Source organism: Geodermatophilus sp. URMC 63, from assembly GCF_053502565.1.
The window spans coordinates 2,212,870-2,438,676 of the sequence record NZ_CP199956.1; the positions used below are offsets into that span (position 1 = coordinate 2,212,870).

Sequence of the window (225,807 nt, forward strand, 5' to 3'; positions counted from 1 at the left end):
GCAACCTCTACCGCGAGGAGCTCGGCGACGACGAGGCCGCCGAGGAGGCCTACCGGGCCGGCGTCGCGGCCGGCGACGTGTACTGCCACCACAACCTCGGTGTGCTGCTCGCCGACCGGGGTGACCTCGCCGGCGCCGCCGAGGAGTTCCAGCGGGGCGCCGAGGCCGGCGACCAGCTCGCCGCGGCCGCGCTGCAGCTGCTCCGCGAGAGCTGAGGGGTCCGCGCGCTCACAGCGGTCTTCAGGTGGTTTGGTGGGTGGAGTAGCCGGCATGGGCGAACCAGCCAGCGGCGTCGGTGGCGGTGACCGCGGCCAGCGCCACGGCGATGGCCGCATCCAGGGCCGCGCGGGTGCGCGCGCCGGCGGCTTTCACCAGGGCCTTGATCTTGCTGAACGCCTCCTCCACCGGAGAGAAGTCCGGCGAGTAGGCGGGCAGGAACACCAGCCGGCAGCCCGCGGCCTCGACCAGCGCGCGCATCCGCTCAGGCTTGTGCGCGCCGACGTTGTCGACCACCACCACCTGCCCGGGCCGCAGCGCCGGCAGCAGCACCCGCTGCAGATAGGCGGCGAACACCGCCGCGGTCGTACCGCCCTCCACCGTCATCGCCGGGCTCATGCCCGACAACGCCAGCCCGGTGATCAACGTGGTCACCGCACCGCGATTACGCGGCACCGCGCCGCGCGCCCGAACCCCGCGCACCGCCCGCGCGCGGCGGCGGGTCATCGAGGTGTGAGTGCCGCACTCATCGACGAACACCAGCCGGGCCGGATCGGTGGTGGCCACCTCGCGGTGCCACCGAGCGCGCGCGGTCTCGTCGCGCTCGGTGGCGCTCAGGCTTTTGACTTCAGCGGCCGACCCGGCCGCCGCCGCCGCCCGGTCGGCGTCAGCGCCTGATCCGGCTCGTCGGGCGGCAGCGCGGCGATCGCCCGGGACATCGTCGCCGCCGACACCACCACGCCCCGCTGGCTGGCGAAGGCGCTGACATGCTCGGCCAGGGTGGCATCGGCCGCCGCACCCAGCCGATCCGGCAGCCAGGCCTGCAGCTGCTGCTTCTTCGCCGGCACCGGCCCGTGCCGCTGCGCGGTCGGGGCCAAGCTGCCGGTGTTCCGCCGCCGAGCCAGATATCGGCCCACGGTGTTGACCGACACCCGGAAGGTCACTGCCGCCCGCTCTTGGGTCATCCCGCCATCGACTGCGGCAACAACCCGCTCACGCAGATCCATCGAGTACGCCCGCATGCCTCAGGCCTACTCCACCAAGCAACCAGCACACCGCTGTCAGACGACGTGGCGCAGGCCGGCCAGGGGGCCGCGATAGGGCTGCGCCGGCGGTCCGGTGACGCCCGGGCGCACGGTGAACAACCGCCCGGCGTCGGGCTCGGGCTCCTCGCCGCGTGACGTGCTGATCACCAGCAGGTCGCGGCCGGGCCCGGCGAAGGCGCAGCTGGAGGTGTGCGCCACCGGCACCTCCACGACGGCGAGCAGCTCGCCCTCCGGGGACCAGCGGCGCACCTGCCCGCCGCCCCACATCGCCGTCCAGAGGCAGCCCTCGTCGTCGACGGTGAGCCCGTCGGCGACGCCGTCGGGGCCACCGGTCTCGAGCAGCACCCGGCCGTCGGTGAACGCGCCGCTCCCCGGGTCGTAGCGGTGGGCGTGCACCAGCCCGGGGCCGGAGTCGGCGAGGTAGACGGTGCGCTCGTCGGGTGACCAGCCCAGGCCGTTGGAGACGGTCAGCCCGTCGAGCACGGTGGTGACGGTGCCGTCGGTGTCGAGCCGGTAGAGCGCGCCGGCGCCGGGGCGCTCGTCGAAGGCCATGGTCCCGGCGTAGAAGCGCCCGGCCCGGTCGCAGGCGCCGTCGTTCATGCGGGTGCCGCCGTCGTCGGGGCCGCCGCCCTCCCCGGGGAGGTCCAGCAGCACGCGGGCGGTGCCGTCCTCGGCGACGTGCGTGAACCCCCCGCCCGCGGCGGCCACCCACCCGCCGGCGGTGGCCGGGGCGACGACGCCGACCGTGTCGCCGGCCCGCGCCGAGCCGGTCTCGGTCAGCTCCCCGGCGGCGTCGACGGCGGCCCGCCGCAGCCGGCCGGCGGCGATGTCGACCCACAGCAGCTCGGCCCGGTCGGCGTCCCAGACCGGGCCCTCCCCGTGGTCGGCCGGGGCGGGGGCGGCGGGTCCGGCGCGCAGTGTCAGCACGCGGGGAGGGTGCCCGCTGGTCGGTCCGCGTGCACCTCGACGTGGCGGCGGGCGCGGTCGAGCCAGGCGGTCAGGCGCTCGCCGTCCCAGGGCCGGCGCCGGCGGGCGGCCGCGACCAGGAGCCCGCGCGGCAGTTCCAGGCAGGCCAGGGCGATGCCGGCCGCCCCGGGCAGGTCGCCGTCGCGCAGGTGCCGGACGACCGACCGCACCCGCCGGCCGAGGAGGGCGGCCGCCTCGGGCAGCGGGCGGCGGGCGTGCTGGACCACGAGCACCTGCACGGTGCGGGCGTAGTGCCACTCGCGCAGGAGGACCCCGCGGGCGCCCCGGCCCTCCTTGCCGTGCCGGAACCGGACCTCGGGCACCCGCAGCAGCCGGTGCCCGGCGGCGCGCAGCCGGCGGGAGGCGTCGCGGTCCTCGTTGTAGAAGAAGTACAGCGGGTCGAAGCCGCCGGCGGCGAGGAACTCCGCCCGGCGCACGAGCAGCGCGGTGCCGCTCAGCTCGCCGACGGCGACCGGCGGCCCGGGCGGGTCGTCGTCCTCGCCGGGCCCGTGCACGGCCGGGGCCGCCCAGATCGCCGTCGGCTCGGCGTCGAGGACCTCGGCCAGCCGGCGGAGCATGCCGGGCTCGGGCTCGCCGTCGGAGTTGACCAGCAGGACGTAGCGGCCCCGGCAGGCGTCCAGCGCCAGGTCCATGGCGCGGGCGAAGCCGAGGTTGCGCGGCGAGGTCAGCACCGCCCGGTCGGCGTCGGGGTGGCGGGTGCGCAGCAGGTCCCGGGCGGCGGCGGAGGTCGCGGGCGCGGCGGCGTTCTCCACCAGCAGCGCCCGGCCGCGCCAGCCCGGGCCGGTGTCGGCCGCGACCGCGGCGTGGTGGCGGACGAGCAGGTCGGGCGGCTCGCGGTGGACGAGGAAGACGACGTCGACGTCGTCGAGGCCGGTGCGGCGCTGCTGCCGCGCGGGGGTGTCGAGCACGGCAGGGCCCTACCCCGCGCGGGGGCCTACCGTGCGGAGGACGGCGGCGGGAGGCGGGGGACCGTGGCGGAGACGGGCAGCATGCGGGTCGCTGTGTCGGGAGCGGACCTGCGGGCCGCGGCGGGGCTGCTCGGCGTCGGCCCGGCGGCGCTGGCGCCCGAGCTGCTCGACCCGGGCGCCCGGCTGCTCGTCGGCGACGGCACCGCCGCGCTCCTGCGCCGGCACTGGACCGACGAGGGCACCACCGAGGCCGTCGTCGTCCACCGGTCCACGCACGTCACCGGCCGCGCCGCGCTGCTCGCCGTCGCCTCGGACTGGGGCTGCTCGCAGGTGCGCGACAACGGCACCGGCCGCGTCCTGCAGGTCGCGCCGCCGCCGGCGGACGCGCCGCTGACCGAGCGGTTCGCGCACCTCGCGGCGCTGGCCGCCACCCGCGTGGAGGTCGCCGTTGCCCTCGCCCGGGACAGCGGCGGGGACACGCGGAAGGCCGACGGCAGCTGGTCGCTGGCCGCCGACGAGGCCGCGCACGCCGCCGCGGCCGAGTGCATGGCGCCGCTCGGGGTCACCGTGCTGTCGGAGGAGCGCTCCGACCGGAGGGTGCGCGACGACGAGCCGTGGGTGGTGCTCGACCCGCTCGACGGCACCGGCAACTTCCGCGCCGGCCTGCCGCCGTGGGCGTTCTCGGCGGCGCTGGTGCACGGCGGGCGGGCGGTGGCCGGGCTGGTGGCCGACCTGTCCTCGGGACGGCGGTGGGCGGGAGCCGAGGGAGCCGGCGCCCGGCGGGACGGCGTGCCGGCGCGGGCGCGTCCGGGCACCACGCTCGTCGCCCCCACGGCGCCGACCGGCCGCGGCGTGCTCGTGCCCTCGACCGCGCGGCGGGTGCGGGTGACCGGCTGCACCGCCGTCGACGTCTGCCTGGTCGCCGACGGCTCGGCCGGCGCGTGGCACAACCTCGACCGCGGCGGCACGCACGTGCACGACGTCGCCGGCGGGCTGGCCGTGCTGGCCGCGGCCGGCGGCGTGGCGCTCACTCCCGACGGCGCGCCGCTGCGGCTGCGGCCCGACACCGAGACGCTCATCCGGTTCGCGGCGGCGGCCACCGAGGACGCCGCCCGGGAGCTGACCGCCGCGGTGCTGGGCTAGCGCCCGGCGGCCGCGCGGACCGCCGCGAGCAGCGCCTCGCGCTCGTGCAGCGTCGTGCGCGCCCGCCCGCGGGAGGCACCGAGGGCCACCTCGGCGGCGTCGATGGCCCGCCAGTCCTCCAGCAGCACCGGCTCGGCGCCGCGGGCCTGCAGCGTGCGCACCAGGTCGTCGCGGTCGCCGTGCGGGCCGATGACGCCGGACCCGACGTCGGCGAGCAGGGAGGCCACCGTCTCGCGGGCGTCGTGCTTGTTGGTGCCGACGACGCCGGTGGGCCCGCGCTTGATCCAGCCGGCCACGTACTCCCCGGGTGACGGGGCGCCGTCGCGCAGCACCCGGCCGTCCTCGTTGGGGACCGTGCCGCTGCGCTGGTCGACCGGCAGGCCGGGCAGCCCCTCGCCGCGGTAGCCCACCGAGCGGACGACCAGGTCGGCGGGCAGCACCTCGTACTCGCCGGTCCCCGTGGCGCGGCCGTCGGCGTCGACCGTCGTGCGCTCCACCTCCACGCCGGTGACCCGGTCGGCGCCGAGCAGGCGCACCGGCCGGCGGTAGAAGCGCAGGACCAGCCGGGAGCGGCCGGGCTCGGCGGTGTGGGCCGCGTACTGGCGCAGGACGTCGATGTTGCGGGCGACCAGCCGGTCCGGCGGCGGGGGGTCGCCCTCGCCGGGCAGCTGGTCCGGGTCGACCAGCACGGTGGCCTCGGCCAGCTCACCGAGCTCGTCGAGCTCCTTGGTGGTGAAGGAGGCCTGCGCCGGGCCGCGGCGGCCCAGGACGGTCACCTCCTCGACCCGGGTCGCGGCGAGGGCGTCGAGGACGTGCTGGGGCATGTCGGTGGGCTCGAGCTCCCGCGGCACCCGGGACAGCACCCGCGCGACGTCGAGGGCGACGTTGCCGACGCCGACGACGACGGCCCGCCGCACCCCGGCCAGCGACGCCTCCACGCGCGCCCGGTCGGCGTCGGGGTGGCCGCAGTACCAGGCGACCAGGTCGGTGGCGGCGAGGCTGCCGGGGAGGTCCTCGCCGTCGATGGACAGCGGCCGGTCCAGGGCGGCGCCGTAGGTGTAGACGACGGCGTCGACGTGCGCCCGCAGCTCGTCGAGGGTGATGTCGGTGCCGACCTCGACGTTGCCGACGAAGCGGACACCGGGGTGGTCCAGCGCCCGGTGCAGGGTGTCGCGGATGGCGCGCATCTTCGGGTGGTCCGGGGCGATGCCGTGCCGGACCAGGCCGAAGGGGGTGGGCAGCCGGTCGATCAGGTCGACGGCGATCGGGACGGGCGCGCGGCCGGTCAGCGCCTCGGCGGCGTAGATGCCTGCGGGCCCGGCGCCGACGACGGCCACTCGCAGCGGCCTGCCGTCTTCCGGGGTGAGCAATCCGTCATCGGCCATGACTGGCATCCTGGCCCGACCGGGCGGTCGTGCGCCAGGTCACCACCCGGCCCACCGACCACCCACCGCAGGAGGGACCGCCCGTGTCCGTCGTCGTCGTCGCCACCATCAGCCCCAAGCCCGAGCACGCCGACGAGGTCCGCCAGGCGGTGCTCGACACCGTGCCGCGGGTGCACGAGGAGCCCGGCTGCGAGCGCTACTCCCTGCACCAGGGCCGCGACGGCGCCCTGGTGATGGTGGAGAAGTGGGAGAGCCCCGAGGCGTTGGCCACCCACGGCAAGGCCGAGGCGCTCACCGCGCTGTCGGGCCGCCTGGAGGGCAAACTCACCGGCGCGCCGGCGGTCACCGTGCTCGACGCCGTCCCCGCCGGCGACCCCGCGAAGGGCGCCCTCTGAGGCCCAGCCCTCCCGTCGAGATCACGCGATCTCGTACGTCCCGGTCGGCCATGGCGTGCGAGATCGCGTGATCTCGACGCTCACACCGCCTGGCAGACGGGGCACCAGTAGAGGTTGCGGCCGACCATCTCCGCCGTCCGCACCTCGGTGCCGCAGAGCCGGCAGGGCAGCCCGGTGCGCCGGTACACGTAGTGCGCGTCCTCCCGGCGGACCGCGCCCGAGCGGCGGGACCGGTCGGCTCGCTCGGTCGTCACGATCCGGCCCAGCCGGACGCCGGCGCGCATGAGCACCACCAGGTCGTCCCACAGCGCCAGCCACTCGGTCTCGCCGACGTCGCGGCCGGGCCGGAACGGCGAGATCCGGTGCCGGAAGAGGATCTCGGCGCGGTAGACGTTGCCGACGCCGGCCAGCACGGACTGGTCCATGAGCAGCGCGCCGACCGCCGTCCGGCTGCGGCCGACCCGCGCGTACGACAGCGGCCCGCCGCGGCGGGTGCGCAGCGGGTCGGGGCCCAGCCGGTCGAGGACCGCGTCGACCTCGGGCTGGGTGAGGACGTCGCAGGCCGTGGCCCCGCGCAGGTCGGTCCACACGCCCTCGCCCTTCGGCCCGTCGGCGACCCAGCGCATGCGCAGCGCGCCGCGCGGGGCCGGCGGGTCGCCGATGCCGGTCGTGTAGGTGCCGTAGAGGCCCAGGTGCACGTGCAGGACGTCGCCGCCGAAGTCGGCGAACAGGTGCTTGCCGTGGCTGGTGACCTCCTCGACGACGCGGCCGTCGAGCAGCGCCGCCCCCGCGGCGAAACGGCCCTGCGGGCTGGTCACGTGCACCGGCCGGCCGGCGAACAGCTCCGACTGCTCCCTCGCCAGCCGGTAGAGGGTGTGCCCCTCAGGCATCCCGCACCGCCTGGTAGCGGGCGAGTGCCACCTGGCGCTCCTCGGCGTGGTCGACGACCGGCAGCGGGTAGCCCTCCGGCGGCCCGCCGGGCATGGTCCACGGCTCGTGCAGGTACCGGTCGGGGACGTCGCGCAGCTCGGGCACCCAGCGCCGCACGTAGGCGCCGTCGGGGTCGAACTGCTGACCCTGCCGGGTCGGGTTGAACACCCGGTAGTACGGCGAGGGGTCGGTGCCGGTGCCGGCGACCCACTGCCAGCCGTGGTGGTTGCTAGCCAGGTCGCCGTCGACGAGGTGGTCGAGGAAGTAGCGGGCGCCGCGCCGCCAGTCGATGTGCAGGTCCTTGCAGAGGAACGACGCGACGACCATCCGCACCCGGTTGTGCACGTAGGCCTCACCGTGCAGCTGGCGCATCCCGGCGTCGACGATCGGGTAGCCGGTGCGGCCCTGCGCCCACGCGGCGAAGTGCTCGTCGGCGACCGGGCCGGTGTCGTACTGCATCCGAGCCATCTCGGGGTTGAACGGCTCGCGGGCGGTCTCGGGGCGGTGCCAGAGGACGTCGGCGTAGAAGTCGCGCCAGATGAGCTCGCCGGTGAACTTGTCCACCGCCTCGGCGTGCTCCTCGCCGAGGGCCTGCGCCTCGGCGAAGAGCGTCCGCGGGTGCACGGTGCCGTACTTCAGGTGCGCCGACAGCCGGCTGGTGCCGTCGGTGCCGGGGGTGTTGCGCGAGGCCGCGTAGCCGAGCAGCCGCTGGTCGCGGAACAGCGCCCACGCGTCGCTCCCGGCGCGCTCCCCGGCGGGGGGCAGCACGGTGCCGCCGAGGTCCGGCGCGGGCGGCAGGTCCTCGGTGGGGACGCCGTCGGCCCACCGCAGGTCGTCGGGTCGCCCGGCGGGGGAGTGGATGCCGCGGGCGCGCCAGGCGCGGGCGAAGGGCGAGTAGACCTTGAACGGCGTGCCGTCGTCCTTGAGCAGCCGGCCGGGCGTGACGCCGTAGGGCGAGCCGGTGCGGACGAACGGGACCTCCCCGAGCGCCTCCGCGACGGCGGCGTCGCGCGCCCGGCCGTACACGCCGGCGTCGAAGGAGACGTGCACGCTGCCCGCTCCGGTCTCCCGCACCAGGTCGGGGACGACGCGCGCCGGGTCGCCGGAGCGGATGACCAGCGCGCTGCCGGTCTGCTCCCGCAGGTCGGCCAAGCAGCCGCGCAGGAACTCCCGGCGGGGGGCGCCGGAGGGCTCCCACAGCCGCGGGTCGACGACGAAGACGGGCACGACCGTGCCGTCCGCGCCGGCGGACTCGCAGGCGGCGACCAGCGCCGGGTGGTCGCTCAGCCGGAGGTCGCGGCGGAACCAGACGATGGCGGTGGGCACCAGCGCCACGGTAGGCAACGGAGCGCGGCGCCGCAGGTCATCGCCGGGTCATCGCCGGGTCATCGCCGGGTCATCGCCGGGAGGTCAGTGGTCGACGGTGGCCAGGCCGAAGTGCGGCTTGTCGTCGTCGGCGACCAGGTCCAGCGTCTCGGGGTGCTGCTGGATGTAGTGGCGGACGAAGGAGCAGTAGGGGAGGACGGTGAGCCCGCGCTCGCGGGCCGCGTCGAGGACGCGGCTGACGAGGAGCTTGCCGATACCGCGGCCACCCATGCTCGGGTCGACCTCGGTGTGCGGCAGGGCCATGGTGCCGTTCTGGACGTGGTAGCTCGCCAGGCCGACCACCCGGTCGCCGATCCGCACCTCGAAGCGCCCCCGTTCGGGGACGTCCACCACCGTGGTCTCCATCGTCGCGTTCCACCTCCGCATGGCTCCGGGCGACATTGCCCGGGGCTCGATGTGCAACTGGAAAGGTAACGCCTCGCAGCCGCCCGGTGTTTCCTCCGAGAGCAGATGTCACCCGGAGGTCGTGCCTGCCGGGGGCGGCAGGAGGCCGTTCCCGGCGTGTTCCGGGGCACGGTGACGGGACTCGGCCTCGCCGGACCGTCGCCAGAAGACCCTCGCGAGTCCGTCCCGGGCGATGGAATCGACCACGGCGGCCAGTTCAGCGGCGGGCCGTCCCTCCGGTCACTGCACACCGCTGGTCAGGGGTGAGGCTGCGGTCAGCGCCGGATGAGCCGAGACGGTGACCAGTCGCTCCGGCGTCTCGGCCTGGACGTGGACCGTCAGCGTCGTGGCGTGTCGGATGACGCCTCAGACGTCGGTGCAGCTGCTCGTCCTTCCCCGGTCTCCTCTTGGACCTCCGTGGGCTTACGCAGCCTTGTTCGACGTCCGCCGAGCGGATGCCCGATCGCCGACTGCTTCGGGATCGAACGAGCGAGGGCCTCCCTGATGATGTCTTCGACGACCTGGCCTCTTCGAGCGGCATCCAGATTCTGCGTCAGCCGCTCAGCAGTCAGCATGTAGCTGTTGATGAGCGGTTGTTCGTAGTACGTGTGCAGCTGCCTCATGGCGTTCTCGTGCAGTCTGATGAAGGTCCGGCTGATGAACCCGGAGAGGATCCCTCCCACGGTGGCCAGTCCGGCCGATGCGATCTTCGATATCGCACTGTTCGCCGAGAGGGACAGGACTATCCCGGCAGCGAGCACCAGCAGCCCGATGGCCATCGCCGCCTCGGCCATGCGGAAGGAGGTGGTGGCCTGACGGACGGAGAGGTTCTGATAGGTCTCCATCGCCTTGCGGTTCAGCTTGAGCAAGTCCGGCAGGCTCGTGAAGTCCTCGGTGTTCTCGATGGCCGAGTACAGCTCGCCCGTCGTGACCGCTTGCTGGTATCTCGCTTGGGCGTTGAGGGTCATGATCGAGCTCGTGGCTCCGAGAGCGATGGCCACGATGGCGCACACGATGGCTCCCAGTCCGGCTGCCGCCGGTGTCTGGATCCCCAGCAGGCCGCGGAAGGGATACACCGCAGCTGCGGTGAGGCTGAAGAGCCAGACGCCGATCCTGATTGGTGTGGTCTTCGCCCGGGTGCGCTGGTATGCCGCGGAGTCGTACCAGGAGTAGTAGGTCGACCGTCCAGGGAGGGCCTTCTCCTCTGGGCTCGGCTCGACCGGAGCGCTTGGTGTCACGACGCCCGAGATACCTGACACGACGTCCTTCACCACTTGTCCGGCCGAGCGCCCGGTCCCCGCAGCGCGGTCGCGCGAGGGATCTCCACCTGGCTCCTGCGACGGTTCGTGGTGGGGTTCCTGACTCATGGTCACTGCTTCCTCCAACAACGAGGACGCCTGGGGTAGCTGGCGAGATCGGGCGCTCGACGTGTCGCCGCTCAGGTCTCGCAGCTTCGCTGCAGGAGCTCCCGGACGACTGCCCTCGGCGATGCGCGTGGGTCGCCTCGCCTGGACCAACGTGCACCGGCGCCCGTCACCCGGTCATCACGTTGGCGTCACGGCGAGGTCCCTGCGAGGTCGTCGCGTCAGTCCGGGGGTGGGTACACGGTCGGGTCCTGCCTCGACCGTGCAGGGCGCGGTCCGTCCGACCCGTCCTGTGTGCGGCTGGGGACGCTCGTGGCGCCGAGGAGCCCTCGTGCCGGCTGGTGCTCGCTCCCCGCGGGCCTGCGCTGACGCGAGGTCGTCGGGCTGCGCGCCCGCCGGGTGGACCTGACGCGGAGCCGGCACGAGGTCGGCGAGGCGATCGTGAAGGTCGACGGACGGCTCGTCGTCGGGGAGTCGTCGAGGAGTGGGAGCGCGGAGAAGATGGGCCTCGAAGACGCCACAACCGCGGCCGGCGGGCTCCGACGAGCCTCTGCCGAACATCTCCGCGGTGCCCCCGGCAGGATTCGAACCTGCGACACACGGTTTAGGAAACCGATCCAGGCGTGCTCGTGACCTGGGCTCCGGTCGCTCATTACGGCTTTGACCTGCAGTGTTGTGTCGAGCTGCTGAGTAGTGTCGACGGCCCTTGACGGACATTTTGCTGACTGGCTGCTGACCAGATGCCCGCGAGCACGACCAGTCGCGCCTTGGACCTCTCCGCCTCAGGACGCCGTGCCGATGCTGGAGGTGCCGCCTCCCACCCGGCGGCAGTCTTCCGTCTGTCTCGGTCGCCGGAAGGGCGCTCCGCGTAGTAACGACTTGAGCGGTGGAGGTCTGAGACATCCCCCTGATGGGGTCGACGGGCTTGGTGTCCCAACCGCATCAGGAGGATGTCGTGTCCAACGGTAGTGTCCGTCGGCTGTCGCGTGGTGACCGTCGGCGCAACGAGAGGCTGGCCCAACTGAGGGCGGTGGTCTCCCGGGAGTCGGCGGTGTTGGCCTTCGATCTGGCCGCAGACAAACAGGTCTGCGCGCTGTGCGACTCCGACTCGGCGGTGATCGCTCGGCGCACGATCCGCGCGAAGGCCTGGCAGCTGTCCGAGGCGGTGGCCTGGGGGCTGGCCCAGGCGGCCGCGGCGGGTTTCTCCTCGGTCGTGGTGGCCTGTGAGCCGACCGGTCACCGATGGCGGGTGCTGGACCAGATCGCCGATCAGGCCGGTGTGCGGCTGGTGTGCGTGCAGCCGCTGCTGGTCGGCCGGGCCCGGGAGGCGGAGGACTTCACCCGGAACAAGAACGACGACTCCGACGCGGTGATCATCGCCCGGCTGGTCACCGAGCTGCGCTGTTACCTGCCCGAGCGGGCCGAGCCGGCCTGGGCCCGGCTGCGGCACCTGGGCGCTCGCCGCGCCGGCCTGGTGCTGGCCGCCGGCGCGGCCGGCGCGCAGGTCCGTGACCTGCTCGAGTGCGCCTGGCCGGTGGTGTTGGGCGCGGCGGTCGAGCCGCTGGAGTCGGCCAGCTGGCGGGCCGCGGTGACCGTCGTGCTCGACCGGGTGGGCGACACCGGCGATCTGGGTGTGATCCGTCGGTCGGGTTGGTCTCGGTTCGCTGCCGCGGTCCGCCGCGAACTGCCGCGGCAGGGCACCGCGCGCTGGCACTCGCCGATCGTGCGGGCGGTGTTCGCCGCCGCCACCGACCCGGCCCAGGCCGGTCTGGGGGTGGCTGAGCAGCGCGCCGGGGCGCTGGAGCGGGTCCGCTTCGCGTTGGAGGACTTGGCTCATGCCCGCGCCGAGCTCGCCGTCGTCGAGGCCCGGATGCGCGCCGTCCTCGACGCCTTGGGGCTGACCGAGCTGGTCACCAGCATTGTCGGGCTCTCCGCGGTCGGCGCGGCGGCGATCCTGGCCGAGACCGGCGACCCGCGCCGGTTTCCCAGTGCCCGCGCGCTGGTCAAGCACGCCGGGCTCTGCCCGCGGGACAACGCCTCCGGCGGCTACCAGGGCAAGACCGCCATCAGTGGCCGCGGTCGGGCCCGGCTACGGCTGGCCGCCTGGCGGGCGATCTTTCCCGCGCTGCACCACAACCCGGTGCTGGCCGCCCGCTACGCCCACCTGGTCGGCCGCCCCGACCGGCCGCTGACCGACGCCCAGGCCCGGGTCGCGGTCGCCGGCAGCCTGCTGCGCCAGCTGCACGCGGTGATCACCACCGGCACCCCGTGGGATCCGGCGATCGCCGCCGGCACCACCCGCGCCGCAGGGGAGGCCGTCCCGGCAGCTTGAGCGCCTGCTGGTCACGGGCGGGGCGAGCCCGCATGCGCGTCGGGATCACATCCCGCAAGGGACCCTGGGCAGCCCCGCCCGTCTCCTATCAAGCCCGGATGAAGGCTGTCGGGAACAACCCGCTTGACGCTACGTAGGGCCGGAGACGGGCACCGGGCACCGCCCGCAGCAGCGCACACCTACCACCGAGATCAGCTCGATCGGGACACCGGCCGAGCCACCCCACCCTGCCCGCACCACCCCAACCCCGGACTTGACCTCGACCTCATAGGTTGGTCCCTGCGGGATGGGCCTGCGGCCCACCCTTCCCCCGTCCTGCGACAGCCGGAGGAGCGCCGGTTGTGGGGAAGCGGCCAGGACTGCGGACGCGGCGAGTCGTCCAGACCCAGGACGGAACCACTGACGCGCTCCTGCGCGCAGTGGGTCTTGGTATCCGGCGGCCCTCAACGGGGCTGTCACCTCGGCGACGCCACTGTCCCCAAAGGCGGCCTCAGGGACATTCCGGCCAACCCGGCCAACGCCCCGAACGATCCCTCTCGTCACCGACGACGGTGGGTGGATGTCTGTGCCCGCACGGACGCGGGATCGCGACAACTGCGAGGGGCGGTCAGCCGCGGAGCCGTGCCAGCCAGACCTCCTCGGGCGGCCAGCGACGCGGCCAGTCGGGCGTGTCAGCCCACAGCTCGTGTACGTCGACGTCCGGGTCGGCGAGCAGGTGCTCTAGCCGCTCGACCTCGAAGCCGTATTCGCGCAGCAGCGCGATCCACTCACCGGGCGGCCGCTGGAACTCGATGCTGCCGTCGTCGGCCCACTCGATGCGGCGGGGTGTCCGCCAGTCGCGGCGCAGCCGGTCGGACATGCCACCGACCTCGTCCTGGCACAGGACGGCCAGCCAGGCGTTGACGAGGAACACCAGCCGACCGCCGGGGCGCAGCACGCGCGCGGCCTCGGCGAGCCAGCGGTGCGGATCGCACCAGATGCTCGCGCCGTACTCGGACAACACCAGGTCGACACAGCCGTCGCGCAGCGGGATTGCCTCGCCGTCGGCCTCCAGCAGCGGGAAGCGCTGCCCGTGCACGGCCTGCATCCGGCGGGCGGTGGCCAGCTGCGCACGGGTCAGGTCCAGCCCGATCGGGCGGGCGCCCCACCGCTGCAGCCACGCCGACCAGTACGCCGTTCCGCAGCCGAGCTCGAGGACGTCGAGCCCGCGCACGTCGCCGAGCAGACCGAGTTCGCGTTCCGGCCGGCCCGCCGTGCCCCAGGTCGGCTCGGTCGCGGTCCAGTGCCGCTCGGCCGCCACGGCATAGGCGGGTGCGAAGCCGGTCCACGCGGTCCGGTTGGCCGCCTGGTGCGTGCCCATGCCGCGCAGCATGCCCGGCGCCGCCGTCCCCTGAGAACCTCGAGGAGGCCGGCGTGCTCGTCCTGCACAACAAGACCGCGGAGGGCTACCGGCCTGGCCGCCAGTGGCTCGAACGGTGCGCGGACCTCACGCCCGGGGCTCGCCGACACGTAGGTGCTGACCCACCATCTCCGCCGCGCCCAGCGGCGACAGGGGTGTCCCAGGGTGGGCCGCTCAACGACAGACACGGCTCCGCGCCGGACTGGTCTTCGGCTCAGCGGACCCAGCCGGCGAGGAACCCAGCGATCGGGAGACGTGGCATTCCAGCGCCTCGCCGGTGATGTCTCAACTGCTCGGAGTGGTCTCCGGACGGGCGTGGCGAAGCAAGCGCCGCACGTTCCGCAGCGGGATGCCTTGCTTGAGCCCGACGGTGCCGACCGTGCGGTGCAGGGCATGCGGGGCCGATGGATCTGCGGATGCCGGCGACCTGAGCGGCGGTGGCGATATTGCGGTGCACCGAGCGGCGGTCCATGTCCGAGCTCGACCGGGTCGGAAGCAGCGGCCCGGTGGAGCGCCGCGGCTGCAGGTCTTCGGTGATCGCATCGGTGCAACGTCAAGCCCCGTGCCGGCAGTTGCCGTCGACACGGGGCTACGGGTGACCGACTTCAGCGCCTTGGGAGGTCGCCTGCTCCTGCCGAAGGCGTCACAGGGTGAGTAAGCACCCAGGGGTGGCTCGCCGCACCATTAGTTGCCGGCGGCCCGGAACTGTGAGACCACGTCGCTCCTGATGCGACCGCGCGGAGAAACAGCGATGCCCTGGCTCTTGGCCCAAGCTCGGACAGCCGCGGGGTCGACCGAGTCGGTGGTCGTGTGACGAACAGCAGCCCGGCCCCTACTCGCCAAGCCGGACTTACGACCCGCCGAGACGTACTTCGACAGAGCGTCGCGGAACTTGGCAGCGTTGTTGTCCGAGAGGTCAATTTCGTAGCTCCTGCCGTCCAGAGCGAAGCTAACGGTGGTGTCGGCGCGGGTCTCGCCGTCCAGGTCGTCGATGAGGACGACGGAAGTCTTGGTAGCCATGAGCCGTGATCATCCGCGTATCCGTTGCCCAGTCAAGGCCACAGATCAGTCGTGCGGCCTATATCACTCCACGCGGTGAGAAAAGTGCTCAGAGTGGCAGCGGTTATGCGTATTGCCCCTCTAGCTCACGCTGTGAATAGGAGAGACCACTCAGAGATCTTCCGCTTCCTCCGCCAGGAGACCTCTGTGGTGAACTAGCCCCCTAACATTAGCCTGTCCGGGAGATGCCACTGGCTCGACGCGCACATCCACACCCACGACGAGCTCGACGCCGACGAGCTGGAGCCCCAGCCGGTCCAGTGGGCTCGAGGCATCCTCGCCAGTACCGGCGCATGACCAACGACTACGCCCGCGCCGCTGGCCACAGCAGTATCGGCCTTGCGGAGTTCGACCGGTCGGCTCTGCACTCCGGGGCCATCGGCTGCTGCTGATCGCAGGGGCGCTGGCTGGCGTGGCCGGCCGCCTCCTCCCGTCCTGTCCGAGTGATCCGTCGACGCCGTGCCTTGGCATCGGAATCTCGTAATTGTGTCCGCCGGGTTGGTAGGCTCGACCGCCCGACCGGTGGAGGCCAGGGGGATGGGTCCTGGAGTGGCATTCGGCCACCGACCCGTGGTCCGCCGTCCTACACGGCCATGAAATCCGCTCCCTACGCTGCCCGGCGTGACCGCTGATCGGCCGGCACGGGTAGAGGACGTGCACGACCTCGCGCGGGGACTCCCGCACGTCACCGTCGTCCACGGGGCGCACGGCAATGCCGTGTAACAGGTGATGGGGAGGTCCTTCGTCTTCTTCCGCACCCCGTGGCCGGACGCCGTGTATGCCGCGACCGGGGAAAGGCTTCCCGATGTGATCGTCTTCTGGGTCGAGTCGGCCCCACCGTGACCGCCTCAGTGCGGCTGGCTCGCCTCGGCGGCGTTGCTCGGGCCGTGTCCCTGGTCGATTGTGGCGGCGGGTACGGGCGCCACGGCGGCGAGTAGTTGCCGGCCCTCTTCCTCGAGGTCCAGGGGGGAGTCGGCAAAGCGCAGGACCACGGCGGAGGCCGCGGCGGTCATCTCGTCCAGCGCCCGGTGGTCGATGTTGCTGAGGTCGTCGCACGACGCGTGGTAGCAGAAGTCGTAGCCGATGCCGGCCCGGCCGCCGAACAGCGCGGCCTGTTCCACGGTCTTGATCCCCTCGGCGCCGGTGAAGAGCCCGCCGGAGGCAATGCCCTCGGCGATGAACGGCCCGTAGTCGCTGCGGCCGCTGAACTCGGTCTCGCCCGAGGCCAGGCCCAGAGAGCCGAAGTGCTCGTGGAAGGCCGCCTCGATCACGGCCGAGCCGGCCGGGGCGGGCACCGAGCCGTCGTCCGGGCCGAACGCCGAGGCGTCGCCGTCGTAGACGAAGCGGCCGTGGTTCGGGGAGCCGATCATGTCGAAGTTCAGGTACAGCGCGATGTTCCCGAGTGTGGCGGGATCGTTGGTCTTGAGGTCCGCGACGTAGTGGCGGGAGCCGAGCAGGCCGAACTCCTCCGCGCCCCACCAGGCGAAGCGCACGGCGTTGGCGGTCTCGGTGCCTGCGAGCACCTCGGCGATGGCCAGGATCCCCGCGGAGCCGGAGGCGTTGTCGTTGATCCCGGGGCCCTGCGGGACGCTGTCCAGGTGCGCGCCGACCATGACCGTGCGCTCCGGGTTCCCCGAGCGGGTCTGGGCGAGGACGTTGAAGGTCTCCCGGCTCTCGGAGACGGTCTGCGTGCGGACCGTCACCTCGCCCCCGCCCAGCAGGGCGACCCCGGCGGCGTAGCTCAGGCCGACCACGGGAACGGTGGTCACCCCCGGGTCGCCCAGGGTGCCGGCGATCGCCCCCTCCGCTCCGGGCAGTCCCGTGTTGAAGATCAGCACCGCGGACGCCCCGGCGGCCGCCGCGTTGGCGGCCTTCACCCCGAAGGGGCACGTGCCTCGCTGGAGCAGTGCGATGTTCCCCGGCATGAAGTCGGCGAAGTCCCCGGCCTCGCACCCGCTGGTGCTCGCGGCCTTCTCGCCGGTCGTTCCCACGGCCTGCACCGGTGCCGTCACGGTCCCGGAGCCGGAATAGGTCATGACCGCGACGTCGGCGGCGGGGAGCTGCCTGCCGCCCGCGCTGACCGTGGCCGGGCTGACCTCCTGGAAGAAGGGGAAGGAGAAGGTCTGGACCCGCGGGGCGTAGCCGGCGGCCCTCAGCTTGCCGACCACGTAGTCGACGCTGCCCCGGTAGCCGGACGTGCCCGAGGCCCGGTTGCCGTTGTTGGCGGTGGCGATGGCCTGGAACACCTCGAGGTGCTCCAGCACCTTCCCGGGAGGCACGGCCGCCGCGGTCACAGCGACCACTCCGGCGCGGTCGGCTTCGCAGCGGCAGGCACGGCTTCGGCGCTCCCGGCGCCGGTGCCCAACGCCTCGGCGAACCGAATCTTAATGAAATCCCCGACGGGCTCCGGACGGTTCAGCATACTGCGATACGTGTAAACACCAGTAAGGTCTTCTGTGTTCATGTCCATGTCCTCCTTACGTAACATGCCACCTGGCTGTAGGAGTCGCTGATGCGGAGCCTCAGTGCCTGCCACGTCGACTGGTGCCCATTCGATCTCGACACGCAGGATTGCTATGAGGTACGAACCCAGATGTCGTTCCCACGGTCACCCGAGGCCCTATTCTCGCTGCCTACTCTGACGTGAAGACGTCACCGAAGCGTCACCGATGCGTCACCGACGGGACTGTCGGTCGAGGGCGATGCATAAGCCGCCGGAGGGGTAGGCATCGTTCAACATGCTAAGGGGTTGCTGGTACGGACACCGAATGGTGTGGGTAACGCAAGGCAGATCACGGCTGGCCAAAGCCCCAGCCGGGGCGGCGCAAGCGCCGGGTCTGGAGTAAACGTAGATCTACCTACTACAGAGACCTCACCGTGGAAGTTACGGGCTCTGCGGGGAGTCCCGGAAGCATCCGGCCCTGCCCACGCTGCTCGTCAGGCTTCCTGACCACTACCCGGACTCGACTTCGGACCGTCCTGTAACCCCCGCACTTAGGTCTCTGTAATTCCGCGACGTCTTGTTTATGCGTCGGTGCGGGATGTTGCATATTCCTGCACCTTCGGCCCTGCTTGCGCCGACCGGAGGCGGTGAGGGTGCGTGGTGTCGGACCAAGTCTGGCGCCATCGGCGTGACGGGGCGGTGATGTCCCGGTGACGGTGGGCGGAAAGGCTGCCCGGGTCGACGCCGTGACGCACCGGAGGTGATCATCTTGATCAACTACATCCCGAACGACCCTATGGCCGTTGACGACCCACCGATGCGCGTGGTGCTCGCCCGTCCCGACCGCAGGGACGACCAGGCCGGCTTCAGCGTCGGAGGCAACGAGCCCGAGAACCAGTACGAGGTGGGGACGCCCGGCTTCCTGCGTTGGCAGGCCCGGCAGGCAGCGATCCTCACGCTCGAGGCCTGGGAGGCCGTGCTCGACGACACCATCACCTCGTGGTTGGACGTGCTGCCCAATCCCAAGAAGCTGCCGCTCGTTCCCGACGGTGGGATGGATCTTAACGCCTACTACGACCGCTCCAGCGTCTCCTTCTTTCACCATCGCAGTGGCGACAAAACGACATTCTCCGGTGCGAGCACCGATGTCGTCGCCCATGAGGTCGGGCACGCGCTCCTCGACGCGCTGCGACCCGACCTCTGGGTGACGCCCAATATCGAGGTGGACGCCTTCCACGAGTCACTCGGTGACGTGCTCGCCCTCGCCACCGCGCTGGCCGACGAGGAGACCCGCAAGATGCTCCTGGCCGCGGCTCCCGACCTCGATGTTCCGAACTTCGTCGAGGCGACTGCCGAGGACCTCTCCGACGGGATCCTGCGCGCGCTCGGCCCGGGACACCCGGCGTCCAAGCCGCGCCGCGCGCTCAATGCCTTCCAGTGGCAGCTGCCCGAGACGCTGCCCGAGCACGGTGGGCCGGACGTCATGATCGCCGAGGGGCACAGCCTCGCCCGCATCTTCACTGGCTGCTTCTACGACGTGCTGCGCGGCATCTTCGCGAGGTCCTCCGACCGGTCGGAGGCGGACCTGTGGGACGCCACCCGGCTGGCGGGACGCCTGCTGTGGATGGGAGTCGCACGGGCTCCGGAGGTGCCCCGCTTCTTCCGGGCCGTCGGCCGGCAGATGGTCCTCGCCGACGCCACACTGACCGGCGGGGAGAACCGTGCGCTGATCGGGCAGGCGTTCGCCGGCCACGGCATCGCGCTCGGGTCACAGGCGCTGCTGGCCCCGGAGCTCGCCCTCCCGGGGGCCGCTCCGCACTTCGACCGCGCCGCCGCCTCCGTCCAGCTGGACGACGCCACCATCGCCGACCTACAGCGGCGGCTGGGCACCGGTGATGGCCGAGCGATGGTTAGCATGATCGAAATCGCTGACACCCCCGTCGCCAAGGTGACCTTCCGCGAGGACGTGCCCCTGGACGACGTGGACCCGCGACTCCGAGGCGTCGTCGTCTCGGCGCCGGCTCCGGCGCTCGTCGGGGAGTCCGGCGGCGCGGCGGCACTGCTGCACGCACCCCGGCCGGAGGCGCCGGCCGAGGAGGCGAAGCGGTTCGTGCGCAGCCTGCTGAATCACGAGCGGATCGCGCTGGAGCCGGGGGCCCGCACCGAGCCGAGCCGGACGCACGCCGTCGAGGAGCGCAACGGCCGTCGCGAGCTGCGCCGCCTCCGCTTCACCTGAGGCCGCCTGCGCGGTCGGGGCACGGTGGTGGACGGTCCGCCGGCGGACCGTCCACCACTCGCACTCGGATCAGACGGCGCGGAAGCGTTCCCGGCGGATTGTCTTCCGGCCCTGCTCGTCGTAGACCTCCCGGTGGGTGGCCCCGGGCGGTAGCGGATCGTCATCGGCACCGGCCAGCTGGCCGTGCGCGCGCAGCGACCGCTCGAAGGTCGCCTCCTCCGAGCCGGCGGGATCGATCATCCGGCGCACCAGCGCGGGCGCCTGGGACCAGTCGTCGAAGTCGACACCGAACTGCAGAGCCTGCATGCCCAGCGCCCGGCAGGCGGCCACGTGATCGACGTTCTCGGTGATGCTGAGACAGTCAGTCAGGCCTCCGCTGGTGCCGAGCCGGCGCAGTGCCAGCTCGTACACCCGCCGGTCGGGTTTGCGCACGCCGGCGTGCGTGGACAGGGTGACCCGACGGTCGACCGGCTCGAACAGCCACCTGAGGCCGGTGCGGTCCAGAATCACCAGGTACTCGTCGAATCGGGCCTGGACGCCAGCCGGTGTGGGCGGATCGGCCGGGTAGAAGTCCGAGACGAGGGCGATCTGGAGCGGTGCCCCGGTCGAGCCGTCGAGCTCCGCGATCGCCTTCAGCGCCTCGACCACGTGCGGGAGCGGCCGTTCACCGTCCACCAGCGTGCCGCCGAGGTCGAGTAACAGGATCCCGACCATGAAGCCATCCTACGCGGGAGGGCCGTCCCAGTGAGCTATTCCAATAGCGGCTCGGCTCGGTCGGTGATCATGTGGTTCGGCCGTGCTGGTGATGGAGGAGGACAAGAGCGGCGGCGGTGATCGCGCCGATGCGCCAGGGGCAGAGGCTGACCCGGCGCAGCGCCTTGAACGTGGTCTTGAGCAGCGCGTTGCCACGTTCAGCCGGGGCCCGGGTAGCCGCGTGTAGCAGGTTCACGGTGCGCTGATCGTCGGTCAGCCGGCGACCGGCACTGTGCTTGATCGGCGTGGTCAGCGCCGCCCGCTCGCCCTCGTAGCCCAGGTCGGCCAATACGGCGTGCTCGTCGTCGGTCCACGCGGCCAACAGGGGTAACGCCTCGGTGTGGCCGCGCAGGGCGGTGGTGTCGTGCTCGCGGCCGGGCCGCACGCCAGAGGTCCACAGCGGCCAGCCGTCCGGAGCGGCGATGACCTGCACGTTTCCGCCGTGGCAGGTGTGCTTGCCCGACCACCACAGGTCCACGCGCCGCCCGGACCGATCAGCGCGGGCAGTCGGCCCGGCCGCGCGACACCGATCGGTGCGGGCCAGCGTGCCGTCCACCGTGACATGGGAATGGCCGGCGGCGCGGGCGGCCAGCAGCGCGCCCCGCAACCCCGGTGCCGCGGCGGCGAGGAGGTCGATGCCCTCGTGCAGGTAGCGGTAGGCCGTGGAGCGGCCGATCCGGTTGTCGGTGGCCAGCTGGGCCAGCCGGGTGCCGTCGAGGAACCAGCGCAGGATGAGCACCGCCTGCCGATAGCAGCCCAGCGCCCGGCGCCGGCCGCGGGTGCCTCGTCGCCGTCGTTCGGCGGCCAGCAGGCCCGACACGAAGTGCACGGTCTCCTCGGCGACCGGAAGCACGGCGGTGTAGGTGACAGGATCGGACACAGCAGGACCTCGGGTGGGGAAGACGATCTGTGAGAAGACGTCCCTCCTACCGGGGTCCTGCGCTTCCTCCAGTCACCTCGCGCTCGTCGGCGTGTCCGCTCCGACCCACCAGCCGCCCGCTACTGGGAAAGGCTCACTGAGGTTTTCTCACCTGGTTCCGCGGTCGAGTGAGGTCAGGACGAGTGCGGCGGCAGCGATTGCACTGATGCGCTGAGGGCAGACGGTGACGCGGTCAAGGGCGCGCCACCGGCCGAGCAGAGCGTTGCTGCGTTCGGTGGGTGCCCGCAGCGCGGTGATCAGCCGGTTGTAGCAGCGGTTGTCGATGTGCAGCGGCCCGTCGGGATGGTGACGAACCGGGACGTGCACGCCGACGCCGGCACCGGTGTAGCCCTTGTCCGCCAGTACCGGCAGGCGTCTGGCCGCGTGCGGGTACAGCGTCGGAAGCACCAGCTCGCGGGCGGCGGTCAGGTCGTGGGTGGAGCCGGGACGGACTGCGGAGACCCACAGCGGAAAGCCGGTCGGGTCGGCGAGGACCTGCACGCTGCCGCCGAAGGCGTGGTGCTTGCCCGAGTACCACAGGTGATGACCCCGCTCGGCGCGGGCGGCCACCCGGTCGGTGGGCACCAGCGTGCCGTCCAGGCAGACAAAGGGCAGGTCCGCGGCGTGAGCGCGCGCCAGTACGGCCTCCAGGTCGGGCGCCTGCGCGGCGATGACCTCGAGCGCCTCGTGCAGATAGCGGTAGGCGGTGGCGATGCTCAGCCCGGCCTCCCTGGCCAGCGTGCGCAGATCCAGCCGGTGGCGCAGCCACCGCAGGACGAGCACGACCTGGGCGTGCACCGTGCCGGCCCGCTGCGCCGGCCGCGCACCGGGGCGGCGGCGGTGCTGGGCGATCCAGCCGGTCACGGCCTTCAACACCGCGGCGGACACGTCCAGGCTGGCACGATGAGACACAGCGGGCTCCCGGGGAAGACGGGGATCGACCTTTGGCGAGACGATCTTCACCCCGAGAGCCCGCGCGCTCTTCTGCAACCCTGGCTGCGACCAGCAGCAACGCCTATCAGGCCGCCAAATCTGGTGAGAAAACCTCACTGTGTCGCAGGAGGCTGCGCATAACGCGAACCGCGATGCATCGACGAACTCGTCATCACCGCCAGCAGCCAGGCAGACGGCATCTTGATTGCAGCCGATAATCACCACAAACGACCAACGAAATGATGCTCATGACCGACCTGCGACCCGTAACGTCCAACCCTTTCCACGCACGTCCAAGTCTTTACTAGTGCTCCGTAACGGACGCGCTTGATGTTTTGCGGCGCCGCGGATCGGTGGCCTTGGCGATGACGGTGTCGGGGTCCTTGGTCCAGGTGAAGGGAGCGCACCGGTCGTTCCAGGCGGCGATGAAGCGCTCGATGGCGGCGATCAGGTCGGCGACGGTCGGGAAGTTGCCGCGGCGCAGGGCCTGCCGGGTGATGATCGAGAAGAACGCCTCGACCAGGTTGAGCCAGGACCCCGAGGTCGGGGTGAAGTGCAGGGTCACCCGGGGATGGCGCTCCAGCCAGGAACGCACCGCCGGATGCTTGTGGGTGGCCAGGTTGTCGACCACGACGTGCAGCTCGCGGCGGGGATAGGCGGCCGCGACCTGCTTGAGGAACGCCAGGAACTCCTGATGGCGGTGCCGCTCGGTGCACGCCTCGGTCACCTTGCCGGTGGCCACCTCCAGCGCGGCGAACAGCGTGGTGGTGCCGTGCCGGACGTAGTCGAAGCTGGCCGCCGCCGGGTGTCCGGGCCGCACCGGCAGCGTCGGGGCGGTCCGCTGCAGCGCCTGGATCTGCGGCTTCTCATCGACACACAGCACCACCGCCTGCTCCGGCGGATGCAGATACAGCCCGACGACGTCACGGACCTTGGCCTCAAGCTGCGGGTCGGTGGAGAACGTGAACGTGTGCGCCCGCCAGGGCTGCACGCCGAAGCGGTGCCAGATCCGGGCGACGGTGGCGTGCGAGATCGGCGTGCCCTCGCCGGCCAGTGCGGTGGCCAGTAGCCGGGAGGACCAGTGCGTCGCCCCGAATTGATCCGGCGGCTCGGTCAGCGTCAGCTCCAGCACCCGATCCCGCAGTGCCTCGGGCAGCTGGGCCGGCTTGCCGGGACGGGGCAGATCCTCCAGCCCGGCCAGGCCCGACTCGGCATAGCGACCACGCCAGGTCACCACCGTGCCCTCGGCGCAGCCCACGGTCGTCACGATCTGCTTGCCCGGCACCTCGTCGGCGGCCAGCAGCACGATCCGGGCCCGCTCGACCACCCGTGCCGGTGCGCCCTTGTCCCGAACCCGCCGCGTGAGCTCCCGCCGATCGCCCTCCGGTACCTGTACCACCCGCACGTGCGCGGCCATGAGAAATGGTCACCCTGGCCGTGAGATCACATCAAGGAGCACCGCGACGGAGCACTAGAGAACGCCAAGTCTTTACTAGAGAACGGCACGCATGCTACCTTCGGAGGTAGGTCGGGCCCCGCTTCGCGGGGCCCTTCGCCGTTTCTAGGGGTGACGTGTTGGCCATTGTCGGGTGGCGTTGGAAATGCATGGCGGGATGAAGATCTACGCCGGCGCGCCGGCGGCTGCCCGGCACTACGTGGAGGCCGACCGGGGCCGGGCGGATGACTACTACCTCACCGAGGGCTCCGGCATCGCCCGCCGGTTCGCCGTCACCGGAGGGCGGGTGAGCGAGTTGGCGCCGCTGACCAGCGACGCCTACGAGACCTGGGTGGCCGGCTGTGACCCGGGCACCGGGGAGCCGTGGGGTCAGCTGCGCGGCGACGAGCATGCGGTGCGGTTTGTCGAGGTGGTGGTCAACGGCCCGAAGACGTGGTCGCTGGCCGCTGTGCTGCATCCGGACATCGCGGCGGCGTATGACGCCGCGCAGGCCCGGGCGGCCGAGCAGATCATCGGCTGGCTCGGGCAGCACGCCACCACCCGGGTCGGTCCGCGTGGCGGGCAGGTTCAGGTGCCCGTCGAGGTGGCCGAGGCGGTGACGGTGGCGCACTACACGTCGCGGGCCGGGGACCCGCACCGCCATCTGCACCTGCAGCTCAACGCCCGCGTGTTCGCGGCCGGGAAGTGGCGCGGTCTGCACACCGTCGGCGTCCGCGATTCCCTCGCCGCCATCAACGGGATTGGACACGCCGCGGTCGCCTGCGACCCGCACTTCCGGGCCGCGCTCGCCGCTCACGGATACGCATTAGATGGTGATGGCGGTATCCGGCAGCTTGCGGATTTCGTGGGCGCCTTCAGCGCGCGGACCGCGCAGATCGCCCGGAACATCGACAATTACGAACGAGCATGGTCCGCGGCGCATCCCGGGGGATCCCCTGGCCCGGCGTTGCGCCGCTCCTGGGACGCGCGAGCGTGGGCGGCGGGCCGCCCGGACAAGGTGGTGCCGCAGCCGGGGGAGGACCTCACGGCCCGGTGGGTGGCCGAACTAGTCGTCCTCGGTTACCGCGAACCGGGGCGACCGGTCGCCCTAACCCCGGCTCCGGTTGGCGGGCTGGACCGGAATGACGCGGTCGAGCGGGTGCTGTCCCGGTTGGCCGCCGCCCGCTCGGCGTGGAACGTCGCCGATGTGCGCGGAGAGGTCGAGCAGCTGATCGCCGCCGCCGGCGTCGTCGTCGATGCCGGCGTGCGCATCGAGCTGGCCGAGGACCTCACCGCCCGGGCCATGGGCCGGTGCGTGCCGCTGCTGGACCGGGACGGAGCCGGCGTTCCCGAGCACATCCGGGCCTGGACCTCCCAGCCGGTGCTCGACGTCGAGGCCGACCTGACCGCCCGGTTGGCCGCTCGCAGCACCCCGGCCCACGCCGACCAGCGGCGGGACCTGGAGCCGGAGCTGCCGGACGCCGTGCGCGGACGGCTGGATGCCGGGCAGCCGGCGGCGGTCGCCGCACTGGCCGGGAACCGGCCGCTGGTGGTGCTGGAGGGTGCGGCCGGGACGGGCAAGACCACCACCCTGGCCGCCACCCGGGCGTTGCTGCACGCGACCGGCCACGGCCTGCTGGTCGTCACCCCCACCCTCAAGGCGGCCAAGGTCGCCTTCCTCGAGGTCGGCGCGCACACCGGGTCAGCCGCCGGGCTGGCCTATCAGCACGGCTGGCGCTGGAGCGAGCACGGCGCCTGGACCCGGCTGGCCCTCGGCCAGGTCGATCCGGTCACCGGCGTGCCCTACGCCGGCCCGCGGGAGACGGCGCGGCTGGCCGCGGGGGACCTGCTGGTGGTCGATGAGGCCGGGATGCTCGACCAGGACACCGCCCGGGCGCTGCTGACCATCGCCGACGAGGCCGGCGCCCGGCTGGCGCTGCTGGGTGACCGGCACCAGCTGACCGCGGTCGGCCGCGGCGGCGTGCTGGATCTGGCCGCTTCCCAGGTCGACCCGGCCGGCCACCTGACCCTGAATGCGGTGCACCGCTTCACCCGCACCGACGACGCCGGCCGCACGACCCCGGACACCGAGTACGCCGAGCTGACCTTGGCCATGCGCACCGGCGCGGACCCGGGCGCGGTGTTCGACGCCCTGGTCGCCCGCGGCCGGATCCGCCTGCACCCCGACCCGGCAGCGCTGCAGGAGGCGCTGGCCACAACCGCCACCGCCCATCACCGCGACGGTGAGCGAGTGGCCGTGGTGGTCGACACCCGCGAGCAGGCCGCCGAGCTGAGTGCCGCGATCCGCGACCGGCTCGTCGCCGACGGCCGCATCGACGACACCCAGGTCGCGCTCACCGGGGCAGGGCAGCGCATCGGGGTCGGGGACCGGATCGTCACCCGCCGCAACGACCGCGACCTCGGCGTGGCCAACCGCGACACCTGGACCGTCGCCGCGGTCGGCCACGACGGAGGGCTGGCCGTCGTCCCGACCGAGGTCACCCCAAGAAGCGCTGTCCCTGCCCGTGTCACCCCGACCGGCGCCGTCCCGTCCGGTGTCACCCCGGCAGGGGCGGCGGAGCGGGTGCTGCCGCCCGGCTACGTCACCTCACACGTCGAGCTGGCCTACGCCTCCACCGCGCACGGCGCGCAGGGCGACACGGTCACCGCAGCGCATATGGTGGTCGGCGAGCACACCGGCGCGGCGGCGGCCTATGTCGGGATGACCCGCGGGCGCACCGCCAACACCGCCCACTTGGTCGCCGGAGACTTGGCTGCAGCGCGGAAGCAGTGGCTCGCGGTGTTCGCCCGGGACCGGGCCGACCTCGGTCCCGGCCACGCCGCCGCGCAGGCTGCGGCCGAGGCGGCCCGCTACGCCACTCCCCGCCCGGAGCAGCAGCTGCTGGCCGACCTGCACGCCGCCTGGACGGTCGAGCAGCGCAGCATGGAGCGGCTGGCTGTCCTGCAGCCCTGGTGCGACGCGCTGCGCCAGGCCATGGCGCTTCAGGCCGCCCACGGCGGGGAGCTGGCCCGGCTGGAGGACTACGCCCGCCAGGCAACCCACAGCGCCGAGCAGGTGACGCAGCGGGTGCAGGTCGCCGACGCCGTCCTCGCCGAGGAGGCCGACCGGATCCGGGAGGGCCTGCTGGCCGCCTGGGACGCGGAGCGCGGCGCCGCCCGCGCCGCGGCGAAGGTGGTGCTCGACGGGCCCGGCTGGTGGGGGCTCAAGCGCGCCCCGGTCGCCCGGGCCGGTGAGCAGCTGGCCGGCTGGGCCGACCGGTGGCGCCTCCACCTGCCCGACCTGCCCACCGTTCCCGAGCAGCTGGCGCGGGTGGCCGATCGCTTCGACGACCGGCCGGCGCTGTGGCGGGCATTCGACGCCACCGCCCACCGCACGGCCGAACGCGATCACCCCGAGCACGCCGGGCTGCACGCCGCCGCCGAGGCCGCCGTCCGGGCCGGCGCACAGGCCCAGGCTGCTCTGACCGACGCCCAACGCCAGCAGAGGAAGCGGCTGGCCCCGCTCGGACCGGCCGCCTGGGCACCTGATCCGGCCGGGTCGCTGGCCCACTTCGAGGGCTACGTCGCCACCACGCGGCAGGAGCTGGCCGCCGCCCGGGCGCGTATCGCCGACCTGCGGGCCGACCCGGCCCTGCGCGGTAGGTCGCCCGACCGGCTCACCGCAGCCCGCGACGCCTGGCGAGCCCGGTACGCCGCCGAGCGGCAGCGCCCAGCCGGGACGCCGAACCCGGCCGGCTATCCAGCGGGCGTCCCGCGGCCCGAGGCCGAGCTCTACGGGCCACGACCGGCACGCGATGTCACCCCGAGCGTGGGGCGGTGAGCCGGGCTGGTAGCCACCGGACCGTGACCCGCCGGGGTGCGGGCACTGCAGGAGAACCGCAGAACCACTGCACAACCCGCCCACCACGGGCAGGTCATCGCTGAGGCCAACCTCTCGGACGCCGTCACCGGCGCCGGTCCCGGCGTCCAGCCGACGATCACAAGCGCCCTGCATCCCCGGCTCCGGCGCCCAGGAGGTGCGGCAGGAGGAAAACAGGAGGTCGGCCGAAGAAGTTGGCTGTGGGCTGTCAGCAACGGCCATGCAATGACGCCTTCTTAGGTGAACGGTCGCCCCACCCGTCGAGCCTCCGGAGACACGCCATGACCGACCGCACCCCCGACCCCGATCACCCCGCCGAGCTGCTCACCATTAGCGAAGCCGCCCAGCTGCTGCGCGCTCCCGTCGCCACTCTCCGGTACTGGCGGCACCTGGGCACTGGGCCATGCAGCTTCCGCCTCGGCCGCCGCGTCCTCTACCGCCGCGACGACCTGCACGCCTGGATCGACGCGCGACGCGATCAGGGCACGGCTGAGGGGAAACCGGCTCCAGAGGCGCAGGTCGACGTGGGTGTCGAGCCGTGGACCCTCGTGCCACGTCCTCGACCGCGCGAGGCTGGGCGCGCTTCGACGCGGACCGAGGCGTCCTACCGGCGTGCCAACAGATCAGAGGGGTGAGCGATGGCATACAAGCGCGGGGACAAGTGGGTCGGCTTCTATCGCGACACCGCCGGTAAGCAGCACACGAACGGGAACTTCCGCCGCAAGCGGGACGCCGACCTGTGGGAGCAGGAGCAGAAGTCGGCGATCAGGAACGACACCTGGGTCGACCCGGGGCGGTCGAAGATGACGGTCGGGCAGTGGTCCGAGACCTGGATGGCCGGCCGAGTCCACCTGAAGCCCAAGACGTTGTCGTCGTACCGGTCACTGTTGGCCACCCGTGTCCTCCCGACCTGGAACACGGTCCCGCTGACCAAGATCAGGCACAGCGACGTCGTCGCCTGGGTGGCCGCGATGCGCGCGGAACTGTCGGCGTCCCGGACCAGGCAGGCCTATCACCTGCTGTCCTCGATGCTGGACGACGCGGTGAGGGACAACCGGCTGGCACGGAACCCGGCCACTGGTGTGGGCCTGCCCCGCCTGCCGAAGTCCGATCGCCGCTACCTCACCCACCAGCAGCTCGCCGACCTGGCCGACGGCTGCGGTCCGCACTGCCTGATGGTCCTGGTGGCCGGTTACACCGGTCTCCGCTGGGGAGAGCTGACCGGCCTGCGTGCGCGCCGCGTGGACCCGCTCAGGGGACGCATCGACGTCGTCGAGGCGGTCACCGAGGTCGACGGCGAGATGGTGTTCGGTCCGCCGAAGACACATCAGCACCGGTCAGTGGTGGTGCCCCGCTCCATCCGCGAGGACCTCGGCCACCAGCTCGCAGGCAAGGCGCCGAGCGACCTGGTGTTCGGATCTCGTGCCGGCACGCCACTGCGGGTCCAGAACTTCCGACGCGACTGGTTCGACCGGGCGGCCCATGCCATCGGCCTCTCCGGCCTCACTCCGCACGAGCTTCGGCACACCGCCGCATCCCTCGCCATCGCCTCCGGCGCGTCGGTGAAGGCGGTGCAGTCGATGCTGGGCCACGCCTCGGCGCAGATGACGCTGGACCGCTACGGCCACCTGTTCCCCGACGAGCTGGACGCGGTCGCCGACCGCTTGGACGCCGCTCGTGCTGACCAGGTGCTGACCGAACGCTCACCGAACGCCCCAGTCACCCGCATCCGGCGCGCGGACTAGCCCATGACCAGCACTTTTGCGGTGCCCCCGGCAGGATTCGAACCTGCGACACACGGTTTAGGAAACCGATGCTCTATCCCCTGAGCTACGGGGGCTCGCCGGCCGGCGGCCGGGTGGGGGTGCCGGTCGAGGCTAGCGGGCCGGGATCAGCCCCCGGGTGGCGGTGCCGGGGCTGGTCGGAGCGGGCGGTGTCCGGCACCTGCCCGCGGCGCCCCCGGGGAACTACCGTCGGTCCATGGTGGTCGCGCTGGCCGAGCTGCTGGTCCTCCTGCTGCTCGCGGGCCTCCTGCTGTACGCCCTGGGCACCGCGTCGGCCCGCCCGGCCGACGCCCGTCCCGCCCGGCTCCCCGGGCGTTGGCGCGCCGGCCCGGCCGACGCGGTCGCCCGGGCGCGCTGGGCGCCGGCACACGACGAGGTCGACGGGCAGACGCGGGTGCTGCTGCGGCGCTCCCGGACCGGCCCGGACGGGCTGCCGGTGGTGCTCGAGGATCGGGTCTACACGGCCTTCTCGTCGGCCGACCCGGCCTGGGAGGCGCGCTTCACCGAGGCCATGGCCGGCGCCCGGTTCCGCTGCTCGTACCTCAACGCGGAGGAGTCCGTGGACTGACCGGCCCGGTCGGCCGTCTCCTCGACCAGCCGCACGATCGTCCGCGGCCGGTCCGACTGCGGCGCGTGACCGGCCCAGACCAGCGGCACGAACCGCGAACCCGGGGTCAGCGGCAGGTAGCGCACGGTCTGTCCCGACGAGATCCAGTCGGCCACCCCCTGGACCAGGGTGACCGGGCAGTCGATGCGGTCCAGCCCCCGTGGGACGTCGAGCAGCAGGCCCCACAGCAGCGTGCGCCAGAAGTCGCGGGAGTCGGCGAACCCCTCGCGCGCCCCGATGGCCTCCTCGGGGGACGTGGACCACGGGCGCGCCTTGAGCGGCCCCAGCACGGCGGCCCGGCCGAGTGCCGAGCGGGACAGCGGGGCGACCAGCGGTGCGGCGGTGCGCATGACGACCCGGGCCAGGGCCATGCCGCTGCCCTGCGCGACCCGCTCCGGCGGCACGTTCAGCCCGGACGGCGCGATCGCCACGACCGACCGTGCGCGGCCGCGACGGGCCAGCTCCAGCGCGACACGAGCGCCGAGGGAGTTGCCGAGGACGTGCACCGACCCGACGCCCTCGTCGTCCAGCGTCCGCTCGACGGCGTCGGTGATCGCCGCGACCGTGGGCCGCTCCTCCAGGGCCGGGGACCGGCCCACTCCGGGGAGGTCGACGTCGATCACGTCGAAGCGGCCGGTGAGCAGGGGGACGACGGCGGTGAAGTCGCGGCGGGAGCTGCCCATGCCGTGCAGGAGCAGGAGGGGCTCGCCCGTGCTGGTGCGCGTCCGGGACAGCGGTGTGGTCACGCTGGAGCCGTACCCGGCGACCGGCGAGCGGATCGGTGAACCCGGTCACCCCACCGCCGCACCGGCCCGCGGACCGGCGCCGTCCCCGATCGGCGGGGCAGGATGGGGAGCATGGGACAGGTCGTGGCCACCGCCGAACGCGTCGTCCGGGCTCCGGCTGAGCGGGTGCGCGCCGCCCTCGCCGACTACGCCGGCACCCGCTCGCGCGTGCTGCCCGAGCAGTTCAGCGACTACCGCCTCGAGGCCGGCGGTCAGGGCTCGGGCACCCGCGTGCACTGGCGGTTCGCCGCGACCTCGAGGCGGGTGCGCGACCAGGAGGTCGAGGTCAGCGAGCCCGACGGCAGCCTGGTCGAGCGCGACACCCGCTCGTCGATGGTGACGACCTGGACGGTCGCCCCGGCCGACGCCGGCAGCAGCACCGTGCGGGTGCGCACCACCTGGGACGGCGCGAGCGGCGTCGGCGGCTTCTTCGAGCGCACCTTCGCGCCCCGGGGCCTGCGTCGCGTGTACGACGACCTGCTGGGCCGGCTGGAGCGGGAGCTCGGCGCCGCCTCCTGAGGTCGCGGCACGGCGCGTCGTCGCGGGGGACCATGGGCCGGTGACCGCCGCCCTCCCCGCCGTCGAGCCGACCGGGACCCCGGTCGCCGGGCTCGACGAGCTGACCGACCTGGTCGCCGACGGCGACGTCCTCGTCCTCTCCGGTGCCGGCCTGTCCACCGATTCCGGCATCCCCGACTACCGCGGCGCCACCGGCTCGCTGCGCCGGCACACCCCGATGACCTGGCAGACCTTCCGCCGCGACCCCCGCGGCCGGCACCGCTACTGGGCGCGCAGCTACGTCGGCTGGCCGCAGATGGCCGCCGCCCGGCCCAACGCCGGGCACTCCGCCGTCGCGCGGCTGCAGCGGGCCGGCCTGCTCGGCGGCGTCATCACCCAGAACGTCGACGGCCTGCACCAGGCAGCCGGCGCCCGCGACGTCGTCGAGCTGCACGGCGGGCTGGACCGCACGATCTGCCTGGCCTGCGGCGACGTCGCCGGCCGCGCCGGGCTGCACCGGCGGCTGCGCGCGGCCAACCCCGCCTTCGGCCCGCGCGCCGACGAGGTCAACCCCGACGGCGACGCCGAGCTGCCCGACGAGGTGCTCGACGGCTTCGTCATGGTCGACTGCACCGCCTGCGGCGCCGGCCCGCTCAAGCCCGACGTCGTCTTCTTCGGCGAGACCGTGCCGCGCGAGCGGGTCGACACCTGCTTCCGGATGCTCGAGGAGTCCGCGAGCCTGGTCGTCCTCGGCTCCTCGCTGACCGTCATGAGCGGCTACCGGTTCGTGCTGCGCGCCGCCGAGCTCGGCATCCCGGTGGCCCTGGTCAACCTCGGCCCGACCCGCGCCGACGCGAAGGCCGACGTCCGCGTCGACGCCCCGCTGGGCACCGTCCTGCCGGAGCTCGCCGACCGCTGCGGCGCGTGACCCGCCGGGAGCGGAAGGACCTCCCTGCCCCCCAGCGCTCGCAGGCTCGCGCCGGGCCCCTGCAGGGAGGCCAGCTCACCGGCGACGGCCGCTGGATCGTCGTCGACGGACGGCGGTGGCGGGCGGCCGACCCCTCCCTGCCCGACGACGTCCGCGCGCGGCTGCTCTCGCACCTCGGCACCGCCCGCTCGGCGGTGCGGACGGCGACCGACCCCGCCGACGTCCGCGCCGCCCGCGACCGGGTGCAGCTGGCCAAGACCGGGCTCGGCGAGCGCGGGCCGGCCTGGTGGGACCAGGACGACGACGCCCGCCGCGCCCGCTGGGAGGCCGCGCTGGAGGCGCTCGGCGGTTGACGGCGCGCCGGGACGGGCAGGAAGCGCAGCGATGCAGACCTTCCTGCCGGTGTCCGACTTCGTGGAGAGCGCCCGGCTGCTCGACTCACCGCGCCTGGGCAAACAGCGGGTCGAGACCCTCCAGGTGCTGCGCGCCCTCGAGCTGCCCGACTACGGCTGGACCTCCCACCCGGTCGTGCGCATGTGGCGCGGGCGGACGGCGGCGCTGGTCGGCTACGGCCTGGCGATGGTGCGGGTCTGGCGCGAGCGCGGGTTCGCCGACAGCACGCAGACGCTGATCGCCGAGTTCGCCCCCGACGTCGCCGGGGCTCCCCAGGACGAGCTCGCCCGCGCCGGCCTGCTGCCCTCCTGGGTCGGCGACGAGGCGCTGCACCTGTCGCACCGGTCGAACCTGCTGGCGAAGGACCCGGAGTTCTACCGGCCGCTGTTCCAGCCCCTCTTCGGCGTCGAGCCCGAGGACCTGCCCTACCTGTGGCCCGCCCCCGACGACGTCCCGCCCGCCGCTGAGCCGGAGGGCACGCGGGTGTGGGTGGTGCGGCCGCGGGCGCACAACGAGCTCGGCGCGTGCCTGGCCGCGGGCGTCGTCGGCCTGGGCACCCAGTCCGGGGTCGACGTCGACGCGACCGGCCTGTCCCCGGTCGAGCTGCGCGCCCTCGCCAGGGAACTGTCGGGACGGCGGCCGAGCAAGGACCTGCGTCAGCTGTCGACCTTCCTCGACGAGATCCGCCCCGGCGACCCCGTCGCGCTGCCCGTCGAGCACGGCGCCGGCCTGCTCGTGGGCGAGGTCCTCGGCGACTACCTGTTCGAGGGCCGCGAGCTGCTGCCGCACCGCCGGCCGGCCCGCTGGGACCGCGTGGTGCCGCGGTCGGCCGCCCGCCCGCCGGCCACGCTGCAGGACCCGCGGGCGCTGTTCTCCGTGGTGATCGACCCCGAGGTGCTGCCTCCGGCGCTGGCCGGCACGACCTACCGGGAGCCGGCGCTGCCGCTCGTGTGACCCAGCGTCTCCGCCAGCACGGCCGCGGCCCGCTCCCGTCGCTCCGGGTGGCCGGCGGCGACGACGGTCCACCACGCCGCCGCGTGCAGCCGGCGCAGCTGCAGCCACGGCGCCAGCGCGGCGTCCGACGGGCCGCCCAGTGCGTCCAGCGCGGCCCGGCCGTCGAGCCGGGAGGTGCTGCGCAGGCAGGCGAGGTCCCACTCGACCGGGCCGGCGCAGGTGTCCTCGAGGTCGGTCCACAGCCACCCGTCCGGCGTCGCGAGCAGGTTGCCGGGGTGGGCGTCGCCGTGGAGAACCTGCACGGGCGCACCCGCCAGCCGCGGCCGCAGCCGCCCGACCCGTTCCGCCATCCGCGCGCGGACGGCGGGGGAGACGCCCCAGTCGCCGGCCCGCTCGGCGAACACGGCGAGGTCGGCGAGCGGGGTGTCCAGCGGTGAGCCGGCCACGGGGAGGGCGGCCAGCACGTCGTGCAGGGGGATGAGCGCCGTGGCGACGTCGCCGGGCGCCGGCGCCTGCGGGCGGACCTCGACGTGCCGCCAGAAGCTGAGCACCAGCCCGTCGTGCTCGTGCGGGCCGGGTGGCAGCAGGTCGCTGGGCGGGACGACGGCCGCCCCGGCCGCGGCCAGGGCACCCGCGGCGGCGACCTCGCGGCCGAACGGGCGGGCCGGGTCGGGGCGCAGCAGCGGCGTCAGGGTGGCCACGCGGGCCACCACCGGCGCCGGGGCGAGGTGCACGACGACGTTGACGCCGTCGTGCAGCACCCGCGCCCCGGCCACCCGGACGCCGTGCGCCGCCGCCACGGCCGTGGCCGCGGCGACGGCACGTGCGCGGCGCCCGGCGGTGTCGTCCCGTGCAGCCCCGCTCACGCCCCCGGCAGCGGCACGTTCTGCAGGCGCACCTGGCCGCGGGCGACGAGCTTGCCGTCCTCCGCGCGGGTGAGCAGCACCTGCCACAGCTGCAGGGTGCGACCCTGCTGGACGGGCTCGGCGACGACGTCGAGCCGCCCGGCGGTGCTCGGCCGCAGGAAGTCGGTGCTGTTGTTCACCCCGACGGCGAACTGGCCGCGGTCGGCGACGGCCGCGCTGGCCCCGATCGAGGCCGCCGACTCGATCACCGCGCAGTAGACGCCGCCGTGCACGACGCCCCACGGGGTGTGCTGGTCGGGGCCGAGCTCGACGGTGCCGGTGACCCGGGTGCCGCTGAACTCCGCGACGTCGAAACCGGTCGCGGCGACGAAGGCGCTGCTGGAGGCCCGGTCCACGCCGGGGAAGCTCGGCGCTCACGCGTCCCACACCAGACAGAAGGGGTGACCCACCAGATCGGCGTAGACGCGGAAGTCCCCGCCCCCACCGGGCAGCTTGCGGGCGCCGAGCTCGAGCACCGCGGGCTCGGCCGCCTCGATGTCGGCCACGCGCACGTCGAGGTGGAACTGCTGGGGCCGTCCGGGATCGGGCCAGTCCGGTGGCACCAGGTCCGGCGCCTGCTGGAAGGCCAGGCGGTGGCCCTGGCCGGTGACCACCACCCACTCGTCGCCGGGGCCGCCCCTGCTCACCTCCATCCCGAGCAGGCCGGCGTAGAACGTGGCGAGCGCGTGCGCGTCGGGCGCGTCGATCACGACGGAGTGCAGCTGGCCGATCATGGTCCCCATCCTGCTGGCTGCCGGCCCGGCCCACCCGCCGGGGACCTGCCGTTCGTCGCGGGGATCCGGCCACCGGGGCAGGATCGGGGGGTGCCGGACGACGACCTCCCCGTGCCCGCCCTCGGTTCCCTGACCTGGGTCCCCGCGGCCGAGCGGCCCGACCTGCTCGGCGATCCGGTGGCCGCGGCGCTGCCCACGCTGACCGGCCCGGCCTGGGTGACCCCGGTCGACGACCACCTCGCCGACACCGCCGCCTTCACCGAGGCCTACGGGGTGCCCCCGGAGGCCTCGGCCAACTGCGTCGTCGTGGCCGCGCGCCGGGCCGGGCAGACGACGCTGGTCGCTTGTGTCGTCCTGGCCACCACCCGTGCCGACGTCAACGGCCTGGTCCGCCGGCACCTCGGCGCGCGCAAGGCATCCTTCGCCCCGCAGGACGTCGCCGTCGCCGAGACCGGGATGGCCTTCGGCGGGATCACCCCGGTCGGCCTGCCGGGCGGGTGGCCGGTGCTGGTCGACGCCGCGGTGGCCGCCGCCGACCTGGTCGTCGTCGGGTCGGGCACGCGCGGCGCCAAGCTCGCCGTCCCCGGGTCGGTGCTGGCCGCGCTGCCGGCCGCCGAGGTGCTCGACGGCCTGGGCGTGCCGGTCGAGGAGGCACCCCCGCCGGCGCCGGCCGTGCCGGCCGAGCGCGCGCCCGACGACCGCGACGTCGGCTGGGGCGAGCGCCCCGACGAGCGCGACGACGACCGCCGCTGGCTGGAGGACCGCCCGCCGCACTGGGGCAGCGACTGACGCCCCGCGCCGGGCACACGCCTCACGGCGGACCGGGACCGGCGGGGAGGCTGAGCGTGAGAGTCGCGGTGGTCGCCGCCGCGGCCAGGGCGGCGGCCGTGGGCTCGTCGACGGCGAGCACCAGCAGGCCCGCGTCGGCCGGCGTCCCCACGTCCGCGGCAGCGTCCTCCGCGGCGGCCCGGGGCGCGGCCAGGACCAGCGCGCCCCGGGCGACCACCTCGGCCCGGACGCCACCGGAGGCGGTGGCGAGCACGTCGACCCGGTCGCCGGTGGTGGCCAGCCCGGCCACGGCGAGGTCGGCGAGTCGGACCGGCGCGGCGACCTGACCGGCCGGGAGCAGCGCGGTCAGGCCCGGGCCGACGAGCCGGACGTCGGTGAGGGGCTCACCGGCGCGCACCGGCGCGGCGAGCACCCGGCCGGCGAGCGCGGCGGGGTCGGCGGCGGCCCCGGCCGGGACCGCGGCGTCCGGCAGCTCGGCCGCGGCGAGGTCCGCCGTCGTCAGCACCGTGCCGGCCGGGAGGTCGGCGGCGGCGGTGACCACCGGGGTCCCCGGCGGCGGGACGGCGGCCGGTGCCGCGGGCGGGCGGAGGGCGAGCACCAGGGCGCCGACGGCGAGGGCCGCCGCCAGGCACCGGCGCAGGAGGGTGACGGGGGAGCGGGGTCGGCGCAGGCGCAGCACCGGCCCAGGTTCGACGTCCCGGGCCCGCGCGGGCGGCGGCGCCCGGGATCTGTGGAGGACGCGTCCGGCTGTGGACGCGCCGTCGTCAGCCGGCGGCGGCCTTGCTGCCGCTCGAGGACGGCGTGCTGCTCGGGGTCGACTCCTTCTTCGTCGTCGTCGTCTTCGGGGAGTCCGACGACGAGCCCGAGGAGGACTCGGAGGACGACGTCGACGACGACGAGTCGCCGGCCGAGGCCTTCGAGCGGGAGTCGGTGCGGTAGAAGCCCGAGCCCTTGAAGACGACGCCGACCGAGCCGTACACCTTGCGCACCGGGGCGCCGCAGGTCGGGCACTCGGCCACGGGCGCGTCGGTGAAGGACTGCACGACCTCGAACTGGTGCCTGTCCTCGGGGTTGGTGCAGGCGTACTGGTACGTGGGCACGGCGGGACACTCCTGGGCGGACGGGTCGGCGGACCCGGTGCCGGCGGGAGCTGGCACTCGGGACCCTCGACTGCCAATGATGCGACACGCTCGGCGTGCCGTCCACGCACTGTCGGCGAGCGTCACGTCCGCGTCGCGCGAGGGTGCCGTGGCCGGCACCGCGGCCTGCTGCCGGACGCCGTCGACTGCGAGGACGCACACGCCGGGCGCGTGGGACGTCCTCGTCGAGCTGCTGCTCGACCCCGGCGGCGTCGTCGACGGAGTGCGGGACCGGCGGCGCGAGCGGCGCACCCGGCAGCGGGCGCGGGCGACCCTCCCCGTCTGCTCGGCGACGCTGCACCCACCCGGCGACGTCCCCCGACGGAGGCCCGGGGCGCGGGGTACCCGGCCGCGCCGGATCGTGCTCGAGACCGCCCGGGCGACCCTGGCGTGGCTGGTTCCGGAGGACCAGGTGCAGCGGTCGATGCGGGTGACCCGTCGCAGCGTGCGCGGTGCCCACCCGCCGACCGGGTGAGCTGGGCCCCGTGGACTCGTCGTCCCGACGCGGGCGGTACCGGCCCGGCCCCGGGCGCCGTCCGCGCCGATGAGTTCCGGCCGGGTCGCCGGTCGGTCCTGGTGGACCGTCGCAGCACGTCGGACGGCGGTGCCCGGCACGAGACACTCCGGAGGACACCATGACGACCACGCCGAGGAAGCCGGCCACTGCGCTGCCCGGCCGCCCTCCCGTCGTCGACCTGGCCACCTGGCAGGCCGCCCGGGACGAGCTCCTGGTCCGCGAGAAGGCCCACACCCGCGAGGGCGACGCCCTCGCCGCGGCCCGCCGCCGGCTGCCGATGACGGAGTTCGACGGGGCGCTCGAGGTCGTCGGACCCGACGGCCCGGTCCCGTTCCGGACCCTGTTCCAGGGCCGCGACGAGCTCGTGGTCTACAAGCACATGTGGTACGACGGCGCGCCGCACCAGGGGCAGTGCGAGGGGTGCACCACCACCGCCTGGCACGTCGGAGACGCCGTCTACCTCGACGCCCGGGGCGTCTCCTTCGCCGTCGTGACCACGGGCCGGTGGGAGGAGGTGGCCGCCTACGTGGCGTTCATGGGCTACACCCAGCCCTGGTACTCCGTGCGCGACGTGCCCGCGCCCGTCGGCGACGCCATGGGGTCGATCACCTGCTGCCTGCGCGACGGCGACCGCGTGTTCCTCACCTACGCCACGACCGGCCGCGGCAACGAGCCGGCCAACCCCTCCCTCGGCCTGCTCGACATGACGCCCTACGGCCGCCGCGAGGCGTGGGAGGACGTCCCCGAGGGCTGGCCCGCGGCCCCGCAGGTCGGCTCCCCGGTCGGTGGGCACGGCGCGCCGATCAGCTGGTACTGGCGCTCGGACGCGGACGGACACGCCACCTGGGGGCCCACCAGCCGCCCGACGCCCCAGTGGACCCGCCCCGGCGCGACCCCCGTGCAGACCCTCAGCCGGCACGGCGACCACTCCTGACGCGCCGCCGTCGACGGTGCGGCACGAGGTGGACCGGGGACCCGGCGGCGGGCGGGACGTCGGGACGACGGAGTCGGCGGAACGGGGCCGTACGCGCCGGTAACCTGCCGCGCGTGACACAGCCCTGGCTCGACGAGACGCAGCAGCGGGCGTGGCGGGCGTGGCTCACCGTCGCCGAGCTGCTGCCGCGCGAGCTCGACGCCCAGCTGCAGCGCGACGCCGGGCTCACCCACGCCGCCTACATCGTGCTCGCGATGCTCTCCGAGGCCCCCGGTCGCAGCCGCCGGATGAGCGACCTCGCCCGGCGGGCCAACCAGTCGCAGAGCCGCCTGTCGCACACCGTCGCCCGGCTCGAGGAGCGCGGGTGGGTGCGCCGCGAGCGGTCCGCCGACGACGGCCGCGGCAACCTCGCCGTCCTCACCGACGCCGGCTGGGACGTCGTCCGCGGCGTCGCACCCGGGCACGTCGCGGCCGTCCGGTCGGCGCTGTTCGACCCGCTCACCCGGCAGCAGACCGAGGCACTGTGCGACGTCCTGGAGACCGTCGTCCAGGGCCTCGACCCCGACGCCAGCCGGCGGGTGGCCCACGGCAGCGACGTCGCCGGCTGACCGGCCGCAGGGCGGGGGTCCCGCCGGCGCGTCCTCCCGCACCGTGCGTCGTCCTCCCTCACCGCAGCGCGTCCTCCCGCACCGTGCACCGTGGGGGAGGACGCGCCACGATCAGGTCACCTGATCGTGGCGCGGGCCGCGCGGGCGCCGGTGGGTCAGTCGCCGGGGGCGGAAAGCCACGCGCGGACGTCGGCGTCCGAGCCGCCGAGGACCGGTGGGGCGGTGTGGTCGCGGCGGGTCGTCTCGGTCTCGCCGTCCGGGCCGGGGGTGAAGAAGCGCAGCGGCGGGCCGGGCAGCTGCAGCCGGCCCAGCGTGGCGTGCTCGACGTCGACCAGCAGGCCCTGCGAGAGGGTCTGCTCCCAGCCGTAGACCTCGTCGATGGTGCGCACCTTCCCGGCGGGGACGCCGGCGGCGGCCAGCCGGGCGAGCAGCTCCTCGGGCGGGACGTCGGCGAACACGCCCTCGAGCAGCTCGATCACCCGCTGCCGGTTGCCCACCCGCTCGCCGTTGGTCGCCAGGCCGTCGGCCTCGGGGTCCAGGCCGAACTCGGCGCACAGCCGCCGCCACAGCCCCTCCGACCCGCAGGACAGCTGCACGCTGCCGTCCTTGCAGCGGAACAGGCCGTACGGCGCGATCGAGGGGTGGTGGTTGCCCTGCGCGCGGCCGACCTGCCCGCCGACCGTCCACGCCGTCCCCTGGAAGGCGTGCACGCCGACGATCGCGGCGAGCAGCGAGGTGCGCACCACCTGGCCGCGGCCGGTGCGCTCCCGCTCGTGCAGCGCGGCGAGCACGCCGTAGGCGCCGTACATGCCGGCCAGCAGGTCGCCGATCGGGACGCCGACCCGCTGCGGGTCGTCCGGGCCCGGGCCGGTCAGCGACATCAGCCCGGCCTCGCCCTGCGCGATCTGGTCGTAGCCGGCCCGGCTGCCCTCGGGCCCGTCGTGGCCGAACCCGCTGATCGACAGGGTGACCAGCCGCGGGTTGAGCTCGGCGAGCACGGCGGTGCCGAAGCCGAGGCGGTCCAGCGTGCCGGGCCGGAAGTTCTCCAGCAGCACGTCGGCGCGGCGGACCAGCTCGCGCAGCAGCTCCTTGTCGCCGGCGTCCTTGAGGTCGAGGGTGATCGACTCCTTATTCCGGTTGGTCGACAGGAAGTACGTCGACTCCCGGTCGCCGGAGTCGGGCTGGACGAACGGCGGGCCCCAGCCGCGGGTGTCGTCCCCGCTGCCGGGGTTCTCCACCTTGATCACCCGTGCGCCCAGGTCGCCGAGCATCATCCCCGCGTGCGGCCCGGCCAGGGCGCGGGTCAGGTCGACGACGAGGACGCCGTCCAGCGGTCCGGTCACGACAGCCTCCCGATCGGTGTCTAGAGCCAGCCGGGGACGACGAAGACCAGCCAGGCCAGGAACGGCCCGACGACCACGACGATCCCGGAGTAGGCGAGGATCTGCTTGTAGAAGCGGTCCCGGTCGACGTCCTGTGCGTTGGCCAGCACCAGCGCGCCGTTGGTCGAGAACGGGCTGACGTCGACGATGGTCGAGGCCACCGACAGGGCGACCACCACGCCCACCGCCCCGATGTCCCCGGCCAGCAGGAACGGCACCGCGAGCGAGATGGCCACGCCGATGATCGCCGTCGACGACGCGAAGGCCGACACCACCCCGCCGATGTAGGCCAGCAGCAGCGCGATCAGCAGCGGCGCACCCAGTCCGATGACCGCCTCGCCGACGTAGTCGATCGTCCCGGCCTCCTGCAGGACGAACACGAAGGTCAGCACGCCGGCGATGAGCAGGATGGTCGACCAGCTGATCTGCGTGACCGCCCCCTTGTGCTGCTGCGCCGAGAAGAGCGCGAGCACGACCGCCACCGTGATGGCGACGAACCCGATGTCGAGGTCGAAGGCGAGGGCGAGGACGGCGACGACCACGAGCCCGCCGAGCGTGAGGACCTGCTCGAAGCGCACTGGCTGCGGTACCTCGGGGTGGATGTGCTCGTCGTCGTCACCACCGACGGCCGGGCCGGGTGCTGCACCGTGCCCCCGGACGAGGGTGCCGTGCACGTGCTCGCTGTGGGCCAGGGGCTCGGCCGCCACCTTCCGGCCGAGCAGCTGGCGGCCGCCGAGGACGAAGAACAGGACCAGCGCGATGGCCAGGTTGAAGAACAGCGCGCCCAGGAAGACCGCCAGCGGGTTGTTCGGCAGGCCCTCGTCCTCGACGATGGTGTTGACCGTGACCCCGTAGACGCTGATCGGGGAGAAGCCACCGCCCTGGGCGCCGTGGATCACCATCATCCCCATGAGCAGCGGGCTGATCCCGTGCCGCGCGGCGAAGGTGAGTGCGATCGGGGCGATGATCGCCACCGCGGCGGGGGACAGCGCACCGATCGCGGTCAGCACTGCGGTGACGAAGAACATGATCCACGGGATGGCCGCGACGTGGCCGCCGACGAGCTTCACCGCCCCGCGGACGAGCAGGTCGACGGTGCCGTTGTTCTGCGCGATGGCGAACAGGTAGGTGACGCCGATCAGCGTCAGGACCAGCTCGGCGGGGAAGCCGCCGAGGATCTCCTCGGTGCTGAGCCCGACCGACAGCGTGCCCACCACGAAGGCGGCGACGAACGCCAGCGCCCCCATGTTGATCGGCAGGAACGTCGCGATGGCGAAGATCACGACGAGCGCCAGGATGGTGACGATCTCCGGTGACACGGTGGCCTCCCAGTCCTCGACGACGGGTCGGCCCACCGTGTCACCTACCGGCGGGTAGGGCCTGCCATCCGCCGTCCGGGGTGACCACGGCGCTCACCGGCCGGTCGTGGTCGAGCGTCGGCAGCCGGTCGACCAGCTCGTCGTCGAACACCAGGGCCACCACGACGGCGCCCGGGCGGGTGTGCTGCAGCGCCCGGTCGTAGTAGCCACCGCCCCGGCCCAGGCGGGTGCCGGCCCGGTCGACGGCCAGCGCGGGCACGACGACGACCTCCGCCGCCCCCACCGCCGTCGGTCCCAGCCGCGGCCCGACCGGCTCCAGCAGCCCGAACCGGCCCGGCGCCAGCCGGCCGGTGTCGACCGCCCAGCCGAGCTCTCGGCCGGTCTCGGGCACGACGGGCAGCAGCACGCGGGCGCCCAGCTGGGTGAAGGCGGCCGGCAACCGGCCGGTACCCGGCTCGGTCTCGTCGGGCACGAAGGCCGCCAGCGTGCGCACCCGCGCCAGCTGCCGGAGCAGGGTGGTGGTCACCGCCGCGGCGGCGGTCGCGCGCTCGGCGGGGGAGCGGCCCCGGCGGCGGGCCACGAACCGGTCGCGCAGGGCCGCCTTGGCCGGCTCTCCGTCGTGCGGTGTGGTCACCGCGACAGGCTAGGGCCGGAACCCGTCGCCGGAGCCGCCGCCCGGGCCCGTCCCGGGGGCTGGCTAGGCTCCCCGTGTGGAGACCCCGCGCACGCGCCCGGCGCGCAAGGCCGTCATCCCCGTCGCGGGGATGGGCACCCGGTTCCTCCCCGCCACCAAGGCGGTCCCCAAGGAGCTGCTGCCGGTGGTCGACCGCCCGGCGCTGCAGTACATCGTCGAGGAGGCAGCACGCGCGGGCCTGCGCGAGGTGCTCATGGTCACCGGCCGCAACAAGGCCGCCATCGAGGACTTCTTCGACCGCACGCCCGAGCTCGAGACGGCGCTGGAGAAGAAGGGCGACGCCGGCCGGCTGGCCGCCGTGCACGAGTCCACCGACGTCGCCCAGGTGCACTTCGTCCGGCAGGGCGAGGCCCGCGGCCTGGGTCACGCGGTGCTGCAGGCGGCCGCGTTCGTCGGCGAGGAGCCCTTCGCCGTCCTCCTCGGCGACGACCTGATCGACGCCCGCGACCACCTGCTCGAGCAGATGCTCGCCGTCCAGGCCGAGCACGGCGGCTCGGTGGTGGCGCTGCTCGACGTCGGCAAGGAGAACATCGACAAGTACGGCGCGGTCGCCGTCGAGCCCGGCGGGTCCGAGGACGTGGTGACGATCACCGGGCTGGTGGAGAAGCCGCCGGTCGAGGAGGCGCCGTCCAGCCTGGCCATCATCGGCCGCTACGTGCTGGCCCCCGAGGTGTTCGGCGTGCTGCGGGAGACCGCGCCCGGCCGCGGCGGGGAGATCCAGCTGACCGACGCGCTGGCCACGCTGGTCGAGCGCGGGCAGCCGGTGCACGGTGTCGTCTTCGGCGGCCGCCGCTACGACACCGGGGACAAGCTCGACTACCTCAAGGCCGTCATCCGGCTGGCCTCCGAGCGGGAGGACCTCGGTCCGGCGCTGCGCTCCTGGCTGACCGACTTCGTGGCCGACCTGCCGGCCGAGGGCGCGTCGCAGGCCTGACCCGGCCCCCGCAGGGGGACGATCACGGGGATGACCGAGCACAGCACGGGGCGGGCGCCGCTGGACGCCCGGGACGCGGAGTACCGGGAGACGTCGGCGCTGGACCTGCGCAGCGGCGCCACCGTCGACCCCCCGGCGCCGCCCGTGCACGCGACCACGCAGATCGAGCCCGGCCAGGTCCCGCCGCCGCGTGCGGCAGCCCCCGAGACGCCGGTGCTGCGCGACGTGGAGACCCACCTCGACGAGATCCTGGCCGCCGTCCCGCAGCCCGAGCCCATCGAGCTCGCCGTGCTGGACGCGCAGGGCCTGCTGTGCGCCGAGGAGGTGGTCAGCGCCCGGGCGCTGCCCTCCTTCGACCAGGCCGCCCTCGACGGCTACGCCGTCCGCGCCGAGGACGTCGCCGGTGCCGCGCCCGACGCGCCGGTCGAGCTCGCCGTCGTCGGGGAGACCGCCGCCGGCGCGACCGGCCCGAGCGCGCTGGCGCCCGGCCAGGCGCACAAGGTCGCCGCCGGGGCGATGCTGCCGGCCGGCGCTGACGTCGTCGTCCCGGCCGTGTGGACCGACGGCGGGGTGGTCCGGGTGCAGGTGCACGCGCCGGTGGAGCCGGGCGGCTGGGTGCGCCGCGCCGGCGACGACGTCTCGCCCGGCACCGCCGCCGTCCACGTCGGGACGCCGATCGGCCCGGCGCAGATCAGCCTGCTGGCCGCCGTCGGCCGCGACCGGGTGCAGGTGCGCCCGCGGCCGCGGGTCGCCGTCCTGTCCGCCGGCAGCGAGCTGGTCGACATCACCGCCACGCCCACGCCGGGCCAGGTGGTCGACGTCAACACCTACGCGCTCGCCGCCGCCGCCCGCGACGCCGGCGCCTCGGCCTACCGCTGGGGGATCCTGCCCACCGAGCGGCGCCGGCTGACCGAGGTGCTGGAGAGCCAGCTGCTGCGCAGCGACCTGGTGCTCATCGCCGGCACGCACACCGCCGAGGGCGACCTCGTGCAGGAGGTGCTCGCCGAACTCGGGCCCATGCGCTTCCGCCAGGTGACCATGCACCCCGGCCCGGTGCAGGGCTTCGGCCGGCTGGGCCGCGACGAGGTCCCGGTGATCTGCGTACCGGGCGAGCCGGTGGCCGCGCTGGTGTCCTTCGAGGTCTTCGTCCGCCCGGCGATCCGCTCGATGCTGGGCAAGCGGCAGCTGTTCCGGCGCACGGTGCAGGCCATCTGCGCCGGGCGGCTGCTCTCCCCGCTGGGGTACCGCCAGTACCTGCACGGGCAGGTCATGCGCCACCCCGACGGCGGGTACGTCGTCGAGCCGCTCGGCGACGGCGACGAGGCGATGCTCGCCCGCATGGCGCGGGCCAACTGCCTCATCGTGGTCGACGAGGACGTCACCGAGGTCGCCGAGGGTGGGCTGGTGACGGTCATGCCGCTGCTGCTGGGCGGCTGAGCTGGACCTCGACCCGCTGCAGCACCCGGGCTGGCCGGCGAGCCTGGCCTGTGGGCCGGTGGAGCTGCACCCGCTGCGCCGCGGTGACGCCGCGGAGTGGAGCCGGCTGCGGCTGGCCAACGAGGCCTGGCTGCGGCCCTGGGAGCCCTCCGCGGGGGTGGCCTGGTCGGTGCGGCACACCCCGGCGGCCTACCGGGCGATGCGCCGGTCGCTGACGCGGCGCGCGCGGGCGGGGACGTCGCTGCCCTTCGCCGTCCGGGTGGAGGGGCGGCTGGCCGGGCAGGTGACCGTGGACAACATCGTGCGCGGCGCGCTGCGCTCGGGGTCGCTGGGCTACTGGGTCGACCGCGCGGTGGCCGGGCGGGGGATGGCCTCGCTGGCGGTGGCGCTGGTGTGCGACCACGCGTTCGGCCCGGGTGGCCTGCACCGGCTGCAGGCCGACATCCGCCCGGAGAACCTGCCCAGCCAGCGCCTGGTCGAGCGGCTCGGGTTCCGGCGCGAGGGTCTGGCCCGCCGGTACCTCGACATCGACGGTGACTGGCGCGACCACCTGTCGTACGCGCTGCTGGCCGAGGACGTCCCGGGTGGGGTCCTGGGCCTGTGGCGGTCCCGCGTACCACGCTGAGGAGAGTGCGGAGCGTGACGCCACGTCGACACGCCGCCGGTCCGGCACTCGCGTCACACCACTCGCGCGACACGCCCGCGCGCCTCCCTCGATCGGGGGAGCGACCTGCATAACCTGCCGCGGCAAGTGACTCGTGTGACGGGTGGTGTTCTCGATGGGGTCTGGCGTGCTGCTCGCCGCTCTGGTCGTGCTGTGGTTCGTGGTGCTGGTGCCCATGGTGGTGACCCGCGACACCTCGTCGTCCCGTGCGGAGGTCGCCCAGGGGCGGACGCTGCAGCGGCGGCGGGCCGGTGACCCGGTGCACTCGGCGGCGACCGAGCGGGTGTCGGTGGACCGCGACACGCTGCGCCGGACCGGCGAGCTGCGAGTCGACGTGCACGCCGTGCGCCGGCGCACGCTGGCCGGGCTGTCCGCCCTGACGGTGCTGTCGCTGGTCGGTGCGCTGGTCGTCTCGCCGTGGCTGTGGCTGCTGCAGGGGCTGCTCGACGTCGCGCTGGTCGGCTACCTCGTGATGCTGCGCGCCGCCGCCCGCCGGGAGCAGGCCGCGGCCCGCCGCGCCGCCCGTGCCGCCGTCCGGCCGGCCGCTCGCCCCGTGGCGCGCCCGGCCGCCCGTCCGGCGCCGGCCCCGCGTCCCGCGCCGGTCGACGTCCCGGCCGTGGCCGAGGAGGCCCCGGCCCGGTCCACCGCCGACCTGCCGCACCCGAGCCTGCCGCTCGCCCCGGTGCACCCGCTGCGCCCCGGCCGCGTGGTGGCCGCCCGCACGCCGGCGCCCGCCGGCTGGCAGGACAGCGCGGTCGTGGGCCTGGACGACGACGACATCGGCTTCGCCGACGTGGACCTCTACCAGCCGCGCGTGGTCAACGGCTGACGAAGGGCCCCCTGCCCCCGCCGCTCGCAGGCTCGCGGCGGGACCCTGCAGGGGGCCGACGCCGGGTCCGCCCCCGCTGGCGGCACCCGGACCAGCGGGCGGTATCGTTGCCGTCCGTCAGGGGCTGTGGCGCAGACCGGTAGCGCACCTCGTTCGCATCGAGGGGGTCAGGGGTTCAAATCCCCTCAGCTCCACACCGAGACGCCAGAACGCCGTCGGGGCCACCGCCCCGGCGGCGTTCTGGCGTCCCAGGAGCAGTCACCCGCGTGCTGGACGGCGTGCTCGTGGGCGGTCGGTCCCCGCGGGGACGCCCGGGCCGGTTCCCCGGTGCCGGGACTGCCCACCCGTCCGTGACCGGCGCACCCCGAACCCCTCCCGCGCCCAGCCGTGCTCGCCGCGTGAGCCCGACCTCCCGGGCGGGTCACCCGGAGGGGTGAGGCGGGGCCGTGCCCCTCTCGGGCCACGGGACGACGTGCCGATGCCTGTTGTGTCCAACAGAAGCGTCCCTGCGTCACCCACCTGAAGGAGGCATCGTGCGCGTCCCCCCGCGCCGCGGTCGCCGATCCGTGCTGGCCGCCGTCGTCCCCGTGGGTCTGGTGCTGAGCGTGGCGCTCACCTGGAGCTCCACGTACGCGGCCTTCTCGGCCACCACGCAGAACCCCGGCAACTCCTGGCAGACCGGCAGCGTCCGGCTGACCGACAACGACAGCGGGACGGCGCTGTTCGAGAGCGCGACCGAGACCGGGCTCACGCCCGGCGCGGCCCGCTCCCGCTGCATCCGCCTCGACTACGCCGGGGACGTCACCGCCGACATCCGGATGTACGTCGGCACGCCGGCCGGTGGCGCGACCACCCTCGACCGCTTCCTCGTCATGAGCGTCGAGCGCGGGCAGAACGTGTCGGCGACCACCACGGTGATGCCCGACTGCAGCACCGGCTTCACCCCGACGGCGTCCCCGACGTTCCTGTTCAACACCCGCCAGGCCAACGACGGCCTGGCCGACCAGGCGGCCACGCTCACCGCCCTGCGGAGCCGCGCGGACTACGCCACCGGGCTGCCGCTCGGCCCGTCGGTCGCTCCGGGCACGTCGCTGACCCTGCGCATCTCGTACCTGGTCAGGGACGACAACGACGCCCAGCGCACCCGGTCCGACGCCACGATCACGTGGGAGGCGCGGAACACGTGATCACGTCAACCGCTCCCTCGTGGACCTCCCGGGCCACGGCCGCCGGCCGGATCGCCGTCGCGGTCGTCCTGGTCGCCGTCGCCGGCCTGGTCCTCCTGGCCCTCGCCCCCCGGCTCGTCGGCTTCCAGGGGCACGTGGTCGTCTCCGGCTCGATGGCTCCCCGGCTCACCGAGGGCGACGTGGTGCTGACCCGTCCGGTCCTCCTGCAGGACCTCGAGCCGGGGCAGATCCTGCTGTTCCCCGACCCCTCGGGCGTCGACCGGCTGGTGGTGCACCGGCTGGTCTCCTTCGACGAGCAGGGCGCCCTGGTCACCCGCGGCGACGCCAACCAGAGCAACGACACCACGCACGTGCCGGCCGCCAGCGTCATCGGCGAGGTGCAGCTGCGCGTGCCCTACGTCGGCCTGCCCGCGTACTGGCGGACCGAGGGGCGGTGGGGCGCGATCGGTGCGACCGCCGCACTGCTCGCTGCAGCCGCAGTCGTCGTCTCCGGCCGGACCGGCGGCCGGACCGGCGGCAGCCCTGGTCGTGGCCTCACCACCGCCGACCGGCTCCGGGCAGCGGCCCTGCGGCCCGTCGTCTGACCCGTCGGCTGCTCCCGCTCAAGAACGGCCCCGCGAGGCCGATGAGACCAGGAGGCCGGTCCCGCACCGGCGGTGCGGACCACGTCGAGGAGGGGGACAGCGTGCGCGCAGCGCCCCAGCTCCCGCCCCGGCGTGCGGCCGGTGGCGGCCGAGCCGCCGCCTGGCTGGTCGGGGCCGCCCTGTTCGCCTCCCTCGCAGGGGAGTGGCTGCCGGTCGGGACGACTCCGGCGGCCGCGAGCACCAGCGCCGTCAGCCTGGTCGACGACCGGGGCGGTGCCGCCCTGTTCACCTCCACGGGGCTGACCCCCGGGCGCACCGAGAGCACCTGCGTCGCGCTGGCGGTGTCCGGGTCGGCGGCGTCCCTCGGCGAGGTCGAGCTCAGCGCCACGGGCACCGGTGGTGATCTCGCCCCGTACCTGCAGGTCGGCGTCGAGACCGGCACGCTGGCCGACCCGGCCAGCTGCGCCACGTTCTCCGGCGTGCCGGTCTGGAGCGGGACGCTGGACCGGATGCCCGCCGACGCCACCGCCGGCATCCCGACGGGCTGGCGACCGGCATCGGCGTCCGAGGCCGTCTTCCGCCTGACCGTCACCGTCCTCGACGACCCCGGGGCACAGGGTCGCCGCGCGGCGGCGACGTTCGTCTGGGCCCTCGACGTCGAGCCGGTCCCGCCCGCGCCGGAGCCCACCCCCCCGGCGCTCCCGGGCCGCACCCCCGAGCCGGAACCGACGCCGACGCCGACGCCGACCCCCACCGCGACGCCGACCCCGACCCCGATGCCGACGCCGGAGGTCCTCCCCGCGCCCGTGCCGGAGCCGATCCCCACCCCGGAGGTCCCGAGCCCGACCCCGCCGCCGACACCGGACGACCCGCCCCCGGTCTCCGACGTCGTCCAGGCCGAGCCGCTGCAGGCCCCGCCGGCGACGGTCGCCGAGGCGGTCGCACAGGCCGTCGCGGAGGTGGCCGCCGCCGTGGGGGAGACCGCCGTCGCCGTCGCCCAGGACGGTCAGTTCCCCCTCGGTCTGGTGGGCGTGGTGGTCGGGTTCCTCTTCGTGCAGGGCCGGCTCGACCAGCGCGACCCGAAACTCGCGCTGGCCCGCGTCAGCTCCGATGTGCACGACTTCCAGGACTTCCCCCGAACGCCGAGGACCACGACATGAGCTCCGACCCGGCCGCTGCATCCGCACCGCAGGACCTCGACCTCCTGCCGCTGGCCGACCGGCTGCGGTGGCTGCTGGCCGTGCGCACCGGTCTCGTCGTGGCCCTGCCGCTGGCGGCCTGGGCGGTCACCCGGACGGCGCAGACGCTGCCCCCGCAGTACCTCCTGGTGCCGGGGGTGGCGCTGCTGGCGTTCGGACTGCTGCTGCAGGGGCTGTCGGGCCGGGGGCGCCGGTGGGCCGTCCTGGCGATCACCGCGCCGATCATCCTCGACGCGGTCCACCTCGGGTGGGCGCTCTACCTCACCGGGGGGATCGACAGCCCGGTCGTCTACGTGATCGTCCTGCACGTGCTGGCGGTCTCGCTGCTGGGCTCCTTCCGCAGCGGCCTGAAGATGGCCCTCTGGCACTCCCTCGTGGTCATGTGCGTGCTCGAGGGGATCACCACCGGCTCGCTGCCCGCGCGCGGGGTCGAGGGCTTCGACAAGCTCACCTACAGCGTCTTCCTCACCGTGGTGTGGGTGACCGCGGTGACCACGGCCGTCCTCGGCGCGGTCAACGAGCGCGAGCTGCGGCGGCGCCGCTACGACGAGGAGGCGCTCCGGCGGCTGGCAGCGGCGCTGCACGAGGCCGAGGACACGACCGCGGTGGCCGAGGCGCTGCTGGACTTCACCGTCGACGCGGCCGACGCCGCGGTCGCCGCCGTGCGCTGCTCCGTGCCCGACGGCGCGACCGGTCCCGCCGTCGACCTGGCGCTGCGCCGGCGCGGGGACGACGAGGTGGAGGTGCTGCGGGCGGTCGACGCGCCCGCCGAGGGCTCCCTCCTCGACGAGGTGGGCCGGCGCGGCAGCACCTTCCTCGCCGCCATGACCGCGCCCGACCCCTGGGTCGACGAGGTGCTCGACGGCGCCCGCCGCGTCGTCGCCATCCCCTTCGGGCTCGACGGTCAGGGCGGGGGCGTCCTCACCTTCACCGACGACGCCCGCACCGGCTCGCGCATCCAGCAGCGCCGGGTGGGGGTGGCCGAGCAGGCCGTGGCCCACGCCGCGACGGCGTTCTCCCGCGTGGCACTGCTGGAGCACCTGCAGCGCAGCGCGCTCACCGACGGCCTCACCGGGGTGTCCAACCGCCGGGCCTTCGACGCCGCGCTGGACCGCGAGCTGTCGATCGCCGCCCGGGCGGACGCCCCGCTGGCGGTCCTGATCTTCGACCTCGACCACTTCAAGAAGCTCAACGACACCTTCGGCCACCAGGCCGGCGACGACGTCCTGCGCGGCGTGGGCGCGGCGCTGCGGGGGAGCGCGCGGCAGGGCGACGTCGTGGCGCGCTACGGCGGTGAGGAGTTCGCCGTGGTCATGCCCGGTGCCGAGGCCGACGACGCGATCGCGTTCGCGCGCCGCATCCGCACGGTGCTGGCGGAGGTCGAGGCGCCGCGGACGATCACCGCGAGCGTGGGCATCTCCTGCCACCGCGGCGCCGGGGCGGCCGCCGCCGACCTGCTGCACGCCGCCGACACGGCCCTGTACGCGTCCAAGGCCGGCGGGCGGGACCAGGCCCGCATGGCGGGGGTCGAGGGCCCGGTCAGCGGCGTGGCGGTCGACGACGGGGTCCTGCCGGTGCAGTACCCGTGGCGGGAGCCGGCCGCGGCGCGCTGAGCGCCGGCGCGGGCCCTCCCTCCGGGGGGCCCGCGCGGCCGGTCGCTCAAGTCGGCCCGGCGCACGGCCGATGCTCCGGCGAGGAGCCCGCGAGCACGCGGGCCCGGACGGAGGACGGCGATGACACGGACCAGGCGGCGCGCCCGGCGGCTACCCCGCCGCGCCCTGGCCGCCGTGGCCTCCGCCGTGGCCCTCCTGACCCTCACCATGGTGCTGCCCGGCGCCTCCGCGCGGTTCTCCTCGGTGACCGCCAACCCCGCCGGCGCCTGGGTCACCGACGGGGTGGCCCCGCCGACCGGCCTGTCCGCGGTCCAGGCCTGCACCCGGACGCCCATCACGTTCCGTGGGGCCGCCGCGTCGACGAGCCAGTCACCGCTCACCCTGAGCCGGCCGAGTGCGACCCAGGCAGGCGACGTCCTGGTGGCCCAGGTGACCTACTACGGGGCCTCGACGATCAGCGCGCCCAGCGACTGGACACTCCTCTTCGCGGACACCAGCGGAGGGGTCGTGACCTCCGCCGTCTACTACAAGGTCGCCACGGGCGCCGACGCGCCCGCGACCTTCACCCGTCCGGACTCGAGCCCCGGGGACATGGTGGGCGGGATCGTCGCCTACAGCGGGGTCGACCGGAGCAGCCCCGTCGCCGTCACCGGCAGGACCACCGGTGCCGGCGAGACGGTCACCCCGCCGTCGGTGACGACGACGGTGAAGGACACGGTGCTCGTGTACTTCCTGGCCAAGGCGGGCGCGCAGTTCGCGACGCCCGGGGGCCTCCGGGAACGCTGGAAGCTCAGCTCCGACAGCGAGGGCATCACCGCGGCGGACGAGTCCTTCGTGGGGCCGGGTACGACCCCGTCCCGCTCCTTCTCGTCGCCCGGCTCCACGACCGCGTACATCGCCCAGACGATCGCCCTGCGTCCCACCGCCCCTCTGGTCGAGGCGTCCCTGTCCTGGACGGCCAGCCCCAGCTCGTGGGCGACCGGCTACCGGCTCGAGCGCAGCGCCGGCGGCACGGCCCAGGCGCCCCGCTCCATCACCCCGATCGGCGCGACCTCCACCACCGAGGGGCCGCTGGTCAACGGCACCGCGTACACGTTCCGGCTGTGGGCCTACCGGGGGACGTGGACGTCCGCTGTGGTGAGCACCACACTGACCCCCTCCTGCTGACCCGCCCCGAGGGGATCGACAGCGCGGCGTCCGCCCAGGTCATCGACCCACGCGGTGCCGGCACCCCGCGTCCGCGGGTCCTCCCTCCAGGGGAGGGCCCGCGTGGCCGGGCCGCTCAAGCCGGCCCGGCGCGCGGCCGATGCACCGGCGAGGACCCCGCGAACACGTGGGGCGCGGGCGGAGGGCGGCGATGACACGGTCGAGGCGGCGCGTCCGGCGGCTGCCCCGCCGCGCCCTGGCCGCCGTGGCCTCCGCCGTGGCCCTCCTGACCCTCGGCGTGGTGCTGCCCGGCGCCTCCGCGCGGTTCTCCTCGGTGACCGCCAACCCCGCCGGCGCCTGGGTCACCGACGGGGTGGCGCCGCCGGCCGGCCTGGCGGCCGCTCAGACCTGCGCGTACACCGCCATCACCTCCCGCGCGGCCACGTCGGCCACCGCCCAGGGCTCGCTGACCCTGCCGGCCCCCGCGGGGACGCGGGCCGGGGACGTGCTGCTCGCCCAGGTCGGGCACGGCGCCAGCGCCACGCCCCCCACCGAGCCCCCGGGCTGGACGCTCGTCCGCCGTGACTCCTACGCGGGCGGGCTGACCTCCGCGCTGTACTGGAAGAAGGCCGTCGACGGGGAGGGCAGCGCCACGTTCGCCTTCCCGGCCGGGAGCACGGTCACCATGGCGGGGGGCATGGCCGCCTACAGCGGCGTCAGCACCACCGACCCGATCGACACCTCCGCGGGCACCGCGAACAGCAGCGCCACGGTCACCACCCCCGCGGTGACCACGACGACGGCCGGGACCGAGCTGGTGCGCCTCACGACCAGCGCCCGCGAGGCGTACCCGGCCCCGGGCACCACGACCCAGCGGTGGCGGCAGCTCGCGGTGACCGGCACCGGCGGGGTGAGCGCCGGCGACGAGCCGTTCCCCGGCCCCGGGACGGCGCCCGGGGTCAGCACCGCCGCGCCCAGCGGCCTGGCCGCGGCCTGGGTGGGGCAGACCGTGGCCCTCCGGCGGGCACCGGGCACGCCGTCGGCCTCCCTCGCCTGGACGGCCAGCGCCAGCTCGTGGGCGACCGGCTACCGGCTCGAGCGCAGCGCGAGCGGCGCGACGCCGTCGACGCGGTCGATCACGCCCATCGGGGCGACGGGCACGACGGAGGACCAGCTGCAGAACGGCACGACCTACGCGTTCCGGCTGTGGGCCTACGCGGGGACGTGGACGTCCGCCGTGGTGGGCGCCACGCTGACCCCCTCCTGCTGACCGGCCGCGGAACGCCGTTCGACAGCAGGAGGTGGGTGACTTCGTCAACCTCCGTGGGGCCGACGTCCCCGGTCCGGGCCCCCGGGCCGCCTACCGTCCTTCCCCGTGGCAGCGGGGGAGCATCCGGTCGCCCTCCTCCGGGAGGCGCTGGCGGTCGAGGCGCTCCTGGACGCCGCCTGGCGGCCGGCCGAGCTGCTCGGCTGGCGTCACGACGACGGCCGCTGCCAGGTGCGGGTCCGGCTGGACTGGGACGGCGGGTCGCGCGTGCTCTGGACCCCGCTGACCCTCCTCCGACTGCCCGAGCCGGTGGCCGTGCCCGAGCCGGTGGCCGTGCCCGAGCCGGTGGCCGTGCCCGAGCCGGTGGCCGCGCCCGCGCCGCCGACCCGGCGGGCGGTGCCGCCGCCGGTGCCCCCGCCGGCGACCCCGGCCGCCCGGGGAGCGGTGCACCGCGCCGCCCGGCCTCCGGCCCGGCGCCCCGACCGGGTCCCCGCGGAGCGGCCCCCGCCGGGGAGCGACGACGCGGACCTGCTGCGCCTGCAGGTGGAGCTACTCAAGCTGCAGGCCTGGGTGCGCGAGGAGGGCCGGCGGGTCGTCGTCGTCCTGGAGGGCGCGCGGGACGCCGGGCAGGGCGGCACCGCCACCGCGCTGGTCGAGCACCTCGACCCGCGGGTGGCGACGGTCGTCCCCGCCGGAGCGCCGGACCGCGCCGCGCACCTGCCTGCGGCGGGCCGGCTGGTGGTCTTCGACCGGTCCTGGTGCGGCCCGCTGACCCGGGACCCCGCCGCCCGCGCCGCGCCGCTGCAGGACCTCACCCGGCTCGAGCAGGCGCTGACCGGGGGAGGGGTCCACCTGGTCAAGCTGTGGTTCTCCGTGGCCCGCGCGGACGCCGACCCCGTAGCGGAGGCGGCGCTGGTCGGCGCCACCTCGACGCCGGCCGCGCCGTGGACGGTGCTCGCGGCCGACGACGAGGGGCGCGCCCGCACCGAGGCGCTGCGGCACGTGCTCTCGGTGCTCGACTACCGCGGCCGCCGCGACGACGTCGTCGGCCGGCCCGACCCGCTGCTGGTGGCGCCGGTCCCGCCCTCGCTGCTGGCCGCCGGCTGAGCGGCGGGCGCTCCGGACGGGGAGGTCTACCGCGGGGTGTCCGCCCGACCGGCGGCGCGGAAGTCCGGCCGCCGCTTCTCGACGAAGGCCCGCACGCCCTCGCGGCCCTCGGGGTCGGCGGCGGACTCGGCGATGAGCCGGGCCTCGTCGTCCAGCTGCTCCTCCAGCGTGCGGATGGCCGCCCGGCGGACCAGCGACCGGGTGCGGACCATCGCCCGGACCGGCCCGGCGGCCACCGTCTGCGCCAGGGTGACGGCGGCCTCGCGCAGCTGCCGGTCCTCCACCAGCCGCGCGACCAGGCCGAACTGGTGCGCCTCGGCGGCGCTGAGCGAGCCGTCGGTGAGCATCAGCTCCAGCGCCCGCGGGGCGCCGAGTGCGCGGGTGAGCGCCCAGGAGCTGCCGCCGTCGGGGGAGAAGCCCAACGCCCCGTAGGCCGGCCGGAACTTCGTCGAGCGGGCGCAGACGACGAAGTCGCACGCGCCCACCAGGCCCACCGCGGCCCCGGCCACCGCGCCCTGCACGCCCGCGACCACCGGCACGGGGCTGTAGAGCAGGAGGCGCACCACCTCGTGCCAGTCGTGCGCCAGCTGCCCGACGAACGCGCCGGGGTCCTCGGCGCCGGCGAAGGCGCGCACGTCACCGCCCACGCAGAAGCGCTCACCGTTGCCCAGCAGCAGCACCGCGCGGCTGGTGTCGGGGCGCGCCTGCAGGGCCGCGGTCAGCTGCTCGGCCATGGCCGGGTCGAGCGCGTTGCCCGCCTCCGGCCGGTCGAGCGTGATCGTCCAGACGTCGCCGTCCGGTGCGGTGAGCACGCGCGGGCGGTCGGTGGTGGTCATGCGCAGTCCTCCAGGAGCCGGTGGCGACCACCGTAGGGCTCAGGCCCGGACGCGCTCCTCGGTGACCTCGCTGTCGACCGCGGCCGGGGCGCCGCCGAACTCGTCGGCGACCTCGCCGGCGACGTCGTCGAGGTGCTCCTCGCCGGACAGGCCCGCGTCGGCCGCGGCCAGCATGCGGTGGCCGGTGGCCAGCACGGCGATGCCCACCGCCACCGCGCCGGCGCCGACGAGGAAGGGCACGTGGATGTCCCAGGCGTCGACCATCCGGCCGGCCACGAACGGCGCCAGGCCGCCGCCGATGAACCGCACGAAGCCGTAGGCGGCCGAGGCGACCGGGCGCTCCACGGGCGCGACCAGCATGACCGCCTGGGTGGTCAGCGTGTTGTTGATGCCGACGACGATCCCGGAGGCGACCACGCAGGTGATCAGCGCCCAGCGGACGTCGGTGAACAGGCCGATGAGCAGCAGCAGGACGGCGAAGAAGCCGAGCGCGCCGTAGAGCGAGGGCGCGGTGCCGAAGCGGGCCTGCAGCCGCGGCGCGCCGACGATCGAGAACAGGGCGACCAACAGGCCCCAGCCGAAGAACACCCAGCCGAGCTGGACCGCGCCGAGCTCCATCGGGTAGGGCGCGTAGCCCAGCATGGTGAAGAAGCCCCAGTTGTAGAGCAGCGCGGTGAGGCTCATGGTCAGCAGGCTGCGGTGCCGCAGCGCCTGCAGCGGCGCCGACAACGGGGTCCTGTGCGCCGGCTTCGGCGTCTCGTCGAGCAGGACGGCGGTGGCCAGCAGCGCGATCGCCATGAGCACGGCGACGCCGAAGAACGGGCCGCGCCAGCTGATGTCGCCGAGCAGGCCCCCGACCAGCGGGCCGGCCGCGATGCCCAGGCCCAGGGCGGCCTCGTAGAGCACGATCGCGCCGGCGAAGCCGCCGGTGGCCGAGGCGACGATGACCGCCAGCGAGGTGGCGATGAACAGCGCGTTGCCCAGCCCCCAGCCGGCGCGGAAGCCGACGATGCCGCTGATCGAGCCCGACAGGCCGGCGAGCGCGGAGAAGACCACGATGATCGCCAGGCCGGTGATCAGCGTCTTCTTGGCACCGATCCGGCTGGACACCCAGCCGGTGCCGAGCATCGCCACGGCGGTGACCACGAGGTAGCTGGTGAACAGCAGGCTGACCTGGCTCGGGGTGGCGTCGAGCTGCTCGGACAGCGCCGGCAGGATCGGGTCGACCAGGCCGATGCCCATGAAGCTGACGACGCAGGCGAAGGCGACGGCGTAGACCGCCTTGGGCTGCTTCCAGGTGCTGGCTCCGGCGGAGCTCACCGGATCACCTCCGGGGTGGGGTCGGGCCGGCGCAGCGCGGCGGCCAGGGAGTCGAGGGCGGGCAGCGCGTCGGCGATGCGCCGCACCTCGTCGGGGGAGAGGGCCGCGAGCGCGGCGTCGAGCCGGGCGGAGCGCCGGGCGCGGCGTCGCGCCAGGACGGCGGCGCCGGCCTCGGTCAGGTCGAGCAGGACGACGCGGGCGTCGCGGGGGTCACCGCCGCGCCGGACCAGGCCCTGGGCGGTCAGCCGGGCCACCAGCGCGCTCATCGAGGGCTGGGCGACCCCCTCGGCGGCCGCGAGCTCGGTCACCCGCGTCGCGCCCTGGCGCTCCAGGCGGGCCAGGGTGGCCGCCGCGGTGCGGGACAGGCCGTCGTCCGGTGCGGTCAGGGTGCCCAGCCGCACGAGGACGTCGGCGAGGTGCTCGTCGACGGTCGGGGCGCTCACGACTATCGGTTGTACGCTCCAACTATCTATCGGGCCAGCCGGGACCTCAGAACCATGACGGGAACCACATCCGCAGCAGCCACTCGGCGTGCGACAGCGGGCGGCCGGCCAGGACGGGGTAGAAGAACGCGGACGTGCCGGCCACGACGGCGACGTAGCCGCTGACGGCGGCCAGCCCCGCGCTGCGGCGCCAGGCCGGTGCCCCTGGCCGGCCCAGGACGTCCTGCAGCACGAGGGTCACGGCCAGCACGAAGAAGGGCAGCACCGGCGCCATGTAGAAGACGAACATCGTGCGCTCGGGGTTGAGGAACCAGGTGCCCCACCCGGCGACGACGGTCACCGCGACCAGCACCGCCACGGGGTCGCGCCGGGCTCCGATCCGCCAGAGCAGCCACACCAGCGCCGGGGCGAAGGCCAGCCAGAGGGTCGGCGTCCCCACCATGAGGATGTAGCGGATCACCTGTCCGCCGCTCGCGTCGGTCAGGCCCTGCGGGTTCCACAGCAGGATCGGCCGCCCGTCGACCAGCCACGACCAGGGCCCCGACTCCCACGGGTGCGGCGTCGACAGGCCGTTGTGGAACCGCCACCACTCGGCGTGCATGTGCCACCAGGAGCGCAGCGCGCCGGGGACGAACGGGAACGCGGTGTCCGGGTTGCGCTGGGCCCACCAGCGCCCCTGCGCGGTCTCGCCGAGGAACCAGCCGGTGAAGCCGGCCAGGTAGGTGAGCACCGGGACCGCCGCGAGCGCCCAGGTGGCGCCGGGCAGGCTGCGGCGCAGGGCGGTCGCCGTCGGCCTCGGGACACCGGCCTCCCGCCAGGCGGCGCGGTCCCAGAACAGCGACAGCACGGCGCAGAAGGCCAGGAAGTACACGCCGCTCCACTTGACCGAGCAGGCGCAGCCGAAGAGGAACCCGGCGGCGATCCGCCAGCCGCGCGGGCCGAGCGGGGAGCCGGTGAGGGGGACGGGCAGCTGCGCGCGGACCCGGGCCCGCACCCGGTCGCGGTCGACGACGAGGCAGGCGACCGCGGCGAGCACGAAGACCTGCAGGAAGACGTCGAGCAGGCCGATGCGGGAGACGGTGAACTGGAAGCCGTCGAGGGCCAGCAGCAGGCCGGCGACCAGCCCGAGCAGCGTCGAGCCGGTGAGCCGCCGGGCCAGCCGGGTGAGGACGACGACGGAGATCGCCCCCGCCACCGCCGACGGGAACCGCCAGCCGAACGAGTCGTAGCCGAACAGCTGCTCGCCGGCCGCGATCAGCCACTTGCCCAGCGGCGGGTGGACGATGAACGTGTAGCCGCGGTTGTACTCGTGACCCCAGGTCAGCAGGTCGTGCGCCTCGGGCGGGTAGTAGGCCTCGTCGAACAGCAGGGTGTCCGGATAGCCGATGCCGACCAGCCGGCTGACCAGCGTGAGGACGCCGAGGGCGCCGGCCAGCAGCCACGACAGCAGCCGGTCGGCCGGCAGCGGCGGGATGCGGTCGACCCGCGGCCGCGGCGCGGGCCAGCGGCGGGCGGCGCGGGACGGCGTCCCCGGCGGGTCCCCGGCGTCCGTGCGCTCGGGAGCCAGGACCGCCATGCGCCTCAGGGTAGGTGCGCTCCCCGGCCTGCCCGGCGTGACAGGCTCGGGGCGTGACGGGACGGCTCGTGCTCGGCGGCGCTCCGCTCGGCCAGCCCGGCGACGTCGGCCCGCGGCTGCGCCGGGTGATGGCCGAGGCCGACGTGCTCGCCGTCGAGGACACCCGCCGGCTGCACCGGCTGGCCACCGACCTCGAGGTGACGCTCACCGGGCGGGTGGTGACCTTCCACGAGTCGGTCGAGCGGGCCCGACTGCCCGGGCTGCTGGCGGCGCTCGACCAGGGCCAGACCGTCCTGCTGCTCACCGACGCCGGGATGCCCTCGGTCTCCGACCCCGGCTACACGCTGGTGCGCGCGGCGATCGAGGCCGGCGTCGACGTGACCTCGGTGCCCGGGCCCTCGGCGGTGGTCACGGCGCTGGCGGTCTCGGGCCTGCCGGTGGACCGGTTCTGCTTCGAGGGGTTCCTGCCGCGCAAGGGCGGCGAGCGGCGGTCGCGGCTGACCGGGCTGGCCGACGAGCGCCGCACGATGGTCTTCTTCGAGTCGCCGCACCGGCTGGCCGACGCGCTCACCGACTGCGCCGCCGCGTTCGGGGACACCCGGGAGGCCGCCGTCTGCCGGGAGCTGACCAAGACCCACGAGGAGGTCCGGCGCGGGCCGCTGTCCGAGCTGGCCGCGTGGGCCGCCGAGGGCGTGCGCGGGGAGATCACACTGGTGGTCGCCGGGGCCGCGTCGGCGCCGGTGTCGCTCGCTCCCGCCGAGCTGGCCGCGCTCGTGGCCGGCGAGGAGGCCGCGGGCGCCACCCGCAAGGACGCCATCCGCGCCGTCGTCACCCGCACGGGCCTGCCGCGCCGCACCGTCTACGACGCCGTCGTCGCCGCCAAGCCCTCCTGAGGCGCCGGCCGGCGCGCTGAGTGCACACATCGCGCCCGGGGGAGGGGCGGGACGACGAGATGTGCACACGACGAGGTCTGTGGACGTCCTCGAGGCTGGCGTCGGGTCCTGCGGTCAGCGTGCGCGTGTGCCGACGACCGTCCTCCCCGCCGCCCTCCAGGACCGCGTGTTCCGCGGGACGGACGTGGTGCGCCGCGGCCTGCTGACACCTGCCCGCCTCCGCGGCCCGGCCTGCCGGCGTCTGTTCCGCGACGTCTACGCCGATGCCCGGGTGCCTGACTCGCACCGGCTGCGGGCCCGGGCGGCGGCTCGCCTGCTGCTGCCCGGTGCGGTCGTCTCCGGGACGAGCGCCGCCGTGCTGTGGGGCGTCGACCTCGCCGACGAGCGGGACGACGTGGAACTCGTCATCCCGCCGGGCTCGCACCCGCGCCGCGTCGACGGCCTGCGGGTCCGGCGCCTGCCGCTCGACCCCTCCGACGTCCGGGTGCTCGACGGGGTCCGGGTGGTGTCGCCGGTGCTGGCGACGGTCCGCGCGGCAGCCGTGCTGGAGCCGGACGAGGCCGTCGTGGCCATCGACCGGATGGTCGTCGCCCGCGTCGTCGACCTGGCGGCCGTCCGAGCGCGGGTCGCGGTCCCCGGCGCGGCATCCGCCCGGGTGCGCCGGGCCTGCCACCGGGCGGACGGGCTGGCCGGCTCGCCGCAGGAGACACGACTACGGCTGCTGATGGCCCAGGCGGGGCTGCCGGCGCCGGTCGCCCAGCACGTCGTCCGGCACGCGGGCCGTGACGTCGCCCGTGTGGACTTCGCCTGGCCGGGGCTCCGGCTCGCGGTCGAGTACGACGGTGCCTGGCACGCCGAGCCCGGCCAGTTCGGCAGGGACAGGGCGCGCCTCAACCGGTTGCAGGCGGCCGGCTGGCGGGTGGTCTTCGTGACCGCGGCGGACCTGCACCGTCCCGCGCCGCTGCTCGCCACGATCCGCGCGGCGCTGGACGCCCGTCCGCGATGAGTGCACACGTCGCGGCCTCGACGGCCCCGCGTCCGCGACACGTGCACACACCGCGACCGTCGGCGGCCCGCTAGAGCCAGCCGTTGCGCTTGAAGCCGCGGTAGAGGAACGAGCAGACGACCACGATGACCAGCCACACCGTCGCGTAGCCCCAGCGCCAGTGCAGCTCGGGCATGTGCTCGAAGTTCATCCCGTAGATCCCGGCGATCGCGGTGGGGACGGCGATGATGCCCGCGTACGCGGAGATGCGCCGCATGTCCTCGTTGTCGGCCATCGACGTGCGCGCCAGCGAGGCCTGCAGGATCGACGACAGCAGCTCGTCGAGCGAGCCCACCTGGTCGCGCACCCGGATCGCGTGGTCGAGCACGTCGCGGAAGTAGGAGCGCATCGGCTCGGGGACGACGTCGACCGCCCGCTCCGAGAGCTTCTGCAGCGGCACCTCCAGCGGCCCCACCGCCCGCCGCAGCGACATCAGCTCCCGCTTGAGCTGGTAGAGCCGCCCGATGTCGTCGGTGCGCTCCGGGCTGAACACCGACGCCTCGAGCTCGTCGACGTCGTCGGCCACCTGCTCGGCCACGTCGACGAAGGTGTCGACGACGAGGTCGGCCACCGCGTACAGCACCGCGGCCGGCCCGTGGCAGAGCAGGCCGCGCTGCTCCTCCAGCCGGCGCCGCAGGGCGGTGAGGTCGTTGTGGTCGCCGTGCCGCACGGTGATCACGTGGTGCGGGCCGAGGAAGACCATGACCTCACCGGTGTCGACCACCTCGCTGGTGGCGGTCAGCTGCTCGTGCTCCACGTACCGCGCGGTCTTGAGCACCATGAACAGGTCCTCGTCGTAGCGCTCCAGCTTGGGCCGCTGGTGGGCGTAGACGGCGTCCTCGACGGCCAGCGGGTGCAGCCCGTAGCGCTCGGCGATCGCGCCGAGCTCGGTCTCCGTCGGCTCGAACAGGCCCAGCCACACGAACCCGCCGCGCTCGACCGCGACGTCGAGCGACTCCATGGGGTCGACCGGCGGCTCCCGGCGGCCCTGCACGTAGACCGCGCAGTCCACGACCGCGCTGGTGCCCGGGGGCCGGGCGCGGCCCGGCCGGGACGCCCCCGCCGGTCGCGGGCGGGGACCGGGCAGGAACAACCCGGGCGCGCCGTCGGTCTGCGGATCGCTCACCACGCACCTCCTCCCGTCCCGCCGCGCCGGCGGGCCGGAGAGAGCGTAGGCGTGCGGGGCGGCCCGGCCCGTGCCACGCTGCCGGAGGGGCCGGCCGGGAGGCCGGCCTCACGGGGGCCAGGTCGAGCAGCACGTCGAGGGGGAGGACGCCGTGGCCGCAGGGGCCCGCCGCGTGAAGTCCGTCGAGGACTCCATCCGCGACACCGAGGAACCGGAACACCGGCTCAAGAAGAACCTGTCCGGGCTCGACCTCGCCGTCTTCGGCGTCGGGGTGATCATCGGCACCGGCATCTTCGTCCTCACCGGTGAGGTCGCGAGCACCACCGCCGGCCCGGCCGTGGCGATCTCCTTCGTCATCGCCGGCGTCGTCTGCGGGCTCGCGGCGGTCTGCTACGCCGAGTTCGCCTCGACCGTCCCGGTCGCCGGGTCGGCCTACACGTTCTCCTACGCCACGCTGGGGGAGCTGGTCGCCTGGATCATCGGCTGGGACCTCGTGCTGGAGCTGGCCCTCGGGGCGGCGACGGTCTCGGTCGGCTGGTCGGGCTACCTCAACCAGCTGCTCGGTGACCTGGGCACCCCGCTGCCGACGTCGATCGCGGGGGAGACCGCCACGGTCAACATCCCGGCGATCGTCATCGCCCTGGTGATGACCGGTGTCCTCGTGCTCGGCATCAAGCTCTCGTCGCGGGTGACCAGCGTGATCGTGGCGATCAAGGTCGTCATCGTCCTGCTGGTGATCGTGCTCGGGTTCTTCTACACGAAGGCCGCCAACTACACGCCCTTCGTGCCGCCGGCCCAGCCCGCGGCCGAGGGGGAGGGCGGCTGGCACGCTCCGCTCATCCAGCTGTTCGGCTTCACCCAGGGCAGCTTCGGCTGGGGTGGCGTCATCGCCGGTGCCTCGATCGTGTTCTTCGCCTTCATCGGCTTCGACATCGTCGCCACGGCGGCCGAGGAGACGAAGGACCCGCGCAAGGACCTGCCGCGCGGGATCATCGGCTCGCTGGTCATCTGCACGCTGCTGTACGTCGCGGTGTCGCTGGTGGTCGTGGGCATGCAGCCCTACGCGGAGCTGTCCACCGAGGCGCCGCTGGCCGAGGCGTTCAGCAGCGTCGGGCTGTCGTTCGTCTCCAGCCTCATCTCCGTGGGCGCGCTGGCCGGGCTCACGTCGGTCGTGATGATCCTGATGCTCGGCCAGTCCCGCGTGCTGTTCGCGATGAGCCGCGACCACCTGCTGCCGCCCGGCATGGCCGCCGTCCACCCGCGCTACGGGACGCCGTACAAGATCACCATCGGCACCGGGATCTTCGTCGCGCTGCTCGCCGGCTTCCTGCCGCTCGGGACACTGGCCGAGCTGGTCAACATCGGCACGCTGTTCGCCTTCGTGCTGGTCTCGCTCGGCGTCATCGTCCTGCGGCGGACCCGGCCGGACCTGCACCGCGCCTTCCGCGTGCCGCTGGTGCCGGCCCTGCCGATCGTCTCGGCGCTGGCCTGCCTCTACCTGATGCTCAACCTGCCGGCCGACACCTGGCTGCGGTTCGCGATCTGGATGGCGCTCGGGTTCCTCATCTACTTCACCTACGGCAAGCGGCGCAGCCGCCTGGCCGGCGCGGAGGGCGAGGCGGCCGCCCGGCGCGCGGTCGCCGACCGCGCCGCCCGCGGCGGGGGCCGCTGACCCCACCCTCCGGGGTGAGCGGCCCGGCCCTGAACCTCCAGCGCCCGGCCCCGCGGGACGACCTGACCGGTGACCGACGTCCCCGGCCAGGAGCAGACCCGTGGCGACCAGCGTCCTCGACGCCCCCCTCCCGACCCCCGCAGCGGGCCCCGGCCCGGCCGCCGTGTGCCGGTGGCCGGGCCCGGTGCTCGCGCTGGCCGCCGTCTGCGCGCTGCAGTCCCTCGCCCTGCTCGCCGGCGGGCTGACCGGGCTCGACGGGCTGCTCACCGCCGCGTCGCGGCCCCCGGGCGTCGTCGCCGCCGCCGTCCTGGGTGGGCTGGCCTCCTGGATCGTGGCGTGCGCGGGCGCGGCGCTGGGGGTCCTGGAGGGCCCCGGTCTCCGGTTCGCGGCCGGCGTCGCCTGCGCCGAGGCGGCGCTGGCCCTCGCGCTGCTCGTGGTCGGGCTGTCCGGCCCGGTGCTCGACGGCCTGCCGGTCCCGGTCCCGGTGCCGGCGCTGGCGCTGCTCGCCCTCGCCGTCCCGGTCGGGAAGCTGCTGCTGGCCTCCGCGCCGTCCACCCTCACCTGGGCCGCCGCGGCGCGCCCGCGGCGGCGCGTGCCCGTGCAGGTGGTCCACCCGCGGCTGCGGCTGGTCACCGTGGCGCTCATCGGGGTGGCCCTGTGCGCCCTCGCCGTCACCACCCCGGTGGGCGGCGAGCCGCCGGCCGCGACCACGCCGGCCGCCGGCGGCTGACGCCGCGGAACCGGGTGGACGCCGCCACCTAGGCTCGGGGCGTGAGTGATCGGCACATCCTGACCGCCGTGGCCTGGCCCTACGCCAACGGTCCGCGGCACATCGGCCACGTCTCCGGCTTCGGCGTCCCCTCCGACGTCTTCAGCCGCTACCACCGCATGGTGGGCGACCGGGTGCTGATGGTCAGCGGCACCGACGAGCACGGGACGCCGATCACCGTCGCCGCCGACGCCGAGGGCGTCAGCCCGCGGGAGATCGCCGACCGCAACAACCGGGTCATCGTCGGCGACCTGCAGTCGCTCGGGCTGTCCTACGACCTGTTCACCCGGACGACGACGGCCAACCACGCCGCGATCAGCCAGGAGATCTTCCTGGGCCTGCTGAAGAACGGGTACGTCTTCCCGAAGACGACCCTCGGCGCGATCAGCCCCTCGACCGGGCGCACCCTGCCCGACCGCTACATCGAGGGCACGTGCCCGATCTGCGGCTACGACGGCGCCCGCGGCGACCAGTGCGACAACTGCGGCAACCAGCTCGACCCGGTCGACCTGATCAACCCGAGGAGCCGGATCAACGGCGAGACGCCGAGGTTCGTCGAGGAGGAGCACTACTTCCTCGACCTGCCGGCGTTCACCCGCTCGCTGGGCGACTGGCTGGACTCCCGGCGCGGCTGGCGGCCCAACGTCCTCAACTTCGCCAAGAACCTGCTCACCGACCTCAAGCCGCGCAGCTACACCCGCGACATCGACTGGGGCGTGGCCGTGCCGCTCGACGGCTGGCGCGACCGTCCCGACAAGCGCATCTACGTGTGGTTCGACGCCGTCGTCGGCTACCTGTCGGCCTCCATCGAGTGGGCCCGCCGCTCCGGCGACGACGACGCGTGGCGGCAGTGGTGGCAGACGCCGGACGCCGACGCCTACTACTTCATGGGCAAGGACAACATCGTCTTCCACGCCGAGATCTGGCCCGCCCAGCTGCTCGGGTACGACGGCGAGGGCGACAGGGGCGGGACGCCGGGGTCGCTGGGTCGGCTCAACCTGCCGACCGAGGTGGTCTCCAGCGAGTTCCTGACGATGGAGGGGCGCAAGTTCTCCTCCTCCCGCCAGGTGGTCATCTACGTGCGCGACTTCCTGGCCCGCTACGACGCCGACGCGCTGCGCTACTTCATCGCCGCGGCCGGGCCGGAGAGCCAGGACACCGACTTCACCTGGGCGGAGTTCCTGCGGCGCAACAACGACGAGCTGGTCGCCGGCTGGGGCAACCTGGTCAACCGCACGGTGTCGATGGCGGCGAAGAACGTCGGCGCCGTCCCGACGCCGGGTGAGCTGACCGACGCCGACCGCGCGCTGCTGTCGGCCACCCAGGGCGCCTTCGGGCCGGTCGGGGAGCTGCTCTCGCGCAACCGGCAGAAGGCCGCGGCCACCGAGGCGATGCGGGTGGTCGGCGAGGCCAACAAGTACCTCTCCGACCAGGCGCCGTGGAAGCTCAAGGAGGACCCGGGCCGCCGGGACACCGTGCTGCACACCGCGCTGCAGGCGGTCAGCGACTGCAACGCGCTGCTCACCCCGTTCCTCCCGCACTCCGCGCAGAAGGTGCACGAGCTGCTCGGCGGCACCGGCGTGTGGTCGCCGGAGCCGCGGATCGAGGAGGTCACCGACCTCGACGACGGCTCGCCGTACCCGATCATCACCGGCGACTACAGCGACGGCCAGGCCGTGTGGGCCTCCCGCCCGCTGCCCCCGGGGACGCCGCTGTCGCCGCCCACCCCGGTGTTCAGGAAGCTCGACGAGTCGATCGTGGCCGAGGAGCTGCGGCGGCTGGACGAGGGCGAGTGAGCCGCTCGGCCTCGTCCCGGGCCAACCGGCGGGGCGAGCCGCCGCCGTCCCCGGAGCCGCTGCCGGCTCCGGCGGTCGACAGCCACACGCACCTCGACATCGTGCTCAACGGCTTCCGCACCGAGGAGCCGGCCACCGACGACGCCGTGGACGCCGAGATCGCCGCCGCGGCCGCCGTCGGCGTGACCCGGCTGGTGCAGGTCGGCGTCGACGTGCCCTCGTCGCGGTGGTCGGCGGAGCTGGCCGCGCGGCACCCGGGCGTGCTGGCCGCCGTCGCCGTCCACCCCAACGAGGCCGGCGCCGGGCTCGCCGACGACGAGGCGCTGGCCGAGATCGACCGCCTGGCCGCGCTGCCGCGGGTGCGGGCGGTGGGGGAGACCGGCCTGGACCGCTACCGCACCGGCCCCGAGGGGTGGGCGGCGCAGGAGGCGTCGTTCCGGGCGCACATCCGCATCGCCGAGGAGCACGGCGTCGCGCTGGTCATCCACGACCGCGACGCGCACGAGGAGATCCTCCGGGTGCTCGACGACGAGGGCGCGCCCGAGCACACCGTCTTCCACTGCTTCTCCGGCGACGCCGCCTTCGCGCAGGCGTGCGTCGAGCGCGGCCACGTGCTGTCCTTCGCCGGCACGCTGACCTTCGGCAACGCCGGCCACCTCCGCGAGGCCGCGGCGCTCACCCCGGTCGACCAGCTGCTCGTCGAGACCGACTCGCCGTTCCTCACCCCGGTGCCGCACCGCGGCCGGCCCAACGCCTCGCGGCTGGTGCCGCACACGGTCCGGGCGCTGGCCGAGGTCACCGGCGTGGAGCTCGCGCAGCTGTGCGACACCCTCACCCGCACCGCCGAACGGGTCTTCGGCGCCTGGGGAAGGACCCCGCTGCCCCCCACGCCTCGCTGACGCTCGGCGCGGGCCCCTGCAGCGGGGCCGTTCGGCTTCCGAGCCTCCTCGACGGCGCGGTCCTCGAGCCCCGCCCCAACCCGGTGCCGGGCGCCGCGGCGGGGGCGACCGGTGAGCCGGGAGGCGGGGCACACTGGTCCCCGTGGGACGCCTCATCGCCGTGGTTCTCTTCATCGCCGTCCTGGTGCCCGGTGTGCTCCTCGCCCGGGCGTGGGCGCTGGCGGCCGGCCGCCGCGCCGTCGCGTCGGCCGGTGTCGAGTTCGCCACCCCCACCCCCGAGGGCGTCGCCACGCTGCAGCGACAGGCGCAGCACGGCCGGCGGGTGCGCCGGCTGGGCCTGGTGCTCGGCGTCCTCGGCATCGGGGCGAGCGTGTGGATGTTCGCCGAGGCCTCGGTGTTCCTCTGGCTGCCGGCCCTGGTGGTCGGGCTGCTCACCGGGGTGGTGCTGGCCGAGGCCACCCGCCCCCGGCCGCGCTGGCGGCTCTCCGACCCCGCCCGCCGTCCCCGCCGCGGCGAGCAGGTCTCGCCGTGGCTGCTGTGGACGATGCGCGCCGTCGTCGCCGCGGAGGTCGTCGTCGCCGCGCTGATGTGGCAGCGCGGCGACCTGCCCGACACGGTCGGCTGGGTGGCCCTCGTCGTCCCGCCGCTGGCCTGGCTGCTGGCCGAGGTCGCGCTGCTGCGCGTGCTCGTCCGGCCGCTGCCGGCCGAGGGCGCCGACGTGCCGGTCGACGAGGCGCTGCGCACGTGGACCGCGCACCTGGTCACCGCCGCGAGCAGCGTCCTGGCCCTGCTGCCGCTGGGCACCCTGCTGCTCGCCGCGGGCATCGACCTCGGTGACCGCGTCACCGAGAACGTCGACCTGCTCCCGGTCGCCCTGGTCGCGGGGGGCTTCGCGAGCCTGGCCGCGGGCATCGCGGTCGCCGGCTTCCTGCTGACCTGGCTGCGCCCGGTGCGGGCGGACGCGCGCGCCCTCGCCGGCTGAGGGAGCCGGCGGCCCGACCCGGCCCGGGACGCCGCCTGCTTCCCCTGGCGCCCTTGGGTGACACCGTGACCTCGATCACGGCCCCACCTCACTGATCCCGGCTGTTACACGCGTCCCCATAGGCGCGTCCGTCACCCACCGTGTCGGCGTGGTGTCGGATCGACGTGTCGATCGACTGCTTGACTCCGTGCGCACCGTTGCTAGACGCACCGAGCTCGTAATCGTGTCGTGACCGACAGCCGGGATGGGGGATCGTCCGGGCGGCGTCCGACGGCCCTGGGTCCCCCCTCGTGGCCGGCTGCCGCGCGTCCTGCGATCGCTTCCGCCCGGCGCCCTCGACCCCGTGGAAGTGCCGTGCCCCGAACGCTGAAGCTCGTCCTCTCCGCCCTGGTCCTGACCGGACTGGTGGGCGGCTCCTACGCCTGGTTCGCCGCGCAGAAGTCGGTGACGCTGACGATCGACGGGCAGGTCCGCGAGGTCAGCACCTACGCTGACACGGTTGGTGAGGTGCTCGACGAGGAGGGGCTGCAGACGCAGGCGCACGACGTCGTCCTCCCCGATCTCGACGCCACCGTCGGGGACGGCGACGCGGTCGTCCTCAACCGCGCCCGGCCGCTTCAGCTGACCGTCGACGGGGTGGCCAGGGAGGTGTACGTGACCGCGCTGTCGGTGGACGAGGCGCTCGAGCAGCTCGGCTACCGGGCGGAGGACCTCGTGCTGTCGGCCAGCCGCAGCGAGCGGCTCCCGCTCGACGGCATGGCGCTGTCGATCTCCACCCCGAAGGACGTGACGCTCGTCGTCGACGGCGCCTCCCGCGTCGTCACCACGACCGCCGCCACCGCCGCCGACCTGCTCGCCGAGCAGGGCGTGACCCTCGGCGCCGACGACCGCACCAGCCTCTACCCGGCCCAGCCGCTGCTCGCCGGGATGCGGCTGCAGGTCTACCGGGTGCAGGTGACCGAGGTCGTCGAGACCAGCCCGCTGGACTACCGGACCGTCGAGACCGAGGACCCCGAGGCCCTCGAGGGGGAGGAGACGGTCACCCAGGAGGGCGTGGAGGGCGAGCAGTCCACCACCGTCCGGATCACCGTGGTCGACGGTGTGCAGACCGCCCGCGAGCAGCTCGCCACCACCGTCACCCGCGAGCCGGTCGACGAGCTCGTCAGCGTCGGCACCAAGGAGCGCCCCGCCGCCGCGACCGGCAGCGTCCCGGCGAGCGCCGACGGTCTCAACTGGTCCGCCCTCGCCCAGTGCGAGTCCGGCGGCAGGCCCGACGCCGTCAGCTCGTCGGGCACCTACCGCGGCCTCTACCAGTTCTCCCGCTCCACGTGGGCGTCCGTGGGCGGTGCCGGCGACCCCGCCGCGGCCTCCGTGGCCGAGCAGACCCTCCGCGCGCAGATGCTCTACGCGCGCTCCGGCGCCGGCCAGTGGGGCTGCGGGCACCACCTGTTCGACTGAGCGGTCCGCTGAGCACCCCGGAGCAGACCGACGGGCTGCTGGGCCCGGCCGCCATCCGCGACCTGGCCCAGCAGCTCGACCTGCGTCCCACCAAGACCCTCGGGCAGAACTTCCTGCACGACGCCAACACCATCCGGCGGATCGTGCGCACCGCGGAGCTGCGGCCCGACGACGTCGTCCTCGAGGTCGGGCCGGGCCTGGGCTCGCTGACCCTGGGGCTGCTGCCGGCCGCCACCGCCGTCACCGCCGTCGAGATCGACCCGAGGCTGGCCGCGCGGCTGCCGCAGACGGTGGCCGAGCGGCGTCCCGACCTCGCCGGCCGGCTGACCGTGGTCGAGGCCGACGCGCTGCGGGTGAGGGAGCTGCCCGGCCCCCCGCCCACTGCGCTGGTGGCCAACCTGCCGTACAACGTGGCGGTGCCCGTCCTGCTGCACCTGCTCGAACTGCTGCCCTCGCTGCGGCGGGCGCTGGTGCTCGTCCAGGCCGAGGTCGCCGAGCGGCTGGCCGCCCCGCCGGGGAGCCCCGCCTACGGCGTCCCGTCGGTCAAGGCCGCCTGGTACGGCGAGGTCCGCCGCGCCGGCAGCGTCGGCCGCCGCGTCTTCTGGCCCGAACCCAACGTCGACTCCGGCCTGGTCGCCCTCGACCGCCGTCCGCCACCGCCCGGCGACCGCGCCGCCACCTTCGCCGTCGTCGACGCCGCCTTCGCCACGCGCCGCAAGGGCCTGCGCGCCGCCCTGGCGCGGTGGGCCGGGAGCCCCGCCGCGGCCGAGGCGCGGCTGCGGGCGGCCGGCATCGACCCGGCCACCCGTGGCGAGCAGCTGTCGGTGACCGACTTCGCCCGGCTGGCCGCGACGGCGCCGGTGACCCCGTGAGCCGGTCGTCGTGAGCGGGTCGTCGTGAGCTGGTCGTCGCCGGGCGGGCCCGGGCACACCCGCGGGGACGGCGCGGTCACCGCGCACGCCCCCGCCAAGGTCAACGTCTCGCTGGCCGTGGGCCCGCTGCGGCCCGACGGCTTCCACGCGCTGCAGACGGTCTACCTGGCCGTCTCGCTGCTCGACACGGTCACCGTGCGCCGCGGGGAGGGCCTGTCGGTCACCGTGACCGGTGAGGGCACCGGCGGAGCCGACCCGGTGCCCACCGACCGGCGCAACCTGGTGTGGCAGGCCGCCGAGCTGCTCGCCGAGCACGCGGGCGTGGCCGCCGACGCCACCATCGCCGTCGACAAGGCCATCCCGGCCGCCGCCGGACTGGCCGGTGGCAGCGCGGACGCCGCGGCCACCCTGGTCGCCCTCGACGCGCTCTGGGGCACGCACGCCACCCGCGGCGACCTCACGGCACTGGCCGCGCGGCTGGGCAGCGACGTCCCCTTCAGCCTCGCCGGCGGCGTCGCCCTCGGCGGTGGCCGCGGGGAGCAGCTCACCCCCGTGCTGGCCCGGCGACGGTGGCACTGGGTGCTCGGCATCGCCGAGGGCGGGCTGTCCACGCCGGCGGTCTACGCCGAGCTCGACCGGCTGCGCGCCGCGGGACGGGTGCCCGACGGCGCGGCGTCCCCCTCGCCCGAGGCGGTCCTCGCCGCGCTGCGCAGCGGTCCCGTCGAGGCGCTGGCCGCCGCGCTGGACAACGACCTGCAGGCGCCGGCGGTCTCGCTGCGCCCGGCCCTGCGCCGTGCGCTGCGCAGCGCCACCGGTGCCGGTGCGGCCGGGGCCCTGGTGAGCGGCTCGGGCCCGACCGTGGCCGCGCTGGCGGAGGACGAGGACGCCGCCGTCCGGCTGGCCGCCGTCCTGGCGGGGGAGGGCGTGTTCCGCACCGTCCGGGTCGTGCACGGCCCCGTGCCCGGCGCCCGCCTGGTGGGTTGAAGGACCCCCTTGCCCCCCACCGCTCGCAGGCTCGCGGCGGGACCCTGCACGGGGGCCGCCGTCCTCCGGACGGTGTCTACGCGGCGGCGGGCTGCTGCTGGCGCTTGGCGGCCAGGCGGACCGGGTCGGGCCACTTCACCGAGTGCGCCCAGCCCAGCTTCTCGAACACCCAGATCACGCGGGCGCTGATGTCGATCTGCGCGCGCAGCACGCCGTGGCGGGCGCAGGTCGGGTCGGCGTGGTGCAGGTTGTGCCAGGACTCGCCGCCGCTGAGGATCGCCAGCGGCCAGAAGTTGGTGGCCCGGTCGCGGGAGGCGAAGGGCCGGCTGCCGACGACGTGGCAGATCGAGTTGATCGACCAGGTGACGTGGTGCAGCAGCGCGGTGCGCACCAGCCCGGCCCAGAAGAACGCCGTCCAGGCGCCGGCCCAGCTGCCCGTGACCAGGCCGCCGATCGCCGCCGGCAGGGCCAGGCTCAGGAAGGCCCAGACGACGAACAGCCGGCTGGTGACCCGCAGGCCGCGGTCCTTGAGCAGGTCGGGGGCGTAGCGCGCGGCGTTGGTCTGCCGCCGGTCGAACAGCCAGCCGAGGTGGGCGTGGAACATGCCCCGGAGCAGCGCGCGGGTGTCGTCGCCGTAGCGCCACGGCGAGTGCGGGTCGCCGTCGCGGTCGGAGAAGGCGTGGTGGCGGCGGTGGTCGGCGACCCACTGCACGACCGGGCCCTGGATGGCCATGCACCCCACGATCGCCAGCGCGATCCGCAGCGACCGGGTGGCCTTGAACGACCCGTGCGTGAAGTACCGGTGGTAGCCGACGGTGACGCCGAGCAGCGGCACGAAGTAGAAGGCGACGAACAGACCGACGTCGAGCCAGGACAGGCCCCAGCCCCACACCGCCGGGACCACGGCGGCCAGCGCCAGGAACGGCACGACGACGAAGACGTAGAGCGTGAGCTGCTCGAGGTGCCCCTTCTCCTTGCCCAGCGCGTTCGGCGGCAGGCCCCGGTCGGGATCGGCGGGTCGGAAGGCCGACGGCCGGGTGAGGGAGGGAGCGGACACGTGGCCTCCAGGGGTCGTCCGTGGCGAGGACGCTCCGGCGCGACGGCCGGTGGCTTCGACGCCGTAACCTACGTCACCGGCCGCACCCCCGCCGTCCGGACCGGGAGTGCCCGGCTCCGGCCGCCCCCTGCTCCGTGCCCCGCCGCGGGGAGCGCCCTAGGCTCGTCCGCGTGGCGCCGCCGGGACGGCGCCGCGGTGGGGGATGGGGTAATCGGCAGCCCGCCGGCCTTTGGAGCCGGGAAGTCTCGGTTCGAGTCCGAGTCCCCCAGCAGCGCCGAGGGCACGGGCACCCGTGCCGAGGCACCGGGTCGCCCCTCCGGCGGTCCGTCCACCGTCGGAGGAGATCAGTGAGTCCGCAGCAGGCAGTCGCCGCCGTCGTCGTCCTCGCCGCCGGGCAGGGGACCCGGATGCGTTCGACCACGCCCAAGGTCCTGCACGAGATGGGCGGGCGCAGCATGCTCGGCCACGTGCTCGCGGCGACCGGGCCGCTGGGCGCCGGCACGACGCTGGTGGTGGTCGGCGCCGGCCGCGAGGCCGTCGCCGACCACCTGGCCGCCGTCGCACCCGGCGCGCGGCCGGTGGTGCAGGAGGAGCAGCGCGGCTCCGGCCACGCCGCCGCCGTCGCACTGGCCGCCGCCCCCGACCTGACCGGCCCGGTCCTGCTCGTCAACGGCGACGCCCCGCTGCTGCGGCCGGAGACGGTCACCGCGCTGGTCGAGGCGCACCGGGCGGCCGGCGCCGTGCTCACCGTGCTCACCGCTCGGGTCGCCGACCCCACCGGCCTGGGGCGCGTCGTCCGCGACGCCTCCGGCGCGGTCACGGGCATCGTCGAGGAGCGCGACGCCACACCCGAGCAGCGGGCGATCACCGAGGTCAACGCCGGCGTCTACGTCGGCGACGCCGCCGCCCTGCGCCGCGCGCTGGCGCGCATCGACCAGGACAACGACCAGGGCGAGCTCTACCTCACCGACGCCGTCGGCCTGCTGGTCGGCGACGGCGAGCCGGTCGCCGGCGCGGTGGCCGAGGACCCCGACGACGTGCTGGGCTGCAACGACCAGCGGGAGGTGGCCGCGCGGCGGCGCACCCTCAACGACCGCGTGCTCGACGGGCTCATGCGGGCCGGTGTCACCGTCGTCGACCCGGCCACCACCTGGGTCGACGTGACCGCGTCGGTGGCCGCCGGGGCCCGGCTGCTGCCCGGCGTGCAGCTGCACGGGACGACGTCGGTGGGGGCCGGCGCCGTCGTCGGCCCCGACACCACGCTCGTCGACACCGCGGTGGGGGAGGGCGCGTCGGTGGTCCGGTCGCACTGCCTCGGGTCGGTCGTCGGGCCCGGGGCCACGGTCGGCCCGTTCAGCTACCTGCGGCCGGGCACCGACCTCTCGCGCGGCGCCAAGGTCGGCGCCTTCGTCGAGACCAAGAACGCCCGCGTCGGCGAGGACTCCAAGGTGCCGCACCTGTCCTACGTCGGCGACGCGACCATCGGGCGGGGTGCCAACGTCGGGGCGGCCACCGTGTTCGTCAACTACGACGGCGTGGCCAAGCACCACACGACGATCGGCGACCACGTGCGGATCGGCTCGGACACGATGCTCGTCGCGCCGGTCACCGTGGGGGACGGCGCCTACACCGCCGCGGGGTCGGTGATCACGCACGACGTCCCGCCGGGGGCCATGGGTGTGGCGCGGGCGACGCAGCGCAATGTGGCAGGCTGGGTGCGCCGCCGCCGTCCGGGCACCGCCGCCGCGCAGGCCGCTGCGGCGGCGACGGGACCGGCCGAGGACGCGGCCGGTGCCCGGCCCGTGACCGGCGGCGACGGTGCGGACCGGCCGACGGAGCCCGACGGGAACCACGACCAGTAGGGGCAGCAGAGCCGATGAGCGCGATCCGGCAGACCACCAGCAAGAGCCTGATGCTCTTCTCCGGCCGGGCGTACCCCGAGCTGACCGACGAGATCGCCGGTCACCTGGGCGTCACCCCCACCCCGACGGCGGCCTACGAGTTCGCCAACGGGGAGCTGTTCGTCCGCTTCGAGGAGTCGGTGCGCGGCTCCGACGCCTTCATCGTGCAGAGCCACTCCGCGCCCATCAACACCTGGCTCATGGAGCAGCTGCTCATGGTCGACGCCGCCAAGCGCGCCTCGGCCAAGCGGATCACCGTCGTCGCACCGTTCTTCCCCTACGCCCGGCAGGACAAGAAGCACCGCGGCCGCGAGCCCATCTCCGCCCGCCTGGTCGCCGACATGTTCAAGACCGCCGGCGCCGACCGGCTGATGGTCGTCGACCTGCACACCGCGCAGATCCAGGGCTTCTTCGACGGCCCGGTCGACCACCTCTTCGCCCTCGACCTGCTCGTCGACCACGTCAAGGGCCACTGGGGCGACCGCGAGATCACCGTCGTCTCGCCGGACTCGGGGCGGGTGCGCGTCTCCGAGCGGTGGAGCGACAAGCTCGGCGGCGTCCCGCTGGCCTTCATCCACAAGACCCGCGACCCGATGCGGCCCAACGAGGTGGTCGCCAACCGCGTCGTCGGCGAGGTCGAGGGCCGGGTCTGCATCCTGGTCGACGACATGATCGACACCGGCGGCACGATCGTGAAGGCCGCCGAGACGCTCTTCGACGCCGGCGCCGCCGACGTCATCGTCTGCGCCACCCACGGCGTCCTGTCCGGCGAGGCCGTGGACCGGCTGAAGAACAGCCGGATCAGCGAGGTCATCGTGACCAACACGCTGCCCATCGAGCCGTCCCGCCAGTTCGACAAGCTGACCGTCCTGTCCATCGCCCCGCTGCTGGCCCGGGCGATCAAGGAGGTCTTCGAGGACGGCTCGGTGACCAGCCTCTTCGGCGGCGCCGGCTGACGGTCCGCCGAGCGGGGGCCCGGAGGGTCCCCGAGGACGGACGGGGACGGCTCCACGGAGCGGGGGGACGGCACCTGGCCGCGGTCACCCGGCCGGAGGCCGGGTAAGATGACAGAGCCCGGCGAGGGAGCGGTCCGTCCGACTCCGTGATCGACGTGCGTGTGCTCCTGCGAGGTGTGCCGCGCCCGGCCGCCGGCCCGCAGACCGACCCACCTGTTGAGGAGCACACCACCGTGGCCGACTTCCGCCTCGTCGCCGAGCCCCGCACCGAGTTCGGCAAGGGCAGCGCCCGCCGGACCCGCCGCGCCGGCCGCGTCCCCGCCGTCCTCTACGGGCACGGCCAGGACGTCGTCCACCTGTCGCTGCCGGCGCTGGAGTTCGCCGCCGTGCTGCGCAACGGCGGCACCAACGCCCTGATCACCGTCGTCCTCGACGGCGCCGAGCACCTCGCGCTCACCAAGTCGGTGCAGCGCGACCCGCTGACCCGCCAGCACGAGCACGTCGACCTGCTGGCCGTCCGCCGCGGCGAGAGGACGACCGTCGAGGTGCCGCTGGTCGTCGTCGGCGAGCCCGGCGTGGACGCGATCACCAACCACCAGCTCAACACCGTCGCGATCGAGGCCGACGCGACCGCGCTGCCCGACACCATCGAGGTGGACGTCACCGGCCGCACGGCGGGCCAGAACATCACCGCCGCCGACCTGGTGCTGCCCCGCGGCGCCACGCTCGTCACCGACCCCGAGGCGCTGGTCATCGGCTTCCTGGGCGCGCCGACCGCCGAGCAGCTCGACGCCGAGCTGGCGGAGGCCGAGGCCGAGGCCGGCATCGAGCGCGAGGAGTCCGCGCCGGCCGAGAGCGGCACCGGCGAGGGCGACGTCGTCCCGGAGCCGCAGGCGCAGGGTGGCGGCGAGTCGATCGAGTCCACCGAGAACAGCTGAGGTCCCCGCTGACCGAGAGCACGACCCGCAGGGGCGCCGGCACGGCCGGCGCCCCTGCGGCGTCCCCGCCCTCCGAGGGGCCCTTCCTCGTCGTGGGGCTGGGCAACCCCGGCCCCGGCTACGCCGGCAACCGGCACAACGTCGGGGCGATGGTCCTCGACGAGCTCGCCGCCCGTGCCGGCGTGAAGCTCTCGCCCGGCAAGGGAGCCCGGGCGCGCGCCCTCGTCGGCGAGACCCGGCTGGCCGGCCGCCGTGTCGTCCTCGCCCGGCCGACGACGTACATGAACGAGTCGGGCGGTCCGGTGCGCGGGCTGCTCGACTACCACAAGCTGCCGGTCGCCGACCTCGTGGTCGTCCACGACGAGCTCGACCTCCCCTTCGCCGCCGTCCGGCTCAAGCGGGGCGGGGGCGAGGGCGGGCACAACGGCCTGCGCTCGATCAGCCGCTCCACCGGCACCCGCGACTACCTCCGGGTGCGGGTCGGGATCGGCCGCCCGCCGGGCCGCCAGGACCCTGCCGACTTCGTGCTCAAGGACTTCTCCGCGACCGAGCGCAAGGAGCTCGACCTGCTGGTCGCCGAGGCCGCCGACGCCGCCGAGGAACTCCTCGCGCAGGGCCTGGAGGCGGCACAGAACGTGGTCCACCCCCGTAGCTGAACGGGTGAGGCGGCCGCCCCCAGGGGGTGAACCGTCACTCTCCGCATTGCCTTGGCGATGACGCTGGGTGAGCGTTCCCCGTGCGTCGGGGGACGTGACGCCATCGGCGACACGACAGCGCAGCACGTTCGGTGACTGCTCCTCCCCTCCGCACACGGAGAGTCACGCGGTTCGAGGGGGAGACGTGCTGCTGAACCACCACGGCGCCGGACGGGCCGGCGTCACCGCGCCCGCGGGCCCGATCCCGGCGCTGGACGTCCTGACCGGGAGGCCGCGGCCCACCGGCACGACCGCGCCCTCCCGCTGGTCGGCGCATTACTCCGGGGCCCTGGTCGGGCTCGACGTCACCGCTGCCGCGGCCGTCACCGGCCTGGTCCTGTCGGCCCACCCGTCCCCGCCCTCCGCCGCCGCGCCCCTGGTGTGGACGGCGGCCCTGCTGGTCCTGGCCTGGCCGCTGCTGCTGGCGGGGACCGGCGCCTACGACGAGCGGGTCCACGGCACCGGCAGCGACGAGTACCGCCGGGTGGGCCGGGCCGGTCTGCTCCTGGTGGCGCTGGCGAGCCTGGTCTCCTACGCCGCCCAGCTCGAGCTGAGCCGCGCGCTGGTCGTGGTCGCCATCCCCGCGGTCACCGTCCTCACCCTGGCCGCGCGGTTCGCCGCCCGCTGCCAGCTGCGGCGGCTGCGCGCCCGCGGCCGCTGCCTGCGGCGGGTCGTCCTGGCCGGCCGCGGTGGAGCCGTCGTCGAGCTGGCCATGCGGGTGCGCCGGGACGGCTACGCCGGGCTGGAGGTCGTGGCCGCGTGCGTGACGCCGGAGAGCCGCGAGCTGGTGGCCGGCGCGCTCGGGGTGCCGGTCGGCGGGCTCGACGAGGTCGTCGACACCGCCGTGCGGCTCGGCGCCGACACCGTCGCGGTCACCTCGGCGAGCGAGACCGCCGCCGAGTACCTGCGCCGGCTGTCGTGGCAGCTGGAGGGCAGCGGCGTCGAGCTGCTGGTGGCCCCGGGGCTGATCGAGGTGGCCGGACCGCGGCTGCACATCCGCCCGTTCGAGGGGCTGCCCCTGCTGTCGGTCGAGCAGCCGCGGTTCGAGGGGTGGGGCCGGGTGCTCAAGGGCTGCGTCGACCGGGTCGTGGCCGCGCTCGCGCTGCTGCTGCTGTCCCCGCTCCTGCTCGGGCTGGCCCTCGCCGTCCGGCTGGACGACCCGGGGCCGGTCCTGCACCGGCAGGAGCGGGTCGGGGTGAACGGCCGGCGCTTCACGATGCTGAAGTTCCGCAGCATGGTCGTCGACGCCGAGAGCCGGCTGGAGGCGCTGCAGGCGGCCAACGGCGCCGACGGGCTGCTGTTCAAGATGCGCGCCGACCCCCGGGTCACCCGGGTCGGGCGGTGGCTGCGCCGGCTGTCCCTCGACGAGCTCCCGCAGCTGGTCAACGTGCTCGGCGGCTCCATGTCGCTGGTGGGCCCGCGCCCGCCGCTGCCCCGCGAGGTCGCGCGGTACGACTCCTCGGTCAGCCGGCGGCTGCTGGTCAAGCCCGGCCTGACCGGGCTGTGGCAGATCTCCGGCCGCAGCGACCTGTCCTGGGAGGAGGCCGTGCGGCTGGACCTCCGGTACGTGGAGAACTGGTCGCTGGCCCTCGACGCGCTGATCCTCGTCAAGACCGTGCGCGCCGTCCTCGGCCGCTCCGGCGCCTACTAGCCGCCGCTGCCCGCCTCACCCCCCTCCGGCGGGTGACGCGGGCGCGCGCGCCCTCTCCCTAGCGTCGCCAGGACCGCCGGGCGCAGCGCCGCCCGGACCTGATCGGAGGACGGACCCATGAACCGCACGAGCATCGCCATGGTGGGGACCCGTGGTGTCCCGGCGCGCTACGGGGGCTTCGAGACGGCGGTCGAGGAGGTGGGACGCCGGCTCGCCGACCGCGGGCACCGGGTGGTCGTCTACTGCCGCACCACCCCCGGCAGCGGCGCCGAGCGCCCGGCGGAGCACCTCGGCATGGAGCTCGTGCACCTGCCGGCCGCCCGTCGCCGCTCGATCGAGACGCTGAGCCACTCCGCCCTGTCGGTGCGCCACCTGCTGGCCCACCGCACGGACGCCGCGTTCGTCTTCAACGCCGCCAACGCCCCGCTGCTGCCCGTGCTGCGGGCCGCGCGCATCCCGGTGGCCACGCACGTCGACGGGCTGGAGTGGAAGCGCGCCAAGTGGGGCGGTGCCGGACGGCGCTACTACCGCGCCGCCGAGGCGCTCGCCGTCCGCTGGTCCGACGTGCTCATCGCCGATGCCCAGGGCATCGCCGACTACTACCGCGACGCCTTCGCCGCCCCGACGACGCTGCTGACCTACGGCGCGCCGCTCATCGCCCCCGGTGCGCACCGGCTGGCCGAGCTGGGCCTCGAGCCCGGCGGCTACCACCTCGTCGTCGCGCGCTTCGAGCCGGAGAACCACGTCGACGTCGTCGTCGAGGGCTACGCCGCGAGCGACGCCGCCAAGCCGCTGGTGGTGGTCGGCTCGGCGCCCTACGCCGACGAGTACACCCGCCGCGTGCACGCCCTGGCCGACCACCGGGTCCGCTTCCTCGGCGGGCTGTGGGACCAGGAGCTGCTCGACCAGCTCTACGCCCACTGCTGCACCTACCTGCACGGCCACTCCGTCGGCGGCACCAACCCCTCGCTGCTGCGCGCCATCGGCGCCGGCGCGGCGGTGACCGCCTTCGACGTGGACTTCAACCGCGAGGTCGTCCGCGACGCCGGCCGCTGGTTCCGCACCCCGCAGGACGTGGCCCGCGAGCTGGCCGCGGCCGAGGCCGACCCGGAGGGGACCCGGCGGGCCGGGCAGCGCGCCCGCGTCCACGCCGCGCGCTACGACTGGGACGCCGTCGCGGACGGCTACGAGGAGCTCGCCCGGCGGCTGGCCGCCCGGGACGTCCCCGCGCGCCGGCCCAGCGGACGGCGCCGGCCCACGGCCGCGGACCTGCCCGTGCCGCCACGTGCCTCCGCGCCGGCGGCGACGCCGGTGCCGGACGGCGCCGGGCCGCTGCCGTCGGTCCCGGCAGGGGCGTGGGACGCGCACCCGGCGGGCCAGCAGTGACCGCGGTCGCGACGCCGGGCGGGACGGCCCGCCGGCGACGGCTGCTGCTGGTCGCCGCCGGGACCGTCCTGGCCGCCGCGCTCCTGGCGCTCGCCGTCGCCGGCGGCGGGGGCGGGGGCACCGGTGGCGCCGGCGGGTCCGCGGCGGCCGCCTCCGGCGCGTCCGGGGCCACCGGCACGCCCGCGCCGACCGAGGTCGTGGAGCCCACCGGCACCGTCCCGCCGCCTCCTCCCACGCCCGGGCCCACCGGCCCGACCGAGGCCGCCGAGGAGCTGCCGCCGCGGCTGACGCCGGTCGCGCTCACCGAGGAGGCCGCCGTCGGGAACGGGGTGACGGCCACCGTCGAGGACCTCGAGGCGATCGAGGCCACCGGCCAGGGGCCCGGCCAGGTCTCCGGGCCCGCCGTCCGGGTCACCGTGCGCGTCACCAACGGGTCCGGAGCGCCGGTGTCGCTCGACGCCGTCGCCGTCGACCTGTCCTACGGCCCCGACGCCACCCCGGCCTCGCCGCTGGAGGACCCCTCGTCCGCGCCGTTCACCGGCACGGCCGCACCGGGCGCCGACGCCACCGGCGTCTACGTCTTCACCGTCCCCGAGGGGCAGCGCGACGCCCTCACCCTCGCCGTCGGCTACCAGGCCGGCGCGCCCTACCTGGTGTTCACCGGCTCCGCCGACTGACCCCGCACCCGCCCGGCCGACGCCCGTCCCTCCTCCCGGAGGGGCGGGCGTCGTCGTGTCCGCACCCCGCCGCCGGTGACGCTCCGTGACCCGTGCGGGTGATCCGGGCCCGTCCTCCGCGCCCAGGCACCTGTCCGGGTGATCCCCCTCGGCCTGTTCCCCGTGTCACCGTGACTCTCGGTGAGGGGCGGCCCCGTGTGGGGCCGCCCGGGATCATGGGGGGGACGAACGTGTCTGCACGTGTGCCGCGGTCGGCGACGACCGCTCGCCGGGCGGTGGCCGGCCTGCTGGGCCTGCTGCTGGTCGCCGGTGTCCTGGGTCTGGCCGCACCGACGGCGGCCCGCGCGGACTCCGCGCCGATCAACCCGGCCGACCCGGCGACGCCGGTCACGGTGACCGCCGACGCCCTGCCGACGGTGCAGATCGGCAAGGCCGCCGACGGCAAGGACGGCGTCGCCTGGGCGCAGGTCGTCGTCGGCGACACCGTCTACGTCGCCGGCCGGTTCCTCACCGCCCGCCCCGCGGGCGCGGCGCCGGGCACCCAGGAGGTCCCCCGGCGCAACCTGCTGGCCTACGACGTCCGCACCGGCCAGCTCGTGACGTCGTTCGCGCCGGACCTCAACGGCCAGGCCCTGGCGGTCGCCGCCTCGCCCGACGGCACGCGCGTCTACGTCGGCGGCGACTTCACCGTCGCCAACGGGCAGCCGCGCAACCGGGTGGCCGCCTACGACACGCGGACCGGCGCCCTGGTGCCCGACTGGCGGCCCAGCGTGAGCGGCCAGGTGCGCGCGATCGCCGCCTCGGCCGGCGCCGTCTACCTCGGCGGGACGATCACCGCCGTCGGCTCGGCCAGCCGCAGCCGGCTGGCCGCCGTGTCCTCCGCGAACGGCGCCCTGCTGCCCTGGGCCCCGGTGCCCGGCGTGGGCCCGACGGACCGCAACGTGCTCCCCGTCTGGGAGAACGAGCAGACCCTCACGCCCAAGCGCGACGCCCAGGGCAACACGATCCTGAACACCGCGGTGAACTCCCAGACGAGCAACGTCGTCCAGGCACTCGTCCTCGCCGGCGGCCACGTCGTCGCCGCGGGCCGCTTCGACAGCCTCAACGGGGTCAAGGCCACCGGCATCGGCGCGCTCGACCCGGTGAGCGGCGCCACCCGGCCCTTCGAGGTCAACCAGCTGATCACCAACCAGGGCGTCAACTCCGCGGTGTGGAGCCTGTCCACCGACGGCCGGGCGGTGTACGGCACCGCCTACGACTACTACGGGCCGGGGAACCTGGAGAGCGCCTTCGCCGCCGAGGCGACCGGCGGGCGGCTGCTGTGGGCCAGCACCTGCCGGGGCGACACCTACGCCAGCTTCCCGCTCGGCGGTGCGCTCTACACGGCCTCGCACCTCCACCAGTGCGGCAACACCGGCGCCCACGCCGACTACGACCCCCGGCAGTTCCGCTACGCCGCGGCGTTCGGCACCGCCGCCACCGGCACCAACGGCCCCTACGTCTGGAACAACGCCAACTTCGTCCGCAAGCCGGCGCCCCCGCTGCTCAGCTGGTGGCCGATCTTCGCCACCGGCACCGCCACGGGGCAGTACCAGGCCGCGTGGTCGATCAGCGGCAACGACCGCTACGTCGTCTACGCCGGGGAGTTCCCGCGGGTCAACGGCACCGAGCAGCAGGGCCTGGTCCGCTTCGCCCTGCCGGGCACGGCCCCCGGCCGGATGGCGCCCACCGGCGGTGGGCTCACGCCCACCGTCACCTCGCCGGCCCCGGGCACCGCGCGGGTCGTCTGGCAGGAGAGCCACGACCCGGACAACGAGGTGCTGATCTACCGCGTGTACCGGGACAACGGCACCACCCCGGTGTACGAGACCAGCACCTCGCAGACCTGGTGGGACCGCGACCTCCTGTCGTTCACCGACCGCGGCCTGACCGCGGGCTCGCACACCTACCGCGTCGCCGTCACCGACCCGCAGGGCAACCGCAACACCGGGCCGTGGACGCCGGTCACCGTGGCCGCGGGCAGCACGGCCGCCCGGTCCTACGTCGAGACGGTGCGGGCCGACGGCGCGGAGTCGCTGTGGTCCCTCGGCGAGCGCAGCGGCGCGTCGCTGGACCAGGCCGGCGGCTACGACCTCGCCGTCGGCGCGGGGGTGGCGCGCGGCCAGGCGGGCGCGCTGGCCGGTGACCCGGACACGGCGGCGCAGCTGAGCGGGACCAGCTCGGGTCTGGCCGCGACCACGACCCAGGTGCAGGCGCCGCAGACCTTCTCGCTCGAGGCCTGGGTCAACACCCGGACGACGTCCGGCGGCATCGTCGCGGAGTTCGGCAACCGCACCAGCGGCATCGCCCCCTCCCACGACCGGCTCCTGTACTTCGACCGCGCGGGCCGGCTGAACTTCGGCGTCTGGCAGAACGCCAAGGCGGTCGTCACCAGCCCGCGGGCCTACAACGACGGCGGCTGGCACCACGTGGCCGCGACCTTCCGCGCCGGCTCGATGGTGCTGTACGTGGACGGCGCCCAGGTCGCCGCCCGCTCCGACGTGGTCGTCGCCCAGCCCACCCTGGGCTGGTGGCGGATCGGCGGCGGGTACAGCTGGGAGGTCGAGGCGGAGTCCTGGTACAGCGGCCGGGTCGACGAGGTCGCGGTGTACCCGTCGGCGCTCGGCGCGGCGCAGGTGGCCAACCACTTCGCCGCCGGCACCACCGGGCGGCCCGCCAACGCCACCCCGACCGCCGCGTTCACCTCCACGGTGAGCGGGTCGGCGGTCACCCTGGACGGTGCCGGCTCCACCGACGCCGACGGCCGCATCACCTCCTGGGCGTGGACCTTCGGTGACGGCGCCACGGGCACCGGGGTGCAGGCCGGCCACACCTACGCGGCCCCCGGCACCTACCCGGTGACGCTGACGGTGACCGACGACGGCGGCGCCACGGCGACCCGCACGGCCACCGTGACCATCGCAGCGCCACCGCCCAACCAGCCGCCGACCGCGTCGTTCACGGCCGGCACCGCCGAGCGGACCGCGTCGTTCGACGCCTCCGCGTCGCGGGACGCCGACGGCACGGTCACCGCCCACCGGTGGGACTTCGGTGACGGGACCTCCGGCACCGGCGTGCGGGCCGGACACGACTACCGCGCCGACGGCGACTACACCGTGCGCCTCACCGTCACCGACGACGACGGCGCGACCGCGACGGCCACGCAGCGGGTCACCGTCCGCGCGGGCGTCCTGGCCGGTGACACCTTCGACCGGGAGGTGAACGGCGGCCTGGGCACCGCGACCACGGGCGGCGCCTGGACGTCGTCGGCCGGCGCGACCCGGCAGTCGGTGACCGGGGGCGACGCCGTCCTGGCCACCACCGCGGGCACCAACACCGGCTCGTTCCTCGGGTCGGTCGCGGCGAGCGGCGCCGACGTGCGCACCACCGTCTCGCTCCCGGTCGTGCCCACCGGCTCCGGCGCCACGGTGTACGTCGTCGGGCGTCGGGTCGCGGCCGGCCAGGAGTACTCCGCCCGGCTGCGGTTCCTGGCCGACGGCAGCGCCCGCCTCGCCGTCGTCCGGCTCACCGGCGGCGCCGAGACCGTCGTCGGGTCCGAGGTGCCCGTCCCCGGCTACGCCACCGGGACGCCGCTGGCGGTCCGCCTGGTCGTCGACGGCAGCGGCACCACGACGCTGCGGGCCTCGGCCTGGCCGGCGGCCTCGGCCGAGCCGGCCACTCCCCTGGTCGAGCGGACCGACACGACCGCCTCGCTTCAGGCGGCGGGCTCGGTCGGCCTGCTGGGCTACCTCGGGGCGAGCGCGACCGCCCCGGTGGCCGTCCGGTTCGCCGACTTTACGGCCGTCCCGGTCGGCGCTCCCGTTCCCGGTGGCGGCCCGGTGCCCAACGCGGCTCCGGTGGCGCGGGCGGACGCCACCGCCACGGGGCTGTCGGTGGCGCTCGACGGCAGCGGCTCCACCGACGCCGACGGCACGGTGGCGGCCTGGGCGTGGGAGCTCGGGGACGGCGCCACGGCCGCAGGAGCGCGGGTCACCCACGCCTACGCGTCGCCGGGCACGTACACCGTGCGCCTGACCGTCACCGACGACGACGGCGCGACGGCCACCACCGCCCGGACCGTCGAGGTCACCGCGCCGGCCGGCGACCCGGCTCCGCAGCCCTTCGCGCAGGACGCCTTCGCCCGCGAGGTGACCGGTGGCCTGGGGACCGCCGACGTCGGCGGCGCGTGGACCGCGGCGACGGGGGCCACCCGGCAGTCGGTGTCCGCGGGGACGGCGACCCTCGGCCTCACCGTCGGCACCAACACCGGCTCCTACCTGGGCGGCGTCGCGCAGACCCGGGCCGACGTCCGCACCACGGTGACCCTGGGGGCGGCGCCGACCGGCGGCGGCGCCACCGTGTACGTCGTCGGGCGTCGCCTGGCGGCCGACCAGGAGTACCGGGCCCGGCTCCGGTACCTGGCCGACGGCACGGTCCGGCTGGCCTTCAGCCGCCTCTCGGGGTCGGCCACCGAGGTGCTGCTCGGCGCCGAGGTGGTCGTCCCCGGGGTGTCCTCCACGCCCGGCGCCCCGCTTGCCGTGCGGCTCGTCGTCGACGGCACCGGGACGACGGCGCTGTCGGCCACGGTGTGGGCCGCGGGGCAGCCCGAGCCGGCGCAGCCCACGCTGACGCGGACGGACACCACCGCCTCGCTGCAGGCGGCCGGGGCGGTGGGCCTGTCGGGGTACCTGTCGGCCAGTGCGACCGCGCCGGTGCCGGTCCGGGTGACGTCCTTCTCGGCCCGCCCGGTCGCCTCCGTCCCGGCCTGACCGACCGGGCCGGCGCCCGGTCCCGGATCCCCGGGACCGGGCGTCGGCGCCGTCCCGACGTCCGCGGGAGGTGGCTGCCGCGGCCCGGGGAGGCACCGGCGGCCGTGGGGTGCGCTCCCTCCCCGCCCGGTGACGGGGGCCTGGCCCCTCCGGGTGAGAGGCCACGCGGTCGGCGACCCGGCGGGCCCGCCCCCTGCGATCCTGCCCACGAGCGACGAGTCCGCGCACGCCGCGCGGCACCCCGGCCGACCCGGTCCGCAGCACACGGAGGCACCCCGTTGAACCGTTCGAGCGTCCTCCCCGGCCCGCGCCTGCGCGAGCCCGGGGGTGAGGGGCTGCGCGGAACGCTGCGGCGGTTGTCCGCCGCCCAGAAGGGCGCGGCCGGCGCGCCGGCGTACTCCCGGTTCGTCAACCGCAGGCTCGGCCGGCTGTTCGCGGCGCTGGCGTTCCACGCGGGTCTGACGCCCAACGCCGTCACCGCGCTGAGCGCCGTCGCCACCGGTACCGGGATCGCCCTGGTGGCCCTCGTCCCGCCGTCGGTGCCGATGGGGCTGGTGGTCGCGGCCTGCCTGGTCCTGGGCTACGCGCTCGACGCCGCCGACGGCCAGCTGGCCCGGCTGCGCGGCGGCGGCTCACCGGCGGGGGAGTGGCTCGACCACATGGTGGACGCGGCCAAGGCGTCCAGCCTCCACCTGGCCGTGCTCATCGGGCTCCACCAGCACACCGACGTCGACCCGGTCGTGCTGCTCGTGCCGCTGGGCTACTGCGTCGTCGACGCGGTCACCTACTTCGGCACCATGCTGAACGAGGCGCTGCGCGCCCAGCACGGTGTCGCCACCCGCGCCCAGCGGACCGCCGAGCGGGTCGGCGCGGGTCGCTCCCTGCTCACGCTGCCCACCGACTACGGGCTGCTGGCCTGCGTCTTCGTGCTCTACGGGTGGACCGGGGGGTTCGTGCCGGTCTACACGGTCCTGTTCCTGGCCGCCGCCGGCTTCCTCGCCCTCGCCTCGGTCAAGTGGTTCCGGGAGATGGGCCGGCTGCCCCGGTGACCCGCCCACGGCTGCTGGTGGCCCACCCCGGCGCGGAGCTCTACGGCGCCGACCGGATGCTGCTCGAGGCCGCGACCGCACTGGCCACGGACTTCGAGGTCACCGTCGTCCTCCCCGGACCCGGCCCGCTGGTCGCCGAGCTGCGCGCCCGCGGGCTCCCGGTGGAGCTGTGCCCGATGCCGGTCCTGCGCAACTCCGCGCTGCGCCCCCGGGGCCTGCTGCGGCTGCTGGCCGACGCCGTCCGTGGCGCCCCGCCGGCGCTGCGGCTGCTGCGCCGGCACCCGGCGGGGGTCTACGTCAGCACGCTCACCCTGCCGTCCTGGCCGCTGCTGGCGCGGCTGGCCGGCCGGCGCTCGGTCACGCACGTGCACGAGGCGGAACGGTCGGCGCCACGCCTGCTGCGGCGCGGGATGGCGCTGTGCCCCGTGCTGTCCGACCGGGTGGTGGCCAACAGCCGGTTCACGCTGGAGACCCTCGCCGAGGTCGCACCGCGGGTGGGCCGGCGCGGCAGGGTGGTGCACAACGTCGTGCGCGGTCCGGCGCTCGTCCCGCCTCCGCGCCCGGTGCTGGAGGGCCCGCTGCGGCTGCTCTACGTCGGCCGGCTGTCACCGCGCAAGGGCCCGCAGGTCGCCGTCGCCGCGCTGCAGGACCTGCGGCGGCGCGGCGTCGACGCCCGCCTCGCCGTGGTCGGCTCGGTGTTCCCCGGCTACGAGTGGTTCGAGGCCGAGCTGCGCACGAGCGCGGCCGACGCCGGGCTGGCCGACCGGGTGGAGTTCCTCGGCTTCTCCGCCGACGTCTGGCCCCACCTGGCCGCGGCCGACGTGGTGCTGGTGCCGTCGGTGGGGGACGAGTCCTTCGGCAACACCGCGGTGGAGGCCGTGCTGGCCGCCCGGCCGGTGGTGGTCAGCGCGCACAGCGGCCTGCAGGAGGCCGTGGCCGGCTACGCCGGCGTGCAGGCGGTCGCGCCCGGCCGGCCCGCGGCGTGGGCCGACGCCGTCACCCGGGTGACGGCCGACTGGGCGGGTGCCCGCGCCGCCGCGCTGGCCGACGCCGAGACCGCGCGCCGCCGGCACGCGCCTGAGCGGTACACCGCCGAGCTGCGCGCGGCGGTCGCCCCGTCCGGCGCGGGCCCGGTGCCGGCGGCGGTGACCGGCGTGCCGGCCGTCGCGCCCGTGGCCCGTCCCTTCGGGTGAGGGGACCCGTCGGGGGGATGACGGCCGCCCCCCGGGACTTGTGCACTCGCGGTGCACGCGCCACGTCCTCGGGGGGATCTCGACATGCCAGTGACCGGTTACGCGCCCGGCGCCTACGACCTCTTCCACATCGGGCACCTGAACGTCCTCCGGCACGCCGCCGCGCACTGTGACCGGCTGATCGCGGGGGTCGTCTCCGACGAGATGCTGCTGCTGAGCAAGGGCCGGTTGCCGGTGGTCCCGCTGCGGGAGCGGATGGAGATCGTGGCCGCCCTCAGCTGCGTGGACGACGTGCACGCCGAGGTCGTCCCCGACAAGCTCGACACCTGGCGCGAGGTCGGCTTCGACGTGATCTTCAAGGGCGACGACTGGCGCGGCACCCCCAAGGGCCTGCAGCTCGAGCACGACTTCTCCGGTGTCGGGGTCGAGGTGCGGTACTTCCCGTACACGGTGCACACCTCGAGCACCGTGCTGCGGCACGCGCTGGCCGCCCTGGAGACGCACGCGGCGCTCGACGGTGGCGTGCTCCGATGACCTCCGCGCTGGACGCGGGGCCGCGGGTGCTCCTGCCGCCCGTCCTCATGTACCACTCGATCAGCCCGTCGACCGGACCCGACCCGCACCGGCTGCGGGTCCACCCCGCCCGGCTGGACCGGCACCTGCGCCTGCTGCGCCGGCTCGGGCTGCGCGGGGTCTCCCTCACCGAGCTGGTGCGGGCCGCCGACCGCGGCGCCGCCGCCGGGCTGGTCGGCCTGACCTTCGACGACGGGTACACGGACTTCCTCGAGCACGCCGTCCCCGTGCTCCGTCGGCACGGGGCGACCGGCACGGTCTACGCGGTCGCGGGCCTCCTGGGCGGCACCAACGACTGGGACCCCGGCCCGCGCTGCCGCCTCATGGACGCCGGCCAGCTGCGGGCGGTGGCCGCGGCGGGCCAGGAGGTGGGCAGCCACACCCTCACCCACGCCCGCCTCCCCGGAGCCGACGCCGCGGTGCTCGACGCCGAGGTCGGCCGGAGCCGGCACGTGCTGGAGGAGGTCCTCCAGACCGAGGTGTCGAGCTTCTGCTACCCCTACGGCGCCTACGACGACGCCGCGGCGCGCGCCGTCCGCGCCGCCGGCTACGGCAACGCCTGCGTGACCGGCGACTACCACCCCGGTGACCGCGTCACGCTGCCGCGCTGCTACGTCGGCCCCCGCGACACCCGCGGGCACGTCGCCGCACGCCTGCTCCGGCACGTCGTGCGGCTGCGGCGTGCCGTGGCCGCGGGGACCGCCCGCCCGTCGTGACCACTCCGGGGAACCCGTCCTGCCGGCGGGGCGGCGGCGCGGCCGGGGACCGGGAGGACCGGCCGGTGCCCGGTCGCCCCCGGCTGCCCCGCCGCAGGGCCACGGGCGCCCTCGTCGGGCAGGGCACCCAGGCGCTGGCCGGGTTGGTCCTGCAGGTGGCCGCGGCGCGGGAGCTGGGGGCTGCGGGGCTGGCGCTGTTCTCCCTGGCCTACGGGGTCCTCGTCCTGGCCACCGCCGTCTCCAGCGGGCTGGTCGGCGACTCGCTGACCGTCCTGGACCGCCACGAACCCGGCATCCGCGCCGGCCTGCACGTGACCACGGCGCTGGTCGCGGGGAGCGCCGGCGTGGCCGGGTGCCTGCTCGCCCTCGCCACCGGGGCCGTCCCGCCGTGGGCGGGTCTGCTCGTCGGCCCGGCGGCGGTCGCGTTCATGCTCGAGGACACGCTGCGCCGCCTGCTCATGGCCACCGGCCGGTTCTGGTCACTGCCGGCCGTCGACCTCACCGCCCTCGGCCTGGCGCTGGTCACGCTGGTGCTCGCGGCGTCGGCCGGGAGGCCGACCCTCGGCTCCTTCGTCGTCGCCCTCGCCGTCGGACAGGCAGGTGCGGCCCTCGTGGCCTGGGCGCTGCTGCCGCGCGAGGAGCGGCCACGCGGCCCGTGGCGACGTCCGGCGCTGCGCGCCGTGGCCGACTTCGGCGTCTGGCGGGCAGCCGCGCAGGTGATCCGCCCTGCGCTGCTCACGCTGCTCCGGCTGGTGGTGGTGGCGGCGGCCGGGGCCACCGCCTACGGCCCGCTCGAGGCCGCGCGGGTCTACACCGCACCGGCGATGGTCCTCGTCGCCGGACTGGGCTCCTTCCTCCTCCCGCACTTCGTCTCCCTGCGGCCGCTCGGTGTCCGGGCCGGGTTGCGCTCCGCCGACCGTGCGGCCGCCGGTCTGGCCGTCCTGGTGGCCCTGCTCGGCGTCCTCGCCGTGGTCGCCCTGCCGTGGGCGGGGCCGCTGCTCACCGGCGGGGGCTACGCCGTGCCGGTCGGCGCGGTGCTCGGCTGGAGCGCGTACGCCGCGGCCGGCGCCGCGCTGCTGCCGTACGCGGGCCTGGCCTCCGTCCACGGGAGGCAGCGGCGGGTGCTGGCGCTGCGCGCGCTCGAGCTCGGCTCGCTGGGGCTCGTGGCGCTGCTGGTGACCGCCGTCGAGGGCGGGGCGGCCTGGAGCCCGCTCGCCCTGGCGCTCGGCCCGGTGCTCGCCGCCGTCGCCGTGCGCCGGTCGGTGCTGGCGCCCCGGGCCCGCGCGGAACGCGCGACCTCCGCGGGCGCGAGGCCCGCGGAGGTGGTGGGCACGTGACCCCGGCGGCCCCGTCCCCCGTCCGGCCCGACCGCCGCCCGGCCGTCCCGGCCGATCCGCGCGAGCCGTCGCGCCCGCTGCTGGCCCTGGCGGCGCTGCTGGTCGTCGTGGGCAGTGTCGGGTGGCGCCGGGGCGAGTACTTCACGGGCTCCCTCGACCCGGTCGTGGTGGCCAAGGCCGTCGTCAGCCTCCTGGCGCTGGGACTGGCCGCCGTTCTCGCGGGGTCCGGCGCGCGACGCCGGGTCGGCACCGGGTCCCTGTGGTGGCTGGGCCTGCTGCTGAGCAGCTCGGTCCTCGGCGCGGTCACCGCCGGTCACCTCGTCGCCGGAGGGGTGGTCGCCGTGCGGGTCGCCCTGCTGGGCGCCACCGTCCTCCTCCTCCTGCGGGCGGCGCCGGCCGTCGACGTCCTGACCGCCGTGGTCCGGGCCTGCGTCGTGGTGGCGGCCGTCGCCGCGGTCACCGGCCTGCCCTCCTACGCCGACGGGCGGCTGGCGGGCGGCGTGCCGGCCATCGACCCCAACGAGCTGGCCCTCCTGGCCGGACTCGGGGTCCTCCACCTGGCGTGGCGCACCGTGCTCGGCCGGGCGGGGGCACCGGCCGCGGCCGCCGCGGGCGTCCTCCTGGGCGTCGTCTGGGCCACGGGGTCGCGCACCGCGCTGCTGGTGCTCGTGGTGGCCGTGCTCGTCATGGCGGTGCACGTCCGGCGCCCGCGTGTGGGCCTCGTGGTGAGCGGGCTGGTGCTGACCGGGTGCGCGGCCGTCGCGCTCGTCGCCACCGGCGCCGTGGCCGGCTTCCTGTCCCGCGGCGGCGACGGGACGAGCACCCTCGGTTCCCGGTTCATCGCCTGGCGGGCCGCCCTCACCTGGGCCGCCTCGGACTGGCAGACGGTCTTCGGTGGCGGGCTCTCGGTCAAGGTCATCCGCGTCCGGGGCCAGTACTGGGACACCCAGCCCCTGGACAGCAGCTGGGTCTCGCTGCTCGTGCAGGCCGGCTGGTTCGGTGTGGTGGTCGCCACCGGGTGGGTCCTCTGGACCGCGCGCGGGGTGCTGAGCGCGCCGCGCGCCCACCGTGTCCTGTTCCTCGGGCTGCTGACCTTCCTGCTCGGCCGCAGTGTGCTCGAGAGCGGCCTCTTCGACGCCTCCGTGGCGTTCCTGCTCCTGCTGGCCGTCTCCCTCCTCGCCGAGGGCGGCTCGCGGGAGCGGCTGCGCGCCGAGGAACGGCTGCTCGAGGCGCCGGCCCCCGGTCCCCGCTGAGCGGCCGCACCGGGGCACCGCCGCCGTCCTGCGGGTGACCGGGCCGCCCGGCGTGCGCTGCCCGGCGCCCTCCGGTCGGCCCGTCCGCTGCCGGTGGACCCCGGGCGGACCGGTCGTGGGGACGGCGCCGTGCGGGAGGACCCGCGGGACGGCGCCGTTCCCGCGGCCGACGGGCGTCCCGGCCGTCCCGGGCGGGTCCGCGGCGCGGGACGGGGACCGCGCCGGGCGGGTCGTGCGGGGTGACGCCGGGTGGGGGGAGCCGGGACACGGCCGCGGCCGACCGCCGTGCTCGACCCGGCGGTCCTCGGTCCCGGACCCGGCGGGTGACCCGGTCCCGCCGACGGCGGACGCCCCGGCCGTCCCCGGGCCCGCGCGAGACGAGGGACCCGTGGAGACGACCGGGGCGGTGCGGCGCCGGTGGGGCGTCAGGAGGCGACGGTCTGCCGGTCACCGGTCCCCACCGCCGGGCGCGCCGGCCCGTCCAGGAGGACGTCGGACGGAGCCGTGCGCGCCGCCCGCACCGGCGGGAGGAGGACCACGGAGAGGAGCCGGGCCTCCACGGCGGCCAGCAGGGACCGCACCTCGCGCAGGTCGGCGGCACCGGTCCGGCCGGCGGTGACGACCAGCACGACGCCGTCGTTCCCGAGCGCCAGGCGCCGCCACTCGCGCGCCGGGGCCAGTGGTGACCCGACGGTCAGCCGGACGCCGCCGGGGGCGGTGGGGGCGGCGACCGCGCCGCCGTGCTCGGTGACCGCGACCGGTGTGCCGCGGTCGGCGAGCTCGGTCGCCAGACCGGCCAGCAGGGCCTGCACGTTCCCCGGCTGGTCCGGTGACACCGGGACGACGACGGCCCGCACGGGACGGTCGTCGAGGGGCTCGAGCTGGCGGGTGAGCGACGTCGTGCGCCCGATGGCCCGGCGGCCCCGGCCTCCGACGACGTGGACGGTCAGCTCGTCGGCGTCGGCGCCCCAGGCGGCGCGGACGTCGTCCTCGGAGTGGAGGCGGGTGTCGGTGCGGCTGCGCAGCAGCGCGACGGCGGCGCCCAGGACCAGGCCCACGAACAGGCCGAGGCCCAGCACCAGGCCCGGCACGGGGAACACCGGGGTCGAGGGGACGGTGGCCGGGTCCGTCACGGTGAGGTCCACCGGGCTGACGCCGTCCTGGCGCTCCTCCAGGTCCTCGACGGCGACGCTGAAGCGCTCGGCGACGGCGTTGGCGACGGCGGCGGCCCGGTCGGGGTCCTCGTCGGTGACCGAGATGTCGACCTGCGAGGTGTCGGGCGGGTTGACCGCCTCGATGCGGGCCCGGAGCTCGGTGGTGGACTCGTCGAGGGAGAGCTCCTCCACGACCGGGTCGAGGACGGTCTGGCTCCGGGCGACGTCCGGGTAGGTCTGCACGCGCTGGCTGATGAACTGCGAACCGCTCGTCCCGTCACCCGAGCTGGCCACGAACACCTGTGCCGTGGTCGTGTAGGTCGGCGGGACCGCCAGCACGACGCCCAGCGCCGCGAGCAGGCCCGTCAGCGTGAGTCCCACCCACGTCCGCCACTGCCGGCGCAGGGCTGCCACGTAGTCACGAAGTTCCATGTCCCCCACCCCTGGAGCTCCCGACGCCGGGGCCGTGCCGGCCCGTGCGTCGCTCCGGCGCACCCGGAGTGGCTCCCCGCGAGGCTAGGTCGCCCCGGCCCCGGCCCGGCCCGGCCGCGGGCACGGCCTCACCCGAGCGGAGGAGCGCTGCCCGGGCGCCGCACCCCGCCTCCTGACCCCGGCCCCACGGCCCCGGCACGGCCTCCCTCCGGCGACTAGCCTGGGAGGGGCCCTGCCGCAGTCGGCGGCACCCGAGGCCGTCCGATCCCCAGGAGGAAGTCCCTCGTGAGCCTGCGCGGCGTGCTCGACGTCGTCCTCACCGATCCCGCCGTGGCCCGCGTGGTGGCCGCCGCCGGCTCCGCCGAGCTCGCCGTCCCCGCGCCGCCGCCGGTGCAGCCGCTGGTCGCCGCGGCGCTGGCGGCCCCGGCCCCGGGCGCCGGCGTGCCCGTCCTGCTGGTCACCGCCGGTGAGCGCGACGCCGACGTCGCCGCCGACCTGCTGCGCTGCTTCCTGCCCGGCCGCCGGGTGGAGACCTTCCCCGCCTGGGAGACGCTGCCGCACGAGCGCCTCTCCCCGCGCGCGGACACCGTCGGCCGCCGGCTGGCCGTGCTGCGCGACCTGACGCACCCCGGCCCGGGAGGCACGGTCGACGTGCTCGTCGCGCCGGTGCGCAGCGTGCTGCAGCCGCTGGCCCCCGGCCTGGGCGACCTCGTCCCGGTGGAGCTGCGGCCCGGCGACACCGCCGAGCTCGACGAGGTCGCCGGCGCCCTGGTCGACGCCGCCTACACCCGCGTGGAGCTGGTGGAGAAGCGCGGGGAGTTCGCCGTCCGCGGCGGCCTGCTCGACGTCTTCCCGCCCACCGAGCCGCACCCGGTCCGCGTGGAGTTCTGGGGCGACGAGGTCGACGAGCTGCGGTACTTCTCGGCCGCCGACCAGCGCTCCCTCGACGAGCGGCCCGACCGGCTGTGGGCGCCGCCCTGCCGCGAGCTGCTGCTCACCGACGCCGTCCGCGCCCGGGCCGCCGCCCTCGCCGTCGAGCACCCGGGGCTGCTCGAGGTGCTCGGCAAGCTGGCCGAGGGCATCGCCGTCGAGGGCATGGAGTCCCTCACGCCGGCGCTCATCGGGGACGCGCACATGCAGCTGCTCACCGACCTGCTGCCCGCCGGCACGCACGTGCTCGTCGCCGACCCCGAGCGGGTCCGCAGCCGCGCCGCCGACCTCGTGCGCACCGCCGAGGAGTTCCTCGCCGCGTCCTGGGCCACCGCCGCCAGTGCCCCTGACGACATGGCAGGGGAGGCGCCGCTGGACCTCGGCGCGTCGTCGTTCCGCGACCTCGCCGACGTCGAGGCCGCCGCCCGCGGCCGCGGCCTGCCGTGGTGGACCACCGGCGCCTTCACCCTCGGCGCGGACGAGGACTCGGTCACCCTCGACGCGACCACGGTCGAGCGCTTCTCCGGCGACCTCGACCGCGCCGTGGAGGCGCTGCGCGGCTGGACCCGCGACGGCCGGCGCGTGGTCGTCACCTTCGCCGGCCCCGGCCCGGCCCAGCGCGCCGCCGACCAGTTCACCGCCGCCGACCTCGGCGTGCGGCTGGTGCCCGGGGTCGAGTCCGCGCCCGACGCGGGCCTGACCTCGATCACCCAGGGCAACCTGGAGTCCGGCTTCGCCTTCCCCGGCGTGGGGCTGGTGCTGGTCACCGAGCACGACCTCACCGGCCAGCGCGGCACCACGATGCGCGACGCGGTGAAGATGCCGGCCCGCCGGCGCAACGCCGTCGACCTGGTGCAGCTGCAGCCCGGCGACCTCGTCGTCCACGAGCAGCACGGCATCGGCCGCTACGTCGAGATGGTCAGCCGCACCGTGCACGGCGGCCAGCGCGACTACCTCATCGTCGAGTACGCCCCGTCCAAGCGGAACCAGCCGCCGGACCGGCTCTTCGTCCCCACCGACGCCCTCGACCAGCTCACCCGCTACGTCGGCGGGGAGCAGCCGGCGCTGTCCAAGCTCGGCGGCTCGGACTGGCAGAAGACCAAGGGCCAGGCGCGCAAGGCGGTCAAGCAGATCGCCGCCGAGCTCATCCGCCTCTACTCCGCGCGGATGGCCACCAAGGGCCACGCCTTCGGCCCCGACACCGTGTGGCAGCGCGAGCTCGAGGACGCCTTCCCCTACCAGGAGACCCCCGACCAGCTCGGCGCCATCGAGGAGGTCAAGGCCGACATGATGAACCCGGTCCCGATGGACCGGGTCATCTGTGGCGACGTCGGCTACGGCAAGACCGAGATCGCCGTCCGCGCGGCCTTCAAGGCGGTGCAGGACGGCAAGCAGGTCGCCGTCCTCGTGCCGACGACGCTGCTGGCCAACCAGCACTTCAAGACCTTCTCCGAGCGGTTCGCGCAGTTCCCGGTGGCGGTGGCGGTGCTGTCCCGCTTCCAGTCCGACGCCGAGAGCGCCGAGACGCTGCGCAGGCTCGCCGCCGGCGAGGTCGACGTCCTGGTCGGCACCCACCGGCTGCTGCAGGCCACCACCCGGTTCAAGGACCTTGGGCTGGTCGTCGTCGACGAGGAGCAGCGCTTCGGCGTCGAGCACAAGGAGTACCTCAAGACCATGCGGACGGCGGTCGACGTGCTGTCGATGTCGGCCACCCCGATCCCGCGGACCCTGGAGATGAGCCTGACCGGCATCCGCGAGATGTCGACGATCCTCACCCCGCCCGAGGAGCGGCACCCCGTGCTCACCTACGTGGGCGCCTGGGACGACAAGCAGATGGCCGCCGCCGTCCGCCGCGAGCTGCTGCGCGACGGGCAGGTCTTTGTCATCCACAACCGGGTGCAGTCGATCGACAAGGCCGCGGCCAAGATCCGCCGGCTGGTGCCCGAGGCCCGCGTCGCCGTCGGCCACGGGCAGATGAAGGAGCACGAGCTCGAGCGGATCATGGTCGGCTTCTGGGAGAAGGAGTACGACGTCCTGGTCGCGACGACGATCGTCGAGTCCGGCCTGGACATCCCCAACGCCAACACCCTGATCGTCGACCGCGCCGACACCTTCGGCCTCTCCCAGCTGCACCAGATCCGCGGCCGGGTGGGCCGGGGCCGCGAGCGCGCCTACGCCTACTTCACCTACGACCCCTCGCGCCCCCTCACCGAGACCTCGGTCGACCGGCTGACCACCATCGCGCACAACACCGACCTCGGCGCCGGCATGGCCGTGGCGATGAAGGACCTCGAGATCCGCGGCGCGGGCAACCTGCTCGGCGGCGAGCAGTCCGGGCACATCGCCGGGGTCGGGTTCGACCTCTACGTCCGGCTGGTGGGGGAGGCGGTCAGCGACTACCGCGCCTCGCTCACGGGGGAGGAGGCGCCGGCCGAGCCCGCCGAGGTGCGGGTCGACCTGCCGGTCGACGCCCACCTGCCGCACGACTACGTGCCCGGCGAGCGGCTGCGGATGGAGGCCTACCGCAAGGTCGCCGCGGTGCAGGACGACGACCAGGCGCAGGCCGTCCTCGACGAGCTCACCGACCGCTACGGCACCGCGCCGGCCCCCGTGCTCAACCTGCTGGCCGTCGCCCGCTTCCGCGCCGCGATGCGGAAGCTGGGCGTCACCGAGGTCTCCCTGCTGGGCCGGTCCATCCGGGTCAGCCCGGTGCCGCTGCGCGAGTCGCAGCAGATGCGGCTGGCCCGCCTCGCCGACGGCGCCACCTACAAGTCCGCCGTCCAGGCGGTGTCGCTCAAGGTCCCGGTCGGCCCCGACCGGCGCACCCCGCTGCGCGACGTCGCCCTGCTGGAGAACCTGCACTCGCTGCTGACGGCCGTCCTCGAGCAGCCGCAGAAGGACCCCGTCCTCCCCGCCCTTCGCTAGCTCAGGGCGGTGCCCTGGACGGGGCCACGGGCGTGCCGCGACGGCGGTCCGCGGCGTTGTGGGAGCCTGCCTGCGTGCGCACCCGCCGTCCCGCCGCCGCCGTCCTGGGGCTCGTGGCCGCCGTCGTCGCCCTGACCGGCTGCCGGACCTCGCCCGACGTGGCCGCCTACGTCGGCGACGGGCAGGTGACCGTCGAGGAGTTGCAGGCCGAGGTCGACCAGCGGCTGGCCGACCCGGCGATCGCCGCGGCCGCGGCCGGCAGCGAGGCCGACTACACCCGCCAGGTGCTCACCCTGCTGCTGCGCCAGCAGGTCTACGACGCCGCCGCGCAGCGCTACGACGTCGAGGTGACCGACACCGAGGTCGACGACTTCGTCGCGCAGGCGCTGGCCGGCCAGGACCCCGAGGCGCTGTTCGCCCAGGCCGCCGCCCAGGGGTTCACCCGCGAGGACGTCCTGGACAGCGCTCGCCAGCAGCTCGTCCGCCGGGAGCTCGGCACGGCGGCGGGCGAGGGCGGCGGGCTGGACGAGGCGGCGCTGCGCGCCCGCTACGAGGAGGTCCGCGGCGACCTCGAGCAGGTCGAGCTCGGCTACCTCGCCGCCCCCGACCAGGCCACCGCCGATGCCGTCGTCGCGGAGCTGACCGCCGACCCGGCGTCCTACCCCGCCGTCGCGGCGCGCTTCCCCGGCGGCATCACCCGGCCCGCGCTGCAGCCGGTCGCGGTCTCCGACGTGCCCGCACCGCTGGCCGAGGGCGTCGCCGCGGCCGCACCGGACAGCGGCTTCACCGTCACCGTGCCCGACGTCCCCGGCGTCGTCGTCGCCTTCGTCGGGCAGCGGACCACCCCGTCCTTCGAGGAGGTCCGGGGGCAGCTGGAGAACGAGGCGGCGAGCGGCGCCGAGGAGGCCGGCGCGGCGCTGGTCGACGACGTCCGCGCCGACCTCGGGATCACCGTCAACCCGCGCTACGGGGCGCTGGAGGACGACGTCGTCCAGGAGGCCGACGGCGGCGTCGTCGACCTGCTCGACGACGACGGCACCGCCACCGACCCGGCCGCCACCGGGTCGGGCGGCTGAGGTGCCGGTCGCTGTCGTCGTCACGGTCAGCCCGCGGCTGCCCGGCCTGCTCGGCCCGGCCGGCTGGACGGCGCTGGGCGGGGACCGCCCGGTGGCCGCGCTGCCCGGGGCCGCGGCCACCGCGCGGGCCCTGCGCGCCGCGGGCCGCGAGGTCGTCGACGTCGCGGACGCGGCCGCCGCCGCGGCGCTCCCCGGCGAGGTCGCCTGCCTCGCCGCGGCGGGCGAGCAGGTGCCGGACGTGCCGGTCGTCGACGGCGCGCCGGAGCCGCCCGGGAGGCGCCTGCTCGACGTCGTCGCGGTCATGGACCGGCTGCGCTCGCCCGGCGGCTGCCCCTGGGACGCCGAGCAGACGCACTCCTCGCTGCGCGGCTACCTGCTCGAGGAGGCGCACGAGGCCTACGACGCGATCGTCGACGACGACCCGGCCGCCATGCGCGAGGAGCTCGGCGACGTCCTGCTGCAGGTGGTGTTCCACGCCCGGGTGGCCGCCGAGGCGGGGGAGGGGCGGCGCTTCGACGTCGACGACGTCGCCGGTGACCTGGTGGACAAGCTGGTGCGCCGCCACCCGCACGTCTTCGGCGACGCCGGGCCGCGCGACGTCGCCGGCGTCGAGGCGGGCTGGGAGGAGATCAAGAAGGCGGAGAAGCAGCGGCGCTCGCCCACCGAGGGCGTCTCCCGCTCGCAGCCGGCCACCTCCTGGGGCGCCGCGCTGGTGCGCCGCGCGCAGCGCGCCGGGCTCCCGACACCCCAGCCGGCCGAGCTCGGGTCGGCCTCGCCGGAGGAGCTGGGGGAGCGGCTGCTGGCCGTGGTCACCGCCGCGGCGCAGCGCGGCTGGGACGCCGAGGACGCGCTGCGGGAGGCGGTCCGGCGCTACGCCGGCGAGCTCGACGCGGCCGCCGACGCGGCGTCGTCGCCAGGTCCGGGCGGCCCGGGCTAGCCGACGAGGAGCCGCTCGGCGGGCACGGTGGTGACCCGCGGCGCGGTGAGCACGGCCTTCAGCGCGCCGAGCACGCCGAGCCCGGCCACGGCGACGGCGCACCAGGCGCCCGGCCCGAACGAGCGGACGTCCCAGCCGACGTCGACCAGCCGGCCGACGACCGCGGCGGCCACGGCCAGCGCGACCCCCAGCGCCAGCACCCCGGACACCCGGTGGCCGCGCGCGGGACGCAGCAGCAGCAGCCCGAGGACGAGGAGCACGACGCCGCCGACCGCCACCGCCGCCGGCTGCCACAGGCCGGTGCGCCCCAGCTCGGCGACCCCCTCCCGGGCCGCGTCGACCGCACGCACCACCAGGGACAGCCCGCTGACGTCCCCGTCCCGGTCCCACGGCAGCCACACGCTCGCCGCGTCGGCCACGCCGGCCAGCAGCAGGAGCACCCCGCCGACGAGGTCGGGACGCCGCACGTAGGCCAGCCGGTCGCTGTCGACCGCCACCCCCGCCGCCTCCGTGCCGTCCGCGACCGGCTCCACGTCCACGGCCTCGTCGTCCTCGGCGGTGTCCGGGGCGAACCCGAGGACGGTGGGACCCGCCTCGGCGTCGGCGTCCCCGGGGGGTGGCGCGGGCGCGGCTCCGGCGCCGGACGAGGGGGATGGCTGCTGCTGGCGCTCGGTCATCGGGTCCTCCGACGGCGCAGACGTGGGGAGACGCCCGCCACGGGGAGGTTACCGCCGGAGCGGCCCCGACGGGGCCGCTCCGTGAGCGCTCCGTCACAGGAGTTCCCGGACCACGTGGCGCGGTCGCGCGAGCATCACGGCCGGTCTGGCTAGGCTGCTCCCCGTGCCCAGCATCGATGCCGTAGGCGCGCGGGAGATCCTGGACTCGCGCGGGAACCCCACCGTGGAGGTCGAGGTCGCCCTCGACGACGGGACGATCGCCCGCGCGGCGGTCCCCAGCGGCGCCTCCACCGGCGCCTTCGAGGCGGTGGAGCTGCGCGACGGTGGTGAGCGCTACGGCGGCAAGGGCGTGACCAAGGCCGTCGACGGCGTCCTCGACGTCATCGGCCCCGAGCTGGTCGGCTACGAGGCCACCGAGCAGCGGCTGGTCGACCAGCGGCTGCTCGACCTCGACGGCACCCCCGACAAGTCCCGGCTGGGTGCCAACGCCCTGCTCGGCGTGAGCCTCGCCGTCGCCCGGGCGGCCGCGGAGTCCACCGGCCTGCCGCTGTTCCGCTACGTCGGCGGCCCCTCGGCGCACCTGCTGCCGGTGCCGATGCTGAACATCCTCAACGGCGGCGCCCACGCCGACAGCAACGTCGACGTCCAGGAGTTCATGATCGCCCCGATCGGCGCGGCGACCTTCGCCGAGGCGCTGGCCGTGGGCGCGGAGAGCTACCACGCGCTGAAGTCGGTGCTCAAGGGCCGCGGGCTGTCCACCGGCCTGGGCGACGAGGGCGGCTTCGCCCCCGACCTGCCCAGCAACCGCGACGCGCTCGACCTCATCGCCGAGGCCGTGGAGAAGGCCGGCTACTCCGTCGGTACCGACGTCGCCTTCGCCCTCGACGTCGCCGCCACCGAGTTCCACTCCGACGGCGGCTACGACTTCGAGGGGCAGACCCGCTCGGCCGAGTACCTCACCGACTACTACCGCTCGCTGGTCGACGCCTACCCGATCGTCTCGATCGAGGACCCGCTGTCGGAGGAGGACTGGGACGGCTGGATCGCGCTGACCGCAGCCCTCGGCGACCGCGTGCAGCTGGTCGGCGACGACCTGTTCGTCACCAACCCCGCGCGCCTGGCCGACGGCATCGAGCGCCGCGCCGCCAACGCGCTGCTGGTCAAGGTCAACCAGATCGGCACCCTCACCGAGACCCTCGACGCCGTCGGCCTGGCCCACCGCAGTGGCTACCGCTGCATGATGAGCCACCGCTCGGGCGAGACCGAGGACACCACGATCGCCGACCTCGCCGTCGCCACCGACTGCGGGCAGATCAAGACCGGTGCCCCGGCGCGCAGCGAGCGCGTCGCGAAGTACAACCAGCTGCTGCGCATCGAGGAGGAGCTCGACGACGCCGCGCGCTACGCCGGCGCCGCGGCCTTCCCGCGCCTGCAGGCCCGCTGACCCGGTGAGCGTGGGCACCGGCCGGCGGCGATCCACCGGCCGGCCGCTCTCGCACGCGGCCTCCCGGCCGGTGCCGGCCGGCACCCGCTCGGGCGCGGGCAACCGCCCCGCGGCCCGGCCCGGCCGGCGCACCCCGCGGCCGGCGCCGCGGGCGACCGCGGCCCGCCGGCCGCTGTTCACCGGGCGCGCCGTGCTGCTGGTGGGCCTGGTGCTGCTCCTGCTGCTGACCCTGGCCGGGCCGTTCCGCCAGTGGCTGGAGGGCCGCGCGGAGCTCACCCGGCTCGCTGCCGAGGGCACCGCCTACGACCAGCAGATCGCCGACCTGCAGGCCCAGCTCGAGCGTCAGGCCGACCCGGCCTGGACCGCCCGTCAGGCCCGGGAGCGGCTGGCCTACGTGCTGCCCGGTGACCGGCTGGTCGTGGTGGTCGACGGCGAGGCCGCCGAGGGCGACGCCGGCACGCTGCCCGAGGTCCCCGACACCGCGCAGCCCTGGTACGACGAGCTGCTCGGGTCGGTCGCCGAGGCCGACGACGCCGGAGCGGGGGAGTGACCGCCCCTGGGGAGCGGGTGCGCGAGCCGATCACGCCCGAGGAGCGCGAGCTCGTCGCCCGCCAGCTCGGCCGCCCGCCGCGGGCGGTGCGGGCGGTGGCGCACCGCTGCCCCTGCGGCCAGCCCGACGTCGTGCAGACCTCCCCGCGGCTGGAGGACGGCACCCCGTTCCCGACGCTGTACTACCTGACCTGCCCGCGCGCGTCCGCGGCCGCCAGCCGGCTGGAGTCCGCCGGCCGGATGCGCGAGTGGCAGGACGACCTGGGCACCGACGCCGCGCTCGCCGAGGGCCACCGGGCCGCGCACGAGGCCTACCTGGCCGAGCGCGACGCCCTCGGCGAGCTGCCCACCCGTGCCACCGCCGGCGGCATGCCCGACCGGGTCAAGTGCCTGCACGCCCTGGCCGGGCACGCCCTGGCCGCCGGAGTGGGCGTCAACCCGGTCGGGGACCGCGCGGTGGCCGAGATGGGGCAGTGGTGGGCCGGCGGCCCGTGCGCGCTACCCGAGGGGGAGCGTCCGTGACCCGGGTGGCCGCCGTGGACTGCGGCACCAACTCCATCCGCCTGCTGGTCGCCGACGTCCCGTCGGAGGGCGCGCACACCGACCTGCTGCGCCGCATGGAGGTCGTCCGGCTCGGGCAGGGCGTCGACGCCACCGGCCGGCTGGCGCCCGAGGCGATCGAGCGGACCCGGGTCGTGCTCGCCGAGTACGCCGCCCAGGCCCGCGACCTCGGCGCCACCGCGGTGCGGATGGTGGCCACCAGCGCCACCCGCGACGCGGCCAACCGGGCCGACTTCGAGGCGATGGTGCAGGCGACCCTCGGCCAGCCGCCCGACGTCGTCCCCGGCGACGAGGAGGCCCGGCTGTCCTACCTGGGAGCGACCGCCTCCCTCGACGCCGCGGCCGCCGCACACGGCGGGCCGCCGCCCCGCCCGCCCTACCTGGTGGTCGACATCGGCGGCGGGTCGACGGAGTTCGTGCTCGGCGACGCCGGCGGGGTGCGCGCGGCCCGCTCGGTGGACGTCGGCTGCGTGCGGCTGACCGAGCGCCACCTGCACGGCGACCCGCCGACCGCCGACGAGATCCAGCGCGCCGAGGCCGACGTCCGCGCCGCGCTGGCCGAGGTCGCCGGGGCGGTGCCGGTGGGGGAGGCGGCCACGCTGGTCGGGCTGGCCGGCTCGGTGACCACCGTCGCCGCGCTGGCCCTGCAGCTGCCGGCCTACGACCCCGAGGCCATCCACGGCTCCCGGATCCCGGTCGGCGCCGTCCGCTCGGTCACCGCCGGGCTGCTCACCGCCACCCGCGAGCGGCGCGCCGCGTACCCGGTCATGCACCCCGGCCGGGTCGACGTCATCGGCGCCGGCGCCCTGGTGCTGCGGGCGGTGATGGACGCGTTCGCCCTCGACGAGGTCGTCGTCAGCGAGCACGACATCCTCGACGGCATCGCCCTCCGGCTCGCCCGGGGGGAAGGGGTCAGGGACCCTCGTTGAGGCCGGGGGGCAGCTTGCCGGTCAGCGACTGGTAGGCGGCCGCGGCGCCGCGGGCGGCCACCAGCCGGCCGGCGGCCACCACGACCCCGGAGAAGGCGGCCCAGGCCAGCGCCTCCGGCCAGGTGACCCCGGGCGCCGCCGGGTTCTTCGGCGGGTTGGTGCCGCGGGCGGCGTACCAGGCCGCGTCGGTCAGCTTGCGGGCGGCGATCCCGGTGGGGATCGCGAGCCCCGAGCCGAGCAGCTTCCAGGTCAGCGGCGCCTTCTCCTTGCGCTCCTTGCGGGCCATGGGGCCGATCATGCCGTCCCGACCCCGGCCGTGCGCCACCCGGCCGGGGTGGTCCACTGGGCGGTGTGGCAGTCGACGCCGACGGGTTCCCGCCAAAGGACCTCGATGCCCCCCACGACTCGCAAGCTCGTCGCGGGCCCCTGCATCGGGCCGTTCGGACCCCCGCCGGGGTCGCCCGGTCCGCCCGCGCCGCCCGCGACCTCGCCGTCCTCGACGCCCGGGTGTCGGGCTGCCGCGCCTGCCCGCGGCTGGTGGCCTGGCGCGAGGAGGTGGCCCGCGTCAAGCGGGCCTCCTTCCGCGACCAGGACTACTGGGGGCGCCCGGTGCCCGGCCTGGGCCCGGCCGACGCCCGGATCGCCGTCGTCGGGCTGGCGCCGGCCGCGCACGGCGGGAACCGCACCGGGCGGGTGTTCACCGGCGACCGCAGCGGCGACTGGATCTTCGCCGCGCTGTGGCGGGCGGGGCTGGCCAGCCAGCCGACGTCCACGCACGTCGGCGACGGCCTGGAGCTGACCGGCGTGCGGGTCGCCGCGGCGGTCCGCTGCGCGCCGCCGGACAACGCCCCCACCCCCGTCGAGCGCGACACCTGCAACCCGTGGCTGGCGCGCGAGCTGGCGCTGCTGCCGGACCTGCGGGTGGTCGTCGTCCTCGGCGGCTTCGGCTGGACGGCGCTGTGGCCGGTGCTCGCCGGCGCCGGCTACGCGCTGCCCCGGCCGCGCCCGGCGTTCGGCCACGGCGCCGAGGTGACGCTGACCGGGCCGCGCGGGGAGCTGACGGTGCTCGGCAGCTACCACGTCAGCCAGCAGAACACCTTCACGGGCCGGCTGACCGAGCCGATGCTCGACGCCGTCCTCGCCCGGGCCACGCGGATCGCCGGCACCGGGTGACCGCGGGACCGGCCGCGGGCCGGTGACGGCCGGGCTCCGGTCACCCTGTCGGCGGGGGCCCGGGCCCCTAGGCTGGCCCCATGTCTCGACCGGGTCCTGGGTCCCGTCCGGTGGTGCTCGTGGTCGGCGGTGGCTACGTCGGCCTCTACACCGCGCTGCGGCTGCAGAAGAAGCTGTCCCGCGGGCGGGCGGAGGTCGTCGTCGTCGATCCCCAGCCGCACATGACCTACCAGCCGTTCCTGCCCGAGGCAGCGGCCGGCTCGGTGGAGCCGCGGCACGTCGTCGTCCCGCTGCGGCGCACACTGAACCGCTGCCGGGTGGTCACCGGGGCGGTCACGTCGCTGTCGCACGCCGAGCGGCGGGCGCGGATCGTCCCCGCCGAGGGCGCCCCGTACGAGCTCTCCTACGACGTCCTGGTCATGGCCGCGGGCTCGGTGGCGCGCACGCTGCCCATCCCGGGCCTGGCCGAGCACGGCATCGGCTTCAAGACCGTCGGTGAGGCCATCTATCTGCGCAACCACGTCCTCGCCCGGCTCGACGCCGCGGCCTCCACCGACGACCCCACCGTCCGCACCCGCGCCCTGACGTTCACCTTCGTCGGCGGCGGCTACGCCGGCATCGAGGCCTTCGCCGAGATCGAGGACATGGCCCGCTACGCCGTCGAGCACTACTACCCGCGGCTGTCGGCCGGTGACATGCGCTGGGTGCTGGTCGAGGCGACCGGGCGGATCCTGCCCGAGGTCGACCTCGACATGGCCGCCTGGACGGTCAAGCAGCTCACCGCCCGGGGCATGGACGTGCGGCTCAACACCCGGCTGGAGTCGGTGTCCGACGACGGCGTGGTCCGGCTCAGCGACGGCGACGAGTTCGCCAGCGAGACCCTCGTGTGGACGGCGGGCACCAAGCCCAACCCGCTGCTGGCCGCCAGCGACCTGCCCCTCGACGAGCGCGGCCGGGTGCGGTGCGAGCCGACGTTGCAGGTCAGCGGCACGGAGGACGCCTGGGCCGCCGGTGACCTCGCCGCCGTCCCCGACATCACCAAGGACCAGCCCGGCGCGACCACGGCGCCCAACGCGCAGCACGCCGTCCGCCAGGCCAAGCAGCTGGCCGACAACATCGTCGCGGTCCTCTCCGGCCAGGAGCCACGGGCCTACCGGCACGAGTACGCCGGGTCGGTGGCCAGCCTCGGCCTGCACAAGGGGGTCGCGCAGGTCTACGGCGTCAAGCTCAAGGGCTGGCCGGCCTGGTTCATGCACCGCACGTACCACGTCAGCCGCGTGCCGACGTTCAACCGCAAGGCGCGGGTGGTCGCCGACTGGACGCTGGCCTCGGTGTTCCGCCGCGAGGTCATCGCCCTGGGCCAGCTGCAGGACCCGCGGCGGGAGTTCGTCACGGCCGCGAGCAGCGGCGGCACCCGGCAGATGCCGGCGCCGATGGAGGCCGACCGCGCCCAGGCCCGCTGACCACCCCGCCGGGGCCGTCGGGCCCGCGGCGGTGCGCCCCCGTGGCCCAACCGGCAGAGGCAGGCCCCTTAAAAGGGTCACAGTGTGGGTTCGAACCCCACCGGGGGCACCGTGTCGCCGTGGGCTGACCTCACCGGCGCCGGCACGCCCCTGACCAGGACGTCGTGCGCTGCTATACCGCACCGGCGCGGGGATGTCCAGGACTTGACGTCCCCTGTGAGCTCCTTGACAGGCTGGCGGCGGGTGGGCGACGAGGCCCACCCGAGTCCGAGGGGGAAGTCCATGAGCCAGTTCCATCCACGCCGCCGGTCCCGCATCGCCGTGGCCGGTACCGCCGGTGCACTGGCGCTGGCCGGCGGCGTGGTCACCGCGCTGCCGGCCACCGCGTCCGACGGGTGCGAGCACCGCACCAACAACACGGTCGACGAGCTGCTCGAGTGCGTCACGGTCGAGGGCGTCAACGAGCACCTGAAGGCGCTGCAGGACGTCGCCGACGCCAACGGGGGCACCCGCGCCTCGGGCACCCCCGGCTTCACCGCCTCGGCCGACTACGTGCAGCAGCGCCTCGAGCAGGCCGGCTACGAGGTGACCCGCCAGCCCTTCAGCTTCGACTTCTTCGAGCTGACCGGGGAGACCTTCAGCCGCACCGCGCCCGAGCCCCGGGACTACGTGGCGGGGACGGACTTCGCGACCGTCGAGTACTCCGCGGTCGGGACCGCCGCCGGCACCGTCGTCCCCGTCGACCTCGGCGACCCGCTGGCCCCCACCGACACCAGCACCAGCGGGTGCGAGGCGGAGGACTTCACCGGGTTCCCCGAGGGCGGCATCGCCCTCGTCCAGCGCGGGACGTGCACCTTCGCCGTGAAGGTCGCCAACGCCGACGCGGCCGGGGCGGCCGGCGTCGTCGTGGTCAACCGGGGCACCCCCGAGAACGAGGGCGTCATCGCCGGCACCCTCACCGACCCGGCCGCGCTGCCGACCATCGGGGTGTCCTTCGCCGTCGGCCAGGAGCTGACCGCCCCCGGCACCGAGGTCACCTTCACCGTCGAGGCCGAGACCGGCACGCGGGAGACCGAGAACGTCATCGCCGAGCTGCCCGGTCGCACCGACGAGGTCGTCCAGCTGGGCGCCCACCTCGACTCGGTCCCCGAGGGCCCGGGCATCAACGACAACGGCAGCGGGAGCGCGGCGATCCTCGAGGTGGCCGAGAACCTGCGGGAGGTGCAGCCGGAGGCCACGCTGCGCTTCTCGTGGTGGGGTGCGGAGGAGTCGGGTCTGCTCGGGTCCACCCACTACGTCGAGGGCCTCCCGCAGGAGGAGATCGACCGGATCTCGGCCTACCTGAACTTCGACATGGTCGGCTCGCCGAACTACGTCCGCTTCGTCTACGACGGCGACGGCTCGACGTTCGAGGCCCCCGAGGGGTACGTGACCGACGAGTCGGCGGCGCTCGAGCAGCTGTTCCGGACGTTCTACACCGACCGGGGCCTCGCGGCGGAGGACACCGAGTTCGACGGGCGCAGCGACTACCAGGCCTTCGCCGACGCCGGCGTCCCCAGCGGTGGCCTGTTCACCGGGGCCGAGGGCGTGAAGACCGAGGAGCAGGCAGCCGTGTACGGCGGGGTGGCCGGCGAGGCCTACGACCCGTGCTACCACCAGGCCTGCGACGACATCAGCAACCTGGACCAGGGGGTCCTCGACCTCAACGCCGACGCCATCGCCTACGCCGCCTTCACGCTGGCGGTCGGGGAGCCCGGCGCCGGTTCCTGAGCGCGCCACCCGGCACCACCCGGGGGCGCGGCACCGCACGGTGCCGCGCCCCCGGCGTCTCCGGTCACCCGACGGGGTGGCGCGCCCCGCGCGGAACGCGCAGGCCACCTGCTGCGTTGTAAGGACCGGGTGGGTTGCGAGGACGCAGCCCACGGACCGACCAGTCACCTCGAGGAGATGACGATGCCCAGCCACAACCCCGTCTTCGGCCGGGGCTTCGCCAACGCCGCGTCCGGCGGTGGCCAGCAGTACGGCCAGCCGTACGGTCAGCAGGGCTACGGCGCTCCGGGCTACGGCCAGCAGTACGGCCAGCAGTACGGCCAGCAGGGCTACGCCGCCCCGGGCTACGGCCAGCAGTACGGCCAGCAGTACGGCCAGCAGTACGGCCAGCCCCACGGCGCCCCGCAGGACCAGTACGGCGCGGCCGCGCCCTACGCCGGCTCGCCCTACAGCCCGCCGGCCACCCGTTACATGACGATGGACGACGTCGTCCAGAAGACGGGCCTGTCGTTCCTCGTCACCGTCCTCGCGGCGGCCGTGGTCTGGGCGCTGCCCGGCCAGGCCGCGTGGGGCCTGGCGCTGCCCGCGGTGCTCGTGGCCTTCGTCCTGGGCCTGGTGATCAGCTTCAAGCAGATCGCCAACCCGGCGGCCACCCTCGCCTACGGCGCGCTCTACGGTGTCGCGCTCGGCGCCATCAGCGAGGCCTTCAACAGCATCTACCCCGGGATCGTCGTCCAGGCGGTGATCGGCACCTTCGGTGTCTTCGCCGGGATGCTGGTGGTCTACAAGACCGGCGCCATCCGGGTCACCCCGAAGCTGACCCGCTGGGTCGTGGGCGCGCTGTTCGGCGTCCTGGCCCTGGTGCTGGTCAACCTGGTGGTCGGCTTCTTCGTCCCCGGCGGTCTGGGCCTGCGTGACGGCGGCCCGCTGGCCATCGTGTTCAGCCTCGTCGTGATCGGTGTGGCGGCCTTCTCGCTGCTGCTCGACTTCGACATGGCCGACGAGGCCATCCGCCGCGGCGCCCCGGCCAAGTTCGCCTGGTACATCGCCTTCGGCCTGCTGGTCACGGTCGTCTGGCTGTACCTGGAGATCCTGCGGCTGCTGTCCTACTTCCAGGACAACTAGGACCCGCACCACGGAACAGTGGCCCGGTCCCCCTCGCGGGGGGCCGGGCCACTGGCCGTTCCGGGGCCGGGTACACCGCGATCACGGCGCCGGGACCCCGGTGGGCGGTCACGGCGCCGTGATCGTCGGGGGCTTCAGGAGAGGCGCTCGAGCACCATCGCCATGCCCATGCCGCCACCGACGCACATGGTCTCCAGGCCCATCGTCGCGTCCCTGGTCTGCAGGCCGTTGATCAGCGTGCCGGTGATGCGGGCGCCGGTCATGCCGAACGGGTGGCCGACGGCGATGGCGCCGCCGTGCACGTTCAGCTTGTCGACGTCGATGCCCAGGTCGCGGTAGCTCGGGATGACCTGTGCGGCGAACGCCTCGTTGATCTCGACGAGGTCGATGTCGCCGATCGTCATCCCCGCCCGCTGCAGGGCCAGCTCCGAGGCGTCGACCGGCCCGTAGCCCATGATCTCCGGCGACAGGCCGGTCACCGCGGTGGAGACGATCCGCGCCAGCGGGGTGAGGCCGAGCTCGCGGGCCTTGGTGTCGCTCATGACCACCACCGCGGCGGCGCCGTCGTTGAGCGGGCAGGCGTTGCCGGCGGTCACCCGGCCGTCGGGGCGGAACACCGGCTTGAGGCCGGAGATGCCCTCCAGCGTGGTGCCGGCGCGCGGGCTGTCGTCCCTGCTGACGACGGTGCCGTCGGGCGTGGTGACCGGGGTGATCTCCCGCTCCCAGAAGCCCTCGGCGAGTGCCTTCTCCGCCAGGTTCTGGCTGCGGACGGCGAACTCGTCCATGTCCTGCCGGGAGACGTCCTTGAGCAGCGCCAGGTTCTCCGCGGTCTGGCCCATGGCGATGTAGACGTCCGGGATCTCGCCGTTCTCCCGCGGGTCGGTCCACGTGTCCGCGCCGCTCTCGGCGGTCTTGGCCACCCGGGTCTGCGCGTCGGCGAAGGCCGGGTTCTGGGTGTCGGGCAGCGAGTCGCTGTTGCCCTTCACGAACCGCGACACCATCTCCACGCCCGCAGAGATGAACACGTCGCCCTCCCCGGCCCGGATGGCGTGCATGGCCATGCGGGTGGTCTGCAGCGAGGAGGAGCAGTAGCGGGTGATCGTGGCGCCGGGCAGGTGGTCCATGCCGAGCAGCACGCTGACCACGCGGCCCATGTTGTGGCCCTGCTCGCCGCCGGGCAGGCCGCAGCCGAGGATCAGGTCGTCGATGTCGGCCGGGTCCAGCGCGGGCACCTTGTCGAGTGCGGCCCGCACGATGGTGGCGGCCAGGTCGTCGGGGCGGAGGTCCTTCAGCGACCCCTTGAACGCCCGCCCGATGGGCGAGCGCGCGGTCGCGACGATGACTGCTTCGGGCATGGGGTCCTCCACGATGAGGGGGGCCCGGCCGGGGGTGCCGGGCGTCGGGTCACCCGGGAAACTACCCCCGGGTAGCCGGCCGGAGACCGCTAGAACCCCGTTCGGTTCTCCGGGTGTGGCGCGGCTCACGCCGACCGCGGCCACCCTCCGGGTCCCGTCCCCGGCCGGTGACGTGCGGGGACGGCCCTCGCGGCAGGTCCCCCGCCGCAGGGCCCGCCGCGGGGTCCGCCCTCAGCCGACCGGCACCTCGGGGACGGGGGCCGGGTCGGGGGTCGGCAGCTCGCTCGGGCGGCGGCGCAGCAGCCGCGCCCAGGTGCCCAGCGGGCCGGTCTGCGAGCCGCGGACCTCGGTGGCGCGGACCTCGGTGCCCGGCCGGCCGGCCGCGCGTGCCGCGGCCCGGGCGACGGGGCGGACGGCGCCCCGGCGCCGCCGGCGGCCCTCGGCGTGGGCGGGCCAGACGCCGACCGCGTCGGCGAGCGCGGGCAGGATCACCGCGGCCGCCGAGGCGTAGCCGGCCGCACTGGGGTGGAACTCGTCCACGCTGAACAGCGTGCGGTCCTGCGCGAAGCTGGGGCCGAGCACCGAGCCCAGGGAGACCGTGCGCCCCCCGGCCTCGACCACGGCGATCGTCTGCGCCGCGGCCAGCTGCCGGCTCCACCGCCGGGCGAGCAGCCGCAGCGGCTGCCCGATCGGGCGGACCGTGCCGAGGTCGGGGCAGGTGCCGACGACGACCTGCGCGCCGGCCTCCCGCAGCCTCCGGACGGCGTCGCCGAGGTGGCGCACCGAGACCGACGGCCGGGTGCGGGTGGTGACGTCGTTGGCGCCGATCATGATCAGGACGACGTCGGGGTGCTCGGCCAGGGCCCGGTCGACCTGCGGGTCCAGCTCGCAGGACTCCGCGCCCGAGACGGCGAGGCGGCGCAGCCGCACGGGCCGCTCGGCCAGCTCGGCCAGCGCGGCGGCCAGCAGCGCGCCGGGGGTCTCCGAGGCGCGGTCGACGCCCAGGCCGACGGCGCTGGAGTCGCCGAGGACGGTGAACACCAGGGGCTTGCCGCGCCGGCGGCCGTAGACGCCGTCACCGGAGGGCGGGTCCTGCTTGGAGGTGCGCGCCTCGACCCTGCGGCGGGCCGCCCGGGCCTGCAGCCGCAGCACCCCGAACAGCCCGGCACCGGCCAGCCCGGCCCCGCCGCCCCCGTAGGCGGCACCGGCCGCCCACCGCCGTGCCGTGCCCGCTCGTGTCACCGCCGACCCCGATCGTCGCGCCTCGCAACCGTCTGTCCCGCAGGCTATCGAGCCTCTACGGTGCCCCCCGTGTCCGAATCCCCCCGACGGGTGTCCTCCGAGGGAACTGCAGGTGACCGGCCGGGGGTGATCGTCGACGTCCTGGTCGACGCCTTCTCCGAGCTGATGGCCGCCGACGCCGACGCCTTCCGCACCAAGTTCCGCAAGATGGCCGCCGACCCGTTCGCCTTCTACCGCGGCAGCGCCTGCCTCTTCTACGCCGACATGGACGCCCTCGAGGACCGCTGGTGCGACGAGCGGACCAGCCGCGTCTGGATCCAGGGCGACCTGCACGCGGAGAACTTCGGCACCTACATGGACGGCGCCGGGCGGATCGTCTTCGACGTCAACGACTTCGACGAGGCCTACGTCGGTCACGTCAGCTGGGACCTGCGCCGCTTCGTCGCCAGCTTCGCGCTGCTGGCGTGGAGCAAGGCCCTGGGTGACGACGTCATCGGCGACCTGCTGGGCACCTACCTGCGGGCCTACCTCGACCAGGTCGAGGCCTTCACGCGCTCCGACGAGGACCGCTCGTTCGCCCTCACCGCGGCCAGCACCGAGGGCGCCGTCCGGGAGGCCATCCTCGAGACGACCACGCGCACCCGGGGGTCGCTGCTGGACCGGATGACCGTCGTCGAGGACTACGAGCGGCGCTTCGCCGACGGCGGGCGCGTCCGCCGGCTGGACGACGCCGAGCGGCGGACGGTGCTCGCCGCGCTGGAGCGCTGGCGGGGGACGGTGGTGCCGCCGGTGCGCCGCCGCGACGTCGCCTACGACGTCAAGGACGTCATCGGCACCGGCGGTTTCGGCATCGGCAGCGCCGGGCTCCCCGCCTACAACGTGCTGCTCGAGGGCTACGACCAGGCGCTGGAGAACGACGTCGTCCTCTCGCTCAAGCAGGGCAACGTGGCCGCGCCCAGCCGGATCGTCCGCGACCCCCGGCTCGGGAGCTGGTTCGAGCACCACGGGCACCGGACGGCGGTCAGCCAGCGGGCGCTGCAGGCCAACGCCTCGCAGTTCCTGGGCCACACCGAGATCGCCGGCGTCGGCTTCGTCGTCCAGGAGCTGTCGCCCTACGAGGTCGACCTGGACTGGGACGACCTCACCGAGCCCGACGAGATGGCGCCGGTGCTGGCCCAGCTGGGCCGGGCGACGGCGAAGGTGCACTGCGTGGGCGACGTCGACAGCGACCACACGCTCGTCGACTTCCAGACCGAGGAGGCGATCGTCGGGATGATCGGCGGCCGCCGCGAGGAGTTCGTCGCCGACCTGGTCGACTTCGCGCACTCCTACGCCCGCCGGACCCAGGAGGACCACCGGCTCTTCGTCGACGCCTTCCGCGCGGGCCGGATCCCCGGGATCAGCTCGAGCGGGTCGCACCCGGGACGTCGCTGAGCATGCCGCGGTGGGGGCCGATGCCCGGCTTGTCGTACTCGCCGGTCACCACGGTGAACCCCATCCGCTCGTAGAAGCCGACGGCGCCCACCCGGGCGTCGCACCAGAGCAGGTCGCCGCCGCGCGCGGCGACCAGCGCCCGCGAGGCCTCGACCAGCGCCCGGCCGGCGCCCGAGCCGCGCACCGCGGGGTCGGTGGCCATGCCGCGCAGCTGCCACGGCGCCCGGGCGTCGGGCCGCCACGGGCACGGGGCGGGGGAGAGCCGGACGACGCCGGCCACCGCGCCGTCGGCGGTGCGCGCGGCCAGGTGCACGGTGGCCGGGTCGTCGTCGCCGGGCATGCCCGCCGGCCCGCCGCCGCGCAGCACCGCGCTGCGCAGCGGCAGGACGACGTCGACCGGGACCTGCGCGACGGTCACCGTGGTCCGGGCGTCGGCGGTCATCGTCACGGTCTCCTCCCGTCGAGGTGGCCCTCCCGCAGGGGCCCGCACCGGTCCTGCGAGGTGTGGGGGGCAGGAGGGTCCTTCAGCGGGCCCGTCGGCCCCGGCGGGTGCGCAGGTAGTCGGCGACGACGTACTCGCCCAGCCGCTCGCTGTCGGGGGTGAACACCCGCCCGCCGGCGCGCGCCGTGATGTCGTGGACGAAGTGCACCAGCCCGGGCTCGGGGTCGAGCGCGAACACGTTGAGCGTCGCGCCCGACCGGGCCACCCGCTCGACCTCGGCGACGGTCTTGGCGATCGTCTCGGGCATCGGCGGCCAGCAGAAGTACGGCGTGCCGTCCTCCTCCAGGTGCGCCGTCGGCTCGCCGTCGGTGACCACCAGGACCACCGGCTCGGCGTCGCGGTGCCGGGCCAGGAACCGGCGGGCCAGCATCAGCCCGTGCTGCAGGTTGGTGCCCTGCAGCGTGTCCACGGAGAGCTCGGCGAGCGTCTCGGGCTTGAGCACCTGCGCGGTGGAGGAGAACCCGATGATCTGGATCGCGTCCTGCGGGAACCGCGTGGTCACCAGGGAGTGCAGCGCCATCGCCGTCGACTTGGCCGCGCCCCACGTGCCGCGCAGCGCCATCGAGTAGGACAGGTCGACCAGCAGCGCGACGGCGGCCCCGGTGCGCCGCTCGGTCTCGACGACCTCGAAGTCCTCGACGGCGATGCGCACCCGCCGCTCGCCGTCCCCCCGCGGGTCGCCGGCGGTGCGCAGCACCGCGTTGCGGACCGTGCGGACGACGTCGAGCGGCTGCTCGTCGCCGAACTGCCACTCCCGCGAGCTGCCGGTGAGCTCCCCGGCCGACCCGGCGTCGGCGACGTCGTGCTCGCCGCGGCCGGTGGCGTCGAGCTTCGCGAACACCCGCCGCAGCGCGGTGGCGCCGAGCCGGCGGACCGCCTTGGGCGAGAGCTCGAGCTTGCCGTCGGAGCGGTTGAGGTAGCCCTGCCGCTCCAGCTCGCGCTCCATCTGGCGCAGCGCGGCGAGGTCGTCGACCGCCTCCCGGCCCAGTGCCTGCTCCAGCAGCTCCTCGTCGACGTCGGCCAGCGAGGCGCCGGCGTAGCCCTGCGAGAGCTGGTTGGACAGCGCCTCGAGGTCGGCCAGCTCCGCGACGGCGCTGGTGGCGTCACCCAGGCCGAGGGACTGCTCGCCGTCGGGCACCTGGCCGCGCTGCCCCCACGGCAGGTCCGGGCGGGCCTGGCGCAGCGCGTCCTGCAGGTGCGCCATCTCGCTGGCCAGCCCCAGGTCGGACATGGTCTGCGCCATCAGGTCGGCCAGCTCCGCGCGTTGCTCCGGCGACAGGCCGGCCATCATCCGCTCCTGCGCCGCGGCCCGGCGGGCGAGGGAGTCGACCAGCTCGTCGACCGACTGCGGGTCGTCGGGGAAGAACTGCCCGTGCTTGTCCATGAACTCGCGGAACTGCTCGTCGGTGTCCTCGCCGCGGTTGTGCGCGTCGAGCAGCTGGGAGAGGTCGGCGACCATGTCCTTGACCGCCTGCATGTCGCCCTCGGTGGCGTTCTGCAGCGCCTGCTTCATGTTGGCGAAGGAGCTGTCGAGCACCTCCCGGCGCAGCAGGTCCTGGATCTGGTCGTAGGCCTGCTGCGCCTCCGCCGAGCGGAACGGGTAGTCCTTGAGCGCGCGGACGGCGCCCGCGGTGTCCTGCGGCAGCGCGTCGAGCTCGGCCTCGGCCAGGCGGGCGGCGTCGTCCGGGTCGGGGAACAGCTCCCGGCGCTCGGCCTCCAGCGCCCGGTCCAGCAGCTCGCGGACCTCCTGCAGGGTGCCGTCCATCCGGCCGGCGGTGCGGGCCTGCCGCAGCCGGTCGCGGACCGACCGGCGCAGCTCGTCGAGGCCGCGGCGGCCGTCCATGCCGCGGCGCAGCAGCTCGCGCAGCGCCTCGCGGACCCCGCTGCCGCCGAGCACCGAGTCGCCGATCTCGTCGACGGCGCTGCCCAGGTCGTAGGGCGGGGCCAGCGGGTCGGGCCCGCCCCGCCAGCGTCCGTACCGGTAGCCCCTCCCGGGCCGGCGCGTCACCTCAGGCCCCGTACACCGTGCGGGTGCCGTCGGTGTCCTTGGCCAGCCGGCGGGTGAGGTAGAGGCCCTCGAGGGCGAACTCGACGGCGGCGGCGGCCTGCTCGGCCGACTCCTCGCCCTCGGGGACGCCGAGGCGGCCCAGCAGCTCGGCGAGCTTCGGGATGGTGCCGAGCTGGCCGAGCAGCGCCGCGCCGGGCACCAGCTCACCGGACTCGACCGTCTCCCCGCCGGTGAAGTGCTCCTGCAGGCCGGTCAGGTCCAGGCCGCCGCAGCGGGCGCGGAAGGTCTGCGCGGTGGCCTGCCGCAGCAGGTGCTCGAGCACCTCGAGCTCGCGCTCGTCGTCCGGGTCGCTGCCGGCGTCGGCGAACTCGACCTTGCCGCGGCTGGCCGGGACGATCCCCGGCAGGTCGACCACGCGGGCGACCGGCCGGGTCTCCCCGGCGACGGCGGCCCGGCGGACGGCGGAGGCGGCCACGGTCTCCAGCCCCGCGATGGCGAACCGGGCGCTGACGCCGGAGCGCTGGTCGACGTGGCTGGACTCGCGCACCAGCCGGGTGAAGCGGGCGACGATCTCCAGCAGGTGCTCGGGGACGACGGGCGCGTCGAAGGCGTCGTGCCGGCTCGGCCCGCCCAGCCACGACGTGTGCGCCTCCTGGCGCAGCAGGCGGACCTCGTCGGCCAGCTCGATCGGGTAGTGGGTGCGCACCTCGGCGCCGAAGCGGTCCTTGAGCGGGGTGATGATCCGCCCGCGGTTGGTGTAGTCCTCGGGGTTGGCGCTGGCCACGAGCAGCAGGTCCAGCGGCAGCCGCACCCGGTAGCCGCGGATCTGGATGTCGCGCTCCTCCAGCACGTTGAGCAGCGCGACCTGGATGCGCTCGGCGAGGTCGGGCAGCTCGTTGACGCTGAAGATGCCGCGGTTGGTGCGGGGCACCAGGCCGTAGTGGACGGTCTCGGGGTCGCCCAGCGTGCGGCCCTCGGCCACCTTGATCGGGTCGACGTCGCCGATGAGGTCGCCGACGCTGGTGTCGGGGGTGGCCAGCTTCTCCCCGTAGCGCTCGCTGCGGTGCAGCCAGCCGACCGGGGTGTCGTCGCCGTGCTCGGCGATCTGGCGGTGCGCCCACACGCTGATCGGTGCCAGCGGGTGCTCGTTGAGTTCGCTGCCGGCCAGCACCGGGGTCCACTCGTCGAGCAGGCCGACGAGGGTGCGGATGAGGCGGGTCTTGCCCTGGCCGCGCTCGCCCAGCAGGACGAGGTCGTGGCCGGCGATGAGCGCCCGCTCGACCTCGGGCACGACGGTGTCCTCGAAGCCGACGATGCCGGGCAGGGTGGGCTGGCCCGCGCCGAGGCGGGCGAGCAGGTTGGCGCGGATCTCGGCCTTGACCGGCCGGAAGGCGGCTCCGCCGGCGCGGAGCTCGCCGAGGGTCGTGGGTGCGGGTGGGGTCTGCGCTGGGGCCCCTGGGGAGGCGCTGTCCGTCACCCCCGACACGGTACGACGGCTGCCGACGGTGCGGGCGCCGTTCGCCGTCCTCCCCTGCGAGGATCCCGGCATGGCCGTGACCGCGGGGGAGGGGGGCGGAACCCCGCTGGTCGGCGGGGCCGACGTCGCCGCGGCGGCGGCGCTGCTCGAGGGGGTCGTGCGGCGGACGCCGCTGGAGCACTCCCGGGCCCTCGCCGAGCGGGTCGGGGGGCCGGTCTGGCTCAAGTGCGAGAACCTGCAGCGGACCGGCTCGTTCAAGTTCCGCGGGGCCTACACGCGGCTGGCCCGGCTGTCGGCCGACGAGCGGGCGCGCGGTGTCGTGGCGGCGAGCGCGGGCAACCACGCGCAGGGGGTCGCCCTGGCCGCCCGCATGGTCGGCGTGCGGGCGACGGTGTTCATGCCGGAGAGCGCGCCGCTGCCCAAGGTGGCCGCCACCCGCGGCTACGGCGCGGAGGCGCGGCTGACCGGGCACACGCTCACCGAGGCGCTGGCCGCCGCCGTCGAGCACGCCGAGCGGACCGGTGCGGTGTTCATCCACCCGTTCGACCACCCGGACGTCATCGCCGGGCAGGGGACGGTCGGGCTGGAGGTCCTCGAGCAGTGCCCGGACGTCGCCACGGTCGCCGTCTGCACCGGCGGCGGCGGGCTGGTCTCGGGCATCGCGGCGGCGGTGAAGGACCGCCGGCCCGACGTGCGGGTGGTGGCGGTGCAGGCCGAGGCGGCCGCCGCGTTCCCGGGGTCGCTGGCCGCGGGGCGGCCGGTGCCGCTGGCCGGGATGACGACGATGGCCGACGGCATCGCGGTCGGGGCGCCCGGGGAGCTCACCCTCGCCCACGTCCGGGATTTGGTCGACGAGGTGCGCACGGTGAGCGAGGAGGACCTCTCCCGGGCGCTGCTGTTCTGCCTGGAGCGCGCCAAGCTCGTCGTCGAGCCGGCGGGGGCCGCGGCGGTCGCCGCGGTGCTGGCCGACCCGGCCGCGTTCGCGCCGCCGGTGGTGGCGGTGGTCTCCGGCGGCAACATCGACCCGGTGCTCATGCTCAAGGTGGTGCAGCACGGCATGGCCGCGGCCGGCCGCTACCTGCGGCTGCGGCTGCGCGTGCCCGACCGTCCGGGCTCGCTGGCGGCGGTCCTCGCGGCGCTGGCCGACGTCGGCGCGAACGTGCTGGAGGTCGAGCACGAGCGCACCGCCACCCGCCTGGGGCTCGGGGAGGTGGAGGTCTTCGTCGTCCTGGAGACACGCGGGCCCGCCCACGCCGGGGAGGTCCTCGCCGCGCTCGACCACGCCGGCTACGAGGTCACCGCCGGGTGAAGGACCCCGCGCGAGGGGGTCGTCCGGGGCCGGCGATGAGTTCGGCGCGCTGCCGCGGTCGGTAGGGCATGGACCTGGTACACCGCCGGCACGGCGGGCTCTCGGAGCGTCGGTGCCCACACCTACCGTTGCCCTCATGAGCGACGCCATCCTCGTCGAGGGACTGCAGAAGCGCTTCGGCGCCAACACCGCGCTCGCCGGTGTCGACCTGACCGTCCCGGAGGGCAGCGTCCTCGGGCTGCTTGGGCCCAACGGCGCGGGGAAGACGACGGTCGTCCGCATCCTGAGCACGCTGCTGGTGCCCGACGGCGGCCGCGCCGAGGTGGCCGGCGTCGACGTCGTCCGCGAGCCCGGCCGGGTGCGCTCGCTCATCGGGCTGACCGGCCAGTACGCCGCGGTCGACGAGTACCTCACCGGCTTCGAGAACCTCGAGATGGTCGGCCGGCTGTACCGGCTGGGCAAGCGGGAGGCGCGGGCGCGGGCCGGCGAGCTGCTCGAGCGCTTCGACCTGACCGACGCCGCCACGCGGCCGGCGAAGACGTACTCGGGCGGCATGCGCCGGCGCCTCGACATCGCCGCCTCGCTGATCGCCCGCCCGCGGGTGCTGTTCCTCGACGAGCCGACCACCGGGCTCGACCCGCGCAGCCGGCTGGGCATGTGGGAGTTCATCGCCGACCTCGCCGGCGGCGGGGCGACGATCCTGCTGACCACGCAGTACCTCGAGGAGGCCGACCGGCTGGCCGACCGGATGGTGGTCATCGACCACGGCCGGGTCATCGCCCGCGGCACCGCCGACGAGCTCAAGGCGCAGGTCGGCGGCCAGCGGCTGGAGCTCACCGTCGGCCACGTCGGCGACCTGGTCGGCACCGCCGCCCTGCTCGCGCCCCTGGCGGCCGGCGACCCGCAGGTCGACGAGCAGACCCGCCGGCTGAGCGTGCCGGTGCGCGGGGGTACCGACGCCCTCGCCGAGGCGCTGCGGCTGCTGGCCGCGAGCGACGTGGAGGTGCTCGACGTCGGGCTGCGCCGGCCCGACCTCGACGACGTGTTCCTCACCCTCACCGGCCACGCGGCGGAGGACGGCGCCGGCGACACCGCCGCGCCGGCCGCCGGGCGCGTGCCGGCCCAGACCGCAGGGAGTGCCCGATGAGCGCGCTGTCCGTCGCCGTCGAGGACGGCCTCACGATCACCCGCCGCAACCTGGTCAAGGTCCGGCGGGTCCCGGAGCTCATCGTCTTCGCGACGCTGTCGCCGATCATGTTCGTGCTGCTGTTCCGCTACGTCTTCGGCAGCGCCGTCCCCATCCAGGGCATCAGCTACGCCGAGTTCCTGCTGCCGGGGATCTTCGCCCAGACGATCGTCTTCGGGAGCACGATCACCGGGGCCGGCCTCGCCGAGGACCTGCAGAAGGGCCTGATCGACCGCTTCCGCTCGCTGCCGATGGCGTCCTCGGCGGTCCTGGTCGGCCGGACGGTCGCCGACCTGGCGCTCAACGCGCTGTCCATCGTGGTCATGAGCGTGACCGGGCTGATCGTGGGCTGGCGGATCCACTCCTCGGCGCTCGAGGCCCTGGCCGGTTTCGCCCTGCTGCTGCTGTTCGCCTACGCCATGAGCTGGCTGATGGCCACCGTGGGGCTGCTCGTGCGGACCCCGGAGGTGGTGCAGCAGGCCAGCTTCATCGTGATCTTCCCGCTGACCTTCATCGCCAACACGTTCGTGCCGACGAACAACTTCCCGACGCTGCTCAAGGTGATCGCCGACTGGAACCCGGTGTCGGCGGTCGTGCAGGCCGCCCGGCAGCTGTTCGGCAACACGGCGCCGGTGCTGGAGACCTCCGACGCGTGGTCGCTGCAGCACCCGGTGCTGTACACGGTGATCTGGTCGGTGCTGCTGCTGGCGGTCTTCGTGCCGCTGTCGGTCCGGATCTACCGGCGGACCGCCAGCCGCTGAGGCCGGGACGGGTCGAGCCGGAGGCCTCCGGGAGGGCCGGCGCGGCGGGGGCGCAGGATGGGACGTGATGAGCGCCGCCGACCCCGCCCCTGCCGCGTCCAACCCCCTCCTCGCCGAGTCGCCCCTGCCCTTCCGGCTGCCGCCGTTCGCCGACATCTCCCTGGAGGACTGCCGCGAGGCGGTGCTCGCCGGGATGGCCGAGCAGCGGGCCGAGGTCGCGGGGATCACCGGGTCGGCGCAGGCGCCGACCTTCGAGAACACGATCGTGGCGCTGGAGCGCTCCGGCCGGCTGCTGGCGCGGGCCGAGGCGGTGTTCGGCAACCTCTCGTCGTCGCTGTCGAGCCCGCGGCTGCGCGAGATCGAGCGGGAGCTCGCGCCGCTGGAGGCCGCGCACGCCGACCTGCTGCGGCTCGACCCGGCGCTGTTCGCCCGGGTCGACGCCGTCCACGAGGCCCGCCACACCTGCGGCCTCGACGCGGAGGCGGTCCGGCTGGTCGAGCGCCACCACCTCGACCGGGTGCTGGCCGGCGCGCGCCTCGACGAGGACGGGCGGGCCCGCCTGTCGGAGCTGAACCGGGAGCTCTCGGAGCTGTCGACCCGGTTCGGGCAGAACCTGCAACTGGCCACCGAGGCCGCCGCCGTCCGGGTCGCCGACGCCGCCGAGCTCGACGGGCTCTCCGAGGAGGAGGTCGCCGCCGCGGCCCGCGCCGCCGCCGACCGCGGCCTCGACGGGTACCTCCTGCCGCTGCTCCTGCCCACCGGTCAGCCGGTGCTGGCCAAGCTGCGGGACCGGGAGCTGCGGCGCCGCGTGTTCGAGGCGTCGGTGGGCCGGGCGTCGTCCGGGGAGCACGACAACGGGCCGGTCGCCGCGCGCATCGCCCGCGCCCGGGCCGAGCGCGCGCGGCTGCTCGGCTTCGCCACCCACGCCGACCTGGTGCTCGCCGACCAGACCGCCGGCAGCACTGCCGCCGTCGACGCGATGCTCGCCTCGATGGTCGGCCCGGCGACGGCCAACGCCCGGGCCGAGGCCGAGGTGCTGGCCGAGCTGGCCGCCCGCGACGGCGTGACCGAGCTGGCCGCCTGGGACTGGGCGTTCTACAGCGAGCGCGTGCGCGCCGAGCGGTACTCGGTGGACACCACGGCGCTGCGGTCGTGGTTCGAGCTCGACCGCGTCCTGGTCGACGGCGTCTTCCGGGCCGCAGAGCTCCTCTACGGCTACCGCTTCACCCCGCGCCCGGACCTGGCCGGCTACCACCCCGACGTCCGCGTCTGGGAGGTCAGCGGGCCCGACGGCGAGGCGGTCGGCCTCTACCTCGGCGACTTCACCGCTCGCGAGGGCAAGCGGGGCGGGGCGTGGATGAGCTCGTTCGTCCCCCAGTCGCGGCTGCTGGGCACCCGGCCGGTCGTCGTCAACAACCTCAACGTGGCCCGCGCCCCGGAGGGCCGGCCGACGCTGCTGACCCTCGACGAGGTCAACACCCTGTTCCACGAGTTCGGCCACGCGCTGCACGGGCTGAGCTCGGCGGTCACCTACCCGCGCTTCGCCGGCACCGCGGTGCCGCGGGACTTCGTCGAGTTCCCCAGCCAGGTCAACGAGGTGTGGGCGCTGTGGCCGGAGGTCCTGGCGCACTACGCGCGGCACGTGGAGACCGGGGAGCCGCTTCCGGCCGCCGTCGTCGAGGCGATCGACGCCGCGTCGCTGTGGGGCGAGGGGTTCGCGACCGTGGAGTACCTGGCCGCGACCCTGCTCGACCAGGCCTGGCACCGGATCACCCCTGAGACCGAGGTCGGCGACCCCGCCGAGTTCGAGCGCCGGGCGCTGGCCGACGCCGGCGTCGCCTCCGACCTGGTGCCGCCGCGCTACCGGACAACGTACTTCCAGCACGTGTTCGCCGGTGGCTACGCGGCCGGCTACTACTCCTACATCTGGTCGGAGGTCCTCGACGCCGACACCGTGGAGTGGTTCAAGGAGCGCGGCGGGCTGCGTCGGGAGAACGGCGACGTCTTCCGGGACCGGCTGCTGTCCCGCGGCGGGTCGGTGGACCCGCTGGAGGCCTTCCGCGCCGTCCGCGGCCGCGACGCCGACCCGACGCCGCTGCTCAGGCGGAGGGGGCTGCTCCCCACCTCGTCGTGATCGTCGGGGTGAGGCCTACAGCCAGGGGAGTCCCAGCACCAGGTCGAGGTCGTCGGGGGCGTCGCCGTCGCGGACGAGCCGGTTGGGCTGGCGGTGGCCGCACGCCGTGCAGCGGTGCACCACCTGCCAGCCCTTGCCCGACTTCTCGACCAGCCCGATCGGCTCCATGGGCGCCCGGCAGTCGCTGGCGCGGTCGCCGGGCAGGTCGTCGACGTGCAGCGACCACAGGCACCGCGGGCAGTGGTTGCGGTAGTGCCCGTCGGTGTTCGCCGGGACGTCGGCGGCGCAGTGCACGCAGACGAAGCCGGTGTTCTCCGCCCGCCGGGAGCGGGGCATGCCGAGGGCGGGGCGCGGGGCCCGGGTCAGGGGACGAACGGCTCGACGGCGACGACCTCGACGGTGATGTCGCGGCCGTTCGGCGTCCGGTAGGTGACCGACGTGCCCGGCTCCGCGCCGAGGATCGCCGCGCCCATCGCCGACTCGGGGGAGTAGACGGCCAGGTCGGTGGTGCCGGCGATCTCGCGCGAGCCGAGCAGGAACTTCTCGGTCTCGTCGTCGCCCTGGAACCGGATGGTGATCACGGTGCCGAGCTCGGCGGTGGTCGCCGTCGTCGGCGGCTCGCCCACGTGCGCCTTGCGGAGCAGGTCGGTGAGCTGCCGGATCCGGTGCTCCTGCTTGCCCTGCTCCTCCTTGGCGGCGTGGTAGCCGCCGTTCTCCTTGAGGTCGCCCTCCTCGCGGCGGGCGTTGATCTCGGCGGCCATGGCCGGCCGTCCGGCCACCAACTGGTCGAGCTCGGCCTTGAGCCGGTCGTGGGCCTCCTGGGTCAGCCAGATGCCCTGCTCGTTCTCAGTGGGGGTGGTCACGCGGGGGACTCCTGCAGCTCGGGGGCCGCCTCCCGGCCAGGAGGCGACGACGTCGATCCGGCCAAGCTAACACCGGCCGTGGGGCCCCTGCACGGACCCGGCGCACCCGGATCGGGGCCCGGCAGAGGCGGTCGGAGGTGTCCGACCGCACAGTGACGCGCAGCACACCCAGCCCTCCGGAGGGCGGGGTCCGCGGCGTGCCCGGGCCCGGCCGGGGGACACTGGTCCGGTGACCGAAGCGGACCCGTTGCGCCTGCTCGCCGTGCACGCCCACCCCGACGACGAGTCGAGCAAGGGTGCGGCGACGATGGCGAAGTACGTCGCCGAGGGCGTCCAGGTGATGGTGGCGACGTGCACCGGCGGCGAGCGCGGCTCGGTGCTCAACCCGGCGCTCGACCGCCCGGAGGTCTGGGAGCGCCTGCCGCAGCTGCGCGCCGAGGAGATGGCCCAGGCGCGCGAGATCCTCGGCGTCGAGCAGGAGTTCCTCGGCTTCGTCGACTCCGGCCTGCCCGAGGGCGACCCGCTGCCGCCGCTGCCCGTGGGCTGCTTCGCGCTGGTGCCCACCGAGGAGGCGGCCGCGCCGCTGGTGGCGCTCATCCGCCGCTTCCGCCCGCACGTCGTGCTCACCTACGACGAGCGGGGCGGCTATCCGCACCCCGACCACGTCAAGACCCACGACGTGTCCGTGCTCGCCTTCGAGGCGGCCGGTGACCCGGAGCGCTACCCCGACCTCGGGGAGCCCTGGCAGCCGAGCAAGCTCTACTACCACATGGGTTTCACGCTGACTCGCACGCGGGCGCTGCACGAGGCCATGCTCGAGACCGGCGCCGAGTCGCCCTACGCGGAGTGGCTGGCCACCTGGGACCCGGCGCGCGACATGAGCCACCGGGTCACCACCCGGGTGCCCTGCGCGGAGTACTTCCCGGTCCGCGACGCCGCGCTCATCGCGCACGCCACCCAGATCGACCCCCAGGGCCGCTGGTTCGCCTGCCCGATGGACCTGCAGCAGCGGGTGTGGCCCACCGAGGACTACGAGCTGGCCCGCTCGCTGGTCGACTCGACCCCGCCGGAGGACGACCTGTTCGCCGGCATCCGCAGCGAGGTGCCGGTCCCGTGACCGCCATCGCCCTGGGCGCCGTCCTCGCCGAGCAGGAGCTGCCCGAGGACGTCGGCAAGTCCGGCCCGCTGGGCCTGTTCCTCCTCCTGGTGCTGCTGGTCGCCGTGGCGCTGCTGGTCAGGTCGATGACCGGGCACCTGAAGAGGCTGCCGCGCAGCTTCGACCCCGACGACGAGCCGACGGTCGTCGTCCCCGACACCCCGGCCGAGCTCGTCGACCCGCCCCGGCGGCCCGGCCAGGACCTGCTCGACACGCTGCGGCAGGCGCCGCGCGCCATCGAGGGCCCCAGGCGCGACGACCGGACCGACCCGCCGGCGCGCTGACGCGGGCAGGTCCGTCCGGCGCACCGGTCAGCGCGCCGCGAGGTGCGGCTCGAGGGCCCGGTCGATCGCCGCCCGCGGCCGGGCACCGACGATGGTCGTCACGACCTCGCCGTCCCGGAACAGGCTCATCGTCGGCATGCCCAGGACGGCGTACGCGCGGGTGACCTCCGGGTTGGCGTCGACGTCGAGCTGCACGACGCGCAGGCGGTCGCGCTCGGCGGCGGCCAGCTGCTCGAGGACCGGCGTCACCATGCGGCAGGGGCCGCACCACGACGCGGTGAAGTCGACGAGCACGGGCAGGTCGCTGGCGAGGACGTCGGCGGCGAACGTCGCGTCGGTGGTGGACGGCAGGGTGGTGCTCATCGGACTCCCTCGCGGAGGACGGAGGCGACCAGCTGGTCGCCCGGGGTGAGCTCGGCCCCGCAGTCGCACACCAGGTGCGCGCCCACGTGGCCGCCGCAGCCGGCGTGCTGGTAGGTCACGTCCGGCGGGCGGTCGTCGGCCAGGTGCCGCGCCGCCCAGTCGGAGAAGGCCGCCAGGACCGGGAGCAGGTCGCGCCCGGCCGGGGTGAGGACGTACTCGGACCGCGGCCGGGCCCCCGGCAGCACGTACTCGCGCTGCTCGAGCACCCCGGCGGCCACCAGCCGGCGCAGCCGGTCGGCCAGGACGGTGCGCGGGGCGCCGGTCGTCTGCTGCAGGTCGGTGAACCTCCGGACGCCCAGCGCCGCCTCGCGGACGACGAGCAGCACCCACCGGTCACCGAACAGGGAGAGCGCCTCGGTCACAGCCACGGTGCTGAGTGTGGACCCTGTACTCAGGGCTGTCCAGAGGACGGGGCCGGCGACCCGCCGGCCCCGCTCTCGTTCCTCACCAGGCGTGCGCCACGTCGACGGTGACGCGGGAGCCGCCCCCCGGGCCGTCCAGGACGAGGACCCGGAAGGGGAGCCGGGCGCGGACGCCGAGCCCGACGGTGCTCGAGCCCTCGAAGGAGTGCGCCCACGCGACCTGGCGGAAGGTGCGGTAGCCGGTGACGTCCACGGCCTCGGCGTCGTCCGCCGGGTCGTAGGTCGCCGCGCCGTTCCCGTCGTGGGCGGGGGTGTGCACGACGACCTGCAGGTCGGCGGCGCCGCGCAGCGGCACGGGGCGGCCCGAGGCGTCCTCGTACACCGCGGGCACGTAGCGGACGTCGTAGCCGACGTCGGCGGCGTCGACCCCGGCCAGGTCGAGGACCAGCCGGTCGTAGCAGTCGTGGCGGCCGGCGCGGACGTCGTCGAGCACGCCGCCGCCGCGGTCCTGCACCGTCTCCGGGGTCGAGCCCCAGACGACGGCGCAGGACGAGGCGGCGGAGGCCGGGGCGGCCGCCGCGGACACGACGGCGGCGGTGGCGGCGAGGACGACGGCGGTGCGGGTGCGGGTGGTGACCACGGGATCCTCCAGCATCGGTGGTGGGGACTGCGGATGCTGGAAGAGTGCGACGACGCGCGGGCGGCCACCATGGCCCGCATCGCCCACAGCTGTCGATCCTCGGGCCCGCCAGCTGGCAACACCTGACGAGGACCGGACGGTCGCTCCTGATGCGGGGTGGCAGCTGTCGTGCGCGTCGTCCCGGGCGTCCACCATCCGCCCGGGGCGGGCCGTGTCCGCTCTCGGCGCACACGCGACGTCTTCCCGGACGACCACGTGGGTCTTACCGTGTAATCACGTAAGCACCGCACTCCAGGAGGCCGTCGTGCACGGACACCACCGCTTCGCCGACTCACCCTTCGCCCGGATGGGCGCCCCCGGCTTCCGCGGGCGCGGCCCCGGTGGCCGCGGCCGCGGCCCGGGAGGGCGGGGAGCCGACACCCCGCCACACGTCGACCGGGCCGAGGTGGCCGGCTGGTTCGCCGGCCGCCTGCCGGACGGCTGGTTCACCGGGCCGGTCGACCTGGTGGTCGACCGCGACGAGATCACCGTCGTCGGCACGCTGGCCGAGCCCGACGCCGGCGAGGGCGACCCGGCCGCCGCGCGGGCGGGGCGGATCGCCCGCTTCCGCGAGGACACCCGCGAGCAGCGCATGGCGATCGCCGACGCGGCCCAGGAGCGCTACGGCCGCTCGGTGGCCTGGGGCGCGGCCTGCGGGGACGTCCGCGAGGTGTTCACCAACGCCTCCGTGCCGGTCATGACCCGGCTGCGCCAGCCCGAGCGGCTGGTGCTCGACACCCTCGTCGACGCCGGCGTGGCCCGGTCGCGGTCCGAGGCGCTGGTGTGGGCGGTGCGCCTGGTCGGCCAGCACGCCGACTCCTGGCTGACCGAGCTCCGCGACGCCATGACCTCGGTGGAGGAGGTCCGCGCCCGCGGCCCGCGCCTGGACTGATCCTCTGCCAGGCTGCTCCGGTGACCTCGCCGGAGCTGCTGGGCTCGACCTCCGCCGCCCTCTCCGCCGTCGTCTCCGGCCTCACGCCGGAGGAGGGCTGGGCGCCCAGCGGGTGCACCGGCTGGGCGGTCCTCGACCTCACGCTGCACCTGGTGGACGACGCCCGCCGGGGTCTGGTCGCGCTGGCCACCCCGGCGGGCGGTCCGGCCACCAGTGACGCGGTCGCCTACTGGCGGTCCTGGCAGCCGAGCGCCGAGCAGGACGCCGACGTCGCCTGGCGCACCCGGGTGCGGGCCAGCGTCACCGGCGGGCTCCCGGAGCTGGCCGCCGTGTACGCCGAGCTGGTCGCCGCCGTGGGGGTCATGGCCGGGCGGGTGCGGCCCGACGACCTGGTGCGGACGCAGGGACACGTCCTGCGCGTCGACGACCTGCTGTCCACGCTGGCCGTCGAGGCCGCCGTCCACCACCTGGACCTGGTGGCGCGGCTGGACCGGCCCGGTCCTGCGCCCGAGGCGCTGGCGGAGGTGCGGCGGGTGCTCGAGGGCCTGTGCGGCGGCCCGCTCCCCGCCGGGTGGGACGACGCGACGGCCGCCCGCCGCGGCACCGGCCGGGAGCCGCTGACCGACGCCGACCGCGCCGCGCTCGGCGACGCCGCGGCCCGCTTCCCCCTGTTCGGCTAGCACCCGGCGCCGAGGAGGGACACTGGACGTCGTGCCTGCTCCCGCCGCCGTCCCCGCCGCGACCGACGTGCTGGTGGTGGGAGCCGGACCGGCCGGGTCCGCCGCGGCCGCCTGGGCGGCACGCGCCGGGCACGACGTACTGCTCGCCGACGCCGCCGTCTTCCCCCGCGACAAGGCCTGCGGCGACGGGCTGACCCCGCGCGCGATCGCCGAGCTCGACCGGCTCGACCTCGGCTCCTGGGCGCGCTCCCGGGCCCGCAACCGCGGCCTGCGCGCCGCCGGGTTCGGCCGGCAGTGGGAGCTGCCCTGGCCCGGCGGGGAGTTCCCCGACCACGGCAGCGCGGTGCCGCGCACCGAGCTCGACGCCCGGATCCGCGAGGTGGCGCTGGCCGACGGCGCCGTCGCGCTGGAGGGGGCCCGCGCCGTCGACGTCGAACGGGACGGCGAGCGGGTGACCGGCGTCGTGTTCGAGACCGCCGACGACGAGACGGTCACCGTCGGCTGCCGGCGGCTGGTCGTGGCCGACGGCGTCCGGTCGCCGCTGGGCCGGGTCCTGGGCCGCGAGTGGCACCGCGACACCGCCTACGGGGTCGCCGCCCGCGGCTACGTGCGCTCGGGCCGGGCCGACGACGAGTGGATCTCCTCGCACCTGGAGCTGCGGGGCGCCGAGGGCGAGCTGCTGTCCGGCTACGGCTGGGTGTTCCCGCTGGGCGCGCGGGCCGGGCAGGTGAACATCGGCGTCGGCACGCTGGCCACCGCCCGCCGTCCCGCCGGGGTGGCGCTCAAGGCGCTGCTGGAGGTCTACGCCGACGCGCGCCGCGAGGACTGGCGGCTCGACGGGCCGGTGGAGGCGCCGGCGTCGGCGCTGCTGCCCATGGGCGGTGCCGTGTCGGGCGTGGCGGGCCGCAACTGGGCGCTGGTCGGTGACGCGGCGGGTTGCGTCAACCCGCTCAACGGCGAGGGCATCGACTACGGCCTGGAGACCGGGCGCGGCGTCGTCGACCTGTTCGGCGAGGACGACTGGTCGCACGCCTGGCCGGCCACGCTGCGGCGGCACTACGGCGAGGCGTTCTCCATCGCGCGCCGGCTGGCCGGGCTCCTCACCGTCCCCCGCTTCCTGCCCGCGGCCGGGCCGGTCGGCATGCGCTCCCGCGCCCTGATGACCGTGGCGCTGCGGGTGATGGGCAACCTGGTCACCGACGCCGACCGCGACGTCGTCGCCCGGGCCTGGCGCACCGCCGGGCGGCTGTCCGGCCGCGCGGACCAGCGGCCGCCGTTCAGCTGAGCCGGCCCCCTGCTGGCCTCACACGAAGGGCGAGTTGTACATCGCGAAGTAGACGGCGATGTAGTGGCAGATCGCCGCCACGATGGTCATCGCGTGGAAGACCTCGTGGTAGCCGAAGACGCCGGGCACCGGGTTGGGCCACTTCACCGCGTAGGCCACCCCGCCGAGGGTGTACAGCACGCCGCCGACCGCGAGCAGCACCAGCGAGGTCACGCCGGCGATGTGCAGGATGTCGGTGAGGATGAAGACCGCGACCCAGCCCAGCCCGAGGTAGAGCGGCACGCCGACCCAGCGCGGGGCGGTCGGCCAGGTCAGCTTGAGCGAGACGCCGGCCAGCGCGCCGGCCCAGACGGTGCCGAGCACCCAGTAGCCGGTCGGCTGGTCGACGGCGAGCAGCGAGAACGGCGTGTACGTCCCCGCGATGAACAGGAAGATCATCGAGTGGTCGAGCCGCTTCATGACCTTCCAGCCGCGCGGTGACCAGCGCCGGCGGTGGTACAGCGCGCTGATGCCGAACAGGCCGCAGATCGTCACGCAGTAGACGGCGACGGAGAACCCGGCGCGGGCGCCGAGCACCGACCCGAGCGGGACGAGCACCGCACCGGCGACGATCGCACCGAAGAAGGCGAACAGGTGCAGCCAGCCGCGCATCCGCGGACGGGTGTCGGGGTGCTCCCAGTCGCCGTCGGCGAAGTCCGCGGCGGTCCAGGTCCGGTCGACCTGCCGGCCCTCGTGGAGGACGGTCGCGACGGCGGTCCCGCGAGGGGCCTCGAGCTCGGCCCCGTCGTCGGCCTGCACCCGGACCGGCTCGAGGTCGTCGGGGGCACCAGCACTCATGGACCGAGGTTACGGAGCCGCCGTTGTGGGTGCAGCGGAAGCGGCCTGTGAGGTCGCTGCCACTCCCCGGCACGGGTGCCACGGCTCGCCGGTACGGCTGCGGAACGTGAACGTCCCGGGGCATAGTGTGTGCCCCGTGGGGGCGCGCCAGTGGGTCCGCGACGCCCTGACCCAGGTCTACGAGCACCGGCTGGCGCGGCAGCTGGTCGGTGCCGACGTCCCCCGGCACGTGGGCGCGATCATCGACGGCAACCGGCGCTGGGCCCGGGCCACCGGCCTGCTCGACCCCAACGCCGGGCACCGCCGCGGAGCCGACCGGATCGCCTCCTTCCTCGGCTGGTGCGACGAGGCCGGCGTCGAGGTGGTGACGCTGTTCCTGCTCTCCACCGACAACCTGTCGCGGCCCGAGCCGGAGCTGACGCCGCTGCTGCGGATCATCGAGGGCGTCGCCGAGGACCTCTCCGCGCCCGACCGGCGCTGGCAGCTGCGGCCCGTGGGCGCGCTGGAGCTGCTGCCGGCCGAGACCGTCGCCGTGCTCAAGGAGGCCGAGGAGGTCACCCGCGGTCGCCCGGGCGCCCACGTCAACCTCGCCGTCGGCTACGGCGGGCGGCGGGAGATCGCCGACGCCGTCCGGTCGCTGCTGGCCGAGCACGCCAGCCGGGGGACGACGCTCGACGAGCTGGTCAGCGTGCTGGACGTCGAGCACATCGCCGAACACCTCTACACCCGCGGCCAGCCCGACCCCGACCTGGTCATCCGCACCAGCGGGGAGCAGCGGCTGTCGGGGTTCCTGCTCTGGCAGACGGCGCACTCGGAGTTCTACTTCACCGACGTCTACTGGCCCGACTTCCGCCGGGTCGACTTCCTGCGCGCCCTGCGGGCCTACGCGGCGCGCCACCGCCGATTCGGTGGGTGACAGACTCGGGCGCATGGCCTCCGGCACCGTCGACGTCCCCCTCGAGTACGTCCGGCTGGGGTTGCGCTTCGACCGCCTGGAGTCCGGCTTCGTCGACGCCTACACCGGTGAGAAGCGGATCCGCGCTGAGGTGGAGAGCGAGCCGGCACCGACGCCGCAGGGCCTGCGCGACCAGGCCCGGGCGCTGCTGCGCGAGCTCGAGGTCGCCGGGCTGCCGGCCGACCGGACCGAGTTCCTCCGCGGGCAGCTGACCGGCCTGGAGTACAGCGCCCGGAAGATCGGCGGCGAGCCGGTGCCCTTCCTCGACGAGGTGCGCGGCTACTTCCAGGTCGACCTCGTCCTCGGGGACCCGGCCGACTACGCCGCCGCGCACGCCGAGCTGGAGACGCTGCTGCCCGGGGAGGGGTCGCTGGCCGAGCGGTACGCCGCGCACCGCCGTCGCGAGGAGTGCCCGCCGCAGCGGCTCGGGGAGGCGGTGCACGCGCTGTCCAGCGCGCTGCGCGACCGGGTCCGCGGCCGCTACGGCCTGCCGGAGGTCGAGACGGTGCGCTACGAGATCGTCACCGACAAGCCGTGGTCGGGCTTCAACTACTACGAGGGCGACTACCGTTCACGGGTGGCGGTCAACGCCGACCTGCCGCACCGGCTCAGCCAGCTCGCCCACCTGGTGGCGCACGAGTCCTACCCGGGCCACCACACCGAGCACTGCCGCAAGGAGCGCGGCCTGGTGGAGCGCGCCGGGCACCTCGAGCACACCGTCTTCCTGGTCAACACCCCCGAGTGCCTGATGGCCGAGGGGCTGGCCGACCTCGGCGTCGACGCCTCGATCGGTGCCGGCTGGGGGCCGTGGACCGCCGAGGTGCTCGGCGACCTGGGCCTGCGCTTCGACGGCCACCTCGCCGAGCGGATCGCCGAGGCCGCCGCGCCGCTTAACCGGGTGCGCCAGGACGCCGCGGTCCTGCTGCACGACCGCGGCGCCGACGCCGACGAGGTGGCCGCCTACATCCAGCGCTGGTCGCTGGTCAGCGCCGAGCGTGCCCGTCAGCAGCTCCGCTTCCTCACCCACCCGCTGTGGCGGGCCTACATCACCACCTACGTGGAGGGCTACGACCTGCTGCACCGCTGGCTGGCGGCCCGTCCCGAGGGCCAGGACGTCGCCGACCGCTTCGTCCGCCTGCTCGACGAGCCGCTGACCCCGGCCGTCGTCACCGCCGAGCTGCCGGCCGCCTGAGCCGTGTCCCGCCGCGACCCGGAGGAGGCCCGAGCCCTGGGCCTGTGGACGGCGGGCTGGCTGTTCGTCCTGCTGCTCGCCGGGCTGCTGTGGGTCGGCGACCTGCGGGTGCAGTGGCCGGTGCTGCTGGTGCCCGCGCTCTGGGCGCTGGTGGCGCTGCGGCCGCGGCAGGGGTCGGGGCGCCGCCGTCCCGACCGCCGTGCCGACCGGCATCCCGACCGGCGTGCCGACCGCCGCCCCGACAACCGTCCGGACCGGCTGGATGACTGGCCACCGCGCGAGGACCGGCCGCCGCGGGGCGACCCGCCGGCGCGGGACGTGCCGCCCACCCGGGAGCTGCCGGCCTCGTGGCAGCAGTCCTGGCCGCCCGACCGACCGGGGCGCGGCCGCCGCGGGTGACCCCCGTCCGGTGGGACGGCCGGGGCGGGAGTGTGCCCCGGAGGAGGGACACGCCTCCTGCGCGTCGTGCTCCTGTCACCTCCCGGCTCTAGCGTCCGGGGTGGAAGGCGGGCCCGTCCCGCCGTCCACGGGAGGCCCGGTTGGTGCTGACGAGTCCGTCGACCAGGGGGCCGGTGCCCGGCCCCTGTGCCGGGGCCCCGGTTCCCCTCGAGCCGGGGCGCGCCGCGCCGCGCCCCACGGGAGCTGCCTCGTGACCGCTCGTCGCACGTACGTCCTCGACACCTCCGTCCTGCTCTCCGACCCCGGTGCGCTGCTGCGCTTCGGCGACGCCGACGTGGTGCTCCCGCTCGTGGTGATCGGTGAGCTCGAGGACAAGCGGCACCACCCCGAGCTGGGCTGGTTCGCGCGGCAGGCACTGCGCATCCTCGACGAGCTGCGGGTGGCGCACGGCCGGCTCGACGCGCCGGTGCCGGTGGGGGAGGACGGCGGCACCGTGCACGTGGAGCTCAACCACAGCGACCCGGGCGTGCTGCCGGCCGGCTTCCGCTCGGACGGCAACGACAGCCGGATCATGGTGGTGGCGCTCAACCTGCGCGCCGAGGGCCGCGACGTCTGCCTGGTCACCAAGGACGTGCCGCTGCGGGTCAAGGCCGCCGCCGTCGGCCTGGCCACCGACGAGTACCGCGTGCACGACGCCGTCGACGCCGGCTGGACCGGCCTGGCCGAGCTCTCGGTCGACGACGCCGAGATCGACGGCCTCTACGACGGCGGACAGGCCTTCGTGCCGGCCGCCGCGGACCTGCCGGCGCACACCGGGCTGGTGCTGCTGTCCTCGCGCGGGTCGGCGCTGGGCCGGGTGACACCGGACAAGCAGGTGAAGCTGGTGCGTGGCGACCGCGAGGCGTTCGGGCTGCACGGGCGCTCGGCCGAGCAGCGGATCGCGCTGGACCTGCTGCTCGACCCCGAGATCGGCATCGTCTCCCTCGGCGGGCGGGCCGGCACCGGCAAGTCGGCGCTGGCGCTGTGCGCGGGCCTGGAGTCGGTGATGGAGCGGCGGGCGCACGCGAAGGTCGTCGTCTTCCGGCCGCTGTACGCCGTCGGCGGGCAGGAGCTCGGGTACCTGCCCGGCAGCGAGGGCGACAAGATGTCGCCCTGGGCGCAGGCGGTCTACGACACCCTCGGCGCGCTGGTCTCCAGGGACGTGCTCGACGAGATCGCCTCCCGCGAGCTGATCGAGGTGTTGCCGCTGACCCACATCCGCGGGCGGTCGCTGCACGACTCGTTCGTCATCGTCGACGAGGCGCAGTCGCTGGAGCGGGGGGTGCTGCTGACCGTGCTGTCGCGGCTGGGCTCGGGCTCGCGGGTGGTGCTCACCCACGACGTCGCGCAGCGGGACAACCTGCGGGTCGGCCGGCACGACGGCATCGCCGCGGTGGTCGAGCAGCTCAAGGGCCACCCGCTGTTCGCGCACGTGACGCTGACCCGCTCCGAGCGCTCGCCGATCGCCGCGCTGGTCACCGAGATGCTGGAGGACCTCTCCCTCTGACCGCCGGCCGCTGCTCCTCCTGGGGCGCCGTTGCCGGCGTTCCTCGTGCTGTGCGGGTGCTGCAGGACCGGCACTGCGCGAGGAACACCGGCAGTGGTCAGGCTCCGCGCCGTCGGCGAGCGCGGAGTGCCCGGCCGATCCGCTCGGCCAGCACCGCGTCACGGTCGAGGTCGTGCCAGGTCCACCGCACGACACCCCGGTCCTCGGCGCGCATGGCGTCCTCCCGGCGCTTCTCCGCGAAGACGGCGTCACCCGGCTCCTGACCCGGCTCGAGCAGTCGGCCGTACTCCACGCGCCCGTCGAACTCCCCGAGCACCCGCTCGGCTTCCCAGGCGGAGTCGGCCCGCCCCAGCAGGAGCCCCTCGGGGGTGTGGACGCGGTGCTGCAGTGCGCTGGGAGGCACGCCCAGCCGGTGCAGCAGGACCCGGCTGCGGCTCTCCCCGACGCTCTCGCTCCGGCCGTCGGCGAAGGACACGGCGCGGGCGGCCCTGGCGGCTGCCGCGGGTGCCGACCATGCGCGCGAGTCGCTCGGAGAGCTCGTCCCGGCCGGTCGGTCTGCGCGCCAGGACGTCGTCGAGCAGGACCACGGCGACCTCGAACGGCAGGCAGCGGGCGAGGTCGAGCGCCGTCCGCGCCAGGTCGGTGACGGGGAGGCCGCCGAGCACGACGACCTCGTCGTCCGCGGGACGTGCGACGTGGCACCGCAGCGTGCGCGTGACGTCGCTGGACGCGGGCGGTCGGCGGGTGACGTGCACCCGGCCCAGCGGGAGTCCCCAGGTCGGGAGGCCGTGCAGGACGGCGGCGGACTCGTGACTGACGACGGCGTCTCGGCGCAGGCCGGCGACGGTCGCCCGCACCAGGTGCCGGTGCCGGTCGGTGACCGCAGGCGGCAGGTGCCCGTCGACGTAGGCGCCGCGACGCACCCGCGACAGGTCGCCGGCACGGCGCGCGCGAGCCGGCTCGTCGTCGCTCCAGCCGCCGGAGACGAGGGCTCGACGCAGCACGGGTGGTGGCAGCTCCCAGGGGTCCACGCGCCGACCGTCGCGCGACCTGCGTCTGGCCGGCCCGTCCCGTAGCAGGGTGGTGGAGACCCGCACCGCCTGTGGACAGCCGCCAGTGGGACCCCAGGAGTGGTCAGGACGTCGGGGTGGGGTCCTGGTCCGGGGTGGGGGACCCGGGCCCGGCGTCGGGCGGGCGGGGTGGCGTCGCGGCGAACCGCAGCAGCGCCACCGCGCCCCAGCCGGCGAGCAGGCACCACGGCAACCGGACGGCGACCTCGTCGGCGGAGAAGTCGCCGCGCAGGCCGAGGGCGAGCACCGGCAGGGCCAGCACGAGCCCCACCGCGAGGACGTCCCAGCGCAGCGGGCTCATGCCCCCGGGTCCTCCAGCCGCTCGCACAGCAGGGAGGCCCAGCGGTGCGCGGTCGCCCGCGTGCCGTCGAGGAGGGCCACGGGCACCGCCGTCCGGCCCAGCACGGCGGCGGGGTCGGCGGTCAGGTCGGTGTCCTGGACGACGAGCGCGTCGACGCGGGGGAGGGCATCCAGCCACGGGCCGACGTCCTCGGGCTTGCGGGTCGCCTCGACCACGGCCCACACGGCCGTCGGGGAGAAGATCGCCATGACCTGCTCGAGCCAGGTGCGGCCACCGGCGCGCATCGGGGCGTCGACGGCGACGACGGTCGGCGTCCCGGCGCGGCCGGCCTCCTGCTTGCGCTCGATCGCGGTGTCGACCGAGGTGATCCGGCTGCCCTCGGCGGCCAGGGCGGCGAGGTCGCCGCGGGTGGCCCACTGCAGCCGGTCGGCGTCCAGGCGCATCGAGACGGCCAGCGAGCGGGCCGCGGCCAGCGTCTCGACGCCGGGGCCGACCACCAGCAGCACCTCGCCGGCACCCCCGGGAGGCGCCGGCGCCGCGGGCAGCGCCGCACCCAGCGCGCGGGTGAGAGCGGCGTAGGTGCCGTGCGCGGCGACCTCGGCGGTGAAGCCGGCGCCGATGACCTCCTCGGGCAGGCCCAGCGCGCGCAGCCGGGCGACGGTGCCGGCGGCCTCGACCATCCGCGGGTCGATCAGGTCGCGGCCCGACGGGCCGGCCTGCTCGCGCACGGACGGGACGACGACGCGGCCGGAGGACCAGCCGCGGGCGGCGCGGGTGTCGACCGGCAGCCGGGTCACCGTGGCCAGGCCCGGGGCCGGCCGGGGCGCGGCCACCCGCGCGACGGCCTGGCCGGGCACCGGCGGCAGCCGCCGCGCCGGCGGGACGGGCGGGCGGCCCAGCAGCGGCGGCACCGCCAGCTGGGCGCCCGGGCCGGGCGGGGGCAGCAGCGACAGCGGGGGCAGGACGGCGGTGGCGTCGAGCGGCAGCGGTGCCGGGTCGCTCGCCGTCGGAGCGAGGGCCAGCGGCTCGGCCGCGGTCGCGACCTCCCACTCGTCGGACTCGGCCGAGGCGTCGACCCAGGCCGGCTCCCGGTCGACGCGGCGCGAGCTCGCGGGGACCGGCGGGCGGCCGCGGTGCACGCCGCCCTGGGTGGACGCGCTGGCGAGGACGCCGCGGAGGATGTCGGTGAGCGCGTCGTCGGGGGTGTCGTGGGCGAGCGCGGCGCGCAGCACCTCGGCGATGGCCTCCTCGCGCCCGGTGGCCGGCCCGGCGGACAGGTCCTCGGCGGCCCACTCAGGGGCGACCGGCTGCGGCGCGGGGACCTCGATCGGCTCCACGACGACGGCCGGCAGCACGTCGGTGGCCGGCTCGTCGGCGACGGTGACCTCGGGAACGGCACGGCTCCGGACGGTGGCGACGACGCTGCCGGCAGCGGTCTCGGCGACGGTCTCGGCGACGGGCTCGATGGGCTGCTCGTCCTCGACGGGGTCGCCCAGGAGCTCGGCCAGGAGGGACTCGTCGTCAGCGTCCTCGTCGACGATCTCGTGCGCGGCGCGCTCGTCGGCCGCAGCCGGCTCGGGCGCCTCCTCGACGACGACGGGCGCGGTGACGGCAGGCGCGGCGGCGGCCGGTCGGGGCGCGACCGGCCGCGTGGGCGCCGACGCGCGGACGACCGGGACCGGCTCGGCCCACATGTCCACCTCGGGCGCGACGGCGGGGACCTCGGCGACGGGGGTCTCGACCACGGGGGCCTCGGCGACCGGGGCCTCGACGGCGGGGGTCTCGACCACGGGGGCCTCGACGACCGGGGCCTCGGCGACCGGGACCTCGACGGCGGGGACCTCGGCGACCGGGACCGGGGCAGGGGTCGGTGCGGCAGCCGGGACGGGCTCGGCGATCGCGACCGGCGGGGGGACGGCGGCCGGCGCGGGGGCCGGTGCAACAGCCGGAACGGGTGCCGACGCGGCGACCGCGGCCAGGGCGGCCGCCAGGGGCATCGCGGGGGCCGCCGGCGCGGGGGCCGACGTCCGCACGACCGACCGCGCAGCGGGCTCCTCGTGTCCAGCAGCGGGAACGGGGGCGGGGCCGGAGCGCAGCGCGGCAGCGGCGGAGGCGGCCGCCGCCGAGGCGACGGCGTCGTCGACGGCCTCGCGGACCTCGCGGTCCCCGGCGACGACCTGCGCCAGCGCGGCGGTGAACAGCGAGGGACCCGCGGCGTCGTCGGCCGGCGTGACCGGCGGGCGCACCGGCGCGCGACCGGGGCGGCGGGCAGCGGCGGCCGCCGTCCGCCCGGACGCGGCCGGGGCGGCGACGGCAGGGGCGTCCGCGACGGCGGCCCGCGACGCACCGGCAGTGCGTGCAGCGGCGGCAGGGACGGCGGCGGGACGGGCGGCGGTTGGGCGCCGGGCGGCCGCGGGGAAGGCGGCCCGGGAGTAGAGGTCCACCTCGGGCTGGTCGCCGCCTGCGCCGAACAGGCCGGCCAGCTCCGCGACCGGGTCGGGCAGCTCGGCGGCGGCGCGACCGGCCGGACGGGCTGCGGCCGGGCGGGCTGCGGCGGGACGGGGAGCCGCCCGTCGCTGCCCGGACAGCGGCCGGATGTCGGAGTCGGCCAGCGGGCCGGCGTCGCGGCTCAGCGCGGCCTCGATCCGGCGGGCCGACTCCGACAGCGGAGCCGGGTCGCGACGGGGAGCCCCGTGCGCGGCGGCCCGGCGGTGGACCGCGGGCGCCGGCTCGACGTCCTCCACCTCGGCGACGTAGCGCTCGGTGGCGAAGAAGCCCAGCACCCCGCCGGAGCGGATGCGGCGGATGCCGGTGATCCGCACCGCGTGGCCGTAGCGCTCGCGCGCCGCGGCGACGGCCGCCTCGGGCGTGGGCGCCTCAACGGATGGCAACGGCACCGTTCACCACTCCCAGTGACTCGATCTGGGCCGTCCGGGAGACCTCCGAGTAGGAGATGACCGGAAGGCGGGGCAGGACCTGACGCATCAGGCGGGACAGCGCGGCCCGGACCTGGGGCGAGCAGACGAGCACGGGCGCCAGGCCGTGGCTCTCGGCGTCCTCGAGCAGCCCGCTGCAGCCGGTGACCAGCGCGTCGACCGAGCCGGCGTCGAGCGCCAGCACCTGGCCGCCGTCGCTCTGGCGCACCGCCTCGAGCAGCCGCTGCTCGAACGCCGGCTCCAGCGTGAGCACGTGCAGCCGCTCGTCGGGCGTGACGTAGGGGTGGCTGATCGCCGAGCCGAGCGCCGACCGCACCGCCTCGACCAGGCCGTCGACGTCGGTGGACACCTTCGCCCGGACCGACAGCGCCTCGAAGATGCGCACCAGGTCGCGGATGGAGACGTTCTCGGCCAGCAGCGCGTGCAGCACCCGCTGCACCTCGCCGAGGGTGAGCAGCGACGGGGTGAGCTCCTCGACGACGACCGGGTGGGAGCGGCGCACCATCTCCACCAGCAGCCGGACGTCCTCGCGGCCGAGCAGCTCGGCGGCGTTCTGGCGGACCACCTCGGCCAGGTGGGTGGTGATGACCGAGGAGCGGTCGACGACGGTCGCGCCGGCCATCTCCGCCTGCCGCTGCAGCTCGACCGGCACCCACTTGGCGGGCAGGCCGAACACCGGCTCGCGGGTCGGCCGGCCGGGCAGCCCGTCGAGGTTGTCGCCGATGGCCAGCACGGTGCCGGCGGGGGAGGAGCCCTTCGCGGCCGGGACGCCGTTGAGCCAGATGACGTACTGCGACGCCGGCAGGTCGAGGTTGTCGCGGGTGCGGACCAGCGGGATGACCAGGCCGGTCTCCATCGCGACCTTCCGGCGCAGCGCCTTGACCCGGTCGAGCAGGTCGCCGCCGCGGTTGGTGTCGACCAGGTCGACCAGGTCGAAGGCCACCTCGAGCTCGAGCGGGTCGACCCGCATCTTCTCCGCGATCGCCTCGGGGGAGTCCGGGGCCGGCTCGTCGGACGTGGCCGGGGTGGCGGCCTCGTCGTCCTCGGGCAGGGCCTCCTTCATCCGCGCGGCCATGACGAGGAAAAACCCGCCGATGACGAGGAACGGCAGCTTGGGCAGGCCGGGGATGAGGCACAGCGCCAGGGCCGCGCCGCCGGCGATGCGCACCGGCTGCTTGAACCGGCCGAGCTGGGCGAGCAGGTCGCTGCCCATGTCGCCCTCGGTGGCCGAGCGGGTGACGATGATGCCGGTCGCGGTGGACAGCAGCAGCGCCGGGATCTGCGAGACCAGGCCGTCGCCGACCGTCAGCAGGGAGTAGGTGGAGACGGCGTCGGCGGGGGCCATGCCCTTGCTCATGACGCCGATGGCGAAGCCGCCGATCAGGTTGATCAGCGTGACGATGATGCCGGCGATCGCGTCGCCCTTGACGAACTTCGACGCACCGTCCATCGAGCCGTAGAAGTCGGCCTCGGCGGTGACCTCGCTGCGCCGCTTGCGCGCCTGCTTCTCGTTGATCAGCCCGGCGTTGAGGTCGGCGTCGATCGCCATCTGCTTGCCGGGCATGGCGTCGAGGGTGAAGCGGGCGCCGACCTCGGCCACCCGCCCGGCACCGTTGGTGATGACGACGAACTGGATGATCGTGAGGATCACGAAGATCACCAGGCCGACGACCAGCGAGCCGCCGATGACGAAGTGCCCGAAGGCCTCGATGACCTTGCCGGCGTAGCCGTCGGTGAGCACCAGCCGGGTCGAGGAGACGTTGAGCGCCAGCCGGAACAGCGTCGCGATGAGGATCAGCGACGGGAAGACCGCGAAGTCCAGCGGGCGCTTGATCTGCATCGACACCAGCAGGATCAGCAGCGACGCGGTGACGTTGAAGCCCAGCAGCATGTCCAGCACGGCGGCCGGCAGCGGCACGACCAGCATCAGGACGATGGCGACCACGCCGATCGGCACAGCGGCCTTCGTCATCCCTCGCACGGGTCCTGCATCGGCAGGTCCAGTCGAGGGCGGCACCGCTCCGGTCGCGGGACGCCCCAAGCGCCCCGTGCGCCCCGTGCGTCAGGCACAGGAGGCGATCCCCACGTCCCGGGCGTCCCGGACGTGGGGAGAGCTCCCTGCGCCTCGGTCGGGTCAGGAGGCGACCGGCACCCTCCTGCGGCCGGCCTTCGGCAGCCCCGCGACGTCGGGGGCCTCGAAGCCGGGCCGGTGGAAGCCGCCGCGCACCCCCCGGTTGCCCAGCTGCATGACGAAGGCCAGCACCCGCGCCACGGCCGTGAACAGCTGCGGGGGCACCTCCTGGCCGATCTCGCAGGAGGCGTGCAGGGCGCGGGCCAGCGGCACGTCCTGCACCAGCGGCACCCGCGCCTCGGCGGCCCTCTCGCGGAGCGTCGCGGCGATCTCGTCGGCGCCCTTGGCCACCACCCGGGGCGCGCCGCGCTCGGGCTCGTACTTGAGGGCGACCGCGACGTGGGTCGGGTTGACCAGCAGGACGTCGGCGGTGGCGACGTCGCTCATCATCCGGTTGCGCGCCATGGCCAGCGCGGCCGCGCGGCGCTGGGCCTTGACGTGCGGGTCACCCTCGGACTGCTTGTGCTCCTGCTGGATCTCGTACTTGCTCATCTTCAGCTTCTTCATGATCTGCAGGCGCACGATCACGTAGTCGGCGATCGCGATGACCAGGCCGGTGACGGCGACGACGCGGAACATGAGGACGGCGCTGCTGGTGAAGCCGGCGACCACCGCCGACAGCGGCAGCGCGCCCGACGCCGACACCAGCGCCTGCGCCCGGGAGCTGGTGACGACCACGACCGTGCCCAGCGCCGCGGTCTTCAGGACGGCCTTCACCGCCTCCCAGAGGCCGTGCGTGCCGAACATGCGCTTCATCCCGGGCAGCGGGTTGAGCTTCTGCAGCGTCGGCTTCATGCCCTTGGCCGACACGGTGACCCCGCCCTGGGCCGCCGAGGCGAGCGCGCCGACGAGCATCAGGCCGATCGCGGTGGGCAGCAGCGTGCCGAGGAACGCCGACAGCGCCTGGCCGAGCAGCGCCGAGAGCGCCTCCGGCTCCGGGTGCTCGGCCACCGAGCCGATCTGCACGAACAGCCGGCCGACCGCGTCGAACGCGTTGCCGACCAGCATCGGCAGCAGCGCGCTGGCCACCGCCACGCCCGCCCAGGTGCCCAGCTCCTGGGTCCGCGGGATCTGCCCGTCCTTGCGCGCCTTCTTGATGCGCTGGGGAGTGGGCTTCTCGGTCTTCTCACCACCCGGGCCGTCCTTGGCCACCCGCCCTCACCCGCTCCGGAACCCGACGACCGCGCGGGTGGCCTGCTCGAGCAGGGCGTCGAGGGCCGGCGGCAGCAGCGGGAAGGTCAGCCCGAGCAGGGCGAGGGTCAGCATGATCTTGACCGGGAAGCCGATCGCGAAGATGTTCAGCGCCGGGGCGGCCCGCGACAGCAGCGCCAGGGCGACGTCGGCCAGCAGCAGCACCGCCACCATCGGCCCGGCGATCTGCAGCGCGGCCAGGAACATCATCGAGAACGCCGTCATGACCACGGAGGCCACCGACTCGGCCGGGAACCCGCCGGACACCGGCAGGCCCTCGTAGGAGGTGGCGAACCCGCGCACGATGAGCAGGTGCCCGCTGCTGGTGAACAGCAGCGTCGTCGCCAGCAGGGAGTGCAGCTTGCCGACGACGGAGTTCATCGTCATGGCCAGCGGGTCGTAGGCCGGCTGCAGCGTGAAGCCGCCGGTGACGTCGAGCAGCTCGCCGGCGAACTGCACGGCGGTGAAGAACAGCTGGACGACGAAGCCCAGGGCCGCGCCGATGGCGACCTCGCTGACCGCGGTGACGACGAGGAAGCCCGTCGTCGGCTCGGGCAGCCCGGGCGCCACGCGGTCGACCAGGGCGACCGCCAGGGCGAGGGCCAGCGCCCCCTTGACCGGCGCCGGGACGGCGCGGGTGTTGAACGGCGGGGCCAGCAGGACGAAGCCGGCCGCCCGCGCCGTGGCCAGCAGCAGCGCCGCGAGGGTGACCGCCGGGACCTCGAGGTCCATGCCGGTCAGGTCCGCCCGAGCAGCCGCGGCAGCGAGTCGAACAGGGTCTGGGTGAAGCTGACCAGCTCCGCGAGGACCCAGTTGCCCGTGACCAGCAGCGCGATGGCGACCGCGATCATCTTCGGCACGAAGGACAGCGTCGGTTCCTGGATCTGGGTCGCCGCCTGGAACAGCGAGATCAGGAAGCCGACCAGCAGCGCCGTCAGCAGGACGGGGGCGGCGACCTTGGCGGCCACCATCATCGTCTGGACGGCGATCTCGGTGACGTCGGCGTCACTCACGAGTAGCTCCCCACCAGCGCGGTGGTGATGAGCGCCCAGCCGTCGACGACCACGAACAGCAGCAGCTTGAACGGCAGCGACACGATCGACGGCGGCACCATCATCATGCCCATCGCCATGAGCGCGGCGCTGACCAGCATGTCCAGCACCAGGAACGGGATGAACACGACCAGCCCGATGATGAAGGCGCTCTTGAGCTCGGAGAGCACGAACGCCGGCACCAGCGTCGTCATGGTCACCGCCGAGCGGTCCTCGGGCTGCTCCTCGCCCGACAGGCCGACCATGAGCTCGAGCTCGTCGTCGCGGGTGTTGTCGAGCAGGAACTCCTTGAGCGGCACCACGCCGGCGTCGTAGGCCTGCGAGACGGTCATCGTCCCGTCCATGTAGGGCTGGACGGCGAGCTCGTTGACGTCGCTGATGACCGGGCCCATCACGAACAGCGTGAGGAACAGCGCGATGCCGGTGAGCACCGAGTTCGGCGGGGAGGACTGCAGCCCCAGCGCGTTGCGGGTCAGTGACAGGACGACGGCGATCTTGGTGAACGAGGTGCACAGCAGCAGCACCGACGGCGCCACCGACAGCACGGTGACCGCGAGGATCAGGGTGATCGAGGTGCTCGGGCTGCCGTTGCCGACGGAGATGTCCACGCCGCCGTCGACGGCGGGCACCGTCGGTGCGGTCGGCGCTGTGGGCGTGGTGGGCGCGGTCGGGGCGGCCGCGGCGGGCCCGGCCAGCAGCACGCCGGCGACGGCGCAGCCGAGGAGGGCCAGCAGCAGGACGGCGACCCGGCGGGGCAGCCCGCGGGCGGCGGCGGGGGAGGGGCGCATCAGCGGCGGACCGTCCGGTCGCGCAGCTGCGTGACGAAGCCCGCCCAGCCGTTGCGGTCGAGCACCGAGCCGGCCAGCGCGCCGCCAAACCGCCCGCCGGGACGGGCGGCCGGCAGCGGCTCGCCGTCCGCACCGGCCGGCGAGGTGGCCGCGCGCTCGGCGAGCGTGGCCTCCACGGCGTCGCCGTCGAGCTCGGCCAGCAGGGTCACCTGCTCCTCGGTGGCGCCGACGACGAGCACGCGGTCGGCGATGCGCACCACGTTCACGGTGCTGGTGCGGCCCAGGCGCTGGCGGGCGACGACGTCGACCATGCCGCCGGACTGCCCGAGCCCGCGCTTCTGCGCCAGCCGGGCGGCGAACCACAGCACGCCGCCGACGAAGGCCAGCGACAGCAGCAGCCGGATGACCATCCACGTCATGACGTCGCCTGCCCGAGCTCGGTGGCGGCGTCGGTGACGATCTCGCTGATCCGCAGGCCGAAGTCCTCGTCGACGACGACGACCTCGCCGCGGGCGATGAGCGTGCCGTTGACCAGCAGGTCGGCCGGGGCGCTGGCGGCGCGGTCGAGCTCGACCACCTCGCCGGGGTGCAGCGAGAGCAGCTCGCCCACGGTCATCCGGGTGCGGCCGATCTCGACGGTGACCTCCATGGCCACGTGCCGCAGCAGGTCGAGGCTGCCGCGCTGCGTGCGCGCCGCCGTCGGCAGCGTCACCTGCAGGGCGAGGGTCGCCTGGTGGTCGTCGCCGGCGACGAGCGGGACGGCGACGAACATCCCCTTGTCCCGCAGCCCGTCGAGGGCGGTGACCGGGTCCTCGGTCCGCTCGGCGTCGACGCGGACCCGGCCGAGGGTGGCCGCGGCCGCCTCCAGGGCCGGGCGCAGCGCCGTGGCGACGTCCATCGGGCCGACGGGGGAGTTGTCCAGCGCCTCGACGACCTCGGCGGAGAGCACCAGGACGACGTCGCCGGTGACCTCGCCGGAGAGCCGGGCGCCGACCGCGGCGGCCGCGGACGGCGGCATCGGCACCGCGTCGGGGTCGGTCACCGCGGCGCCCGGGGCCAGCTCGGTGCTGGCCGGCACGAGGACGGCCGCGGCGCGCGCGGCGGCCACCACGACGGCGGTGATGGTCTCCGACGCCTGCGAGTGGGCCTGGGTGGGGTCGAGCGTGGCGGTCATGCGGGGTCCTTCGCGGCCGACGGGGTGGGGACGATGGCGGCGGCCAGCCGACGCCGGTGGTTGCTGGCGATCGCGTGGGCGAACGTGACGTCGTTCGTGGTCACCTCGAGCGGGGCGTCGCGCGGGTGGCGCAGCAGCAGGACGTCACCGACGGCGAGGGAGAGCAGGTCCTCGGAGGAGACCTCCAGCGGCGTGAACCGCACGCTGACGTCCACCGGCACCAGCTCCAGGCGCTCGGCCAGGGCCTCCGCAGCGCGCTGCCGCTCCCGCTGCGCGGACTCCGACAGCTGCGGGGAGGCGGCGTTGTTGAGCGCCTGCGCGAAGGAGGAGAACGGCAGCACCAGCGAGGCGTCGCCGTCGCGACTGCCGATCGAGATGGTCAGGCGGGCGACCATGACCGTGTCCGAGCCGGCGGCGGCCTGGGCGAGCGCCGGGTCGTACTCGATCCCGTCGAACTCCGGCTCCAGCTCGGCGACGTGGGCGAAGGACGCGGTGAACTCCTGCAGCAGCCGGGTGAGCAGCTGCCCGGTGATGGTGGTCTCCATCGCCGTCATGGGCCGCTCGGGCTGCTGCGCGGCCCCGGAGCCGCCCAGCATGTGGTCGACGCTGGCCATCGCGATGTCGAGCGGGTAGGCCAGCAGGCCCTTGCCGGCGAGCGGCTCGAGGGTGAACGTCGACAGGAAGCTCGGCTTGGGCAGCGTGGCGACGTAGTCGTCGTAGGAGTGCTGCTCGATGCCGAGCAGCTCCATCCGCGCGCCGGTGCGCAGCAGCGTGGTGAGGACCGTCGTCGCCTGGCGGGCGAAGGCCTCCAGGGCGATCTGCAGCACCCGGACGTGCTCGCGGGAGAGCTTGGTCGGGCGGCGGAAGTCGTAGGTGCGGGGCGCACCACGCCGGCTGCGGCCGCCCACGGCCGGCGACTGCGGACCGGGCCCGGGGGGCGCGGTGTCGGGGCGGGTCACGGTCCCCTCATCGGCGGCCCCGGAACGCGAACTGACCGGCGGCGCGGTGCGCCGCCGGTCAGCCGGGGAGGGTGTGACGCGTGGTGCGTCGCGGTGCCACTGGGGTGTGGCCGGTGTTGAGGGGGTTACTGGGTGACGTACTCGGTGAGGTAGATGCCCATGACCATCTCCTCGCCGTCCTCGGTGTAGGCCTCGACGATCTGGTGCTCCAGCGACTCCTTGAGCGCCTCGCGGGCGCCGGTGACGTCGGCCGGCTGGGCCTGCGAGTAGGTGGAGATGAGGATGTCGAGGGCCTTGGAGCCGTCGAGGCCACCGCCGTGGCCGCTCGCGGCGGCCTCCGTGCCCTGCAGGGTGATGCCGATCTTGAGGTAGCCGCCGCCGGCCAGGTTGACCGTCACCGGCTCCAGCGCCAGGACCTCCCCGGCGACCGGTTCCTCCGCCGCGGCCTCGCCGCTGCCGGCGAAGAGGAAGAAGTAGGCGCCGGCGCCGGCTGCGACGAGGAGCACGACCAGGACGAGGAGCAGCTTCTTCTTGCCCCCGCCCTTCCCCTCCTCGCCGTCGGCGGCGGCGTCCTTGTCCTTGGCCTTGGTCTTGGTGCTCACTCGTGGGTGCCTTCCTGTGCGGGGGCGTCGTGGGCGGGGGCGTCGTGGGCGGAGGCGTCGTGGGCGGGGGCGTCGAGGCCGGGCAGCAGCTCGTTGGCCTCGGCGGAGGCGTCCGACAGCACGACGATGTCGACGCGGCGGTTGACGGTGACGGCGTCCGGGTCGGTCTTCGGCACCAGCGGGCGGGTGTCGGAGTAGCCGGTGCCGGACATGCGGTCCTGCGGGACACCGTCGGCGGCCAGGTACCGCAGCACGGTGGTGGCGCGGTAGGCCGAGAGCTCCCAGTTCGACGGCCACGGCCCGCCGGGAGTGACCGGCAGGTGGTTGGCGTGGCCCTCGATGCCGAGGTCGTTGGTCAGCCCGGTCAGCGTCGGGGCGACGGCGTCGAGGATGTCGCGGCCCTGCGGCCGCAGGTCGGCCTGCTCGGGACCGAACAGGACCGGGTCGGAGACGATGTGCACGACCAGGCCGCGCTCGTCGATCTCGTAGCGCGCCGTGCCGGCGTACCCGGCGGCGGCGAGCGCGGCGTCGATGGCGTCGCGGGCGGCGGCCAGCTCGTCGTACTCCGACCGCGCCTCCGCGGCGACCCGCTGGGCCTCCTGCGCGGCGGCCTGGGCGGCTGCGGCGTCGACCGCCTCCTGTGCGGCGGGGGCCGGCGGGATCTGCACGTCGACGGCGGCGTCGAGGGAGTCCAGGACCGAGGCCTCGGAGTTGGTGCCCGCGCTGCTCAGCGCGGTGACCGGGGCGCCGAAGGCCTCCGACAGGCCGCTGGCCAGGGCGGCGAACTTGGCCTTGTCCACCTGGCTGATCGCGAAGAGCACCACGAAGAGGGCGAACAGCAGCGTGAGCATGTCCGCGTAGGACACCAGCCACCGCTCGTGGTTCTCGTGCTCCTCCTCCTCGTGGCCCTTCTTGCGCCGCTTGCCGCCGTGGCCGTGACCGCCGGCGCTCACGAGTCCTCCTCGCTGGCGCTCGTCGGCCGCGTTCGCGGCGCTGCTGTGCCCACTCGTGAGCTCGCGCAGCTCGCTCACCGAGAGGCCCTGCCGGTGGTCACGCCGCCTCCTTGGCGGTCTCGCTGGGCGGGATGAGCGCGGAGAGCTTGAGCCGGACCGCGCGCGGGCTGGTGCCGGCCTGGATCTCGGCGATGCCCTCGACGAGCATCTCCATCTGCGCGGCCTGCAGGTCGCTGGTGCGGGTGATCTTGGCGCCCATCGGCAGCCAGAAGACGTTGGCCGACAGCACGCCCCACAGGGTCGCCACGAAGGCGCCGGCGATCAGCGGGCCGAGGGTCTCGGGCTTGTCCAGGTTCTCCATGACGTGGATCAGGCCGATGACCGTGCCGATGATGCCGATCGTCGGGGCGTAGCCGCCCATGCCGGTGAAGAACTTGGCCGCGACCTTGTCCTCGGCCTTCTTCGCGGCGATCTCCGACTCGAGGACGCTGCGCAGCTCCTCGGGGTCGGTGCCGTCGATGCCCATCTGCAGGCCGCGCTTGAGGAACGGGTCCTCGATCTGCTTGACCTGCGCCTCCAGCGCGAGCAGGCCCTCCTTGCGGGCCTTCTCGGCGAGGCCGACCAGCGTCTGGATCTGCTCGGCCGCCGGCGGGACCGCCGCGGGCATGAGGCCGGCCTTGAACCAGGCACCCAGCTTCTTGACGTCGGACATCGCCGAGCCCGCGATCGCGGCGCCGAACGTGCCGGCGAACACCAGGATCATCGGGGGGATCAGGATGATCGCCGTCGGGCTGGCGCCCTCCATGATCATCGACAGCAGGACGGCGCCGATCGCGAGGGCGATGCCGATCAGGGTGGCGGGGTCCACGGGTCAGCGCTCCTCGCGGGCCGGGAAGGGCACGACCGACGCGCGCGGGGCGGCGTCGTGGTCGCCGGACGGGGTCGCGGTGCGGTAGGTGCCGCGGTCCATCGCGTAGGCGGTGGCGAGGATGCTGGCCCGGTACTCGCGGATCTCGTCGAGCACGTCCTCGACGTCCTCGCGGACGATGTACTTGGTGCCGTCGACGAGGAACAGCACGGTGTCGGGGTGGCCCTCGACCCGCTCGATGAGGTCGGGGTTGAGCGCGAAGTGCTCCCCGTTCAGACGCGTCACACGGATCACGGGTCGGTCCTCTGGCTCGGTGGGGCGGAGGCGGCCGCGGTGGTGCGGTGCCGGTCGCAGAGACCATCGGCCCTGCGCGTGTGCGGCTTGAGCCGAACCGGGCCGGCCGCATCCCCCGCGTGGGTGACCCGGCACCGCGTTCCCGCACGTCACACGCGTATCGCGGCCGGGGAGGCGGGGTCGCTCTGCCGGCTCGTTCCGGGTCCTGCCGGCCCGATCGGACCCGCGGGACACGGAACGAGCCGGGAGAGCGGGAGGCCGGGCGCGGCACCGTGGCCCCCGGGTCGACGAGGTGCGGCCCGGCACCCCGGGGAAACGGGTGCCGGGCCGCAGGCGAGGGGGCCCTCTGTCAACGCTTGAGGTTGACCAGGTCCTGGAGGATCTCGTCGGAGCTGGTGATGACGCGGCTGTTGGCCTGGAAGCCGCGCTGGGCGACGATCAGGCCGGTGAACTCCTCGGCGAGGTCGACGTTGGACATCTCCAGCGCCCCCGCCGTCAGCGAGCCACGTCCGCCGGCGCCGGCCTCGCCGATGACCGCCTGGCCGGAGTTGTCGCCCACCCGGTAGCTGGTGTTGCCCGCCTTGGACAGGCCGCTGGGGTTGGCGAACGTGGCCAGCGCCAGCTTGCCGATCGGCTCGCGCAGGCTGTTGGAGTAGACGCCCATGATCGTGCCGTCGTTGCTGAGCGAGATCGACTGCAGCGTGCCCATGGCGTTGCCGTCGACGTCGTCCGGGGTGAGCGAGGTCTTGCCGCCGAACTCGGTCATCCCGCCGAGGTCGATGGCGATGCCGCCGCCGGGCCAGTTGGCCCCGGTCACCGGGACGGTGAACGTGGTGCCGGAGACCGGCAGGCCCGACGACGGGCTGAAGGCCAGCCGCTGGGCGCCGCCGATGGGCGTCCCGCCCTCGCTGGCGGCCACGTCCCACTGGTTGCCGCCGGCCTTGGTGAAGGTCAGGGCGATCTGGTGGGCGGTGCCCAGCGAGTCGTAGGCGGTGATCTGCGTCTGCACCGAGGTGGCCGCGACCGGCGGCGTGGCCAGCGGGTCGGCCGCGGTGGACGCCGTCGACAGGTTGCCGACGACGGTGCCCGAGTCGGTGCGCACCGGGGCCATGACCTGGCCGAACGGGATGGTGAGCGGGCCGATCGGGCCGTTGGGGTTGACGGTGCCGTCCTGGGCCGTCCAGCCCTGCAGCTTCGCGCCGTCCGGGGTGACGAGGTTGCCCAGACCGTCGTAGTCGAAGGACCCGGCGCGGGTGAACAGCGTCTCGTTGCCCGAACTGGTCACGAAGAAGCCGTCGCCGCTGATCATGAAGTCGGTCGAGCGGCCGGTGTTCTGGGTCGAGCCCTGGCCGAAGTTGGTGGTGATGCCGGCGACCTTGACGCCGAGGCCGACCTGGGCCGGGTTGGTGCCACCGGCCTGGTCGGTCGGCGCCGAGCCGTTGCGCATGACCTGGGACAGGGTGTCCTCGAAGACGGTCTGGCTGGACTTGTAGCCCACCGTGTTGACGTTGGCGATGTTGTTGCCGGTGACGTCGAGCTTGGTCTGGTGGGCGCGCAGGCCGGAGATGGCCGAGAACATCGAACGGAGCACGGGGGAGGCCTTTCGATCGGGGGTGGGGGCCTTGCCTCAGGCCGGGAGCGAGATCTCGGTGAGCCGGCCGAGGGGCACCTCGGTGCCGGCGACGACGGCGGTGGGCTCGGTGCCGCTGAAGCGGACGGAGGAGACCGACCCGGTCTGGGTGGTGCCGTCCTCGCCGGTCCAGCTCACGGTGTGGCCGACGAGCGCGCCGGCGGACAGGGAGCGCTGCAGCGACAGCAGCGAGGCGTTCTGCGAGGCGATCTCCTCGAGCTTCTCGACCTGTGAGAACGTCGCCGTCTGCGACATGAACTCGGTCGTGCTCGTGGGGTTGCCCGGGTCCTGGTAGCGCATCTGGGCGACGAGCAGCTGCAGGAACGTGTCCTTGCCCATCTGGTCGGACCGGTCCACCGAGGACGTGGCGGTGGCGGTCGCGGCGGCCGCGGCGGCGGCCTGGCTGGCGCCCACCCCGCTCACGGGAACGGTCATCGCTCGGTCTCCGTCATGGTCGGCTCCTCTCAGACCCGGACGTCGAGGGCGGTCGACGCGGGGTGGGTGGAGACGGGAGCCGGGCGGCTCCCGTCGGGGTCGGTGCCACGCAGCCACGGGCGGGCCCGGTCGTCGGCCCGGCCCTGGCCCCGGGAGTGGCCGCCGGCCTGCTGCTGGGCGTGCTGCCAGGCCTGCTGCGCCTGCGAGTGCCCCGACCCGGCGGGGTCGCGGTCGACCTGCAGGCGCGAGCAGGTGAGGCCGGAGGACTCGAGGTCGCGGCGCAGGTCGGGCAGGGCGTCGAGCAGGGCGGCGCGCCCGTGCTCGGAGGCGCCGCGCAGGGAGAGGTCGACGGTGCCCGCGGTGACGGTCACCCGGACCTCGACCTGGCCCAGCGTCTCGGGCGTGAGCACCAGGGTCATGGTGTGCGTGCCGTCGGGGCCGGAGGCCAGCGTGGCGACGGCGGGCGCGACCTGGCCGGCGACCGGCGGGGCGGGCGCGTCGGCCTGCGCCGGGGCGGCCTGCGCCGGGGCGGCCGGTGCCGCGGGGGCCGGTGCAGGGGCCGCCGGCGTCTGCGGCGCGGCGGCCGGGGAGTCGCCCGGGCGGTCCTGCGGGTCGCCGGCGCCCGGCTGCGCTCCCCCGCCGGCGGCCTCGGCCGGGACGGGTGCGGCGGCCGTGCCGACGGAGGACGACGCGGCGCCGGCATCGGGACCGGCGGACGCCGCGGCGGCCGGGGCCGGGTCCGCGGCCGGGACGACGACCAGCCCCTCGGGCAGCCCGGTGGACGGCGCGACCGCCGGGACGGCCGGGGTCGCCGCGGTGGACGAGGGGGTGGACGCGGGGGTGAACGCGGTGGGAGCCGGCGCGGCGGCCGGGAGGTCGGCCGGGACGGCCGGGGCCGGGACCGGGCCGGCCGGGTCGCCGGGCAGGGTGGCGCCGGTCGCGGGGACCGCCGGCACGGCCGGGACGGTGGCGAGGACGTCCCCGCCGCGGGCGAGGCCGGCGGCCACTCCCGGGACGGCCGCCTCGCCGGAGACCACGGCGCCGTGCGCGGCCTCCGACCCCGGGCCGGTGCCGCGCGGGACCGCGGTGCCCAGCGCGAGGGCGAGCGCCCACCCGGCGGGCAGGCCGCCGACCGTGGTCGCGTCCGCGGGCGCGCCGGGGGCGTCGGCGGGGGGATCGGCCGGCGTCGTCCCGTCGTCGGCCGGGACGTCGTCGTCGGCCGCGGCGCGGCCGGTGCCGGCGTCGGCGGAGGTGCTGTCGGCGACCGCGCTGTCGAGCGCGGAGGCGAAGCCGGCGGCCGAGACGGGGTCGGCGGGCGCCGGAGCCGCGGCCGGAGCGGGCGCGGGGAGGGCGGCGGTGAGGGCAGCTGTCATGAGTACGCCTCCGCGGCGCTGGTGACCTTCCGGACGTAGGACTGGGTCTCGGCGTAGGGCGGGATGCCGCCGGCGCGGGCCACGGCGCCGGGGCCGGCGTTGTAGGCGGCCAGCGCCAGGTCGGTCGAGCCGAAGCGGTCGGTGAGCTGGCGCAGGTAGCGCGCCGCGCCGTCGATCGACGACGCCGGGTCGGAGGGGTCGACGCCCAGGCCGCGGGCGGTGGCCGGCATGAACTGCATGAGCCCGGTGGCGCCCGCGGAGGAGACGGCGGAGGAGTCGAAGCCCGACTCCACCTTCGCCATCGCGGCCAGCAGCGCCGGGTCGACGCCGTGGCGGGCGCCGGCGGCGGTGAACAGGTCGGCGTAGGGGACGCCGGCCAGGCCCGACCCGCCGGTCGGCGCGGACGGGGCGGCCGACGTCGAGGCGGGCAGCACCCGGCGGATGAGCGTGGGCTTGCCGACGTCCTGCACCTTGACGACGTCGCCCTCCTGCGGGGCGGCGATCATCTTCCCGTCGCCGACGTAGATGCCGACGTGGTCGATGCCCGGCCGCGCGGAGGAGTTGTCGAAGAAGACGAGGTCGCCGGGGCGGGCCTCGCCGAGGCCGGCGACCGGCGTCCCGGCGGTGGCCTGCTGGGAGCTGGTGCGCGGCAGGTCGATGCCGAGGTCGCCGTAGACCCGCTGCACCAGGCCCGAGCAGTCCAGCCCGACCGACGGGTCGGTGCCGCCCCAGGCGTAGGGGACGCCGAGGTAGCGCTGCGCCGCGGCCACCACCTGCCCCTCGAGGCCGCTGCCGGCGGCCGCCGTCGCACCGGTTGCCATCGCGCCGGTCGCCGCCGTGCCCGTCGTGCCCGTGAGCCCGGCGGCGGACGCAGCGCCGGCCCACGCCGCCGACCGGGCGGCCGACGTCGAGGTCGACGACGTCGAGGCGAAGGTGAGGATCCGGTTCTGGATCTCGGCGATGCGGCTGTGCACCGCGGTCAGCCCCTCCACGGCTCCTCCTCTCCCTCGGTGTCGGTCCCGGCGTGCCGGGCGGTGACCAGGTCGTCGACCGCCCGCTCCTCGGCGGAGGCCTCGGCGGCCCGCAGCGCCAGGAGGTGCCGCTCGCGCAGCTTCTCCAGCGCCTTGGTCTGCTGGGCGGCGGCGGTCCAGCGCGCGCGCATGAGCTCGGCCTGCTCGGCCGAGGCCCGCGCCGTCGCCCGTGCAGCTGTCACATCGGCAGCCGCGGCGCCCGATGCGACCATCGCGGCGAGGAAGACGTGCGCGGGGGCCGAGGCGGGCGGTACCCGGGAGGTCAGGGCGGCGGCCTGCTCCTCGGCGCGGCGCTGCGCCGCGGTGGCCTCGGCGGCGGCCTCGGCGGCGGCCCGCTCGGCGGACTGCTCGGCGGCCCGGCGGACGCGCAGCACCGGCTCGAGCCGGAACCCGGCCCGCTTGCCCACCTCAGCCCGCCGTCACGAGCCGGTGCAGCATCGACCAGGCGTCCTCGGGGGAGGTGGTGTCCTCCAACGGCTGGCGCAGGAACGCGTCGAGCGCGGGGGAGAGCAGGCGGGCGCGGTCGACCAGCGGGTCGCTGCCGGGCTGGTAGGCGCCGATCTCGACCAGTTCCTTGACGTCGCGCAGCGCGCCGAGCAGCCGCCGGGCCTCGCGCGCGTCGGCCATGCGGGCGGGGGCGGTCACCGCGCCGGCGACGCGGGAGATCGACTCCAGGACGTCGATGGCGGGGAAGTGGCCGGTGGTGGCCAGCCTGCGGGTGAGCACCACGTGCCCGTCGAGGATCGAGCGGGCGGTGTCGGCGATCGGCTCGTTGTGGTCGTCGCCCTCGACCAGCACGGTGTAGAGGCCGGTGATCGACCCGACCGCTCCGGGCCCGGCCTTCTCCAGCAGCCTGGGCATCATCGCGAAGACGCTCGGCGGGTAGCCGCGGGTGGCGGGGGGCTCGCCGGCCGAGAGGCCGACCTCGCGCTGGGCCATGGCGGTGCGGGTGATGGAGTCCATGAGCAGCAGCACGTCGCGGCCCTGGTCACGGAAGCCCTCGGCGATGCGGGTGGCCACGAACGCGGCCTTGAGCCGCACCAGCGGCGGCTCGTCGGAGGTGGCGACGACGACGACCGTGCGCGCCATGCCCTCGGGCCCGAGGTTCTCCTCGAGGAACTCCTTGACCTCGCGGCCGCGCTCGCCGATCAGCCCGATGACCCGGACGTCGGCCTCGGTGCCGCGGGTGATCTGGGCGAGCAGGGTGGACTTGCCGACGCCGGAGCCGGCGAAGATGCCCAGCCGCTGCCCCTTGCCGACCGGGACGAGGGTGTCCAGCGCGCGGACGCCGACCGGCAGCGGGTCCTCGACCCGGCGGCGCGACAGCGCGTGCGGCGTCTCGCTGGCCAGGTCGACCCAGTCGACCCCGGCGCCGAGGGCCGGGCCGCCGTCGACCGGCCGGCCCAGGCCGTCGAGCACCCGGCCGAGCAGCGCCTCGCCGACCGGCACCTGCAGCGGCATGCCGGTGGTGCGGACCGGCGCCCCGGAGTGGACGCCGCCGAGCTCGCCCAGCGGCATGCAGGTCAGCCGGTCGCGGGAGACGGCGACGACCTCGGCGAGCAGGCCGGAGCCGACCTCGACCAGGTCGCCGACGGCGGCGACGACGCCCTCGACGGTGAGGGTCAGGCCCATGGCGCCGACCACGGAGCCGGTGAGCTCCGGGCGCGCGGCGCGGCGGGCGCGGGCGAGGACGGCGGCGGCGCTCACGCCGTGCCCCCGCCCGCCAGCACCGACCGCACCCGGGCCAGCGCCGTCGACAGCTGCGCGTCGACCCGGCGCGGACCGGACTCGGCGACGGCGCCGGCCCGCTCGACGGTCTCGTCGCCGAGGACGGTGACCGCGGGCGGCAGCGCCGCCAGCGACGCGGGCGGGACCTCGGCGAGGTCGTCGGGGTGCAGCCGGACGACCGCCGGCGCGTCGGAGGGCACCAGGGTCAGCGCGCGGCGCAGGGCGTCCACCCCGGCCGTGGTGGACGCCGACAGCTCCCGGCCGAGCAGGTCCTCGACGAGGGTGAGGACCCCGTCGAGGACGGTGTCGCGGACGTCGTCGGCGGTCGGCACCGCGGCGGCCTCCAGCGCGGCGACGGCGGCGCCGAGCGCGGCGGTGGCCGAGGCCATCCGCCGCTCCCAGCGGGCCTGCACGTCGGCCAGCCGCGCCGCCGCGGCGGCCTCGGCCTCGGCGACCACCTGGCCGGCGGCCGCCACGCCCTCGGCGTGGCCGGCCGAGAACCCCTCGCGGTGCGCGAAGTCGCGCAGCCGGGCCAGCTCCTCGGCGTAGACGTCGCCGAGCCGCAGGACACCGCGGCCGTTGGGCACGGGGACGTCGGCGGCGCGGCGCGGCGTCGTCCGCCGCTCGAGGACGACCTCGGGCGCGGCCGGGACGACCGGCGAGGCAGCGGGCGCCGGACGAGGAGGGGCCGGGCGCGGGGGCGCCGGCGGCACTGTCGTCCCCGCGACCGACCGGTACGGGGCCGCCGCGCTGGCCGAGGCCCCGCGCAGCAGCACCGACTCCCGCCGCCTCAGGGCGGCCCCGTCCAGGGTCCCGCCGCGAGCCTGCGAGCGGTGGGGGGGACGGGGTCCTTCCAGGGGTCCTTCGTCAGGCGACGAACTCATCGTCCCCGCCCCGCGAGATGGTCAGCACGCCCTGCTCCTCGAGCGTGCGGATGACCGCGACGACCTTGCCCTGGGCCTCCTCGACCGTGCGGGCACGGACCGGGCCGAGCAGCTCGATCTCCTCGGCGAGGTTCTCGGCGGCGCGCTCGGAGAGGTTGCGGACGACCTTGTCCCGGACGTCGGGGCGCACGCCCTTGAGCGCCGTGGCCAGGTCGTTGCCCGCGACCTCGCGCAGCACCAGCTGCATGGAGCGGTCGTCGATCGTGACGATGTCCTCGAACACGAACATCTGCGCGCGCACCTGCTCGGCCAGCTCCGGGTCGGAGCTGTCGAGCCACTCGAGGATCGAGCGCTCGGTCGGCCGCGGCGAGCGGTTGATGATCTCCACCAGGGTCTCCACGCCGCCGACGGTCGACATGTCCTGGTGGGCGAGCAGCGAGCCCATGCGGCGGCCCAGCTCCTCCTCGACCAGGCGGACCATCTCCGGCGAGGTGCGGTCCATCGTGGCGATCCGGTGGGCCACCTCGGCCTGCTGCTCGGGGTTGAAGCCCGAGAGCACCTCCGCCGACTGCGCGGCGCTCAGGTGCGCCAGGACCAGCGCGATGACCTGCGGGTGCTCGTCCTTGAGGAAGGTGACCAGCTGGCGGACGTCGGCGTTGCGCAGCGAGGCGAACGGGACCTCGGTGTAGACGACGTTGAGCCGGGCCAGGATGCCCTCGGCCTTGTCCTCGCCCAGGCCCGCGGCCAGGATCTCGCGGGCGAAGTCGACGCCACCGCGGCCGACGTAGCGCTGCGCGCTCATCATCTGGTGGAACTCGGTGAGCACGCCGTCGACGTCCTCGGGCTCCAGCGAGCCGAGCCGCATGATCTCGCGGGTGAGGGCCTCGACCTCGCGGGGCCGCAGCTTGGCCAGCAGGACGCCGGCCTCCTCCTTGGTCATCTGGGCGAGGAAGACCGCGGCCTTGCGCAGGCCCGGCAGCTCGGGGCGCGGGGGAGCCGGCGGCAGCGCGGGGAGGTTGGTCCCGCCCGCGCCCACCAGCTGCTCGACCGATGCGAGTGTCACTTCACATCACTGAGCCAACCGCGCAGCATCTGCGCCACCTCGTCCGGACGCTCGCTGACCATGGTCGAGATCTCCCCCCGCACCCGCTGCCGCTCCGCGGCCTCCAGTTCCAGCGCCCGGCTGTCCAGGACGGCGGTGTCGTCCCGCGCGCTGGCCACCCGCAGCCGCTCCAGCTCGGCCATGACGCCCTCGTCCAGCTCGAGCGGGTAGTCCTCGTCCTCCTCCTCGTCCTCGCCGCGGCGGCGCGAGCGCAGCCACACGACGAGAACCAGCAGCACGATGCCGAGGGCGATGCCGCCGGTCTTGATCAGCGACCACATCTGCGCCTGCTGCTCGGCCTCGCGGGCCGCGGCCATCTCGGCGGCCGCCTCGTCGGCGGCGCTGGTGTCGAAGGCCAGGGAGGCGACGCTGATGCCGTCACCGCGCGCCTGGTCCAGGCCGACCGCGTTGCCGACGAGGTCCTGCACCTGGTTCTGGTTGAGGCTGCCGGCCACGGTGTCGTTGAGGACGACGGCGACGGTGAGCCGCTTGACCTCGCCCGGGGCGGAGACGGTGTTGGTGACCGTCTGGTCGACGGCGTTGTTGTCCGTCGCGGACTCGGTCGAGTAGTTGGCCTGACCCGAGCCCGTGCCGCCGTTGGCCGCGTCGGCGGTGTTCTCCGGGCCCAGCACGCCGCCGACGGCGGTGCCGTCGCCGGTGTAGGTCTCCTTCGACGTCTGCGAGTTGATCGGCGGGGTGCCCTGGGTGTAGCCGTAGGTCGTGGCGGTGCTGTCGCGCTGCGACATGTCCAGGTCGGCGCGCACGGAGACCCGCGCGTTGCCCGGGCCGAGGACGGTGTCGAGGATCGACTGCGCGTTGGCGGCCAGCCGGGTCTCGTAGTCGGTCTCCATCTGCGAGCGCGCGTCGCCCGACGCGGCGGTCGCGCCCTGGCCGGCGGCGGCGAGCAGCTGGCCCTGGGAGTCGGAGACGGTGACCTGCTCGGGGTCCATCCCCTCGATGCTCGAGGACACCAGGTTGGTGATCGACTGGACCTGCTCACCGGAGAGCTCGGCGCCCGGCGCCAGGTCGAGCAGCACCGAGGCGGTGGGGTCGCTCTCGTCGGTGGCGAAGACCTCGTCCTTGGGGAGGACGACGTGCACGACGGCGGTCTGCACGCCGTCGATCGCCTCGAGGGTGTTGGCCAGCTCGCCCTCGACGGCGCGCTGGTACTGCACCTGCTGCTGGAACTCGCTGGTGGTGATGGCCTGCTCGTCGAGCAGGGCGTAGCCGGTGTCGGAGCCGGCCGGCAGGCCCTTGCCGCTCATCTGCAGGCGCAGGTCGTAGACCTGGTCGTTGGCGACCATGATCGTGGCGCCGCCGTCGGCGAGCTCGTAGGCGACGCCGCCGGCGTTGAGCTCGTCGACGATCGCCGAGGCGTCGGTCGAGGCCAGGTTGGAGAACAGCGGCGCCATCGTCGGCGTGGTGATCCAGCTGTAGAAGGAGAAGCCGCCCAGGCCCAGCGCGGCGACGAGCAGGCCGATGACGACCTTCTGGCCGAGGCTGATCGTGGCCAGGGCGGAGCGCAGCTTCCCCAGCGGCCCGGCGAGTGCGGCGGGCATCAGATGGGCATCCTCATGATCTCGGTGAAGGCCTCAACGGCCTTGTTCTTGAGGGTCACGACCGTCTCGGTGGCCAGGGAGGCCTCCTGCGCCGCGATCATGTAGTCGTGCACGTCCTTGAGGTCGCCGGTGGCGGCCGCGGTGGCCAGGCCGTCCGACGTCGACTGCAGGCCCTGCAGCTGGTCGACCGCGCCGGCCAGGGTGGCGGCGAAGCCGTTGTCCGACGCGCCACCGACCGGGGCCGCGGCGCTGCTGCCGGCGACGTCGGCGACGCCGGCCATCGCACCGATGCCGTCGACGCCGCCGACGGTGGGGAAGCTGGGCAGCGAGACGCCGCCGATGGGGGAGGTCACGGTCAGCCCTTCCCGAGCTGGAGGGCGGCCTGGTAGGCGGTGGTCGCCCGCTCCATGGACGCCAGGTTCGCCTGGTAGCCGCGCTGGGCCATCATCAGCTGGGTCATCTGGTCGCCCAGGTCGATGTCGGGGTAGCGCACGTAGCCCTCGTCGTCGGCCAGCGGGTGGTCGGGCTCGTAGACCAGCCGGCCCTCGCCGCTGCCGAACTCGGCGCCGGCGATGCGCACGCCGCCCTCGCCGGAGCCGTAGTCGACGGCCTGCGCGACGACCATGCGCTCCTTGAACGCCTCGCCGTCGGTCGAGCTGACCGTGTTGATGTTGGCGATGTTGTCCGAGACTGCGTCCATCCAGCGGCGGTGCACCGAGAGGCCGGACCCGGAGATGTCGAGGCTGTCGAACACGTCACGCCGTCCGCAGGGCCGAGCGCAGGAGGCCGTACTTGCCGTCGAGCGCGTTGAGGGCGAGCTGGTAGCGCAGGCCGGTCTCGGTGGCGATGACCGTCTCGCTGTCGAGGTTCACGTTGTTGCCGTCCTCCCGGGTGGGCTCCAGCGAACGGGCGATCGAGCCGCCGGAGACCGTCGGCGCCCTGCCGTGGCGCAGCTCGGTGCGCAGCGAGGACTCGAAGTCGGTGCGGCCGGCCAGGAAGCCCGGGGTCTGGACGTTGGCGATGTTGTCCGCGGTGACGCGGCTGCGCTGCGCCAGCCCGCTGAGAGCCGCGTGCAGGGTCGTGGTGGTGACGTCGCCGATCATCGGGCGGACCGCCGGTGGGCAGGACGGCAGGACACGACTGGCCTCCGGGTACGTCGGGGACACCCGCGCGAGCGCGGGGAGGGCCGCCGATCCGTGGCGAGAGTGGTGCTGTCCGTGCAGGGGTCTTCTCGGCAGCCGCCCGGGGCCGCGTGACCGCCGTCCGCCACACGGGTGACTGCTGGGACCGCCGACGCGGACGAGTTCCCCGGTGCCCCTGTGACTCCCGGGACCCGCCCCTCCTGTGCCGGGCGACGGGGCCCGGGAACGACGACGGCCGGGCCGCCACGTCGTGTGGCGGCCCGGCCGGAGGGTCGGGGAGTGCGGGTTACAGGGCGCGGTCGACGAAGGCGGCGACCGGGCGGGGGCGGTAGGCCATCCGGGCGGCCAGGTCGCGCTGGCGCTGGGACTGGGTGATCCGCTCGACGAGCTCCTCGGCGACGGCGAGCTGGTGCTGCAGCAGCCGGGCAGCGCGCTCGCGCAGGTCCAGGGGGAGGGGGCCGAGGCTGCTGGGCGGCACCCAGTCCTCCATGCGCCGGCCCCAGGCGGCGATCTCCTCGGCGCGGTTGCCACGGATGGCGCGCTCCGCGTCGATGACCTCGCCCTCCATCTCCTCGAGGACGACGGTCCACTGCGCGCGGCGCTGGCCGCCCGAGGAGTGCGGGGAGGTCATGCGGTGCTCGCGACGGCGCCGGCCGAGAGGCTGGCGGCGGCCTGGCGCCACGCGTCGCGCAGCGGCTCGACGACCTGCAGGCAGGAGGCGACCCGGCCGGCGTCGTGCTTGACCATCGCCTGGTTCAGCTCGGCGACCAACCAGTTGTACAGCGCGGCCAGGCGCGGCCCGCCCTCCCAGGCGTCCACCTGCAGGCTGCTGAGCAGCTCGAAGACGATCTGCTGCGCGTGGCGCAGCTGGCCGCCCGCGTCGTCGCGCCGGCCGTCGCGCAGCGCCAGCTGTGCCCGCTCGAGGTCGAGGGCGAGCCGGTCGTAGAGCATGACCAGGATCTGCTGTGGCGACGCGGTCGTGACGGCGTCGTCGAGGTAACGGGCGCGGAGGGACGCGGCACTCATCGAGCTGACTCCTGGGGAGGCGGTGGTATAGGGAGCATCGGCCGGAGGGGGGTCAGCTTGAGCTGGGCAGCGAGCCGAGCTGGCCGGCCAGCCAGCTCGACTGGGACTTGAGGGAGCTCAGCGCCGTCTCCATGGCGGTGAACTGGCGGGTCAGCATGTCCCTGCGGAGCTTCAGCCGGGTGTCCCAGTCGGCGATGCGCTCCTGGATGTCCTTGGCGAGGGAGTCGCGCCCCTTGGCCAGGCCGGTCAAGGTGCCGGTGGTCGCGTCCGAGGCGCGCTTCGCCAGGGCCTGCACGCGCTGGGCCAAGCCCTCGACCGCCGCGGTGGCGGGTGGCCCCGGCTTCGCCGGGACGCCACCCAGCATGCCCTGGACCTTCGTGGGGTCCTTCTCCAGGGCTGTCAGGAACGTTGCCTTGTCGAACAGCACCGTCCCGTCCTTCCTCAGCTGGATGCCGAGGGTCGCGGGCGAGCCGAGCGTGCCGACCGCGCCGGCGAAGTTGGTCAGGATCTCACTGGTCAGATTGATCAGGGTGCTGTCGCCCTTGAGGACGGCGGTGCTGCCCTGGGCCGAGGAGCTCTGTGCGTTGATCTCCTTGAGCGCCGCGTTGGCGGCGTCCACGAACTCCTGCACCTTGGCGGCGACGCCCTCGGAGTCGCTGGCCACCCGGACGGTCGTCGTCGTGGTCGGGTCGACCTTCGACACGGTGACGGAGACACCCGAGAGCAGCTCGGCGAAGGTGTTGGTGGCCGAGGTGGCGGTCAGGCCGTTGCTGAGCGTCAGCTCGGCGTCCCGGCCCGGGGGCTCGGCGACGAAGGCCGAGCCCGCCGTCTCGGTGGTCTCGCCGGCGCCGCGCAGCCAGAACTGCGAGGCTGCGCCGGTGCTCGTGCTGGTGACCTGGAGCCGGGTCTTCCCCGGGGCCAGCTGGACCACCGTGGCCCGCATGCCGTGGTCGCCACCGTTGATGGCGGCGGCGACGCCCGCGAGGGTCGGCGGGTCGGGCAGGTCGATCTCCGCGACCAGCGCCCCGTCGGCCGTCCCGTCGGGCTTGCGGATCTGCAGCGGCCAGCCGGGGTCGGTGCCCCCGGCGCTGGGGGAGCGCACGTCGGCAGCGGCCGAGCTCCACTCCAGGTGACTGGTGACGGTGTGCGCGCTGGCCAGCGCGGTGACCGAGAAGGTGAGGCTGCTGCTGGTCACGGCCGACGACGTGGCGCTGGCCGTGACGTCGGCGCTGCTGCTGGTGGCCGTCCGCGCGGCGGCGAGGTTCGTCGAGGTCAGTGCCTCGGCCGCGCTGCGCAGGGACTCCATGCGGCTGTTGACCGTGCGGTAGGCGGTGGCGGCGGCGGTCGTCGCGCTCAGCCGGGTCTTCAGCGCCGTCTGCGGCGTGGCCTCGGCCTTGAGCAGCTGGCTGATCAGGCTCGTGGTGTCCAGCCCGGACACGAGGCCGTCGACTGCCATCCCTGCCATGCCGGTTCCTCCTGCGTCGCGCGGGTGCGGATGTGGGTGAGGGGGGAGGCGCGGGGCCTCCCCCCTCACCGGGGTGGTGCGGTGTTACGGGGTGGGATCAGCCACGCAGCAGCTGCAGGACGCCCTGCGAGCTCTGGTTGGCCTGGGCGAGCATCGCGGTGCCGGCCTGGGACAGGATCTGCGAGCGGGTGAAGCTCACCATCTCCTGCGCCATGTCCGTGTCGCGGACCCGCGACTCGGACGCCGACAGGTTCTCGACCGCGACGTTCAGGTTGTTGATGGTGTGCTCGAACCGGTTCTGCACGGCACCGAGGTCGGCGCGGACCGTCGAGACGGTCTTGATCGCGTTCTCGATGGCCGTGATGGCACCGTCGGCACCGGTCGACTGGGAGAAGACCACCGCCCGGTCGGCCGCCGCCCGCGCCGTCTCACCCCCGGCGCCGGTAGCGCCGGTGAGGACCAGGTTGGAGGCACCGGTGGCACCCGCGGCAGTACCGGCGCCGAAGACGGCGTCGATCTTGGTGAGCAGATCGGCGCGCTGGGCGTCGACCGTGGCACCGGTCAGCTTGACCGTGGCCAGGTCGAGGCTCTTGTCACCGACGGTGATGGTGCCGTTCAGGTTCTTCAGCTCGTCCAGCGTGTCCAGCTGCGCCGAGGTGATCGTGACCGTGCCGGCCGCACCACCGGTGACAGGCTGCACCGTGGTGGCGGTCAGGGCGGGCCCGGTGGTCACTGAGACCCCCGCGACGCCCAGGCCCGTGGTGTTCATCGCCGTGGCGACCCCGACGGTGATGGTCTCACCCTGGTTGGCGCCCACCTGGAAGTTCTTCCCGGTGTAGGTGCCGTCCAGCAGCTTGTTGCCGTTGAACTGGGTGGTGTCGGCGATGCGGTTCAGCTCGGACTTGAGCTGGCCCATCTCCGACTGGATGGCCGACTTGGCGTCGGCGTTCAGCCCACCGTCGGACGAGGCCTGGACGGCCAGGTCGCGCATGCGCTGCAGGATGCTGTGGGTCTCGGTGAGAGCGCCCTCAGCGGTCTGGACGACGGAGATGCCGTCCTGGGTGTTGCGGACGGCGACCTTGAGGCCACCGATCTGCGAGCGGAGGCCCTCGGAGATGGCCAGGCCGGCCGCGTCGTCGGCGGCCCGGTTGATGCGCAGACCACTCGAGAGCTTCTCGAGCGACTTGCCCATCTGCGTGTCGGTGGCCGACAGGTTGCGGTACGAGTTCAGTGCCGCGATGTTGGTGTTGACGCGCAGACCCATGGTGTTCCTCCTTGGAATCGGGTCGTTCCTGTGAACCGCTGCATCCGTGCTGCGGGGCTTGCAGGTGGTGTTACGGCTGGGGCGGGCCGGGACTTGAGGCGAACCTCGGACTTTTTCCCGGCCTCACTCAGGCGGGTCGGGCCGCCCCGTAGGCGGCCTGCCAGCCCGCCCGCCGGCGGGGCGGGGCGGTGACCGTCGGCACGCTCGCCGGCGGCGCCCCACGGTCGGGAGCACCGCGGCCGGCGACCCGGTCGACGTAGAGGCGCTGCTGGTTGCGGGCGCGCACCCCGCCGTCGGCGGCCACCGCCCGGCCGTCCCACACCTCGCTCATCGCCGCGTGCAGCAGGGTCAGCGCCCGGGCGCGCATCTGCGATACGCGGGAGAGCGTGACGCCGAGGTCGGTCGCGATGTCGGTCAGCGACTCACCGCCGAAGAAGTTGCGCTCCACGACCTCGTCGAGGCGGTCGGGCAGCGCCCGGACGGCGTCCTGCAGGTACCGCGAGCGCTCGCCGCGGAGCACCGCGCGCTCCGGGGACTCCCCGGGGTCGGGCAGGTCCAGCGGGCCGCCGTCGCCGCTCTCGGCGTCGATGCTCACCATGACCGCCCGGTGGACGTCGACCTGCAGCGCGTCGAGCTCGCCGCGGCGCATGCCCAGGCTCTCGGCGAGCTCCTCCCGTGTCGGCGGCCGGCCCAGGCGGATGGTCAGGGCGTCGGCGGCGGCGTCGGTGCGCCGGGCCGCGGCCCGCACCGACCGGCTCGCCCAGTCCCCGGAGCGCAGCTCGTCGAGGACGGCGCCCTGCAGGCGGGGGAGGGCGTAGGTGGCGAAGGTGGCCCCGGCCGACGGGTCGAAGCGGCGGGCGACCTCGACCAGCGCCAGCCGGGCGCAGGAGAGCAGGTCGTCGCGGCTGACGTGGCCGGGCAGCGAGATGCGGGACGCCACCGCGTTGACGGCGAACGAGCACAGGGGCAGGTGCTCGGTGACGATCGCCTCGACGTCGGCCTCCGACCTCGCCGGCGCGGCGGGTGGGGCGTCCGCGCGCGGGGGAGCGCCGCGCAGGAGGGCGCTGCGCGGGGTGGCGGGGCGCAGGTGGACGGGGCGCTCGGTCACCGGGAGGCGGGCTGCTGGCACGTCCCCCTCCTCGGCTTCCGCGCGGCCGGACCGCACCACCGGGGGAGGGCAACATCTGCCGATGCTGGGAACTCGGCTTGAGGGTCCTTCGCCCGCTGCCGATGGCCTGACCGCGAACGCCGGACGGGGACCGCCCGCCGGCAGGACGAGGGAGGCGGTGGCGGACGTGGACTTCCAGCACCTGTCGACGCTGCTGTGGCGGGAGCAGGAGCTGCTCGACCTGCTGCTGTTCAAGGCGGAGGAGAAGCAGTACCTCATCCTCTCGGGCAAGACCCGCTGGCTGGCGCGCATCGCGCACGAGATCGAGGTCGTTCTCGACCAGCTGCGCACGCTCGAGGTCGAGCGCGCCGCGGTGACCGAGTCGCTGGCGACCCGGCTCGGCATCGGGATCGACCCGTCGCTGCGCCAGCTCGCCGAGGTGGCCCCGGCGCCGTGGAACGACCTGCTGGCCCGCCACCACGAGGCGCTGCTCGTGCTGGTCACCGACCTGCGCAGCCTGTCCGACGCCAACCGCGAGCTGATCGAGGGTGGCCTGTCGGCCATCGGGGACGCGCTGCTGTCGGTGCGGACCCCGTCGGCCGGCACGTACGGCGCCACCGGCCGCTCGGAGTCCTCGGCGCACCGCGCCGTCACCCTGGACGGTGCCCTGTGAGCGGGTTCAGCAGCCTCAACACGGCGACGACGGCGCTGTGGGCCGCCCAGCGCGGCCTCGACGTCACCGGCCAGAACGTCGCCAACGTCAACACCGAGGGCTACTCCCGGCAGCGGGTCGACCTGCAGGCCATGGGCGGCACCGCCGTCCCGGCGATCCACTCGGTGAGCAACGGGAGCGACGGCGGCGTCGCCGTCACCGGTGTCCGCCGCGTCCGCGACGCGTTCCTCGAGGCCCGCGGCCAGCTGGAGACGGCGAACACCGCCCGGCTGACGGCGGAGAACGCCGCGCTCGGCCAGGTCGAGCAGAACTTCCGCGAGCCCGGCGACAGCGGCATCCAGAGCATGCTCACCGACGTCTGGTCCGGCTTCAGCGACCTGGCCAACAACCCGCTCAAGCTCGCGCCGCGCAGCCAGGTGATGGAGCGCCTCGACACCCTCGCCGACGGCCTGCACACCACCCGGGCCGCCCTGGACCAGCAGTGGGACCAGACCCGCGACAGCCTCTCGGTGCTCGCCGCCGACGTGAACTCCACGGCCGGCACGATCGCCGAGCTCAACGCCTCGATCCGGCAGGCCTCGCTCAGCGGCCTGCCGGTCAACGAGCTCTCCGACCGGCGCGACACGCTGGTCATGCAGCTGGCGCAGTCCGTCGGCGCCACGGCGGTCCCGCGGGCCGACGGCGTCGTCGATGTGACCATCGGCGGGACGACGCTGGTCACCGGCGGCACCGCCAGCCGGGTCCGGCTGGCCGGGACGGACAACCCGGACGGGGTCGGCACCGACGCCCCACGCCTGGTCACCGACCCCGGGAACACCACCCTGCGCCCCGGCGGGACCGCCGCCGGGCAGCTGACCGCCCTGACCACCATCGTGCCCGGCTACCGCACGCAGCTCGACGCCTTCGCGCGGACGCTCGCCGGCAGCCTGAACGCCGCCCACGGCACGGGGTACGACTCGACCGGCGCCCAGGGCGGGCCGCTGTTCGACGACGGCTCGGGCACCGACCCGGTCGACCTGGCGGCGGTCACCGCCGCCAACCTCACCCTGCGGGTGACCGACCCGGCGCGGATCGCCGCGGCGGGGATCTCCCCGGCGGCCACCGGCGGCACCCCGTCGGCCGACGCCCGCAACGCCGACGCCCTGTTCAGGCTCAGCCTGGATCCCACCGGCTCCGACGCCGTCTACCGCAAGCTCGTGGTGAGCCTGGGCGTGGAGTCCTCGGTGGCCACCCGCAACCTCGAGGTGCAGTCGGTGCTCTCCACCCAGGTGGACGCCGCCCGCGAGTCGGTCTCCGGTGTGAACCTCGACGAGGAGATGACCACGATGCTGTCGTTCCAGCACGCCTACAACGCGGCCGCCCGGATGATCACCACGATCGACGAGGCGCTGGACACCCTGATCAGCCGCACCGGCCTCGTGGGGCGGTGACCTGAGTGCGCATCACCCAGCGGGCCGTGACGCAGACCGCGCTGCAGGGCCTCAACCGGAACCTCTCCGACCTGGGCAAGCTGCAGCAGCAGCTCACCTCCGGCAAGGTCGTCAGCAAGCCGTCCGACTCGCCGTCCGGTGTCAACCGGGCCATGCAGGTCCGGCAGGACCAGGCCGCCGCGGCCCAGCACGCGCGCAACATCTCCGACGCCCAGGGCTGGATGGACTTCACCGACACCACGCTGCAGAGCATGGTCACGCAGGTGAACCGGGTCCGGGACCTCACCGTTCAGGCCTCCAACACCAGCACCCTGTCCGCCAGCGGCCAGCAGGCCATCAGCACCGAGGTCGCCGCCCTGCGGGAGAGCCTGCTGGGGTTGGCGAACCAGTCCGTGGACGGCCGGCCGCTGTTCGGTGGCATCACCTCCGGGGCCACTGCCTACGACGCCACGGGCACGTACAACGGCGTCGGGGGCGCCTACGGCGTCCCGGTCGTCGGTGTGACGCGGCGGATCGGCAACGCCGAGGAGGTCCGCATCGACGTGACCGGGCCCGAGGCGTTCGGCGACCCCTCCGGCACGGACCTGTTCGCGCTGGTGGACAGGATCGCCACGGACGTGACCGCGGCTCCGCAGGTGCTCGGCGACGACCTCGCCGACCTCGACGTCGCGCTGGCGCGGCTGCTGACCGCCGTCTCCTCGGTCGGTGCCCGTGCCGCGCGCGTGGACACCGCCGCCCAGACCAACACCGACCTGCAGCTGTCGCTCACCAAGCAGCTGGCCCTGGTCGAGGACGTCGACCTGCCCAAGACGATCATGCAGCTGCAGTTCCAGCAGACCGGCTACCAGGCCGCGCTGCAGGCGACCTCCCAGGTCGTGCAGCCCTCGCTCGTGGACTTCCTCCGATGACGCTCGCCCCGGTCGCCGCGCTGCCCCTGCTCGGCATGGTGACCCCGCTGCCCGGCTTCCCGGAGTTCCGCGACTACGTGCTCGTCACGGCCGACGGCGACGGCCTGCTGTTCTGGCTGCAGTCCCTCGACGCCGGCGGCCCGCGGTTCCTCGCCGTCCCCCCGCACCGGTACTTCCCGGACTACGCGCCCGTCCTCCCGCGCGCCGTGCTCACCGAGCTGGACCTGGACGACGCCGCCGATGCCCGGGTGTACTGCCTGGTGACCGTCCCGGCGGCGGGGCCGTCGGCGGCGACGGCCAACCTGCGCGCGCCGGTCGTGGTCAACCCGGCCAACTGGCGGGCCACCCAGGTGGTCCTGCCCGACAACCGTCATCCGATCCGGCGCCTGCTGCGCCGATAGGAGAGGAGGGGGCGGCACGCGCCGCTCCCGCCCGCCCCGGCGGGCACCGCCACGGAGGCCGAACACACACCCATGGAGGGGTACCCGTGCTCACACTGACCCGCAGCGTCGGCGAGACGATCCGCATCGGCGACGACATCGAGGTGCACGTCGTCGAGGTCCGCGGCGGCACCGTCCGCCTCGGCTTCAAGGCCCCCCGCGAGGTGACCATCCACCGCGAGGAGGTCTACCGGCAGATCGCCGAGGCCAACCTGCTCGCCGCCCAGGTCACCGCCGACACGCTGGGCGCGCTCGCGGCGTTCGCCCCGGCGGCCGGCGCCGCCCCTGCCGCGCCCGCCGGGGACGCCGCGCGCCCGGCCGCCCCGGCCGTGCCGGCCGAGCGGGCCGGCGAGGGCTCGCCGGAGGCGGCCGCGGGCTGACGACTCGCCACGGACGGCGGGTCCGCGGCTCGGCAACTCTCGCCGTGGCGCGGATCCGCCCGACCGGCCGGCACACCCCCTCGGGCAAGACCTGACGAAGGTCGGCCCCGAGATTGCGTAGGGCACGGCGAGTTGTGTACCCGTCACTGTCCGCTCATCCGCCAGAGTTGCCCCCAAGCACGTCACAGGGGGCGATCAGGATGCGACAGAGCGTTGCAGCAAACACGGACCAGTTGGCCGAGGCCGTTGCCGGGCCGGAGGCCGAGACCGTCGTCGTGCACGTCCAGCTCCGGCCGCGGCGCGGGTCGATCCGGCGCTGCCTCGCCGAGCTGGCCGCGCTGGCCGCCGTCCACCCCGAGGTCGGCTTCGCCGTCAGCGGCCTGGGCAAGGACGAGCGCGTCGTCCGCGTGACCGTCGGCGTCGAGCTCGGCCCCCGCGAGGCCATCGCGCGCTTCTCCCCGCAGGCCCAGGCCGCCTACGCCTTCGTCAGCGACCTGTTCACGGTCCTCTACGACCACATGCCGGTCTACGCCGCCGAGCCCGGTGCCGCCGAGCGCGCCGCCGCCGCGGTCCTCCTGGGCGCCGACGACGACGCTGCCCCGCTCCCCGCGCCCCGCCGTCCGCACGCGGACGAGCGCGTCCTCGCCTCCTGAGCAGTCCGGCCGTCGTCCTCCCCGCGAACGTCCTGGAGTCCCGGTGAACCAGCCCGCCCCCGCCCCGTCCTCCGACGCCACCCCCGTCCGCGCGCCGCTCGTCTTCGGCGGCGTCCCCGAGGCCGAGGGCTTCGCGCGGACGCCGATCACCCCCCGTGACCGGGTGCACTTCCGGGTCGACCGCGAGCTGCCGCTGGCCCGCTTCCGCGCCGACCTGCCCGACGGCGTCACCGTCAGCCACGACGAGGGCGAGGGCCTGTACCGGGTCGACGGCCCGTGCGGCCAGGGCCCGCTGCTCGCCGACTGGATCCGCGCCTGGTGCGCCGAGCAGGGCTGCACCACCGTGGGGCTGCGCGCGGAGGCCGACGTCCGCCGCCGCGCGCCGCGCGACCTGCCGCCGGCCTTCCTCGACGGGCTGTGCCGGCACTACCTGCCGGTCAGCCTCAAGCGGCTGCAGCGCAACATGAGCACCATCCGGCTGCACCTGCCCGACCCCGACGACCTGGGGCAGCAGGTGGCGGAGTGGATCCTCAAGGCCGTCGGCCAGTACGACGAGACCAAGGGCGTCCCGTTCGGGGCCTTCCTGGCCACCCAGCTGTCCAAGTGGGTGCACGACCTGGGCCGCAACGCCCACGGCCGGACGGCGGCCGACACGGAGAACCGCCAGCAGAAGGCGGTCGCCGCCTTCCAGGCCGAGCACCAGCGGCGGCCGACCGAGCGGGAGCTGGCCGCCTTCATGGGGCAGAGCGTGGCCACGCTGCGCCGCAACTCCCAGACCGTCGCCACCCTCAACTCGCTGCGCAACCTGCAGTCGCTCGACGGCGGGCCGGACGCCACCGAGGTGCTCCTGCCCGACTCCGATGAGGCGCCCGACCAGATCATGGACGAGGCCGAGTCGACCCTGCTGTCGCACGCGCTCACCGCGGCCTGCGCGCCGGACCCGACGGCCGCCCGCGGCCAGCGGGCCGCCCAGCCCAACGTCCTCGGCTGGGCCACCTGGTACCTCACCACCTGGGGCGGGCAGACCAAGACGCAGGTCTCGACGGAGCTGGGCACCTCGGTGCGCAACATGAACGTGCACGCCGACCGGGTCGAGCGGGCCCTCAAGGACCGGCTCACCGAGCTCAGCGAGTAGCCGACGGGGACGGTGTGGCGACGCCGGGTCCAACCCGGCCCGCACCTGCCGATAGGGAGGGTGGAACCGCGAGACCCGCCCGCGCCGCCGGCGCCGGGGGACCGCGACCGCAGAGCCGTCCGGGGGGAGGTGCACGGTGAGCGTCCTGCCCGCGGGCGACCCCACCGCCGCCGTCCTGCTGCCGCACTGGCTCTCGGCGGACGACCGCGCCGCCCTGGCCGACGTCGTCCGCGCCGCCCTCACCGACCCCGGGGTGCACCCGGTCGCCGCCGTCCACCTCGCCGACGTGCTCACCGAGCTGCACGTGGCCGCTGCCCGGGACGCCGTCTGGCCCGCCCCGGCCGCGCGCGTGCGCCGGGTGACCGGCTGGGCCGACGACGTGCTGCCGGTGCGCCTGTCGGCGGCCGAGCTCGACAGCGTCCTGGCCGTGGCCGCGCTGCCGGCACCGCTCCGCACCGTCCTCGGCGGGCGCCGCCCGTGATCCCCGAGCGCGCCGGCCGGTCCCGCGCCGGCCTCCTGCAGCGGCTGCGGCCCGCGCCGGTCAGCGCCGCGCAGGTGCACGCCGCGGCCGCCGCGGTGCTGCCGGGCCTGGCGACCGGCGGGCTGCGCGCCGCCGTCGTCCGCGACCCCTCCCGCGGCCCGGTCCTGGTCCTCGCCGAGGGCGAGCGCCGCGTGCGCACCGCGCTGGTCGACCTCGCCGAGGACATGACCGACGCCGGCGTGGTGCCCGACGCCGCCGGGGTCGCCGCCGCGCTCACCGACTGGGTCGCTGCCCGCCCGGTTCCCGATGCCGCGGCCGCCGCGTCCGGCGTCGCCGTCCTCCACTGGACCGACGCCACCTGCACCGCCGTCGGCTGGCAGGTCGTCGTCCGCCGGGGCGAGCGGGCCGTCGCCTGGACGCCGTCGGGGGGCGCCGACGCCGCGGTCGTCGCCCGCACCCGCGCCACCGCCGCCGCCCGCGCCGCCGACACCGGGGGCGTGCTGCGGGTGGAGGGCCCGGTGGCGCTGTGGTCGCACCCCGGCGCCCCCGTGCTCGCCTCGGCCGCCCTCGCCGATCCCGCCCGGCTGCTGGCGCGGATCACCGACGCCGGCCTGCGGCTGCCGGAGCCGCACGTGGTGGTCACCCCGGTGCGGCCGCTGGCCTGCGCCTCGGCCGCCGTGGCCGCCCGGCTGGCCGGGGAGACCGGGGAGGCCTGCGTCCGCCTGCCCTGGTCCGCCCTCCCCACCCTCCGCTGGCTCTGAGCGGCCCCTCTGCAGGGTCCCGCCGCGAGCTCGCGAGTGGTGGGGAGCAGAGGGGTCCTTTCTCTCGCGAGCTCGGCGCGGGCCCCTGCGACGGGGCCGTTCCAGCACGTCACGTGAGCGTGCCGTACTCCCAGTGCCAGGGCTCGGGCTTCTCGCCGCCGGGCCGGGCCCAGTCGGGATCGACGAACCCGAACGCGGCGGCGTGCTGGGTCATCCAGGTCCACTGCGGCGTGCCCGCGACGTTGACGCCGCCGCAGAGGTCCACCGCCAGCGCCCAGCCGTGGTTCGACGTCCCCGGCACCGCGGCCAGCGCCGGCTTGCGGCGGGCGGCGTCGACCTGCGCGGCCATCGACCGGTAGGAGTCGGTGATGCACAGCGGGGAGCCGAAGGCCGCCTGGTAAGCCTGCGCCAGCGCCGCGTAACCGGCGGCCGCGTCGCAGCGCAGCGCGTGGCCGCGGGCGATCGGGCACAGCGCCGAGGCGGGGATCCGCCCGTTGGCGTACCCGCCCCAGGCGGGGCTCACCGGCCCGGCCGGCGCCGGCGGCGCACCGCAGGCACCGCGACCGGACGCCGAGGCGGGCAGCGGCGCGTTCGGCTCGGCCGGGGCCGGGAGGGTCACCCGGACGGCGCGGGCGTCGTCCGGCAGCGACCGGACGCCGACCTGGTAGCTGGCCGCCGAGGCGCCGAGCACGTCGCCCGCACCGAGCCAGATGCCGATGTCGGCACCGCCGTCGGAGACCACCAGGTCGCCGACCTGCAGCTGCGCGGCGGGCACCACGGTGGCGGCGGCCCACTGCTCGGCGGCGGTGGCCGGGAGCGCGTACCCGCCCAGCAGCCAGGAGGCGGCGACGAGCCCCCCGCAGTCGTAGGTGTCGGGACCGGCGGCGCCCGGGACGTAGGGGTGGCCCACCTGCGACAGCGCGCTGCTGACGGCGGCCACGGTCTCGGCCGGCAGCACGGTCACCGGGCGGTTGCCGGCGACGGCCCACGCGACGCCCGGCACGGCCTGGCCGGCGGCGTCCAGCGCGGGAGAGAGGCCCTCGGGCAGCGCCGCGGGGTCGGCGAGGTCGGCGGCCGCCGGCGGCTCGATCCCGGCGGTGGCCAGTTCGGTGAGGTAGCCCTGCCAGCGCTGCAGCGCGGCGGTGTTGCGCGCCTGCTGCTCGCCCGCGGCCGGGACGGTGCCGAGCGCGGCCAGCTGCCCCGCGACGTCCAGGCCCAGGTCGCCGACGGTCGCCCGGACGCCGGCCAGCAGCCCGCGGGCCTGCGCGGTGGCGGCGTCGACGGCGTCCTGGGCGGCGGCCACCCGGGCGGCGGCGGTCCGCACGGCCAGCGCGGCGCGCTCGGCGCGGGCGATGGACGCCTCCCGGTCGCCGGCGGCCCGGTCGGCCAGCGCCTGCCGGTACAGGACGTCGGCGGTCGTGCCGGGCGCCGTGGCGTCCAGGCCGAGCACCGGCATCCGCGTGGTGGCCGAGGCGCGGTAGAGGTCGGCCGCGGCGGCGCCGACGGAGACCTGCTCGGTGGCCACGGCCGCGCGCGCGGCCTGCTCGGCGGCCACCGCCTGCTGCAGGTCGGCGCGCCGTGCGGCGATCTCCGTCTGCAGCCGCCGGTAGGTGTCGGCGTCCTGCAGCAGCGTGCTGCGGGCGGCCAGCGCGAGCCCGGACGGGTCGCCGGGCACGGTGGCCGCGCCGGGGGCGGAGGTGGTGGGCGCGAGCAGCCCGGTGACGACCGGCACGAGCAGGACGGCCAGGCAGACCACGAGCAGCCGGGTGCGCCAGGGCCCGCGCTCGCCGGTGCGGCGCGGCGCGGCGGGGCGGGCGGCGGGACGGCGGCGGGCGGTGGTCCGCCTGCGGCCGGCGGCCTTCTTCCGCGCGGCGGGCCGGGTGGTGCGCGTGCCGGGGCGGGGGGTGCCCGGCCGGCCGGCGGCACCGGTGCCCGCGGCGCCGGCGGCGCGCGCGGCGAGCAGGGCGCGCAGCGCCTCGGCCTCGCGGGCGGTCAGCTGCTGGTTCGGGGCCGGGCGGCCGGCCGACGGCGTGCGCGGGAGGGTGGTCGTGCGTGGTGCGGGCACGGCGGAGTCCCCCGGGCGTCTCGACGGGCGTGGTCGGCTCCGCGGCGGGATGCCGTGGAGCGCTCAGCCGTCTGATCGACGCGGCGGGGGACCCGGAGGAGGGAGGGGGGAGGCGGTCTCACCCCTCCGGGGGAGAGCAGGCCCCGCCCGGCGGAGCGGGGCGGGAGCAGGTGACGGGGAGGAGTCAGCGGTCGGGCGGCCACCAGGCGCCGTGGCGGGGGACCAGCGGGATGCGGTGCTCGGCGCCGTCCTCGGTGGAGACGACGAGCTCGACGCCGGTGATCGCCACCGGACGGTCGTCGTCGCCGCGCAGCAGCCGCCCGGTCGCCAACGGCAACGGTGGCAGGACCAGGGCATCCTCGCCGGGCGGCTCGCTGCCCATCGCCGCCCGGGTCAGCGCTCGGCGAGCGGGACGAAGCCCCGCTCGGTCTCGCCGGTGTAGACCTGCCGCGGGCGACCGATCTTGGTGGCGGGGTCGTCCATCAGCTCCCGCCACTGGGCGATCCAGCCGGGCAGTCGGCCGAGGGCGAACAGCACGGTGAACATCCGGGTCGGGAAGCCCATCGCCCGGTAGATCAGCCCGGTGTAGAAGTCGACGTTCGGGTAGAGCTTGCGCTCGACGAAGTAGTCGTCCGACAGTGCGATCTCCTCGAGCTGCTGGGCCAGGTCCAGCAGCTCGTTGTTGCCACCCAGCTTGGCCAGCACCTGGTCGGCCGTCTTCTTCACGATCGCCGCGCGCGGGTCGTAGTTCTTGTAGACCCGGTGCCCGAAGCCCATCAGCTTGACGCCGGGCTCCTTCTTCTTCACCCGCTCGACGAACGCCGGGATGTCCCCGCCCTCGCTCTGGATCGACTCCAGCATCTCCAGCACCGACTGGTTGGCCCCGCCGTGCAGCGGGCCGAACAGGGCGTTGATGCCCGCCGAGACCGAGGCGAAGAGGTTGGCCTGCGAGGAGCCGACCAGCCGCACCGTCGACGTCGAGCAGTTCTGCTCGTGGTCGGCGTGCAGCACGAACAGCATGTCCAGCGCGGCGGCGAGCTCGGGGTCGACCTCGTAGGGCTCGGCGGGGAAGCCAAAGGTCATCCGCAGGAAGTTCTCCACCAGGCCCAGCGAGTTGTCCGGGTAGAGGAACGGCTGACCGACGGACTTCTTGTACGCGTAGGCGGCGATGGTCGGCAGCTTGGCCAGCAGCCGCACCGTGGAGATCTCCACGTGCCGCTCGTCGAAGGGGTCCAGGGAGTCCTGGTAGAAGGTCGACAGGGCGCTGACGGCGGAGGAGAGCACCGGCATCGGGTGCGCGTCGCGCGGGAAGCCGTTGAAGAACTGCTTGAGGTCCTCGTGCAGCAGGGTGTGCCGGCGCAGCCGGTCGTCGAACTCGCCCAGCTGGTCGGCGGTGGGCAGCTCGCCGTAGATGAGCAGGTAGCTCACCTCGAGGAAGCTGGCCTTGCCGGCGAGCGCGTCGATCGGGTAGCCGCGGTAGCGCAGGATCCCGGCGTCGCCGTCGATGTAGGTGATCGCCGAGGTGCACGCGGCGGTGTTGACGAACCCGATGTCGAGGGCCACCTGGCCCGTCGTCGCCAACAGCTTGGAGACGTCGAGGCCGTCGGACCCCTCCGTGGCCGGCACCACGCGCAGCGGGAGCTCACCTCCCGGGTGCCGGAGGGATACCTCGGGGGTGGTGTCGGCTCGGCTGCCAGCTGTCTCGGTCATCGTGGCCCGACGCTACTGGCGTCGGGCCGTGGAGACGACAGGGAGCCGCCTGCCGGGAGGGGTGGACCCGGGGCCGCGGCCGCGCCGGGTCCACCCCCGCCGGTCACGGGTGGGTCATGGAGAGGACGTCGAGGGCCTCGTCGAGCTGCTGCTCGGTGAGCTTCCCCTGCTCGACGTAGCCGCGCTCCACCACGACCTGGCGGATGGTCTTCTGCTCGGCCAGCGACTGCTTGGCCACCTTCGCCGCCTCCTCGTAGCCGATGTACTTGTTCAGCGGCGTCACGATCGAGGGCGAGGACTCCGCGTAGGTGCGGCACTGGTCGACGTTGGCGACGATCCCGTCGACGCAGCGGTCGGCCAGGATCCGGCTGACGTTGGCCAGCAGCCGGATCGACTCGAGCACGTTGCGGGCCATGAGCGGCAGCGTCACGTTGAGCTCGAAGACGCCGGTCGTGCCGGCGTACGTGACGGCGGCGTCGTTGCCGATCACCTGGGCGGCCACCTGGATGACCGCCTCGGGGATCACCGGGTTCACCTTGCCCGGCATGATCGAGCTGCCGGGCTGCAGGTCGGGCAGCTGGATCTCGCCCAGGCCGGTGCGCGGGCCCGAGCCCATCCACCGCAGGTCGTTGGCGATCTTCACCAGGCCGACGGCGATGGTCTTGAGCTGGCCCGAGCCCTCGACGAGCGAGTCGCGTGAGCTCTGCGCCTCGAAGTGGTCGCGCGCCTCGGTCAGCGGCAGGTCCAGCTCGGCGGCGAGCCGCTCGATGATGGCGGCGGCGAACCCGGACGGGGTGTTGATGCCGGTGCCCACCGCGGTGCCGCCCAGCGGCAGCTCGCCGACGCGGGGCAGCGAGGCGTGCAGCCGCTCGACGCCGTAGCGCACGGCGGCCGCGTAGCCGCCGAACTCCTGCCCGAGGGTGACCGGGGTGGCGTCCATCAGGTGGGTGCGGCCGCTCTTCACGACCTCGGCGAACTCCGCCGCCTTGCGCGACAGCGAGGCCTCGAGGTGCTGCAGCGCCGGGACCAGGTCGCGGACGATCGCCCGGGTGGCCGCGACGTGGATGGCCGAGGGGAAGACGTCGTTGGACGACTGCGAGGCGTTGACGTGGTCGTTCGGGTGCACCGGCCGGCCCAGCGCCTCGGTGGCCAGGCTGGCGACGACCTCGTTGGTGTTCATGTTGCTCGACGTGCCCGAGCCGGTCTGGAAGACGTCGATGGGGAAGTGCTCGTCCCACGTGCCGGAGGCCACCTCGGCGGCGGCGTCGGCGATCGCCTGCGCGACGTCGCCGTCGAGGACACCGAGGTCGGCGTTCACCCGGGCGGCCGCGCCCTTGATGGCGGCCAGGGCGGCGATGAGCTCACGCTCGATGGGCGTGCCGGAGATGGGGAAGTTCTCGACGGCACGCTGCGTCTGCGCCCGCCACTTGGCCCATGCGGGAACGCGGACCTCCCCCATGGAGTCGTGCTCGATGCGGTAGTCCTGCTCGGTGGCCACGCTGCGCTCCGTGTGGTGTCGGTGGGATCGGTGCTGCACGCGTGACCTTAGGAGGGCCCCGTCCTCCCCACTCCCCGCAGGCCCGGTGCGGGACCCGGGATCGGGCCGGTCGAGCGGTTAGCGTGCGCCGGACGCTCCCCGTCCCGAGGAGGACCCGTGTCCCACCCGTCGCCCGCGGGCGGCCCCGCTCCCGTCCCGCCGACCTGGGACGCACCGTCCTGGGCGCCGCCCTCGGCCGGTGCCGCACCCACCGGCGGCTGGACGCCGTGGGGGACGTGGGACCCCACCGCCGGCGCTCCCCGTCCCGCCCCGGCGGTGCCGCCGCCGGCGGCCCCCACGGGCCGTCCGCTGCGGACCGTCCTCGCCGCCACCGGCATCGGGGTGGCCGGCCTGGTGCTGGCGGCCGTCCTCGGTGCGCTGGTGCTCACCACCGCGGCCGACGACGTGGGGCGGGCGATCGGCGAGGGCGTGAGCGCGTCGGTTCCCGAGGACCTCGGGTGGTACGCCGACCCGTACGCGACCGGCGGGGCCCTGGGGCCCGTCGAGCAGTCCGACCCCGTGCCGCCCGGCGACCTCGGCTCGGACCCGGTGCTCGACGGCTACGCGCAGAGCTGCTTCGACGGTGACCTGCAGGCCTGCGACGACCTCTTCGCGGAGTCCGCGCCGCTGTCGGCCTACGAGGAGTACGCCACCACCTGCGGCGGCCGGGTCAAGGCCTACGACGTCCCCTTCTGCGCCGACCTCGACTGAGGAGCCCCGGGGCTGCGGGGGGCGACCCGTCGCCCGCGGGTACCTCGGCCGTGCCGTGACCTCGCCGTGCTTCTCGTCGCTGCCGCCCGCACCTAGCCTGTCCTGCGCACACGACCAGCGAGGAGTCCGCCCGCCATGTCCCAGCCGCCGTACCCGCCCCAGGGCGACGACGATCCCTCGGGCCGGCAGCCCGGGCAGCCCGGCTGGGGCCGGTCCGACGACCCCACCCCGCAGTCCGGCCAGCCGGCGCCCCCACCTCGCAGTTCCCGCCGGGCCAGTACGGCCCGCCCGGCGCGGAGCGGGACCGGACCGCGCCGATCGGCCAGCCCGGGCACGACCCGCAGCAGTACGGGCAGCAGCAGTACGGGCAGCAGCAGTACGGCCAGCCCCAGTACGGGCAGCCGCCGTACGGCCAGCCGCCGTACGGGCAACCCCAGTACGGGCAGCAGTACGGCCAGCCGGGTGCGTACGACCCGCAGCAGTACGGGCAGCCGCAGTACGGGCAGCCGGGTGCGTACGACCCGCAGCAGTACGGGCAGCAGCAGTACGCCCAGCAGTACGGCCAGCCGGGTTACGCCCCGCCGCAGCAGTCCGGCAGCAAGCGCAACCTGGTCGTCGCGCTGACCATCGGCGGCGTGCTGCTGCTCGCCGGGCTCGCCGTCGGCCTGTTCTTCCTCCTGCGCGGCGACGACGGTGGGACGACGGTCGCCGACCCGTCCACCTCGAGCAGCCCGTCGTCGTCGCGCCCGTCGTCGCCGAGCTCGTCGAGCACCCCGCCGCCCCCGGGCTCGACCAGCTCCGCACCCGGAGGTGTCCCCCCGGCGACCATCCCGCCCACCGGTCTCGGGTCGGATCGGGTCCTCGACGCCCGGGCCCAGGACTGCTACGACGGGGACATGGCGGCGTGCGACGACCTGTACTTCGCGGCCGACGTCGACTCCGCGTACGAGAGCTACGCCGACACGTGCGCCGGCCGGCAGCCGGAGGGCACCGGGCAGCTCTGCACCGTCACCTTCCCGGAGTGATCCGCCCGGGGACCGACGTGGTCCGGTGCGCGGCCCGGGTCCGGCCGCCTCCTGACACCGGCGTCGGGGTGGCTCAGCCCTCGGCGTCGGCGTCGGAGCGGTCGAAGGGCACCGCGGAGTAGGCGCGCAGCTTCTCCAGCGAGTGCAGGCTGTCGATCGAGCGGATGGTGCCCGAACGCGAGCGCATGACCAGCGACTGGGTGGTGCAGCCGCCGGCGCGGTACTGCACGCCACGCAGCAGCTCACCGTCGGTGATGCCGGTGGCCACGAAGAAGACGTCGCCGCGGACGAGGTCGTCGATCTGCAGGACCCGGTCGAGGTCGTGGCCGGCGTCGAGGGCCTTCTGCCGCTCCTCGTCGTCCTTGGGCCACAGCCGGCCCTGCAGCGCACCGCCCATGCACTTGAGCGCGCAGGCGGCGATGATCCCCTCCGGGGTGCCGCCGATGCCCATGAGCAGGTCGACGCCGGTGCCCTCGCGGGCGGCGGCGATCGCGCCGGCGACGTCGCCGTCGGTGATGAACTTGATCCGCGCACCGGCCTCGCGGACCTGGTGCACGAGCTGCTCGTGCCGCGGCCGGTCGAGGATGCACACGGTGACGTCGTCGACCCGGCCACGCTTGGCCTTGGCCACCCGGCGGATGTTCTCCGCGACCGGCGCGGTGATGTCGACGACGTCGGCGGCGGCCGGCCCGGTGGCGATCTTCTCCATGTAGAACACGGCCGACGGGTCGTACATGGCGCCGCGGTCGGCCACCGCCATGACCGCGATCGCGTTCGGCATGCCCTTGGCCATCAGCGTCGTGCCGTCGACCGGGTCGACGGCGACGTCGCACTCCGGGCCGTTGCCGTCGCCGACCTGCTCGCCGTTGAACAACATCGGTGCCTGGTCCTTCTCGCCCTCGCCGATGACGACGACGCCCTGCATGCTCACCGTGCCGATGAGGGCGCGCATGGCGTCGACCGCCGCACCGTCGCCGCCGTTCTTGTCGCCACGGCCCACCCAGCGGCCGGCAGCCATCGCCCCGGCCTCGGTGACCCGGACCAGCTCGAGCGCGAGGTTGCGGTCGGGCGCGGGGCGGTCGGCGCGGAAGCTGCTGCTGGTGTGCGTGCTCGCCGTCAGCGGGCCGTCGGGGACGGGAAGGGTCACGGGACCTCCTGGTCGGCCCCCGGCGCCGGCGCGGCGGGGTGGGGGAGCGGTGCTGCGATCCTAGGGGTATGAGCACTCCCGGTCCGCCGAGCGAGCAGGTGCAGCAGCCGGCCGACGAGCAGCCGCCGCCCCCGCCGTCCGCGGTCGAGCGGGCCAACCGGATGAGCGCGGCCAACATGATCCGGTCGCTGCTGCCGCTGGTGGTCATCTGCCTGCTGGCCGTGGGCTGGATCGCGTTCCGGCAGAGCGGCGCGGACCCGGTCCGCCCGATCGACCCCACCAGCACCGTGCAGCTGGCCGCCGCGCGCGCGAGCTACCCGGTGCAGGTGCCCACGGGGCTGCCCGACGGCTACCGGCCGACCAGCGCGCGCACCGACGCCGGGGACGCCGTCGAGGGCGCCCCGGTCACCCTCGAGATCGGCTACGTGACGCCGTCGACGCAGTACGCCGGCTACGTCGTCAGCGACGACCCGGGCGCCGACGCGCTCACCGCGGTGCTCGACGGGGCCGAGGCCGACGGCAGCGTGCAGCTGGCGGGGGAGGAGTGGACCCGCGCGACCAGCGCGCGCGGCGAGACGGTCCTGTCCCGGGAGGACGACGGGGTCACCCTGCTGGTGACCGGGTCGGCCGACGACGACGAGCTGGAGACCGTGGCCGCCGCCGTGGCGCCGGTCTCCGTCGGCTGAGCTCAGCCCGGCTGGTCACCCGGGGCAGCCGCGGCCAGGCGCTCGCGGGCGCGGTCGAGCCAGTGCTGGCACAGCTCGGCCAGCGCCTCGCCGCGCTCCCAGAGCCCGAGCGACTCCTCGAGGGTCAGCCCGCCGGCCTCGAGCCGGCGCACCACCTCGGCCAGCTCCTCGCGCGCCTGCTCGTAGGTCTGCGTCGGCTGGGCGTCGGGCGTCGGCTCGGGGGTGCTCACGGCTGCCCATCCTGCCCGCGGGGGTCGGCCGGGTCGGCAGCGCCCGCACCCCGGTCGACGCGCACCAGCAGCCGCCCGCCGGACACGCGCACCGACAGCCGCTCGTCGTCGCCGACCTCCGCCGGGTCGCGGACCAGCGCGCCGTCGGCCCGCTGCACGAGGGCGTAGCCGCGCTCCAGCGTGGCCTGCGGGGAGAGGGCCGAGACCCGGGCGCGGGCGTGCTCGAGGTCGCGCTCGGCGGTCTCGACCCGGTGGGTGAGCGTGCGCCGGCTCCGGTCGCGCAGCGCGGCGACGTCGTCGGCCCGGCCGTGCAGCAGCCGCTGGGGGTCGGCGAGCACCGGCCGGCTGCGCACGCCCTCCAGCCAGCGGTCCTGCTGGTCGAGCCGCATGGTCAGGACGTGCCGGGCGCGGGCGCGCAGCCCGTCGACCAGCCGCGTCTGCTCGCCGATCTCGGGCACCACCCGGTGCGCGGCGTCGGTGGGGGTGGCCGCGCGAACGTCGGCGACGTGGTCCACCAGCGTGGTGTCGGTCTCGTGGCCGACGGCGGTGACCACCGGCGTGCGGCAGGCGGCGATCGCGCGCACCAGTCCCTCGTCGGAGAAGGGCAGCAGGTCCTCGACCGAGCCGCCGCCGCGGGCGACGACGATCACCTCGACCTCCGGGTCGCGGTCGAGGCGCTGCAGCCCGTCGATGACCGACGCGGCGGCGTTCACCCCCTGCACGAGGCTGTGGTGGACGGCGAAGCGCACTGCCGGCCAGCGCCGGCGGGCGGTGACCAGCACGTCGCGCTCGGCGGCGGAGTCCTTGCCGGTGACCAGGCCGACGACGGCCGGGGCGAAGGGCAAGGGGCGTTTGCGGGCGGCGTCGAAGAGCCCCTCGGCGGCCAGCAGGCGGCGGATCCGCTCGATGCGGGCGAGCAGCTCGCCGAGCCCGACAGCGCGGATCTCGGTGGCGCGCAGCGAGAAGGAGCCGCGAGCGATGTAGTAGTCGGGCCGGGCGCGCACGATCACCCGGGCGCCCTCGGTGAGCTCCAGGCCCGGCCGGTCGGCGACGTCGCGGGCGCAGGTGACCGGCACCGAGAGGTCGGCGGCCGGGTCGCGCAGGGTGAGGAAGACCGTCGCGGCGCCGCTGCGCCGGTTCAGCTGGGCGACCTGCCCCTCGACCCAGACCTCGCCGAGCCGACCGATCCACTCGGCGACCTTGCGGGCCACCGTGCGCACCGGCCAGGGCGCCTCGGGGGAGGACGGGGCGGTCATGTCCCGAGCGTGCCAGGGGCCACCGACGGCAGCGGCCCGGGCCCCTGACGGGACCGGGGCCGCTGGACGCCGCCGCTGCGCCGGGCTACTGCCCCCGGGGCTGCAGCGGGCTGGCCTCGACGGCCTGCTGCTCGAGCTTCTCCAGCCGGTTGCGCAGCATCGTCACGAACTGCGGCCGGTTGCCGGTGGCCTCCTCGTAGGAGAGCAGGTCCTGCACCGTGGCGAGCTGGTAGCCGCGCAGCCGGCCGCGCAGCTGCGCGATGGTGAACGAGTCGTAGCCCTCGATGGGCGCCGTGACCGCGGCCTCGGAGCCGGACGGCTCGTCGCCGCCCGCGATTTCGTCGGTGGCGCCGCCGGTGGCCGCGGCGACCGGCGTCCCGCCCTCGTCGGTGGCCTCGACCGCGGTGTCGCTGGTCGCGGTGTCGCTGGTCGCGGTGTCGCTGGTCGCGGTGTCGCTGGTCGTGGTGTCGCCGGTCGTGGTGTCGCCGGCCTCGTCCGGGCCCGGTCCGGCGCCCAGCTCCTCGTCGATGCGGGCGTGCTCGTCGGTGACGACGTCGCTGCTCTCGTCGGTGGTGGTGCCCTGGGGCCCGGCGGTCGCGGCGAGATCGGTCGCCGCACCGCCCGTGCCGGAGCTCTCCGGGTCCGGCACGGCACCCAGCTCGTCGTCGACGCGCGCGTGCTCGTCGGTGACGACGTCGCTGCCCTGTCCGGTGTCGGTGCCCTGGGTCGGTGCGCCGCCGTCCTCGGTGACGCCGCCCGCCGTGCCCTCGGTGCCCTCGGGGGCCACGACGCCCTCGTCGGTGACCGTGCCCTCGACCGTGGCGACCTCGCCGTCCGGGGTGAGGACGTCGACCTCGGTGCCGGCGTCGGTCGCGGCGTCGGGCTGAGCGTCCTCGCCCAGGACCCCGGCGTCAGCGGTCCCCTCGGTGGTCTCGGCGGCGGTCCCGGCGGCGGTCTCGTCGGTGGTCTCGTCGGCGAGGCCGATGTCGGTGTCGGCGGTGCCGGAGTCGGCGGCGTCCGGGAGGGTCGTGTCGTCGCTGCCCACGTCGGGCGCGCCGGCCAGCTCACCAACGGGGGAGCCGCCGGGGTCGCTGGCGGCCGGGGTGTCGTCCGGGACCGCCTCGGCAGCAGGCGCGGTGTCGGTGCCCTCGGCCTCCAGCAGCGCGCTCTCGAGGGCGTCCTCGGGGGTCAGCGCGGTGTCGACCGCGCCGAGCGCCGCGTCGACCTCCTCCGCGCCCTGGACCTGGTCGGTGATGTCCTCGATCGCGGCGACGACCTCGGCCGGCGCGGGGTCCTGCGGCAGGCCCGCGACCTCGTCGTCGACCAGGCCGGCCGCGTCGGTGTCGATGTCGATCTCCATGACGTCGACCTCGGTGAGCACGACCTCGGTGTCCCCGATGCGGGCGTCGGTGTCGTCGAGCGCCGCGGCGGTGTCCTCGACGGCGGCGACGACGGCGTCGGCGGCCGGGTCGTCGGGGAGGGCCGCGACCTCGTCGTCGGTGATCGCGCCGTCGGTGGTGTCGACGTCCGGCGCGCGGTCGAAGGCAGAGGTGCGCAGGACGTCGATCGGCTCGGCCACCAGCACGCTGCCGCCGGCGTCCTGCTCGTCGTCGTCGAAGGTCGCCATGCCGGGCTCGCGGTCACCGCGCAGCCCGGTGAGCACCTCGTCGCCGCGGGCCACCAGCCCCGACCACTGCTGCTGCAGCTTCATCGCCGCCTGCAGCGCGATGCCGACGAGGCGCACCGGGAGACCCGGCAGCGTCCGGGGGAGGCTGCGGACGTCGTCGAGGACGGTGGCGGCCAGCCCGACGCTGGCGCGGATCGGCTCGGGGATCTCACGGGACATGGGTCCAGCCTGCCGCAGGCCGCCCGGAACGGCATCGTGGCCGATCGCACGGCCACCCGGTCGAGCGGGGCAGACGCGGCACGGCGTGTCGAGGGTCTCCTCGCGGGCCCGGCAGCCGACGGCGCGCCACATACGATGGGTGCATGGCTGATCAGCGCGGACGGGTCCTGCTGGCCGATCCCCGGGGGTACTGCGCCGGCGTCGACCGGGCGGTGGTGGCCGTCGAGCGGGCGTTGGAGATCCACGGGGCGCCGGTCCACGTCCGCAAGCAGATCGTCCACAACAAGCACGTCGTCGCCACCCTGGAGCGGCGCGGTGCGGTCTTCGTCGACGAGACCGACGAGGTGCCCGAGGGCTCGGTCGTCGTGTTCAGCGCGCACGGCGTCTCACCGGCCGTGCACCAGGAGGCCGCGGCCCGGCAGCTGCGGACGATCGACGCCACCTGCCCGCTGGTGACCAAGGTGCACCAGGAGGCCAAGCGGTTCGCCCGCGACGACTACGACATCCTGCTGATCGGCCACCGCGGCCACGAGGAGGTCGAGGGCACCTCCGGCGAGGCGCCGTCGCACATCCAGCTCGTCGACGGTCCCGACGACGTGGCGTCCGTGCAGGTGCGCGACCCCGAGAAGGTCGTGTGGCTGTCGCAGACGACGCTGTCGGTCGACGAGACGCTGACCACGGTCGACCAGCTGCGGACCCGGTTCCCCGGCCTGCAGTCGCCGCCCAGCGACGACATCTGCTACGCCACCCAGAACCGCCAGCAGGCCGTCAAGCAGATGGCCGCGGAGTGCGACCTGGTGGTCGTCGTGGGTTCGACCAACTCGTCGAACTCGGTGCGGCTGGTCGAGGTGGCCCTCGAGGCCGGCGCCCGCGACGCGCACCTGGTCGACTACGCCGCCGAGATCGACCCGTCCTGGCTCGAGGGGGTGCAGACCGTCGGCGTCACCAGCGGCGCGTCGGTGCCCGAGGTGCTCGTCGGCGAGGTGCTCGACTGGCTGGCCGAGCGCGGCTACCCCGACGTCGAGACGGTCAAGGCCGCCGAGGAGCGGCTGGTCTTCGCTCTGCCGCACGAGCTGCGCCCCAAGCGCGGCGGCACCGCCGGCTGACCCGGGCGGACGCAGGAAGGCCCCCTCCCGGCCGGGAGGGGGCCTTCTGCTCCTGCTGCTGGTGGAGGTCCTCCCTCAGCGCCGGGCGGCGAGGCGGACGACGGCCACCACGAGGGCGACGACCGTGGCGACGGCCATGGTGGGGAAGCCGCGGATGAGCACGGTGGCGATCGTCGGCAGGTTGAGGCTGGCCGACGGCGCGAGGCCCACGTTGACCGCGGCGACCGCGACGAAGACCAGCGGCGGCGAGACGACGACGGTGAGCAGGTCGCGCTTGCGGACCAGCAGCGTGGCCACGGCGGTGGCCGCGACCAGCGTGACGAGGGTGAGCGTGCCGAGGCCGACGCCGAAGAAGGAGTCGACGGCGCCGCCGGCCAGAGTGATCACGAAGACGCCGAGCACCGCCAGGGTGCCGCGCAACCGGCTGCCGGACACGTCCTCGGCCGGTGCGACCCGGCTGCTGGACCGCTCGGCGGCACGGCCGGAGGCCCGGCTGCCGCGGCGGCCGTCGTCGGAGCGGTCGGCCGGCGGGTGGGCGGCGCGCTGCCCGGAGCGGGCGGCGGGGGACCGGGCGTCACCGACCGGACGGCCGGCGCCACGGCCGGTGGTGTAGCCGGTACCGCGCTCGGGGCCCGCGGGACGCCCGCGCGGCGTCGGCGGCGGCACCGGGGGGCGGGACATGCGCATCGAGCGGTCCGGACCGGTCGCGTCGGGACGCGGGACCTGGGGGCGGGCGTAGGAGCGCTCCGGGCGCACTCCGCTGTCCCGCCAGGTGTCGGCTGTGCTCGCCGAGGCCATGGCCCACCTCCCCGTCCTCGCCGGCCGGCCCGTCACGGGCCGCTGTCGGTGCTCACCGTAGCGACGACCGGCTCCGTCCGGGACCGGTTCACGGTGTCGGCCCCTGACACGTCTCCGTGTCGATTTGGCAACTCTCTGTGAGGGGCGGGAGTGGTGTGACGGGCGTGCCCGGCGGGACGGGCGCCCCGGTCAGACGTCCGCGGTCCCGCCGGTCCGCCAGCGCAGGCCCGGGCCGGCGTCGTCGGCGAGGTCCGGCTCGGGCTGGAGGTGGCGGTCGGCGCGGAGGTCGCGGTCCGGCTGGAGGTCGCGGTCGGGGCGGAGGTCCCGGTTCGGCGGGAGCGCCCGGTCGGGCAGGGGTGGCCGGTCGATCGGCACCACGGCGTCGACGCCGGCCGCGTCGTCGTCGACGGGCCGCAGCGCCCGCACCACCGCCTCCACCGGCGCCGGCGTGGGCACCGGCGTCTCACCGACGCCGAGGTCGTCGAAGCGGCGGGCGGCGGCGAGCACCGAGCGCTCGTAGGACCCGACCGTCTCGTTGTAGCGGGTCAGCGTCGAGCCCAGCGCCGACCCGAGCCGGGTCAGGTGGCCCGACAGGGTGGTCAGGCGGGCGTGCAGCCGGCGGCCGACCTCGATGACCTGGTCGGCGTCGCGGGCCAGCCGCTCCTGCCGCCACGAGTGCGCCACCGTGCGCAGCAGGGCCAGCAGGGTGCTCGGCGTGGCGATGACGACGTCGCGGCCGAAGCCGTACTCCAGCAGGCCGGGCTCGGCCTCCAGCGCGGTGGTGAGGAACCCGTCGGAGGGCACGAACAGCACCGTGAATGGCGCCGCGGGGCGGAAGGCGGTGGGGTAGCGGCGGGCGGCCAGCGCGTCGACGTGCGCGCGCAGCTGCCGGGCGTGGGCGGCGACCCGCTGCGCCTTGACCGTCTCGTCGGGGGCCTGCACCGCCTCGATGTAGCCGGTGAACGGCACTTTCGCGTCGACGACGACCTGCCGGCCGTCGGAGAGGGTGACCACGAGGTCGGGCCGCACCCCGGCGCCCTCGTCGTTGGTGGAGGACGGCTGCTCGACGAAGTCGCAGTGCTCGAGCAGGCCGGCGACCTCGACCACCCGGCGCAGCTGCACCTCACCCCAGCGGCCGCGCACGTGCGGGGTGCGCAGCGCGGTCACCAGCGCGGCGGTCTCCTGGCGCAGCTGCGCGCTGGTCTGACCGACAGTGCCCATCTGCTCGCGCAGCTCCCCGTGCGCGACGGCCCGGGCCTGCTCCATGCCGGCGAGCAGCCGGTGCAGGTGGTCCAGCGACTCGTGCAGCGGGTCGAGCCCCGACTCGGCCGGCCGCCGGCGGGCCAGCAGCGCGACGACGCCGAGCGTCACGGCCACGCCCAGCAGCACGCCGAGCAGCAGGCCGAGCAGGAGGGAGGCGGCGTCCACGGACAGCAGGGTGCCTCAGCGGACCGACATACCCCGGGAGGCGGCCCCGTCCAGGGACCCGCCGCGAGCTCGCGAGTGGTGGGGAGGACGGGGTCCTCTCGCTATGCCTCGACCGGGACCGGGACCAGGACCTGGGCCGGGACCTCGACCGGTACCGCGGCGGGGGCGTGCGCCGCCTCGTGGTCGAGCAGCCAGCGCTTGACCGGCGTGCCCCAGCGGAAGCCGCCGAGACCGCCGTCGGAGCCGAGCACCCGGTGGCACGGGACGAACAGCGCCGCGGCGTTGCGGGCGCAGGCGTTGGCGGCGGCGCGCACCGCGGAGGGCCGCCCGCACCGGGCGGCGAACGCGGCGTAGGTGTCCGGCGCGCCGGCCGGCACGGTCCGCAGCACCTCCCACGCGTCCTCGAGGAACGGCCCGGAGCGCTGCCGCACCGGGACGTCGTCGATGGCGGTGACGTCGCCGGCGACGAACGCCTCGACGGTGTCCAGGACCGGCAGGTGCTCGGCCTGCTCGACCCAGGTGGGCCGCAGCGAGCGGTGCACGACGGGCAGCAGGTCGGCGACGTCGCCGGTCCAGCCGGCGGCGAGGACGACGTCGCCGCCGCCGGGCCGGTCGGTGACGACGACGGTGAAGGGGCCCGGCGGTGTCCCGACGGTGGCGAAACGGGCGGCGGGTGGGGTCATGACGCACTCCGATCGGCGGCGGGGGAGCGGGTGAACAGTGTGGGCGCGGCGAGCGCCCAGAGGTGCACGGCGGCGTACGAGCGCCACGGCCGCCAGCGGGTGGCGGCGTCGGCGTCGGAGCTGCCCAGCGCGGCGAGGGCGCGGCGCAGCGCGAGGTCGCCGGGCAGCCAGACGTCGGGGTCGCCGAGGCCGCGCATGGCCACGAGCGACGCCGTCCACGGGCCGATGCCCGGCAGGGCGAGCAGGCCGCGCGCGGCCTCCTCCCGGTCGCAGCCCGGGTCCAGCGCGACCCGGCCCTCGGCGAGCGCGGCGGCCAGCCCGGTCAGCGTGCGCCGGCGGGCGCCGGTGAGGCCGACGGCGGAGAGGTCCGCGGCGGCCAGCGCCTCGGGCCGGGGGAAGGCGTGCGTGAGCGTGCCGACCGGCTCGGGCAGCGGCGGCCCAGCGAGCGCGACGACGCGGGCGGTGAGCGTGCGGGCGCCGGCCACCGACACCTGCTGGCCGAGCACCGCCCGCGCGGCGGCCTCCGGGGCGTCGGGCGAGGCGGGGACCCGGCGGCCTGGCGCGCCGGCGACGAGCGGGGCCAGCGCCGGGTCGGACCCGAGCACCTCGTCGACGGCGAGCGGGTCGGCGTCGAGGTCGAGCAGCCGCCGGCAGCGGGGGACGGCGGAGCGCAGGTCGCGCAGGTCGGTGAGCAGCAGTCGGGCGGTCACGGCCGGGCCGCCGTCGGGCGCGGGGGACAGGCGGACGACGCCGGGGCCGGCGGGCAGGTCGAGGACGCGGGAGAACGTCGTCCCGTCCCACTCCTCCAGGCCGGGGACGGCGTGCGCGCCGAGGAAGTGCAGCACCTCGGCCGCGTCGAACGGGGCGCGGGCGGCCAGCCGCAGGGTCAGCCAGCCCGGCGTCCCCCCGTCGGTGCCCGGCCGGCGGCGGCGCAGCTCCGACGGCGTGCAGGCGAACACCTCGCGCACGGTGTCGTTGAACTGCCGCACGCTGGCGAACCCGGCGGCGAAGGCGACGTCGGCCAGCGGCAGGTCGGTGGTCTCGATCAGCACCCGCGCGGTCTGGGCGCGCTGGGCGCGGGCGACGGCGAGCGGGCCGACGCCGAGCTCGCCGACCAGCAGCCGGTGCACCTGCCGCTCGGAGTAGCCCAGCCGCGCGGCCAGGCCGGGGACGCCGGTGCGCTCGACCTCGCCGTCGGCGATCAGCCGCATGGCGCGGGCGACGACGTCGGCGCGCACGTCCCACTCCGGCGATCCGGGGACGGCGTCGGGGCGGCAGCGCCGGCAGGCCCGGAAGCCCGCGGCCTGGGCGCCGGCGGCAGTGCCGAAGAAGCAGACGTTGCCGGCGGCGGGGGTGCGGGCCGGGCACGAGGGCCGGCAGTAGATGCCCGTGGTGCGGACGGCGGTGACGAACCAGCCGTCGAAGCGGGCGTCCCGGCTGGCGACGGCGCGGTAGCAGCGCTCGGCGTCGAGGGAGGCGGTCACGGCACCGAGCATGACAGCGCGCGCGACCACTGACTGGCGGTTTCCGGACGCCGCCGTGCGACCCGCTGGGGTCGCGGGCTGTCACCCCCGCACCGCAGACTGCCTGCACCGCCGGGCGCCCGCCCCGGCGGCCCGGGGGACCGCGGGTCACCACCCGCTCGCACGCCCCCGCCCGTCGAGGAGGGGGAGCAGTGATCGATCCAGGAGCTGGTGCCGGCCGGAGCAGGCGCCCGGGTGTGCAGACCACCGGGCGGCAGGTCGTCGTCTTCGCCGACACCCGGGACGACGAGCCGGTGGACTGGTCGGCGGCGGGGATCTCCGACGTCGCCGACTCGCGCGACTTCACCTCCGGGCAGGTCTCGGCGCAGGCCCTCCGCGGGGCCGGCGCCACGGTCTTCGCCCGGCTGGGCATCGCCGTCGTCTCCGCCGCCCCCGACCAGGTGACGGCGCTGCGGTCGGCGTCCGCGGACCGGCGGCCGGTGCTGTCGGTCTCCCCGGAACTGGTCCACCACGTGCTGCCCGCGGACGTGGGGTCCTACGTCGAGGGCTACCGCGACGGCGTCACCGACCTCGCCGGCCGGCTGGTCGGCGCCGGGGGAGGCGGCGGTGAGCAGACCCCGGCGCCGCCGCCGTTGGCGGACACCGCGGCCGCCACCTGGGGCATCCAGGCGGTGCAGGCCATGACGTCGCCCTTCACCGGCCGGGGGGTCCGGGTCGCCGTCCTCGACACGGGCCTGGACCTCGCGCACCCCGACTTCGCCGGCCGCGCGATCACCTCGGAGTCCTTCGTCGAGGGGGTGACCAGCGCGCAGGACGGCCACGGGCACGGCACCCACTGCACCGGCACCGCGTGCGGGCCCCGCGTGCCCCCGGCCGGGCCGCGCTACGGCATCGCGTCGGAGGCGGAGGTCTTCATCGGCAAGGTGCTCAGCGACGAGGGCAGCGGGGAGGACGGCGGCATCCTGGCCGGCATCGACTGGGCGGTCGCCAACGGCTGCGCCGTCCTGTCGATGTCCCTGGGCGCCGACGTGGCCGAGGCCCACCCGCCCTACTCCGCCGCCGGGCGGCGGGCGCTGCAGCAGGGCTCGCTGATCATCGCCGCGGCCGGCAACAACGCCGACCGGGAGAACGGGGACTTCGGCTTCGTCGGCGCGCCGGCCAACAGCGTGGAGATCCTGGCCGTGGGCGCCCTGGACCCGCGGCTGGTGACGGCTTGGTTCTCCGCCCGCAGCCTCCCGGCGGCGGGCGGGGAGGTGGACGTGGCCGGTCCCGGCGTCGACGTGCTGTCGACCTGGCCGATGCCCACCCGCTACAACACGATCAGCGGGACGAGCATGGCCACGCCGCACGTCGCCGGGCTGGCCGCGCTCTGGGCCGAGGCCACCGGACGGCGCGGGTACGAGCTGTGGGCCACGCTGACCCAGGCCAGCCGCCGGCTCACCGAGCCGTCGGTCGACGTCGGCAGCGGGCTGGTGCTGGCACCCCAGGAGGGCGCCGGCGGGGCGGGCTGAGACCGGCCCGGGCCCCGCGTCCGGTCGGGAGGTCAGCCCGGGAGGTGACCCAGCTGGGACAGCACCGTCACGTTGTCCCAGACCAGCCACATCTCGGCGATCCTGCCGTCCCGGACGCGGAAGACGCCGGCGAAGTCGGAACTCGCCTTCTCGCCGGACGGCGGGAAGGGACCCATCGGCCCGGTCTGCGTGCCCTCGTAGGTCGCCCGCACGGCGGCCCGGTCACCGTCCACCAGGACCTGGGTGAACGTCTGCACGTTGTCCGGGAAGATCTCCGCGTCCTGGCGGAGGAACTCCTTGAACTGCTCCCGGTCGGTGATCGACAGGTGCGGGGTCGCCCGGCAGTGCCGGACGACGTCCGGGGCGAGGACGTCGTCGAGCAGCTCCAGCCGGCGGGTGTTCATCGCGTCCGCCAACCCCCGGACCAGTGTCCTGACCTCTTCGGCGTCCTCGGGCATCGGAGACCTCCTCGTGGTCCGGCCGTGCGGTGGCCCGGCCTGCCCACTCGCGGACGGGACAGCGGAGCGGGTCACGGCTCGCCGGGGTGCGGGCGGGCAGCCGGTCGTCACCCCGCGGGACGCCGTCCTCACACCTCGCCCGGCGGCGGAGCCCCGGGACGGCACCGGAGGGACTAGCCTCCGGCCGTGGGCTCCTCGCTGACGCCGTTCAGCGTGACCGTCGACGACCGGCACCTGGCCGAGGTCGAGACGGTCGCGCAGGCGCTGCGCGACACCGGCATGCAGGTCGAGCGGGTCCTCGGCACGGTGGGCGTCATCACCGGCCGGGCGCCCGCCGCGGCCCGCCCGGCCCTGCTGGCGGTCGACGGCGTCTCCTCGGTCGACGAGCAGCGCCGCGTGCAGCTGCCCTCGCCGGACGCGCCGGTCCAGTAGTCCGGGGGACGCCGCCGGGCCGCCGTCCGTTGACCGGGGTGTGGCGACGACCGGCGGGCAGCGGCTCGGTGCCCCTGGCCGGGGGCGGACGGCACTGGTCGCGGCCCTCGTCGGTCTGGCCGCGCTCGGCGCGCTGCTGGTCGTGCGCCACGGAACCGCCGAGGCGCCGCGGCCGGCGGAGTGCGCCGCGGCGGAGCCGGGGGTGCGGGTCGACCCGGCCGCCGTCCCCGACGGCCCGGTCGCCGGGTACGGCGCGGAGCAGCTGGCCAACGCCGCGGAGATCGTCAACGCCGCCGAGGCGCTCGGGCTGGACACCTGTGCGCAGGTGATCGGCGTGATGACCGCGATGGGTGAGTCCTCGCTGCGGGTCCTCGACCGCGGCGATGCCGCCGGGCCCGACTCGCGGGGGCTGTTCCAGCAGCGGGCCAACGGCGCCTGGGGGACCTACGCCGACCGGATGGACCCCACCACCAGCGCGACGAACTTCTTCCGAGCGCTGCAGGAGGTCCCCGACTGGCGGTCGCTGGAGCCGACGATCGCCGCGCACCGCACCCAGCGCAACGCCGACCCCGACCACTACCGGCGCTGGTGGGACGACGCGGTGCAGGTCGTGAGCGCGCTGGCCGGCCGGCCGGTCCTGTCCCGGGCATAGCAGGAGGACCTCCCTGCCCCCGCCACTCGCAGGCTCGCGGCGGGACCCTGCAGGGAGGCCGCCCGTCCACCGACCGGTGGACGGGGCGCCCACGGAACGGCCGTACCGCGCGCCGCCCTCCCGCGCCAGGCTCGTCCCGTGACAGCGACCCAGACGGCGCCGGCTCCCGTGGCCCGGGCGCGGGACGAGGAGACGGCGGTCCGCGTGCGCGGGCTGGTCAAGCGGTACGGGGACCGGGCCGTCGTCGACGGCATCGATCTCGACGTCCGGCGGGGTGAGGTCTTCGCCCTGCTCGGGCCCAACGGCGCGGGCAAGACGACGACCGTGGAGGTCCTGGAGGGCGTGCGCCGGCGCGACGGCGGCGAGGTCGCCGTCCTCGGGGAGGACCCCGGCCGCGCCGGGCGGGCCTGGCGCGACCGCGTCGGCGTGGTCGGCCAGAGCAGCGGGGCCGGCACCGCGCTCACCGTCCGGGAGACCATCGACCACTTCGCGCACTACCACGCGCTCGCGCGGCCGACCGGCGAGCTGCTGACCGCCGTGGGGCTCGCCGGGGCCACGGGCACGCGGGTGTCGCGGCTGTCGGGTGGGCAGCGCCGCCGGCTGGAGGTGGCCCTCGGCGTCCAGGGCCGGCCGGAGCTGCTGTTCCTCGACGAGCCGACCACCGGCATGGACCCGGTCGCCCGCCGGCAGTTCTGGGGGCTGGTCCGCGGGCTGCGGGCCGGCGGCACGACCGTCGTCCTGACCACCCACTACCTCGACGAGGCCGCGGCGCTGGCCGACCGGGTCGGCGTCCTGGCCGAGGGGCGGCTGGTCGACGTCGCCCCGCCGGGCGAGCTGGGCGGCGAGCTGCGGCGGGTGGCCACCGTCCGCTGGACCGAGGACGGCGCCCACCGCGAGGTGGTCACCGCCGAACCGGCCGCCGTGCTGCGCGACCTGCTCGCCGCGCACCCCGCCGGGGAGGTCCCCGGCCTCACCGTCACCCGGCCCGACCTCGAGGACGTCTACCTCGCCCTGGTCGGCGCCACGCCCGAGGAGGAGACCCGGTGACCGCCGTCCCGGTCCCCGCCCGCCCCGCACCGCCGTCGGCCGCCGCCATCGGCCTGGCCCGCACCGCGATGGAGCTGCGGCTGTTCGTCCGCGACCCGGCGCAGGTGGTGTTCTCCTTCGCCTACCCGATCGTGATGCTGGTCGTCTTCGCGTCGGTGTTCGCCGACGAGGACCGGCCCGGCGGGGTGCCGTTCGCGCAGTACTTCCTCGCCGGCATCGCGGCCACCGGGGTCGTGCTGACCAGCTTCCAGGCGGTCGGGACGGCGATCGCCGAGGAGCGCGACCGCGGCGACCTCGCCCGGCTGCAGACCCTCGGCACCCCGCCGGTGGGCTACTTCCTCGGCAAGGCCGGCCAGGTGCTGGTGACGACCGCGCTGCAGCTGGCGGCGCTGCTCACCGTGGCCGCGACCGCCTACGACGTGTCCCTGCCCACCGACGCCGGCCGCTGGCTGACCTTCGCGTGGGTGGTGCTCCTCGGCGCGCTGGCCGGCACCGTGCTGGGCATCGCGGTCGCCTCGGCCGGCAGCAGCCGCGCGGTGGCCAACGGGATCGCCGCCTCCGCGATCGTGCTGCAGTTCTTCTCCGGCGTCTTCTTCGTCTTCTCCGAGCTGCCGCCGTGGATGCAGGAGGTGGCCGCCGTCTTCCCGCTCAAGTGGCTGGTGCAGGGCATGCGCTCGGTGTTCCTGCCCGACACCGCCGCGGTCGCGGAGCCCGCGGGGAGCTGGGAGCACGGGATGATCGCCCTCGTGCTCACCGCGTGGGTGGTCGTCGGGGCCCTGGTCTGCACGCGCACCTTCCGCTGGCGCCCGTCGGCATGAGCCTGACCCGCCGGCTGGCCGCCGTCGTCGTCCCTCCCGCGGACGACGGCGGCGAGCCGCTGCCCGAGCGCGGGTGGCGGACGACGGTCGTCGGCATGCACGTGGTCTCCGCCGCCGTGTGGGGTCTCGCGGTGGTCTCCGCGGCGGTCGGGGACCAGGTGGACGACGACCGGCGGCTGCCGGCGCTGCTGGTCCTGGCCGGACTCGCGCTCGCCTACGCCGTCCTCGGGGTCCCGGCGATCGACCGGGGGGCGCGCCGGCGGGCGGCGCTGTACCTCGTGGTGCTCGTCGTCGCGTTCGCGCTGCTCGGCCGGCTGGCGCCGGGCCTGCTCTTCCTGCTCTTCCTCGCCTACCCGCACGTGTGGTTCGCCGTGCAGGGGACGCTCACCGGCATCTCCTGGACGCTGCTGCTCGGCCTGGCCAGCGCCGCGGGCCCGGTGCTGGGCGCCGCCTCGTCCCGCGAGCCCGGCGACGTGCTTCTCGAGACGGGCATCGGCATCACCTTCAGCCTGGCGCTGGGCGTCTGGGTCAGCCGGGTGCTGCGGGAGAGCGCGCAGCGGGCGTCGCTGATCGCCCAGCTGGAGGCGACCCGGTCGGAGCTGGCCGCGGCCGAGCGGGAGCGCGGGGTGCTGGCCGAGCGGGAGCGGCTGGCGGGGGAGGTGCACGACACGCTGGCGCAGGGCTACACGTCGATCGTCGTGCTGGCGCAGACGGCGTCGGCGCTCCTGCCGGGGGACCCGGACGCCGCGCGCGGGCGGCTGGCGGTCATCGAGGAGGTGGCCCGCGACAACCTCGCCGAGGCCCGCGCGGTGGTGGCGGCGTTCCGGCCGGTGGCGCTCGACGGGTCGACGCTGGTGGAGGCGCTGGGGCAGCTGGCCGCGCGGTTCGGGCGGGAGACCGGCCTGGCGGTGCGGGTGGACACCGGGGCGCTCGACGGCCTCCCGGCGCTGCGCACCGACGAGGAGGTCGTGCTGCTGCGCGGCGCGCAGGAGGCGCTGACCAACGTCCGCCGGCACGCGGGCGCCACGGCGGTGGTGCTGCGGCTGTCGCGGGTGGGCTCGCAGGTGTCGGTGCACGTGGAGGACGACGGCGTCGGGTTCGACCCGGCGGCGGTCCCCGTCTCGGGCCTGGCGGGGCTGCGCGGGCGGGTGGCCCAGGTGGGCGGCGAAGTCGACGTCGCCTCGGCGCCGGGCTCGGGAACGCGCGTGACGGTGCGGGTGCCGGGCTCGTGAGCACGCGGGTGCTGGTGGTCGACGACCACCCCGTGGTGCGCGGCGGGCTGGTCGGCTGGCTGGCGGCCCAGCCCGACCTCGACGTCGTCGGGGAGGCCGCCGACGGGCTGGAGGCGCTGGCCCTCGTGGCGTCGCTGGCGCCGGACGTCGTCCTCATGGACCTGCGGATGCCGCGGATGGACGGCGTCACCGCGACCGAGCGGCTCGCGGGGTCGCACCCCGGCGTCCGGGTGCTGGTGCTGACCACCTACGACACCGACGCCGACATCGTGCGGGCCGTCGCGGCCGGGGCCACCGGCTACCTGCTCAAGGACGCCCCGCTGCCGCAGCTCGCCGACGCCGTCCGCGCCGCCGCCCGCGGGGAGACGGTGCTCGCGCCTCCGGTGGCCGCACGGCTGGTGTCGCGGATGCGGGCGCCGGCGGTCGAGGAGCCGACCGCGCGGGAGCTGGAGGTGCTGGCCGGGGTGGCGCGCGGGCTGACCAACGCCGACATCGGCCGGGAGCTGTTCATCGGCGAGGCCACGGTGAAGACCCACCTGCTGCGGGTGTTCGCCAAGCTCGGCGTCGACGACCGGACCCGCGCGGTGATGGTCGCCGTCGAGCGCGGCCTGCTCCCCGGCCCCGGCGCCCGCTGACGCCCCTCACCGGGTCGCCGCCACCGCGATGAGGGGCGCTCCCGGGACGAGCGTGCGCGGCGGCTCCGGGTGGAGCCCGGCCTCGGTCAGCTGGCGGACCAGCGAGCCGGCGTCGGGGAGCTGCAGGTCGCCCTCCTGCGCGCGGAGCAGCAGGTCCAGGTGCCGGCTGAACAGCTGCGGCACGGCGGCGGTGGTGACCACGAGCAGGGTGCCGCCGGGGGTGAGCAGGCCGGCCACCGCGCGCAGCAGGGGCACCCGCTCGGGAGGCGGGAGGTAGTAGACGACGTTGGCGAGCAGGGCGAGGTCGAAGGGCTCGCCGAGCGGTCCACCCGGTCCCTCGGCGAGCGCGGTCCGGACGTCGACCGTCGCCACCGTGGCCCGGTCGGCGAGGCCCCGTTCCCACAGGGTGCGTGCGGCCAGGGCGGCGGCGCCGGCGTCGACGTCCACCCCGACGCCCGTGGCAGCGGGAGCCGCCTCCAGCACCCCGGCGAGCTGCAGCCCGGCACCGCACCCGACGTCGAGCACCCGGCGCGGGCGGCGCTCGGCGACCGTCCGCACGAGCAGGTCGTGCACGAAGGTGTCGAACCCGGCGGCCATCCGGGCGATGACCTCGCCCTGCTCGTCGAGGTCGCGCCGCCGCCCCTCGCCGGCGAGCACCGGGCGCAGCGCGCGGTAGAGGTCGGTGTGGAACCCGCCGAAGCCCTCGTAGGAGGCCCGGACGAGGTCGTCGCCGACGACGGCGCGGCCGGCGCGGGCCAGCCGCCACCGGTCGCCGTCCCCGTCGACGAGCCCGACGGCCGCCGTCACCCGCAGGAAGGCCTCGAGCAGATCGGTGTCGGTCGCGCCGGTGTGACGGGCCAGCTCGGCGGTGCCCGCGGGCGCCCGGGCGAGGGCGTCGAGCACGCCGGTGCCGAGGGCCGCGGCGACGACCTGGAGGCGGAGGGCGGCCTGCCCGTCCTGCGTGGCCCGCCACCGGGCGCGGAGGTCGCCCGCGCGCAGCAGCTGCACGAGCGCTCGGGGGTTGATCAACCGGGACACGGGACCTCCCGACGTCGGGGTGCTCCGGCGGCCACTGTGTCGGCCGCCGGAGCGGGCCACCAGGGGTCCGGGAGCGCCCGCTCAGGCGGGCCGGTCCCCGGCGTCGAGGAGGGCCTGGCCGGCGTCGCTGCGCCAGTAGAGGACCTCGCGTCCCGACCGGCGCCGCTCCAGCAGGCCGGCGTCGAGCAGCACCCGTAGGTGCCCGCCGACGCTGCCCAGCGGCAGGCCGGTGCCGGCGACGAGCGCGCTGGTGCTGCGCGGGGCGTCGAGCGCGGTGAGGACGCGGGCGCGGCTCCGGCCCAGCAGGCGGACCAGCGGCTCGGGCAGGGGCGCGGGACCCGACGCGAGCGCGCCGGTGACCGGGTAGACGAGGGCGTAGGTGTCCGGCAGCCGCCAGCTCACCCAGCTGCCGCGGCTGTGCGCGGCGATGAACAGCAGGTCGCGGCCCCGGACGTCGCGCGGCGGGTACGGGTGCGCGTTGACCTGCAGCCGGCCGTGCGCGAGCCAGCGCACCCCGGGGGCGATGCCGTCGAGCGCTCCCGACCAGCCTTCGCGGCTCAGCCGGGCGGTCCGCGCGACGACGTCGGCGCGCAGCACCCGCAACCGGCGTGGCCACTCGTCGCGGATGGTGTGCTCCCAGGTCCAGCGCAGCAGGTCGGCGGCGGTGCGGGCCAGGCCGGTGGCGGACAGCTCGGGCGGAACCGGCCCGGTGGCGACCTCCAGGTCGGCGCGGACGGCGTCGTCGTCCAGGGACTCCAGGTGCGCGAGCTCCTCGTCGAGCGCCAGGTCGGGGGCCGCGGGCGGGACGGTGAGGAGGTCCGCGGTCCAGGTGGGGCCGAAGGCGGCGCGCAGCAGGGCGGCGCCGACGGGGTCGGCGTCGAGGCGTTTCCGCAGCGCCGCGGCGTGGGTGTCCCGCCAGGGGCGGTGCCACGGCGGGACCTGCGGCGCGGTGAGCAGCCGCAGGCCGGCCAGCGTCTCGGTGAGCTGGCTGGTCCCGAAGCGGGCGCGGGCCATGACGTCGGCGTCGACGATCAGCTCACCCACCTTTCGAGCCTAGGCGAAACGGTGGGCCGCCGGCTCCGGGTGGCGGACGGTCCTGGCGTGCTCACCTACCGGGCGCTGTTCGCGCTCCCCGCCTTCCGCGCGCTGTGGACCGGCAGCGCGCTCACCACGGTGGCCTCGACGACGTCGTCCCTGGCGCTGGCCACGCTCGTGCACCGGCAGACCGGCTCGGCGCTGCTGACGGCGGTGGCGGCGTTCGGCCCCTCGACCGCCCAGGCCCTCGGGGCGACGACGCTCATGTCGGCGGCCGACGCGAGCCCGCCGCGGCGCACCCTGGTGCTCGTCGGGACGGCATCGACGCTGGCGCTGGCCCTGCAGGCGCTGCCCGGCCTGCCCACCGCGGTGCGGCTGCTGCTCGTCGTCGGCACCGCGTTCGTCGTCTCGGTCGGGTCGGGTGCACGGTGGGGACTGCTGTCGGAGCTGGTGCCCGCCGAGGCCTTCCCGCTGGCCCGCTCGACGATGGACGTCGCCGTCGGCGCCTGCCAGGTGGTCGGCTTCGCCGCCGGCGGGCTGCTGCTGACCGTGCTGACGACGACGCAGGTGTTCGTGCTGGCCGCGGCCGTGTCCGCCCTCGCCGTGGTGGTGCTGCGGGCCGGGCTGGCCGAGCGGCCGCCGCGCCGCCGCGGACGGGCCGGGCTCGCCGGGACGCTGCGCGGCAACCGGCTGCTGCTGTCGCGGCGGGAGACCCGGACGCTGCTGGTCGCGCTGTGCGTCCCGAACGGGCTGGTGGTCGGCTGCGAGGCGCTGTTCGTGCCGTACGCCGGGGAGCGGGGCGGCTGGCTGCTGGCGGCCGGGGCGGTCGGGATGACGACCGGCGACCTGGTGGTCGGGCGGTTCCTGACGCCGGCGGCCCGACGGCGGTCGAACGCCGCGCTGCGGGTGCTGCTGGCCGCGCCGTTCCTGGCGTTCGCGCTCGGACCCCCGGTACCGGTGGCCGCGGTCCTGGTGGCGGTCGCGTCGGCGGGGTACGCCGCGTCGCTGGCGCAGCAGGAGTGGCTGGTCGCGCTGACGCCGGCCGGGCTGCGCGGGCAGGTGCTCGGCGTCGAGTCCGCGGCGCGGATGACGGGACAGGGCGTCTTCGCGGTGCTGGCCGGCGTGCTCGGGGACGCCACGACGCCCGGGACCGCGGTCGCGGTGTTCGCGGCGGCGTCGCTGACGGTGTCGCTGGCATCGTCGCCCGGTCTCCGGCGGGCGGCCGACGGTGCTGCCGCGCGAGGGTGTGAGGACGTGTGGGCGAGCCGCTGACCTGGGGATTCAGGTGGCAGGGCTGGGTGTTTCCGATAGACTTCGTACATGTGTTCGGATGACTCGCCGGGTGGTGACGTGCTGGACGACGTCGCCGCGCTGGTCGCCGAGCGCAACCGGCTCGACGCCCGGCTGACCCGGCAGGTGCGTGTGGCGGAGCTGTCCCAGGCACCCGAGCGCGACGGGCTGAAGAGCATGGCCTCGTGGCTGCGGGGGCACTGCCGGCTCTCGGTCGACGAGGCGTCTCGGCTGGTCCGCAACGGCCGCGTGCTGGAGCACCTGCCGGCGCTGGCCGAGGCGCACGACGCCGGGCTGGTCAGCGCGGAGCAGGTGGCGGTCGCTGCGCGGGCGGTCACGCCGGAGCGGTTGGCGGCGGCCGCTGCGCAGGGTGTGGACCTGGCCGTGATCGACGCGGTCTTCACCGGTGTGGCGGTCGAGGGGGCACACGCCGACCTGGTGAGGGTAGTGCAGCACTACCTGGCCGATCTCGACCCCGACGGACCCGAGCCCGATCCCACCGAGGGCCGGTCGCTGACCCTGTCCAAGCACGCCGACGGCTCCCTCTCCGGCCGGTTCCACCTCGACCCGGTGGGCGGGGAGAAGGTCCAGGCCGCGCTGGAGGCGCACGTGCAGGCCGACCGCCCGGCCGGGGACGAGCGCACCCGTGCCCAGCGCCTCGGCGACGCGTTCGTGCAGGTGGCCGACAACGCCCTGGCCGCCGGCTCGCTGCCGACCCTGCGCGGACACAAGCCGCAGGTCGCCGTGGTGGTCGACGTGGAGGACCTGGTCGACCCGGCCGGTGGGCCCAACGCCGGGCGGATGGGCTTCGGCGCCACGATCTCCGCCGCCCGCGCCCGCTGGCTGGCCTGTGACGGCGCGGTGTCCCGGGTGGTCTTCGGTCCCGACGGCGCTCCGCTCGACCTGGGGCGGGAGCAGCGGCTGATGAGCTGGCCGATCCGCCGGGCCGCCGAGCTGCGCGACGGCGGCTGCGTGTTCATCGGCTGCGACGCCCCCACCGCCTGGTGCGACGTGCACCACCTCGTCCACTGGATCGACGGCGGCGAGACGAACCTGGCGAACTCCGCCCTGCTCTGCGAGCGGCACCACAGCAAGGTCCACCACGGCTTCCGCGTCGAACGACGACCCGACGGGCGATGGCGCACCTGGCGCCCCGACGGCACCGAGATCCTCGTGCCGAGGCCGCTGGTCCCGGCGGCCTGATCCCTACTGCCCGACCACCCGGCGCTCGCGCGTGTACTCGCTCGGGGTGTCGCCGGTGTTCACGGTCGTGCTCGGCTCGACGAGCAGCACCTGCGCGCCCTCGGGCGAGCACGGCTGGTGCGGGGTGCCCCTCGGGACGACGTACAGCTGACCGGGCCCGAGCGTGACGTCGCCGTCGTCCATCCGGATGGTGAGCGAGCCGGAGAGGACGAGGAACACCTCGTCGGTCTCGGGGTGGCTGTGGCGGGTGAACTCGCCGCGGGTGTGCACGACGCGGACGTCGTAGTCGTTGAGGACGGCGACGGTGCGCGGGGACCACGGCTGGTCGATCGAGGCGAGGACGGCGGCGAGGTCGACGGGCTGCGGCATGGGGCCATCCTCGCCGTCCGGGCACCGTGGCGGCGGCCCGTACGCTGGTCTCCCGTGAGTCTCACCATCGGGATCGTCGGGCTGCCCAACGTCGGCAAGTCGACGCTGTTCAACGCGCTGACCAAGAACGACGTCCTGGCGGCCAACTACCCCTTCGCCACGATCGAGCCGAACGTCGGCGTCGTCGGGGTCCCGGACGAGCGGCTGGGGAAGCTCGCGGAGCTGTTCACGTCGCAGAAGGTCGTGCCGGCGACGGTCTCGTTCGTCGACATCGCCGGCATCGTGCGCGGGGCCAGCGAGGGGCAGGGGCTGGGCAACAAGTTCCTGGCCAACATCCGCGAGAGCGACGCGGTCTGCCAGGTCATCCGGGTGTTCTCCGACCCCGACGTCGTGCACGTCGAGGGCAAGGTCTCACCGCGCGACGACATCGAGACGATCAACACCGAGCTCGTCCTCGCCGACCTGCAGACGCTGGAGAAGGCGATCCCGCGGCTGGAGAAGGAGTCGCGCAAGGACAAGGAGCGCGCGGCCCTGCTGTCGGCGGCGCAGGCGGCCGAGAAGGTGCTGAACACGGGGCAGACGCTGTTCGCCGCCGGGGTGGACCCCGTGCCGCTGCGCGAGCTGACCCTGCTGACGACCAAGCCGTTCCTCTACGTCTTCAACGTCGACGCCGACGAGCTGGCCGACGAGTCGCTGATCGCCGAGCTGCGGGAGCTCGTGGCGCCGGCCGAGGCGATCCTGCTCGACGCGAAGACCGAGGCCGAGCTCGCCGAGCTGCCGGCCGAGGAGGCCGCCGAGCTGCTGGAGTCGATCGGGCAGAGCGAGCCGGGCCTCGACCAGCTGGCGAAGGTCGGCTTCCGGACGCTGGGGCTGCAGACCTACCTGACGGCGGGCCCCAAGGAGGCGCGCGCCTGGACCATCCCGGTCGGCGCCACCGCCCCGCAGGCCGCGGGCGTCATCCACACCGACTTCCAGCGCGGCTTCATCAAGGCCGAGGTCGTCTCCTACGACCACCTCATGGAGGCCGGCTCGATGACCGAGGCGAAGTCCCGCGGCTGGGTGCGCATCGAGGGCAAGGACTACGTCATGCAGGACGGCGACGTCGTGGAGTTCCGCTTCAACGTGTAGCTGACAGTATCCGTGCAGGTCAGCAGCTCGTCGAGGTGGCCGAGTCCGCACCCAGTCCGCAACTGTCCGCGAAGAGTTCTTCGGCGGCGCGCCTCGTGCGGTCCTCTGCGGTGGGCCAGAGGTGGCTGTAGGTGTTCAGCGTCGTGGTGGCGCTGGCGTGTCCGAGGGCCTGCTGGACGGTGACGACGTCGCAGCCGGAGGCGATGAGCCCGGAGGCGTAGAAGTGTCGGAGGTCGTGCAGCTTCACGCCGCTGAGGCCGGCCGCGGCGAGCGTCGTCCGCCAGCGGTGGCCGACGGTGTTCTGGTGCGGCGGCTGGCTGGCGTCCCCGGTGCAGAGCCAGGTGCCTGCCGGGCAGTGGGCGGCGACGTGCCGGGCGAGCAGGTCGACCAGTGGCGGCGCGAGGCCCGATGGTCGGCTGCGGTCGTCGCGCAGTAGGCCGGTCCAAGGTCACTGCGAGCCCGACCACCTGCCACCTGCGGCGGGTCGCCGCGGTGATCCTTGCCCTGCGCGACTTTGTGGAATGTGCAACCGTTCCCCATGCGGTTTCGGACGGTGATCGTCGTCGCTGCAGCCTGTGGGCTGGTGCTGCCCGCCGTTCCCGCTCAGGCGGCACCGGAGCCGTGTGCGGCCGGCTATGTCCGCCTCACCTTCGACGACGGTCCCCACCGCACCGCTACGCCGGACATCCTCGACACTCTCGCGGCACACGGGGTGACCGCGACCTTCTTCGTGGTCGGTCAGATGACCGCTGCCAACCCCGCCCTCGTGCAGCGCGAAAGCCAGGAGGGCCACACCATCGGCAACCACTCCTGGGATCACCCAGACCTCACCAGACTGAACTCAGCCCAGGTCGAATCCGAGCTGCAGCGCACCAATGACGTGATCAAAGAGGTGACCGGAAAGACTCCGACGCAGTGGCGCCCGCCGTACGGGGCGAGGAACTCTGCGGTGGAGGCGGCCGCTGAGCGCGTCGGTCTGACCTCGATGGTGCTGTGGACGGTGGACCCGCGCGACTGGGCCGATCCACCCGCGACCACCGTCCGAGACCGCGTGCTGCAGGCGGTGCGGCCGGACAGCATCATCCTGCTGCACGACGGCACCGGAGCAAACACCCCCGCAGCACTGCCCATGATCCTCAACGGCCTCGCCGGCATGGGTTACTGCGTCCGCTAATCGCGGTTGCTCGGCGCACGCTGTCGCCAATTGTCTCAGAAGTGAGGTTTTCTCAATGGATTGGCGATGGAGGCCTACTTGTGGCGCCGAAGCGGCAGGTCGCCGGCGCGCGAGGTGTGTCACTGCATGAGGCGCGGGGCCCTGCGATCGAGGATCGGTTCTTCCTAGGGAACTGATCATGATCGCGAGGACCCCGCGTGATCACCTACTCTGCCACGCTCGACGTACCCGCCGACACCGTCGCGCAGCTGGTCGAGCTGCTCGTCGCCGAGCGGCGCCGCCCGGGCACCGGCATCGGCGCCCGCGCCGCCTCCTGCTTCGACCAGGCGGTGCTGGTGCTGCGCTGGTTCCGGGAGGACACCGGCATGCCGGTCCTGGCCCGCGACTCCGGAGTGTCGACCGCGACGGGCTACCGCTATCTGCGCGAGGGCATCGACGTACTGGCTGCGCAAGCCCCTGAGCTGCATCAGGTGCTGCAGGCCGGACGAGCCGCCGGCTGGAGTCACGTCACCCTCGACGGCACCCTCATCGCCACCGACCGCTGTCGGATGAACAACCCGGACACCGGTCATGACCTGTGGTACTCCGGCAAGCACCAGGCCCACGGCGGCAACGTGCAGGTCGTCTGCGACCCGACCGGCTTCCCGGTCGCCGTCTCCGACGTGCAGCCGGGGTCAGCGCATGACCTTGCCGCCGCCCGCGCCACCGGCTTCCTCGGCACGCTGCACGCCGCGGCCGCCCTCCTCGGGCTGCCCACGCTGGCCGACAAGGGCTACGACGGCGCCGGTATCGGCGTGCACACGCCGGCCAAGGGCGGTCGGCTGGCGCCCAGCACGGCCTGCCGCAACCAGCTGCTGACCCGGCTGCGCGCCGAAGGCGAGCGCGGCATCGCGCTGCTCAAGACCCGATGGAAGGCGCTACACCGTATTCGGCTGTGTCCTCAGCGAATCGGCGCCATCGTCGCGGCCGCACTTGTTCTGACCAGCGCCGAGCGGCCAATCCGTTGAGAAAACCTCACTGCCAACGCCGCCCGATGACAGAAGCGCTGGTCAGCCAGCGTTTCCATCGGCCGCCATCGTCGACCGTCCACGCTCAAAACGTTCTTTCAACGTCTGATCCAGGGTGAATCCGCAGTTCAGCCGCTCGTCAACGGTGTTCGGTCGCAGATGGTCCGCAGGATTGTCGAGTGCGGCGGCCATCGGGCCGTCCGTGGCCGACGGTGGCGACGCCGCCCAGGCCGCCGCCTAATCGCCCACCTCGATCGCCTCGCATACCTGAGGATCGGTTCAGGCGAGCGCGACCTCACGCGATGCCCCCACGAAGGCCTCGATGCGGCCGGCAAGCTTCTGGCCGGTCAGTCCGAAAAGATCCAGCACTTCGCGAGGAGCGCCGCTTTCGCCGTACCGGTCCTCGATTCCGAGCCGCAACAGGAGCCGGGGAAGCTTGGAGCCGAGCAGCTCGGCCACGACGCCGCCCAGTCCGCCCGCGATCTGCGCTTCTTCCGCCGTCACCGCGAGGCCTGTCTTTGTCACGGAGCGCAGCACCGTCTCTTCGTCGAACGGCTTCACCGTGGGGGCGTGGATGAGCTCGGCATCGATACCCTGAGCAGACAGGATCTCGGTGGCCACCAGCAACTCATACGTCATGGTGCCCGTGCCGATCAGGGTCACGTCGGAACCCGCGCGAACGACATAGGCGCGTCCGAGTTCGAACGGGGTGTCGGGTGTCGTGAACCTCGGGGTCGCGTCGCGGGCGAGGCGCAGATACGAGGGCCGGTCGTTCTGTGCGAGGGCGAGTGTCGCCTTCTCCGCCTCGATCGAGTCAGCCGGCGCGACGACGACCATGTTCGGCATGACCCGCATCAGCGCGATGTCTTCGAGCATCTGATGGGTGGCACCGTCCGGACCCACGTTGACACCGGTGTGTGAACCGACGACCTTCACCGGCATGTCGTTCAGCGCTGCTGTGGTCTTGATCTGCTCCCAGTTGCGGCCCGGGCTGAAGGCAGCGTAGCTCGAGGTGAACGGGATCTTGCCCGCGCGCGCCAGGCCGCTCGCCACGGTCACCAGGTTCTGCTCTGCGATGCCGACCTCGATGAAGCGCCGCGGGAACTCCTCGGCGAATATGTGCATCATGGTCGACTCGGTGAGGTCGGCGCAGAGCGCGACCACGCGCTCGTCCCGACGGCCCGCCTCGAGCAGACCGCGGCCGAAGCCGGCCCGCAGCGGCTCGGACTTGGCCGACTGCCAGTCAGCGGCCAGGGCGAACTCGTCGCTCATGCCTCGACCTCCGCCTTCAACAGCTGCGCTTCGAGGGGCTCTAAGTGCCTGAGCGCAACCTCGGCCTGCTCGGTTGTCGGCGGCTTACCGTGCCACTTGTAGTCGTACTCCATGAAGGGGATCCCCTTTCCGGGAATCGTGTAGGCGAGGATTACCGACGGCCTCTGCGCGACGGCCTTGGCCTGCCGGATGGCGCCGAGCAGTTCGGACACGTTGTTGCCATCGACCTCGAGGACATGCCAACCGAACGACTCCCACTTCGCGCGTAGATCGTCGAGCGGCATGACGTCTTCGGTGAGGCCGTCGATCTGGATATAGTTGCGGTCGACGACGCCGATGAGCCGGCCAAGCTTGTACTTGCCCGCGAACATTGCCGCCTCCCAGATGTTGCCCTCGTTGAGCTCGCCGTCGCCCATGCAGACGTAGGTGAACCGGTCCATCTGCCGATCGATGATCTGCGTCGCGTAGGCGTAACCCGCCGCCTGGGAGAGGCCGGAGCCTAGTGGCCCGCTCGTGTTTTCCAGACCGGGGAGGGCGGTGCGCTCGGGGTGTCCCTGCAGCCGGCTGCCGAGCTGGCGCAACGTCGTGAGCTCCTCGAGCGGGAAGTAGCCGGCGTGCGCGAGTGCGGCGTACAGGACGGGTGCGGTGTGTCCATTCGAGAGAAAGAAGGTGTCACGCTCCTCCCACTCGGGGTCCGCGGGATCGTGGCGCATCACCTTGAAGTACAGCACCGTCAGGATCTCGGCCATACCGAGCGGTCCCGCGGAATGCCCGCTCTTGGCGGCGGTGAGCATCTCGATGATCGAGACCCGGATCCGACGCGCCTGGTCCTCGAGCTCCGCGACACTCAGCCCCCCCTGCGCGGACGGCGGACCTGCCGTGGTTGTGGGCAGTGCTGTGGCCGGTTGCGTCGTCATAGATTTCTCCAGTTCGGCACCGGCGCGACAGGCGACGGCGATGACACCTAGGGGCAAAGTTGGCAGGCAGAGTACCGCGCTGAGGCTGGCCCATAGCGCCCAGCCGACGGCCACGTGGTAGCAGGAGATTCCGCCGGTGGCAGGTCGGCAGATCGGCGTCGTCGAACACCTCGACGGTGTCGACGTCGGTGGTGTGGTGCAGCTCCACATGGAGGCTCATGCTGGCCCCTCACCGCGGCCGGGCTGACCGCTGGCGGCGACCCTAGCGCTCGGCTCGCGAGCGCGACGACCTGTCCGAAGGTGGCAGCAGCCCCGGACTCCAGCAGGTGCGGGCCCCTACACCGAGCCATGTCCCTGGCGCTCGGAACCGGCGGCTGGTGACGGGCCCACATGGCCTCCGCCTTCTTGCGACCTTGCTCGCGCTCACACCGCGGCGACGCGGCGCTCACACCAGCACAGAAGCCGCCGCCCTGGAACCGGTCGACAGCATTGTGCTGGTCCACGCGGAATGAGGCGAAGCTGGAGAGCAGCGCCCAGATGATGACCAGGATGGAGCGGCCGACCGCGACGATCGCCCGCTTCTTGCCGCGGCGTCGGGCGATCCGTCGATATCGCTCGCCGAGGAAGGTGTCGGTACGGGCGGCGCTGACCGCGGCCTCGCGGACCACCCGCGCCAGGAACAGGGACCTGCTTGACCAAGTCCGTGGCCGGACCTCGAGGCTTGAGGGAGTCAGGCGCCTGAGGTGACTCGGACCATCGCTCGAATCGCGACGAGCTGGAGGTTGCCTAGCCCGGGGCTTTCATCGCGCATGATTTGAGGGCTGACCCGGGACACGAAAGGTGCCTCTGACCTGCAAGGATGTTGCGCGCTGAGGGCAATATCCGCGCGGGCCAGGAGGCACCTTTCTGGTGAAGAAGCGTAGCGGGCGATACCCGCGTCTGACCGTCGACGGGCACGGGTCCAGCGTGGTGCCGAACGCCGGGGCGGTCCTGCTGCTGCGAACCGCGGAGGCCGTCGGTCTCGACGCCGCTCTCCAGGCGATCGAGCCGTGGCGGCGGCCGCTGGCTCGCCACGATCCGGGCAAGATCCTGCTGGACCTGGCCGTCTCGCTGGCGGTGGGCGGGGACTGCCTGGCCGACCTGGCGCAGCTGCGCGCCGCGCCGGAGGTGTTCGGCTCGGTCGCTTCCGATCCCACGGTGTCCCGGCTGATCGACACCCTCGCCGCCGACGCCCCGGTCGCGTTGGCCGCGATCGCCTCCGCACGGGCGATCGCGCGGGCAACCGCATGGTCGCTGGCCGGCGAGCACGCCCCCGATCACGACGCCAGCGCCGCGTCGCCGCTGGTCATCGACGTGGACGCCACCCTGGTGACCGCGCACTCGGAGAAGGAAGCGGCGGCGCCGACGTTCAAGCGCAGCTTCGGCTTCCATCCGCTGTGGGCGTTCGTGGACCACGGCGCCGAGGGCACCGGCGAGCCGCTGGCGTTCGGACTGCGCGCCGGCAACGCCGGCTCCAACACCGTGGTCGACCACAAGACGGTCATCCGCGCCGCGCTCGCGCAGCTGCCTGACGGGCACGCCCGCGGCAAGAAGGTACTCATCCGGATCGACGGCGCCGGCGGCACCCATGAGCTGCTCGCGTGGCTGACGCGGCGCCGGCTGTCCTACTCGGTCGGGTTCTCCCTGCCCGGTGACCTGGCCTCGATCCAGAAGACGCTGGCCGCGATCCCCGCCGCGGCGTGGGAGCCGGCCTACGACGCCGATGGCCAGCCCCGCGACGGAGCGTTCGTCGCCGAGGTCGCCGGGCTGTTCGACCCGGGGGACCTGCTGGTCGTCGACGAGGCCGGGATGCTCGACCAGGACACCGCCCGCGCCCTGTTGACCGTCGCCGACGAGTGCCAGGTCCGTTTAGCGCTGCTCGGCGACCGGCACCAGCTGGCCGCCGTCGGCCGCGGAGGCGTTCTAGACCTGGCCGCTCGCCAGGTCGACCCGGCAGCCCACCTGACGCTGGACACGGTGCACCGCTTCGTCCGCACCGACCAGGTCGGGCAGACCGCGCCGGACACCGAGTACGCCGAGCTGACCCTGGCCATGCGCACCGGCGCCGACCCCGCCGGGGTCTTCGACGCGCTCTTCGCCCGCGGCCAGGTCCGCGTCCACGCCGACCCCGCGGCGCTACAGGAGGCGCTAGCCACCGCCGCCACCTGCTACGGGGCCGGGGAGCAGGTGGCGGTGGTGGTCGACACCCGCGAGCAGGCCGGCGAGCTGGGCGCCGCCGTCCGAGACCGGCTGGTTACCGCTAGCAGGGTCGACGACGCGCAGGTCGCGATCACCGGCAGCGGGCAGCGCATTGGGGTCGGCGACCAGGGCGCCACCCGCCGCAACGACCGCACCCTCGGCGTCGCCAACCGTGACACCTGGACCGTCACCGCCGTCGACCGCGACGGCCAGCTGACCGTCACCCCCACCACGAAGAACGTCACCCTTGCCGACGTCACCCCGTCCACGCTGCGGCGGGAGCGGGTGCTGCCCGCTGACTACGTCACCTCCCATGTCGAGCTGGCCTATGCCAGCACCACGCACGGCGTGCAAGGTGACACGGTTGCGACCGCCCACGTGGTGATCGGCGAGCGCACCGGCGCCGCAGCTGCCTACGTCGGCATGACCCGCGGCCGCACCGCCAACACCGCCCACCTGCTCGCTGAGGACCTGGCCGAGGCGCGGGAGCGGTGGATCGCCGTGTTCAGCCGCAACCGGGCCGACCTCGGTCCCGGCCACGCCGCCGGTCTCGCCGCCCGGGAGGCCGCCCGCTACGCCTAGCCCCGGTCGCTGGCTCAAGCGTTCGCAGATCTGCATTCCGCGCGTGGACGGCTGAACAGCTCTGCCTCGATCGGCTGGCCGTCGTCCGGTCGCGCCATGACCTCCTGCGCGGCATCGCCGCGCTCGAGGCCGACCAGGTCGACCGGCTCGCCGCACTGCAGGTCGCCTGCGGACAGGCGGAACTCGATGCCGAGCACGCTCGCGAGCGGGCCGAGGCCAGCGCCGCCGCCGTCGCCACTGAGGCCGTCCGCGTCCGCGTAGAGCTTCTGGCCACCTGGGACGACCAACGCGACACGGCCGCCGAGGCCGCCCGCATCGTGCTCGACGGGTCCGGTCGGTTCGGGCTGCGGCGAGCCGCCGTCGCACGCGCTAACGAACAGCTCACCACCTGGGCGCACACCTGGCGGCCGCTGCTGCCGACCATGGCCCGCGACCCGTGGCGGATCGCCGCGTTCGCTGCCGCGGCCGATGACCGCCCGCGCCTGGAGGCGGCCTTCGGCAGTCACGCCCGCCGCCACGCCGAGTCCACCCACCCTGAGCACGCCCGGCTCACCGCTGCCGCCGACGCTGCACGGGCGGCGCACGACCGCGTCCGGCGAGACCTCACCCACGCAGTGAGTCGGTGGGAGGACCGACTCACACGCCTCGACGTGACCGGCTCCGACCTCACCGGGCTGCAGGCCGACACCGCACGGGAGGTGGCGCACGCCGAGCAGCAGCTCGTCGCCGAGCCGAACCGGATCGAGCAGCTCCGGGCCGAAGCGGCCCTCCTCGGTCAACCGGCCGACCGCCTCACCCGGGAACGCGACAGCTGGCGTGCCGAGCACAGCGCTGACCGCACAGCCGTCGGTGGGACGGCCATCCCACCGCCAGCGGCGGGCGTCCGTCACCCACGACCCGAGTACGACCGGCAGCCTGTGGGACGTCCCGGCATGGGGCCGGCCTCGGGCGATGAGCCTGAGTCACCACTGACTTGGAGGACGCCACCCAGCGTCAGCCGTCCATGAGCTACGTGACGGAGACCAAGGGGGACGAGGGCCGCCGAGCCCTGTGAAGGGCCGGCGCCTGAGTCGACGCGGGTGTTCGCCGGGTCAGGACGACGTGGCCTCCGGCAGAAGCGTGAACGCTTCGACATGGACGGGGCGAACGACCGTGAAGTGCCGCCGATCGAAGGTGGCGATGCGATGGATGCCGAGGCGTTCGGCGATGGCGATGACCGACGCGTCGGTACCGCCGAGGCGAAGGTCGGCATAGCGCTCGGCGAGGTCGGCCATACGAGAGACGTCAGTCTCGGTCAGCTCGGCCAACTGCAGGCCACCCGGCCGGAAGTCGCGCAGGAACCGGACCTCGGCGTCTGGGCCACCCCACTCGCTGAGGAGGTAACAGACCTCGGCGACCACGGTGGGCGGGACCAGTCGCGGTTCATCAAGAGACTCGAGGAGCCGCGCCGCGCTCTGGTGGTTGGTGTCTGCGGTCCTGGCGGCGGTGACGATGACGTTGGTGTCGAGGAGGATCACTCGTGGCCGAAGCCCCGCCGGAGGTAGTCGTCGGTCCGGGTGGAGAGGTCGTCGGGGCCCCCGCGCACCGAGCCGATGAAGTCCAGTTTGCGGGAGGCCGGCCGCTCGATGGAATCACTCGACTGCTGCGCTGACTCGTCGGGAGCGCGAACCACGTGGAGACGCTGACCGGGCCGCACGCCGTGGCGGCGCAGCTCGGCGAGCAACTCGGCCGCGTCCTCGGGAACGGTCAGGTCCCAGCCGTCGGCGGAACTCATGATCAGCAGGGTACCGAGAGATCACCGTGACGACTCCCTCTCCTGGTGGGATGTTCCCTCCGCATCAGTGCCGGCTGCAGGGGTCGCAGGACGGCGCTGCACGCGCGGAAAGCGTCGTTCGGCCGCCCCTTCGCGAGGATCAGGCACCGGGGTCTTCATCAAGCGCGGGCACGGACGAACTCCGCAGGTGTCAAGAAATTGCGGCCGTGGGTGCGCTTGATCTCGTAGAGCGAGTCGGCGGTGAGGACGACGACTTCCAGATCCGCGTTGGTCTGGGCGATCTCCGCGTCGACGGAAACGGCCAGCACCGCGTCAGGCAACGTTCGCGCTGAAGGCGGCCTAAGGGACGGCCACGATCCCGCTACTTGCGGCGAGCGTCGGGCCCGTCCCTACGAGCGCAACCCCGGCTGGCGCGCGATCGGGAGAGGGTCCGCAGGTCGCCGTCGGTCGGGTCCGGGTCGGGGTTCGGCGTGGTGTCGTGCGCCGCCAGCCAGGCGGCTCTCCTGCGGGCGGAGGCCTGGGTGAGCCAGGCGTCCTGCACCAGTTCGGCCAACTCCTGCCTGGTGATCTCCCCGAGCCGGCTGGCCTGCACCAGCACCGAGTTGTGCCCGTCGAAGTGCGGGGTGGTGAAGAACGGCGTTGTCTCATCCTGGACCAGGGCCTGCTTGTCGGCTTCGGACTCCACCCAGAAGACGATCACGTCGGGAAGCCTTTCCCCGGTCGCGGCGTCCACGGCGTCCGGCCGCGGGGTGCGGAAGAAGACGAAGGACCTCCCACCCACCTGGTACACGGCATTGCCGCGCGCTCCGTGGACGACGGTCACGTGCGGGAGCCCCAGCGCGAGTTCGTGCACGTCCTCCACCCGCGCCGGCCGATCAGCGGTCACGCCGGGCAGCGTAGGAGCACATCCTGTGGCCAGGCAGGACGGCGCACAACGGGTTGGGTTGGCGAAGGGCAACCCGACCCATCCATCTGGCCTCCAAACGGCCGGGCGGTCGGGCCTACCGACCCGGCGGACACGCCTACCAAATTGCGATGCCAAGAGAATGCGTCGACGGATCGACCTGACAGAACACTTCAAATCTGCCAGCCACGCCGGCAGGCGGCCCTGCGATCGGCAGCGGCCGATGGCCTCGGCGTGCGGAGCCGACCGGTCGGACACCGCCAGGTCGAGGATGCTGTGGCCGAAGGCGCGGGCGTAACGGTTGGTCATGCGCCCGCACCCGCGAGGATGCCTTCAGCCCACTCGACCGCCTGGAGCGCCAGCTCGTTGGCGTCGAGCTCGTTGTGGCGTAGATGTTCGCGTCCAGCCACTGGCATCTCGCGGACAGGCTTATGCCAGCGGCGTCGTTCACCACGAAGGTCTGCTCGCAGAAGACGCAGGGGACCCCTGAGTGATCTCCCTAATCCACGGCGTGAGCTGTAGGGACAATGCGCATGGTCATTGCTATCCCAAAGTACTTCCCTCACCGCGTCGAGTGATATAGGCCGCACGACTGATCTTTGGCCTTGACTCGACAGCAAATACGCGGATGATCACCGTTATGGCTACGAAGACTTCCGTCGTTCTCATCGACGACCTGGACGGCGAAACCCCCGCCGACACCACCGTCAGCTTCGGTCTCGACGGCAAGAGCTACGAGATCGACCTCTCGGACAACAACGTCGCCGAGTTCCGCGACGCCCTGTCGAAGTACGTCTCGGCGGGTCGTAAGTCCGGCTCGGCGCGCAAGGGCCGGGCTGCTGTTCGTCACACGACCACCGACTCGATCGACCCCGCGGCCGTCCGAGCTTGGGCCAAGAGCCAGGGCATCGACGTTTCTCCGCGAGGCCGCATCAAGAGCGACGTGGTCGATCAGTTCCGGGCCGCCGGCAACTGATGGTGGGGGGGCCGCCCTTGGGTGCTTGCTCACCCTTTGACGCCTTCCCCAGAGCAGCGACCTTTCGGGGTGCTGAAGTCGGTTACCCGTAGCCCCGTGTCGACGTTGGCTGTCGGCACGAGGCTTCACGTTCCAGCGGTGCCGATCACCCAACACCTGAAGCCGGGGCGTGTCGAGCACGCCCTCAGGAAGGTCGAGGAACGACGTGCCCCGCCGGTCGCCGTCGAGGTGAGCCTGCTGCCCGAGGGCACCACCCGCGACCGCCCGCTCGATGGCTGGTCCACGAACACCAGCGACGGCCTGCTCTGCGGCCCGTGCGCGTGGCTCAAGGAAGACGGCCCCTGGGTTCTGTCGGGAGTCTCTCGCCTGGCTTCGGACGGACCAGGTTCGGCCGATCTAGTGCCGCGGCAGGCAACCTGCGCCCTGAAGGCGGCCCAAGGGACATCGATATGGGGACGTGAGGCGCTTCCTGGGGCGTCGCTTCCGATGAGTCGTTTAGTTCAAGTTCCACTTGCCGAACCGCTCCAACACGTTCCGCCACGGCTCCCCGGTGCGGTACCCACGCCATGCTCTGCAGCGAGCCGGTGATCCGTCCACGGCCGCGAACGCCCGGTCACCGTCGGCATCAGCGGTTCCATCAGGGACCACATCGTCACAGACCTCCTGTCGCGTCACCGTTCAAGACCCACCTAGCCGTAGTGAAAGCTCCCTATGAACACGACCCAACCGGAGCGCGCGGCCGGGACTTGACGTCGTACTTGCATTTTGCAAGTGTCATCGCATGAGCCTCTTCATCACCTGCCCCGTCGAGGACGTCGAGCGCGCGACCGCCTTCTACACCGCCCTCGGCTGGACCCTCAACGCCGAGATGTCCGACCACAACGTGTCCTGCTTCGCGATCGCGCCCGAGCAGTACGTCATGCTCGGCAGCCGCGAGATGTACGCGCGCGTCGGCGGCGTCGAGGAACTGGTCGGCGGACCCCACACGCCCTCGAAAGTCACCGTCTCCTTCGACCTCGGCAGCCGCGAGGCGGTCGACGAGCTCACCGAGCGCGCCGGCGCCGCCGGCGGGCGGATCGGCGACACCGACGACTACCCCTTCATGTACCAGCGCCAGTTCGACGACCCCGACGGCTACCACTACTCACCGTTCTGGATGAAGCCGGACGCCGCTCCGACCACATGAGCGACCTCGCCGCGGCCCTCGACATCGTCGGAGCCCGGTGGGCCCTGCTCATCGTGGAGCGGCTGCTCGACGGGCCGCAGCGCTACGGCGACCTGCAGCGCGACCTCGGAGTACCGACGAACATGCTCGCCACCCGCCTGCGCGAGCTCGAAGCGGCCGGCGTCCTGACCCGCCTGCCGCTCCGGCACAACACCCGGGCCTACGCCCTGACCGACCGCGGCCTCGCCCTGCGCGAGGCGATCGTCGCGCTCGCACGCTGGGGCGCCGAGCAGGCCTAGGTGTGGCGCGGAATTGCGATGCGCTACAGGGGCTCAGCCGTGGCGGGGCCCGTCTCATAGTGGGCCGCTATGGGACAGCCGGCCGGCTCGCCGCAAGGGCGGCTCTAGGGTCGATCCGTTATGAGGTTCTCCGCGGTGAGGACGTAGTCGTTCACAATCCAGTGTCAACCGACTGCCAGCCCCCCTGAGGCCTGGTCGGGCCAGCAGTTGTCTCGTGACAGCGATTGACCGAACGAGATTCCGAGGCAAGGTGTGATGCACGCCTCACCTCGCTGACGACGCTGGCGAAGGCCGGGCAGGCCTGATGGCGCAGCAGGGAGGACCGGATGCAGGGAGGTGCCTGATGAAGGCGATCGTCGTGACGGACCAGGCGGCGGGCACGGCCGGGATGACGCTGGTGGAGCGGCCAGAGCCGCCGGCAGCGATCAACGACGTCGTCGTCGAGGTCCACGCGTCGGGATTCGTCCCGACCGAGTTGGCGTGGCCCTCGACCTGGACCGATCGCCGCGACCGTGACCGAACACCGTCAATCCCTGGGCACGAGCTGGCCGGAGTGGTCACCGCCCTCGGCTACGGCACGACGGGGCTGTCGGTGGGACAGCGGGTGTTCGGCCTCACGGACTGGCATCGCGACGGCACCCTGGCGGAGTACGTGGCCGTCGAGGCACGCAACCTCGCGCCGCTGCCGGGCGACGTCGACTTCACGGCGGCCGCGAGTCTGCCGATCTCGGGGCTGACCGCGTGGCAGGGACTCTTCGAGCACGGCCGTCTCCGGGCGGGGCAGAGCGTGCTCGTGCACGGCGCGGCCGGCGCCGTCGGGGCGATGGTGACGCAGCTCGCGCGTGAGTTCGGGGCGTACGTCATCGGCACCGGGCGCGCCGCCGACCGTCAGAAGGCGCTCGACTTCGGCGCGCAGGAGTTCGTCGACCTCGACAACGACGCGCTGGAAGACGTCCACGGAGTCGATCTGGTCTTCGATGTCATCGGCGGCGACATCCAGCAGCGGTCCGCCGGTCTGGTTCGAGCCGGGGGAACGCTGGTGTCCGTCGTCGGACCGATCGACGCGCGGCCCGCCGACGGATTGGCGGTCGATTTCGTTGTCGAGTCCGATCGAGCCCAACTGGGTGAGGTCGTGCAGCGGGTGCGGGACGGACGACTACGGACGAACATCGGCCACGTCGCGACCCTCGACGATGCCGTCGCCGCCCTCAACCCCACCGAGCGACGCACGGGGAAGACGATCATCAGCGTTCGTCCGTGAGGACTCGGGGACAGGAACCGGTCCTGCCCTCCTCGTGGATCAGCGTCAGCCGCGTGGCCAGGGCGGGGAGGGGCCGATTGGTTCGCCGCGGTATTGCGGCCTCCTCGCACACGTGCTCGCCGACGAACCAGGCGACGTCGAGCTCGCCAGGTGCACCGGTCGTACCTCAGGAACAAATCGGCCATCCCCTAGGCTTTGCCGGCAGCGAGGACCCCGTGGAGGACACGACCGGACACCAGAGCTGCCGGCGCCGAGCACACGTGGGTGTGTAAGGGGTGAGCCAGGCACGGACAGTCCGCACACAGGACGCGTGCCGTGGCTGCACCCTCCTGTGCTCATCGGTGGGTCCAGCCCAGGGACGGAACCGACGGCGGGTCCTCGACACACGGGAGACTGCCCGAGACGCACCGCATGACCGTCGTCCGCGGCAGGCCGCGCCGCCACGGCACCGTCGCGCCGGGTGGCGGGACGAGGACCTCGTCCCGCCAGCCGGCGCGCTCGTCGGTCGTGCGCCCCGCGACTACCCGTTCGACCTGGTCGGGGGGATCAGCGGGTCCGGCACGGAGCCGGTCGCCCGCCCGGCGCCGCCCGTGCCCGACGCCGGCGCGTCGGAGACGACCGTCTCCGCAATGGTCTGGGGGTCGGCCGTCCCGACGCCGATCGGGCTGCCGCCGATCCCGACGCCGGTCGTCCCCGTGCCGCCCGTCCCGCCGCCCGATCCCTGGCTGCCGGATCCCTGACCGCTCGATCCCTGGCCGCCGGAGCCCTGCCCGGTGAGCTGGTCGATGCCGTCCCGCAGGGGAGCGGGAGCGGCGTCCCTGACCTTCCCCACGGTCTGCTGGACCTCCGGTCGGCGCAGGAAGCCCTGCGCCGCCTGCACGATCTGCTGGTAGCGATCGCGCCCGGCGCGCGCACCGAGCACGTACCCGATCCCCAGGCCGATCCCCAACGTCACCTTGCCCATGGCTCTCCTCCAGTCGTCCACACGTCCCGGCGACCACCTCGGGCACCGCTGCGCCCGCCGCTACCCAGTGGCGGGCGCGCCAACCCGCGTGCGCCGACCGGGCCTCGTGAGCGTCCTAGAACGCGTCCCCGGTGCGCCAGGGCATCTCCTGCAGGGTCAGGGTGTTCCCGTCGGGGTCGGCGAACCCGGCGTACTTGACGCCGCCACCGACGTCCACCACCTCACCCACGTCGACGCCGCGGCCCACGAGCTCGGCGCGGGCCCGCTCGATGTCGGCGACGACCAGGTGCAGCGCCTTGACCGACCCGGGCGGCGCGTCGTCGTACGCCGGCAGGCCGGTGCCCAGGCCGATCGAGCACGCCGAACCGGGCGGGGTCAGCTGCACCACCCGCACGCCCTCGGCGGGCCGGACGTCGACGTCCTCGACGAATCCCAGCCGGTCGACGTAGAAGGCCTTCGCGCGGTCGACGTCGGTGACCGGGATCGGCACCAGCTCGAGCTTCATCTCCACCGGACGACGCTCAGCCGCCGGCCGCGGCGGACTGCTCGACCCACCGGCGCCGGGCGTCCTCCAGTGCCGCGATCGCCTGGGCCTTGCGCTCCCAGCCGCGGGTCTCGGCCGACTTGTCCGGCGCCAGCGCCTCGTAGATCTCGAAGAAGTGCCAGATCTCGGCGATCTGGTGCATGGGCACGTCCTCGAGCTCCTGCAGGTGCAGCTGCCGCGGGTCGGTCGCCGGCACGCACAGCAGCTTGGCGTCGGGACCTCGCGTGTCGTCCACCCAGAACACCGCGATGACCCGCGCGCGCACCACGCAGCCCGGGAACGTCGGCTCGGCGAGCAGGAGCAGCGCGTCGATGGGGTCGCCGTCCTCGGCGAGGGTGTCGGGGACGAACCCGTAGTCGCCGGGGTAGCCGGTGGCGGTGAACAGCATCCGGTCCAGCCGGATCCGGCCGAGCCGGTGGTCGTACTCGTACCTGTTCCGCGAGCCCTTGGGGACCTCGACGACCACGTCGACCAGCACGGGCACTCCTCCTCAGGCCGTGGGACCCGGTACCCGGACAGGTCGGGCGCCGACGGCGTCGGGAACCGGGTCCGGAACCCCCAGGCGACCCTGACCCAGCGCCTCCCGCGCGTCAACTCGTGCCGCCGCCGAGTCCCCGGGGCGTCCTCCTGGACGGGAGCGACGGCGCAGACGCCGTGCTGCGGCACCATGCAGGGGACGGCGTTCGCTCGCGAGCTGGGGAGGCAGGCATGGTGCTGGAACTGCGGCAGCCGGTCGTGCAGGCGCCGATGGCCGGCGGTCCCTCGACGCCGGAGCTGGCCGCGGCGGTGTCGGAGGCCGGGGGGCTCGGGTTCCTCGGGGCCGGCTACAAGAGCCCGTCGGCGGTGGCCGATGAGGTGCGGGCCGTCCGGGCCCTGACCGGCGAGCGGTTCGGCGTCAACGTCTTCGTCCCGGGACCGCCCGGGGACGACGAGGCCGTCCGCCGGTACGCCGGGGAGCTGCGGGCCGACGCCGAGCGGTGGGGCGTGGAGCTGGGGGAACCCCGGGCCGACGACGACGCCTGGGCGGCGAAGGTCGACCTGCTGGTCGAGGAGCGGGTGCCGGTGGTGTCGTTCACCTTCGGGCTGCCCCGGCCCGACATGGTCGCCGCGCTGCACGACGCCGGCGCCACGGTGCTGGTCACGGTCACCACGCCGCAGGAGGCGGTGGCCGCCCGCGACGTGGGTGCCGACGCGCTGACCGTGCAGGGGGTCGAGGCCGGCGGGCACCGCGGCGACTTCGGCGACGCCGACGGGGTGGGGGAGTACGGGCTGCTGACGCTGCTCCGCCTGGTCGACCGGGCCGTGGACCTCCCGCTGGTCGCCGCCGGCGGGCTCGTGGACGGCCCCTCGGTGGCCGCGGTGCTCGTGGCCGGCGCGGAGGCGGCCCAGCTGGGCACGGCGTTCCTGTGCTGCCCCGAGGCGGGCACCAGCCCGGCGCACCGGCAGGCGCTCACCACGTACGAGGCGACGGCGCTGACCCGGGCCTTCAGCGGCCGGCGCGCCCGCGGGCTGGTCAACCGCTTCCTCGCCGAGCACACCGCCGGCGCCCCGGCGGCCTATCCGCAGGTGCACCACCTGACGACGCCGCTGCGCGCCGCCGCGAGGAAGGCCGGGGACCCCGACGGCGTCAACCTGTGGGCCGGGCAGGGGCACCCGCTGGTCGAGGCCCTGCCCGCCGGGGAGCTCGTCCGCCGGCTCGCCGACGACGCCCGGGCCGCGCTCGCCGGCCGAGGAACCTCGATGACGAGTCGCTGACCGCGGTCCAGGAGGACGGCGCGGCCGGACACGCCCCGCCCGGAACCGGCGCTTCCCCGAGCCCATCGGCACTGTCGGCCGCACGGGCCGGCGCCTAGCGTCCGATCATGGCCGGGAAGCCGTTCGCGTGCCGGATCGGTCTGCACGACTGGGTGGAGGCCCACCCTGTCGAGGAACGGCCGCAGGGGCCGGAACGGGCGCGGGTCTGTCGGCGCTGCGGACGGCGTCGCGGCGGGGACATCGGTGGCCTGCCGCCCGCCGTCGTCAGCTGATCAGGTGCCGCAGAAGGTCGTGTAGGAGCCGAAGGTCTCCGGCGCCGGGGTGGCGTAGCGCTCCAGGCCCGGCCGCTCGTCGAGGGGCCGCGACACCGCCTCGAGCAGCCGTTGCAGCGGTGCCAGGTCGCCGTCGGTCGCGGCCTGCAGCGCCTCCTCGACCAGGTGGTTGCGCGGGACGTAGACGGGGTTGACCCGGTCCATCGCGTCGGCGTCGGGCGCCAGTGCCCGCCAGCGCTCCAGCCAGCCGTCGATGCCCGCGAGGTCCAGGAACAGCTCCCGCGTCGGCTCGGCCGCCCCCCGCGCCGCCCCCGACAGCGACCGGTGGAACGACGTGAGGTCCACGTGGTCAGCGGTCAGCAGCTTCAGCAGGTCGTCCATCAGGCCCGTCGCCACCGACTCCTCCAGCCCCTCCGGCAGGCCCAGCTTCTGCCGCATGCCGGCCGACCAGGCCGCGTTGTACGCCGGGCGGAACCCGCCCAGCGCCCCGACCGCCAGCTCGATGGCCTGCTCCTGCTCGTCGGCGAGCAGGGGCAGCAGCGTCTCGGCGAACCGGGCCAGGTTCCACTCCATGACGATCGGCTGGTTGCCGTAGGCGTAGCGCCCGCCGTGGTCGATGGAGCTGTAGACCGTCGCCGGGTCGAACGCGTCGAGGAACGCGCAGGGCCCGTAGTCGATCGTCTCGCCGGAGATCGTCGTGTTGTCGGTGTTCATCACCCCGTGCACGAACCCGACCAGCATCCACCGTGCCACCAGCGACGCCTGCGCCGCGATCACCGCCTCGAACAGCGCGAGGTAGCGGTCGTCGGCGTCGGCCGCGGCCGGGTGGTGCCGGGCGATCGCGACGTCGGCCAGGCGGCGCAGCAGGTCGACGTCGCCCGCGGCCCGCGCGTACTGGAAGCTCCCCACCCGCAGGTGGCTGCTCGCCACCCGCGCCAGGACGGCGCCCGGCAGCAGCGTCTCGCGGCGGATCGGCCGGCCCGTGGCGACGACGGCCAGCGACCGCGTCGTCGGGATGCCGAGCGCGTACATGGCCTCGCTGACGACGTACTCGCGCAGCATCGGGCCCACCGCGGCCAGGCCGTCGGCGCCGCCGCGCGCGAACGGCGTCCGCCCGGACCCCTTCAGGTGCAGGTCGCGCAGCCGGCCCCCGGTGTCGGTCAGCTCACCCAGCAGCAGCGCGCGGCCGTCGCCGAGCCGCGGCACGAAGCCGCCGAACTGGTGCCCGGCGTAGGCCTGCGCCACCGGCGCGGCGCCGTCGGGTACGACCGTGCCGGTCAGCAGGCCGACGCCCTCGGCGCCGCGCAGCCACGCGGCGTCGAGGCCGAGCTCGGTGGCCAGCGGCTCGTTGAGCACGAGCAGCCGCGGGTCGGGCGCGTCAGCCGCCTGCCACGGCACCGCCATCTCCGGCAGGTCCCGGGCGAAGCGGGACTCGAGACGGACGGTCGACGGCGGCGCGACGCTCATCTGTCCCAGGCTACGACGGGCGAGCCGCCGCGGCCCGGCTCGGGCTCGGCGACGTCACGGACGGCGACCGAGTCCGGGGTCCCCGGGGTGACGGTGAGCGCGCGCACGGTGACCTCCAGACGCGAGACCGTTGTCTTATGGCAACCATGGGCCCGGGGGTCGGCCCCGCCGCCCGACGAGGACGGGCGACCCGCGCTTGTCCCGCCTGACCTGGGGTAATGCCGGACGCAGCACGGATCACCACCCCGCAACGGAGGAGGAACAGTGACCACCAAGGTCGAGAAGTCGATCCAGGTCGACGTCCCGGTGACCACGGCCTACAACCAGTGGACCCAGTTCGAGGACTTCCCCCACTTCATGGGTGGGGTGAAGGAGGTCCGCCAGCTCGGCGACGACCGCATGCACTGGGTCGCCGAGATCGGCGGCGTCAAGCGGGAGTGGGACGCCGCCGTCCTGGAGCAGGTGCCCGACCAGAAGGTCGCCTGGGCCGCCACGAGCGGCGCGACCAACGCCGGTGCGGTCCGCTTCCAGCCCGCCGGGCCGAACTCGACGATCGTCTACCTGGAGCTCGAGTACGAGCCCGAGGGCCTCGTGGAGCAGGTGGGCGACAAGCTCGGCATCGTCGGGCGGCAGGCCGAGTCCGACCTCGAGCGGTTCAAGCGGCTCATCGAGGACCAGGGGTACGCCAGCGGCGCGTGGCGCGGCTCGGTCAACGAGCACCTCGACGTCGGCACGCCGACCACGGGTGACGCCTACGGCTCGCACGGCGACAAGGGCAAGGCCGGCGTCTCGGGCAAGGCGGTCGCCGCCGGCGTCGCGGCCGTGGCCGGTGTCGCGGCAGCCGCGGCCGCGGCCGCGGCCACGTCGGGCAGCAGGGAGCAGGAGACCCGGCCGGTCGAGCAGCCGGAGGGCGTCGTCCAGCCGCAGGAGGTGACCGTCGTGGAGCAGCCGCCGCCGGACGCGGTGGTGCGCGACGACGTGCTGGTCCCGGAGTCCGACCCCGAGGGCTACACCGGCACGAGCTCCACCGAGGGCGTCGAGCGGGGGGTGCGCCCTGACGGCGACGACCCGATGATCGGCGGCGGCAGCCGCTGACCCGCGCGGTCGGTGGGGGAGACGACGTCTCCTCCACCGACCGGCGTCCCGGGGAGCGGTGGCTCAGCCGAGCACGAGGGAGAGGGTCAGCGTCGCGGTCCCGTCCCCGTGCTCGAGGAAGACGCCGTCGCCGCGGGCCGTCCGGTAGTCGCCGGACCCACCGGTGACCGCCAGGGTCTTCTCCGGCGGCGGCGCGTTCTCGAACGCGTAGGCCACGGTCCCCTCGCCGTCCAGCGTCGCGACCGCGGTGCAGGTGGAGAGCCCGGAGGGGTCGACCACCACGCAGCTGCCGACCTCGTGGCCGACGTCGGCGCCGTCCCGCTGCAGCCGGTCGGAGAACACGATGACGTCCGCGGCCGAGGGGCCCGGCTCGCCGAGGTCGGTGTAGCTGAACGGGCTCGTGACGACGTGGAACTCGAGGACGACCTCGCGGTCGCCGTCGTCCCCGCCCCGGCCCGGGTCGGCGCCCGCCACGGCGCCGGGGACCACGAGGGCCGCGGTGGCGAGGGCGGCCCCCGCCGCCGAGACGGCGACGACGCGTCGTCGGACCATGGTGCCTCCTCCGGAACGGGGCCGGTCCGCTCCGGCCGCAGGGCGCCCGACTCTGCGCGCACCGGGGAGCCGAGGACAGGGCCCACGGCCTCTGGCGTCCCGCCGGCGCCGGACCCAGCGGTGGCGGCCCGCGGTCGCCTGGGGCAGCGTCGGCCGTGCCGCCCGCCGTCCCGCCGGCGCGGCGCACGTGACCGTCGAGGACAGGAGCACCGTCGTGGAGCACCGCACGCTCGGCCGCAGCGGCTGCGCGGTCTCGTCCCTGTGCCTGGGCACCATGACCTTCGGCGCCGAGACCGACGAGGCCGGCGCGCACGAGCAGCTCGACGTCTTCGTCGAGGCCGGTGGCACGCTGGTCGACACCGCCGACGTCTACTCGGCCGGCGTCGCGGAGGAGATGGTCGGGCGCTGGCTCGCCGCGCGGCCGGCCGACGTCCGCGACCGCGTCGTCCTCGCCACCAAGGGTCGGATGCCGATGGGCGCCGAGCCCAACGCCGTCGGCAACTCCCGCCGGCACCTGCGCCGCGCGCTGGAGGACTCGCTGCGCCGGCTCGGCGTCGAGCACGTCGACCTCTACCAGCTGCACGCCTGGGACCCGCACACCCCGCTCGAGGAGACGCTGCGTTTCCTCGACGACGCGGTGCACGCGGGGCAGATCGCCTACCCGGGCCTGTCGAACTTCCTCGGCTGGCAGGTGCAGAGGGCCGTCGACCTCGCCGAGCGCGAGCACCTGGCCGTGCCGGTCACGCTGCAGCCCTCCTACAGCCTGCTGGTTCGGCAGATCGAGTTCGAGATCGTCCCCGCCTGCCTGCACAACGGCCTGGGGCTGCTGCCCTGGGGACCGCTGGCCGGCGGCTGGCTGTCGGGCAAGTACACCCGCGACCAGCGGCCCGAGGGCGCCACCCGGCTCGGCGAGGACCCCGGCCGCGGCATGGAGGCCTACGACCGCGTCGGTGGGCGGGCGCGCACGTGGGACGTGCTGGAGGCCGTGCAGGACGTCGCCGAGGCGCGCGGGGCGCCGATGGCGCAGGTCGCGCTCGCGTGGCTCGCCGCCCGGCCCGCGGTGACCTCGGTGATCCTCGGCGCCCGGACGACGGAGCAGCTGCGGGGCAACCTGGGCGCCGCCGACCTCGTCCTCGACGACGCCGAGACCGCCCGCCTCGATGCCGTCAGCGAGCCCGGCGCCGCCGACTACCCCTACGGCGACGTCGGCACCGAGCAGCGCAGCCGCGACCTGTCCGGCGCCTGACGCCGGAGCGGCCGGGTCCCGGCGGGACCCGGCCGCTCCGCCGTGGTGTCGCAGCGCGTCGTGCCGCTACGCGCGACCGGTGGCCCGGCCGACCGCCTGCACGATCTGCTCGTACCGGGGCCGCCCGGCCTGCGCGCCGAGGACGTAGCCGGTGCCCATGCCCAGCCCCAGCGAGGTCAGCCGGGCCGCCCGCTTGGCGCGCTTCTCCACTCGGTGCGCGCTCCTGGCCACCGCCTCGGGGACCTTCTCGACCCGGCGCTCGGCCTGCATCGCCGCCCGCAGACCCGACTGCCCGAGCTCCGCGGCGGCCTCGGCCGCCCGGGACGCGGCGGTGACCGCGAGCACGGAGCCCGCGTCCAGCGCCCGGTCGGCGCTCCGCGCGCCGGCGTCCACCCCGCGTCGCAGGGCCGACCCCGTCGTGGCCAGGAGCGGACCGGCCGCGGTCGCGGCCTCCGCCGCCCGGGCCCGGGCGGTCGACGACGCCGACGTCAGGAGCGGAGCGGCCGCCGCGGCTGCCGCGGCGGCACGTGCCCGCACGACCGGACCGGTCGCGGCGGCCCGCTGCGCGGCGATGACCGTCGCGCGGCCGACCTGCTCCGCGCCGGTCCGCGACACCGTCCCCAGCCGGCCGGCCGTCGTGCCCGCGAGGGGCGCGACCGACGCCGAGAGCCGCTGCGTGCCGGCCCGCGACGCCGTCGCCACGCGCGCGGCCGCCGTGCTCGCGAGGGGCGCGACCGACGCCGACAGGTGCTGCAGGCGCGCCCGGCCGGCCGCCGGGACGGCGACCGCCCGGCGCGCCGTCCTCCGCTGGGCCCGCCGCGCCTGCTGCGCCGCGCGCGCGGCTCCCCGGCCCGCCCGGCGGGACGCCCGCCGCGCCGGCCGCGATCCCCGCCGCGCCGGCCGCCGGCCGCGGCGGACCGTGGAGAAGACCACCGCCCCGACGCCCAGCAGCGCGGCCACCGCGCCGCCGACCTGCGCCGCCCGCGCGGCCGCGCTCGTCGGCGGCCGCTCGACCAGCCCGAAGTCGGAGTCGCCGGGCTGCGCCACCGGCGGCGGGGGCGTGTCCGGCACCGCCTCCGGGTCGCGCGGCGCGACCTCCGGCTCGGCCTCGGCGGCCGGCAGCACGCTCTCGGAGGCCTCCGTCGAGTACTGGATGCCGTAGTGGAGGTAGAGCTGCGCCTCCTGGTCGGTGGTCAGCTCGCGGCTCTCGCCGAACCGCGGGGCAGCGACGACGGCGGTGCGCTCGACCACCACGCGCACCCGGCCGTCGACCTCGCTCGCGTCGAGCAGCGGTACGACGACCGTCTCGCCCTCCACGGTGGCGTACAACCACTCCGGCGAGCCGGTCTCGTCGTCGGCCAGCAGGTGCGTGATCGCGCCGATCTCGGCGTCGTCGCGGCCGACCACCGTCATGCCGACCCAGTTCCGGACCGAGTCCCGGTCGGGCAGTGCCATGGCCGTTCTCCCCTGTTCGCGCAGGCGGAGCCCTGGTGGCCCGCCCCTCTCGAGGCCGCCGTACCCCGGTCTCCTCCGCCCAACCGGACGTCGGTCCCGGCCCCGGCGGCGGAAAGCAGCAGCTCACCGCCGCGGTCCTCCGGGCAGGCGGGACGGCTGCTCGCGTTGACGTGCCGGTGCGGGGAGACCACGCTGCGGTGATGAGCGTCGTCCCGTTGCCGACCGCGGGCCGGTGGACCTGGGAGAGCGCCCGCGGCCGCACCCGGGCCGTCCGCGTCTCGCCGCACGCCGAGACCGGCCTGCTCGCCCTCAGCCTCTGGCGGGACGACCGGTGCGTGGGCAGCGTGCACCTCACGCCCGAGGAGGCGGCCTCCCTCGTGGGGCGGCTGTCGGAGGCCCTGGCCGGCCTGGTCGTGCCCCCGGCTCCCGCCCCGGCCGAGGTCCACCCGGTCCCCGCCGTCGAGGACCGGCTCGCGCTCCTGGAGCGGCGGCTCCGCGCGCTGGAGGAGGGGACACCGCCGGCCTGACCGATGAGTCCCGGCCACCCGTCTGGTCCACCCCGCGACGGGACGGGACGGGACGGGAAGAGGACGACGTGACGACGGACGACGGGATCCGCGAGGCGACGGCGGCCGAGCGGCGCGCGCAGGTGGCGATGTACTCCTCGCTGAACGACGGGCAGTGGGACACGCCCAGCCTGTGCGCAGGGTGGCGGGTGCGGGAGGTGCTCGCGCACACGACGATGCCCTTCCGCTACTCGACCCGCCGGGTGCTGCTGGGGCTGGTGCGGGCCCGCGGGAGCTTCGACCGGTTTGCCGACCGCGCCGCCCGTCGCGACGCCGCCGGGACCAGCCCGGCCGGGCTGGTCGCCTCGCTGCGCGACAACGTCGACACCGCGTGGTCCCCGCCGGGCGGCGGACCGCTCGGCGCGCTGTCGCACGACGTCATCCACGGTCTCGACGTCTCCGTCGCGCTCGGTCTCGACGACCGGTACGCCGCTCCGGAGCGGTGCGCCCTGGTGCTCTCCGGCCTGCGCCCGAAGCAGCTGCGGCTCTTCGGCGTCGACCTGACCGGCGTCCGGCTGCAGGCCACCGACGCCGACTGGTCCTACGGCGACGGCGAGGTCGTCGAGGGACGGGCGCAGGACCTGCTGGTCGCGGTCTGCGGCCGCCGGCAGCCCGCCGGGCGGCTGACCGGTCCGGCGGCCGGACGGCTGGCCGCCGGTTCCCCCGGCTGACCGTCAGCCGCGCGCCGCCTCCTGCACCTCGCGCAGCAAGGGGTTGGTCAGGTACTGCCCACCGACCACGACGGTGGGGGAGACCTCCCAGCCCTCCGGGTGGTGGGCGCGGACGGCGGCGGCGGCCTCCGGGTCGTCGGCGAAGCGCACCGAGCGGTGGGGGAAGCGGGTCAGCGCCATCTTCGCCCGCAGCTTCGCCGACCAGGGGCAGCCCGGCCTGTAGTACACGGTGACGGCCTGGTCGGTCACGGCGGTCCTCCCTCGGGTCCTGCGGTCGGCACGGTCCCAGGACGGCCGGTCGTGGGCAAGCGGGTCGCGCGGGGAGCAGGCAGGCTGGGCGGGTGAGCTGGCTGGTCACCGGGGGAGCCGGGTACGTCGGGGCGCACGTCGTGCACGCCATGGTGGCGGCCGGGGAGGACGTCGTCGTCCTCGACGACCTGTCCACCGGCGACGCCGGGCGGCTGGCCGGCCTCCCGCAGGTGCGGTTCGAGGTCGGCTCGGTCCGCGACCGCGGCATGGTCCGCCGGGTGCTGCGCGAGGCCGGCGTCGCCGGCGTCGTCCACCTCGCCGGCCGCACGCAGGTTGCCGAGTCGGTCGTCGACCCGCTGCTCTACTGGGCCGAGAACGTCGAGGGGCTCGTCGCGCTGCTCGAGGGCTGCCGGGCCAAGGGCGTCACCCGCTTCGTGTTCTCCTCCAGCGCCGCGGTGTACGGCATGCCCGACGCCGA

The 225,807-nt window shown here is 75.0% G+C and carries 222 protein-coding genes, 5 tRNA genes and 2 pseudogenes (2 of these 229 cut by a window edge); 117 read left to right on the plus strand and 112 right to left on the minus strand.

The window, feature by feature from the left end; translation table 11 throughout:
- Positions 1-215 carry the 3' portion of a tetratricopeptide repeat protein gene (locus ACWIZO_RS10715; RefSeq protein ID WP_448642439.1) on the plus strand. 439 nt of this gene lie to the left of the window's left edge, so 215 of the gene's 654 nt are visible here — the last part of the coding sequence; the start codon falls outside the window, past its left edge; its stop codon occupies positions 213-215.
- A 25-nt stretch (positions 216-240) separates the two neighbouring features.
- On the opposite strand, the gene ACWIZO_RS10720 is transcribed toward ACWIZO_RS10715, so the two are convergent.
- The 4 genes from ACWIZO_RS10720 to ACWIZO_RS10735 are packed head-to-tail and all read right to left on the minus strand — an operon-like array spanning position 241 to position 3,157.
- Positions 241-834 carry an IS630 family transposase gene (locus ACWIZO_RS10720; RefSeq protein WP_448642915.1) on the minus strand — a complete coding sequence of 198 codons (594 nt, stop codon included), beginning with the start codon at positions 832-834 and terminating at the stop codon, positions 241-243.
- On the minus strand, positions 831-1,238 hold the full coding sequence (locus ACWIZO_RS10725; RefSeq protein ID WP_448640932.1) for an IS630 transposase-related protein: 408 nt from the start codon (positions 1,236-1,238) through the stop codon (positions 831-833). The genes ACWIZO_RS10720 and ACWIZO_RS10725 overlap by 4 nt, the downstream gene beginning before the upstream one ends.
- Before the next feature lie 39 nt (positions 1,239-1,277).
- Positions 1,278-2,189, minus strand: coding sequence for an SMP-30/gluconolactonase/LRE family protein (locus tag ACWIZO_RS10730; protein ID WP_448642440.1), 912 nt, complete (start codon positions 2,187-2,189; stop codon positions 1,278-1,280).
- Complete coding sequence (locus ACWIZO_RS10735) at positions 2,183-3,157, minus strand: glycosyltransferase (protein ID WP_448642441.1); 975 nt, start codon at positions 3,155-3,157, stop codon at positions 2,183-2,185. The genes ACWIZO_RS10730 and ACWIZO_RS10735 overlap by 7 nt, the downstream gene beginning before the upstream one ends.
- Positions 3,158-3,238: 81 nt before the next feature.
- Here ACWIZO_RS10735 and ACWIZO_RS10740 point away from each other — a divergent pair, with 81 nt between their 5' ends.
- Entirely contained in the window at positions 3,239-4,300 is a 1,062-nt protein-coding gene (locus ACWIZO_RS10740) for an inositol monophosphatase family protein (protein ID WP_448642442.1), read from the plus strand.
- Here ACWIZO_RS10740 and ACWIZO_RS10745 read toward each other — a convergent pair.
- A complete protein-coding gene (locus ACWIZO_RS10745) occupies positions 4,297-5,685 on the minus strand; it encodes an FAD-dependent oxidoreductase (protein WP_448642443.1) in 1,389 nt (462 codons plus the stop codon). The genes ACWIZO_RS10740 and ACWIZO_RS10745 overlap by 4 nt on opposite strands.
- Positions 5,686-5,768: 83 nt before the next feature.
- Here ACWIZO_RS10745 and ACWIZO_RS10750 point away from each other — a divergent pair, with 83 nt between their 5' ends.
- On the plus strand, positions 5,769-6,080 hold the full coding sequence (locus ACWIZO_RS10750; RefSeq protein ID WP_448642444.1) for a putative quinol monooxygenase: 312 nt from the start codon (positions 5,769-5,771) through the stop codon (positions 6,078-6,080).
- Positions 6,081-6,160: 80 nt separating this feature from the next.
- On the opposite strand, the gene ACWIZO_RS10755 is transcribed toward ACWIZO_RS10750, so the two are convergent.
- The 5 genes from ACWIZO_RS10755 to ACWIZO_RS10775 form a co-directional block, all read right to left on the minus strand.
- On the minus strand, positions 6,161-6,970 hold the full coding sequence (locus tag ACWIZO_RS10755; protein WP_448642445.1) for an Fpg/Nei family DNA glycosylase: 810 nt from the start codon (positions 6,968-6,970) through the stop codon (positions 6,161-6,163).
- Positions 6,963-8,336 carry a cryptochrome/photolyase family protein gene (locus ACWIZO_RS10760; protein ID WP_448642446.1) on the minus strand — a complete coding sequence of 458 codons (1,374 nt, stop codon included), beginning with the start codon at positions 8,334-8,336 and terminating at the stop codon, positions 6,963-6,965. The genes ACWIZO_RS10755 and ACWIZO_RS10760 overlap by 8 nt, the downstream gene beginning before the upstream one ends.
- Positions 8,337-8,420: 84 nt before the next feature.
- Complete coding sequence (locus tag ACWIZO_RS10765) at positions 8,421-8,741, minus strand: GNAT family N-acetyltransferase (RefSeq protein ID WP_448642447.1); 321 nt, start codon at positions 8,739-8,741, stop codon at positions 8,421-8,423.
- 377 nt (positions 8,742-9,118) lie between these two features.
- The gene (locus tag ACWIZO_RS10770) at positions 9,119-10,051 is read right to left on the minus strand and encodes a TRADD-N-associated membrane domain-containing protein (protein WP_448642448.1); all 933 of its coding nucleotides are present in this window, start codon (positions 10,049-10,051) and stop codon (positions 9,119-9,121) included.
- 665 nt (positions 10,052-10,716) lie between these two features.
- Positions 10,717-10,790, minus strand: a tRNA-Arg gene (locus ACWIZO_RS10775).
- 405 nt (positions 10,791-11,195) lie between these two features.
- Between ACWIZO_RS10775 and ACWIZO_RS10780 the strand changes: the two genes are divergently transcribed.
- Positions 11,196-12,476, plus strand: coding sequence for an IS110 family transposase (locus ACWIZO_RS10780; RefSeq protein ID WP_448641050.1), 1,281 nt, complete (start codon positions 11,196-11,198; stop codon positions 12,474-12,476).
- Positions 12,477-13,083: 607 nt separating this feature from the next.
- Here the strand turns inward: ACWIZO_RS10780 and ACWIZO_RS10785 are convergent.
- The 4 genes from ACWIZO_RS10785 to ACWIZO_RS10800 all read right to left on the minus strand — a co-directional run bounded on the left by ACWIZO_RS10785 (position 13,084) and on the right by ACWIZO_RS10800 (position 17,422).
- Positions 13,084-13,836, minus strand: coding sequence for a class I SAM-dependent methyltransferase (locus tag ACWIZO_RS10785; RefSeq protein ID WP_448642449.1), 753 nt, complete (start codon positions 13,834-13,836; stop codon positions 13,084-13,086).
- 723 nt (positions 13,837-14,559) lie between these two features.
- Positions 14,560-14,895: a histone-like nucleoid-structuring protein Lsr2 gene (locus ACWIZO_RS10790; protein ID WP_448642450.1), complete on the minus strand. Its 336-nt coding sequence runs from the start codon at positions 14,893-14,895 to the stop codon at positions 14,560-14,562.
- Positions 14,896-15,782: 887 nt separating this feature from the next.
- The gene (locus ACWIZO_RS10795; protein WP_448642451.1) at positions 15,783-17,228 is read right to left on the minus strand and encodes a M28 family peptidase; all 1,446 of its coding nucleotides are present in this window, start codon (positions 17,226-17,228) and stop codon (positions 15,783-15,785) included.
- The gene (locus tag ACWIZO_RS10800) at positions 17,225-17,422 is read right to left on the minus strand and encodes a hypothetical protein (RefSeq protein WP_448642452.1); all 198 of its coding nucleotides are present in this window, start codon (positions 17,420-17,422) and stop codon (positions 17,225-17,227) included. Before ACWIZO_RS10800 ends, ACWIZO_RS10795 begins: the two co-directional genes overlap by 4 nt.
- 715 nt (positions 17,423-18,137) lie before the next feature.
- Here ACWIZO_RS10800 and ACWIZO_RS10805 point away from each other — a divergent pair.
- On the plus strand, positions 18,138-19,613 hold the full coding sequence (locus tag ACWIZO_RS10805; RefSeq protein WP_448642453.1) for a hypothetical protein: 1,476 nt from the start codon (positions 18,138-18,140) through the stop codon (positions 19,611-19,613).
- Positions 19,614-19,682: 69 nt separating this feature from the next.
- Here the strand turns inward: ACWIZO_RS10805 and ACWIZO_RS10810 are convergent, their stop codons facing one another.
- The 4 genes from ACWIZO_RS10810 to ACWIZO_RS10825 form a co-directional block, all read right to left on the minus strand.
- Positions 19,683-20,327 carry an HAD family hydrolase gene (locus tag ACWIZO_RS10810; protein WP_448642454.1) on the minus strand — a complete coding sequence of 215 codons (645 nt, stop codon included), beginning with the start codon at positions 20,325-20,327 and terminating at the stop codon, positions 19,683-19,685.
- A gap of 67 nt (positions 20,328-20,394) precedes the next feature.
- Complete coding sequence (locus ACWIZO_RS10815; protein ID WP_448642938.1) at positions 20,395-21,219, minus strand: transposase family protein; 825 nt, start codon at positions 21,217-21,219, stop codon at positions 20,395-20,397.
- A gap of 174 nt (positions 21,220-21,393) precedes the next feature.
- Entirely contained in the window at positions 21,394-22,197 is an 804-nt protein-coding gene (locus ACWIZO_RS10820) for a transposase family protein (RefSeq protein ID WP_448640099.1), read from the minus strand.
- Positions 22,198-22,522: 325 nt separating this feature from the next.
- Positions 22,523-23,635, minus strand: a complete 1,113-nt coding sequence (locus tag ACWIZO_RS10825) for an IS630 family transposase (protein ID WP_448642455.1) — start codon at positions 23,633-23,635, stop codon at positions 22,523-22,525.
- Between the two features lie 196 nt (positions 23,636-23,831).
- Here ACWIZO_RS10825 and mobF point away from each other — a divergent pair, with 196 nt between their 5' ends.
- The 3 genes and pseudogenes from mobF (at position 23,832) to ACWIZO_RS10840 (ending at position 29,278) form a co-directional block, all read left to right on the plus strand.
- Positions 23,832-27,494 carry a MobF family relaxase gene (gene mobF / locus ACWIZO_RS10830; RefSeq protein ID WP_448642456.1) on the plus strand — a complete coding sequence of 1,221 codons (3,663 nt, stop codon included), beginning with the start codon at positions 23,832-23,834 and terminating at the stop codon, positions 27,492-27,494.
- Positions 27,495-27,814: 320 nt separating this feature from the next.
- Positions 27,815-28,018, plus strand: a pseudogene (locus tag ACWIZO_RS10835) (helix-turn-helix transcriptional regulator); the annotation flags it as partial.
- A 153-nt stretch (positions 28,019-28,171) separates the two neighbouring features.
- Entirely contained in the window at positions 28,172-29,278 is a 1,107-nt protein-coding gene (locus tag ACWIZO_RS10840) for a tyrosine-type recombinase/integrase (protein ID WP_448642457.1), read from the plus strand.
- 22 nt (positions 29,279-29,300) lie between these two features.
- Here ACWIZO_RS10840 and ACWIZO_RS10845 read toward each other — a convergent pair.
- A tRNA-Arg gene (locus tag ACWIZO_RS10845) sits at positions 29,301-29,373 on the minus strand.
- Positions 29,374-29,513: 140 nt separating this feature from the next.
- Here ACWIZO_RS10845 and ACWIZO_RS10850 point away from each other — a divergent pair.
- A complete protein-coding gene (locus ACWIZO_RS10850) occupies positions 29,514-29,885 on the plus strand; it encodes a hypothetical protein (protein ID WP_448642458.1) in 372 nt (123 codons plus the stop codon).
- Here ACWIZO_RS10850 and ACWIZO_RS10855 read toward each other — a convergent pair.
- Entirely contained in the window at positions 29,774-30,670 is an 897-nt protein-coding gene (locus tag ACWIZO_RS10855) for an alpha/beta fold hydrolase (protein ID WP_448642459.1), read from the minus strand. The two genes, ACWIZO_RS10850 and ACWIZO_RS10855, sit on opposite strands and share 112 nt — an antisense overlap.
- A gap of 111 nt (positions 30,671-30,781) precedes the next feature.
- Here ACWIZO_RS10855 and ACWIZO_RS10860 point away from each other — a divergent pair, with 111 nt between their 5' ends.
- Genes ACWIZO_RS10860 through ACWIZO_RS10875 form a run of 4 tightly spaced genes read left to right on the plus strand, consistent with a single transcriptional unit; the run spans position 30,782 to position 33,482 of the window.
- On the plus strand, positions 30,782-31,228 hold the full coding sequence (locus tag ACWIZO_RS10860; protein WP_448642460.1) for an SRPBCC family protein: 447 nt from the start codon (positions 30,782-30,784) through the stop codon (positions 31,226-31,228).
- Positions 31,229-31,268: 40 nt separating this feature from the next.
- Positions 31,269-32,135, plus strand: coding sequence for an NAD-dependent protein deacetylase (locus ACWIZO_RS10865; RefSeq protein ID WP_448642461.1), 867 nt, complete (start codon positions 31,269-31,271; stop codon positions 32,133-32,135).
- The gene (locus ACWIZO_RS10870; protein ID WP_448642462.1) at positions 32,132-32,488 is read left to right on the plus strand and encodes a biopolymer transporter Tol; all 357 of its coding nucleotides are present in this window, start codon (positions 32,132-32,134) and stop codon (positions 32,486-32,488) included. The genes ACWIZO_RS10865 and ACWIZO_RS10870 overlap by 4 nt, the downstream gene beginning before the upstream one ends.
- A gap of 31 nt (positions 32,489-32,519) precedes the next feature.
- Positions 32,520-33,482 carry an MSMEG_6728 family protein gene (locus ACWIZO_RS10875; RefSeq protein WP_448642463.1) on the plus strand — a complete coding sequence of 321 codons (963 nt, stop codon included), beginning with the start codon at positions 32,520-32,522 and terminating at the stop codon, positions 33,480-33,482.
- Here the strand turns inward: ACWIZO_RS10875 and ACWIZO_RS10880 are convergent.
- From ACWIZO_RS10880 to ACWIZO_RS10890, 3 genes are read right to left on the minus strand one after another with little or no spacing between them, the layout of a single operon-like run.
- Positions 33,452-34,348: a phosphotransferase family protein gene (locus tag ACWIZO_RS10880; protein ID WP_448642464.1), complete on the minus strand. Its 897-nt coding sequence runs from the start codon at positions 34,346-34,348 to the stop codon at positions 33,452-33,454. The genes ACWIZO_RS10875 and ACWIZO_RS10880 overlap by 31 nt on opposite strands.
- Positions 34,345-34,743 carry a PaaI family thioesterase gene (locus ACWIZO_RS10885; RefSeq protein WP_448642465.1) on the minus strand — a complete coding sequence of 133 codons (399 nt, stop codon included), beginning with the start codon at positions 34,741-34,743 and terminating at the stop codon, positions 34,345-34,347. The genes ACWIZO_RS10880 and ACWIZO_RS10885 overlap by 4 nt, the downstream gene beginning before the upstream one ends.
- An 18-nt stretch (positions 34,744-34,761) precedes the next feature.
- A complete protein-coding gene (locus ACWIZO_RS10890) occupies positions 34,762-35,121 on the minus strand; it encodes a VOC family protein (protein ID WP_448642466.1) in 360 nt (119 codons plus the stop codon).
- Between the two features lie 90 nt (positions 35,122-35,211).
- Between ACWIZO_RS10890 and ACWIZO_RS10895 the strand changes: the two genes are divergently transcribed.
- Positions 35,212-35,910 (plus strand): YbaK/EbsC family protein, encoded by a 699-nt coding sequence (locus ACWIZO_RS10895; RefSeq protein ID WP_448642467.1) that lies wholly within the window; start codon positions 35,212-35,214, stop codon positions 35,908-35,910.
- Between the two features lie 22 nt (positions 35,911-35,932).
- Here the strand turns inward: ACWIZO_RS10895 and cpaB are convergent, their stop codons facing one another.
- Both cpaB and ACWIZO_RS10905 read right to left on the minus strand, forming a co-directional pair.
- Entirely contained in the window at positions 35,933-36,589 is a 657-nt protein-coding gene (gene cpaB, locus ACWIZO_RS10900; RefSeq protein WP_448642468.1) for a Flp pilus assembly protein CpaB, read from the minus strand.
- A gap of 85 nt (positions 36,590-36,674) precedes the next feature.
- On the minus strand, positions 36,675-37,010 hold the full coding sequence (locus ACWIZO_RS10905; protein ID WP_448642469.1) for an FmdB family zinc ribbon protein: 336 nt from the start codon (positions 37,008-37,010) through the stop codon (positions 36,675-36,677).
- Between the two features lie 148 nt (positions 37,011-37,158).
- Here ACWIZO_RS10905 and ACWIZO_RS10910 point away from each other — a divergent pair, with 148 nt between their 5' ends.
- The 3 genes from ACWIZO_RS10910 to ACWIZO_RS10920 all read left to right on the plus strand — a co-directional run bounded on the left by ACWIZO_RS10910 (position 37,159) and on the right by ACWIZO_RS10920 (position 39,108).
- Positions 37,159-37,524, plus strand: coding sequence for a hypothetical protein (locus ACWIZO_RS10910; protein ID WP_448642470.1), 366 nt, complete (start codon positions 37,159-37,161; stop codon positions 37,522-37,524).
- A gap of 160 nt (positions 37,525-37,684) precedes the next feature.
- Positions 37,685-38,500, plus strand: a complete 816-nt coding sequence (locus ACWIZO_RS10915) for a DUF899 family protein (RefSeq protein ID WP_448642471.1) — start codon at positions 37,685-37,687, stop codon at positions 38,498-38,500.
- 113 nt (positions 38,501-38,613) lie between these two features.
- Positions 38,614-39,108 carry a MarR family winged helix-turn-helix transcriptional regulator gene (locus ACWIZO_RS10920; protein ID WP_448642472.1) on the plus strand — a complete coding sequence of 165 codons (495 nt, stop codon included), beginning with the start codon at positions 38,614-38,616 and terminating at the stop codon, positions 39,106-39,108.
- Between the two features lie 155 nt (positions 39,109-39,263).
- Here ACWIZO_RS10920 and ACWIZO_RS10925 read toward each other — a convergent pair whose 3' ends face one another.
- Genes ACWIZO_RS10925 through ACWIZO_RS10935 form a run of 3 tightly spaced genes read right to left on the minus strand, consistent with a single transcriptional unit; the run spans position 39,264 to position 42,443 of the window.
- Positions 39,264-40,451: a CaiB/BaiF CoA transferase family protein gene (locus ACWIZO_RS10925; RefSeq protein ID WP_448642473.1), complete on the minus strand. Its 1,188-nt coding sequence runs from the start codon at positions 40,449-40,451 to the stop codon at positions 39,264-39,266.
- A gap of 20 nt (positions 40,452-40,471) precedes the next feature.
- Positions 40,472-41,845, minus strand: a complete 1,374-nt coding sequence (locus ACWIZO_RS10930; RefSeq protein ID WP_448642474.1) for an SLC13 family permease — start codon at positions 41,843-41,845, stop codon at positions 40,472-40,474.
- A 4-nt stretch (positions 41,846-41,849) separates the two neighbouring features.
- Positions 41,850-42,443 carry a 5-formyltetrahydrofolate cyclo-ligase gene (locus tag ACWIZO_RS10935; protein ID WP_448642475.1) on the minus strand — a complete coding sequence of 198 codons (594 nt, stop codon included), beginning with the start codon at positions 42,441-42,443 and terminating at the stop codon, positions 41,850-41,852.
- A 76-nt stretch (positions 42,444-42,519) separates the two neighbouring features.
- On the opposite strand from ACWIZO_RS10935, the gene galU reads away from it, so the two are divergent.
- The 12 genes from galU (at position 42,520) to ACWIZO_RS10995 (ending at position 54,470) form a co-directional block, all read left to right on the plus strand.
- On the plus strand, positions 42,520-43,437 hold the full coding sequence (galU, locus tag ACWIZO_RS10940; protein ID WP_448642476.1) for a UTP--glucose-1-phosphate uridylyltransferase GalU: 918 nt from the start codon (positions 42,520-42,522) through the stop codon (positions 43,435-43,437).
- Positions 43,438-43,467: 30 nt separating this feature from the next.
- Entirely contained in the window at positions 43,468-44,874 is a 1,407-nt protein-coding gene (gene glp / locus ACWIZO_RS10945) for a molybdotransferase-like divisome protein Glp (RefSeq protein ID WP_448642477.1), read from the plus strand.
- Positions 44,875-44,932: 58 nt separating this feature from the next.
- Positions 44,933-45,499 (plus strand): GNAT family N-acetyltransferase, encoded by a 567-nt coding sequence (locus ACWIZO_RS10950; protein WP_448642478.1) that lies wholly within the window; start codon positions 44,933-44,935, stop codon positions 45,497-45,499.
- A 166-nt stretch (positions 45,500-45,665) separates the two neighbouring features.
- Complete coding sequence (gene sepX, locus ACWIZO_RS10955; protein WP_448642479.1) at positions 45,666-46,367, plus strand: divisome protein SepX/GlpR; 702 nt, start codon at positions 45,666-45,668, stop codon at positions 46,365-46,367.
- A 120-nt stretch (positions 46,368-46,487) separates the two neighbouring features.
- A tRNA-Ala gene (locus ACWIZO_RS10960) sits at positions 46,488-46,561 on the plus strand.
- Between the two features lie 339 nt (positions 46,562-46,900).
- On the plus strand, positions 46,901-47,554 hold the full coding sequence (locus ACWIZO_RS10965) for a hypothetical protein (RefSeq protein ID WP_448642480.1): 654 nt from the start codon (positions 46,901-46,903) through the stop codon (positions 47,552-47,554).
- Positions 47,551-48,138, plus strand: a complete 588-nt coding sequence (locus ACWIZO_RS10970; RefSeq protein ID WP_448642481.1) for a signal peptidase I — start codon at positions 47,551-47,553, stop codon at positions 48,136-48,138. The genes ACWIZO_RS10965 and ACWIZO_RS10970 overlap by 4 nt, the downstream gene beginning before the upstream one ends.
- Before the next feature lie 101 nt (positions 48,139-48,239).
- Positions 48,240-49,298, plus strand: a complete 1,059-nt coding sequence (locus ACWIZO_RS10975) for a hypothetical protein (RefSeq protein WP_448642482.1) — start codon at positions 48,240-48,242, stop codon at positions 49,296-49,298.
- The gene (locus ACWIZO_RS10980; RefSeq protein ID WP_448642483.1) at positions 49,295-50,950 is read left to right on the plus strand and encodes a diguanylate cyclase; all 1,656 of its coding nucleotides are present in this window, start codon (positions 49,295-49,297) and stop codon (positions 50,948-50,950) included. Before ACWIZO_RS10975 ends, ACWIZO_RS10980 begins: the two co-directional genes overlap by 4 nt.
- Positions 50,951-51,070: 120 nt before the next feature.
- Positions 51,071-52,117 (plus strand): hypothetical protein, encoded by a 1,047-nt coding sequence (locus tag ACWIZO_RS10985; RefSeq protein WP_448642484.1) that lies wholly within the window; start codon positions 51,071-51,073, stop codon positions 52,115-52,117.
- A gap of 190 nt (positions 52,118-52,307) precedes the next feature.
- Positions 52,308-53,366 (plus strand): hypothetical protein, encoded by a 1,059-nt coding sequence (locus ACWIZO_RS10990; protein WP_448642485.1) that lies wholly within the window; start codon positions 52,308-52,310, stop codon positions 53,364-53,366.
- Positions 53,367-53,471: 105 nt separating this feature from the next.
- On the plus strand, positions 53,472-54,470 hold the full coding sequence (locus ACWIZO_RS10995) for a hypothetical protein (RefSeq protein WP_448642486.1): 999 nt from the start codon (positions 53,472-53,474) through the stop codon (positions 54,468-54,470).
- Positions 54,471-54,496: 26 nt separating this feature from the next.
- Here ACWIZO_RS10995 and ACWIZO_RS11000 read toward each other — a convergent pair whose 3' ends face one another.
- Genes ACWIZO_RS11000 through ACWIZO_RS11015 form a run of 4 tightly spaced genes read right to left on the minus strand, consistent with a single transcriptional unit; the run spans position 54,497 to position 58,645 of the window.
- A complete protein-coding gene (locus ACWIZO_RS11000) occupies positions 54,497-55,306 on the minus strand; it encodes an enoyl-CoA hydratase/isomerase family protein (protein WP_448642487.1) in 810 nt (269 codons plus the stop codon).
- Positions 55,307-55,345: 39 nt separating this feature from the next.
- Positions 55,346-56,626 carry an MFS transporter gene (locus ACWIZO_RS11005; RefSeq protein ID WP_448642488.1) on the minus strand — a complete coding sequence of 427 codons (1,281 nt, stop codon included), beginning with the start codon at positions 56,624-56,626 and terminating at the stop codon, positions 55,346-55,348.
- A complete protein-coding gene (locus ACWIZO_RS11010; RefSeq protein WP_448642489.1) occupies positions 56,623-57,069 on the minus strand; it encodes a MarR family winged helix-turn-helix transcriptional regulator in 447 nt (148 codons plus the stop codon). The genes ACWIZO_RS11005 and ACWIZO_RS11010 overlap by 4 nt, the downstream gene beginning before the upstream one ends.
- Positions 57,070-57,115: 46 nt before the next feature.
- Entirely contained in the window at positions 57,116-58,645 is a 1,530-nt protein-coding gene (locus ACWIZO_RS11015; protein WP_448642490.1) for a dolichyl-phosphate-mannose--protein mannosyltransferase, read from the minus strand.
- A 53-nt stretch (positions 58,646-58,698) separates the two neighbouring features.
- Here ACWIZO_RS11015 and rsmI point away from each other — a divergent pair, with 53 nt between their 5' ends.
- Together rsmI and ACWIZO_RS11025 are read left to right on the plus strand one after the other, a co-directional pair.
- Entirely contained in the window at positions 58,699-59,538 is an 840-nt protein-coding gene (rsmI, locus tag ACWIZO_RS11020; RefSeq protein WP_448642491.1) for a 16S rRNA (cytidine(1402)-2'-O)-methyltransferase, read from the plus strand.
- A gap of 127 nt (positions 59,539-59,665) precedes the next feature.
- Positions 59,666-60,544 (plus strand): endonuclease domain-containing protein, encoded by an 879-nt coding sequence (locus ACWIZO_RS11025; protein ID WP_448642492.1) that lies wholly within the window; start codon positions 59,666-59,668, stop codon positions 60,542-60,544.
- A 70-nt stretch (positions 60,545-60,614) separates the two neighbouring features.
- Here the strand turns inward: ACWIZO_RS11025 and corA are convergent, their stop codons facing one another.
- Entirely contained in the window at positions 60,615-61,709 is a 1,095-nt protein-coding gene (gene corA, locus ACWIZO_RS11030; protein ID WP_448642493.1) for a magnesium/cobalt transporter CorA, read from the minus strand.
- Between the two features lie 151 nt (positions 61,710-61,860).
- Here corA and ACWIZO_RS11035 point away from each other — a divergent pair, with 151 nt between their 5' ends.
- The 8 genes from ACWIZO_RS11035 to ACWIZO_RS11070 all read left to right on the plus strand — a co-directional run bounded on the left by ACWIZO_RS11035 (position 61,861) and on the right by ACWIZO_RS11070 (position 71,141).
- On the plus strand, positions 61,861-63,381 hold the full coding sequence (locus tag ACWIZO_RS11035) for an amino acid permease (protein ID WP_448642494.1): 1,521 nt from the start codon (positions 61,861-61,863) through the stop codon (positions 63,379-63,381).
- A gap of 100 nt (positions 63,382-63,481) precedes the next feature.
- Positions 63,482-64,111 (plus strand): hypothetical protein, encoded by a 630-nt coding sequence (locus ACWIZO_RS11040; RefSeq protein ID WP_448642495.1) that lies wholly within the window; start codon positions 63,482-63,484, stop codon positions 64,109-64,111.
- A gap of 41 nt (positions 64,112-64,152) precedes the next feature.
- Positions 64,153-65,946: a methionine--tRNA ligase gene (gene metG / locus ACWIZO_RS11045; RefSeq protein WP_448642496.1), complete on the plus strand. Its 1,794-nt coding sequence runs from the start codon at positions 64,153-64,155 to the stop codon at positions 65,944-65,946.
- Positions 65,943-66,845 carry a TatD family hydrolase gene (locus ACWIZO_RS11050; protein WP_448642497.1) on the plus strand — a complete coding sequence of 301 codons (903 nt, stop codon included), beginning with the start codon at positions 65,943-65,945 and terminating at the stop codon, positions 66,843-66,845. The genes metG and ACWIZO_RS11050 overlap by 4 nt, the downstream gene beginning before the upstream one ends.
- Before the next feature lie 142 nt (positions 66,846-66,987).
- Positions 66,988-67,827, plus strand: a complete 840-nt coding sequence (locus tag ACWIZO_RS11055) for a hypothetical protein (RefSeq protein ID WP_448642498.1) — start codon at positions 66,988-66,990, stop codon at positions 67,825-67,827.
- Positions 67,828-68,181: 354 nt separating this feature from the next.
- Positions 68,182-69,285 carry a ubiquitin-like domain-containing protein gene (locus ACWIZO_RS11060; RefSeq protein ID WP_448642499.1) on the plus strand — a complete coding sequence of 368 codons (1,104 nt, stop codon included), beginning with the start codon at positions 68,182-68,184 and terminating at the stop codon, positions 69,283-69,285.
- Positions 69,255-70,157, plus strand: coding sequence for a 16S rRNA (adenine(1518)-N(6)/adenine(1519)-N(6))-dimethyltransferase RsmA (rsmA, locus tag ACWIZO_RS11065; RefSeq protein ID WP_448642500.1), 903 nt, complete (start codon positions 69,255-69,257; stop codon positions 70,155-70,157). The genes ACWIZO_RS11060 and rsmA overlap by 31 nt, the downstream gene beginning before the upstream one ends.
- 24 nt (positions 70,158-70,181) lie before the next feature.
- Positions 70,182-71,141 carry a 4-(cytidine 5'-diphospho)-2-C-methyl-D-erythritol kinase gene (locus ACWIZO_RS11070; protein WP_448642501.1) on the plus strand — a complete coding sequence of 320 codons (960 nt, stop codon included), beginning with the start codon at positions 70,182-70,184 and terminating at the stop codon, positions 71,139-71,141.
- A gap of 76 nt (positions 71,142-71,217) precedes the next feature.
- Here the strand turns inward: ACWIZO_RS11070 and ACWIZO_RS11075 are convergent, their stop codons facing one another.
- Positions 71,218-72,198 (minus strand): acyl-CoA desaturase, encoded by a 981-nt coding sequence (locus ACWIZO_RS11075; protein ID WP_448642502.1) that lies wholly within the window; start codon positions 72,196-72,198, stop codon positions 71,218-71,220.
- Between the two features lie 196 nt (positions 72,199-72,394).
- On the opposite strand from ACWIZO_RS11075, the gene ACWIZO_RS11080 reads away from it, so the two are divergent.
- From ACWIZO_RS11080 to ACWIZO_RS11150, 15 genes are all read left to right on the plus strand, one after another.
- A tRNA-Gln gene (locus tag ACWIZO_RS11080) sits at positions 72,395-72,467 on the plus strand.
- Between the two features lie 78 nt (positions 72,468-72,545).
- Entirely contained in the window at positions 72,546-74,060 is a 1,515-nt protein-coding gene (glmU, locus tag ACWIZO_RS11085; RefSeq protein WP_448642503.1) for a bifunctional UDP-N-acetylglucosamine diphosphorylase/glucosamine-1-phosphate N-acetyltransferase GlmU, read from the plus strand.
- Between the two features lie 14 nt (positions 74,061-74,074).
- Complete coding sequence (locus tag ACWIZO_RS11090; RefSeq protein WP_448642504.1) at positions 74,075-75,055, plus strand: ribose-phosphate diphosphokinase; 981 nt, start codon at positions 74,075-74,077, stop codon at positions 75,053-75,055.
- Between the two features lie 233 nt (positions 75,056-75,288).
- A complete protein-coding gene (locus ACWIZO_RS11095) occupies positions 75,289-75,993 on the plus strand; it encodes a 50S ribosomal protein L25/general stress protein Ctc (RefSeq protein ID WP_448642505.1) in 705 nt (234 codons plus the stop codon).
- 92 nt (positions 75,994-76,085) lie between these two features.
- A complete protein-coding gene (gene pth, locus ACWIZO_RS11100) occupies positions 76,086-76,649 on the plus strand; it encodes an aminoacyl-tRNA hydrolase (RefSeq protein WP_448642506.1) in 564 nt (187 codons plus the stop codon).
- Positions 76,650-76,833: 184 nt separating this feature from the next.
- The gene (locus ACWIZO_RS11105; RefSeq protein ID WP_448642507.1) at positions 76,834-78,339 is read left to right on the plus strand and encodes a sugar transferase; all 1,506 of its coding nucleotides are present in this window, start codon (positions 76,834-76,836) and stop codon (positions 78,337-78,339) included.
- Between the two features lie 117 nt (positions 78,340-78,456).
- Positions 78,457-79,725 carry a DUF1972 domain-containing protein gene (locus tag ACWIZO_RS11110; RefSeq protein WP_448642508.1) on the plus strand — a complete coding sequence of 423 codons (1,269 nt, stop codon included), beginning with the start codon at positions 78,457-78,459 and terminating at the stop codon, positions 79,723-79,725.
- Positions 79,722-80,402, plus strand: a complete 681-nt coding sequence (locus ACWIZO_RS11115; RefSeq protein ID WP_448642509.1) for a hypothetical protein — start codon at positions 79,722-79,724, stop codon at positions 80,400-80,402. Before ACWIZO_RS11110 ends, ACWIZO_RS11115 begins: the two co-directional genes overlap by 4 nt.
- A gap of 230 nt (positions 80,403-80,632) precedes the next feature.
- Positions 80,633-85,210 (plus strand): PKD domain-containing protein, encoded by a 4,578-nt coding sequence (locus ACWIZO_RS11120; protein WP_448642510.1) that lies wholly within the window; start codon positions 80,633-80,635, stop codon positions 85,208-85,210.
- A gap of 278 nt (positions 85,211-85,488) precedes the next feature.
- Entirely contained in the window at positions 85,489-86,259 is a 771-nt protein-coding gene (locus ACWIZO_RS11125; protein ID WP_448642511.1) for a CDP-alcohol phosphatidyltransferase family protein, read from the plus strand.
- Complete coding sequence (locus ACWIZO_RS11130) at positions 86,256-87,452, plus strand: glycosyltransferase (protein WP_448642512.1); 1,197 nt, start codon at positions 86,256-86,258, stop codon at positions 87,450-87,452. The genes ACWIZO_RS11125 and ACWIZO_RS11130 overlap by 4 nt, the downstream gene beginning before the upstream one ends.
- 84 nt (positions 87,453-87,536) lie before the next feature.
- Positions 87,537-87,986 carry an adenylyltransferase/cytidyltransferase family protein gene (locus ACWIZO_RS11135; protein ID WP_448642513.1) on the plus strand — a complete coding sequence of 150 codons (450 nt, stop codon included), beginning with the start codon at positions 87,537-87,539 and terminating at the stop codon, positions 87,984-87,986.
- Positions 87,983-88,741, plus strand: a complete 759-nt coding sequence (locus ACWIZO_RS11140; RefSeq protein ID WP_448642514.1) for a polysaccharide deacetylase family protein — start codon at positions 87,983-87,985, stop codon at positions 88,739-88,741. Before ACWIZO_RS11135 ends, ACWIZO_RS11140 begins: the two co-directional genes overlap by 4 nt.
- Before the next feature lie 65 nt (positions 88,742-88,806).
- Positions 88,807-90,078 carry a hypothetical protein gene (locus ACWIZO_RS11145; protein ID WP_448642515.1) on the plus strand — a complete coding sequence of 424 codons (1,272 nt, stop codon included), beginning with the start codon at positions 88,807-88,809 and terminating at the stop codon, positions 90,076-90,078.
- On the plus strand, positions 90,075-91,331 hold the full coding sequence (locus ACWIZO_RS11150; RefSeq protein WP_448642516.1) for a hypothetical protein: 1,257 nt from the start codon (positions 90,075-90,077) through the stop codon (positions 91,329-91,331). The genes ACWIZO_RS11145 and ACWIZO_RS11150 overlap by 4 nt, the downstream gene beginning before the upstream one ends.
- Before the next feature lie 425 nt (positions 91,332-91,756).
- On the opposite strand, the gene ACWIZO_RS11155 is transcribed toward ACWIZO_RS11150, so the two are convergent.
- The gene (locus ACWIZO_RS11155) at positions 91,757-92,917 is read right to left on the minus strand and encodes a Wzz/FepE/Etk N-terminal domain-containing protein (protein WP_448642517.1); all 1,161 of its coding nucleotides are present in this window, start codon (positions 92,915-92,917) and stop codon (positions 91,757-91,759) included.
- Positions 92,918-93,202: 285 nt separating this feature from the next.
- On the opposite strand from ACWIZO_RS11155, the gene mfd reads away from it, so the two are divergent.
- From mfd to ACWIZO_RS11170, 3 genes are all read left to right on the plus strand, one after another.
- The gene (mfd, locus tag ACWIZO_RS11160; protein ID WP_448642518.1) at positions 93,203-96,772 is read left to right on the plus strand and encodes a transcription-repair coupling factor; all 3,570 of its coding nucleotides are present in this window, start codon (positions 93,203-93,205) and stop codon (positions 96,770-96,772) included.
- 74 nt (positions 96,773-96,846) lie between these two features.
- On the plus strand, positions 96,847-97,848 hold the full coding sequence (locus ACWIZO_RS11165) for a SurA N-terminal domain-containing protein (protein WP_448642519.1): 1,002 nt from the start codon (positions 96,847-96,849) through the stop codon (positions 97,846-97,848).
- Between the two features lies 1 nt (position 97,849).
- The gene (locus tag ACWIZO_RS11170; RefSeq protein ID WP_448642520.1) at positions 97,850-98,785 is read left to right on the plus strand and encodes a MazG family protein; all 936 of its coding nucleotides are present in this window, start codon (positions 97,850-97,852) and stop codon (positions 98,783-98,785) included.
- Here the strand turns inward: ACWIZO_RS11170 and ACWIZO_RS11175 are convergent.
- Complete coding sequence (locus ACWIZO_RS11175) at positions 98,782-99,462, minus strand: hypothetical protein (RefSeq protein ID WP_448642521.1); 681 nt, start codon at positions 99,460-99,462, stop codon at positions 98,782-98,784. The two genes, ACWIZO_RS11170 and ACWIZO_RS11175, sit on opposite strands and share 4 nt — an antisense overlap.
- A gap of 163 nt (positions 99,463-99,625) precedes the next feature.
- Between ACWIZO_RS11175 and eno the strand changes: the two genes are divergently transcribed.
- From eno to ACWIZO_RS11195, 4 genes are read left to right on the plus strand one after another with little or no spacing between them, the layout of a single operon-like run.
- Positions 99,626-100,906, plus strand: a complete 1,281-nt coding sequence (gene eno, locus ACWIZO_RS11180) for a phosphopyruvate hydratase (protein ID WP_448642522.1) — start codon at positions 99,626-99,628, stop codon at positions 100,904-100,906.
- Positions 100,907-100,910: 4 nt separating this feature from the next.
- Entirely contained in the window at positions 100,911-101,456 is a 546-nt protein-coding gene (locus tag ACWIZO_RS11185) for an FtsB family cell division protein (protein ID WP_448642523.1), read from the plus strand.
- Positions 101,453-101,977: a DUF501 domain-containing protein gene (locus tag ACWIZO_RS11190; RefSeq protein WP_448642524.1), complete on the plus strand. Its 525-nt coding sequence runs from the start codon at positions 101,453-101,455 to the stop codon at positions 101,975-101,977. The genes ACWIZO_RS11185 and ACWIZO_RS11190 overlap by 4 nt, the downstream gene beginning before the upstream one ends.
- The gene (locus ACWIZO_RS11195) at positions 101,974-102,945 is read left to right on the plus strand and encodes a Ppx/GppA phosphatase family protein (protein ID WP_448642525.1); all 972 of its coding nucleotides are present in this window, start codon (positions 101,974-101,976) and stop codon (positions 102,943-102,945) included. The genes ACWIZO_RS11190 and ACWIZO_RS11195 overlap by 4 nt, the downstream gene beginning before the upstream one ends.
- Here ACWIZO_RS11195 and ACWIZO_RS11200 read toward each other — a convergent pair.
- On the minus strand, positions 102,929-103,231 hold the full coding sequence (locus ACWIZO_RS11200; protein ID WP_446758734.1) for a DUF4235 domain-containing protein: 303 nt from the start codon (positions 103,229-103,231) through the stop codon (positions 102,929-102,931). The genes ACWIZO_RS11195 and ACWIZO_RS11200 overlap by 17 nt on opposite strands.
- Positions 103,232-103,296: 65 nt before the next feature.
- On the opposite strand from ACWIZO_RS11200, the gene ACWIZO_RS11205 reads away from it, so the two are divergent.
- From ACWIZO_RS11205 to ACWIZO_RS11225, 5 genes are all read left to right on the plus strand, one after another.
- Positions 103,297-104,118, plus strand: coding sequence for a uracil-DNA glycosylase (locus tag ACWIZO_RS11205; protein ID WP_448642526.1), 822 nt, complete (start codon positions 103,297-103,299; stop codon positions 104,116-104,118).
- Positions 104,119-104,198: 80 nt separating this feature from the next.
- Entirely contained in the window at positions 104,199-105,581 is a 1,383-nt protein-coding gene (locus ACWIZO_RS11210) for an NAD(P)/FAD-dependent oxidoreductase (RefSeq protein WP_448642527.1), read from the plus strand.
- A gap of 35 nt (positions 105,582-105,616) precedes the next feature.
- A tRNA-Leu gene (locus ACWIZO_RS11215) sits at positions 105,617-105,690 on the plus strand.
- Between the two features lie 173 nt (positions 105,691-105,863).
- Entirely contained in the window at positions 105,864-107,351 is a 1,488-nt protein-coding gene (locus ACWIZO_RS11220) for a M20/M25/M40 family metallo-hydrolase (protein WP_448642528.1), read from the plus strand.
- Between the two features lie 183 nt (positions 107,352-107,534).
- Positions 107,535-108,476, plus strand: coding sequence for a Bax inhibitor-1/YccA family protein (locus tag ACWIZO_RS11225; protein WP_448642529.1), 942 nt, complete (start codon positions 107,535-107,537; stop codon positions 108,474-108,476).
- A gap of 134 nt (positions 108,477-108,610) precedes the next feature.
- On the opposite strand, the gene ACWIZO_RS11230 is transcribed toward ACWIZO_RS11225, so the two are convergent.
- Positions 108,611-109,831, minus strand: a complete 1,221-nt coding sequence (locus tag ACWIZO_RS11230; RefSeq protein WP_448642530.1) for an acetyl-CoA C-acetyltransferase — start codon at positions 109,829-109,831, stop codon at positions 108,611-108,613.
- Between the two features lie 231 nt (positions 109,832-110,062).
- A complete protein-coding gene (locus ACWIZO_RS11235) occupies positions 110,063-111,073 on the minus strand; it encodes an SGNH/GDSL hydrolase family protein (protein WP_448642531.1) in 1,011 nt (336 codons plus the stop codon).
- A gap of 69 nt (positions 111,074-111,142) precedes the next feature.
- Here ACWIZO_RS11235 and ACWIZO_RS11240 point away from each other — a divergent pair, with 69 nt between their 5' ends.
- Positions 111,143-112,507 (plus strand): DUF2252 domain-containing protein, encoded by a 1,365-nt coding sequence (locus ACWIZO_RS11240; protein ID WP_448642532.1) that lies wholly within the window; start codon positions 111,143-111,145, stop codon positions 112,505-112,507.
- On the opposite strand, the gene ACWIZO_RS11245 is transcribed toward ACWIZO_RS11240, so the two are convergent.
- The 3 genes from ACWIZO_RS11245 to ACWIZO_RS11255 form a co-directional block, all read right to left on the minus strand.
- Positions 112,473-112,949, minus strand: coding sequence for a GNAT family N-acetyltransferase (locus tag ACWIZO_RS11245; RefSeq protein ID WP_448642533.1), 477 nt, complete (start codon positions 112,947-112,949; stop codon positions 112,473-112,475). The two genes, ACWIZO_RS11240 and ACWIZO_RS11245, sit on opposite strands and share 35 nt — an antisense overlap.
- An 82-nt stretch (positions 112,950-113,031) precedes the next feature.
- Positions 113,032-115,017, minus strand: coding sequence for a VWA domain-containing protein (locus ACWIZO_RS11250; protein ID WP_448642534.1), 1,986 nt, complete (start codon positions 115,015-115,017; stop codon positions 113,032-113,034).
- A gap of 1 nt (position 115,018) precedes the next feature.
- The gene (locus ACWIZO_RS11255) at positions 115,019-116,494 is read right to left on the minus strand and encodes a sigma 54-interacting transcriptional regulator (protein WP_448642535.1); all 1,476 of its coding nucleotides are present in this window, start codon (positions 116,492-116,494) and stop codon (positions 115,019-115,021) included.
- Between the two features lie 70 nt (positions 116,495-116,564).
- Here ACWIZO_RS11255 and ilvA point away from each other — a divergent pair, with 70 nt between their 5' ends.
- The 4 genes from ilvA to ACWIZO_RS11275 all read left to right on the plus strand — a co-directional run bounded on the left by ilvA (position 116,565) and on the right by ACWIZO_RS11275 (position 121,884).
- Positions 116,565-117,803 carry a threonine ammonia-lyase gene (gene ilvA / locus ACWIZO_RS11260; protein ID WP_448642536.1) on the plus strand — a complete coding sequence of 413 codons (1,239 nt, stop codon included), beginning with the start codon at positions 116,565-116,567 and terminating at the stop codon, positions 117,801-117,803.
- A gap of 136 nt (positions 117,804-117,939) precedes the next feature.
- Positions 117,940-118,950, plus strand: a complete 1,011-nt coding sequence (locus ACWIZO_RS11265; protein ID WP_448642537.1) for an ATP-binding cassette domain-containing protein — start codon at positions 117,940-117,942, stop codon at positions 118,948-118,950.
- Positions 118,947-119,750: an ABC transporter permease gene (locus tag ACWIZO_RS11270; protein ID WP_448642538.1), complete on the plus strand. Its 804-nt coding sequence runs from the start codon at positions 118,947-118,949 to the stop codon at positions 119,748-119,750. Before ACWIZO_RS11265 ends, ACWIZO_RS11270 begins: the two co-directional genes overlap by 4 nt.
- A gap of 67 nt (positions 119,751-119,817) precedes the next feature.
- Entirely contained in the window at positions 119,818-121,884 is a 2,067-nt protein-coding gene (locus ACWIZO_RS11275) for a M3 family metallopeptidase (RefSeq protein WP_448642539.1), read from the plus strand.
- Between the two features lie 15 nt (positions 121,885-121,899).
- On the opposite strand, the gene ACWIZO_RS11280 is transcribed toward ACWIZO_RS11275, so the two are convergent.
- Both ACWIZO_RS11280 and greA read right to left on the minus strand, forming a co-directional pair.
- Positions 121,900-122,220, minus strand: coding sequence for an RNHCP domain-containing protein (locus tag ACWIZO_RS11280; RefSeq protein ID WP_448642540.1), 321 nt, complete (start codon positions 122,218-122,220; stop codon positions 121,900-121,902).
- Between the two features lie 26 nt (positions 122,221-122,246).
- On the minus strand, positions 122,247-122,747 hold the full coding sequence (greA, locus tag ACWIZO_RS11285; RefSeq protein WP_448642541.1) for a transcription elongation factor GreA: 501 nt from the start codon (positions 122,745-122,747) through the stop codon (positions 122,247-122,249).
- Between the two features lie 229 nt (positions 122,748-122,976).
- On the opposite strand from greA, the gene mca reads away from it, so the two are divergent.
- Together mca and ACWIZO_RS11295 are read left to right on the plus strand one after the other, a co-directional pair.
- Entirely contained in the window at positions 122,977-123,864 is an 888-nt protein-coding gene (gene mca, locus ACWIZO_RS11290; RefSeq protein ID WP_448642542.1) for a mycothiol conjugate amidase Mca, read from the plus strand.
- A complete protein-coding gene (locus ACWIZO_RS11295; RefSeq protein ID WP_448642543.1) occupies positions 123,861-124,187 on the plus strand; it encodes a hypothetical protein in 327 nt (108 codons plus the stop codon). The genes mca and ACWIZO_RS11295 overlap by 4 nt, the downstream gene beginning before the upstream one ends.
- Positions 124,188-124,214: 27 nt before the next feature.
- Here ACWIZO_RS11295 and trxA read toward each other — a convergent pair whose 3' ends face one another.
- From trxA to ACWIZO_RS11310, 3 genes are all read right to left on the minus strand, one after another.
- Positions 124,215-124,550, minus strand: coding sequence for a thioredoxin (trxA, locus tag ACWIZO_RS11300; RefSeq protein ID WP_446758753.1), 336 nt, complete (start codon positions 124,548-124,550; stop codon positions 124,215-124,217).
- Positions 124,547-124,978 (minus strand): winged helix-turn-helix transcriptional regulator, encoded by a 432-nt coding sequence (locus tag ACWIZO_RS11305; RefSeq protein WP_448642544.1) that lies wholly within the window; start codon positions 124,976-124,978, stop codon positions 124,547-124,549. Before ACWIZO_RS11305 ends, trxA begins: the two co-directional genes overlap by 4 nt.
- Before the next feature lie 76 nt (positions 124,979-125,054).
- Positions 125,055-125,612: an AMIN-like domain-containing (lipo)protein gene (locus tag ACWIZO_RS11310; RefSeq protein ID WP_448642545.1), complete on the minus strand. Its 558-nt coding sequence runs from the start codon at positions 125,610-125,612 to the stop codon at positions 125,055-125,057.
- Between the two features lie 304 nt (positions 125,613-125,916).
- Between ACWIZO_RS11310 and ACWIZO_RS11315 the strand changes: the two genes are divergently transcribed.
- The 3 genes from ACWIZO_RS11315 to ACWIZO_RS11325 are packed head-to-tail and all read left to right on the plus strand — an operon-like array spanning position 125,917 to position 128,508.
- Complete coding sequence (locus ACWIZO_RS11315) at positions 125,917-126,543, plus strand: hypothetical protein (protein WP_448642546.1); 627 nt, start codon at positions 125,917-125,919, stop codon at positions 126,541-126,543.
- 20 nt (positions 126,544-126,563) lie between these two features.
- Positions 126,564-127,223 carry a maleylpyruvate isomerase N-terminal domain-containing protein gene (locus tag ACWIZO_RS11320; protein WP_448642547.1) on the plus strand — a complete coding sequence of 220 codons (660 nt, stop codon included), beginning with the start codon at positions 126,564-126,566 and terminating at the stop codon, positions 127,221-127,223.
- Between the two features lie 31 nt (positions 127,224-127,254).
- The gene (locus ACWIZO_RS11325; protein WP_448642548.1) at positions 127,255-128,508 is read left to right on the plus strand and encodes a geranylgeranyl reductase family protein; all 1,254 of its coding nucleotides are present in this window, start codon (positions 127,255-127,257) and stop codon (positions 128,506-128,508) included.
- Positions 128,509-128,526: 18 nt separating this feature from the next.
- Here the strand turns inward: ACWIZO_RS11325 and trhA are convergent, their stop codons facing one another.
- The gene (trhA, locus tag ACWIZO_RS11330; protein ID WP_448642549.1) at positions 128,527-129,345 is read right to left on the minus strand and encodes a PAQR family membrane homeostasis protein TrhA; all 819 of its coding nucleotides are present in this window, start codon (positions 129,343-129,345) and stop codon (positions 128,527-128,529) included.
- A 136-nt stretch (positions 129,346-129,481) separates the two neighbouring features.
- On the opposite strand from trhA, the gene ACWIZO_RS11335 reads away from it, so the two are divergent.
- From ACWIZO_RS11335 to ACWIZO_RS11350, 4 genes are all read left to right on the plus strand, one after another.
- Positions 129,482-130,261 (plus strand): isoprenyl transferase, encoded by a 780-nt coding sequence (locus tag ACWIZO_RS11335; protein WP_446758760.1) that lies wholly within the window; start codon positions 129,482-129,484, stop codon positions 130,259-130,261.
- A 13-nt stretch (positions 130,262-130,274) separates the two neighbouring features.
- Complete coding sequence (locus ACWIZO_RS11340) at positions 130,275-131,492, plus strand: DUF885 domain-containing protein (RefSeq protein ID WP_448642550.1); 1,218 nt, start codon at positions 130,275-130,277, stop codon at positions 131,490-131,492.
- A 3-nt stretch (positions 131,493-131,495) separates the two neighbouring features.
- Entirely contained in the window at positions 131,496-131,891 is a 396-nt protein-coding gene (locus ACWIZO_RS11345; RefSeq protein WP_448642551.1) for a hypothetical protein, read from the plus strand.
- 250 nt (positions 131,892-132,141) lie between these two features.
- Entirely contained in the window at positions 132,142-133,437 is a 1,296-nt protein-coding gene (locus tag ACWIZO_RS11350) for a PhoH family protein (protein WP_448642552.1), read from the plus strand.
- Between the two features lie 97 nt (positions 133,438-133,534).
- Here the strand turns inward: ACWIZO_RS11350 and ACWIZO_RS11355 are convergent, their stop codons facing one another.
- The 32 genes from ACWIZO_RS11355 to ACWIZO_RS11510 form a co-directional block, all read right to left on the minus strand.
- On the minus strand, positions 133,535-133,912 hold the full coding sequence (locus tag ACWIZO_RS11355) for a hypothetical protein (protein ID WP_448642553.1): 378 nt from the start codon (positions 133,910-133,912) through the stop codon (positions 133,535-133,537).
- Positions 133,913-134,571: 659 nt separating this feature from the next.
- Entirely contained in the window at positions 134,572-134,808 is a 237-nt protein-coding gene (locus ACWIZO_RS11360; protein ID WP_448642554.1) for a hypothetical protein, read from the minus strand.
- Positions 134,805-137,705, minus strand: coding sequence for a hypothetical protein (locus ACWIZO_RS11365; RefSeq protein ID WP_448642555.1), 2,901 nt, complete (start codon positions 137,703-137,705; stop codon positions 134,805-134,807). The genes ACWIZO_RS11360 and ACWIZO_RS11365 overlap by 4 nt, the downstream gene beginning before the upstream one ends.
- On the minus strand, positions 137,686-139,716 hold the full coding sequence (gene flhA, locus ACWIZO_RS11370; protein ID WP_448642556.1) for a flagellar biosynthesis protein FlhA: 2,031 nt from the start codon (positions 139,714-139,716) through the stop codon (positions 137,686-137,688). The genes ACWIZO_RS11365 and flhA overlap by 20 nt, the downstream gene beginning before the upstream one ends.
- Positions 139,717-139,878: 162 nt before the next feature.
- On the minus strand, positions 139,879-141,027 hold the full coding sequence (locus ACWIZO_RS11375; protein WP_448642557.1) for an EscU/YscU/HrcU family type III secretion system export apparatus switch protein: 1,149 nt from the start codon (positions 141,025-141,027) through the stop codon (positions 139,879-139,881).
- Positions 141,028-141,033: 6 nt separating this feature from the next.
- Entirely contained in the window at positions 141,034-141,798 is a 765-nt protein-coding gene (fliR, locus tag ACWIZO_RS11380) for a flagellar biosynthetic protein FliR (protein WP_446758769.1), read from the minus strand.
- Between the two features lie 5 nt (positions 141,799-141,803).
- Positions 141,804-142,079: a flagellar biosynthesis protein FliQ gene (gene fliQ, locus ACWIZO_RS11385; protein ID WP_446758770.1), complete on the minus strand. Its 276-nt coding sequence runs from the start codon at positions 142,077-142,079 to the stop codon at positions 141,804-141,806.
- Entirely contained in the window at positions 142,076-142,906 is an 831-nt protein-coding gene (fliP, locus tag ACWIZO_RS11390; RefSeq protein WP_448642558.1) for a flagellar type III secretion system pore protein FliP, read from the minus strand. The genes fliQ and fliP overlap by 4 nt, the downstream gene beginning before the upstream one ends.
- Positions 142,906-143,325, minus strand: a complete 420-nt coding sequence (locus tag ACWIZO_RS11395; RefSeq protein WP_448642559.1) for a FliO/MopB family protein — start codon at positions 143,323-143,325, stop codon at positions 142,906-142,908. Before ACWIZO_RS11395 ends, fliP begins: the two co-directional genes overlap by 1 nt.
- Complete coding sequence (gene fliN, locus ACWIZO_RS11400) at positions 143,322-144,080, minus strand: flagellar motor switch protein FliN (RefSeq protein ID WP_448642560.1); 759 nt, start codon at positions 144,078-144,080, stop codon at positions 143,322-143,324. Before fliN ends, ACWIZO_RS11395 begins: the two co-directional genes overlap by 4 nt.
- A complete protein-coding gene (locus ACWIZO_RS11405) occupies positions 144,077-145,039 on the minus strand; it encodes a flagellar motor switch protein FliM (RefSeq protein ID WP_448642561.1) in 963 nt (320 codons plus the stop codon). Before ACWIZO_RS11405 ends, fliN begins: the two co-directional genes overlap by 4 nt.
- Positions 145,040-145,164: 125 nt before the next feature.
- Positions 145,165-145,641, minus strand: coding sequence for a flagellar basal body-associated FliL family protein (locus ACWIZO_RS11410; RefSeq protein WP_448642562.1), 477 nt, complete (start codon positions 145,639-145,641; stop codon positions 145,165-145,167).
- Positions 145,638-146,594, minus strand: coding sequence for an OmpA/MotB family protein (locus ACWIZO_RS11415; RefSeq protein WP_448642563.1), 957 nt, complete (start codon positions 146,592-146,594; stop codon positions 145,638-145,640). Before ACWIZO_RS11415 ends, ACWIZO_RS11410 begins: the two co-directional genes overlap by 4 nt.
- 97 nt (positions 146,595-146,691) lie before the next feature.
- A complete protein-coding gene (locus ACWIZO_RS11420) occupies positions 146,692-147,462 on the minus strand; it encodes a motility protein A (protein WP_448642564.1) in 771 nt (256 codons plus the stop codon).
- A 3-nt stretch (positions 147,463-147,465) separates the two neighbouring features.
- Positions 147,466-147,756, minus strand: a complete 291-nt coding sequence (locus ACWIZO_RS11425) for a flagellar FlbD family protein (protein ID WP_448642565.1) — start codon at positions 147,754-147,756, stop codon at positions 147,466-147,468.
- 349 nt (positions 147,757-148,105) lie between these two features.
- Positions 148,106-149,335, minus strand: coding sequence for a flagellar hook protein FlgE (locus ACWIZO_RS11430; RefSeq protein WP_448642566.1), 1,230 nt, complete (start codon positions 149,333-149,335; stop codon positions 148,106-148,108).
- Positions 149,336-149,383: 48 nt separating this feature from the next.
- Positions 149,384-149,821 (minus strand): flagellar hook capping FlgD N-terminal domain-containing protein, encoded by a 438-nt coding sequence (locus tag ACWIZO_RS11435; RefSeq protein WP_448642567.1) that lies wholly within the window; start codon positions 149,819-149,821, stop codon positions 149,384-149,386.
- 29 nt (positions 149,822-149,850) lie between these two features.
- On the minus strand, positions 149,851-151,194 hold the full coding sequence (locus ACWIZO_RS11440) for a flagellar hook-length control protein FliK (protein WP_448642568.1): 1,344 nt from the start codon (positions 151,192-151,194) through the stop codon (positions 149,851-149,853).
- Positions 151,191-152,186 carry a transglycosylase SLT domain-containing protein gene (locus ACWIZO_RS11445; RefSeq protein WP_448642569.1) on the minus strand — a complete coding sequence of 332 codons (996 nt, stop codon included), beginning with the start codon at positions 152,184-152,186 and terminating at the stop codon, positions 151,191-151,193. The genes ACWIZO_RS11440 and ACWIZO_RS11445 overlap by 4 nt, the downstream gene beginning before the upstream one ends.
- On the minus strand, positions 152,174-152,632 hold the full coding sequence (locus tag ACWIZO_RS11450; RefSeq protein WP_448642570.1) for a flagellar FliJ family protein: 459 nt from the start codon (positions 152,630-152,632) through the stop codon (positions 152,174-152,176). The genes ACWIZO_RS11445 and ACWIZO_RS11450 overlap by 13 nt, the downstream gene beginning before the upstream one ends.
- Before the next feature lies 1 nt (position 152,633).
- The gene (locus ACWIZO_RS11455) at positions 152,634-153,932 is read right to left on the minus strand and encodes a FliI/YscN family ATPase (protein ID WP_446758784.1); all 1,299 of its coding nucleotides are present in this window, start codon (positions 153,930-153,932) and stop codon (positions 152,634-152,636) included.
- The gene (locus tag ACWIZO_RS11460; RefSeq protein WP_448642571.1) at positions 153,929-154,729 is read right to left on the minus strand and encodes a FliH/SctL family protein; all 801 of its coding nucleotides are present in this window, start codon (positions 154,727-154,729) and stop codon (positions 153,929-153,931) included. Before ACWIZO_RS11460 ends, ACWIZO_RS11455 begins: the two co-directional genes overlap by 4 nt.
- A 91-nt stretch (positions 154,730-154,820) precedes the next feature.
- Positions 154,821-155,900, minus strand: a complete 1,080-nt coding sequence (gene fliG / locus ACWIZO_RS11465; protein ID WP_446758786.1) for a flagellar motor switch protein FliG — start codon at positions 155,898-155,900, stop codon at positions 154,821-154,823.
- Positions 155,897-157,498, minus strand: coding sequence for a flagellar basal-body MS-ring/collar protein FliF (gene fliF / locus ACWIZO_RS11470; protein ID WP_448642572.1), 1,602 nt, complete (start codon positions 157,496-157,498; stop codon positions 155,897-155,899). Before fliF ends, fliG begins: the two co-directional genes overlap by 4 nt.
- The gene (fliE, locus tag ACWIZO_RS11475) at positions 157,498-157,851 is read right to left on the minus strand and encodes a flagellar hook-basal body complex protein FliE (protein ID WP_448642573.1); all 354 of its coding nucleotides are present in this window, start codon (positions 157,849-157,851) and stop codon (positions 157,498-157,500) included. Before fliE ends, fliF begins: the two co-directional genes overlap by 1 nt.
- A 2-nt stretch (positions 157,852-157,853) precedes the next feature.
- Positions 157,854-158,252 carry a flagellar basal body rod protein FlgC gene (gene flgC / locus ACWIZO_RS11480; RefSeq protein ID WP_448642574.1) on the minus strand — a complete coding sequence of 133 codons (399 nt, stop codon included), beginning with the start codon at positions 158,250-158,252 and terminating at the stop codon, positions 157,854-157,856.
- Between the two features lies 1 nt (position 158,253).
- Positions 158,254-158,601 carry a flagellar basal body rod protein FlgB gene (gene flgB / locus ACWIZO_RS11485; protein ID WP_448642575.1) on the minus strand — a complete coding sequence of 116 codons (348 nt, stop codon included), beginning with the start codon at positions 158,599-158,601 and terminating at the stop codon, positions 158,254-158,256.
- Between the two features lie 325 nt (positions 158,602-158,926).
- Complete coding sequence (locus ACWIZO_RS11490) at positions 158,927-159,271, minus strand: hypothetical protein (protein WP_448642576.1); 345 nt, start codon at positions 159,269-159,271, stop codon at positions 158,927-158,929.
- Positions 159,268-159,666: a flagellar export chaperone FliS gene (gene fliS / locus ACWIZO_RS11495; protein WP_448642577.1), complete on the minus strand. Its 399-nt coding sequence runs from the start codon at positions 159,664-159,666 to the stop codon at positions 159,268-159,270. The genes ACWIZO_RS11490 and fliS overlap by 4 nt, the downstream gene beginning before the upstream one ends.
- 52 nt (positions 159,667-159,718) lie before the next feature.
- On the minus strand, positions 159,719-161,131 hold the full coding sequence (gene fliD, locus ACWIZO_RS11500; protein WP_448642578.1) for a flagellar filament capping protein FliD: 1,413 nt from the start codon (positions 161,129-161,131) through the stop codon (positions 159,719-159,721).
- 97 nt (positions 161,132-161,228) lie between these two features.
- Positions 161,229-162,395, minus strand: coding sequence for a flagellin N-terminal helical domain-containing protein (locus ACWIZO_RS11505; protein ID WP_448642579.1), 1,167 nt, complete (start codon positions 162,393-162,395; stop codon positions 161,229-161,231).
- 127 nt (positions 162,396-162,522) lie between these two features.
- Positions 162,523-163,524: a sigma-70 family RNA polymerase sigma factor gene (locus ACWIZO_RS11510; protein WP_448642580.1), complete on the minus strand. Its 1,002-nt coding sequence runs from the start codon at positions 163,522-163,524 to the stop codon at positions 162,523-162,525.
- Between the two features lie 157 nt (positions 163,525-163,681).
- On the opposite strand from ACWIZO_RS11510, the gene ACWIZO_RS11515 reads away from it, so the two are divergent.
- From ACWIZO_RS11515 to ACWIZO_RS11555, 9 genes are all read left to right on the plus strand, one after another.
- Positions 163,682-164,176, plus strand: a complete 495-nt coding sequence (locus ACWIZO_RS11515) for a flagellar protein FlgN (protein WP_448642581.1) — start codon at positions 163,682-163,684, stop codon at positions 164,174-164,176.
- Entirely contained in the window at positions 164,173-165,606 is a 1,434-nt protein-coding gene (gene flgK, locus ACWIZO_RS11520; RefSeq protein WP_448642582.1) for a flagellar hook-associated protein FlgK, read from the plus strand. Before ACWIZO_RS11515 ends, flgK begins: the two co-directional genes overlap by 4 nt.
- 5 nt (positions 165,607-165,611) lie before the next feature.
- Entirely contained in the window at positions 165,612-166,514 is a 903-nt protein-coding gene (gene flgL / locus ACWIZO_RS11525; protein WP_448642583.1) for a flagellar hook-associated protein FlgL, read from the plus strand.
- On the plus strand, positions 166,511-166,915 hold the full coding sequence (gene fliW / locus ACWIZO_RS11530; protein WP_448642584.1) for a flagellar assembly protein FliW: 405 nt from the start codon (positions 166,511-166,513) through the stop codon (positions 166,913-166,915). The genes flgL and fliW overlap by 4 nt, the downstream gene beginning before the upstream one ends.
- An 86-nt stretch (positions 166,916-167,001) precedes the next feature.
- Positions 167,002-167,334, plus strand: coding sequence for a carbon storage regulator CsrA (gene csrA / locus ACWIZO_RS11535; RefSeq protein WP_448642585.1), 333 nt, complete (start codon positions 167,002-167,004; stop codon positions 167,332-167,334).
- 233 nt (positions 167,335-167,567) lie between these two features.
- Entirely contained in the window at positions 167,568-167,987 is a 420-nt protein-coding gene (locus ACWIZO_RS11540; RefSeq protein WP_448642586.1) for a hypothetical protein, read from the plus strand.
- Between the two features lie 43 nt (positions 167,988-168,030).
- Complete coding sequence (locus ACWIZO_RS11545; RefSeq protein WP_448642587.1) at positions 168,031-169,122, plus strand: flagellar biosynthesis protein FliA; 1,092 nt, start codon at positions 168,031-168,033, stop codon at positions 169,120-169,122.
- Positions 169,123-169,258: 136 nt separating this feature from the next.
- Positions 169,259-169,603, plus strand: coding sequence for a hypothetical protein (locus tag ACWIZO_RS11550; protein ID WP_448642588.1), 345 nt, complete (start codon positions 169,259-169,261; stop codon positions 169,601-169,603).
- Entirely contained in the window at positions 169,600-170,364 is a 765-nt protein-coding gene (locus tag ACWIZO_RS11555) for a hypothetical protein (protein WP_448642589.1), read from the plus strand. Before ACWIZO_RS11550 ends, ACWIZO_RS11555 begins: the two co-directional genes overlap by 4 nt.
- A gap of 109 nt (positions 170,365-170,473) precedes the next feature.
- Here ACWIZO_RS11555 and ACWIZO_RS11560 read toward each other — a convergent pair whose 3' ends face one another.
- The 4 genes from ACWIZO_RS11560 to ACWIZO_RS11575 form a co-directional block, all read right to left on the minus strand.
- On the minus strand, positions 170,474-172,429 hold the full coding sequence (locus ACWIZO_RS11560; protein ID WP_448642590.1) for an NlpC/P60 family protein: 1,956 nt from the start codon (positions 172,427-172,429) through the stop codon (positions 170,474-170,476).
- A 184-nt stretch (positions 172,430-172,613) separates the two neighbouring features.
- A complete protein-coding gene (locus ACWIZO_RS11565) occupies positions 172,614-172,811 on the minus strand; it encodes a hypothetical protein (RefSeq protein WP_448642591.1) in 198 nt (65 codons plus the stop codon).
- A gap of 11 nt (positions 172,812-172,822) precedes the next feature.
- Positions 172,823-174,139 carry a citrate synthase gene (locus tag ACWIZO_RS11570; RefSeq protein ID WP_448642592.1) on the minus strand — a complete coding sequence of 439 codons (1,317 nt, stop codon included), beginning with the start codon at positions 174,137-174,139 and terminating at the stop codon, positions 172,823-172,825.
- Between the two features lie 103 nt (positions 174,140-174,242).
- The gene (locus ACWIZO_RS11575; protein ID WP_448642593.1) at positions 174,243-175,637 is read right to left on the minus strand and encodes a class II fumarate hydratase; all 1,395 of its coding nucleotides are present in this window, start codon (positions 175,635-175,637) and stop codon (positions 174,243-174,245) included.
- A gap of 156 nt (positions 175,638-175,793) precedes the next feature.
- Here ACWIZO_RS11575 and ACWIZO_RS11580 point away from each other — a divergent pair, with 156 nt between their 5' ends.
- Together ACWIZO_RS11580 and ACWIZO_RS11585 are read left to right on the plus strand one after the other, a co-directional pair.
- Entirely contained in the window at positions 175,794-176,387 is a 594-nt protein-coding gene (locus tag ACWIZO_RS11580; RefSeq protein WP_448642594.1) for a hypothetical protein, read from the plus strand.
- A 635-nt stretch (positions 176,388-177,022) separates the two neighbouring features.
- Positions 177,023-177,412, plus strand: a complete 390-nt coding sequence (locus ACWIZO_RS11585; RefSeq protein WP_448642595.1) for a hypothetical protein — start codon at positions 177,023-177,025, stop codon at positions 177,410-177,412.
- Positions 177,413-177,485: 73 nt separating this feature from the next.
- On the opposite strand, the gene glpX is transcribed toward ACWIZO_RS11585, so the two are convergent.
- Positions 177,486-178,559, minus strand: coding sequence for a class II fructose-bisphosphatase (gene glpX / locus ACWIZO_RS11590; RefSeq protein WP_448642596.1), 1,074 nt, complete (start codon positions 178,557-178,559; stop codon positions 177,486-177,488).
- Positions 178,560-178,627: 68 nt separating this feature from the next.
- On the opposite strand from glpX, the gene ACWIZO_RS11595 reads away from it, so the two are divergent.
- Complete coding sequence (locus ACWIZO_RS11595) at positions 178,628-179,245, plus strand: DUF4245 domain-containing protein (protein WP_448642597.1); 618 nt, start codon at positions 178,628-178,630, stop codon at positions 179,243-179,245.
- Positions 179,246-179,247: 2 nt separating this feature from the next.
- On the opposite strand, the gene ACWIZO_RS11600 is transcribed toward ACWIZO_RS11595, so the two are convergent.
- The 3 genes from ACWIZO_RS11600 to ACWIZO_RS11610 form a co-directional block, all read right to left on the minus strand.
- Positions 179,248-179,475: an exodeoxyribonuclease VII small subunit gene (locus tag ACWIZO_RS11600; protein WP_448642598.1), complete on the minus strand. Its 228-nt coding sequence runs from the start codon at positions 179,473-179,475 to the stop codon at positions 179,248-179,250.
- Positions 179,472-180,731, minus strand: coding sequence for an exodeoxyribonuclease VII large subunit (xseA, locus tag ACWIZO_RS11605; protein WP_448642599.1), 1,260 nt, complete (start codon positions 180,729-180,731; stop codon positions 179,472-179,474). Before xseA ends, ACWIZO_RS11600 begins: the two co-directional genes overlap by 4 nt.
- An 85-nt stretch (positions 180,732-180,816) precedes the next feature.
- Positions 180,817-182,577 carry a hypothetical protein gene (locus tag ACWIZO_RS11610; RefSeq protein WP_448642600.1) on the minus strand — a complete coding sequence of 587 codons (1,761 nt, stop codon included), beginning with the start codon at positions 182,575-182,577 and terminating at the stop codon, positions 180,817-180,819.
- A 143-nt stretch (positions 182,578-182,720) separates the two neighbouring features.
- Here ACWIZO_RS11610 and ACWIZO_RS11615 point away from each other — a divergent pair, with 143 nt between their 5' ends.
- Positions 182,721-183,683: a 4-hydroxy-3-methylbut-2-enyl diphosphate reductase gene (locus ACWIZO_RS11615; protein ID WP_448642601.1), complete on the plus strand. Its 963-nt coding sequence runs from the start codon at positions 182,721-182,723 to the stop codon at positions 183,681-183,683.
- 75 nt (positions 183,684-183,758) lie between these two features.
- Here ACWIZO_RS11615 and ACWIZO_RS11620 read toward each other — a convergent pair whose 3' ends face one another.
- From ACWIZO_RS11620 to ACWIZO_RS11635, 4 genes are all read right to left on the minus strand, one after another.
- Entirely contained in the window at positions 183,759-184,481 is a 723-nt protein-coding gene (locus tag ACWIZO_RS11620) for a DUF6542 domain-containing protein (RefSeq protein WP_448642602.1), read from the minus strand.
- A gap of 189 nt (positions 184,482-184,670) precedes the next feature.
- Positions 184,671-185,909 (minus strand): DNA recombination protein RmuC, encoded by a 1,239-nt coding sequence (locus ACWIZO_RS11625; protein ID WP_448642603.1) that lies wholly within the window; start codon positions 185,907-185,909, stop codon positions 184,671-184,673.
- A 101-nt stretch (positions 185,910-186,010) separates the two neighbouring features.
- On the minus strand, positions 186,011-186,592 hold the full coding sequence (locus ACWIZO_RS11630) for a methylated-DNA--[protein]-cysteine S-methyltransferase (protein ID WP_448642604.1): 582 nt from the start codon (positions 186,590-186,592) through the stop codon (positions 186,011-186,013).
- Positions 186,589-188,076, minus strand: coding sequence for an AlkA N-terminal domain-containing protein (locus tag ACWIZO_RS11635; protein WP_448642605.1), 1,488 nt, complete (start codon positions 188,074-188,076; stop codon positions 186,589-186,591). Before ACWIZO_RS11635 ends, ACWIZO_RS11630 begins: the two co-directional genes overlap by 4 nt.
- 236 nt (positions 188,077-188,312) lie before the next feature.
- Here ACWIZO_RS11635 and ACWIZO_RS11640 point away from each other — a divergent pair, with 236 nt between their 5' ends.
- Positions 188,313-189,587 carry a S8 family serine peptidase gene (locus ACWIZO_RS11640; RefSeq protein WP_448642606.1) on the plus strand — a complete coding sequence of 425 codons (1,275 nt, stop codon included), beginning with the start codon at positions 188,313-188,315 and terminating at the stop codon, positions 189,585-189,587.
- A gap of 32 nt (positions 189,588-189,619) precedes the next feature.
- Here ACWIZO_RS11640 and ACWIZO_RS11645 read toward each other — a convergent pair whose 3' ends face one another.
- On the minus strand, positions 189,620-190,045 hold the full coding sequence (locus ACWIZO_RS11645; RefSeq protein ID WP_448642607.1) for an ester cyclase: 426 nt from the start codon (positions 190,043-190,045) through the stop codon (positions 189,620-189,622).
- 186 nt (positions 190,046-190,231) lie between these two features.
- On the opposite strand from ACWIZO_RS11645, the gene ACWIZO_RS11650 reads away from it, so the two are divergent.
- From ACWIZO_RS11650 to ACWIZO_RS11675, 6 genes are all read left to right on the plus strand, one after another.
- Positions 190,232-190,477 (plus strand): hypothetical protein, encoded by a 246-nt coding sequence (locus ACWIZO_RS11650; protein ID WP_446758822.1) that lies wholly within the window; start codon positions 190,232-190,234, stop codon positions 190,475-190,477.
- Positions 190,478-190,517: 40 nt separating this feature from the next.
- Positions 190,518-191,129 carry a hypothetical protein gene (locus ACWIZO_RS11655; protein WP_448642608.1) on the plus strand — a complete coding sequence of 204 codons (612 nt, stop codon included), beginning with the start codon at positions 190,518-190,520 and terminating at the stop codon, positions 191,127-191,129.
- A 138-nt stretch (positions 191,130-191,267) separates the two neighbouring features.
- Complete coding sequence (locus ACWIZO_RS11660) at positions 191,268-192,176, plus strand: ABC transporter ATP-binding protein (RefSeq protein WP_448642609.1); 909 nt, start codon at positions 191,268-191,270, stop codon at positions 192,174-192,176.
- Positions 192,173-192,994: an ABC transporter permease gene (locus ACWIZO_RS11665; RefSeq protein WP_448642610.1), complete on the plus strand. Its 822-nt coding sequence runs from the start codon at positions 192,173-192,175 to the stop codon at positions 192,992-192,994. The genes ACWIZO_RS11660 and ACWIZO_RS11665 overlap by 4 nt, the downstream gene beginning before the upstream one ends.
- Positions 192,991-194,226, plus strand: a complete 1,236-nt coding sequence (locus tag ACWIZO_RS11670; protein ID WP_448642611.1) for a sensor histidine kinase — start codon at positions 192,991-192,993, stop codon at positions 194,224-194,226. Before ACWIZO_RS11665 ends, ACWIZO_RS11670 begins: the two co-directional genes overlap by 4 nt.
- Positions 194,223-194,861 carry a response regulator gene (locus tag ACWIZO_RS11675; protein ID WP_448642612.1) on the plus strand — a complete coding sequence of 213 codons (639 nt, stop codon included), beginning with the start codon at positions 194,223-194,225 and terminating at the stop codon, positions 194,859-194,861. Before ACWIZO_RS11670 ends, ACWIZO_RS11675 begins: the two co-directional genes overlap by 4 nt.
- Positions 194,862-194,867: 6 nt before the next feature.
- On the opposite strand, the gene ACWIZO_RS11680 is transcribed toward ACWIZO_RS11675, so the two are convergent.
- A complete protein-coding gene (locus ACWIZO_RS11680) occupies positions 194,868-195,899 on the minus strand; it encodes a class I SAM-dependent methyltransferase (RefSeq protein WP_448642613.1) in 1,032 nt (343 codons plus the stop codon).
- Between the two features lie 81 nt (positions 195,900-195,980).
- The gene (locus ACWIZO_RS11685) at positions 195,981-196,943 is read right to left on the minus strand and encodes a helix-turn-helix domain-containing protein (protein ID WP_448642614.1); all 963 of its coding nucleotides are present in this window, start codon (positions 196,941-196,943) and stop codon (positions 195,981-195,983) included.
- 57 nt (positions 196,944-197,000) lie between these two features.
- On the opposite strand from ACWIZO_RS11685, the gene ACWIZO_RS11690 reads away from it, so the two are divergent.
- Together ACWIZO_RS11690 and ACWIZO_RS11695 are read left to right on the plus strand one after the other, a co-directional pair.
- Positions 197,001-198,206: a hypothetical protein gene (locus tag ACWIZO_RS11690; RefSeq protein WP_448642615.1), complete on the plus strand. Its 1,206-nt coding sequence runs from the start codon at positions 197,001-197,003 to the stop codon at positions 198,204-198,206.
- A gap of 48 nt (positions 198,207-198,254) precedes the next feature.
- A complete protein-coding gene (locus ACWIZO_RS11695) occupies positions 198,255-199,427 on the plus strand; it encodes a DUF222 domain-containing protein (protein WP_448642616.1) in 1,173 nt (390 codons plus the stop codon).
- A 3-nt stretch (positions 199,428-199,430) separates the two neighbouring features.
- Here ACWIZO_RS11695 and ACWIZO_RS11700 read toward each other — a convergent pair whose 3' ends face one another.
- Positions 199,431-199,796 (minus strand): cupin domain-containing protein, encoded by a 366-nt coding sequence (locus tag ACWIZO_RS11700; RefSeq protein WP_448642617.1) that lies wholly within the window; start codon positions 199,794-199,796, stop codon positions 199,431-199,433.
- Positions 199,797-199,850: 54 nt separating this feature from the next.
- Here ACWIZO_RS11700 and ychF point away from each other — a divergent pair, with 54 nt between their 5' ends.
- The gene (gene ychF, locus ACWIZO_RS11705; protein ID WP_448642618.1) at positions 199,851-200,924 is read left to right on the plus strand and encodes a redox-regulated ATPase YchF; all 1,074 of its coding nucleotides are present in this window, start codon (positions 199,851-199,853) and stop codon (positions 200,922-200,924) included.
- A 19-nt stretch (positions 200,925-200,943) separates the two neighbouring features.
- Here the strand turns inward: ychF and ACWIZO_RS11710 are convergent, their stop codons facing one another.
- On the minus strand, positions 200,944-201,357 hold the full coding sequence (locus ACWIZO_RS11710) for a tyrosine-type recombinase/integrase (protein ID WP_448642939.1): 414 nt from the start codon (positions 201,355-201,357) through the stop codon (positions 200,944-200,946).
- 120 nt (positions 201,358-201,477) lie between these two features.
- Between ACWIZO_RS11710 and ACWIZO_RS11715 the strand changes: the two genes are divergently transcribed.
- Together ACWIZO_RS11715 and ACWIZO_RS11720 are read left to right on the plus strand one after the other, a co-directional pair.
- The gene (locus tag ACWIZO_RS11715) at positions 201,478-202,098 is read left to right on the plus strand and encodes a polysaccharide deacetylase family protein (protein ID WP_448642619.1); all 621 of its coding nucleotides are present in this window, start codon (positions 201,478-201,480) and stop codon (positions 202,096-202,098) included.
- Between the two features lie 197 nt (positions 202,099-202,295).
- Positions 202,296-203,105 carry an IS5 family transposase gene (locus ACWIZO_RS11720; RefSeq protein WP_448642358.1) on the plus strand — a complete coding sequence of 270 codons (810 nt, stop codon included), beginning with the start codon at positions 202,296-202,298 and terminating at the stop codon, positions 203,103-203,105.
- A gap of 42 nt (positions 203,106-203,147) precedes the next feature.
- Here the strand turns inward: ACWIZO_RS11720 and ACWIZO_RS11725 are convergent, their stop codons facing one another.
- The 3 genes from ACWIZO_RS11725 to ACWIZO_RS11735 all read right to left on the minus strand — a co-directional run bounded on the left by ACWIZO_RS11725 (position 203,148) and on the right by ACWIZO_RS11735 (position 205,408).
- Positions 203,148-203,297 carry a hypothetical protein gene (locus ACWIZO_RS11725; protein WP_448642620.1) on the minus strand — a complete coding sequence of 50 codons (150 nt, stop codon included), beginning with the start codon at positions 203,295-203,297 and terminating at the stop codon, positions 203,148-203,150.
- Positions 203,298-203,384: 87 nt separating this feature from the next.
- Positions 203,385-204,377 (minus strand): transketolase family protein, encoded by a 993-nt coding sequence (locus tag ACWIZO_RS11730; RefSeq protein ID WP_448642621.1) that lies wholly within the window; start codon positions 204,375-204,377, stop codon positions 203,385-203,387.
- Positions 204,374-205,408, minus strand: a complete 1,035-nt coding sequence (locus ACWIZO_RS11735; protein ID WP_448642622.1) for a transketolase — start codon at positions 205,406-205,408, stop codon at positions 204,374-204,376. The genes ACWIZO_RS11730 and ACWIZO_RS11735 overlap by 4 nt, the downstream gene beginning before the upstream one ends.
- Positions 205,409-206,203: 795 nt before the next feature.
- Here ACWIZO_RS11735 and ACWIZO_RS11740 point away from each other — a divergent pair.
- Positions 206,204-207,109: pseudogene (locus ACWIZO_RS11740) on the plus strand (transposase); the annotation flags it as partial.
- 33 nt (positions 207,110-207,142) lie between these two features.
- Positions 207,143-208,114 (plus strand): AAA family ATPase, encoded by a 972-nt coding sequence (locus ACWIZO_RS11745; RefSeq protein ID WP_448642940.1) that lies wholly within the window; start codon positions 207,143-207,145, stop codon positions 208,112-208,114.
- A gap of 14 nt (positions 208,115-208,128) precedes the next feature.
- Here ACWIZO_RS11745 and ACWIZO_RS11750 read toward each other — a convergent pair whose 3' ends face one another.
- The 5 genes from ACWIZO_RS11750 to ACWIZO_RS11770 all read right to left on the minus strand — a co-directional run bounded on the left by ACWIZO_RS11750 (position 208,129) and on the right by ACWIZO_RS11770 (position 210,774).
- Positions 208,129-209,004 carry a hypothetical protein gene (locus ACWIZO_RS11750; RefSeq protein ID WP_448642623.1) on the minus strand — a complete coding sequence of 292 codons (876 nt, stop codon included), beginning with the start codon at positions 209,002-209,004 and terminating at the stop codon, positions 208,129-208,131.
- Between the two features lie 201 nt (positions 209,005-209,205).
- Positions 209,206-209,631, minus strand: coding sequence for a type II toxin-antitoxin system VapC family toxin (locus tag ACWIZO_RS11755; protein WP_448642624.1), 426 nt, complete (start codon positions 209,629-209,631; stop codon positions 209,206-209,208).
- Entirely contained in the window at positions 209,628-209,888 is a 261-nt protein-coding gene (locus ACWIZO_RS11760) for a hypothetical protein (protein WP_448642625.1), read from the minus strand. The genes ACWIZO_RS11755 and ACWIZO_RS11760 overlap by 4 nt, the downstream gene beginning before the upstream one ends.
- Before the next feature lie 158 nt (positions 209,889-210,046).
- Positions 210,047-210,196 carry a hypothetical protein gene (locus tag ACWIZO_RS11765; RefSeq protein WP_448642626.1) on the minus strand — a complete coding sequence of 50 codons (150 nt, stop codon included), beginning with the start codon at positions 210,194-210,196 and terminating at the stop codon, positions 210,047-210,049.
- A 53-nt stretch (positions 210,197-210,249) separates the two neighbouring features.
- Positions 210,250-210,774: an MmcQ/YjbR family DNA-binding protein gene (locus ACWIZO_RS11770; RefSeq protein ID WP_448642627.1), complete on the minus strand. Its 525-nt coding sequence runs from the start codon at positions 210,772-210,774 to the stop codon at positions 210,250-210,252.
- 658 nt (positions 210,775-211,432) lie between these two features.
- Here ACWIZO_RS11770 and ACWIZO_RS11775 point away from each other — a divergent pair.
- The 4 genes from ACWIZO_RS11775 to ACWIZO_RS11790 all read left to right on the plus strand — a co-directional run bounded on the left by ACWIZO_RS11775 (position 211,433) and on the right by ACWIZO_RS11790 (position 214,493).
- Complete coding sequence (locus ACWIZO_RS11775; protein ID WP_448642628.1) at positions 211,433-211,768, plus strand: histone-like nucleoid-structuring protein Lsr2; 336 nt, start codon at positions 211,433-211,435, stop codon at positions 211,766-211,768.
- 781 nt (positions 211,769-212,549) lie between these two features.
- Positions 212,550-212,954: a VOC family protein gene (locus tag ACWIZO_RS11780; protein ID WP_448642629.1), complete on the plus strand. Its 405-nt coding sequence runs from the start codon at positions 212,550-212,552 to the stop codon at positions 212,952-212,954.
- Positions 212,951-213,232: a winged helix-turn-helix transcriptional regulator gene (locus tag ACWIZO_RS11785; protein WP_448639184.1), complete on the plus strand. Its 282-nt coding sequence runs from the start codon at positions 212,951-212,953 to the stop codon at positions 213,230-213,232. Before ACWIZO_RS11780 ends, ACWIZO_RS11785 begins: the two co-directional genes overlap by 4 nt.
- 343 nt (positions 213,233-213,575) lie before the next feature.
- A complete protein-coding gene (locus ACWIZO_RS11790; RefSeq protein ID WP_448642630.1) occupies positions 213,576-214,493 on the plus strand; it encodes an NADP-dependent oxidoreductase in 918 nt (305 codons plus the stop codon).
- Positions 214,494-215,013: 520 nt separating this feature from the next.
- Here the strand turns inward: ACWIZO_RS11790 and ACWIZO_RS11795 are convergent.
- The 3 genes from ACWIZO_RS11795 to ACWIZO_RS11805 all read right to left on the minus strand — a co-directional run bounded on the left by ACWIZO_RS11795 (position 215,014) and on the right by ACWIZO_RS11805 (position 216,479).
- Positions 215,014-215,457 (minus strand): hypothetical protein, encoded by a 444-nt coding sequence (locus tag ACWIZO_RS11795; RefSeq protein WP_448642631.1) that lies wholly within the window; start codon positions 215,455-215,457, stop codon positions 215,014-215,016.
- A 115-nt stretch (positions 215,458-215,572) separates the two neighbouring features.
- Positions 215,573-215,962: a VOC family protein gene (locus ACWIZO_RS11800; protein WP_448642941.1), complete on the minus strand. Its 390-nt coding sequence runs from the start codon at positions 215,960-215,962 to the stop codon at positions 215,573-215,575.
- Between the two features lie 16 nt (positions 215,963-215,978).
- Positions 215,979-216,479, minus strand: a complete 501-nt coding sequence (locus ACWIZO_RS11805) for an inorganic diphosphatase (protein WP_448642632.1) — start codon at positions 216,477-216,479, stop codon at positions 215,979-215,981.
- A 230-nt stretch (positions 216,480-216,709) separates the two neighbouring features.
- Here ACWIZO_RS11805 and ACWIZO_RS11810 point away from each other — a divergent pair, with 230 nt between their 5' ends.
- A complete protein-coding gene (locus ACWIZO_RS11810) occupies positions 216,710-217,756 on the plus strand; it encodes a nitronate monooxygenase (RefSeq protein WP_448642633.1) in 1,047 nt (348 codons plus the stop codon).
- Between the two features lie 272 nt (positions 217,757-218,028).
- Here the strand turns inward: ACWIZO_RS11810 and ACWIZO_RS11815 are convergent, their stop codons facing one another.
- On the minus strand, positions 218,029-219,495 hold the full coding sequence (locus ACWIZO_RS11815; protein ID WP_448642634.1) for a protein adenylyltransferase SelO: 1,467 nt from the start codon (positions 219,493-219,495) through the stop codon (positions 218,029-218,031).
- A gap of 264 nt (positions 219,496-219,759) precedes the next feature.
- Here ACWIZO_RS11815 and ACWIZO_RS11820 point away from each other — a divergent pair, with 264 nt between their 5' ends.
- On the plus strand, positions 219,760-220,590 hold the full coding sequence (locus tag ACWIZO_RS11820) for an SRPBCC family protein (RefSeq protein WP_448642635.1): 831 nt from the start codon (positions 219,760-219,762) through the stop codon (positions 220,588-220,590).
- 63 nt (positions 220,591-220,653) lie between these two features.
- On the opposite strand, the gene ACWIZO_RS11825 is transcribed toward ACWIZO_RS11820, so the two are convergent.
- A complete protein-coding gene (locus ACWIZO_RS11825) occupies positions 220,654-221,142 on the minus strand; it encodes a hypothetical protein (protein WP_448642636.1) in 489 nt (162 codons plus the stop codon).
- A 214-nt stretch (positions 221,143-221,356) separates the two neighbouring features.
- On the opposite strand from ACWIZO_RS11825, the gene ACWIZO_RS11830 reads away from it, so the two are divergent.
- Positions 221,357-222,388, plus strand: coding sequence for an aldo/keto reductase (locus ACWIZO_RS11830; RefSeq protein ID WP_448642637.1), 1,032 nt, complete (start codon positions 221,357-221,359; stop codon positions 222,386-222,388).
- Between the two features lie 66 nt (positions 222,389-222,454).
- Here ACWIZO_RS11830 and ACWIZO_RS11835 read toward each other — a convergent pair whose 3' ends face one another.
- Positions 222,455-223,843, minus strand: a complete 1,389-nt coding sequence (locus tag ACWIZO_RS11835) for a PRC-barrel domain-containing protein (protein ID WP_448642638.1) — start codon at positions 223,841-223,843, stop codon at positions 222,455-222,457.
- 200 nt (positions 223,844-224,043) lie between these two features.
- On the opposite strand from ACWIZO_RS11835, the gene ACWIZO_RS11840 reads away from it, so the two are divergent.
- Both ACWIZO_RS11840 and ACWIZO_RS11845 read left to right on the plus strand, forming a co-directional pair.
- The gene (locus ACWIZO_RS11840) at positions 224,044-224,370 is read left to right on the plus strand and encodes a hypothetical protein (protein WP_448642639.1); all 327 of its coding nucleotides are present in this window, start codon (positions 224,044-224,046) and stop codon (positions 224,368-224,370) included.
- 68 nt (positions 224,371-224,438) lie between these two features.
- Positions 224,439-225,080, plus strand: coding sequence for a maleylpyruvate isomerase family mycothiol-dependent enzyme (locus ACWIZO_RS11845; RefSeq protein ID WP_448642640.1), 642 nt, complete (start codon positions 224,439-224,441; stop codon positions 225,078-225,080).
- A gap of 3 nt (positions 225,081-225,083) precedes the next feature.
- Here ACWIZO_RS11845 and ACWIZO_RS11850 read toward each other — a convergent pair whose 3' ends face one another.
- Positions 225,084-225,329, minus strand: a complete 246-nt coding sequence (locus ACWIZO_RS11850) for a glutaredoxin family protein (RefSeq protein ID WP_448642641.1) — start codon at positions 225,327-225,329, stop codon at positions 225,084-225,086.
- A 92-nt stretch (positions 225,330-225,421) separates the two neighbouring features.
- Here ACWIZO_RS11850 and galE point away from each other — a divergent pair, with 92 nt between their 5' ends.
- Positions 225,422-225,807 carry the start of a UDP-glucose 4-epimerase GalE gene (gene galE, locus ACWIZO_RS11855; protein WP_448642642.1) on the plus strand. 583 nt of this gene lie beyond the right edge of the window, so only the first 386 of its 969 coding nucleotides appear in the window; it begins with the start codon at positions 225,422-225,424; its stop codon lies beyond the right edge, outside the window.

What these genes read in the sequence shown, in the direction of transcription:
- ACWIZO_RS10725 (WP_448640932.1), bottom strand. Translation starts at nt 1,238, where the DNA reads ATGCGGGCGTACTCGATGGATCTGCGTGAGCGGGTTGTTGCCGCAGTC.
- ACWIZO_RS10740 (WP_448642442.1), top strand. Translation starts at nt 3,239, where the DNA reads ATGCGGGTCGCTGTGTCGGGAGCGGACCTGCGGGCCGCGGCGGGGCTG.
- ACWIZO_RS10745 (WP_448642443.1), bottom strand. Translation starts at nt 5,685, where the DNA reads ATGGCCGATGACGGATTGCTCACCCCGGAAGACGGCAGGCCGCTGCGA.
- ACWIZO_RS10755 (WP_448642445.1), bottom strand. Translation starts at nt 6,970, where the DNA reads ATGCCTGAGGGGCACACCCTCTACCGGCTGGCGAGGGAGCAGTCGGAG.
- ACWIZO_RS10765 (WP_448642447.1), bottom strand. Translation starts at nt 8,741, where the DNA reads ATGGAGACCACGGTGGTGGACGTCCCCGAACGGGGGCGCTTCGAGGTG.
- ACWIZO_RS10785 (WP_448642449.1), bottom strand. Translation starts at nt 13,836, where the DNA reads ATGGGCACGCACCAGGCGGCCAACCGGACCGCGTGGACCGGCTTCGCA.
- ACWIZO_RS10790 (WP_448642450.1), bottom strand. Translation starts at nt 14,895, where the DNA reads ATGGCTACCAAGACTTCCGTCGTCCTCATCGACGACCTGGACGGCGAG.
- ACWIZO_RS10800 (WP_448642452.1), bottom strand. Translation starts at nt 17,422, where the DNA reads ATGTTACGTAAGGAGGACATGGACATGAACACAGAAGACCTTACTGGT.
- ACWIZO_RS10810 (WP_448642454.1), bottom strand. Translation starts at nt 20,327, where the DNA reads ATGGTCGGGATCCTGTTACTCGACCTCGGCGGCACGCTGGTGGACGGT.
- ACWIZO_RS10825 (WP_448642455.1), bottom strand. Translation starts at nt 23,635, where the DNA reads ATGGCCGCGCACGTGCGGGTGGTACAGGTACCGGAGGGCGATCGGCGG.
- mobF (WP_448642456.1), top strand. Translation starts at nt 23,832, where the DNA reads ATGAAGATCTACGCCGGCGCGCCGGCGGCTGCCCGGCACTACGTGGAG.
- ACWIZO_RS10840 (WP_448642457.1), top strand. Translation starts at nt 28,172, where the DNA reads ATGGCATACAAGCGCGGGGACAAGTGGGTCGGCTTCTATCGCGACACC.
- ACWIZO_RS10850 (WP_448642458.1), top strand. Translation starts at nt 29,514, where the DNA reads ATGGTGGTCGCGCTGGCCGAGCTGCTGGTCCTCCTGCTGCTCGCGGGC.
- ACWIZO_RS10860 (WP_448642460.1), top strand. Translation starts at nt 30,782, where the DNA reads ATGGGACAGGTCGTGGCCACCGCCGAACGCGTCGTCCGGGCTCCGGCT.
- ACWIZO_RS10875 (WP_448642463.1), top strand. Translation starts at nt 32,520, where the DNA reads ATGCAGACCTTCCTGCCGGTGTCCGACTTCGTGGAGAGCGCCCGGCTG.
- ACWIZO_RS10890 (WP_448642466.1), bottom strand. Translation starts at nt 35,121, where the DNA reads ATGATCGGCCAGCTGCACTCCGTCGTGATCGACGCGCCCGACGCGCAC.
- ACWIZO_RS10915 (WP_448642471.1), top strand. Translation starts at nt 37,685, where the DNA reads ATGACGACCACGCCGAGGAAGCCGGCCACTGCGCTGCCCGGCCGCCCT.
- glp (WP_448642477.1), top strand. Translation starts at nt 43,468, where the DNA reads ATGACCGAGCACAGCACGGGGCGGGCGCCGCTGGACGCCCGGGACGCG.
- ACWIZO_RS10980 (WP_448642483.1), top strand. Translation starts at nt 49,295, where the DNA reads ATGAGCTCCGACCCGGCCGCTGCATCCGCACCGCAGGACCTCGACCTC.
- ACWIZO_RS10985 (WP_448642484.1), top strand. Translation starts at nt 51,071, where the DNA reads ATGACACGGACCAGGCGGCGCGCCCGGCGGCTACCCCGCCGCGCCCTG.
- ACWIZO_RS10990 (WP_448642485.1), top strand. Translation starts at nt 52,308, where the DNA reads ATGACACGGTCGAGGCGGCGCGTCCGGCGGCTGCCCCGCCGCGCCCTG.
- ACWIZO_RS11000 (WP_448642487.1), bottom strand. Translation starts at nt 55,306, where the DNA reads ATGACCACCACCGACCGCCCGCGCGTGCTCACCGCACCGGACGGCGAC.
- ACWIZO_RS11015 (WP_448642490.1), bottom strand. Translation starts at nt 58,645, where the DNA reads ATGGCGGTCCTGGCTCCCGAGCGCACGGACGCCGGGGACCCGCCGGGG.
- ACWIZO_RS11090 (WP_448642504.1), top strand. Translation starts at nt 74,075, where the DNA reads ATGAGCGCGATCCGGCAGACCACCAGCAAGAGCCTGATGCTCTTCTCC.
- ACWIZO_RS11110 (WP_448642508.1), top strand. Translation starts at nt 78,457, where the DNA reads ATGAACCGCACGAGCATCGCCATGGTGGGGACCCGTGGTGTCCCGGCG.
- ACWIZO_RS11135 (WP_448642513.1), top strand. Translation starts at nt 87,537, where the DNA reads ATGCCAGTGACCGGTTACGCGCCCGGCGCCTACGACCTCTTCCACATC.
- ACWIZO_RS11140 (WP_448642514.1), top strand. Translation starts at nt 87,983, where the DNA reads ATGACCTCCGCGCTGGACGCGGGGCCGCGGGTGCTCCTGCCGCCCGTC.
- ACWIZO_RS11155 (WP_448642517.1), bottom strand. Translation starts at nt 92,917, where the DNA reads ATGGAACTTCGTGACTACGTGGCAGCCCTGCGCCGGCAGTGGCGGACG.
- ACWIZO_RS11175 (WP_448642521.1), bottom strand. Translation starts at nt 99,462, where the DNA reads ATGACCGAGCGCCAGCAGCAGCCATCCCCCTCGTCCGGCGCCGGAGCC.
- ACWIZO_RS11200 (WP_446758734.1), bottom strand. Translation starts at nt 103,231, where the DNA reads ATGGCCCGCAAGGAGCGCAAGGAGAAGGCGCCGCTGACCTGGAAGCTG.
- ACWIZO_RS11210 (WP_448642527.1), top strand. Translation starts at nt 104,199, where the DNA reads ATGTCTCGACCGGGTCCTGGGTCCCGTCCGGTGGTGCTCGTGGTCGGC.
- ACWIZO_RS11220 (WP_448642528.1), top strand. Translation starts at nt 105,864, where the DNA reads ATGAGCCAGTTCCATCCACGCCGCCGGTCCCGCATCGCCGTGGCCGGT.
- ACWIZO_RS11225 (WP_448642529.1), top strand. Translation starts at nt 107,535, where the DNA reads ATGCCCAGCCACAACCCCGTCTTCGGCCGGGGCTTCGCCAACGCCGCG.
- ACWIZO_RS11230 (WP_448642530.1), bottom strand. Translation starts at nt 109,831, where the DNA reads ATGCCCGAAGCAGTCATCGTCGCGACCGCGCGCTCGCCCATCGGGCGG.
- ACWIZO_RS11245 (WP_448642533.1), bottom strand. Translation starts at nt 112,949, where the DNA reads ATGACCGCCGACGCCCGGACCACGGTGACCGTCGCGCAGGTCCCGGTC.
- ilvA (WP_448642536.1), top strand. Translation starts at nt 116,565, where the DNA reads ATGGCCGTGACCGCGGGGGAGGGGGGCGGAACCCCGCTGGTCGGCGGG.
- ACWIZO_RS11265 (WP_448642537.1), top strand. Translation starts at nt 117,940, where the DNA reads ATGAGCGACGCCATCCTCGTCGAGGGACTGCAGAAGCGCTTCGGCGCC.
- ACWIZO_RS11270 (WP_448642538.1), top strand. Translation starts at nt 118,947, where the DNA reads ATGAGCGCGCTGTCCGTCGCCGTCGAGGACGGCCTCACGATCACCCGC.
- ACWIZO_RS11275 (WP_448642539.1), top strand. Translation starts at nt 119,818, where the DNA reads ATGAGCGCCGCCGACCCCGCCCCTGCCGCGTCCAACCCCCTCCTCGCC.
- ACWIZO_RS11280 (WP_448642540.1), bottom strand. Translation starts at nt 122,220, where the DNA reads ATGCCCCGCTCCCGGCGGGCGGAGAACACCGGCTTCGTCTGCGTGCAC.
- trxA (WP_446758753.1), bottom strand. Translation starts at nt 124,550, where the DNA reads ATGAGCACCACCCTGCCGTCCACCACCGACGCGACGTTCGCCGCCGAC.
- trhA (WP_448642549.1), bottom strand. Translation starts at nt 129,345, where the DNA reads ATGAGTGCTGGTGCCCCCGACGACCTCGAGCCGGTCCGGGTGCAGGCC.
- ACWIZO_RS11340 (WP_448642550.1), top strand. Translation starts at nt 130,275, where the DNA reads ATGGCCTCCGGCACCGTCGACGTCCCCCTCGAGTACGTCCGGCTGGGG.
- ACWIZO_RS11360 (WP_448642554.1), bottom strand. Translation starts at nt 134,808, where the DNA reads ATGAGCCCGCTGCGCTGGGACGTCCTCGCGGTGGGGCTCGTGCTGGCC.
- flhA (WP_448642556.1), bottom strand. Translation starts at nt 139,716, where the DNA reads ATGACGAAGGCCGCTGTGCCGATCGGCGTGGTCGCCATCGTCCTGATG.
- fliR (WP_446758769.1), bottom strand. Translation starts at nt 141,798, where the DNA reads ATGGACCTCGAGGTCCCGGCGGTCACCCTCGCGGCGCTGCTGCTGGCC.
- fliP (WP_448642558.1), bottom strand. Translation starts at nt 142,906, where the DNA reads ATGCGCCCCTCCCCCGCCGCCGCCCGCGGGCTGCCCCGCCGGGTCGCC.
- ACWIZO_RS11395 (WP_448642559.1), bottom strand. Translation starts at nt 143,325, where the DNA reads ATGACGTGGATGGTCATCCGGCTGCTGCTGTCGCTGGCCTTCGTCGGC.
- fliN (WP_448642560.1), bottom strand. Translation starts at nt 144,080, where the DNA reads ATGACCGCCACGCTCGACCCCACCCAGGCCCACTCGCAGGCGTCGGAG.
- ACWIZO_RS11430 (WP_448642566.1), bottom strand. Translation starts at nt 149,335, where the DNA reads ATGTTCTCGGCCATCTCCGGCCTGCGCGCCCACCAGACCAAGCTCGAC.
- ACWIZO_RS11435 (WP_448642567.1), bottom strand. Translation starts at nt 149,821, where the DNA reads ATGACCGTTCCCGTGAGCGGGGTGGGCGCCAGCCAGGCCGCCGCCGCG.
- ACWIZO_RS11440 (WP_448642568.1), bottom strand. Translation starts at nt 151,194, where the DNA reads ATGACAGCTGCCCTCACCGCCGCCCTCCCCGCGCCCGCTCCGGCCGCG.
- fliF (WP_448642572.1), bottom strand. Translation starts at nt 157,498, where the DNA reads ATGCCCGCCGCACTCGCCGGGCCGCTGGGGAAGCTGCGCTCCGCCCTG.
- flgB (WP_448642575.1), bottom strand. Translation starts at nt 158,601, where the DNA reads ATGATCGGCGACGTCACCACCACGACCCTGCACGCGGCTCTCAGCGGG.
- ACWIZO_RS11490 (WP_448642576.1), bottom strand. Translation starts at nt 159,271, where the DNA reads ATGACCTCCCCGCACTCCTCGGGCGGCCAGCGCCGCGCGCAGTGGACC.
- fliS (WP_448642577.1), bottom strand. Translation starts at nt 159,666, where the DNA reads ATGAGTGCCGCGTCCCTCCGCGCCCGTTACCTCGACGACGCCGTCACG.
- fliD (WP_448642578.1), bottom strand. Translation starts at nt 161,131, where the DNA reads ATGGCAGGGATGGCAGTCGACGGCCTCGTGTCCGGGCTGGACACCACG.
- ACWIZO_RS11505 (WP_448642579.1), bottom strand. Translation starts at nt 162,395, where the DNA reads ATGGGTCTGCGCGTCAACACCAACATCGCGGCACTGAACTCGTACCGC.
- fliW (WP_448642584.1), top strand. Translation starts at nt 166,511, where the DNA reads ATGACGCTCGCCCCGGTCGCCGCGCTGCCCCTGCTCGGCATGGTGACC.
- ACWIZO_RS11565 (WP_448642591.1), bottom strand. Translation starts at nt 172,811, where the DNA reads ATGGGCAGCGAGCCGCCCGGCGAGGATGCCCTGGTCCTGCCACCGTTG.
- ACWIZO_RS11570 (WP_448642592.1), bottom strand. Translation starts at nt 174,139, where the DNA reads ATGACCGAGACAGCTGGCAGCCGAGCCGACACCACCCCCGAGGTATCC.
- ACWIZO_RS11595 (WP_448642597.1), top strand. Translation starts at nt 178,628, where the DNA reads ATGAGCACTCCCGGTCCGCCGAGCGAGCAGGTGCAGCAGCCGGCCGAC.
- xseA (WP_448642599.1), bottom strand. Translation starts at nt 180,731, where the DNA reads ATGACCGCCCCGTCCTCCCCCGAGGCGCCCTGGCCGGTGCGCACGGTG.
- ACWIZO_RS11610 (WP_448642600.1), bottom strand. Translation starts at nt 182,577, where the DNA reads ATGTCCCGTGAGATCCCCGAGCCGATCCGCGCCAGCGTCGGGCTGGCC.
- ACWIZO_RS11615 (WP_448642601.1), top strand. Translation starts at nt 182,721, where the DNA reads ATGGCTGATCAGCGCGGACGGGTCCTGCTGGCCGATCCCCGGGGGTAC.
- ACWIZO_RS11620 (WP_448642602.1), bottom strand. Translation starts at nt 184,481, where the DNA reads ATGGCCTCGGCGAGCACAGCCGACACCTGGCGGGACAGCGGAGTGCGC.
- ACWIZO_RS11630 (WP_448642604.1), bottom strand. Translation starts at nt 186,592, where the DNA reads ATGACCCCACCCGCCGCCCGTTTCGCCACCGTCGGGACACCGCCGGGC.
- ACWIZO_RS11645 (WP_448642607.1), bottom strand. Translation starts at nt 190,045, where the DNA reads ATGCCCGAGGACGCCGAAGAGGTCAGGACACTGGTCCGGGGGTTGGCG.
- ACWIZO_RS11670 (WP_448642611.1), top strand. Translation starts at nt 192,991, where the DNA reads ATGAGCCTGACCCGCCGGCTGGCCGCCGTCGTCGTCCCTCCCGCGGAC.
- ACWIZO_RS11695 (WP_448642616.1), top strand. Translation starts at nt 198,255, where the DNA reads ATGTGTTCGGATGACTCGCCGGGTGGTGACGTGCTGGACGACGTCGCC.
- ACWIZO_RS11700 (WP_448642617.1), bottom strand. Translation starts at nt 199,796, where the DNA reads ATGCCGCAGCCCGTCGACCTCGCCGCCGTCCTCGCCTCGATCGACCAG.
- ACWIZO_RS11725 (WP_448642620.1), bottom strand. Translation starts at nt 203,297, where the DNA reads ATGGCCGCCGCACTCGACAATCCTGCGGACCATCTGCGACCGAACACC.
- ACWIZO_RS11730 (WP_448642621.1), bottom strand. Translation starts at nt 204,377, where the DNA reads ATGAGCGACGAGTTCGCCCTGGCCGCTGACTGGCAGTCGGCCAAGTCC.
- ACWIZO_RS11745 (WP_448642940.1), top strand. Translation starts at nt 207,143, where the DNA reads ATGCTCGACCAGGACACCGCCCGCGCCCTGTTGACCGTCGCCGACGAG.
- ACWIZO_RS11760 (WP_448642625.1), bottom strand. Translation starts at nt 209,888, where the DNA reads ATGAGTTCCGCCGACGGCTGGGACCTGACCGTTCCCGAGGACGCGGCC.
- ACWIZO_RS11775 (WP_448642628.1), top strand. Translation starts at nt 211,433, where the DNA reads ATGGCTACGAAGACTTCCGTCGTTCTCATCGACGACCTGGACGGCGAA.
- ACWIZO_RS11780 (WP_448642629.1), top strand. Translation starts at nt 212,550, where the DNA reads ATGAGCCTCTTCATCACCTGCCCCGTCGAGGACGTCGAGCGCGCGACC.
- ACWIZO_RS11785 (WP_448639184.1), top strand. Translation starts at nt 212,951, where the DNA reads ATGAGCGACCTCGCCGCGGCCCTCGACATCGTCGGAGCCCGGTGGGCC.
- ACWIZO_RS11790 (WP_448642630.1), top strand. Translation starts at nt 213,576, where the DNA reads ATGAAGGCGATCGTCGTGACGGACCAGGCGGCGGGCACGGCCGGGATG.
- ACWIZO_RS11795 (WP_448642631.1), bottom strand. Translation starts at nt 215,457, where the DNA reads ATGGGCAAGGTGACGTTGGGGATCGGCCTGGGGATCGGGTACGTGCTC.
- ACWIZO_RS11800 (WP_448642941.1), bottom strand. Translation starts at nt 215,962, where the DNA reads ATGAAGCTCGAGCTGGTGCCGATCCCGGTCACCGACGTCGACCGCGCG.
- ACWIZO_RS11810 (WP_448642633.1), top strand. Translation starts at nt 216,710, where the DNA reads ATGGTGCTGGAACTGCGGCAGCCGGTCGTGCAGGCGCCGATGGCCGGC.
- ACWIZO_RS11815 (WP_448642634.1), bottom strand. Translation starts at nt 219,495, where the DNA reads ATGAGCGTCGCGCCGCCGTCGACCGTCCGTCTCGAGTCCCGCTTCGCC.
- ACWIZO_RS11825 (WP_448642636.1), bottom strand. Translation starts at nt 221,142, where the DNA reads ATGGTCCGACGACGCGTCGTCGCCGTCTCGGCGGCGGGGGCCGCCCTC.
- ACWIZO_RS11835 (WP_448642638.1), bottom strand. Translation starts at nt 223,843, where the DNA reads ATGGCACTGCCCGACCGGGACTCGGTCCGGAACTGGGTCGGCATGACG.
- ACWIZO_RS11840 (WP_448642639.1), top strand. Translation starts at nt 224,044, where the DNA reads ATGAGCGTCGTCCCGTTGCCGACCGCGGGCCGGTGGACCTGGGAGAGC.